The sequence below is a fragment of the Mycobacterium sp. NGS61 genome (assembly GCF_059812325.1).
In genome coordinates this window covers 57,672-270,671 of record NZ_JCALCL010000007.1, presented here as the reverse complement: position 1 = coordinate 270,671, position 213,000 = coordinate 57,672, and the positions used below count along the sequence as shown (strand labels likewise).

The window sequence follows — 213,000 nt, the reverse complement described above, 5'->3', positions numbered from 1 at the left end:
ACCCGCTGCGCCCGGCTCACGCCGCGCTTGCGATCGCCACGGGCCGAAAACGGGGGTACGCGATGGACATTCAGCGCGACTACGTAGTGATCGGCACCGGCTCGGCCGGTGCCGTCCTGATCGACAGGCTCAGCGCCGATCCGGGCACCGAGGTGGCGGCGCTGGAAGCCGGCCCCGGCAACACCAACAGGTTCATCGGCATACCGGCGGCCTTCTCCAAGCTGTTCCGGACCGAGGTCGACTGGGACTACCTCACCGAGCCGCAGCCCGAGCTCGACGGACGCCAAATCTATTGGCCCCGAGGCAAAGTGCTCGGCGGTAGTTCGTCGATGAATGCCATGATGTGGGTGCGCGGATTCGGAGCGGATTACGACGAGTGGGCCAGGTTGGCCGACTCGCACTGGTCTGCTGCGGAAATCCTCGAGTACTACCGCCGCATCGAGAATGTCACTGCGGCCTGGCACTTCGTCAGCGGTGACGACAGCGGGGTCACCGGCCCGTTGCACATCTCCCGCCAACGCAGCCCGCGCCCGCTGACCGCAGCCTGGCTGGCCGCGGCCCGTGAATGCGGATACCCGGCCGCACGGCCGAATTCCATTGCACCGGAAGGTTTCTGCGAAACAGTTGTGACGCAGCGCCGCGGCGCCCGGTGCAGCACCGCCGACGCTTACCTGACGCCGGCGATGAGCCGCAAGAATCTCACCCTCATCACCGAAGCCACGGCGACGCGGATCGTCTTCGACGGCACCCGGGCGGTGGGTGTCGAGTTCCAGCGCGGTGACCACACCTCCGTGGTGCACGCCCGTAAGGAAGTGCTGCTTTGCGGCGGTGCCGTCAACAGCCCGCAACTGCTCATGCTGTCCGGCATCGGCGACCGCGACCAACTCGCCGAGCACGGCATCGAAACCGTCCACCACGCCCCGCAGGTCGGCCAGAACCTGATCGACCATCTGGTGGCACCCATGGGTTTCGACGTCAACGACGACACGTTGTTCGCCGCCGAAAAACCCAAGCAGCTGATCAATTACCTGCTGCGGCGGCGCGGCATGCTCACCTCCAACGTCGGCGAGGCCTACGGATTCGTCCGCAGCCGGCCCGATCTCGAGTTGCCCGACCTGGAGCTGATCTTCGCACCGGCGCCCTTCTACGACGAGGCGCTGCAACCCGCGGCCGGGCACGGGGTGGTGTTCGGCCCCATCCTGGTGGCCCCGCAGAGCCGGGGGCAGATCACATTGCGCTCCGCCGACCCGCACGACAAGCCTGTCATCGACCCCCGCTACCTCACCGACCCCGCCGGCGCCGACCGCGCCGCGATGCTGGCGGGGCTACGGATGTGCGCCGAGATCGCCCAGGCGCCGTCGCTGCGCGACGTGCTCGGCGCTGTGGTGCGCCCGCGCAGTTGCACCGAGCTTGACGAAGCCACCTTCGCGCTGGCCCTGAACCAGTGCTCGCACACCCTGTACCACCCGATGGGCACCTGCCGAATGGGCCGCGACGATTCCAGCGTGGTAGATCCCCAGCTGCGGGTCCGCGGCGTCGAAGGGCTGCGTGTCGCCGACGCATCGGTGATGCCCAGCACGATCCGCGGCCATACGCACGCGCCGTCGGTGCTGATCGGGGAGAAGGCCGCGGACCTCATTCGCGGCTGAGCAGACCGCCCTTGCGACAATGCATCCATGGTCGAGCAGAGCCTGTGGATGCAAAAGGTCGCAGCCGATCCGGGGCATTCACATTGGTATGTCGAACGTTTCCGCTCCCTGGCGCGCGCCGGCGAGGATCTGCACGGCGAAGCGCGCCTGGTGGATGCGATGGCGCCCCGGGCCGCCCACATTCTCGACGCCGGGTGCGGTCCCGGCCGGTTGGGTGGTCACCTGGCCACGCTCGGCCACCACGTCGTCGGTGTCGACGCCGACCCGGTGCTCATCGAAGCGGCTGAGCAAGACCATCCCGGCCCGCGCTGGATCGTCGGCGACCTCGCCGAGCTCGACCTGCCCGCGCAAGGCATCGCCGAGCCGTTCGACGTGATCGTGTCGGCGGGCAACGTGATGGCGTTCCTGGCCCCCAGCACCCGCGCCCAGGTGCTGCGCCGGCTGCGCGCCCACCTGGCCGGCGACGGCCGATTGGTGGTCGGCTTCGGTGCCGGTCGCGGCTATGAGTTCACCGATTTCTTCGACGACGCGGCAGCCGGCGGGTTGGCCTCCGAACTGCTGCTGTCCACGTGGGATCTCCGCCCGTTCCAGGACGGCGACTCCGACTTTCTGGTCGCGGTCCTTCGGCCCAGTCACCCGGCACCGGTCAGCGCATGAAGCCGATCGCGGTGTAGTCCAGGTCGGCCAACCCGCGAGCGCCGAAGTTGGCCAGATCGCTGCGGGCCGCGACGGTGCCGACGGATTGAATCAGCGGCAGGCTGAAACCTTCTTGCCAGATGAGCCGGTCGACTTCGTTGGCCAGTGCGCGCGCCTTTCCCGGATCGAGTTCGGCCAGCGTCTGCTCGATCACGTCGTCGATCTGCGGACTGCCGATCTTGCCGAAGTTGCTTTCCCCGTGGGAGGCGTAAATCTGGGTCAGCCCGGACAACGGGAACGCATCGCCCTGCCAACCGAACAGGGCGATGTCGAAGTCCCCGACGTTGACGTAGTCGCTGAAGAATCTGCTGCCGGAGCGCGCCTGAAGCTGTAACTTCACGCCGATCTCGGCGAGGCTGTGCTGGGCGACTTGGGTGAAGACCTTGGCGCTCGGTGAGTCGTAGTACAACAACCGGACCACCAGTTGGCGGCCGCCCTTTTCCCGGAACTCGCCGTTGAGCGACCATCCCTGCGCGTCGAGTTCCCGCTTCGCCTGTGCGGGATCGTAAGGGATGCTGTTGTCTTGATAACCCTCTTGCCCTGCCACGAAAATATGGTTGTTCAGAGGTACCGGGGCACCGGTCAACCCGTTCAATGCCACCTTGGCGATGGTCTGCCGATCTATGCTCTTGCATACGGCCAGACGTACGCCGGGATCGTGGAGCATCGAGCCCTTCGAGCCGTTCATGGTGAAGTGGGTCCAGCTCGGTCCGGGCGCGCGCCGGATCGCTATCCCCTTGGTGTGCTCGGCAATGATCAGTTGGTCAAGTGTCCCGACCCCGGTCGCGTCGATCGCATTGTTCTGCAGCGCCGGCAGCGCCGCGGCAGTGTCCAGGACCAAGTAGGTGATCGAGTCCAGACGCGGACGCTTGCCCCACCATTTGGGGTTGCGGGTCAAGGTGATTCGCTGCTTGGCCCGGTCCAATGTGGACAGGATGAACGGGCCTGCGGACGCGCCGGGCGCATCGAGCCATCCCGTGTTGAACGCCTCCGGGGTGGCGGTCACACTGGCCGGCAGCAGCATGCCATTGCCGGCGAACATGCCTTTCCACTCGGCGTACGGCTTCGCAAAGGTCATGACCGCCTGGCGATCGTCGACCCCGCGGGTCACCGAGGCGACACGCTCGGCCCCACCGGTCGAGGCGATCTCGAACGCTTTGTCGGCTCCACTGGTGGCGTGAATCTGACTGGCGATGTCCTGCCAGGTGATCGGTGTGCCGTCTGACCACACCGCTTTGGGGTTGATCGTGTAGGTGACCACCTGCGGGTTGGTGCCGGTCAGTTCGACGCTGGTGAAGTAGTCCGTATTGACCGTCGTCGAGCCGTCGGCGCCGATCCGGAACGCGCTCGGCAGGGTGGCTTTGAGCATGTTTGCGGTTTCGGCGCTGTTGCCGTCGATGTGCAGCACGTTGAAGTTGGCCGGCAGGTCGCTGAGCCCCAGACGTAGGTTGCCGCCCTCGCGCAAAGTCGCGGGATCCTGCGGGTTGAGTTCGCTGCTCGCTCCGACCGCAACGCCTCTTTCGGCGGTGGTCGAGGCACCGGCCGCACATCCGGACACCAACAGTGTCCCGACCAGCAAAACAGCCGCTATTCTGCGTCCAGTCACTGTCCGGCTCCCGGTTGCGGTACCGCGGCGAGCAGACGTCGCGTGTATTCGTGTTGCGGATCGCCGAATACGTCCCGGCTGTCACCCTGCTCGACCACCGCACCGCGATACATCACGACCACCCGGTGCGCAAGATGCTTGATCACCGAAAGGTCGTGGGAGACAAACAAATACGACATTCCGAACTGATCCTGGAGGTCCAGCAGCAGGTTGAGGATTCCAGCCTGGATCGAGACGTCGAGTGCCGAGACCGGTTCGTCGAGGGCAAGGACCTTGGGCCGCAACGCCAATGCCCGCGCGATGCCGATGCGCTGTTTCTGCCCGCCGGAGAATTCAGCCGGATAGCGGCTGGCATCGGCTCGGCGCAGTCCCACCAGATCCAGCAATTCGGCCACTTTGGCGTTGGTGTCGCGCTGGTCGAACCCGTTGGCCTGCAATGGTTCTGCCAGCAAATCGGAGACCGGCAGTCGCGGATCCAGCGATGCCACCGGATCCTGGAAGACCACCTGGATATCGCGTCGCAGCTCCCGTCGGCCGGCGGGACTCAGGGTGGCGACGTCCGAACCGAAGACTTCGATCGAACCGGACTGTGGGGCAACGAGTTCCAGAATCTGGTGCAAGGTTGTGGACTTGCCCGAACCGGATTCGCCGACGATACCCAGTGTCTGACCCTGCGGCAGATCGAAGCTCACACCGTCGACCGCTCGGACCTCGCCGACGGTGCGGCGCAGCAGCACGCCCTTGGTCAGGGGGTAGGTTTTGACCAGGTCACGCACCCGCACCACGACAGTTGAATCGTCGGAAACCCCTGAGCTCCGAGCCGTCTCGACGCCGTAGATGTCGGCGGCGCTACGTCCGACGACCTCGTGGGTGCGAATGCAGGCCGCGCGGTGATCGGGGCCGACTTCGATCAATTCCGGTTCCGCCGCAAGGCATTCGTCGATGGCGAGGGGACAGCGCGGCGCGAACGGGCACCCCGGATCCAGCCCGATCAACGACGGGGGTGCCCCGGGAATCGGGACCAGGCGGGTGCCCTGAGCGGCGTCCAAGCGCGGCACTGAACCCAACAGGCCTATCGTGTACGGCATTTGGCGGTCGCGGTACAGATCGGCCACGGGTGCTGTTTCGGCGACCCGACCCGCGTACATCACCAGTGCCCGGTCGGCGAACTCGGCGACCACGCCGAGGTCATGGGTGATGATCAGCACCCCGGCGCCGGTGACGTCGCGGGCTTTCTTCAGCACGTCGAGGATCTGCGCCTGCACGGTCACATCGAGCGCCGTGGTGGGCTCGTCGCAGATCAGCAGGTCGGGATCGTTGGCGATCGCGATGGCGATGACCACGCGTTGTCGTTCACCGCCGGAGAGCTCGTGCGGGAAGGCGCGGGCACGTTGTTCGGGCTGTGAAATCCCAACCAGGTCAAGTAGTTCCACCGCGCGCACCCGGGCAGCCTTCTTGCCGATGTCCGGGTGGTGCACCCGGATCGCCTCCGCGATCTGGGTACCGACGGTATAGACCGGAGTCAGCGCGGACATCGGGTCCTGGAACACCGTGCCGATCGACTTCCCGCGGAACTGCGACATCGCGGCGTCGTCGAGTCCGAGCAGTTCGGTGCCGTGCAGTCGAACCGATCCACCTACCGTCGCATACTCGGGAAGCAGGCCGATCACCGCCATTGCCGCCGCGGACTTGCCCGAGCCCGATTCGCCGACCATCGCCACCACTTCACCGGGGTCGACGCGATAACTGATGCCTCGCACCGCGGTCACCGGTGCGCCGTCGGTGGGGAAGGAGACTGCCAGGTCGGTCACTTCCAGCAGCGGACTCATGCGGCGCCACGCCGCAAGGTCTTGGCGCCGGGATCGAACGCATCGCGTAGCCCGTCGCCAGTCAGATTGGTGCACAACACAATCAGCACCAGCGCCCCGGCCGGAAACAGGAACACCCACGGGAACGTGGTCGCGGACTGGGTGCCGTCGGCGATCAGCGTGCCCAGCGACACATCCGGAGGCTGAACCCCGAAGCCGAGAAAGCTCAATCCCGTTTCGGCCATGATAGCCGACCCGACGTTGATGGTGGCGTCGATGATCAGAATGGACGCCACATTGGGCAACACATGCCGGGTGATGATGCGACGACTGGATACGCCCATATAGCGTGCGGCCCGGATGAATTCGAGCTCACGCAAGCCCTTGGTCAGACCGCGCACGATGCGGGAGCTGACCATCCAGCCGAACAGCGCCAACAGCACGATCAGCGACGCGATGTTGGCCGAGTTCCTGGTTTTCATCGAGGCGATAGCGATCAGCAGGATGGAGGGCACGACCAGCATCAGATCGACCACCCACATCAGGGCGCGATCTCGCAGGCCGCCGAAATATCCGGCGATCGAGCCAACGGTCGCAGCGATCCCGGTGGAGATCACTGCCACGCAGGCACCGATCAGCATCGACTTCTGCATGCCACGCAAGGTCTGCGCGAGCAGGTCCTGCCCTAACCCGTTGGTGCCCAGCCAGTGTCGCGAATTCGGCGGTTGCATCAGTGCATCGAAATCCAGGTCCTGATACGAATACGGCAGCAACGGGGGCAGCGCGAAGCACCCGACGAACAGCAACACCAAGATCACCAGCGCCGCCACTGCGGATCGGTTACGCAGAAACCGTCGCAGCACCAGGGTGCGACGCGAGGTGAATTCGGCTGCCTCCATCTCGACAGCCGTCACGACACCCGCACCCTAGGGTCCAGCGCAGCGTAGAAAATGTCGGAGAGCAGACCCGCGAGCAACACCACGGTGCCGGAGAACAACGTGATTGCGACCACGATGTTGATGTCCTGGGTAGAGATCCCCCTGAGCACCCATTCGCCCATGCCATGCCAACCGAAGATCTTCTCGACGAAAACCGCCCCGCCGACCAGCCCGGCCACGCTGTACGCGAACAGAGTCGCCATCGGTATCAGCGCCGTGCGCAGGCCGTGCTTGACGAGTGCGCGCCTACGGGTCAGTCCCTTGGCTCGGGCCGTGCGAATGAAGTCCTGGCCCAGGACGTCGAGCATCGCGTTGCGCTGAAAGCGGCTGTACCCCGCGGCTGCCATCAGCGCCAGGGTGAAGGTCGGCAGCACCAGGTGTTTGAGCCGGTCGCCGACCGCGGCCCAGGTCCCGCCCTCAATGCCCGGCGCGGTCTCCCCGGTGTAGTCGAACAGCTGATATCCCAGTGCCCAGTTGACCCGCAGTGCCGCAATGATCAGGAGGTAGGAGATGACGAACGACGGCGTGCTCATGACGAGGAAGGCGAACACCGTGACGACCCGGTCGCTGAGTCGGTACTGACGGATCGCGCCCCACGCCCCCAGTGTCACGCCGAGCAGCGTGCCCACCACCGAACCGATCACCACCAACCGCAGGGTGACGCCGACCCGCCGCCCGAGTTCGGTGCCCACCGGCTGGCCGGTGATCGTCTTCCCGAAATCGCCCTGCACCGCGTGCGAAACCCAGTTTGCATAGCGAATCGGGATGGGCCGGTCCAGGCCCAGATCGTGGGCCTTGGCATCGATGACGGACTGCGGTGGCCGGGGGCTGCGTTGCATCAGGCTCTCCAACGGAGAGAACACCACCGCGGCCAGGCAGTACGTCAGGAAGGACGCCAGCGCCAGTAGCACGATGTAGTTCAGCAACCGACGCAACAGGAACCGCGTCATGCCCGACCACCGTGCCGCATTGGGACAGGGTAGCGAGCAGGACGGGGAAACGCCGGTGGGGCGTTCGATCTTTGCGATCCCGATGATCCGCAGGGGTGTGTTCCCGCGGCTCGATTGTTAGGATCCAGCCCGGCAGCGATCCGCGTAGCAAACTCGAGGAGACGTGCGTGACGGTAACCGACGACTACCTGGCCAACAACGCCAACTATGCAAGCGACTTCAAAGGTCCGCTGCCGCTACCGCCGAGCAAACACGTCGCCGTGTTGGCGTGCATGGATGCGCGGCTGGATGTGTACCGCGTGCTCGGCCTCAAAGAGGGGGAGTCGCACGTCATCCGGAACGCCGGCGGGGTGGCCACCGACGATGCCATCCGGTCGTTGGCGATCAGCCAGCGCCTGCTGGGCACCCGGGAAATCATCCTGATCCATCACACCGACTGCGGGATGCTCACCTTCACCGACGACGAGTTCAAGCGCAGTATCCAGGAGGAAACCGGGGTGAAGCCGCCGTGGGCGGCGGAGGCCTTCGGGGATCTGGCCGAGGATGTGCGGCAATCGCTGCGCCGCATCGAGAACAGTCCGTTCGTCACCAAGCACAACTCGCTGCGCGGGTTCGTCTTCGACGTGGCGACCGGAAAGCTCGAAGAAGTCACCCTGTAGCTGCCGAGTTAACAGCCGCACCGGCCCCTACTTCTTACCGAAATGGGGGCCGGTGCGGCTGTTTGTGCCGGTCGACCCGTTGACACGATGAATTCCGACTGCTTTCATGTCAATTAATACCTTAAATATGGTCAATCCAACCAACTTAACCGGGAAACAACTATGACGACCGATCTGGTTGCCGGGCCCACTGCCGGCCAGTACGAACTGAGCCACCTGCGTTCGCTCGAGGCCGAGGCGATCCACATCATCCGTGAAGTCGCCGCCGAATTCGAGCGTCCCGTGCTGCTGTTCTCCGGAGGCAAAGACTCGATCGTCATGCTGCACCTGGCGCTGAAGGCGTTTCGGCCCGGGCGGTTGCCGTTCCCGGTCATGCATGTCGATACCGGCCACAATTTCGACGAGGTGCTTGCCACCCGTGATGAGCTGGTCGCCGAACACGGGGTGCGTCTGGTAGTGGCCTCGGTCCAGGACGACATCGATGCCGGCCGCGTGGTCGAGACCATCCCGTCCCGGAATCCGCTGCAGACGGTGACGCTGTTGCGCGCCATCCGGGAGAACCGATTCGACGCCGCGTTCGGCGGCGCCCGGCGCGACGAGGAGAAGGCACGCGCCAAGGAACGGGTGTTCAGCTTCCGCGACGAATTCGGCCAGTGGGACCCCAAAGGCCAACGACCTGAGCTGTGGAACCTCTACAACGGCCGCCACCACAAGGGTGAGCACATCCGGGTGTTCCCGTTGTCCAACTGGACCGAGTTCGACATCTGGTCCTACATCGGAGCCGAGCGGATCAAGTTGCCGTCGATCTATTTCGCCCATCGGCGCAAGGTTTTTCAACGCGACGGCATGCTGCTGGCGGTGCATCGGCACCTGCAGCCGCGGGCCGAGGAAAAGGTGTTCGAGGCCTCGGTACGGTTTCGCACCGTCGGCGATGTCACCTGTACCGGCTGCGTGGAGTCCGAGGCGCGCACAGTGTCGGAAGTGATCGCCGAAACTGCGGTGTCGCGACTCACCGAGCGCGGCGCGACCCGGGCCGACGACCGGATCTCGGAGGCAGGCATGGAAGACCGCAAACGGCAGGGGTACTTCTGATGGCGGGATCTTCTACATTGCTACGGCTGGCTACCGCCGGTTCCGTCGATGACGGCAAGTCCACCCTGATCGGTCGCCTGCTCTATGACTCCAAGGCCGTTATGGAGGACCAGTGGGCGGCCGTCGAGCAGACCTCCAAGGACCGCGGCCACGAGTACACCGACCTTGCGCTGGTCACTGACGGCCTACGCGCCGAACGCGAGCAGGGCATCACCATCGACGTCGCTTACCGCTATTTCGCTACGCCCAAGCGCAAATTCATCATCGCCGACACCCCGGGTCACATCCAGTACACCCGCAATATGGTGACGGGTGCGTCAACGGCGCACCTGGTGATCGTGCTCGTCGATGCGCGCCACGGTCTGCTGGAGCAGTCCCGCCGGCATGCCTTCCTGGCATCCCTGCTGGGCATTCAGCACATCGTGCTCGCCGTGAACAAGATGGACCTGATCGGTTGGGACCAAGAGAAATTCGAGGCGATCCGCGACGAGTTCCATGCGTTCGCTGCACGCCTGGACGTGCAGGACGTCGCCACCATACCGATGTCGGCGCTGCACGGGGACAACGTGGTGACCAAATCGGAGAAGACCCCCTGGTACGAGGGACCGGCGCTGCTGTCCCACCTGGAAGAGGTGTTCATCGCCGGCGACCGCAACCTGGTCGACGTGCGGTTCCCGGTGCAGTACGTGATTCGTCCGCACACTCACGAGCATCAGGACCACCGCAGTTACGCGGGCACGGTGGCCAGCGGGGTGATGCGCCCCGGTGACGAAGTGGTGGTGCTGCCCATCGGCAAGACCACCAGGGTCACCGCTATCGACGGACCCAATGGTCCTGTTGCAGAAGCCTTTCCGCCGATGGCTGTCGCGGTGAGCCTGGCCGACGACATCGACATCTCCCGCGGGGACCTGATTGCCCGCACCAACAACCAACCCAGGATCACCCAGCAGTTCGACGCCACCGTGTGTTGGATGGCCGACGGGTCGGCACTCGAACCGGGCCGAGATTACGTCATCAAGCACACCACCCGGACCACGCGCGCCCGGGTCACCGCGCTGGACTACCGGCTCGACGTCAACACGCTCCACCGCGACAAGACGGCAACAGCGTTGAAACTCAACGAACTCGGCCGCGTCACCCTGCGGACCCAGGTGCCGCTGTTGCTCGACGAATACTCCCGCAACGCCAGCACGGGTTCCTTCATCCTGATCGATCCTGATACGAACGGGACCGTAGCGGCCGGCATGGTGTTGCGGGATGTGGCGGCGCAGAAGGCCAGCCCGAACACGGTGCGGCACAAGTCACTGGTCACCGCCGCGGACCGCGCGATCCAGGGCCGCACGGTGTGGCTCACCGGGCTGTCCGGCGCCGGCAAATCTTCGGTGGCGATGCTGGTGGAGCAGAAGCTGCTCGAAAAGGGTGTTCCCGCTTACGTTCTCGACGGCGACAACCTGCGCCACGGACTGAACGCCGATCTGGGTTTCAGCATGGCCGACCGGGCCGAAAACCTGCGCCGCCTGGCGCATGTGGCGACGCTGCTGGCCGATTCCGGCCAGATCGTGCTGGTACCGGCCATCAGTCCGCTGGCCGAACACCGGGAGATGGCGCGAAAGGTACACGTCGACGCGGGATTTGAGTTCTTCGAGGTCTTCTGCGACACCCCGCTACAGGAATGCGAGCGACGCGATCCCAAGGGGTTGTACGCCAAGGCCCGGGCCGGGGAGATCACGCACTTCACCGGCATCGACAGTCCGTATCAGCGACCGAAGAATCCCGACCTACGGCTCGACGCCGATCGCAGCCTCGAAGAACAGGCGCAGAGCGTGATCGACCTGCTCGAGCTGCGCGCCTAGAAAGCCCGTCGCCGCGGCGGATGGCACAATCGGCAAGCATGCGGATGTCGGCCAAAGCGGAGTACGCCGTGCGGGCGATGGTCCAACTCGCCACGGTTGCCCCCGGCACCCTGGTCAAGACCGACGATCTGGCCCAGGCCCAGGGCATCCCGTCGCAGTTTCTGGTCGACATCCTCACCAACCTGCGCACCGACCGCCTGGTGCGTAGCCAGCGGGGTCGCGACGGCGGCTACGAACTCGCCCGTCCGGGCACCGAGATCAGCATCGCCGATGTGTTGCGCTGCATCGACGGACCGCTGGCCAGTGTCCGCGACATCGGGCTCGGCGACCTGCCCTACTCCGGCCCGACCGTCGCCCTCACCGATGTGTGGCGCGCATTGCGGGCCAGCATGCGCTCGGTGCTGGAGGAGACGACGCTGGCCGACGTCGCCGCCGGAGCGCTGCCCGAGCATGTCGCCCAGATGGCCAACGACTATCGCGACCAGGAAAGCCACCGGCACGGCCCGGCGCGTTAGCCGCCCGATCCGTAAGGGCGGGTGAGGATTTCCAGCGAGTGCCCGGCCGGGTCGTTGAAATAGACCCCGCGGCCGCCGTCGCGAGTGTTGATCTCACCGGGTCGTCGCGCGCCGGGATCCGCCCAGTGCGCCAGACCGCCCGACGTGATCTTGCCGTAGATCATGTCGAACTCTTCTTCGGAAACCAGGAATGCGTAATGCTGCGGCCGGATGTCGTCGTTCTCAGCCACGTCGGCGAAGTCAAGCGATGCACCATGTTCAAGCGTGACGACCATAAATGGTCCAAACGGCGACGGACCGGGTAGGCCGAACAAGTCGGTCAGAAACTCCGCGGACTTCCGCTTGTCGCGGGCGGCGACGATGGTGTGGTTGAAACTGATGGCCATAGCTACTCCTGCCTCGCTGAACCCTATTTCGGCGCGGTGAGTTCCAGCGCGATGTTGTCCGGGTCGCGGAACTCCAGAATGTAGGACGGCCCGATATCCTTAACGGGCTCGTGGGCGATGTCCAGCTCATCCAAATGCTCAGCAGCCGCATCGATTTCGGCTTTACTGCCGACCCGGAACGCCACGTGGTCCAAGCCGGTGCGGTCCTCGTCGAACGGGTCGTCGCCTACCGGCCGCAACCCCAGCAACGCACCGCCCATGTCATAGATGACGCCGCCGAACAGGAACCCCAGCCGGCGCCGGGTCGCCACGTCGGCGTTCTCGGGGAGCTCGATCAGCACTGCCCAGCCGAACACGCTCTCGTAGAACTGCCGGGACCGCTCGATGTCGGTGACGGTGAGCCGGACATGCGCAATCGACGTGCTCGCGAAGGCCATCCACCCCATGCTGCCAGAATCGTGGAGTGCAGATAGGGATGACCATGCCGGTGATGGAACCCGACCTCGACGCGGGCGTGCTCACCCGCTGGGCGCAGGCGATCGACCAGGGGCCGTTCTCCTCGCTGTGCTGGGGCGAGCGCATCGCGTTCGACAACCCGGACAGCCTGACCCTGCTCGGAGCCCTGTCGGCGTGGACTGAGCGGGTGCGGCTGGTGACTACCGTGATCGTGCCGCAGCTGCACGACCCGGTCATGCTGGCCAAGGCGCTGGCAACGGGTGACCTGCTCAGCGGCGGCCGCCTGACGGTCGGGCTCGGGGTCGGCGGCCGGCACGAGGATTACCATGCGGTCGGCGCGGATACCGCGACGCAGACGATGCGCGGCATGGCCGATCGGGTCGCGGTGATGAAGCGGGTGTGGGCCGGGGAGAAGACCACCGACTCCCAGCGTCCGGTCGGGCCGTTGCCGGTGCAGGTCGGCGGCCCGCGGCTGCTGGTCGGCACCATCGGGCCCAAGACCATCCGCAGCGCTGCAGCCTGGGCCGACGGGCTGGCCGGGACCACGTTGGACCTCGACGTCGCCCGGCAGAACGAGCTGTTCGACGTCGCGCGCACCTCCTGGGCCGAGGCCGGCAAACCCGCACCGCAGCTGGCGACCTCGTTCTGGTTCGCGTTCGGCGAACCCGATCAGGCCCGCGCGCAGGTGCATAGTCACCTGCGGCGGTACATGAACTGGATTCCCGCCGAATTCGTCGACGCTATGGCGCCGACGACCGGCTGGGCGGGAACCGAGGACGAGTTGATCGCGGTACTGCGCAAGTTCGCCGATGTCGGTACCGACGAAGTGCATCTGATTCCCACCAGCTCGGACATCGAGCAACTCCGCCGTGCGGCCGACGTCGCCGCAGCGCTGTGAGTGTCAGCCTGCGGCCGCCTCAGTGAACGACCCGGGATCGGGCTCGAGGACCTGTCCCTTGCGCAAGGTCGCCAGCAGCTCCCGGTAGGGGGCCACCAGGTAGACGGTATCGCCGCCCTGCAATCGGGCGTCGCGACGCGGATGCAACTTCACTCGTCCGCTCGGCCCGGCGATGGCGATGACGCGGGTCTGGGTGGACAGTTCGCGCCACCCGAATACCGAACGAGCCGAGGCCGACGACGATGACATGGTTGCGCAGGTACCGGACCTTGCGCGGCCCGGCGGAGCTCAGCAGGCGACGGGTGATCATCAGCTCGGCGAGGAAGGCGACCAGCACCGCGGTGGTGATCACTCCGGCGAACATCAGCAGAATGCTGAACAGCCGTAACCAGGTGGGCTGGTTCATGAAGCTGAAGTCCCCGTAGCCAGCGCATCGACCCAGCGCGGCGATACTGAGCGGGTGCCAGACATAGAGTCCGTCGCGTCCCGTGAGATATACCGCAATCAGTGGATGGTGTTACGCGAAGACGACATCCGCCGGTCCGACGGCAGTCCCGGCATCTACGCTGTCGTGGACAAACCGACGTATGCCCTCGTAATGCCCTATGACGGAACGCGTTTCCGCTTGGTCGAGCAGTACCGGTATCCGGTCGGGGCGCGGCGCTGGGAATTCCCGCAGGGCACCGCTCCGGATCTGGCCGACCTCGAACCGGCCACCCTGGCCGCGCGTGAGTTGCGTGAGGAAACCGGTTTGGCGGCATCTGCTTTCGAGCCCCTGGGTCAGCTCGATGTCGCGCCGGGCATGAGTAGCCAGCGCGGGTGGGTTTTTCTCGCGACCGGGATCTCGGAGGGACTGGCCGATCGCGAGCATGAAGAACAGGACATGCACAGCGCCTGGTTCGCTCGGCAGGACGTCGAGGACATGATCCGTGGGGGAGTGATCGTCGACGCCCAGTCGATCGCCGCCTATGGACTGTTTCTGCTGCGGGGCTGATGAGCCTGTCGACGAAACTTCGTGTCCGTCGCGATACCCGGCTGCGTCCTCCGTACGCCATCATCGGCACGATGCGTGCGGGAACTGTGTGGGCCATGCTTGCCGCCGTGGCGCTGGTGGCCGCCCCGGCGACGTCGGCCGCAACGCCGTCGTGGACGGGCAAGTACTCCCTGGTGCGCTACGCCGCCGAGAAATCCGGCACCAGCGCGGCCGCCGAACAGGCCGAGCGTACCTTCAGTGCCGACTACGACTTCGCCACGGCCTGTTCGTCTGTTACCTGCGTCGCAACGGCGAACAACGGTCCCACCCCGAACAACCCGACCATCTCAGTGCCCTCGCACTACACCTGGGATGGATCCAGGTGGGTGGAACGCTTCGACTTCCAGTGGGATTGCTATATGGGAGAAGGGGTTTCAAAGGTGTGGGCGCCGGCCACGTCGTGGGCGTACTACACCCCGCAATCCGACGGGTCGCTGCGTGGCGTGTGGCACACCGACATCACCAGCGGTCCGTGCCAGGGCAGCGTGGAGATGCCGGTAGCGGCGTTCCGGGTGAAACCTTGAGCGCCGCAAGCAAATGCGGGGACCCGCAACGGGACCCCGCACTGTGGCTTCGATATCTACGTGGTGGTGGTCTTGACGTACTGCGGGCAGTAGGCCTTCGCGGCGTCCACGGCGAACGTGTTCGCACCTTTGTTGCTCAGGCCGGTTCGTTGCGCAACATTGGCGATGACCTGCTTGGTCGAGGTTCCGGCGTTGAGTTCGTTGCACACGGTGTGTGCTTCGCTGATGGCGCGCGAGGCGCTCGGCGGCTGAATTCCGTCAGCCTCGATCTGGGCGATGAACGCGTCGTCGACTGCGGTGGCGCCGGCGGTGCCTGCGAAGCCGAGTGCAGCCAGCCCGAGCGCGCCGGCGGTCAGGGTGGTGCCGGCAAGGGACGCAGTGAAGCGGCGAGTGAACATGGGTGACTCCGTGCTGGTGGTGGTGGACGCGGGATTGCGTTAACCCCATCCTCAGCACGCGGTCTTGATGGATTCTCAATAAATTCTTGGCAGATCGGAGACCGCCATCTCAGCTGTACGAGCTCGCAATCACCCAGCGGCGTTGGGCCGCAACGGCGGACACGCACCGCCGTAGTCGGACGCCAGTTCGAAGTGCCAGATCTCGTTGGCGTAGATCTGACAGAGGCCGTACGCGGCGCCGTTGCGAATGAGCCAGCTGTCGGCGGCCGCGGGACCGACATCGACGGCTTTGCCGATCACGTGCTTGGAGACCTGGGGCGAAGCAACGTACTGACTGGCGGCGGCGGCGCTGCCGTAGGTGACGACGGCGTCGTCGAACAGGCGCTGCTGAAACGCCGGTGAGCGCCATCCCGACGTCAGGCCAACGGTGACTCCGTCGGTCGCGGCAGCCCGGGTGGCGCGCTCGAGTGCGTTGAGCAGCGCCGGGTCGAGGCGGTTGACCGCGGGGTCGGACAGATCGAAGGGGCTCAGGCGCTGGCCGTCCGGGATCCAGCCGCCGGCGGTGTCCCCGGACACCGGACCGGCCGGGGTCGGCTCGTCGGAGCCACCCGGGGCGGCCGCGGCCGGTGCGCCGACGGCCACACCGGTCAGCGTCAACGCAACAGCAGCTACCAGGGATCGAGTGAGTGACAGCATCGATCCAGTCTGATCGACGCCTCCGGTAACCGCTCAGGCGGCTGCGGCTGTCGACATCAGCGGACGCAGCGAATCGAACAACGGCTGCCGGTTGCGCAGGTAGAAGTGGCCGCCGCGCAGCATCTGCACCGAGAAGTCGGCCTTGGTGCGCGACCGCCACTCCTGCAGGTCGTTTTCCTTGACGATCGGGTCCTCGCTGCCGCCGAAGACGTGGATCGGGCAGGACAGTTCGGGTGCGTCGCCGTCCTGGTCCGCCGTCTTGAGCAGCTTCAGGTCGTGCCGGGTGATGGTCAGGGCCTGCTCGTGCAGGGACGGCCAGCGCGTCAGACCCGAGGGCATCAACCCCATCTCGGCGAGGAATTCAGCGAGCTGCTTGTTGTCGAGCTGGTCCACGACGTGCAGCGGCAGCTGACGGTTCGGCGGGGCGTAGGCGGACAGGAAGATCGCCCGGGGCTGCTCCCCGCCGGCGGCGGCCCGCACGCAGGCCAACCGGTAGGCGAGCATGGCGCCGAAGCTGTGGCCGAAGAACATGTGCGGCTCGTCGAGCAGCGGGCCGAGTTGCTCGATCACCGCGTCGACGAGGTCGCGCATGGTGGCGAAGCGTTCGCGGTTCGGAATCTCGACGGGAATCACCTCGACAGCGGGCCGCAGCGCCTTCACCCAGGCGTTGAAAACCAGTGCGCCGCCGCCGGCGTGATGAAAGCAGAACAACCGCATGATCTGTGTCGCCTTTCGTATAGGCCCTTTTCCCAGGCCCCCTGTAATGACCACAGTCCCGCAGGGGGCTTGTCGGATCCTTGATGGATTCTTGGCGGATATTCGTTGGTGGGCGGGCGCCGCGCCTCGAGCTGCGCTCTACGCAGGGTGGTGCATCAGACCGGCGGCCGCCTGAGGTCAGGCGAGGTCCTCTTCCGCCTCGTAGTCGGCGTACTGACGGACACCGGTCTGCAATGCCTTCTGCATGAGTTCTGGCTGGTAGGCGAACGGCTCGGTGGAGTCGATGAACTGTTCGACGACCCGCACGAAGCGGTCCGGGTGGTCGTCGTGCGGCATGTGGCCGGACTCCTCGAAGATCTCCAGGCGTGAGCCGGGGATCTGCTGGTGCGCCAGCCGAGCGTGGCTCACCGGGATGATCATGTCGTCCACGCCCCAGATGATCTGCAATGGAAGGTCCTGCATCAGGTACGTGCGGTCCAGCATCGTGACGTACTGGCCGCGGGTGTCGACCACGGCACGCAGCGTGCGGGCGAACGCGGCCACGGCGCCGGGCTTGCTCAAGCCGCGGGCCAGACGCGGCAGACTGGACACGTCGCGGGTGAAACGCGTTGAGCCGACGACGTTTTGGACGGTGCGGCCGACGAGTTCCACTGCGGAGAGCGCACCGGGAAGTTGCAGCATCGAGAGCGCCTCGGCGCCCATCGGCATGGCCGCGAACCGCAGCGCGATGCTGACGTCTTTGGTTACGCCGCCGGCGCTGACCAGCACGACGCGCTCCACGAACTCCGGGTACTGGTAGGTGAACTGCGCCGCGACGCCGCCGCCCAGGGAATGCCCGACGAGGGTGACGCGGTCGATGTCGAGTGCGGTGAGCAGGTCACGCAGGCCGTTGGCGAATGCGGACAGCGAGTAGTCGGCGTTGGGCTTGTCCGATTCGCCGTGGCCCAACATGTCAGGGGCGATGACGGTGAACCGCTGCGCGAGCTTGGCGTGCACCGGGCTCCAGGTCGTGGAGTTGTCGCCGACGCCGTGCAGCAGCACGATGACCGGTCCGGAACCGGCGATCCGGTAGGCGCGACGGTGGCCGTGGATGGTGCGGAACTGCAGCTTCGGCTCGGTGATGTCGCGGACGGGCCGCAGGTGGCGGCGGGTGCGGTTCGACATGGTGTCCCTCCCTGGTGTGCGTCTCCTCCGCCGTAAGCGGGGTATTGCAGAGAAGCGTGCCGGGGGGATCTTGGCGAGTTCTTGGAGATTTCTTGTCAGGACGGTCCGGGGGCCGGCCCTGCTCAGTTGATCCTGGTGAGGGTGAACGAGTCACGCAGGTCATGCAGACCGCACGGCGCCGCAGTTTCCAGGAAGTCCACTTCCCCGGCCAGGGTTGCCGGGTCCCACCACTGGTACACGTGAACGGGATGCTGCGTGCTGCCGAATATGGTTTCGCCAACGATGTAGGGGGGACAGAACGCGCCCTCCGGAACTACGCGTTTCACCGCGTACCGGCCGTTGACCAGCGGTGCATCAAAGCCTTCACCGGGTCCCGTCGACACGTGGGCCACGCACCCCGGCGTGCAGGTGGTCGTGATACTCCACGTCGCTACCACCCCGTCTTCGTCGGTGTAGGCGTAGTGACCATCTGTCATCACCGGATTCTCGGCGCGGGCTGTCGGTGCTGCGGCAAAAAGTCCCAAACCGCACGAGATCGCAAGCACTGCACGTAATGAGACGATCTTCATCTGTGTCTGCCCTTAGTCATCGTTGACTGCGCTCGCTGAGCGTAAACGCAACGCTATCAACCGATTTGCGGGCGGGAAGTCGTGCGCAGCGGATTCATTGCCGACTCAAACAAAACGTCATCGATTCGCGGACGGCGAATCTGAGCGTGCGACCGCGCGGATCAGGTTGGCGGTGCGATGCGGCTGGTCGATCATCACCAGGTGCCTGGCCGGAGCGAGCGTAATATGTTCTGCACCAAGGTTTTCGGCGAGCTTGACCTGTTGGGCGCGCCAGCGCCGGGTGTACCAGCCGGTGTGGGCAGTGGCCACCGTGCAACGCACGTCCGTCAGCGGGTGACTGGCGCGTAGGTCGCACAGCGCCTCCGCGATCTCGTGGTAGGCGGCATATTCGCTGAGCAGCGCGATCTCAATGTCGTTTGTCGATGCGGCGCGGCATATTTCGGACATCATCGGGGCATCGAGTCCGTCAGGACGACGGCGCTGCACCAGCATCAGGCCGGCACGGGCCAGCGGAACCCGCAGGTGCAGCTTGGCGAGCGTCGCGACGGCCCCATCGACGACGGCAAGCTTGGTCCGCAGCGGTAACGTCAGCCGCCGACGGTGAGCGATGCTGGAATCGAGCAGTAGCAGCGCGCGGGTGCGCTCCGGATACAGGCGCGCAAACGCTTCGGCGTAGAAGCCGCCGATCGAGTGCCCCACCACCACAACCGGATCCGATCGCCCCACCACCTCGAGCGCAGCCCCGATCCGGTCCGCCTCTGATCGGAGCATCTGACGGGCATCGGGCGCCGGTATGGTTTCCGCCGTTATGCCCGGCCGGTCGAACCGCACGACGGTGTGGTCCTCGGCCAGGTTCGTGACCGTGTCACGCCAATGCAGTGCCCGGCCCCCCAGGCCGCTGCACAACACCACGACCGGGCCGGTGTTGCCATCCACGCGTACCCGGAGCTGACGGCCGCCGACCTCGACGACGTGGTCGGTCACGGGCCGGATCCGACGCTGCAGCTGCCGGCGGGCTGCGGTGGCGTACTCCATCCGGCCGGGGTGAGGCCCACCAGGACATCATGCCGTGTCCGCCGGTCGGCGCCGATGATCGTTATCCGATACGGGTGAGGGTGAACGTGTCGTGCAGGTCGGGAAGGTTGCACGGAGCCGCGCTCTCCAGGAAATGCGCCTCTCCGGACATCGTGCGCGGGTCCCACCATTGATGAACGGTGACCGGATGCGTGCCGCCGTCCCAGAGGGAGCCGTTGTCTCCCAGGTAGTAGGAGGGGCATGTCACGCCGTCCGGAATCATCCGGGTCACTGTGTGCCGGCCGTTGATCAGTGGAGCGTTGAAGCCATGGCCCGGCTCTGTTGTCACGTGAGCGACGCACTGCGGGGTGCACGTGGTCCTGATCGACCAGGTGCCGACGTCACCGTCTTCATCCAGGTAGCGGTAGGTGCCGTCCATCGCGGGTCCTTCGGCCCGGGCGAGCGGTGTTCCGGTGCTACAGCAAGCGGCGAATGTTAACGCAAGTGCGGCAAGCCGCAAGTCGAGCCTCAAGTCGCCACCTACCTACCTAGAATTAGTTGCCATCGGACAATATCGCCGAAGTGTATCAGCAAAAACGCTGCCCAAGGCACCTGTTCGGGAATCTTCAGGGGAAAATGTCGGGCGGTCGCCACGGCGTGACTCCCGGCCGTGCCGATTTCAACTCATCCAGCGCGAAAATGGCCGGCGCGTGCGGTTGTGTGCAGTTACTCTGCGCGTTCGGGTCGGCTGCGAGCGGTGCGCAGAGCGACGTAGATCAACCAGCCGGCGAAAGCCGTCAGCTCGGCGCGCTGGGCAATGCCGATGACGCCTACGTGGTCGGCGTTGTCCAGGAGCATCGCCAGACCCGTCAGAAGTGCTGTCCCGGTGAGCGCCCCCAGCATGAACAGTCCCAAGCGACGGACCTTCGGTGCAGCACCCTCGCGCACGTCGGCGATGGCGAAGGCCAGAAGCGAGCCAATCGCCGCGGCGAGCACCACGCCACTACTCAGCCAATGCAGTTGGTGGCCGATGGGCACCGTTCCTGAGGCCTCGCGAGCGGCGCAGGTGGGGTTGGAACTCGGGGCGCACACCAGCGTCCAGATGGTGTTATCCAGCACCGTGGCCGCGGAGAAAACCACCACCGCCAACCACCCCTTGATGCTCCAGCGGCTGCCGGGCCGGCTCAGCAGGGCAGCGGTGGCTGCCACGACGAGTGCGGCTGCGGCGCACAGATCGCCGGCCCGGAACCATTCGCCGTAGGGCTGGTCGGCGGCCGCCAGTTCACTGATGTAGAGATCGGGGTCGGGCAGCGTGCGGGTGAAAACAGTCTCCAGCACCCAGTTGGAGTAGAGCATGGCTCCGGCGACGGCCCCGGCCGCCGCGACCCACCGCAGCACCGCGCGCCGCGAGGGGCGCTGTCCCGCGACGTCGTCGTCGCGTTGCCGCAAGGCCATATCGCCATCATGCCGTGCTGATAGGTTCGCCCGCTGCAACTATGCCGCGAATGGTGCATCCGGTGAGGTGTCACAGAGGCCGGCGTCGGCCGACGTGCTCGTTGATGCAAGCGCCCGCGATGGTCAGCCGGTGAAGGTGACGACATTGCCCGGGAACAACTGGTTGCCCGGTTGCGGCGGCCGCGGACCGCAGGATCGGTCCCGACTCGCCCAGCAGGTCACCGAGCTTGTCCACACATCGTTGCCGCCCGCGTCGAACGCGATGTCCATGGTCGCTGTGCCGGCCGGGCTGTCAACGCCGTTGGTGTCGTAGTGGAAGTTGGCCACGATCGTGGTGCGGCCCTTGCTCCGCTTGTCCGACCGGCTGCCCTCCATCTGGAGCAGGGTGAAGTGGAACTTCTGTCCGGGCTTGGCGTGATCGTTGTGATTGGGGCCTGACGCCGGGTATTTCGCTGTACTGCTGTAGTCCCAGAACACGAGTTCGACGTTGGTGTTGTTCACGATGTCGAACGGGCTGGTGTTGGCGGGGTCGGCGCCGGCAGTTCCGGAACCGCCGGTAGTGAACGTGAGGCCGAGGACAGTGGCCAGAACGCCCACTTGCAACACGTGAGTCGCGGCCGATGTCTTCATCGTGGTCCTCCTGGCGAGGCTTTCACCGACAAGCGTCGCATTGCGCCTTCGGGTCACGCTACCAGCAGCCTGCCCGAGCCCCTCAAGTCCTGCTCGCTTGCCGATCAGGTGGACGGCGTCGATCTCTGGCCGGCGAGATGGGCGCTCCGCAAGGTCGTGAATTACATTGCGGGACAGTGGTATTGAGTACCCAATCTGACGAGAGCGCGGCCTGTCGTACCCGCTGACCGCAGCGCAGTGTTACCGGATTCTGGTGAGGGTAAAGCGGTCATGGTGGTCGGCAAGCCCGCACGGACCGGAGTGGTCGTAGAAGTCCACCTCACCGACCAGTGTTTGCGGATCCCACCATTGGGTGACGGTGATCGGATGCGTGCTGGCGGGGATCCATCGACCGTAGTCCCCGGCGGTGAATCCCGGACAGGTCACGGCGTCGGCGATGGTGCGGGTGCTGGTGTAGCGGCCGTCGATCAGTGCGGCATCGAACTCTCGTCCGGTTGCCGTTGTCACGTGGGCGACGCAATCTGGCGCGCAGTTGGTCGTGATTGTCCACCTGCCGGTGTCGCCGTCTTCGTCGTGATAGAGAAATGTCCCGTTCGTGGTCGGGTCCTCCGCCCAGGCCGGTGTAGCCGCACAGATTCCGAGGCCAGAGAAAATAACGATCGCCGCGCTGACTGCTGTGATTTTCATGGTGTGCCTTAGCTCGCGGGTCCCCCCGGACACCAAGAACACTAGAACCGAAAACATCGCTGCCATAGTGTGTTTCGGCGACTCATACCGGACTCCTAGGCAACGCGGCCGACCCTGGCTGCTGCGCGACAGGGTAGCGGTGTCAGGTGTGTCGGCAGTGTTGCACGACGCCCGGATAGATCGCGGATAGGCGATGGTTGGTGCTTCGCACGGGGGTCCCACTCGGGCATAGTTGGCGGCGTCGAATCGGGAGAATGCGATGAGAGCTTGGCAACTAGTCGCCGCCAACGAGCCCCTGCAGCTGGTGGACTGTGACGACCCGGTACCGGGACCCGGGCAGGTCGTCGTCGAGGTCCGTGCCGCGGGCCTCTGTCATAGCGATGTGGGATTTCTGGACGGAACGTTGACCCCGCTGCTGCCCAGGTTGCCGATCATTTTGGGCCATGAGGTGGCCGGAGTGGTGGGGGCGGTGGGTCCCGGTGTCGCGGACTTTCATGTCGGGGACCGCGTAGTGGTCGAGTTGGGCAAGGCCGGCGCGCCGGGTTGGTCAAGCGACGGGGGCTTCGCCGACAAATGCCTCACCTCGGCGGAGGCATTGATCAGACTGCCCGACCGGATCGAGTTCACCCAGGCGGCTACCGCCACCGATGCGGGCCAGACCGCGTACGGCGCGGTGCTGGGTGTCGGCGCCGTGCGCGCCGGTGAGAAGGTCGGCATCGTCGGGTTGGGCGGGCTGGGTCTTACCGGTGCGCGGATCGCCGTGTTGGCCGGAGCGCAGGTGTATGCGGCCGAACCCAAACGCGAGGTGTGGGAACTCGCCAAACGGCAGGGCGTCCTCGATGTCGCTGAGGACGTCCGCGAATTGGCCTCTCTGCAACTCGACGCGATCGTGGATTTCGCCGGATTCGGGACCACCACGGCCGGCGCAATCGGCGCGGTTCGGGTGCAGGGGCGCGTGATCCAAGTGGGTCTCGGACGGAACGAAGCAACGATTCCGACCTCGGAACTGGTGATCAAAGAGGTGACCCTGCGGGGAGCACGAGGCGGTCATACCGGGGCTCTCGAAGCGGTTCTCGCGCACATGGCCGCCGGGGAGCTTGAAATCCACACCGAAACGATCACCTTCGACGACATTCCCGAGGCCATCGAGCGACTCAGACTCGGCAACGTGGTCGGTCGAGTGGTTGCCGAGATGCCCTGACCGCTCGGGCGGTGTTCGGGTCGGCCACCCGGGCGCCCGGTGGTACCACAGCTGGGTGGCTGGGATGCCGGTGCCGTCCGAAATATGCTGAAAGGCAATCGATTTCGCCTGACCAGTGGTTTTCCGTGCTTGATGGGCCGCGGGACTGACTATCGCGATAGTTGGGATCGGTAGCGGGCCCCTGGATGTGTACTGGGCTTCCGACGGACCCAGTGGCGTCCGGATCACGCGGAAGGGACCACCATGAAGAAACTATGCATCGCAGCGTTGGCAACGGCGGCTTTGGTTTCGAGTGCCATCGGTCCGAGCGCGCAGAGTGCCCGCGCCGACAACCAGGGCCCATATCACTGGTGCCCGGGAGAGAGCATGTCGTTCCCGCCGGGACCCGGGCGAGACATGGTGTGGGACATGAGCATCTGTCACACGTTTTACTTCGTCGACTACGGCAAGGGCAATGTGCCGAGCAGCATTCCCGGACCACCCGGGCCGTGGGTGTGGGACGGCGAGAACCCTCCGCCGAGTAACCGGTGTTACCCCTGGTGCTTGTAGTCGCCTTGCCGGCGCCGCACGGTGGGCATTCGCCCATCGGTGACGGTGCTGGTCAGAGGGTGCCCCCGGCAGGATTCGAAAATGCGGCACCGTGACGGGATCCCGTATATTCTGACTTGCGAAAATAGCTCAACGACAAAGTATTTCGGATTTTCGCCTCAAGTCGCGTCGGCTAAATTGGTTCTGCATAGGTAGCGGATAGGTAGGTCCAGCAATCCCGCTGGTCAGCTTGCCAGATCCGCAGGGAATTTGCGGGAGGTACCGATCATGAACCCCGACGAAAGCGTGGCGCAGCGCTTCCAGGAGGTAACGCTGGCCGGAATTGAGGAGGGCAAGCGGCTGGGATATAACCCCACTCGGTATCTACTTATGGTCAGGGAGCGAGGGGCCGTGGGGGCGGCCAAGCATGTTTTGCGCCCAGGCCCGCCCGCCTACGGATTTGTCACACTGGCACATCTGCACCGTCGGCCTGACCTCACCACGGAGTACACGGCGCTGATGCCAGAGTTCCGAGAGCTATTCACCGCGGATGAGTTGGCGGAGGCGGCGAGACGGCTGGGGCACTGATGAGCGGAACCAAAGGGCACCGAGCATGGGGCAACATCAAGAAGCAACGCACCAAAACCCCTAGCTACCAGGCGAGTTACATCGGACCCGACCAACGACGGCACTACGCGCCAACAGTTTTCGCGGCCAAGATGAACGCTGAACGGTGGCTGGCTCGAGAACGTGACTACCGCGATCATTGCCTGGCCACGGGGGAGACGTGGAAGGCTCCCAGCGAGCGCGCTGTGGAAAAGAGAGCCAAGCATCTGACGTTGAGTGAGTACGGCAAGACGGTCATTGACCAGCGGCTATTGAAGCCGCGAACCCGTATCGAGTACGAAGCCAAGTGGTGCCAGTTGATTGAACCGAAACTGGGCAGCCTGGCAGGACGGGACCTGACAACCACGGCGGTGAGGGGCTGGTATTCCGGCCTGGACGCGAAGCTGGCCACGCGCAACGGTCACGCCTACGGCATCCTTAACATGATCTGCAATACGGCGGTCAAGGACGGCCTATTAGATCGCAACCCGTGCCAAATCGTCGGCGCGATGAACCCGAAGCCGAAGAAGAAGGTACGTATCCCTTCCACAGTCGAGCTGCACGCCATCGCGGACAAGCTGGGAGCCGACGACGGCAATTCTCGCTTCAAGGCCCTAGTGCTGCTAGCTGGTTGGTGCGGCCTGCGTTTCGGTGAGGTGTCGGAGCTTCGGCGCAAAGACTTCAACAGCGACTGCAGCGTGCTAACCGTGGCGCGAGCGGTCACACACCGCATGGATGCCAACGGTGATAAGGGCTCGCGGTGCCGCATCGACACGACGAAGAACGGCGAGGAACGTACGGTCACTATCCCTCCGCATATCCGCGACGACGTGAAGGCCCACCTCAAGGCCTACGTGGGCAAAAGTGATGAGGCTCTACTGTTCACGCCTGCGCGCGGCGGCTGTCATCTCGGTGATCGGGTGTTCAACAAGGACGTGTTCAAGAAGGCTGCGAAGGACATAGGCAGAGATGATCTTTCGGCCCATGATCTACGGCGCTTTGCCGGCAGCAAGAATGCTCAGGTGGCGACGCTGACCGAGAACATGGCGCGTCTCGGGCACAAGATAGTGGAGGCGGCTCTGCGCTACCAGCACAGCCAAGACGGTAGGGACGCTATCGTCGCCGCGAACCTGAGCGCGAACGCACTGGCAGAGCTACAGGCGGCCACCGCGAAAGGTCCAGACCCCACATGCACACACATGGCCAACCCTGATTCATATGAGCCGGAGGCCTCGTGACGACCGATAGCGCGAAGCTCGCAACCCTTGCTATTGGAGCGGCTGGGGAGCTGCTAGTGCAGTACAAGCTGCTCAAGCTTGGCATCGACAGCGCACGTCTAACCACAGACTCCGGTATTGACTTGGTGATGTATGTGCCCGGCACGACGACGGCCGCGACCATTCAGGTGAAGACCAAGGCCGCGTCGGACCGTGCTGGCGGCAAAGGCAAACTGCTGCTCGGCTTTCGGTTTCCTGACGCCTGCCCTGCCCAGTGGCTCGCCTTGGTAGATCTATCGCGAGATGCGGTGTGGCTCCTGACAATTGATCAAGCTCGTGATATGGCACAGCAGACGCATCCCAATAACAACCGTCTGCTCTACTGGTACACCGACGAGTCGATAGGCGCAGATAAGCTCCGTGACAGTGACATGATCTCGCACCGGCTGGAGGCGGTCGCAGCTCAGCGACTGCAAGCAGGACTTTGACGCACCCATCTATGGCTATGTCAGGCAGGAGGCAGCCTTTTGAGCAAATCGAATGCAAGTGACTATTTAGAGATTCACCTGTACAACGATCTCCGCTGGCTCCTCTGTGCGGCTGCTGAGTGGCAGTTGCAGAAGACGATCAATCGCGGAATTGATGGGTTGTACATTCAGATCTACGCGATGGACTCGGCCGCACTGCATGCCCGTGCGCTGCTTGAGTTCTTCACGGGCCATGGGTCCAATCGTGGCCGGATGAACGCACTGTATGGGATTCAGTCAATTGCCTCGCAACGTTTTCCTGGTGACTGGGTACGTCCCCTCAACACTCACATAATGCATGTGCAGGATCGCACTGTGGGACAACGGCTTACGGCGGTCGACGGCGTATCAAAGCTTGACCTAAACGACATGCCCGTGGAATTTGGTCAGGAGGTTGTCGGCTGTGGCGACAGTTCATCAAGCACATCAAGCCCAATTCACTACCGACACTGGCTCATACAACCCTGGACCGTGCTACCGCGGAGTCATCACTTGTCTACAACAACGACGTCAATAGGGCCCACGACCTCAACCCGATAGCTTGGTGACGCATAGGTAGCGGATGGGTAACTGGCGGCCTAGGGGCACCATTTGCCTATGTGGCGCGTTTGAGCACCGCAGGTTTGCTACCTGCGGCTTAAGGCCGGCGGCGCCGCCCGTGCTTCGATTCCAGCTGGCGAAGCGGCGGCAATGCGGCGCTGGGACGGTTTGCCTCATTTGCCATTTGTATGGCTGCCATGCCGCTGATGTGCACTACGCGACGCGTCTGGTGGCGCACGCTGCGTTTCGATTCTTGCGGCGGGATCCATCGCTCTCACAAATGGTCGTCCGTCTCTACTGGGCCTGCGCTGGGGTGCGCGCCATGGGAGGCTTGGATGTGGGCAGTGGTGTTTTGTAGAAACGGCCACCCGGCGGCACGGAACGGAATACGATCTGCGACCGTGCGGAAGTCATTAGTGCTGGTAGCCAGCTTCGTCATGGTGCTCGCCTTCGCGCCGACAGCAAGCGCCGATCCGGGCGGCTCGCGATGTGACCCTAACTACTCGGGCGCCTGTGTCCCGATCGCGAGTGATGTTGACTGCGCGGGTGGTAGCGGCAATGGTCCGGCCTTCGTCAAGGGTCCTGTGAGGGTGATCGGCAGGGACATCTACGGCCTGGACCGAGACGGCAATGGAATCGGATGTGAATAAAGCGAGCGTAAGGGTGCGCCGGGTCCGAAGCTGCCGAGCAGACGACTACTTGCGCTTCAGGTGAGCCACCAGGTCGCTCGCGACGAAGGGCCATTGACATGCTGTGACCACCTGCACAACTGTGGGTAGAGCAGACAGGGGGCGACAGATGGGCAAGAAGCTGATCGCGGCGGCAGTGGCGGCAGGTCTCGCGGTAGGGCTTGCGCCTGCGGCAAGCGCTGATGACGTTCAAAGACAGGTCTGCCTGGCCGTGATGGCTGCGGGCGTCAATCCCTACAACCCGAACGACAATTACGCTCTATTCCTCGTGCAGCAGAACCCGAACATGACCTACAACCAAGCGAGCGATCTGGTCAAGAAGGCGTTCGGCTCTGTCCGCTATCACGACAACCCGATGTGCAACGGCGTAACCATCCCCGAGAACTACTAACGGCTACGTGCCGGGAGCCGTTTAGCGCTGGCGGCATTTCTCCGCCGGAGAGTGTCGTACCTGGGGGCTAGGGTGCGTCTCGACACCGGAGGTCACCATGAGCAACCCACCCATTTGGCTTTCGATCGCGCAGGCGGTCGGCGCAATTTCAACCACGGTCGGTGTGCTGATTGCGCTCTACGTAGCCGTTCGTCGGGAACCCAAGAAAGCCGCCGAGGAGCGCCAGCGGCACGAAGCGCAAATGGACGCGCTTAATCGGGCAGAGACAGAACGCGTCGCAGCGCAGGCGCGAAAAATCGTCCCTAGTTGTCTGCGTACACCGATGTTTGGCAATACCTGGTGGACGGTCAAAATCGAAAATGTAAGCAACTCGGCAGCAACGATCCTGACCGTTGACGTGAGTGCTGTAGATACCAACGGCAACATCGTGCCGAATGGTTGCAAGCAGTCCAACAACACCATGCCAGCCGACCAAGCTTTCGAGAAGGCAATTCGAGCTGCGATGTCTGGATCACTACAGGGTGCTTTTCAGCAGTCCGGCATGGGCCGCATGATTCCGCACGCCGCAGCTCAACAACTAACGAACCAACTTGCGCCAGCTGCGAAACAGGCGATGCAAGAAGCCATGGTTGGTCACTTCGTTACGGAGTGGCAACGGACACTTGGCCCCAACCAGAGCGCTCTGATGGCCTACGCGACCACCGACCCAAATTTGAAGTTACGCATTACGATTGATTACGAGGATGAGGCCGGCTACCAATGGCGGCGCGTAGACAGCAGCCAACCGGTGCGGACCGACAAGGTATCGGCATGACTGCCGCACAGAATTGGGCGGCGGTATCTGCTGTAAGCCAAATCGCAACAGTCGTAGTCGCAAGTTGGGCCTTAATCTACGCCCGTGGCCAAGTACACCAAGCTCGTCTAACCCGTGAACGCATTGCACAACCAGATGTCGTTGTGTACGTCGACCGCCACGAAGTACGGCGCTATATGGATCTGGTAATCAAGAACTTTGGACAGACGACGGCCTACAACATTCGGTTGAAAATCCCGCCGTTACAGGTAGCGCCATACACGAACCTGCACACCGGTGAGGAGGTTAAGAATCTCTACGTACCCGAAAGCATTGCGGTGCTAGCTCCTGGCCAAGAGTGGCGGACAGTGTGGGATTCCGCCGCACGGAGAGCAAAGCATAAAGGAGCGCTGCAAGACCAGTTTGTCGGCCACGTGGAGTTTGACGACAAGATGGATCCGGACAAACCCAGCTTCCGCAATCCAATTTCGTTGGACGTCAAGATGTTCTGGAACACAACATGGATCACAGAGAACAAAGGCAAAACGGTCGAGAAGGCATTGTATGAGATTGCGGACACGCTCCAGAGCTACAGCCGCGACGACAAAGGGGTTTGGGTCTATGCGGCTACTGGCGATGAAGAGCGTCGCCGACGGGAACAGGGATACCAAGAGGCTGCAAGAGGGAACGAAGATTTCATGAGGGATCTAGGGGTCATCCAAGATGATCCCGACCCAGACGACTGAGGGCCGCTACTGCGCCTTCCGCTGTAGAGGCACTACGAATGTCCGCTGGAAGCGGCACCGGTCGGGTAGCGGGGCTAAATTTGCGCAGATCTCGGTCTTGAGCACCGCCGCGTAGATGTCCATGGTCGTGCTGATCTTGGCGTGACCCAACCACCGACTCACGTCCCGAGCGTTCTCGGCGGCAATGCGGCGCTGGGACGGTTTGCCTCATTTGCCATTTGTATGGCTGCCATGCCGCTGATGTGCACTACGCGACGCGTCTGAGTGTGGTCACCTGACTTGGCCCCACTTTGGCTGTCGTTCTTCACGAATTTTGGCCCCGGGGTGGTGAGGCGGATTCTAGTAATCGTCGCAACACCGGAGTTGTTTAGAGGTTGTGGTGGGAGGAGTTCTTGTGACTCGGCGTGGCGGAATGCGGGTGGAGAAGCAGGAGTGGTTCGCGCGGCTGATCACTCGGGGGGTGAGTAATTCTGAGGCGTGCCGGATGGTGGGGGTCAACCGCAGGACGGGGACACGCTGGCGCTACGGGCGCATAATCCTCAATACGGCTGGTCAGGCGGTGCACTATCCGCCGGTGAGATTAACTGCGCCGAAGGCGGCGCACCCTCGTTATCTGTCGTTGGCCGAGCGCACGACGATCGCTGACCTGCACCGCGCGGGCGTGGGCGTTCGTGGCATCGCTGGGGAGCTGGGTAGGGCTGCCTCGACGGTGTCGCGGGAGCTGCGCCGCAACGCTGATGACCACGGCCGTTACCTGGCCGCCACCGCTCACCGGGTGAGCACCGAGCGACAGTTCCGGTCCTGGCGTGCGCGGCGCGTGGCCGGTGATGTCACTCTTCATGGTGTCGTCGCCGAGCTATTGGGCAAGCGGTGGAGTCCGGAACAAGTCAGCCACGAACTGCGATTTCGGTTCCCTGAGCAGCCCGAGCGCCACCTATGTACGGAGTCGATCTATCAGGCGATCTACGACCCTAGGACCGATGTGACCCGCCCGGCCAAGCGGCGTCGCCGGCGGCGTCGACGCCGCATTCAGGGCTTGGAGCGGCGGGTTGACCGCGCTCATCGGAAATCCCCGGCTGTGCTTGCCGAAATTCCTCACCTGTGAGCAGCGGTCAGTGTAGTTGTTGGCGGGTGCCGGTGGTTGTTCGGCGCAGGGTTTCCGCGGCGGCGTGGTGATCGCGTAGCCGGTAGGACTGACCGTCGAGGTTGATGACTACGGAGCGGTGCAGCAGGCGGTCGAGCATGGCGGCGGCGACTGTGGTGTCGCCGAGGATCTCTCCCCAGGCTCCCACGCCCCGGTTGGTGGTGATCACGATGCTGGTCTTTAAATACCGTTGGGAGACAACCTGAAACAATGCTGATGCGGCCTCGGCGGGCAACGGTAAGTACCCCAGTTCGTCGATCACCAGCAGCGTCGGACCGGCGAAGAACCGCATGGTGGTCGCCCAGCGCCCCTCGATCGCGGCGCGATGACAGCGGGCGGCCAGATCGGCGGCGGTGGTGAAGTAGGTCCGATAGCCGGCATACGCTGCGGCCCTTGCCAATCCGACCGAGAGGATGCTTCTATGTCTGTCAAGCAGCCTGTTTGACCGTGGTAATTGATGCGGCGTCGGTCTGCATGATCCGGTAGACCTCGCGGGCGATAGCGCGTTTGAGGCAGCGTTTGATTTCTCGGGGCGTCTTGCCTTCTGCAGTGCGTCGGGCGGCGTAGGCCTTTGTCGTAGGCTCGAATCGCAAGCGCGTCAGTGCAACGGTGTGCAGTGCGCGGTTGAGTTGGCGGTCACCGGCGCGGTTGAGCCGGTGGCGTACGGTGGCGCCGCTGCTGGCCGGGATTGGTGCAGCACCAGCCAGGGCCGCGAAAGCCGCCTCGCTGCGGATGCGATCGCGATGTGACCAGGAGATCAAGAACTGCGTGGCAGTGATGACACCGATGCCGGGCCGGTCGAGCAGCTGGGGGCAGGCGGCATTGACGAGGAGTTCGAGCTCGGTTTCGTGTTCTGCGGCTTCAGCTTCGAGCATGAGAGCACGCCGGGCGGTGGCGCGAATCGCGCGGACAGTGGCGCGGTGTTCGACTGAGTGTGACGGCAGGGTACGCAGCCGTGCGCAGCGGTTGAGTTGTTCGTCGGTCGTTCCGCGTCGTAGTTGATCACGCAGCGATTGGGGGGCGTTGACGATCATGGCCTTGAGTTGCCCAATAGCTTTGGTACGGGCCAGTATTGCGCCCTCTCGCGCGGTAAGTAGCACTCGCATGGCTTCTCGGTCGCCGCGAGCGCGCGGCGCGGCCAGGTGCTCGCGAGTCAAAGCTTCGCGTGCGGCTCGGACGGCGTCGAGGTCGTCGGACTTGGCGCCGTCACGTCGTGCAGGGCGTGCGGGGCGATCTATCTCGACGACCCATTCGCCGCGTTCGAGCAAGTGTGTGGTGAGACCAGCGCCGAAGCTGCCGGTGCCCTCGATGGCCCAGACTCGCCGCCCTGTCGCATGTTTGGCGGCAAAGGTGTCGAGCTTGCGGAATCCGAATGCGTCGGTGGCCACGGTTACCCGCTCGACCAATCCTCCGGCGGCGGTGACGATCGCCGCGGTGTGGGAGTCGCGGTGGGTGTCGACGCCGATGACGAAATCGACCTTGTCTGTCAGCATGGGTGTCACGGTGTTCTCCAATCGTTGGGGTGCATCAGGTCGGCGCCGGCCTGGATGGGATCACCGTGCGGCAAGACTGTGATGAGGCACGACCCGGCATGGGGTCGGCCAGGCTTCTGATCAGGCCAGTCGTGGTGGGCCAGGCCGGTGCCGGTCACCGGCGACGACAAATCCAACGCAAGGGCACTACCCGCGTGAGGTGCGGCCAATGAGTCTTTGGGGTCAGTCGCGGTCACCGACACCGACCCTTCCACCGGCGGCGCCGAGACTCTATTGAGTCCGCCCTAAAGACTCACAGTGCGTCTTTCCGGTGCCGGGTGGTCCGATGAGCAGGATATTGGTCGCCGATTCCAGGTAGCGGCAGGTGCCCAGCTCGTCGATGAGCGTGCGGTCGATCCCGGCGGCGGAGTCGACGTCGAAGTCATCGAGGGTGGCCGGGGTGGGCAGGCAGGCGAACCGCAACCGGCCCGCCAACCGTCGGGCGGTGGAGGCCTCGACTTCCACGGCCAGCAGTCGCTCCAACGCGACGGTCAGCGACAGCCCTTCGGCGGTGGCCTGGTCGAGCACCGCGGGGAGTGCTTCGGCGGCCGCGGTCAGTTTGAGTTCGGCCAGGTGCGAGCGCAGCTGCTGATAACGGCTCGCCGCCGCCGATGGCGATTCCTCGGCCGTGGTGGTGGTCTTGATGGTACGTGGAGTGGGGGTCATTGGATGGTCCTGTTCTGGGCGGCCCGCTCGTAAGCGGACAGGTCGATCACGGTGGAATCAGTTGACGGAGTGGGAGAGTCACTAGAAGTGCTGGGCGCATTCTTGAGCCGCAGTAGGTGTGCGGCAGCGGCTTTGGCGGCCGGTCCGGGTGGGATGCGTTCCTTGCGGCGGTGCGGGCGCCCGGTGGCTGCGGTGGCCATCGCCGCAGCGTCCAGGGCGATGACATGACCGCTGTCGCGCACCATCACCCCGAGCCCGTCGGCGGCCATCCGGTGGCGGGCGATCACGATCCCGCTCATGGTGGCGATATCGCAGAACTGGCCCCCGACCGGATGGGACACCACGACGTTGGCGGCGGCCAGTTCCGGAGGCACTGAGTAGCGGTTGCCGCGGTAGGACACCATCGCTTGGCGTGAGGCGGTGCGGGCTTCGGCCACGATCACCGGATACGCCTGTGCCGGCACCGGTTGCAGGGGCTCGGTTGTGGCGACCACGGCGACCGAGGACCGGCCGTCGGCGGTGGCCCGCAGCCGGGTGTCACCCCGCACCCGGGCGAAGCGATCCACGCTGGCCTGGGCCTGCTCAGGGGTGGCTTCGTCGGCCAGGGTGCGCCACCAGCGTTGCGCGGCGGTGTGATTGACCTTCTCCACCACGCCCTTGCGGTTGCCGCGCCGTGCCGGGCAGATCGCCACCGCCACGCCGTAGTGCTTGGCCACCCCGGCGAACGACGCGGTCACCCGTCCCGAGCCGGGGTCACACACCGTAGCCATCCGGTCGAAGCGCCACACCCTGGTCAGCCCGCCCAGGCCGCGGGTGACGCGGTCCAGACCGGCGACCAGGTGTGGCTGATCCTCGCTCGGTGCCAGATAGCCGCGCCACTTCCCGGAATGCGAAAGTGAGCCGACCAGCAGGTGCGCGGTCTTGCCCCAGCCCCACGATGCCGGCGGATCGGGCAATTCCAGCCAGTCCCATTGAGTTTCGTCGCCGGGAGCGTGTGGGATCACCGCGTTCGGGCGCTGTGTGGCGGTCCGGCACGCCTCACAGACCGGGCGCAGATCCCGGGCGCGGATGTTGCGGGTCAGGCTCTGATACGACAGCCCGAACCCCAGGTCCTCCAACTCGTCGAACAGGGTGCGGGCCCACAGGTGTGGGTCCTCGGTCAGCCTCGCGGTGACGTAGTCGACGAACGGGTCGAACGGATCAGGGCCGGGCCGGGCACGCACCCCGGGCGTGCCGCCGCCGGCCAGATACTTGCGGACCGTCTTGCGATCAAAGCCGGTGTGGCGGGCGATCGCCGAGATCGTCCAACCACGCATGCGTAGGGCATGTACTTCCACATCGTCCTCCCATGTGAGCATGAGAAAGCGGGCCTCCTTCGATGGAGCAACTGGCGTCAGACACCAGCAGCTTCGAGGGAGGCCCGCCCTTCTCGGCGGAGCCACACGGGTGGGGAATTTCGATGAGCGTCAGTGGGGAATGTCAGTGAGCGCGGTCACCGTTCCGTTGCCCGCCGACCCGCGGCGTCGGCAAGCCGAGTCGCAGGCTTCAGGCGGCCCGTAGGACAGCCTGAAATGCCCGCAGAGGCCCGAGAACCCGCTGTCCACGGTCGTCGGTCCGAGCTACGAGAATCGCTTGCTTGACAAATTGCCAACGCAAGCCATCGATGGGCCGAGCCTGGAGTACATCGTTCACCAGAGCACGACGGGCGCACCGGCGATTGTCTCCGAAGGTGCGGTAAAGCCGGAGCTGGTGTTCAATACGGCACCTCAGACGGCGACCCCGCAGAAGATCGCGGCTCACTTCGCGCTGTCGTGGGAGACGATGCAGGATTGGTCGAACTTCAGCGAGTATTCGCTGGGGGAGATTACTCGACAAGTTATCAACGTCGAGAACGCCGAGCTGCTCTCCGGTGCGGGAACGACCGGCCACCTTCACGGTTTCTTTTCGACCAGCGGAATTCTCACTCACGACGCCAGCACCGACACCGGCACCAACGTGACAGCGCTGGACAGTATCGAAAAGTCGATTGCTGTGCTGCGATCCGGTGCGGCGCTTGCGGAGGCGAATCTACTGGTGCTGCATCCCAATACGTGGTCTGCGCTGCGCCGCACCAAGGATACGCGAGGCCGCTTCCTAGCGACGGCCGATCCAACCCGCGACGAAGCTAATTCGCTATGGGGAGTCGAAATACTGCCAACGACGCAATGCACGGCAGGCAAGGGACTGCTGCTCGACACCAACAAGTTCGGATTCGTCGTCGTCCGCGAAGCCATCTCACTGCGCACCGGGACAAGCAACGACGACTTTGTCAGGAACTTGCAACGGTGGATTTGCGAGGAACGCTTGGAGCTGTGCGTCGAGCGGCCCGCAGCGGTGTTGTCCATTTCGAACCTGCCAACATCGTAGGGAAGGTGCAACGCGATGACTGTTGAAGTGCAGCAACCATTTCAGGTTTGCTACGGAAGTACCGTCTACGGGCCAGGTGAAGTAGCCGGCGTCCCCGACGCGGTCGCGCAGCAATGGATTCGGTCGGGCTGGGTCGTCGAAGTGGACGAAACCGACGAGCCATCTGCCAGGCCCGCTCCTGGCCGTCGTTCTTACTGAGCGCGAACTCCGCGGTGGTCGGCGGTCTCCCTGCTGAGCAACCGGGCGTCAGCGGAACTGAGTCGGATGACTCAATATCGCGGTTCCATGCTGTCCGTCACGCGGCGTAGTGCCGCGTCAAGCGTCATCTATTGTTCGCTTCTCGAAGAGCGCCGGTTTCAGGAGGGCGGTCGCACAAGGGCCTGCTGCCCGCTTACTCGTCGAAAGTCTCTTCGTCAATCTGTTTCAAGTCGAAGGTTTCACGGATTTGAACTCCCACGTTGTATTGCACCATAAGACGGGACAGTTCCATGCCGTCGATGAGACGTAACCGCATGCCAACGCTCTCCGCGAACTGCATCGCGCCCGCCGAGAACCTGCCCGTTGTCACGAATACTCCACGGCTCGTTTGCGCACCTTGGAGTGCGCCAACGAACGCCTGAATTTCAGGTCTACCTACTGTGTTTAGCTTGTCGTAGCGCTTCGCCTGTACGCCGACTAGGTCGAGCCCGAGCGCGTCCTGGCGAACGATGCCGTCTAAGCCGCTGTCGCCAGGTTTTCCTGTGTGTTCCGTCAGGGATTCTCGTCCGCCGTAGCCCATCGCCTGCAGGAGCTTTAGTGACAACTTCTCCAGAAACAGAGGCGGCTGCGCCAAAATACGATCCAGTAGCTCGGCGGCAAGCGTCTCGTAAGACTCTTCAATAATCGCGTTGACGGCCTCGCTCGGCGATACCTCGTCGGTGGCGATGTCGACCGCAACTTCCGACTGCTTGACCTTCTTTCGGTTCCTGAAGTCGACGTACTCGGGGAACTTGGCCAGGACCGCCATGTCGACTCGGTCGGGATGCGCTTGCAACACGGACCTGCCGCGCTTTGATAGCACGTACCGCCCGCGCTGCGGACGGTCAAGCAACTTCGCTTGCGACATGTGTGTAATCGCCCACGCGACCCTGTTGTCGAACTTGGACTGTTTGCCGCTGGCAAGCATCACCAATCTGTCTTCGTCGGACACCGCGAGGGCTTCAGCCACACATTCGCGGACCTGTGCTTGAGATTTCGGCTCGTCACCCTCAACGGCAATGAGAACGGGACGCATCATTGTCTGGAAGTCGGGAATACCCACGCGCTACGACACTATGCGACTGCCTCTGCCCAGCGATGCCGAACCCACTTTCTATCCGAAGGCCGATCCGTCTGGTACCAGTTAGTGGGGACGATGTCAGTCCCTCAACCGTCATTGCGCGTGGGGGTATCAGTGCCTGAGTACGACTTTCACACTCTGTCGCCGACCGATTTCGAGCTTCTTGCTCGAGATCTTCTCCGGGAGCGCCTCGGCGTAGAACTGCAAGCGTTTGCGACCGGTCCCGACGGAGGTGTCGATCTGCGGGCTCATCAGGACGGACAGACAACCGTCGTTCAGTGCAAGCACTACCGGGGGTCTACGTTCAGCGATCTAAAGAAAGCGGCGAAAGCCGAAAAGAAAAAGATGGATCTATTGAAACCTGGCAGGTATCTATTCGTCACAACGCAAGACCTGACAGTTGGACAAAAGCAAGATCTGCAAAAGCTGCTAGACCCGCATATTACTGATATCCAAGAAGTGCTCGCTCAAAAAGATATTAATCAACTACTTGGTCAATATCCTGCGATTGAGCAGAATCACTTCAAGCTGTGGATGGCTTCCGCGTCGGTTCTAAAGAAAATTATTGAAAGCAATATATGGCGGCGCAGCGAAGCGTTAATGGAGGAAATTCAGGATCGGGTACGACTGTACGTGGCCTCATCGAGCTTCGCGGCGGCACGCGAGATGCTGATTGAGTCAAATGTATGCGTTATCACCGGCGCTCCCGGCGTCGGCAAAAGCATGTTGGCCGACATGCTATCACTTTGGAGATGGGAGTCTAAGTGGCAAATCGTAGAACTGCCGTCACATAAAATCGACGAAGCTTGGAGTGTATGGGATAATGATGTCAAGCAGTTTTTCTACTTCGACGACGTTTTCGGCCAAACGGATATTCGCGAGCGCCTCAGCAATGACAGTGGCACAACGGTCGGGCGGCTTATCAACAGTGTGCGCAGGAGCCAGGGAACGAAAAACCTGGTCGTAACTACCCGTACACATGTTTTGAACGAAGCGGAAGCAATCGACGAAGCCGTGAAACGCGCCGACTTGCATGCGCGCGAATGCGTCCTCGAAGTTACTGAATATACACAAATTCAAAGAGCGAGGATACTGTACAACCACCTTTACTTCAGCGACATGCAGCGCGAAATCATTCGAGAATTTGTGGATAAAGCCCTCTATTGGAAAGTAATTAAACATCCGAATTTCACTCCGCGACTGATAGAACTATCCATCGCGCAACAGGTAGCCGGCCAGTCGGCACAGGACTTGGTTAATCGTATCTTGCATGTTCTTGACCACCCAATTGACTTGTGGGGCAACAGTTTTCGTGAAGCATTGACAGAGCCTGCGCGACTCCTGCTCATGCATCTTGCTGCCTTTCCGCCTCGTGGTGCTGCCGCGAATCGGCTTCGCGCCGCGGCGATACGGGATGCTGGGCCGCTTGACTACACACGGGCGTTGAATCAGCTTGAGGGCAGCTGGATAACTATAGTGGCGGACAATCCCGACTCCGATACAGTGGTTTCGTTTCACAATCCGAGTTGTCGTGATTTTGTACTGTCATTTCTCGATTCAGAACCGGATTACTACCTCGATGTTTTGCTTCACACGACTGATTCGGCGCAACTCACTCAGCTACTTCAATACGCTAATTCAACATCGAGCGGCTCGGAGGCTAAATACCCTTCGCTTCGCGCCAAGGTTCAAGCTGTCGGAGCCACCCATGTCCCAGAGCATCTCAGGAACGTTTGGCTAACAGACCCTGAGACTGTAAGGAACCAATCGGCTGATATTCTTTATGCACTATCAAGAATCGACGCTGTTCATAAACTTGGATTGGCTGACTGGATCGCGGAGAAGACACTTTTGCTTTCTGGTTGTCTAAAAGCGCCGGGTGATATCGGTGGTACTGCAGCTTCCCATCTTGCAGAAATGTTGATGCGCTACGTGAGTGAGCCTACCGCGGGCGAGCAGGTTGAGAGTTGTAAGCTCTTATATCTTGCTTGGAGCAAGGCTGTTGCGGACCACACAGAATGGAATGACGTTTTCGAGTTCCGCGATTGGATTGGCGATGTTGTGTGGTCTAGCGTTGAGGAATCAACGGTCGCGGAATCGTTCGAGTCGTGGCTTGATGCTGAGTTTGAAGCAATACTTGAAAACGCGGAGGACGCAGACACGGCGCGGGCATGGGTCGAAGATGCCCAGTCTGCCGCCAGCACTTACTTTAACGACGGCTACTTTGACCGAAGCTTCGAAGCGTTCGAAGAATCGGTGGCGTCGAAGTATGGTGAAAATTTCGAACCAAGCGCTGAGGACTTGGAGAGCATACGAGCCGGTGACGCTATTGAATCGTCGGGCGACCTGGTCGAGACGATGAGGGCTCGTTTTGAATCGGAGGACGCGAAGGTGCGCGGCCTATTCAATCAACTCGGTTAACGCAATGCGTGGTGCGCGGATGTCCGCGAATCGTTCCAGTTATTGAGTTTCTTTCGCCTGACTGTTGCTGTCATGTTGTTGAAACATTTCTCGCCGGTCGATGGCTCGGTGCCAGCCGATGACAGCCAAGATACTGATAATGCGTCGTAGCCTGACTCGCTCTGGCCTGTGGTAGCAAAAATGCACGGAAGATGCACGCGATTGTTCACAGACTTGCAAAATTGGTGCTGACCTGCGAGAACGTGGGTGCCCCCGGCAGGATTCGAACCTGCGGCCTTCTGCTCCGGAGGCAGACGCTCTATCCCCTGAGCTACGGGGGCGCATAACACCATGTGCGCCATAGGGCATAAACAAGCCCCGCCAGACTAGCGCATCCCGGTGACCGCCCGACCACCGGTAATGGATTCGAGGCGAACGCGCCCGAGCCAATAGGATGGACGCTCGTGACCCCCGCCGACCTCGCTGAGCTGCTCAGAATCACCGCCACCGCGGTGCTGGCCGAGCATGATCTCGACGTGTCGGTGTTGCCGCAGACGGTCACCGTGGAACGACCGCGTAACCCAGAGCACGGCGACTACGCTTCCAACCTGGCGCTGCAGCTGGGCAAGAAGGTCGGCGCCAATCCGCGTGAGCTGGCCGGATGGCTTGCGGACGCGCTGGTCCGGGCCGACGGCATCGCCGCCGCCGAGGTGGCCGGCCCCGGCTTCATCAACATGCGCCTGGAGACTTCTGCGCAGGCCAAGATCATCAACGACGTGACCGACGCCGGGGCCGGGTTCGGGCACTCCGACGTGCTCACCGGGCAGAAGATCAACCTGGAGTTCGTCTCGGCCAACCCCACCGGCCCCATCCACATCGGTGGCACCCGCTGGGCAGCCGTCGGTGATGCATTGGGTCGGTTGCTCGCCACCCAGGGCGCCGAGGTGGTCCGCGAGTACTACTTCAACGACCACGGCGCACAGATCGACCGCTTCGCCGACTCCCTGGTGGCTGCCGCCACCGGGCAGCCCACTCCCGCGGACGGCTACGCGGGCACCTACATCGTCGATATCGCCGCCCAGGTGCTGCAGAAACAACCGGATGCCCTCAGCCTGCCCGAGGCGCAGCGGCGCGAGACGTTCCGCGAGATCGGGGTGGACCTGATGTTCGCCCACATCAAAGAGTCGCTGCACGAATTCGGCACCGACTTCGACGTCTACACGCATGAAGACTCGATGCACACCAGCGGCCGCGTCGACGAGGCCGTCGAGAAACTGCGCGACACCGGCAGCATCTACGAGAAGGACGGCGCAACGTGGTTGCGCAGCAGTGCCTTTGGCGACGATAAAGACCGCGTTGTGATCAAGAGTGACGGCAAGCCCGCCTACGTGGCCGGTGACCTGGCCTATTACCTGGACAAGCGGGAGCGTGGCTTCGACCTGTGCATCTACATGCTCGGTGCCGACCACCACGGTTACATCGCCCGGCTCAAGGCCGCCGCCGCGGCGTTCGGTGAGGACCCGGCCACCGTCGAGGTGCTGATCGGGCAGATGGTCAACCTGGTTCGCGACGGCCAGCCGGTGAAGATGAGCAAGCGGGCGGGCACCGTGATCACCTTGGACGACCTGGTCGAGGCCCTGGGGGTCGACGCCGCGCGTTACAGTCTGATCCGTTCGTCGGTGGACACTCCCATCGACATCGACCTGGCATTGTGGTCGTCGGCGTCCAACGAAAACCCGGTCTATTACGTGCAATACGCGCACGCTCGGCTTTCGGCGCTGGCGCGGAATGCCGCCGAGCTCGGCCTGATCGCCGACACCGGGCATCTCGAGCTGCTCAGCCACGACAAAGAGGGCACGCTGCTGCGCACCATCGGCGAATTCCCGCGGGTGCTGAAAACTGCAGCCTCCCTGCGGGAACCGCACCGTGTGTGCCGCTACCTCGAAGACCTCGCCGGTGACTACCACCGCTTCTACGACGCCTGCCGGATCCTGCCGCAGGGTGACGAACAACCAACCGACTTGAACACGGCCCGGCTCGCGCTGTGCCAGGCCGCTCGCCAGGTCATCGCCAACGGATTGGCCATCCTCGGAGTCAGCGCCCCGGAGAGAATGTGAACGTTCATCCCGCCGGACCCCGGCACGCCGAGGACGCCCGGCAAGCCGGCAGCCCGCCCCGTCCGCAGTCTGCCGAAGAGCTGTTGCGGTTGGCGCCGAACGTGTGGCCGCGCAGTACCTCTCGTGATGAGAGCGGGGTGGCCGCGATAGCCGGGGTGACGGTCACCGACCTGGCTCAGCAGTACGGCACGCCGCTGTTCGTCGTCGACGAGGACGATTTCCGATCGCGCTGCCGCGAGACCGCCGCGGCCTTCGGCGGCGGAGCCAACGTGCACTACGCCGCCAAAGCGTTCCTGTGCAGCGAGATCGCCCGCTGGATCGGCGAAGAGGGCCTGTGTCTGGACGTGTGCACGGGCGGAGAACTGGCCGTAGCCCTGCACGCTAACTTCCCGCCCGAGCGAATCACGTTGCACGGCAACAACAAATCGGTGGCCGAACTGACTACCGCGGTGAAATCCGGTGTCGGCCACATCGTGTTGGATTCGATGACCGAGATCGAGCGACTCGACGCCATCGCCGGCGAGGCGGGCATCGTGCAGGACGTGCTGGTGCGCCTCACCGTCGGTGTGGAGGCGCACACCCACGAATTCATCTCCACCGCACACGAAGACCAGAAGTTCGGGTTGTCGGTGGCCAGTGGTGCGGCGATGGCCGCGGTCCGGCGGGTCTTCGCCACCGACCACCTGCGAATGGTCGGTTTGCACAGCCACATCGGGTCGCAGATCTTCGACGTCGCGGGCTTCGAGATCGCCGCACACCGGGTGATCGGCCTGCTGCGGGAAATCGTCGCCGAATTCGGGGTCGACAAGACCTCGCAGGTGTCCACCATAGACCTCGGTGGCGGCCTTGGCATTTCGTACCAGCCGTCCGACGATCCACCGCCGATCGCCGATCTGGCGGCCAAGCTGAGCGTGATCGTGGGCAACGAGTCGGCTGCCGTCGGGTTGCCCACACCCAGGCTGGTGGTCGAACCCGGCCGTGCCATCGCCGGGCCGGGCACGATCACGCTGTATGAGGTGGGCACCGTCAAGGATGTCGATGTCAGCTCGACTGCGAACCGGCGCTACGTCAGCGTCGACGGCGGTATGAGCGACAACATCCGCACCGCGCTCTACGACGCGCAGTACGACGTACGGTTGGTTTCGCGCCTGTCCGACGCCCCCGCCGCGCAGGCCCGCCTCGTCGGAAAGCATTGCGAGAGCGGCGATATCATCGTGCGTGATACCTGGGTGCCCGATGACATCCGGCCCGGCGATCTGGTCGCGGTGGCCGCGACCGGCGCCTACTGCTATTCACTGTCGAGCCGTTACAACATGGTGGGCCGTCCCGCCGTGGTAGCCGTGCGCGAGGGACAGTCCCGGTTGATCCTGCGCCGCGAAACGGTCGACGATCTGTTGAGTCTGGAGGTGAGGTGACCGTGCCCGATAACGTCAAGGACGAAAAGGCCGTCGGCGTAGCGGTACTCGGGTTGGGTGTGGTCGGCAGCGAGGTCGTGCGCATCATTGAGGAGAGCGCCGAGGATCTGGCGGGTCGCATCGGCGCACCGTTGGTGCTGCGCGGCGTCGGGGTACGGCGGGTGGCGGCGGACCGCGGGGTGCCGATCGAACTGCTGACCGACGACATCGAGGAACTCGTTTCGCGCGACGACGTGGACATCGTGGTCGAGGTGATGGGACCGGTCGAACCGGCCCGCAAGGCGATCCTGGCCGCAATCGAGCACGGCAAGTCCGTGGTCACCGCTAATAAGGCCCTGCTCTCCACCTACACCGGCGAGTTGGCCAAGGCGGCCGAAAACGCCGTCGTCGACCTCTATTTCGAGGCCGCGGTAGCCGGCGCAATCCCGGTGATCCGCCCGCTCACCCAGTCATTGGCGGGGGACACCGTGTTGCGGGTCGCCGGCATCGTCAACGGCACCACCAACTACATCCTTTCCGAGATGGGCAGCACCGGAGCCGATTACGAACAGGCGCTGGCCGATGCCAGTGCGCTCGGCTACGCCGAGGCCGACCCGACCGCCGACGTCGAGGGTTACGACGCCGCCGCCAAAGCCGCGATCCTGGCATCCATCGCTTTCCACACCCGGGTGACCGGCGACGATGTGTACCGCGAGGGCATCACCAAGATCACTCCGGCCGACTTCGAGTCCGCGAAATCCTTGGGCTGTACCATCAAACTGCTGTCCATCTGCGAGCGCATCACCACCGACGAAGGCCAACAACGCGTTTCGGCCCGGGTGTATCCGGCGTTGGTGCCGCTGTCGCATCCGCTCGCTTCGGTCAACGGCGCCTTCAACGCGGTAGTCGTGGAGGCAAAGGCGGCCGGTCGGCTGATGTTCTACGGGCAGGGCGCCGGCGGTGCCCCGACCGCGTCGGCGGTCACCGGTGACCTGGTGATGGCTGCGCGTAACCGGGTGCTCGGCAGTCGCGGTCCGCGCGAGTCCAAGTATGCGCAACTCCCGGTCGCGCCGATGGGTTTCATCGAGACCCGCTACTACGTGAGCATGAACGTCGCGGACAAGCCGGGCGTGTTGTCAGCGGTGGCAGCGGAATTCGCGAAACGCGAGGTGAGCATCGCCGAGGTCCGGCAGGAAGGTGTGACCGGGGAAGGCGGCCAACGGGTCGGCGCCCGCATCGTGGTGGTGACACACCAGGCAACCGACGCCGCTCTGGCGGAAACCGTTGACGCTCTTGCCGACCTGGACGTGGTGTTGGGTGTGGCGAGCGTGCTGCGACTGGAAGGAACCGATCTATGAGTGCCCCGAAGACAGCCGTGCACCAGCCCTGGCTGGGTCTGATCGCGGCATATCGGGACCGGCTGCCGGTGGGTGACGACTGGACCCCGGTCACCCTGTTCGAGGGTGGCACGCCGCTGATCCCCGCGCCGCGGCTGTCCGAAAAGACCGGTTGCACAATTCATCTGAAGGTAGAGGGACTCAACCCCACCGGTTCCTTCAAGGACCGGGGCATGACGATGGCCGTCACCGACGCTCTGGCCCGCGGGCAGCAGGCGGTGTTGTGCGCATCGACCGGAAACACCTCGGCCTCGGCCGCGGCGTACGCCGCCCGGGCCGGCATCACCTGCGCGGTGTTGATTCCGCAGGGCAAGATCGCGATGGGCAAGCTGGCCCAGGCGGTTATGCATGGCGCCAAGATCATCCAGATCGACGGCAACTTCGACGACTGCCTGGAACTGGCCCGCAAGATGACCGCCGACTTCCCGACGATCTCGCTGGTCAATTCGGTCAACCCGGTCCGCATCGAAGGCCAGAAGACGGCGGCGTTCGAAATCGTCGACGCCCTCGGCTTCGCCCCGGACGTGCACGCGCTCCCCGTCGGCAATGCCGGCAATATCACCGCGTACTGGAAGGGTTACAGCGAATATCACCGCGACGGGCTGATCGACAAGCTGCCCCGGATGCTGGGCACCCAGGCCGCCGGCGCCGCGCCGCTGGTGCACGGCGAACCGGTGAAGAATCCGGAGACCATCGCCACCGCGATCCGTATCGGCGCACCCGCCTCCTGGACGGCCGCCGTCGAGGCCCAGCAGCAGTCCAACGGCCGGTTCCTGGCGGCCACCGACGACGAGATCCTGGCCGCATACCGGTTGGTGGCCAGCCTGGAAGGGGTCTTCGTCGAACCGGCGTCGGCGGCCAGCATCGCTGGTCTGCTCAAATCCGTCGAGGACGGCTTCGTGCAGCGCGGCTCGACGGTGGTGTGCACGGTGACCGGTAACGGTCTCAAGGATCCCGACACCGCACTCAAAGGTATGCCGGAAGTCGCTGCGCTGCCGGTCGATCCGGTGCTGGTGGTCGAACAACTAGGCCTCGGTTAAGTTGCGTTCGCCAGCGCAGCGGGGCGCTACCGGACGGCCGTGACACGGTGACTCAGTCGCTGCCCGCCGGCCTGGCCGCCACTGCCGTGGTCTCGGCGTCCAGCGCCAACCTCGGCCCGGGCTTCGACAGCCTCGGAATGGCGCTGCAGCTGTGTGACGAGGTCGCAGTACAGACAACGGATTCCGGCTTGGTCGTCATAGTCGAGGGTGAAGGCGCCGGACAAGTGCCGCTGGGCCCCGAGCATCTGGTGGTGCGGGCGATCCAGCGCGGTCTGCAGGCGGCGGATGTGCGGGCCGCCGGTCTGTTGGTGCGCTGCCGCAACGACATTCCGCACTCCCGCGGTCTGGGCTCCTCGGCGGCAGCCGTGGTGGGCGGCCTTGCCGCGGCGAATGGTCTTGTCGCGCAGACGGATTCAGTGCCGCTGAGCGAAGCCCAGCTGATTCAACTGGCTTCAGAGTTCGAGGGTCACCCGGACAATGCTGCGGCCGCTGTGCTGGGCGGCGCGGTGGTTTCCTGGGTGGATCACCACGGTGGTCAGCCGGTCTACTCCGCAGTCCCGCTGCACCTGCATCCCGACATCCAGTTGTTCGCCGCGATTCCCGACGAGCGATCGTTGACGGCGGAAACGCGCGTGCTGCTACCCGCGCAGGTCAGTCATGCGGATGCACGGTTCAACATCAGTCGCGCTGCGCTGCTGGTGGTCGCCCTCACCGAACGACCCGATCTGCTGATGGCTGCCACCGCAGATGTTCTGCATCAACCGCAACGCGCTGCGGCGATGCCGTCGTCGGCGGAATATTTGCGGCTCCTGCGGCGTCTTAATGTTGCGACAACGCTTTCCGGAGCCGGGCCGTCGCTGATCATGGTCGGCACGGACCCGGAGTTGCCAGGTGAAGCAGTGGAATACGGGAATGCGAACGGATTCGCCATCAAGAAGATGACGCCGGGCGAGGGAGTTCGCTGGCGGCCGGGGGTTGCCGCCGCAGGATGATCCACAGGGTGGCGGCGAGGTTTCTTGCTTCCCGTCAGGAAGCGGGTTATTCTCGGAGCCGTCCAGCAATCGCAGCATCTGCATCTGCATAGACTGCCTTGACGCTAAGACAACACCAATTCTTCTCGCAGACGAGGTTCGCAGTTTCGTCGCCCAGGCGATCACCGTTTCAGAGTCGATGATTGGGCGCCCTCGGCATTTTGCCTGAATATTCGTCCATGCAGGAACCCCCGTTTGACCTGATCAGCGGGGCAAGAAAGGAAATCCGTGACTGATACGGACCTCATCACGGCTGGCGAAAGCACCGACGGCGAGAAGCTGTCGAACGCCGTGACCACAGACTCTCCCGCCGGCTCCGACGTCAAGACCGACGTCCCGAGCGCGAAAAGTAACGCGCCGGCGGGTTCGTTGGCCACCATGGTGCTGCCCGAATTGCGGGCCCTGGCCAACCAGGCCGGAGTCAAGGGCACCTCGGGGATGCGCAAGAGCGAGCTGATCGCCGCGATCCAGGAAAGCCGCGGACGGGCCAACGGCGCGTCGGGCAAGGCTACGGCGCAGGCGGACGGCGAGAAGGCTCCAGCAGCAGCAGAGAACACGGCGCCGGCAGCGGCCGATAAGGCCGACGCACCGCCGCAGCAGGACGCACAGAGCGACCGGGCGCCGGAGGCCGCCGCGCAGAGCGCACCCGCCCAGGACGCACCGCCCGCCGACGGCGCTGCTCAGGACAACCAGAAGAACGACGCCCCGCGCCGGGAGCGTCGCGGTGCTTCCCGGGAATCCGGTGCGGCCGACACCAAGGACAGTGCTGACGACACCGCCAACCAACGGCGTGACCAGAAGTCAGCCAAGAACGATGAGCGTTCCGCGGACTCGGGCAACGACCAGGGCGGCGACCAGCAGGGCGGCGGCGGTCAGCAGCGCGGCGGCTCGAACCAGAACTCGAACCAGAACTCCAATCAGCAGGACGACGACGGCGACCGGCAGGGTCGCCGGGGCCGCCGGTTCCGCGACCGCAGGCGCCGCGGTGAGCGGACTGGCGACGGTGGCACCGAAACCGAACTGCGCGAAGACGACGTCGTCCAGCCGGTAGCCGGCATCCTCGACGTGCTGGACAACTACGCGTTCGTGCGCACCTCCGGCTACCTGGCCGGACCGCACGACGTCTACGTCTCGATGAACATGGTCCGCAAGAACGGCCTGCGGCGCGGCGACGCGGTCACCGGTGCCGTCCGGGTGCCCCGCGAGGGTGAAGGCGGCGACAAGAACCCGCGGCAGAAGTTCAACCCGCTGGTGCGGCTGGACACCATCAACGGCGGCTCGATCGAAGACGCCAAGAAGCGACCCGACTTCAGCAAGCTGACGCCGTTGTACCCCAACCAGCGACTGCGTCTGGAAACGACCCCGGATCGGTTGACCACGCGCGTGATCGACCTGATCATGCCGATCGGCAAGGGCCAGCGCGCGCTGATCGTGTCACCGCCCAAGGCCGGTAAGACGACGATCCTGCAGGACATCGCCAACGCGATCACCCGCAACAACCCGGAATGCCACCTGATGGTCGTGCTGGTCGACGAGCGGCCCGAAGAGGTCACCGACATGACCCGCTCGGTCAAGGGCGAGGTCATCGCCTCGACGTTCGACCGGCCGCCCACCGACCACACCGCGGTCGCGGAGCTGGCGATCGAGCGGGCCAAGCGCCTCGTCGAACAGGGCAAAGACGTCGTGGTACTGCTCGACTCCATCACCCGGCTGGGCCGCGCGTACAACAACGCCTCGCCCGCGTCCGGCCGGATCCTGTCCGGTGGTGTCGACTCCACCGCGTTGTACCCGCCGAAGCGCTTCCTGGGAGCCGCCCGCAACATCGAGGGCGGCGGATCGCTGACGATCATCGCCACCGCGATGGTGGAGACCGGCTCGACCGGTGACACGGTCATCTTCGAGGAATTCAAGGGCACCGGTAACGCGGAGCTCAAGCTGGACCGCAAGATCTCCGAGCGTCGGGTGTTCCCCGCGGTCGACGTGAACCCGTCGGGCACCCGCAAGGACGAGCTGCTGTTGTCACCCGACGAGTTCGCGATCGTGCACAAACTGCGCCGGGTGCTGTCCGGTCTGGATTCCCACCAGGCCATCGACCTGCTGATGTCGCAGCTGCGCAAGACGAAGACCAACTACGAATTCCTGGTCCAGGTGTCCAAGACGACACCGGGCGGCATGGACAACGACTAGCGCACCGGGAATGCCCACGCGCACCTGGTTGTTTTGGGGTGATAGTGGTTGACCTGGCATAATGGCCGCGGCCGACGATCGAAGAGGACAGCATGAAAACTGACATCCATCCCGCCTATGAAGAAACCACCGTCGTGTGTGGTTGCGGGAATTCCTTCACTACCCGCAGCACCAAGCCGGGCGGCCGCATCGTCGCCGAGGTCTGCTCGCAATGCCACCCGTTCTACACCGGCAAGCAGAAGATCCTCGACAGCGGTGGCCGCGTGGCCCGCTTCGAGAAGCGGTACGGCAAGCGCACCAAGACCGAGACCGGCGACAAGTAGCTGGATCACCGACGCCCGTCACCTGTGCACTATCGGCACAGGCCGGGCGTCGGTTCGCGTTTGGGGTAAAGCCCGCGACAGGGAGGTGAGATGACGCAGCCGGTGCAGACGATCGACGTCCTGCTCGCCGAGCACGCGGAGCTCGAACAGGCGCTCGCCGACCCCGAACTGCACAGCAAAGCCGACGAGGCGCGCAGAGTGGGCCGCCGATTCGCCCGGTTGGCCCCGATCGTCGCGACCCACCGCAAGTTGGTGTCGGCGCGCGAAGATCTCGAGACCGCGCGCGAGTTGGCCGCGGACGACGCGTCGTTCGCCGACGAGGTCCCCGAACTGGAGGCCCGGGTCGCCGAGCTGGACACCCAACTCACCGACATGCTGGCGCCGCGCGACCCGCACGACGCCGACGACATCGTGCTCGAGGTGAAATCCGGTGAAGGCGGCGAGGAATCGGCGCTGTTCGCCGCAGACCTGGCCAGGATGTACATCCGCTACGCCGAACGGCATGGCTGGACGGTCACGGTGCTGGGGGAGACCACCTCGGATCTGGGCGGCTACAAGGACGCGACGCTGGCCATCGCCAGCAAGGGCGACAGCGCCGACGGGGTGTGGTCGCGGCTGAAGTTCGAGGGCGGCGTGCACCGCGTGCAGCGGGTGCCGGTGACCGAATCGCAAGGGCGGGTGCATACTTCGGCGGCCGGCGTGCTGGTCTATCCCGAGCCCGAGGAAGTCGGGGAAGTGCAGATCGACGAGTCTGACCTGCGCATCGACGTCTACCGGTCTTCAGGCAAGGGCGGGCAGGGAGTCAACACCACCGACTCCGCGGTGCGCATCACTCACCTGCCCACCGGGATCGTCGTCACCTGCCAGAACGAGCGTTCCCAGCTGCAGAACAAGACCCGCGCGCTGCAGGTGCTGGCCGCACGGCTGCAGGTGCTGGCCGAGGAGCAGGCACTCGCCGACGCCTCAGCCGACCGCGCCAGCCAGATCCGCACGGTGGACCGCAGCGAACGCATCCGCACCTACAACTTCCCCGAGAACCGGATCACCGATCACCGGATCGGTTTCAAATCGCACAATCTGGACCAGGTGCTCGACGGCGACCTCGACGCACTGTTCGATGCGCTCAGCGAAGCCGACAAACAGTCCCGGCTGCAACAGGCGACATGATTTTGCGCAACGCGATCAACTCCGCCGCGGCGCTGTTGGCCGAAGCGGGAATCGATTCCGCGCGTTGGGATGCCGAGCAACTCGCCGCGCACGTGGCCGGTACCGACCGCGGCCGGTTGGCCTTGCTCGATGCCCCTGACGCGGACTTCTTAGGGCGTTATCGCGAGGTGGTCGCGATGCGTGCGCACCGGGTGCCGTTGCAGCATCTGCTCGGGACAGCCGCGTTCGGACCGGTGCTGCTGCACGTCGGCCCGGGTGTGTTCATCCCGCGTCCGGAGACCGAAGCGATGTTGGAATGGGCTATGGCGCAACCACTTTCGGCCCAGCCGCTGATCGTCGACGGGTGCACCGGGTCGGGGGCACTGGCCGTCGCTCTGGCCCGGCACCGCCCGGACGCCCGGGTTGTCGGCATCGACGATTCCGAGATCGCCCTGAGCTATGCGCGCCGCAACTCCGCGGACGTGCAATGGGTGCTGGCCGACGTCGGCACTCCCGGCCTGCTCACCGAACTCGACGCGCGGGTGGACCTGATGGTGGCCAACCCGCCGTATGTTCCCGACGCCGCTGTGCTGGATCCGGAAGTGACCCAGCACGATCCGCCGCACGCAGTGTTCGGCGGCCCGGACGGTATGGCACTGATCCCTGCTGTCGCCGGACTGGCCGGCCGGTGGCTGCGTCCCGGTGGCCTGTTCGCGATGGAGCATGACGACACCACGTCGGCCCTGACGGTTGAATGTGTCCATCGCACAGGCCTTTTCGACGACATCGTGGCTCGCAACGACCTGGCCGGGCGGCCCCGGTTCGTGACGGCCCGCAGGAGGCAGCATGACTGACGTCTTCGATTGCGCCGACCCCGACCGGCGCGCCCGCGGACTCACAGCCGCGGTCGGGGCGCTCAAAGCCGGCCGACTCGTGGTGATGCCGACCGACACCGTCTACGGCATCGGGGCAGATGCCTTCGACCGCGAGGCGGTGGACGCGCTGCTCGCAGCCAAGGGTCGGGGCCGCGATATGCCGGTGGGTGTCCTGGTCGGCTCCTGGCACACGATCGAGGGTTTGGTGTACGGGATGCCCGACGGCGCGCGCGACCTGGTTCGCGCGTTCTGGCCGGGGGCACTGAGTCTGGTGGTCACCCAAGCGCCGTCGCTGCAGTGGGATCTCGGCGATGCGTACGGGACGGTGATGCTGCGGATGCCGTTGCATCCCGTCGCGATCGAGCTGCTGCGCGAGGTCGGGCCGATGGCGGTGTCCAGCGCCAATATCTCGGGCCAGCCCGCCGCCGTCGACGCCGCGGAAGCGCGCCGCCAACTCGGCGATCTGGTCGACGTCTACCTCGACGGCGGGCCGGCCGCGCGCCAAGCCGCCTCCACGATCCTCGACCTGAGCGGCAACAGCCCGCGCATCCTGCGCGAGGGACCGATCAGCATCCAGCGCATCGCGGAGGTGCTGGGGGTGGACGCGGCGAGCCTGACCGCGTAGCGCACGTGAGGCACTCAGGTTGGTGACGTACGGTCTCGTGGTGTCCAGCGACGTAGCCAGCCTTGCCGGTGGTTTGTTCGCCCTTTCACCGCGCAGTGCCGGCGTCCCGCTGCGCGAGCTCGCGCTCGTGGGACTCACCGCGGCGATCATCACGTATTTCGCGACCGGACCGGTGCGTGTGCTGGCCACCCGGCTGGGTGCGGTGGCCTACCCGCGGGAGCGCGACGTGCACGTGACCCCGACCCCCCGGATGGGCGGGCTGGCGATGTTCCTCGGCGTGGTCGCCGCAGTGTTCCTGGCCTCCCAACTGCCGGCGCTGACCCGCGGCTTCGTCTATTCCACCGGCATGCCCGCCGTGCTGGTGGCCGGTGCGGCGATCATGGGCATCGGGTTGATCGACGACCGTTGGGGCCTGGATGCGCTGACCAAGTTCGCCGGCCAGATCACCGCGGCCAGCGTCATGGTCACCATGGGGGTGGCCTGGAGCGTGCTCTACATCCCGGTCGGCGGGGTCGGGACGATCGTGCTGGACCAGGCGTCGTCCATCCTGCTCACGCTGGCGCTGACGGTGTCGATCGTCAACGCGATGAACTTCGTCGACGGACTGGACGGGTTGGCCGCCGGCCTGGGTCTGATCACCGCGCTGGCGATCTGCGTGTTCTCGGTGGGACTGCTGCGGGACCACGGCGGCGATGTCCTCTATTACCCACCGGCGGTGATCTCGGTGGTCCTGGCCGGTGCCTGTCTGGGCTTTCTGCCGCACAACTTCCACCGGGCCCGGATCTTCATGGGCGATTCCGGATCGATGCTGATCGGCTTGATGCTCGCCGCGGCGTCCACCACGGCTGCTGGCCCGATCTCGCAGAACGCTTACGGCGCCCGCGATGTGTTTGCTCTGCTGTCGCCGTTCCTGCTGGTGGTGGCCGTCATGTTCGTGCCGATGCTCGACCTGCTGTTGGCGATCGTCCGTCGCACCCGGGCGGGTCGCAGCGCTTTCACCCCGGACAAGATGCACCTGCATCATCGGCTCCTGCAGATCGGTCACTCGCACCGGCGGGTGGTCCTGCTCATCTACTTATGGGTGGGGATCGTGGCGTTCGGCGCGGCCAGCACGATCTTCTTCGACCCGCGCCACACCGCTGCGGTGATGTTGGGCGCGATCGTGTTCGCCGGCATCGCGACCGCGATTCCGTTGCTGCGGCGGCGCGACGACTACTGGGACGAGGACTGACGGGGAACTACGACAGTTGGTAGTAGTTACCGCTGACTTGTGATACGGTCCTGGTAGAGCCCCGAAATGAACCTCGCGGGCTACCGCACCACCGGCCCGTCGGAGCCGTTTTCCTGTGGGCCGACCGATGACCGATACAGGGAGCTACCCCTTGGGTAATTCCAGCATGACCGTTGCGATACGCTCGGCGGGCCACCGATCAGTAGGTGATGTGGTTCACGCTCTAACAATCTGGGATTGAGGTGCTGCAGTGACGACACCAGCGCAGGACGCGCCGTTGGTGTTTCCCGCTGTTGCTTTCCGACCCGTCCGTCTGTTCGTCATCAGCCTGGTGCTGACCGCGGTCGTGACGGCCGTCGCCGGTTACGCCGGCCACCCGATGATCGGGGTGTTATTCGGTGTCGGGTTGCTGTTGGGTTTGCTCAACGCTCTGCTGGTCCGGCATTCGGTGGAGTCGATCACCGCGCGCGAACACCCCTTGAAGAGCTCGATGGCACTCAATTCCGCCTCGCGCGTCGCGGTGATCACCATCCTGGCGTTGATCATCGCGTACGTGTTCCGGCCGCAGGGTCTGGGCGTGGTGTTCGGCCTGGCGCTGTTCCAGGTGTTACTGGTGTTGTCGACAGCACTCCCGGTCTGGAAGAAACTGCGGGCCGGTGGGTCGCAAATTCCGGAAAACGGGGTATTGACCGGTTCGGAGGGGACGGAAGGGAGAGCAGCCGGCGATGAATGAGTCGATCCTTGCTGCCGCCAAAATCGAGGTCGGCGAACACCACGAGGCCACCTGGTTCGGTCTCACGGTCAACACTGACACGATCTATTCCACCGCCATCGCCGCGGTGATCGTGCTCGCGCTGGCCTTCTGGCTGAAATCGAAGGTCACTTCGTCGGACGTGCCGGGCGGCGTGCAACTGTTCTTCGAAGCCGTCACCATTCAGATGCGCAACCAGGTCGAAAGTGCCATCGGGATGCGCATCGCACCCTTTGTGCTGCCGCTCGCGGTGACCATCTTCGTATTCATCCTGATTTCCAACTGGCTGTCAGTCCTGCCGTTGCAGTACAAGGACGAAAAGACCGGCAAGACAAGCGAATTTCTCTCCTCGGCAGCGGCGGACATCAACTACGTACTGGCGCTGGCCCTGTTCGTATTCGTCTGCTACCACGCGGCCGGCATCTGGCGGCGCGGCATCATCGGACACCCGATGAAGGTGGTCAAGGGCCACGTCGCCATCCTGGCGCCGATCAACATCGTCGAAGAACTGGCCAAGCCGATCTCGCTGTCGCTGCGTCTGTTCGGCAACATCTTCGCCGGCGGCATCCTGGTCGGGCTGATCGCAATGTTCCCGCCCTACATCTTGTGGCTGCCGAATGCGATCTGGAAATCATTCGACTTGTTCGTCGGCGCGATCCAGGCCTTCATCTTCGCGCTGCTGACCGTCTTGTACTTCAGCCAGTCGATGGAACTCGACGAAGACCACCACTAGAAAAATCCTGGTAGACCGCTACCAGTTATCAAGGAGGATAAGAAATGCCAGCAGCTCCCGAAATTCTTCAAGGCGCTCTCATCGGCGGCGGACTCATCATGGCCGGCGGCGCGATCGGCGCGGGTATCGGTGACGGTATCGCCGGTAACGCACTGATCGCCGGTGTTGCCCGCCAGCCCGAGGCGCAGGGACGGCTGTTCACGCCGTTCTTCATCACCGTCGGTCTGGTCGAAGCGGCCTACTTCATCAACCTGGCGTTCATGGCGCTGTTCGTCTTCGCCACTCCGGGTGCCCAGTAATCCGCTGTGATGGGTCCTGAAGGCGATGGGCGCCTTCTTGCTTCGGCTGTCGACCTCGTAGCAGAAGGCCAAAAGAACTTCCTCATCCCCAACGGCACGTTCTTCTTCGTGCTGGCCATCTTCCTGGTGGTGCTGGGGGTGATCAGCACCTGGGTCGTGCCGCCGATCCTGAAGGTGCTCAAGGAACGCGACGCCATGGTCGCCAAGACGCAGTCCGACAACAAGAAGTCGTCGGAGCAGTTCGCCGCTGCGGAGGCCGACTACGAGGAAGCCTTGAAGGAAGCCCGGGTCAAAGCGGGCTCCTACCGCGACGACGCGCGCAACGAAGGCCGCAAGGTCATCGAGGAGGCGCGGGCCGAGGCGGACCGGGACGTGGCGGACACCCTCGCTAAGGCCAACGAGCAACTGAAGCGGGAACGTGACGCCGTGGAGTTGGACCTGCGCGCCAACATCAGCGCTATGTCGGCCACGCTGGCCAGCCGGATCCTCGGCGTCGACGTCACCCCCACCGCGACGACTTCGGAAGCGACTAGTAGGTAGCCACCCTATGGAGACATTTATCGGTCAGCTGGTCGGATTCGCGGTCATCGTGCTGCTGGTCTGGCGGTACGTCGTGCCCCCGGTGCGCCGGATGATGACCGCTCGACAAGAGATGGTGCGTCAGCAACTCGCGGACGCCAAAGAGGCGGCCGAGCGGGTCGAGCGGTCCGAACGGGCGCACAGCAGGGCCGTGGAATCCGCCAAGGACGAGTCCGAACGTCTCATCGAAGAGGCCAAGGCCGACTCCGCGCGCATCGCCGAACAGTTGCAGGCGCAGGCCGAGTCCGACGCCGAGCGCGTCAGAGCGCAGGGCACGCGTCAGATCGGGGTGCTGCGGGCGCAGCTGATCCGGCAGCTCCGTTTCGAACTCGGCCACGAATCGGTGCGCCAGGCCGGGGAACTGGTGCGCACGTTCGTCGCCGACAAGGAACAACAGTCGGCCACCGTCGACCGCTTCCTCGACGAACTCGACGACATGGCTCCTGAGCCGGCCGACGTCGAGTCCCCGGTGGCGGCCAAGATGCGGTCGGCGAGCCGGTTGGCACTGAAAAACTCGGTGGAGAAGTTCGACTCGCTGGCTGAGGACCTCGACACGGAGGGTCTGACGACGCTGGCCGACGAGCTCGTCTCGGTCGCCAAGGTGCTCGACAGCGAAGTCGTCGTCACCCGGTATCTGACTGTGCCATCGGAAGATTCGACGCCGCGGGTCAAGCTGGTCGAGCGCCTGTTCGACGGCAAGGTGGGCGATCCCACGCTGGAACTGCTGCGCACCGCGGTGTCGGAACGGTGGTCGGCCAACGGCGATCTCGTCGACGCGATCCAGCATGTATCCCGGCAGGCGTTGCTGGCCGTCGCCGAAAACGACGACAACATCGACGAAGTCGAAGACCAGCTGTTCCGGTTCTCCCGGATCCTGGACACCCAACCCCGGCTGGCCATCACGCTCGGTGATCAGCGCACGCCGGTCGAAGGCCGGGTCGACCTGCTGCGCAAGGTGCTTGACGGCGCCAGCGGCAGCGTCAACCCCGTCACCATCGCGCTGCTCTCGCACACCATCGAGTTGCTGAGGGGCAAGCCGGCCGACGAGGCGGTGCTGTTCCTGGCCGAGGTGGCAGTGGCGCGCCGCGGCGAATTGGTTGCGAAAGTCAGTGCCGCGGCCGAGCTCACCGACGCCCAGCACGAACGCCTGGTCGAGATACTCGGCCGCATCTACGGACATCCGGTGGCCGCACAGGTCCAGACCGATTCCGGGTTGCTCGGCGGACTGTTGATCACCGTCGGCGACGAGGTGATCGACGGCACGCTCAAGTCTCGTCTGGCAGCCGCCGAAGCTCAGCTCCCCGACTGACCGCCAAGCCTGACCGAAACCACGAACTAGCCAGCAGAACCCGAACGAGGAAGACGAAAAGCTATGGCCGACTTGACAATCTCCGCTGATGACATTCAGAGCGCAATCGAGGAGTACGTAAGTTCCTTTACGTCCGACACGTCCCGGGAGGAAGTCGGCACCGTGGTCGACGCCGGCGACGGTATCGCCCACGTCGAGGGATTGCCGTCCACGATGACCCAGGAACTCCTCGAGTTCGAGGGTGGCGTCCTCGGCGTCGCGCTGAACCTCGACGAGCACGAGATCGGTGCGGTGGTGCTGGGTGACTTCGACCGGATCCAAGAGGGCCAGCAGGTAAAGCGCACCGGTGAGGTGCTGTCGGTTCCGGTCGGCGACGCTTTCCTGGGTCGCGTCGTCAACCCCCTCGGACATCCCATCGACGGCGGCGGCGAGATCGAGACCGACGATCGGCGTGCCCTCGAGCTGCAGGCGCCTTCGGTGGTGCAGCGGCAGGGGGTGAAGGAACCGCTGCAGACCGGCATCAAGGCCATCGACGCGATGACCCCCATCGGTCGCGGACAGCGTCAGCTCATCATCGGCGACCGCAAGACCGGCAAGACCGCGGTGTGCGTCGACACGATTCTCAACCAGCGCAAGAACTGGGAGACCGACGACGACAAGCAGCAGGTTCGCTGCGTGTACGTGGCGATCGGGCAGAAGGGCACCACCATCGCCGCGGTGCACAAGGCCCTCGAAGAGGGTGGGGCGATGGATTACACCACCATCGTCGCGGCCCCGGCCTCCGAATCCGCCGGCTTCAAATGGCTTGCCCCGTACACGGGTTCGGCGATCGCGCAGCACTGGATGTACGCCGGCAAACACGTGCTGATCGTGTTCGACGACCTGACCAAGCACGCCGACGCCTACCGTGCCATCTCGCTGCTGCTGCGTCGTCCGCCCGGCCGCGAGGCGTTCCCGGGTGACGTGTTTTACCTGCACTCCCGGCTGCTCGAACGCTGCGCGAAGCTCTCCGACGATCTCGGTGGGGGTTCGCTGACCGCGCTGCCGGTCATCGAGACCAAGGCCAACGACATCTCGGCCTACATTCCCACCAACGTCATCTCGATCACCGACGGTCAGTGCTTCCTGGAGTCCGACCTGTTCAACCAGGGTGTGCGCCCGGCCATCAACGTCGGATCCTCGGTGTCCCGCGTCGGTGGCGCGGCGCAGATCAAGGCCATGAAAGAGGTGGCCGGGTCGTTGCGTCTGGATCTGTCGCAGTACCGCGAGCTGGAATCCTTCGCGGCCTTCGCCTCAGACCTCGACGACACCTCGAAGAAGCAGCTGGCCCGTGGCGAGCGCCTGGTGGAGTTGCTCAAGCAACCGCAGTACGAGCCGATGCCCGTTGAGCAGCAGGTGGTTTCGATCTTCCTGGGCACCGGCGGTCAACTCGACTCCGTGCCGGTAGAGGACGTGAAGCGTTTCGAGGCCGAGTTGCTGGACCACATGCGGGCTTCGGAGGAGTCGTTCCTCGAGACCATCCGTTCGAGCGGGAAGTTCGGGGACGACGAAGAAGAGAAGCTCACCAGCATCATCAACAAGTTCAAGAAGGGTTTCGCGGCCAGCAGCGGCGAGTCGGTGGTGCCCGACGAGCACGTCGAGGCCATGGACGAGGACGACGTCGAGAAGGAGTCGGTGAAGGTCCGGAAGGAAAAGCCGAAGGATGAGAAGAAGGACTCCAAGAAGAGCGCCAAGAAGAACGAGAAGTAGCTAGCCATGGCTGCCACTCTTCGTGAACTACGTGGCCGGATCCGCTCGGCCGGGTCGATCAAGAAGATCACCAAGGCCCAGGAACTGATCGCCACGTCGCGCATCGGCAAGGCGCAGACCCGGCTGCAGGCCGCACGGCCCTATGCGTTCCAGATCACCACGACGCTGCTCACGCTGTCCGCCGAAGCCGCGCTGGACCACCCGCTGTTGGTCGAGCGGGAGAACCCGAAGCGGGCCGGCGTGTTGGTGTTGTCGTCGGACCGCGGACTGTGCGGCGCCTACAACTCCAGCATCTTCCGTCGCTCCGAGGAACTGTTCTCGCTGCTCCGGGAAGAAGGTAAGGAGCCGATCCTGTACACGGTCGGCCGGAAAGCGCAGAACTACTACTCGTTCCGCAACTGGGACATCAAGGCTTCCTGGACGGGCTTCTCCGAGCAGCCGCAGTACGAGAATGCCGCCGAGATCGGCGACACGCTGGTGGACGCCTTCATGAAAGGCGCCGGTGACGACGACGATTCCGACATCGACAGTGACGTGCAAGGCGTCGACGAATTGCACATCGTCTATTCGGAATTCAAGTCGATGATGTCGCAACAGGCTGCGGCACACCGGATTGCGCCGTTGGTGGTGGAATACGTCGAAGATGACGACGACGAACCGCACACGCTGTACACCTTCGAGCCCGACGCCACGACGCTGTTCGACGCGCTGCTGCCGCGGTACCTGACCACTCGGGTGTACGCGGCGCTGCTGGAATCGGCGGCCTCCGAGCTCGCTTCGCGACAACGTGCGATGAAGTCGGCCACCGACAATGCCGACGACCTGATCAAGGACCTGACGCTGCAGGCGAACCGCGAGCGGCAGGCCCAGATCACCCAAGAGATCAGCGAAATCGTCGGTGGCGCAAACGCGCTCGCCGACGCCGCCAAGTAAGCCCCCACGAGGAAGCGATAGAAGTTATGACCGCAACAGACGAAAAGAACGACACCAAGTCGGGCGGCTCCGACACCAACGGACGCGTGGTCCGGATCACCGGTCCTGTGGTCGACGTCGAATTCCCGCGCGGTTCGGTCCCGGAGCTCTTCAACGCGCTGCACGCCGACATCGAGTACGAGGCGATGAAGAAGACGCTCACCCTCGAGGTGGCCCAGCACCTGGGGGACAACCTGGTGCGCACCATTTCGATGCAACCCACCGACGGCCTGGTGCGCGGCGTCGACGTCACCGACACCGGCAAGTCGATCTCGGTGCCGGTCGGTGAGGAAGTCAAGGGTCACGTCTTCAACGCCCTCGGCGTCTGCCTGGACGAGGAGGGGTACGGAGAAGACTTCGACCACTGGTCGATTCACCGCAAGCCACCGTCCTTCGAGGACCTCGAACCGCGCACCGAGATGCTCGAGACCGGCCTGAAAGTGGTCGACCTGCTCACCCCGTACGTGCGCGGCGGCAAGATCGCACTGTTCGGCGGTGCCGGCGTGGGCAAGACGGTTCTGATCCAGGAGATGATCAACCGTATTGCCCGAAACTTCGGTGGCACTTCGGTTTTCGCCGGGGTGGGGGAGCGGACCCGCGAGGGTAACGACCTGTGGGTCGAGCTCCAGGAAGCCGACGTCCTCAAGGACACCGCGCTGGTGTTCGGTCAGATGGACGAGCCGCCCGGCACCCGTATGCGGGTGGCGCTGTCCGCTCTCACCATGGCCGAGTGGTTCCGTGACGAGGCCGGTCAGGACGTGCTGCTGTTCATCGACAACATCTTCCGGTTCACCCAGGCCGGTTCGGAGGTGTCCACGCTGCTCGGTCGGATGCCGTCCGCGGTGGGATACCAGCCCACCCTGGCTGACGAAATGGGCGAGCTGCAGGAGCGCATCACCTCGACCCGAGGCAAGTCCATCACGTCCATGCAGGCGGTGTACGTGCCCGCCGACGACTACACCGACCCGGCGCCGGCGACCACCTTCGCCCACCTGGACGCCACCACGGAGTTGTCGCGTTCGGTCTTCTCCAAGGGCATCTTCCCGGCGGTGGACCCGCTGGCCTCCAGCTCGACCATCCTGGACCCCAGCGTGGTGGGCGACGAGCACTACCGCGTGGCCCAAGAAGTGATTCGAATCCTGCAGCGTTACAAGGACCTTCAGGACATCATCGCCATCCTCGGTGTCGACGAGCTCTCCGAGGAAGACAAGCAGCTGGTCAACCGGGCCCGGCGTATCGAGCGGTTCCTCTCGCAGAACATGATGGCTGCCGAGCAGTTCACCGGACAGCCGGGTTCGACGGTGCCGGTGAAGGAGACCATCGAGGCCTTCGACAAGCTGACCAAGGGCGATTTCGACCACGTGCCCGAGCAGGCCTTCTTCCTGATCGGCGGACTCGAGGACCTGGCCAAGAAGGCCGAGAAGTTCGACGTCAAGCTGTGATCGTGCAACGGCCAACTCGAAAGGTGGTGTGACATGGCGGATCTGAACGTTCAGATCGTCGCTGTCGACCGAGAGATCTGGTCGGGCGAGGCGACGTTCCTGTTCACCCGCACCACCGTCGGCGAGATCGGCATCCTGCCGCACCACATTCCGTTGGTGGCGCAACTGGTCGACGACGCCATGGTCCGGGTGGAACGGGAAGGCGAAGACGACCTGCGGATTGCGGTGGACGGTGGCTTCCTGACCGTGACCGAGGACGGCGTCAGCGTCCTGGCCGAATCGGCGGAGTTCGAGAAAGACATCGACGAGAGCGCCGCCAGACAGGATTCGGAATCAGACGATCCCCAAACGGCCGCCAGGGGGCGCGCCAGATTGCGCGCCATCGGCGCGATCGACTGACCCACACGATGAGCGCGCCCATGGTCGGCATGGTCGTGCTCGTCGTCCTGCTGGGGACGGCCGTCCTGGCTTTGAGTTTCCGGCTGTGGAAACTGCGTCAGGGCGGCACCGCGGCCATCATGCGGGACATCCCGGCAGCGGGCGGGCACGGTTGGCGCCACGGGGTGATCCGTTACCGCGGTGGCGAAGCCGCGTTCTACCGGTTGTCCAGTTTGCGGCTGTGGCCGGACCGTCGGTTGAGCAGACGCGGTGTGGAAGTGGTTGCCCGACGAGCCCCACGCGGCGACGAATTCGACATCATGTCCGACGAGATCGTGGTGCTGGAGCTGCGCGATACTACCCAGGAGCGTCGGCTGGGTTACGAAATCGCCTTGGACAGAGGTGCTTTGACGGCATTTCAGTCGTGGCTGGAGTCCCGGCCGTCGCCGCGTGCGCGTCGCCGCGACGCCTGACCCTGGCCGGCGCCGTTACTGCTGTTCGCCACCCTGGCCGCCGCCCGGACGCCATAGGACGTCGCCGCCCGGGTTGGCCACCCGCGACAGGATGAACAGCAGATCCGAGAGCCGGTTCAGGTACTTCGCCGGTAGGACGCTGACATCGTCGGGATGAGCATTCACCGCTGCCCACGCCGACCGCTCGGCGCGCCGGGCGACCGTCCGGGCGACGTGCAGTAACGCCGACAGCGGTGAACCGCCCGGCAGCACAAAGGAATTCAGGGCCGGCAGGCCCTCGTTGTAGCTGTCGCACCAACTTTCGAGCCGGTCGATGTAGGCCTGGGTGATGCGCAGCGGCGGATACTTCGGGTTGTCCACCACCGGAGTCGACAGGTCGGCGCCGGCGTCGAACAGGTCGTTCTGGATCTGCCGCAGCACATCGCCCAGCTGCTGGTCGGGCGCACCCACCGCCACCGCGACACCGATCGCGGCGTTGGCTTCGTCACAGTCGGCGTAGGCGACCAGCCGCGCATCGGTCTTGGCGACCCGTGAGAAATCGCTCAATCCCGTCGTGCCGTCGTCGCCGGTGCGGGTATATATGCGGGTCAGATGGACTGCCATGGGCCAAACCGTACCGGGCTGGCCGGGTCGGCCGACTGACAAGGGGCATACCCCTTCACTAGACTGACCCGGTGGCGGAGCGATTCGTGGTGACCGGCGGCAACCGGTTGTCGGGTGAAGTCGCCGTCGGAGGCGCCAAGAACAGCGTGCTCAAGCTGATGGCCGCCGCCCTGCTGGCCGAAGGCACCAGCACCATCACCAACTGCCCGGACATCCTGGACGTGCCGCTGATGGCCGAAGTGTTACGGGGCCTGGGTGCCACCGTCGAACTCGACGGCGACGTCGCGCGGATCACCTCACCGGACGAACCGAAGTACGACGCGGACTTCGCGGCGGTCCGTCAGTTCCGGGCCTCGGTCTGCGTGCTGGGACCGCTGGTGGGCCGGTGCAAAAAGGCCAGAGTCGCGCTGCCGGGCGGAGACGCGATCGGGTCGCGCCCCCTGGACATGCACCAGGCGGGCCTGCGCCAACTCGGCGCGCAGTGCAACATCGAGCACGGATGTGTTGTCGCACAAGCAGATACGCTGCGGGGCGCGGAGATTCAGCTCGAATTTCCCTCGGTCGGGGCGACCGAGAACATCCTGATGGCCGCTGTGGTGGCCGAAGGCGTCACCACCATCCACAACGCGGCACGCGAACCCGACGTGGTGGACCTGTGCACGATGTTGAACCAGATGGGCGCGCAAGTCGAAGGCGCCGGTTCGCCGACCATGACCATCACCGGGGTGCCCCGGCTGCATCCGACCGAGCACCGAGTCATCGGTGACCGGATCGTGGCGGCCACCTGGGGGATCGCCGCCGCGATGACCCGCGGCGACATCACGGTGACGGGAATAGATCCGTCCCATCTGCAGTTGGTGCTGCACAAGTTGCATGATGCGGGCGCGACGGTCACCCAGACCGACAGCAGTTTCCGTATCGCGCAGTACGAGAGGCCGAAGGCGGTCAACGTCGCGACGTTGCCCTTTCCCGGCTTCCCGACCGACCTGCAGCCGATGGCGATCGCGCTGGCCTCGATCGCCGACGGCACCTCGATGATCACGGAGAACGTCTTCGAGGCGCGGTTCCGGTTCGTCGAAGAGATGATCCGACTCGGGGCGGACGCCCGCACCGACGGGCACCACGCCGTGGTGCGCGGGCTGCCCCAACTGTCCAGTGCTCCGGTGTGGTGCTCGGACATCCGGGCCGGCGCGGGCCTGGTGCTGGCCGGCCTTGTGGCAGACGGGGATACCGAGGTCCACGACGTGTTTCACATCGATCGCGGCTACCCGTTATTCGTCGAGAACCTGGCGATTTTGGGAGCAGAGATCGAGCGGGTACAGTAGCCAACGTTCACGCCCAACGGCGAGATCACCTCCCAAAAGATGATCGAAACCAGGGCTTGACTCTCCAGCCGGATGTGTATTAAGCTGGCAGGGTTGCCCCGAATCGGGCAGAACATGCAGTAAAAAGTGTTGTTTGAGAACTCAATAGTGTGTTTGGTGTTTTTGTTTGTTGTTGTTTTTTGACTACATTCCGCACCCCCCGTGTGTGGGTGTAGTCGTTTTTTCAGATGCCAGTTCATGGTGTCTTTTTGTTAGGTCAGATTTTCTCTGATTGTGAATTCACCTCGGTTTCCGAGGAGTTTTTGTTTGGAGAGTTTGATCCTGGCTCAGGACGAACGCTGGCGGCGTGCTTAACACATGCAAGTCGAACGGAAAGGCCCTTCGGGGTACTCGAGTGGCGAACGGGTGAGTAACACGTGGGTGATCTGCCCTGCACATCGGGATAAGCCTGGGAAACTGGGTCTAATACCGGATAGGACCACGGGATGCATGTCCTGTGGTGGAAAGCTTTTGCGGTGTGGGATGGGCCCGCGGCCTATCAGCTTGTTGGTGGGGTGACGGCCTACCAAGGCGACGACGGGTAGCCGGCCTGAGAGGGTGTCCGGCCACACTGGGACTGAGATACGGCCCAGACTCCTACGGGAGGCAGCAGTGGGGAATATTGCACAATGGGCGCAAGCCTGATGCAGCGACGCCGCGTGGGGGATGACGGCCTTCGGGTTGTAAACCTCTTTCACCATCGACGAAGGTTCGGGTTTTCCCGGATTGACGGTAGGTGGAGAAGAAGCACCGGCCAACTACGTGCCAGCAGCCGCGGTAATACGTAGGGTGCGAGCGTTGTCCGGAATTACTGGGCGTAAAGAGCTCGTAGGTGGTTTGTCGCGTTGTTCGTGAAATCTCACGGCTTAACTGTGAGCGTGCGAGCGATACGGGCAGACTTGAGTACTGCAGGGGAGACTGGAATTCCTGGTGTAGCGGTGGAATGCGCAGATATCAGGAGGAACACCGGTGGCGAAGGCGGGTCTCTGGGCAGTAACTGACGCTGAGGAGCGAAAGCGTGGGGAGCGAACAGGATTAGATACCCTGGTAGTCCACGCCGTAAACGGTGGGTACTAGGTGTGGGTTTCCTTCCTTGGGATCCGTGCCGTAGCTAACGCATTAAGTACCCCGCCTGGGGAGTACGGCCGCAAGGCTAAAACTCAAAGGAATTGACGGGGGCCCGCACAAGCGGCGGAGCATGTGGATTAATTCGATGCAACGCGAAGAACCTTACCTGGGTTTGACATGCACAGGACGCCGGCAGAGATGTCGGTTCCCTTGTGGCCTGTGTGCAGGTGGTGCATGGCTGTCGTCAGCTCGTGTCGTGAGATGTTGGGTTAAGTCCCGCAACGAGCGCAACCCTTGTCTCATGTTGCCAGCGGGTAATGCCGGGGACTCGTGAGAGACTGCCGGGGTCAACTCGGAGGAAGGTGGGGATGACGTCAAGTCATCATGCCCCTTATGTCCAGGGCTTCACACATGCTACAATGGCCGGTACAAAGGGCTGCGATGCCGCGAGGTTAAGCGAATCCTTTTAAAGCCGGTCTCAGTTCGGATCGGGGTCTGCAACTCGACCCCGTGAAGTCGGAGTCGCTAGTAATCGCAGATCAGCAACGCTGCGGTGAATACGTTCCCGGGCCTTGTACACACCGCCCGTCACGTCATGAAAGTCGGTAACACCCGAAGCCAGTGGCCTAACCCTTTGGGAGGGAGCTGTCGAAGGTGGGATCGGCGATTGGGACGAAGTCGTAACAAGGTAGCCGTACCGGAAGGTGCGGCTGGATCACCTCCTTTCTAAGGAGCACCACGAAAAGCACTCCAATTGGTGGGGTGCGAGCCGTGAGGGGTTCTCGTCTGTAGTGGACGGGACTCGGGTGCACAACAACAAGCAAGCCAGACACACTATTGGGTCCTGAGGCAACACTCGGGGTATCACCCGGCTGTTGTCCCACCATCTTGGTGGTGGGGTGTGGTGTTTGAGAATTGGATAGTGGTTGCGAGCATCAAACGAAGACGTCGCCGTTCACGGTGGCGTGTTCTTTTGTGCAATTTTATTCTTGGTTTTGTAGTGTTTGTAAGTGTCTAAGGGCGCATGGTGGATGCCTTGGCATCGAGAGCCGATGAAGGACGTGGGAGGCTGCGATATGCCTCGGGGAGCTGTCAACCGAGCTTTGATCCGAGGATTTCCGAATGGGGAAACCCAGCACGAGTGATGTCGTGTTACCCGTACCTGAATATATAGGGTACGGGGGGGAACGCGGGGAAGTGAAACATCTCAGTACCCGTAGGAAAAGAAAACAATTGTGATTCCGCTAGTAGTGGCGAGCGAACGCGGAAAATGGCTAAACCGTATGCATGTGATACCGGGTAGGGGTTGTGTGTGCGGGGTTGTGGGAATGATCTTCTTGGTTCTACCTGACCAGGAGGCAGTCAGAAAGTGTCGTAGTTAGCGGAAGTGGCCTGGGATGGTCTGCCATAGACGGTGAGAGCCCGGTACGCGAAAACTTGGCACCTGCCTTGATCAATCTCCCGAGTAGCAGCGAGCCCGTGGAATTTGCTGTGAATCTGCCGGGACCACCCGGTAAGCCTAAATACTTCTCGATGACCGATAGCGGATTAGTACCGTGAGGGAATGGTGAAAAGTACCCCGGGAGGGGAGTGAAAGAGTACCTGAAACCGTGCGCCTACAATCCGTCAGAGCCTCCTTGTGGGGTGATGGCGTGCCTTTTGAAGAATGAGCCTGCGAGTCAGGGACATGTCGCAAGGTTAACCCGTGTGGGGTAGCCGCAGCGAAAGCGAGTCTGAATAGGGCGCATCCCCGTAAGGGGTGTAGTGGCATGTTCTGGACCCGAAGCGGAGTGATCTACCCATGGCCAGGGTGAAGCGCGGGTAAGACCGCGTGGAGGCCCGAACCCACTTAGGTTGAAGACTGAGGGGATGAGCTGTGGGTAGGGGTGAAAGGCCAATCAAACTCCGTGATAGCTGGTTCTCCCCGAAATGCATTTAGGTGCAGCGTTGCGTGGTTCACCACGGAGGTAGAGCTACTGGATGGCCGATGGGCCCTACTAGGTTACTGACGTCAGCCAAACTCCGAATGCCGTGGTGTCAAGCGTGGCAGTGAGACGGCGGGGGATAAGCTCCGTACGTCGAAAGGGAAACAGCCCAGATCGCCGGCTAAGGCCCCAAAGCGTGTGCTAAGTGGAAAAGGATGTGCAGTCGCAGAGACAACCAGGAGGTTGGCTTAGAAGCAGCCACCCTTGAAAGAGTGCGTAATAGCTCACTGGTCAAGTGATTGTGCGCCGATAATGTAGCGGGGCTCAAGCACACCGCCGAAGCCGCGGCACATCTACTTTTGTAGGTGTGGGTAGGGGAGCGTCCCTCATTCAGCGAAGCCATCTGGTAACGGGTGGTGGAGGGTGGGGGAGTGAGAATGCAGGCATGAGTAGCGAATAGGCAAGTGAGAACCTTGCCCGCCGAAAGACCAAGGGTTCCTGGGCCAGGCCAGTCCGCCCAGGGTGAGTCGGGACCTAAGGCGAGGCCGACAGGCGTAGTCGATGGACAACGGGTTGATATTCCCGTACCCGTGTGTGCGCGCCCGTGATGAATCAATTGTGCTAACCACCCAAATGGTCGCTGATCAATCCCTTCGGGGTGCGACGGTGACCGGCTGCGTGGGACCCCGGTTGGTAGTAGTCAAGCGAAGGGGTGACGCAGGAAGGTAGCCGTACCAGTCAGTGGTAATACTGGGGCAAGCCCGTAGGGAGAGCGATAGGCAAATCCGTCGCTCATTAATCCTGAGAGGTGACGCATAGCCGATTGAGGCGAATTCGGTGATCCTCTGCTGCCAAGAAAAGCCTCTAGCGAGTTCACACACGGCCCGTACCCCAAACCAACACAGGTGGTCAGGTAGAGAATACCAAGGCGTACGAGATAACTATGGTTAAGGAACTCGGCAAAATACCCCCGTAACTTCGGGAGAAGGGGGACCGGCATGCCGTGAACACCCTTGCGGTGGGAGCGGAAACCGGTCGCAGAAACCAGTGAGAAGCGACTGTTTACTAAAAACACAGGTCCGTGCGAAGTCGCAAGACGATGTATACGGACTGACGCCTGCCCGGTGCTGGAAGGTTAAGAGGACCCGTTAACTCGTAAGGGTGAAGCGGAGAATTTAAGCCCCAGTAAACGGCGGTGGTAACTATAACCATCCTAAGGTAGCGAAATTCCTTGTCGGGTAAGTTCCGACCTGCACGAATGGCGTAACGACTTCTCAACTGTCTCAACCATAGACTCGGCGAAATTGCACTACGAGTAAAGATGCTCGTTACGCGCGGCAGGACGAAAAGACCCCGGGACCTTCACTATAGCTTGGTATTGTTGTTCGGTACGGTTTGTGTAGGATAGGTGGGAGACTGTGAAACTCTAACGCTAGTTAGGGCGGAGTCGTTGTTGAAATACCACTCTGATCGTATTGGACACCTAACGTCGAACCGTATATCCGGTTCACGGACAGTGCCTGGTGGGTAGTTTAACTGGGGCGGTTGCCTCCTAAAATGTAACGGAGGCGCCCAAAGGTTCCCTCAACCTGGACGGCAATCAGGTGTTGAGTGTAAATGCACAAGGGAGCTTGACTGCGAGACTTACAAGTCAAGCAGGGACGAAAGTCGGGATTAGTGATCCGGCACCTCTGAGTGGAAGGGGTGTCGCTCAACGGATAAAAGGTACCCCGGGGATAACAGGCTGATCTTCCCCAAGAGTCCATATCGACGGGATGGTTTGGCACCTCGATGTCGGCTCGTCGCATCCTGGGGCTGGAGCAGGTCCCAAGGGTTGGGCTGTTCGCCCATTAAAGCGGCACGCGAGCTGGGTTTAGAACGTCGTGAGACAGTTCGGTCTCTATCCGCCGCGCGCGTCAGAAACTTGAGGAAACCTGTCCCTAGTACGAGAGGACCGGGACGGACGAACCTCTAGTGCACCAGTTGTTCCACCAGGAGCACTGCTGGATAGCTACGTTCGGACAGGATAACCGCTGAAAGCATCTAAGCGGGAAACCTTCTCCAAGATCAGGTTTCTCACCCTCTAGGAGGGATAAGGCCCCCAGCAGACCACTGGATTGATAGGCCAGACCTGGAAGCTCAGTAATGAGTGCAGGGAACTGGCACTAACCGGCCGAAAACTTACCAACACAACCAATCGCAACCACTATCTGTTCCCCGGCTTGATTGCCGTGGACACCACACCCCCCATCAACACAACTTGCACGTGCGAATTAAATAGAGTTACGGCGGCCACAGCGACAGGGAAACGCCCGGTCCCATCCCGAACCCGGAAGCTAAGCCTGTCAGCGCCGATGATACTGCCCTTTTCGGGTGGAAAAGTAGGACACCGCCGAACATACACAAAAACACCCCCATTCATTTGGGGGTGTTTTTGTATTTCCGGAAATGGTTCACCATGGATATCTGGGAGCGTATCGCCAGCGCGCGGAATGGCCGTAGAGTTCGCCGTGCGGTTGAGACTTTCGGCCGCCCGGTTCCCGGGGCGGCTCAGTCGAACAGTGTCGGCTCGGCCGGCACCCGCCGGCGCTCCAATTCGAGCAGCGTCTGCTTGCGGTCGAGTCCACCGCCGTACCCGGTCAACTTCCCGCCGGCTCCGATGACCCGATGGCACGGCACGATGACGGCGATCGGATTGTGGCCGTTGGCCAGCCCGACCGCACGCGCGGCGCCGGGAGCGCCGATCTGCCGAGCGATTTCCCCATAGGACCGGGTTTCGCCGTAGGGAATCGTGGTCAATGCCGTCCAGACCCGGCGCTGGAATTCGGTGCCGCACAATTCCATCTCGACATCGAAATCGCTGAGGTCGCCGGTGAAATAGGCATCCAACTGTTTGACCGCGTCATCGAACGCGCTGTCGTCCAGATGCCAATCGGCGCGACTGGGCTCATACGTCTGGTCCACCATGCGCAGATTGGTCAGCACCCCGTCCCGGCCGGCCAGCGTCAGCGGGCCGATCGGGCTCTCGATAGTGCGATAGACGATCATGCGATTTCCTTTGACGAATTCTGGGACGACGAATTCCGGGGCGGCGAGTCCTGAAGCGGCCACACATTGACCGGATGTTCGAGCGTGGTCCACAGATGCTGGGTGGCATAGGAGCGCCACGGCCGCCAGCGTGCGCTGTGGGCCACCAGGGCCCGCTCCTGCTCGGGCAGTCCCAGTGTTCTGGCTGCCGTCCGCAAGCCGAGGTCGCTGGCCGGAAAGGCGTCGGGATCACCCAGGCCGCGCATGGCGATCACCTCCGCAGTCCACGGACCGATACCGGGCAGATCGAGCAGTCGTCGTCGCGCGCGGGCCCAGTCGCAGCCGGGGTCGAGGATGACACGGCCCGCGGCCAACGCGTCGATCAGTCCGGTCACCGTCCGGCGCCGCGTTTGCGGCACGGCCAGATGGACTGGGTCGATGTCGGCGAGTTGCTCGACGGACGGGAAGGTGTGGGTCAACCCGCCGGCGGGATCCTGCACCGGGTCGCCGTAGGCCGCCACCAACCGTGCGGCGTGGGTGCGGGCGGCTTTGGTCGATACCTGCTGCCCGAGCACCGTCCGAATTGCCAGTTCGGACTCGTCGACCGTGCGCGGGATGCGTTGTCCCGGCGCCTTGGCAACCGCTGCGGCCAACTCCGGGTCGCTGCTCAGCGCTTCGACCACCGCTTCGGGATCGGCGTCGAGGTCCAGCAGCCGTCGGCACCTGGCAGTGGCGCTGGCCAGGTCGCGAAAGTCATCCAGCACCAGCAGGCAGCGGACGTGGTCGGGGGCAGGTGTCAAGGTCACCACACCGTTGCCGTGGGCGAGTCGCAACGTCCGACGCAGCGAGCCGGCGCGGACCTCCTCGCACCCCGGCACCGCGGTGGCCGCCAGGTGGCCGAACACGCCCTCGTAGGCGAACGGGGTGCGGGCCGGAAGGCGCAATGTGAGCGTTCCGGCGGTGGGGAGCGCTGGACGACGCCCCGCCGCCCGGGCGCGCAGCGCCGTCGGCGTGCTGTCGCACGTCAGTCGCACCGTGTCGTTGAACTGCCGGATGCTGGAAAATCCGGCGGCAAACGCGACGTCGCCGAAGGGCAGGTTCGTGGTCTCGATCAGCACCCGGGCGGCCTGCATCCGTTGGGCGCGGGCCAGGGCGAGCGGGCCGGCGCCCACCTCAGCCTGCAGCAACCGCTCCAGCTGCCGGGTGGTGTAACCGAGGCGGATGGCCAGTCCGGTGACGCCTTCGCGGTCCACCGTGCCGTCGGCGATGAGTCGCATCGCCCGCGCCACGACGTCGCCGCGCACGTTCCACTCCGGCGAACCCGGGGAAGCGTCCGGACGACACCGCTTACAGGCTCGGAAGCCTTCGCGCTGGGCGGCCGCCGCCGTCGGGAGGAACCGCACGTTGCGGGCCAGTGGCGGCGGCACCGGGCAGCTGGGCCGGCAGTAGATCCGGGTGGTCAGCACCGCGATGACGAACCAGCCGTCGAACCGGGCGTCCTTGGCCTGGACCGCCCGATAGCAGCGTTCGAAATCGTCGTGCACCCTTCAACAGTTACACCGTCGGGCCGACATGACTGGCGGAAAAACGACATCAGGGTGCAGCGGATCAGTCCCCGCCGCCGCACCCGCCCCCGCAACCGCTGTCGCCGCTGCAACCGTCGCCGCCACCGCCGCAACCTCCGTCGCCGTCGTTGCGCCGGGAGCGGCGCCCGGCGTCCCAGTCGTCGCTGCGTGGATCTCGCAGGGCGCTGATCGCGGCCCTCGCGCCCAGCAGAACGAGGGATGCCAGCACCCCGCAGATTATCCAGCCGGCGCTGTCCATGGGCACAGGCTACTCGCGTCAGCAAACACTGCAAGGGCGTATACCTGGCGCTTGCGCCCACTACCGCAACCGTCGGCGCCGCAACTGCCTGCGCCGTACAGCGGCAGCACTACTTCTTTTGTTCAGCCTGCTTTGCGGGTTCAGCCGGCTCAGCGGGCGAGGCCAGCCGGGTGCGGTGATCGTGGCCACGCAGTTTGACGTGTCTGCCCAGCGTCCACCGCGCCTGCTCTTCCTCGCTGGCGTCTTCCACCGTCTGCGCCGACGCCAGCAACCGTCCCGGTTTGGATTTCGCCAACTCGCACAGCCGTGCGGCCTCGTTGACCGGCTCGCCGATCACCGTGTACTCGAAGCGCTCCTTGGCGCCGACATTGCCGGCGACCACCTGCCCGGCCGCCACGCCGATACCCGCTTTGCATTCGGGCATTTCCTTGGCCAGCCGGTCGGCGATCGACCGGGCCGCGGCCAGCGCCGAGTCCTCGGGGGAATCGAGATGATTCGGGGCTCCGAAGATCGCCAGCGAGGCGTCGCCCTCGAATTTGTTGACCAGGCCGCAGTGTGCGTCGACCTCCTCGACGACGATCGTGAAGAACCCGTTCAGCATCTGCACGACCTCAGCGGGCGGGCGTTTGCTCACCAACTGCGTCGAGCCGACGATGTCGATGAAGACGACGGCGACGTGGCGTTCCTCGCCGCCGAGCTTGGGTTTTTCGCGTTCGGCGGCCAACGCCACTTCACGCCCGACGTGGCGACCGAACAGATCGCGCACCCGCTCGCGCTCGCGCAGCCCGTCGACCATCGTGTTGAATCCCCGCTGCAGCTCACCGAGCTCGGTGCCGTCGAACACAACCAGGTCGCCGCGCAGGTCGCCCTGCTCGACGCGCCTGAGCGCTGATCGCACCACCCGCACCGGGGTGGCCGTCAGCCACGCCAGGATCCACATCAACGTGAAACCGAAGATCAGCGTGACCGTCGAGATGATCAGCACTCCGACCGCGAACTGGGTCTGAGTCAGGTTGCGCAGCACCATCTCGAAGACCGCCATCAGGCCGATGCCGACGACGGGCACACCCGAACCGAGCAGCCACACCAGGATGGTGCGTCCCATGATGCCCGAGGACAGTCGCCGGGGCGGGGGTCCGGCCTCGAGTGCTTTTGCGGCAACCGGCCGCAGGGCGAACTCGGTGAGCAGATAGCTGCTGGTGGTCACCAACAGCCCGCAAAAGCCAACCGCCACCAGGAATCTCGGGACGAACATGGTGTTGGCGATCCCGTAGAGGATGGTCAGCAGTGCGGTGCCGATGCCCCACAAGATCAGATGGCCGACCGCGACACGCCACGGGGCCATGAAGGTGTTGCGTTCATCCTTCTCGGTGGGTGCGCGGTCCTCGATCGCCCAGCGCAACGACTCCACGGTGCCGCGGGTGATCCCGTAAGTGCCTACCGCCAGTGCGACGACGATGTAGCTCGGGTTGACGATGAACGTGAGCCAGATCGGTGCGTCGTCGAAAATGCTCGGCACCGGCACGGCGACGGTCACCAGCAACACGGCGACGGCGATGCCGATCAGATTCGCCCCCAGAATGAGGACGGTCATGATCACCTGGATGCGGACCCGTCGGCGGTGCGGGTCTTCTGCGACACGTCCGAGCAGCCAGGAGCCGTACGCGGGGGTATCCGGTCGTCCGCTCTGCCGGGTCAGCTTCTCCAGCAAGCGGCCCAACCGCTGGGCAAAGGTCGGCTTGGACGGCATCGTGGCGCCAGCCTAGTTTGTCGAGACGTTGCAGGCTCGCTCGGGTTTCGCGGGCAGGCTCTAAGGTGGTCGGGTGCGTCTCGTCATCGCCCAGTGCACCGTGGACTACATCGGCCGGCTCACCGCACACCTGCCGTCCGCGCGACGGCTGCTGTTGTTCAAGGCCGACGGCTCGGTCAGCGTGCACGCCGACGATCGTGCCTACAAGCCGCTCAACTGGATGAGCCCGCCGTGCTGGCTGAGCGAGGAGCCGGGGCCGGTGTGGGTGGTGACGAACAAGTCCGGTGAGCAGTTGCGCATTACCGTCGAGGCGATCGAACACGACTCCAGCCACGAGCTGGGCATCGATCCGGGACTGGTCAAGGACGGCGTCGAAGCTCACCTGCAGGCGCTGCTCGCTGAGCACGTCCAGCTACTCGGCGAGGGCTATACGTTGGTGCGTCGCGAGTACATGACCGCGATCGGCCCGGTGGACCTGCTGTGCCGGGACGAGAAGGGCGGCTCGGTCGCGGTGGAGATCAAGCGCCGCGGCGAGATCGACGGTGTGGAGCAGCTCACCCGTTATCTGGAACTGCTGAACCGCGACAGCGTGCTGGCTCCCGTGCAGGGGGTGTTCGCCGCCCAGCAGATCAAGCCGCAGGCCCGCACCCTGGCCATTGATCGTGGGATCCGTTGTCTGACATTGGATTACGACAAGATGCGGGGTATGGACAGCGACGAGTATCGGCTGTTCTGATGACGCGGCGCCGCAAACCGCCACTTAGGGCGCCGTCGCTGGCGCCGCGCCGGCTGGAGACCGGGCCGGACGGCTACGAGTACGAGGTGCGCCCGATCGCCGCGGCGCGGGCCGTCAAGACCTATCGCTGTCCCGGATGTGATCACGAAATACGTTCCGGCACAGCACATGTGGTGGTGTGGCCAGCTGACTCACCAGCTGCGGTGGAAGACCGGAGGCATTGGCACACGCCGTGCTGGACCAATCGGGCCAACCGCGGGCCGACCCGCAAGTGGTCCTAGCGCTCGGCCGGCTCCACCAACTCGATCAACACCCCACCGGCGTCCTTGGGGTGGATGAAGTTGATCCGGGAGTTTGCGGTGCCGCGCCGGGGCGCGTCGTAGACCAGGCGCACGCCCTGGGCCCGCAGCTGCTCGCACATCGCGTCGAGGTCCCTGATCCGGCAGGCCAGCTGCTGGATGCCGGGGCCGCGCTTGTCGATGAACTTCGCGATCACCGAGGTCTCGTCGAGCGGGGCCATCAGCTGGATCTGTGCGCTGGTGCCGGGCACGGCCAGCATCGCCTCACGAATGCCCTGGTCGTCGTTGATTTCCTCGTGCACCAGGATCATGCCCAGGTGGTCGTTGTACCACTCGATGGCGGCGTCGAGGTCGGCGACTGCGATGCCGACGTGATCGAGGCCGGTAACCAGTGAGGTAGCCAGACTCTGACGGGCGTCAACTTGATCGGTCGTCATCTCCTAAAGGTAACCTCATAGAGACAAAACCACACTTCCGGGTTGGCGCGGCCAGCCCTTCGGTGTGCGCTGAGGAGGATTCATGACGACGTCGGTGATCGTTGCTGGAGCGCGGACACCTATCGGCAAGTTGATGGGGTCGCTGAAGGATTTCAGCGGCAGCGATCTGGGTGCCATCGCGATCAAAGGTGCCCTGGAGAAGGCGAACGTGCCGGCTTCCGCGGTCCAGTACGTGATCATGGGCCAGGTCTTGACCGCCGGGGCCGGGCAGATGCCCGCGCGGCAGGCTGCGGTGGCCGCCGGTATCGGCTGGGACGTGCCGTCGCTGACGATCAACAAGATGTGTTTGTCCGGGATCGACGCGATCGCCCTGGCCGACCAGCTCATTCGTGCCGGTGAGTTCGATGTCGTGGTCGCCGGTGGTCAGGAGTCCATGACCAGGGCGCCGCACCTGCTGATGGACAGCCGATCGGGCTACAAGTACGGCGACGTCACGGTGCGCGACCACATGGCCTACGACGGGCTGCACGACGTGTTCACCGATCAGCCGATGGGTGCGCTGACCGAGCAGCGCAACGACGTCGACAAGTTCACCCGTCAGCAGCAGGACGAATACGCGGCGCAGTCCCACCAGAAAGCGGCCGCGGCCTGGAAGGACGGTGTGTTCGCCGAGGAGGTCGTACCGGTGGAAATCCCGCAGCGCAAGGGTGATCCGCTGCAGTTCGCCGAGGATGAGGGCATCCGCGCGAACACCACCGCCGACTCGCTCGCCGGCCTCAAACCGGCGTTCCGCAAGGACGGCACGATCACCGCGGGATCCGCGTCGCAGATCTCCGACGGCGCGGCCGCGGTCGTGGTGATGAACAAGGCAAAAGCCCAGGAACTCGGGTTGTCCTGGCTGGTCGAGATCGGTGCGCACGGCGTGGTCGCCGGACCGGACTCGACCCTGCAGTCCCAGCCCGCCAACGCCATCAAGAAGGCGCTGGACCGCGAGGGTATCTCGGTCGAGGATCTCGACGTCGTGGAAATCAACGAGGCCTTCGCCGCGGTGGCCCTGGCCTCCACACAGGAGCTGGGGATCGACCCGGAGAAGGTCAACGTCAACGGCGGTGCGATCGCCGTCGGACACCCGATCGGGATGTCCGGGGCACGCATCACGCTGCACGTGGCGCTGGAGCTGGCCCGCCGCGGATCGGGCTACGGGGTGGCAGCACTGTGTGGTGCCGGCGGCCAGGGCGACGCGCTGATCCTGCGGGCCGGCTAGCGCGCCGACGAGTTTGCTGGCGGACCACCGATCCGACACCTTTACAGTTTCTGTGAGATTTGTCATATGAGCTCCCGAAAGCCCCGGAGGGCGCCGTCGGTGGTGCGAAGCGGCGTGACAGACTTGACGGCGTGACACGTCCACGGCCCTCGATCGGGCCAGCGTTGGCCGGTGCGGTCGACCTGTCCGGTCTCAAGCAACGCGCGCAACAGAAGGCGGCGACCCCCTCCGCCGCTCCGCAGTCCGGCGACCGAAGCGACCCCGGTGACGTAGCGGTCATTCAGGTCACCGAGGCCAACTTTGAAGACGAGGTGATCAACCGGTCCGACGAAGTCCCCGTCGTGGTGCTGCTGTGGTCACCGCGCAGCGAGGTCTGCGTCGAGTTGCTCGAGACGCTGGCGGGTCTGGCCGCCGCGGACAACGGCAAGTGGGCGCTGGCTGCGGCCAACGTCGACGCCGCGCCCGGGATGGCCCGGGTGTTCGGGGTGCAAGCGGTCCCGACGGTGGTGGCTCTGGCCGCGGCGCAACCGATTTCGAGTTTCCAGGGTCCGCAGCCGGCGGATCAGTTGCGCAGCTGGATCGACAAGCTGCTGGACGCGACCGCGGGTAAGTTGCGGGGGCCGGGAACTGTGGGAGAGCCGGCGCAGGTCGACCCGGCGCTGGCCCAGGCCCGCGCGGAATTGGAAGCCGGCGATTTCGCCGCGGCCAAAGCGTCCTACCAGGCGATCCTGGACGCCAACCCGGGCAGCGTCGAAGCCAAGGGCGCCATCCGCCAGATCGACTTCCTCACCCGCGCCACCGCGCAGCGACCGGACGCCGTCCTGGTTGCCGACGCCGTGCCCGAGGACATCGACGCCGCGTTCGCCGCGGCCGACGTGCAGATCCTGAACCAGGACGTCGCCGGGGCGTTCCAGCGACTGACCGCCCTGGTGCGGCGTACCTCCGGAGACGAGCGCGGTAAGGTGCGCACGCGGCTGATCGAGTTGTTCGAGCTGTTCGACCCGGCCGACCCCGAGGTCGTGGCCGGGCGGCGCAACCTCGCCAACGCGCTGTACTGAGACCTGCGCCGGTTACTCGGGTTCCAGCCACAACGCCGACATCGGCGGCAGCACCATCACCGCCGACGCGGGGCGTCCGTGCCAGGGGTCCTCGGTGGCATCCACGCCACCGAGATTGCCGATCCCCGAGCCGTTGTAGACCGTCGCATCGGTGTTGAGCACCTCGCGCCAGCGGCCGGCGGCGGGCAGGCCCATCCGGTAGTTGGCGTGCTCGGCACCGGCGAAGTTGAACACACACGCCAGCACCGAACCGTCGCTGCCGTAACGCAGGAAACTCAACACGTTGTTGGCCGAGTCATTGGCATCGATCCAGGAGTAGCCCTCCGGGGTGGTGTCCTGACTCCACAGCGCCGGGTGGCTGGTGTAGATGCCGTTCAGGTCGCGCACCAATCGCAGTGTCCCGTTGGAGAATCCCTGCTCGTCGAGCTGCCACCAGTCCAGGCCGCGTTCCTCGGACCACTCGGCACGTTGCCCGAACTCCTGACCCATGAACAGCAGTTGCTTGCCCGGGTGGGCCCACTGGTAGGCGAGCAGGCTGCGCAACCCGGCCGCTTTGGCGTGGTTGTCGCCCGGCATCCGGCCCCACAGCGTGCCCTTGCCGTGCACCACCTCGTCGTGACTCAGTGGCAGCACGTAGTTCTCGCTGAAGGCATACAACAGCGAGAACGTCATCTCGTGGTGGTGATAGTTGCGATAGATGGGATCACGGCTGAGGTAGTCGAGCGTGTCGTGCATCCAGCCCATATTCCACTTCATCGAAAAGCCAAGGCCACCAAGGTTCGTCGGGCGGGTGACACCCGGCCACGACGTCGACTCCTCGGCAATGGTGACGATGCCCGGCGCGGCCTTGTGTGCGGTGGCGTTCATCTCCTGCAGGAACTGCACCGCCTCCAGATTCTCCCGCCCGCCGTAGATGTTCGGCGTCCAACCGTCGGCCGGACGCGAATAATCCAGGTAGAGCATCGAAGCCACCGCATCCACCCGCAGCCCGTCGATGTGGAACTGGTCGAGCCAGTACAACGCGTTGGCCACCAGGAAGTTTCGTACCTCTGGTCGGCCGAAGTCGAAAACGTAGGTGCCCCAATCCAGTTGCTCGCCGCGCTTGGGGTCGGAGTGCTCGTAGAGTGGCGTTCCGTCGAACCGGCCCAGCGCCCACGAGTCCTTGGGGAAGTGGGCCGGCACCCAGTCCACGATGACGCCGATACCCGCTCGGTGCAGGGCGTCCACCACCGCTCGGAACTCGTCGGGTGTGCCGAACCGGGAGGACGGCGCATAGTACGAGGTGACCTGGTACCCCCACGACCCGCCGAACGGATGCTCGGCCACGGGCAACAGCTCCACGTGGGTGAAACCCTGTTCGACAACGTATTCGGTCAGCTCATGGGCGAGCTGCCGATAGGTCAGGCCGGGCCGCCACGAGCCCAGATGCACTTCCAGGGTGCTCATCGGCTCGAACACCGGGTTGCGTTGCGCGCGGCGGGCGATCCACTCGTCGTCGGTCCAGGTGTACTGGCTCACCGTCACTCGCGACGCGGTCTGCGGCGGCACCTCGGTGCCGAAGGCGAACGGGTCGGCGCGGTCGGACACCACTCCGTCGGCGCCGTGCACGCGGAACTTGTAGAGGCCGTCGACGGGAAAGTCCGGCCAGAACAATTCCCATACGCCCGAGGAGCCCAGCGTGCGCATCGGGGCGTCGTTGCCCGTCCATCCGTTGAACTCACCAATCAGACTGACTCCGTTGGCATTCGGCGCCCACACTGCGAAGGACACCCCGTCGACCACCCCGTCGGGCGTGGTGAAAGATCGGGGATGAGCGCCGAGCACTTCCCAGAGCCGTTCGTGGCGGCCCTCGGCGAACAGGTGCAGGTCCACTTCGCCGAGGGTGGGCAGGAACCGGTAGGCGTCGGCAACAACATGTGGGGCGGCGCCTCGAGGATCTCCGTAGGTCACTTCCAACCGGTAGTCGACCAGGTCGACGAAGGGCAGCACGACCGCGAACAATCCGGAACCGATGTGCTGCAACGGGAATCGCTGGTCGCCGACCAACGCGACCACGCTGGTCGCGTGCGGGCGGAAGGTCCGGACCACCGTGTGATCGCCGTATTCGTGGGCGCCCAGGACACTGTGCGGATTGTGATGCACGCCTGCCGTCAACCGGTCCAACTCGGCGGGGTCGGGCGCCAGGTGTGCCGTGGCGAGATCAGTTCGATTCATTTCCTGTCACCTCCTGCGCAGCAGGGTGCGTCGGGCCTCGTCGGGTATGACCGGCATGTTCACGATGTGCGCCACTGTCCGGCCCGGATCGAGGCGGACGTAATTGGCTTGCCCCCATTGATATTCCTCACCGGTGATCTCGTCGCGCACCCAGAACCGTTCGTAGGGCTCCATACCCAACGCCTCCATGTCCAACCACAGCGTCGACTCCTCGGGTCCGAACGCGTTGAGCGTCACCACCACCAGCACGCAGTCACCGGTAGCCGCGTCGAACTTGCTGAAGGCCAGCAGGGCGTCGTTGTCCAAGTGGTGGAAATGGATGGTGCGCAGCTGCTGCAGCGCAGGATGCAGGCGGCGGATCTCGTTGAGCCGGGTGATGAACGGCTCCAGCGAATTCCCTTCGGCCAGCGCAGCCGCGAAGTCGCGCGGACGCAATTCGTATTTCTCCGAATCCAGGTACTCCTCGCTGCCTTCGCGCACCGCGCGGTGCTCGAACAGCTCGTATCCCGAGTACACCCCCCACGCCGGGCTCATCGTCGCGGCCAGCACCGCACGGATGGCGAACATGCCCGGCCCGTTGTGTTGCAGGATCGCATGCAGGATGTCCGGCGTGTTGACGAACAGGTTGGGGGTGCGGAAGTCGGCGAGTCTGGCGATGTCGTTGCCGAACTCGGTGAGTTCCCACTTGGCCGTGCGCCAGGTGAAATAGCTGTAGGACTGGGTGAAGCCCAGCTTGGCCAGGCCGTACTGGCGAGCCGGCGGAGTGAACGCCTCGGACAGGAACAACACGTCGGGGTCGACCGACTTGACCTGGCCGATCAACCAGGCCCAGAAGTTCGGCGGCTTGGTGTGCGGGTTGTCGACCCGAAAGAACTTGACGCCGTGGTCGATCCAGTACCGCACCACGCGCAGCACCTCGTCGTAGAGGCCGGCCGGGTCATTGTCGAAGTTGATCGGATAGATGTCCTGGTACTTCTTGGGCGGGTTCTCCGCGTATGCGATGGTGCCGTCGGGCAGCTCGGTGAACCAGTTGCGGTGGTCGCGGGCCCACGGATGGTCCGGCGCGCACTGCAGCGCCAGGTCCAGAGCAACTTCCAGGCCCAGGTCGCGGGCGGCGGCGACGAAGTCATCGAAATCGTCGATGGTCCCGAGCTCTGGATGCACTGCGTCGTGGCCGCCTTCGTCGCTGCCGATCGCCCACGGCGACCCGACGTCTCCGGGCGCGGCGGTGGGATTGTTGTTGCGGCCCTTGCGGTGCACCTTGCCGATCGGGTGGATCGGCGGCAGGTAGACGATGTCGAAACCCATCGCGGCGATCCGGGGCAGCGCGGCCGCCGCGGTGGCGAAGGTGCCGTGCACCGGGTTGCCCTCAGCGTCCCAGCCGCCGGTCGAGCGCGGGAACATCTCGTACCACGAACCGAAACGGGCCAGCGGCCGGTCCACCCAGACGCCGAACTGCTCTCCGCGAGTGACCAACTCCCGCAACGGGAACGCGTCGAGCAGGTCTTCGATCTCAGGAGCGAGCGCCAACGCGGTGCGGGTGATCGGGTCACCTGGCGTCCGCAGCGCCGCCGCCGCGGCCAACAGCGGTTCCCGTTGCTGGCGGGGCACCCCCGCGGCCGCGCGGTCGAACAGCGCGGCGCCGACCAGTAAGTCGTTGGACAGTTCGCTCTCGCCTTGGCCTGCATCGAGTTTCGCCGTCAACCCGTGCCGCCAGGTGTGGATCGGATCACCCCAGCCCTCGACCCGGAACGCCCACAAGCCAACCCGGTCGGGCGCAAACTGGCCGTGGAAGACATATGGTTCCAGGCCGAGCGCCATCGGCAGGCGCAGCGGGCTATCGCGCTCGGACCCCTCGCTATCCGGGGCGGACTTGACCCCGCGCCCTTCGGTCACTTGCGGGTAGCGCGTCCCCAGATAGCGCACCACCAGCGTGGCTGCCACCGCGTCATGGCCCTCTCGCCACACCGCGGCACTGACCGGGATCACCTCGCCGACCACCGCTTTGGCGGGGTACGTACCACACGAGACCACGGGCTGGACGTCGTCGATCTCGACACGACCGGGCACCAATCACTCCCATCCGATGTGCGGCCCCTGCTGCGCTGCATTGTCGCTGGAGGGTCCGGCTGCCCGGCTGCGTGGCGGCCCGGCCCTGGGCCGCATCGTGGCCGGAATATTCCTGAGCTGTTCACCCCGGTCGGCGCGTCGGTCGGTCATCGGGGTGTCGTTCTGGGTCGGTCTGTTGGCCTCTTTGCGCCCATACCCACCCTAGTGTCGGACTACACCGAAGGTGTCGAAGCCGACTGTCGAGGCGTTCCCGGCGGAAGGCTGCAGCCTGGCAAAACCTCAGTAAGGTTGAAATGCGTGAAAGCCCTCCGCCGCTTTACCGTCCGTGCTCACCTTCCCGACCGACTCGCCGCGCTGGACCAGCTGTCGACGAACCTGCGCTGGTCGTGGGAGAAATCCACCCAGGATCTGTTCGCGTCCATCGACGCTGAGCTGTGGTCCAGGTGCGGCAACGATCCGGTGGCGGTGCTCGGCGCCGTCAAGCCCGCGCGTCTAGACGAATTGGCGCTCGATGAGGATTTCCTGCGTCGACTGGACGCACTCGCCGCCGACTTGAACGACTATCTGACCAGGCCGCTGTGGTATCAGCAACAGGGAGACGAGGCAGCCCTGCCCACTGGGATCGCGTATTTCTCGATGGAGTTCGGTGTCGCCGAAGTGCTGCCCAATTACTCCGGCGGTCTCGGAATTCTGGCCGGCGACCACCTGAAATCCGCATCCGATCTGGGGCTGCCGCTGATCGCGGTCGGGTTGTACTACCGCTCCGGGTACTTCCGCCAGTCGTTGACCGCGGACGGTTGGCAGCAGGAGACCTACCCGTCGCTGGACCCGCAGGGACTGCCGTTGCGGTTGCTCACCGACGCCGCCGGCAGTCCGGTGCTGGTCGAGCTGGCCTTACCGGATTCCGCACAGCTGCGGGCGCGGGTCTGGGTCGCGCAGGTCGGCCGGGTGCCGCTGTTGCTGCTGGACTCCGACGTCCCGGAGAACGAGCACGAGTTGCGCGGCGTGACAGACCGGCTGTACGGCGGCGACCAGGAACACCGCATGGTCCAGGAGCTCCTGGCCGGGATCGGCGGGGTCCGCGCGATTCGCGCCTTCACCGCCGTCGAGGGGCTGCCGGCCCCGGAGGTCTTCCACATGAACGAGGGTCACGCCGGCTTCCTCGGGGTCGAGCGTATCCGCGAGCTGGTCACCGAATCGGGCCTGGACTACGACACCGCGCTGACGGTGGTGCGGTCGAGCACGGTGTTCACCACCCACACCCCGGTCCCGGCGGGCATCGACCGGTTCCCGGTGGACCTGGTGCGGCGCTACTTCGACGACCAGGGCGACGGCGTCCCGAAACTGCTGCCCGGGGTGCCCACCGCCCGGGTCCTGGCGCTGGGCGCCGAGGACGACCCGACCAAGTTCAACATGGCGCATATGGGCCTGCGGCTGGCGCAGCGCGCCAACGGCGTATCGCTGCTGCACGGTCAGGTCAGTCGCGCCATGTTCAACGAACTGTGGCCCGGATTCGACGCCGGTGAGGTGCCGATCGGGTCGATCACCAACGGGGTGCACGCCCGCACCTGGGCGGCGCCGCAGTGGTTACAGCTGGGCCGCGAGCTGGCCGGATCGGATTCGTTCAGCGGACCGGCCGTCTGGTTGCGGCTACAGCAGGTCGACCCGGGGCACCTGTGGTGGATCCGATGCGAACTGCGGGCGCTGCTGGTCGAGGACGTCCGGGCTCGGCTGCGCAGGTCGTGGCTGGAGCGCGGCGCATCAGAAGCCGAATTGAGTTGGATCGCAACCGCATTCGATCCGGATGTGCTTACCATGGGCTTCGCCCGACGGGTTCCGACCTACAAGCGGTTGACCCTGATGCTGCGCGATCCGGCTCGGCTGGAGCGGCTGCTGCTTGACGAGCACCGGCCGATCCAGCTGATCGTCGCCGGCAAGTCGCACCCGGCGGACGACGGCGGCAAGGCGCTGATCCAGCAGGTGGTGCGGTTCGCCGATCGACCGGAGGTGCGCCACCGCATCGCTTTCCTGCCGAACTACGACATGTCGATGGCCCGGCTGCTCTATTGGGGCTGCGATGTCTGGCTGAACAATCCGCTGCGGCCGCTGGAGGCCTGTGGCACCTCCGGCATGAAAAGCGCCCTCAACGGCGGCCTGAATCTGTCCATCCGCGACGGTTGGTGGGACGAGTGGTACGACGGCGAAAACGGTTGGGAGATACCGTCTGCCGACGGCGTGGCCGATGAACACCGGCGCGACGACCTGGAGGCGACCGCGCTGTACAACCTGCTCGAGCAGGCGGTGGCACCGAAATTCTACGAACGTGACGAGCACGGCACGCCGCCGCGCTGGATCGAGATGGTGCGGCACACGTTGCAGACCCTCGGACCCAAGGTGCTGGCATCGCGGATGGTCACCGACTACGTCGAGCAGTACTACACCCCGGCGGCCCAGTCGCTGCGCCGCACGGTCGCCGCTCCCGACGGCGGCCACGAGTTCGACGCGGCGCGCGAGCTCGCCGCGTACCGGCGCCGCGCCGAAGCGGCTTGGCCGAAAATCCACATCACCGACGTGGACAGCACCGGATTGCCCGACAGCCCGCTGCTCGGGTCGAAGCTGACGCTGACCGCGACTGTGCAACTGGCCGGACTGTCGCCCGACGAGGTAGCGGTGCAGGCGCTGCTGGGCCGGGTCGATGCCGGCGACGTGCTGCAGGATCCGATCGTGCTGGGAATGACCTACGCCGGCAGCGCCGACGGGGGCAACCAGGTGTTCTCCACCACGACGCCGCTGCCGATGGCCGGTGCGCTGGGCTACACCGTGCGGGTGCTGCCGCGGCATCCGATGCTGGCCGATAGCAGCGAACTAGGGCTGGTCACGCTCGCGTAGCTGTCGGCGAGCAGACGCAAAGGCCCCGGAAAAACGGCGTTTTAGGGTGCTTTTGCGTCTGCTCGCGCCAGGCGGGTGAGCGCCGCGCGGACCTGCCCGGCGTTGGTGGTCTGCCAGAACGGCGGCAGCGAGGCACGCAGGTACTCGCCGTAGCGTGCGGTGGCCATGCGCGAGTCCAGCACCGCCACCACGCCGCGGTCGCTGACCCGGCGCAGCAGCCGGCCCGACCCCTGCGCCAGCAGCAGCGCCGCATGGCTGGCCGCGACGGCCATGAAGCCGTTGCCGCCGCGGGCGGCGACCGCGCGCTGACGTGCGCTCAGCAGCGGATCGTCCGGCCGCGGAAACGGGATGCGGTCGATCAGCACCAACGACAGCGACGGCCCCGGCACATCGACGCCCTGCCACAACGACAACGTGCCGAACAGCGACGTGGCCGGATCGGCGCTGAACTGCTCCACCAACGCTGAGGTGCTGTCGTCACCCTGGCACAGCACCGGGGTGGACAACCGGTCGCGCATCACCTCGGCGGTGGCCCGGGCCGCGCGCATCGAGGAGAACAACCCCAGCGTGCGGCCACCGGCGGCGGTGATCAGATCGGCGATCTCGGCCAGCTGCTCAGCCGATCCGGTGCCGTCCCGGCCTGGCGGCGGGAGATGCGCGGCGATATAGAGGATGCCGGATTTCGCATGCTGGAACGGCGATCCGACGTCAAGGCCGCGCCAGGACGACTCGCCGCTCAGTCCCCAGGCCGCGGCCATCGCATCGAATGTCCCGCCGACCGTCAGCGTCGCCGACGTCAACACCGTCGTCGACCGGGTGAACACGTGGCTGGCCAGCAACCCGGCCACCGACAGGGGAGCCACCCGCAGCACTGCGCGCGGTGCACCGCGGTTGTCCTCGTGGTCGAGCCAGACAATGTCGGTGCGGTCGACCAGGGCCGGGCCGAACGAGACGAGGACTCGAGCGGCGGTGTCGGAGATCTCGAGCAACGCTGCCGCGGCCTCCGCGCGCGCCGCGGCCGCCCTTGCATCGCTGGTGCCTTCGATCGCCGAGCGGGCCGCGGCAGCGGCGTCGCGCAGCGCGGTCAGGTAGGTCGCCAACTCGTCGTCGAGGTGGTCGATACGGCCGGGCCGGGCTTCGTGGATCGCTGACGCGAAAGTCGTCGAAGCCGCTTCCAGGCGCTGGACCAGCTCGGGAGCCACCAGGCGGGCGATGCGTCGGGTGGCCACTCCCAGCGTCGCCGACGTCAGTTCCGCGGTCGCCACCGAGGTCACGCGATCGGCCAGCTCGTGCGCCTCGTCGACGACCAGCAACTGGTGTTCGGGCAGTACGGCCGAGTCGGACACCGCGTCGATGGCCAGCAGTGCGTGATTGGTGACGACGACATCGGCCCCGCCGGCGCGCCCCCGGGCCCGTTCCGAGAAGCATTCGGTGCCGAACGGGCACCGGGCCACGCCGATGCATTCCCGCGCCGAAACGCTGACCTGTGCCCAGGACCGGTCCGGTACACCGGGTTTGAGGTCGTCGCGGTCACCGGACTCGGTTGTCTCCGCCCATTCGGTGAGGCGTTGCACGTCGCGGCCCAGCGCGCTGACCGCCATCGGATTGAACAGTTCCTCCTGCGGTGCATCGGAATCCTCGGTATGCAGAGAACCATGGATCTTGTTCAGACACAGGTAGTTTCGTCGTCCCTTGAGTAGGGCGAACGTCGGCCGGCGCGGCAGCGCGTCGGCCAGCGCGTCGGTCAACCGGGGCAGGTCGCGGTCGACGAGCTGGCGCTGTAGCGCGATCGTCGCTGTCGACACCACCACGGGTTCGTCGTCGCTCACCGCCCGCAGGATCGACGGGACCAGATATGCCAGCGACTTGCCGGTGCCGGTGCCGGCCTGCACCACCAGGTGCTCACCCGTGGCGAAGGCCTGCGCGACCGCAGCCGCCATCTCCTGCTGGCCGCGGCGCGCACTGCCGCCGAGCGCCGCCACGGCGGTGGCCAGCAGCGCCCCGACCGCTTCGGCCTCAGACACCGTCAGGCCGGGATGATCTGGGTCGGTATCGCCGGTTCGCCGGGCGACAAACTCAGGCCCTCCCAGGGCAGGCTACGCAACCCCGCGGCCACCCGCTCACGGACCGCGGCGAGGTCCTCGGCGGCGACCACCCGACCCGCGCGGACCAGCGGGGTGGTCAACACCCGGTGCGGCTCGTCGATGCCGGGTGCGCGCCCCGCCGGATGCACGATCTCCTCGGTGATGGTGCCGGTCGGCCGCGCCAACCGCAGCGCCGCCTTGCGACCGCCGTGCGACTGCTTCTGGCTGCTGCGCTTCTGCACCGGAATGCCGTCCACCTCAACGAGTTTGTAGACCATGCTGGCCGTCGGCGCCCCCGAACCGGTAACCAGCGAGGTGCCCACGCCGTAGCTGTCGACCGGTGCGGCGAGCAGGCCGGCGATGGAGAATTCGTCGAGGTCGCCGGTCAACACGATGCGGGTCCGCGGGGCGCCGAGATCGTCGAGTTGAGCGCGCACCTGGTGGGCAAGCACCGCGAGATCGCCCGAATCGATACGGACCGCACCCAACTCCGGTCCCGCGGCTGCTACCGCGTTGGCCACCCCCGTCGTCACGTCATAGGTGTCGACCAGCAGCGTGGTGCCGGGCCCCAGCGCATCGACCTGCGCCCGGAAAGCGCCCAACTCTTGGGGCCCGTCCCGCCCGGTATGAACCATGGTGAACGCGTGCGCGGCGGTCCCCACCGCGGGCACGCCGTACCGTCGGTGGGCCTCCAGATTGGAGCTGCCGGCGAAGCCGGCCAGGTAGGCGGCACGGGCCGCCGCGACCGCGGCGCGTTCGTGGGTACGCCGGGTGCCCATCTCGATCACCGGCCGGTTGCCCGCCGCGCAGACCATGCGCGCTGCGGCCGACGCGATCGCCGTGTCGTGATTGAAGATGGACAGCGCCAGGGTCTCCAGCAGCACGCATTCGGCGAAGCTGCCGTGCACCGACAACACCGGAGAGTGCGGGAAATACAGCTCGCCCTCGGCGTAACCGTCGATGTCGCCACCGAAGCGGAAGTCCCGCAGATAGTCCACCGTGTCGGGATCGAGGAACCCGGCCAGCAGATCGCAGGCGTCGTCATCGAATCTGAACTGCGGCAAGACTTCCAGCAGGCGGCCGGTTCCGGCTACCACGCCGTAGCGGCGGCCCGCCGGCAACCGGCGGGCGAACAGGTCCCAACTGGTCCGGCGGTGGGCGGTGCCGTCGCGCAGCGCCGCCGCCAGCATGGTCAATTCGTATTTGTCGGTCAGCAGCCCAGCTAATGCCGAGTCATTCACGTCGCCAACGGTATCGGCTGACTGCCCCGGTGTGCTCTCGGTATCCTTGCCCCATGGTGGTTGCGATAGCGCCGGCCAAGCCGGGTAGCACCGGGCAGCGCGAATCCGCGCCGGTCGAGGCTACGACGAGCCCGTGGGTCACCATCGTCTGGGACGATCCCGTCAATCTGATGACCTACGTGACGTATGTGTTCCAGAAGCTGTTCGGCTACAGCGAGCCCCATGCCACCAAGTTGATGCTGCAGGTGCACAACGAGGGCAAGGCCGTGGTGTCGTCGGGTAGCCGGGAGTCCATGGAAGTCGACGTATCCAAGCTGCATGCCGCCGGATTGTGGGCGACGATGCAGCAGGACCGCTGAGACCCGGGGCGGCCGGAACACATCGTGCGCAAATGGAAGCGCGTCGAGACGCGCAGCGGTCCCCGTTTTCGGTCGTCGCTCGCCCCGCACGAGGCGGCGCTGTTGAAGAATCTGGTGGGCGCGATGATCGGGTTGCTCGACGAGCGCCAATCCACCTCGCCGTCCGACGAGCTCGAGGAGATCACCGGCATCAAGACCGGGCATTCCGAGCGCCCGGGCGATCCGACGCTCGGGCGGTTGCTGCCGGACTTCTATCGGCGCGACGGGGCCGACCCGCTGACTCTCGAAGCCTCCGAGACGCTGAACGCGGCGTTGCGAAGTGTGCACGAGCCGGAGATCATCGACGCCAAACGTGTTGCCGCCCAACAGTTGTTGGACACTCTGCCGGGCAACGGCGGCCGGTTCGAGCTGACCGAGGAGGGCGCCAACGCCTGGATCGCGGCCGTCAACGATCTGCGGCTGACCCTGGGCGTGATGCTCGAAATCGGCCCGCAGGGTCCCGAACGCCTACCGGCCGACCACCCGCTGGCCGCGCACTACGACGTCTACCAGTGGCTGACGGTGTTGCAGGAATACCTGGTGCTGGTGTTGATGGGGCCGCGATGAGCTCCATCACCGACGTGGGCGGTATCCGCGTCGGACATCACCACCGGCTGGACCCCGACGCATCGCTGGGCTCCGGGTGGGCCTGCGGTTGCACCGTGGTGTTGACGCCGCCGGGCACCGTCGGCGCGGTCGACTGTCGCGGTGGTGCGCCCGGTACCCGCGAGACCGATCTGTTGGACCCGGTCAACAGCGTGCGCTACGTGGATGCGGTGTTGCTGTCCGGTGGCAGCGCCTACGGTCTGGCCGCCGCCGACGGCGTGATGCGCTGGCTGGAGGAACAGCAACGCGGCGTGGCGATGGACGGGGGAGTGGTACCGATCGTGCCGGCAGCGGTGATCTTCGATCTGCCGGTGGGCGGCTGGGATTGCCGGCCGACGGCCGAGTTCGGTTACCAGGCCTGCCAGGCGGCCGACGACGCGTCGCCGCCGGTCGGGATTGTCGGCGCCGGAGTCGGGGCCCGGGTCGGTGTGCTCAAAGGCGGCGTGGGGACGGCGTCGGTGAGCCTGCCGTCGGGGGTGACGGTGGGCGCGCTGGTGGTGGTGAACGCTACGGGCGAAGCCGTCGACCCGGCCACCGGTCTGCCGTGGCCGAGCGAACTGATCAGCGAGTTCGCGCTGTGCCCGCCACCGCCCGAGCAGGTCGATGCGCTGGCGCAGTTGCCGTCGCCGTTGAGCGAGTTGAATACGACGATCGCGGTGGTCGCGACCGACGCCGCGCTGAGCCCCGCCGCGTGCCGGCGGGTCGCGATCGCCGCGCACGACGGCCTGGCACGTACGCTGCGCCCGGCGCACACCCCGCTGGACGGCGACACGGTTTTCGCGTTGGCCACCGGTGCGGTCGAGGTGCCGCCCTCGGCGAACACCCCGGCCGCCATGTCGCCGGAAACCGGCCTGCTCACCGCGGTGGGGGCGGCGGCCGCGGACTGTCTGGCGCGCGCAGTGCTTGACGGGGTGATCGCGGCCGAATCGGTCGCCGGCGTCCCGGCCTACCGCGACGTGCTGCCCGGAGCGTTCCGGAGATGACAGCGTGCTGGTGATCAGGGCCGATCTCGTCGACGCCATGGTCGCGCACGCCCGCCGGGACCATCCCGACGAAGCCTGTGGCCTGCTGGCCGGTCCGGAATCCCGCGACCGTCCCGAGCGGCACATCCCGATGGCCAACGCCGAGCACTCGCCGACCTTCTACCGATTCGACTCCGGCGAGCAGCTCCGGGTGTGGCGCGAACTCGAAGCGTGCAACGAGGCGCCGATCGTCATCTATCACTCGCACACCGCGACCGAGGCGTATCCCAGCCGGACCGACATCGACCTGGCCGCCGAACCCGACGCGCACTACGTGCTGGTGTCCACCCGCGATCCGGACTGTCACGAGCTGCGCAGCTACCGGATTGTGGACGGCGTCGTCACCGAAGAACCCGTCGACATCGTTGCGCAATACTGATCCCGTCCACGTCACGAAAGGCCCGCATGACCGTCCACGTGTCCATCCCGACCATCCTGCGTCCGCACACCGGCGGCCAGAAGCGCGTCTCGGCGACCGGTGACACGCTCGGCGCGGTCATCCGGGATCTGGAAGCCAACTATTCGGGCATCTCCGATCGCCTGATCGACGGGGACAAGCTGCACCGGTTCGTCAACATCTACGTCAACGACGAGGACGTGCGGTTCTCCGGAGGACTGGACACCCCAATCGCCGACGGCGACTCGATCACCATCCTGCCCGCCGTCGCCGGGGGCTGAGCGCCACGCATGACGCGACAGGTGGCCGGCGCCGGTAGCCTGGTGATGCCGAAAACGCTCTGAAAGGGCAGCTATGGGCATGAGTTCGAAGGTTCCGGCCAGACAGCAGAAGCCCGGCTGGGTGGTCGGTGCGACCACAATCATCACGTTCGTCGCCCTGTTGTACGTGGTCGAGTTGATCGACCAGCTCAGCGGAGGTCGGCTGGACCATAACGGCATCAGGCCGCAGACCACCGACGGTCTGTGGGGCATCCTGTTCGCGCCGCTGCTGCACGCGAACTGGCAGCACCTCATCGCCAACACGGTGCCGATGCTGGTGTTGGGTTTCCTGATGACGCTGGCCGGGCTGTCGCGGTTCGTCTGGGCCACCGCGGTCGTGTGGATCCTGGGTGGCTTCGGCACCTGGCTGATCGGCAACGTCGGGAGTAGCTGCGGGCCGACCGACCACATCGGGGCTTCCGGCCTGATCTTCGGCTGGCTGTCCTTCCTGCTGGTGTTCGGGTTCTTCGTGCGTCGGATGCGGGACATTCTGATCGGGGTGGCGGTGTTGTTCGTCTACGGCGGCGTGCTGCTCGGCGCCCTGCCGCGGCTGCACATGTGCGGTGGCGTGTCGTGGCAGGCGCACCTGTGTGGCGCGGTCGCCGGCGTCATCGCGGCGTATCTGTTGTCGGCCCCGGAGCGCAAGGCCCGCGAGCGCAAGCGATCCCAGCGGGCGCCGCATATGAAGTCATGAGTTCGCCGCTGTCGCCGGTCGGAATCTTCGACTCCGGCGTGGGCGGGCTGACGGTCGCGCGCGCGATCATCGACCAGTTGCCCGACGAGGACATCATCTACGTGGGGGACACCGGCAACGGCCCGTACGGTCCGCTGCCCATTCCGGAGATCCGCGCGCACGCACTGGCCATCGGAGACGATCTGGTCAGCCGCGGCGTCAAGGTGTTGGTGATCGCCTGCAACTCGGCTTCGGCGGCTTGTCTGCGGGACGCGCGGGAACGCTACGACGTGCCCGTCGTCGAAGTGATCCTGCCGGCGGTGCGCCGCGCGGTGGCCACCACGCGCAACGGCCGCATCGGGGTGATCGGCACCCGTGCGACGATCACCTCGCACGCCTACCAGGACGCGTTCGCCGCGGCCCGCGACACCGAGATCACCGCGGTGGCCTGCCCGCGGTTCGTCGACTTCGTCGAGCGCGGCGTCACCAGCGGTCGTCAGGTGCTGGGCCTGGCCGAGGGCTATCTGGAGCCGCTGCAGCGCGCCGAGGTCGACACGCTGGTGCTGGGCTGCACCCACTATCCGTTGCTGTCGGGACTGATCCAGCTGGTGATGGGGGACAACGTCACCCTGGTCTCGAGCGCCGAGGAGACCGCCAAGCAGGTGCTGCGCGTGCTGACCGAGTTGGACCTGTTGCGCGAGCACCCGGACGGTCCGGGCGTCCCCGGGCCATCGCGGATGTTCGAAGCCACCGGTGATCCCGAGGCGTTCGTTGCGCTGGCGGCCCGCTTCCTGGGTCCCGCCGTCACCGGCGTCGACCCGGCCCGTCCCACACGCGTTCACTAGGCGGTATGCCGATGATTCTGGTCGAACAATGCGGCGATGTTTTCCCCATCGTGGTATCGGGCATGGCACAGTGGTGTCCGTGCGATTAACCGTGCTCGGATGCTCCGGTAGCGTCGTGGGTCCGGATTCGCCCGCGTCGGGTTATCTACTTCGGGCACCGGACACCCCGCCGCTTGTCATCGACTTCGGCGGAGGTGTTCTCGGCGCGCTGCAGCGCCACGCTGATCCCGGATCGGTGCACGTCCTGCTCTCGCATCTGCACGCGGACCACTGCCTGGACCTGCCCGGCCTGTTCGTATGGCGCCGCTATCACCCGACATCGCGGCCCGCCGGCAAGGCGTTGCTGTACGGGCCCAGCGACACCTGGTCGCGGCTGGGAGCGGCGTCGTCGCCCTACGGCGGCGAGATCGACGACTGCTCGGACATCTTCGAGGTACGCCACTGGGTGGACCGGGAACCGGCGTCGATCGGCGCGCTCACCGTGACGCCGCGCCTGGTGGCGCATCCGACGGAGTCGTTCGGTCTGCGTTTCACCGACCCGTCCGGGGCGTCGCTGGTGTACAGCGGTGACACCGGGGAATGCGACCAACTCGTCGAACTGGCGCGCGACGCCGACGTCTTTCTGTGCGAGGCGTCCTGGACGCACTCGCCCAAACACCCGCCGGCACTGCATCTGTCCGGCACCGAGGCCGGCCGGGCCGCAGCCCGCGCCGGGGTCCGCGAGTTGCTGCTGACGCACATCCCGCCGTGGACGTCGCGGGAGGACGTGATCAGCGAGGCCAAGGCCGAGTTCGACGGTCCGGTGCACGCGGTGGTACCCGGAGAGACGTTCGAGATCCGGCAGGCTGGCTAGCGATTCCGGCACCCGCGGCCCGTCTCTGACCGCCAACGCTGACGGCTAGTCTGGGCATCGTGTCCAAACGAGAAGACGGCCGCCTTGACGACGAGCTTCGTCCGGTGGTCATCACCAGGGGATTCACCGAGAATCCAGCGGGTTCGGTGCTCATTGAATTCGGCCACACCAAGGTGTTGTGCACCGCCAGCGTGACCGAAGGCGTGCCGCGCTGGCGTAAGGGATCGGGGCTGGGCTGGCTCACCGCCGAATACGCGATGTTGCCCTCGGCCACCCACACCCGCTCCGACCGCGAATCGGTGAAGGGGCGCATCGGCGGGCGCACCCAGGAGATCAGTCGCCTGGTCGGCCGATCACTGCGTGCGTGTATCGACCTGGCCGCGCTCGGGGAGAACACCATCGCCGTCGACTGCGACGTGCTGCAGGCCGACGGCGGCACCCGCACGGCTGCGATCACCGGCGCCTACGTGGCGCTGGCCGACGCGGTCACCTACCTGTCCGCCGCCGGCAAGCTCTCCGATCCCCGGCCGCTGTCGTGCGCGATCGCGGCAGTGAGCGTCGGGGTGGTCGATGGCCGGGTGCGCGTCGACCTGCCCTATGAGGAAGACTCACGCGCCGAGGTGGACATGAACGTCGTCGCTACCGACACCGGGACACTGGTGGAAGTGCAGGGCACCGGCGAAGGTGCGACATTCCCCCGGTCGACCCTGGACAAGCTGCTCGACCTGGCGCTCAGCGCCTGTGACGAGTTGTTCAACGCCCAGCGCGAGGCGTTGGCGCTGCCGTATCCCAAGGAGCTGCCCGGAGGCGCGCAGCAGCCGAAGGCGTTCGGCAGCTGAGCGTGCCGGACGGTGATGAGCCGCTGCGCCCGGCTTCGCCGCGCTTGCGCACATCGGAGCCGGACGGTGATGAGCCGCTGCGCCGGGCTTCGCCGCGCTTGCGCACATCGGAGCCGGACGGTGATGAGCCGCTGCGCCCGGCTTCGCCGCGCTTGCGCACATCACGGTTACTGGTGGCCAGCCGCAACCGCAAGAAGCTGGCCGAGTTGCAACGGGTGCTGGACGGCGCCGGGCTGTCCGGGGTGACGCTGGTGTCGCTGGACGAGGTGGCGCCGTTCGACGAGGCCCCCGAGACCGGCGCGACCTTCGAGGACAACGCACTGGCCAAGGCCCGCGACGCATTCACCGCGACCGGCTTGCCCAGCGTCGCCGACGACTCCGGGCTGGAGGTCGCCGCGCTGAATGGGATGCCCGGTGTGCTGTCGGCCCGGTGGTCCGGAACCCACGGCGACGACGCCGCCAACACCGCGTTGCTGCTCGCGCAACTCGGCGACGTGCCCGACGAGCGGCGCGGTGCGGTGTTCGTCTCCGCGTGCGCCCTGGTCTCGGAATCCGATGAAGTGGTGGTGCGCGGCGAGTGGCCCGGCGTCATCGCCCGGGAGCCCCGGGGGGACGGCGGGTTCGGCTACGACCCGGTCTTCGTCCCCGATGGCTCGGACGGGCGCACCGCCGCACAACTGACCCCGGCCGAGAAAGACGCATCCTCGCACCGCGGACGTGCGCTGGCTCAGTTGTTGCCCGCGTTGCAGCGGTTGGCTTAGTCGCGGTCAGATGTTGAACTGCGCCTTGACTTCGCGGCTCTGACGACGCTCGACGATGATTCCCAGGATCGGGACGGTGCCGGCCAGCAGCACACCGATCGTCTTGCCGATCGGCCAGCGAACCTTGATGGCGAGATTGAACGCCGCCAGCATGTAGACGAAGTACATCCAGCCGTGCACGACCTCGATCCAGCGGATCTCGTGTTTGAACACCAGGTGCGAGACGATCTCGCCGCACAATGCGATCAGCCAGATACCGGTGATCCACGCCATGATCCGGTACGCCGTCAACGCGGTGCGGATCTTCGCGACGGGGAAGATCGACGCGCTGCGTTCGGCCGGCGGAGTCTCGGGTGTGCTCATGCAGTGGTCCTGTTCTGCTTGTCAGCGTCGTGCTCGGCCAACTCGGCCAGGTATGCGTTGTACTCGCGCAAGGCGGGATCATCGGGCTGCTGCGGTTCGGGTCTGGGACGCTCGGGCAGCAGGCCGGGCGGGATCTCGGTGGCCGCGTTGCGCGGCTCGGGCGGCGCATCTTCGTAGCGGACGAAGTTGCGATACGCATAGACCCAGAACCAGGCGAAAAGCGGCCACTGCAGGGCGTAGCCGAGGTTCTGGTAGCTACCGGACACCGACTGGAATCTGGTCCACTGCCACCACCCCAATGCCAGGCAGCCGCACGCCGCAAGGATCACCAGTGCGATCAACGCGGGACGGTGGCGCCGTCGACGAGGAGCCTGGATGGACACCCCATGACGGTACCGCGCGGCACCCTGTCGGCCGGTTCGTCGGTAGGGGGAGCGGTACGATCGGCGTCGTCGCGGGCGTGATGAAATTGGCAGACATGCCGGCTTTAGGTGCCGGTGCTCGGAAGAGCGTGTGGGTTCGAGTCCCTCCGCCCGCACCAGAACGGAGGCACACATGTCGGTTGCCCAGCGAGAGCGCGCTGCTCTGGTCGAGACCATTCGAAGCACCGGGCCCGATGCGCCGACGCTGTGCGAGGGGTGGGCCACCCGGGATCTGGCGGCCCACCTGGTGATCCGCGAATACCGGGCAGATGCCGCACCAGGCATCCTGATCCCGTTCTTCGCCGGTCACACCGAGCGGTTGCAGAACAAGGTCGCGCAGGAGACGGACTGGGAAGACCTGGTGGACAAGATCGCAGCCGGTCCACCCAAGTACTCGCCGTTCAAGCTCATCGACGCGGTGGCCAACGTCGCCGAATATTTTATTCACCACGAGGATGTGCGGCGTGCCAGCGCGGACTGGGAGCCCCGCGATCTGGAACCGAAACTGGTCGCCGGCCTGCGCCGGACCCTGCCGTTGATGGGCCGGCTGACGTTGGCCAAGGTGCCCGGTCGGGTCGCGCTGCGCACCGACGACGGCAAGACGGTGCTGATCGCGGGTCACGGTCCCGCTGTCACAGTGACCGGCGACCCTGCAGAACTGCTGTTGTTCGCGGTCGGTCGGCAGGCTCGCGTCGACTTCGACGGTGACGAGGCGGCGGTTGCGGCTGTCCGGGACGCGCCCAAGGGGCTGTAGCGCGCCTCAGTTTGACCATCGGTAAGGTAACCCTTAGTTTGTGGGGGTAACTTACTAGCTCGGGGTGGCAGCTGATGAAGACCGCGACAGCGCGGGTGGGTGGCCGTCCACCACTCATCACGGTGAACGACGTGATTCGTGTCGGACGCGAGCTGGGGATGCAACGGCTGAGCATCAACGCCGTCGCCGCGCAGTTGAACGTGTCGGCCACCGCCTTGTATCGGCATGTGGAAAGCCGTTGGGCGCTCGAGCGCCTGGTGGGTGAGAGTCTGCTCGCCGAACTCGAGCTGATCGACGATCCGAGTCACGGCATCGAGCAGCACCTGCTCGCATTCGGGCTGCAGCTGTGGCACTTCACTGTGGACCATCCCGGGCTGGCGTCTTACCTGCAGGTCCTGTTCCCCCGCGGTGACGCCGGGGTCGAGCTGCTGGTCGCCGAAGTCAACTCGTTGCAGCGGCGCGGGTACACCACGGATGCGGCCATGGTGCTGGGCAGCGCCGTGGCGACGCTGGCGCTCAGTCTGGCGGCCCGCGAGGTGAGCAACACCAGCAGCACCGGCGGCGAACAGGCCATGCGGTTCGCGCAGGAACGCGACGCCGTTGCCGAACGGTTGACAGGTCACCCGCGGTTGGGTTCGGCATACCGCGGGTTGCCGGAGCTGTCGAGTACGCAGTACGTGCGGCTGTTGCTGGCCGCGTCGATTCGGGGTCTGGTGGCCGAAATTCCGCCCGGCCGGCCAATAGTGGAAGTCGCGGCGGATCACGCCGTCGCGGGAGAGGACCGTTGATGGCACGCGGTTTATCCGGCGTCGTAATGAAAAGCTATGGGGCGCGCGATCATTCGGCAACGGTTCGCGAGACCGTAATGATCGCACCGCATTTCGTCCGAGTGCGGATGGAATCAGAGACCTTGTTCGACGAGGTCGAGCCCGAGCCGGCCGCCTGGCTGCGATTCTGGTTTCCCGACCCGAAGGGCTCCAAGACCGAATTCCAGCGCGCCTACACACTTTCCGAGGCCGACCCGTCCACCGGTCGTTTCGCCGTCGATATGGTGTTGCACGAACCGGCCGGCCCCGCCTCGAGTTGGGCCCGCGATGTGCAGCCCGGCGCGAGCATCGCCGTCATGGTGCTGATGGGCTCCACGCGTTTCGACCGCCCTGAGGAACAGCCGGCCGGTTATCTGCTGGTCGGCGACTCGGCGTCCATTCCCGGGATGAACGGGATCATCGGGACCGTTCCGGACGAGGTGCCGATCGAGATGTACCTCGAGCAGCACGACGACAACGATCGGCTCATCCCGATCGCGCCGCACCCCCGGCTGCGGGTGCACTGGGTGCCCCGACGCGACGAGAGGTCGCTGGCCAACGCGATCGAAAGCCGGGACTGGTCGAACTGGTACTGCTGGGCCACGCCGGAAGCCAACGCGCTCAAGAACGTCCGCAAACGGTTGCGCGACGATTTCGGCTTCCCCAAGTCCGAGATCCACGCACAGGCGTACTGGAGCGCGGGCAAGGAGATGGGCAAACGCCGCGGCGACCAGCAGGACGTCGTCGACACACCGGAGCTTGCGACCCGCACTGAATCCGAAGATGTTGTGACACAGCCGGAAACGCCGCGGCGAGGTCGCTGGCGTGCGCAGGCCGCCGGTGAGCTGCTGGCTCCGCTGCGCTCGGCGTTGATCGCCTCCGGGGTATTGCAGGGCATTGTCACGCTGGTGCAGCTGGCGCCCTTCGTGCTGCTGGTCGAGCTGGCCCGGCTGCTGGTCGCCGGCGCCGACGAATCCCGGCTGTGGAACCTCGGCCTGTGGGCGGTCTCCCTGCTGGGCCTGGGTGTCCTGCTCGGTGCCGCGCTGACGTTGTGGCTGCACGTCGTCGACGCACGGTTCGCCACCGAGCTGCGGTCGCGGTTGCTGGCCAAGCTGTCCCGGCTGCCGCTGGGCTGGTTCACCGCGCGTGGGTCGGGGTCGATCAAGCAACTGGTCCAGGACGACACCCTGTCGCTGCACTACCTGGTCACCCACGCGATCCCTGATGCGGTCAACGCAGTCGTGGCGCCGGTGGCGGTGCTGATCTATCTGTTCGTGGTCGACTGGCGCGTGGCGCTGGTGCTGTTCATTCCCGTTCTGGTCTACCTGGTGACCATGTCGGTGATGCTGGTCCAATCCGGGCCGCGGATCGCCCAGGCCCAGCGGTGGGCGGAGCGGATGAACACCGAAGCGGGCGCGTATCTGGAGGGCCAGCCGGTCATCCGGGTTTTCGGTGGCGCTGCGGCATCCAGCTTTCGGCGTCTGCTGGACCAGTACGTTGGTTTCCTCGTCGCCTGGCAGCGCCCGTTCACCGGCAAGAAGACGCTGATGGATCTGGCCACCCGACCCGCGACGTTCCTGTGGCTCATCGCGACCACCGGCACGCTGCTGGTGGTCACCAATCAGATGAATCCGGTGGATCTGTTGCCGTTCTTGTTGTTGGGCACCACGTTCGGCGCCCGACTGCTCGGCATCGGTTACGGCCTCGGTGGTATCCGGGGTGGGATGCTGGCCGCGCGGCGGCTGCAGATCGCCCTTGCCGAACCAGAACTCACCGTCGCAGCGTCGCCGCCCCGGGCCTCCGACGCGAGCGTGGTGTTCGATGCGATCAGCTTCGGCTACCGGCCGGATGTGCCGGTGATCCGCGACGTATCACTGGAATTGCACCCGGGTACGGTCACCGCGCTGGTCGGGCCCTCCGGATCCGGAAAGTCCACGCTCGCCGCACTACTGGCGAGGTTCCATGACGTGCAGGACGGCTCGATAAGGGTGGGCGGCAACGACATCAGGTCGCTGACCGCAGACGAGCTCTACACCCGGGTCGGGTTTGTGCTGCAGGAGACGCAACTGGTGCACGGAACGGTCGCCGAAAACATCGCGCTCGCCGTGCCGGACGCCACCCTCGAGCAGATCCAGGGCGCGGCGCGCGAGGCGCAGATCCACGACCGCATCCTGCGCCTGCCGCAGGGCTACCACACGGTGCTGGGCGCCGGCAGCGCGCTGTCCGGCGGGGAACGGCAACGGCTGACCATCGCCCGCGCCATCCTGGCCGACACGCCGGTCCTGATCCTGGACGAAGCCACCGCCTATGCGGACCCGGAATCGGAATACCTTGTGCAACAGGCACTCAACCGGTTGACCAAGGACCGCACCGTGTTGGTGATCGCGCACCGGTTGCACACCATCACCGGGGCGGATCAGATCGTCGTGCTTGACCACGGCCGCATCGTCGAACGCGACACCCACGACCAACTGCTGGCCGCCGACGGACGCTACCGTCGGCTCTGGGATACCGGGCGGCCCGCCGTCAGCGTCGGGCAGGAGGTGACACGATGATCCGCACCTGGCTCAGTCTGGTACCGGCCGCTCATCGTGGCAGAGTGATCGCCTATGCCACACTGACTTTCGTCTCGGTGGTGATCCGGGCGGTGGCTACGGTGTTGCTGGTACCGCTGGTGGGGGCGTTGTTCGGCGACACCCCGCAACGCGCGCTGGGGTGGCTGGGCTGGCTGACCGCGGCGACCGTGCTCGGCTGGATGATCGACACCACGACCGCGCGAATCGGGTTCGACCTGGGTTTCGCAGTGCTGGACCACACCCAGCACGACGTGGCCGACCGGCTATCCGATGTCCGGCTGGACTGGTTCACCGCCGAAAACACCGCGGCTGCACGGCAAGCCATCGCCTCGACCGGACCTGAACTCGTCGGTCTGGTGGTCAACCTGCTGACGCCGCTGATCAGCGCGGTGCTGCTGCCCGCGGTCATCGCTCTGGTGCTGTTGCCGATCTCCTGGCAACTCGGGGCTGCCGCGCTGGCGGGTGTGCCGCTCATGCTGGGCGCGCTGTGGGCTTCGGTGCGGTTGTCGCGCAAGGCCGATGCCGCCGCCGGGGCGGCCAACAGCGCGCTCACCGAACGCATCATCGAATTCGCCCGCACCCAACAGGCTTTGCGTGCCGCGCGACGGGTGGAACCGGCCCGCAGCATGGTCGGCGACGCACTCAACGCGCAACACAGCGCCACGATGCGATTGCTGGGCATGCAGATTCCGGGTCAGCTGCTGTTCAGCTTCGCCAGCCAGGCAGCGTTGATCCTGCTCGCCGGTGTCACCACGGCTTTGACGGTGGGTGGCACCCTCACCGTGCCTGAGGCCATCGCGCTGATCGTGGTGATGGCCCGCTACCTGGAGCCCTTCACCTCCGTCAGCGAATTGGCACCGGCGTTGGAGAGCACCCGCGCCACCCTCGACCGCATCCGTTCGGTGCTGACCGCCCCGCAACTCCGGGCGGGCACCGGGGAGCTGGGCTCGCCGGCTGCGCCGCGCATCGAATTCGACCGTGTCACTTTCAGTTACGACGAAAGTAGCCATCCGGCGTTGGACAACGTCAGCTTCGCGCTGGAACCGGGAACCGCGACCGCCATCGTCGGGCCGTCGGGTTCCGGCAAGAGCACGGTGCTGGCGCTGATCGCCGGACTGCATCACCCCACCCGCGGCCGGGTGCTGATCGACGGGGTCGACGCGGTCACCCTGGATGCCGCGGCGCGCCGTGGCGCGAGCAGCGTCGTCTTCCAGCATCCCTATCTCTTCCACGGGACCATCCGCGAGAACGTGCTGGCCGGTGCTCCCGGCGCCGACGAGGACCGCCTTGACCGCGCCCTCCGGCTGGCCCGGGTCGACGAGTTGATCGGCCGGCTTCCCGATGGAGCAGCGACGGTGGTGGGCGAGGCAGGTTCGGCGCTGTCCGGTGGCGAGCGGCAACGGGTGAGCATCGCGCGCGCACTGCTCAAAGGCGCTCCGATCCTGTTGGTCGACGAGGCGACGAGTGCCTTGGACAACGAGAACGAGGTCGCCGTCGTCGACGCGCTGACCGATGAGCCGGAGTCGCACACCCGGGTGATCGTGGCGCACCGGCTGGCCAGCATCCGCCACGCGGACCGGGTGTTGTTCGTGGAGAACGGGCGCGTGGTCGAGGACGGCGCCGTCGATGAGTTGCTCTCCGCCGGCGGGCGATTCAGCGAGTTCTGGCGTCAGCAGCACGAAGCCGCGGAGTGGCGGATTCTGGCTGAGTAGGACGCCGGCCCGGACTGGGTACCGAAAGACATGCGGTATGACTTACAGTCGATGGGCTGGTGCTGTCGACTGCTGGTGGAGGCCTGTAATGAGTGTCCTGATGTCGATCCCGCGGTACCCCACCGATGTGACTGCCGAGTGGCTGTCGGCGGTGCTGAGCCGCAGTGGTGCAGCCGTCGAAGTGACCGACGCCGACGTCACGGCGATCGGCACCGGGCAGACGGGCGCCACCTACCGAGTGAGCGTGCGGTACGGCTCGGAGCCGGCGGGGCTGCCGCCGACTTTCGTGATCAAGCTGCCGGCCCAGGACGACGCCGTGCGCGACCGGGTCGTCATCGGGTACCGCAGCGAATGTGCTTTCTACGCGTCGGCCGTCGATCGGGTGCAGGTGCCGACGCCGCGGTGCTATTACTGCGAGATCAGTGCCGACGCGCTGGATTACGCGCTGCTGTTGGCTGATCAGGCGCCGGCGGTGCAGGGCGATCAGCTCCGGGGCTGCGCTGAGCAAGAGGCACGACTGGCGGTGACAGCGCTGGCCGGCCTGCACGGACCGAGCTGGTGTGATCCGTTCTGGCTGGGATTCCCCGGCGTCGCGTTCGCCCGGCCGGACCAGGCCGGGGCCCAGGGTATGGGCGAGGTGGCCAAGATGAGTGCCGAGATCACGCTAGCCAAGCTCGGTGATCGGATGAGTGCTGAGGACCGCGAAACATTTACTGCGACAATGAATTCAGTGGCCCCCTGGCTGATGGCCGAGCATGACCGATTCGCGCTGCTGCACGGTGACTACCGGCTGGACAACATGTTGTTCGATCCCGGGCACACGCGGATCAGCATCGTCGACTGGCAGACTCTCGGCGTGGGTCTTCCGGCGCGGGATCTGGCCTACTTCACCGCGACCAGTTTGGACTCGGCACTGCGCGCGAGCCTGGAGGAAGATCTGGTCGCCGATTACCACCGGGCGCTACAGGGTTACGGAGTCACCGACTACGACCGCGAAACATGTTGGCGCGACTACCGGCTCGGGGTCGTGCAGGCGCCGTTGATCGCGGCGCTGGGTTTTGCCTTCGCCAGTTCCACCGAGCGCGGCGACGACATGGTGCTGACCATGCTGTCCCGGGGTTGCCGGGCGATCCGCGATCTGGGGACGTTGCAGCTGATCTGACGCTGCGCTCAGGGCGGGGGTGACTCGCAATCGGTCGCCGCCGGCGCAGCGTCAACGCGCCCGCTGCGCCGCCTTCACCAGATTCGAACCGATGATCAACTGTTGAATCTCGCTGGTGCCCTCGTAGAGTCGCAGCAGCCGGACGTCCCGATAGATGCGCTCCACCGGTACCCCCCGCATGTAGCCACTGCCACCGTGCACCTGCACCGCGAGATCGGCCACTCTGCCGGCCATTTCGGTGCAGAACAGCTTGGCCGCCGACGGTGCGATGCGCCGGTCTTCCTCGGCGACCCAGGCCCGCGCGGTGTCGCGGACCAGCGCGCGCCCGGCCAGCACCCCGGTCTGCATATCAGCCAACATCGCCTGCACCAACTGGAAGCTGCCGATCGGCGCGCCACCCTGGGTCGCGGTCGCGGCGTAGGCCACCGACTCGTCCAGGGCGCGTTGCGCGGCACCTACTGCGAGGGCCGCGATATGGACCCGGCCGCGCGCCAGCGACGTCATCGCCGCCCGGTAACCGATGTCCTCGCTACCGCCGACCAGGGCGCTGTCGTCGACGCGGACGTCGGTGAAGCTGACGTCGGCGGTCCAGGCGCCTTCCTGACCCATCTTGGCGTCCTTGGCGCCCACCTCGACCCCCGGCGCATCGGCGGGGACCAAGAAGACGGCGATGCCGGGACCTTTGTCGTCGGCTGGCCGGGTGCGGGCGAACACCACGAACAGATCGGCGGTGGGGGCGTTGGTGATGAAGCGCTTCTGTCCCTCGATCACCCAATCCTGCTCGTCCCGAACAGCTTTGGTCTTCAGTCCGGCCGGGTTCGAGCCTGCGCCGGGCTCGGTGAGCGCGAAGGAGGCGACGACGTCACCGGAGGCGATCGCTTCCAGCCAGCGCGACTTCTGCTCGTCGGTGCCGAACCCGACGAGAACCTGCCCGGCGATGCCGTTGTTGGTGCCGAACATCGACCGCAGCGCCAGCGAGGTGTAGCCGAACTCCATCGCCATTTCGACGTCCTGCACCAGGTTCAACCCGAGACCACCCCATTCCTGCGGGATCGCGTAGCCGAACAGGCCCATCTTCGTGGCCTGGTCACGCAGATCGTCGGGCACCCGGTCGTCGTCGAGGAACTCCTGCTCCCGTGGCACCACTGCGGTACGGACAAAGTGGCGCGTCTGCGCCAGGATCTCGCGGAAGTCCTCGTCGGAGACCTCGGCAGCGGACATTGTTCGGTGCTCCTTCGGACGGCTGATAGGATACGCAATATCATATATGAAATATGATCCGGGACGTTTGTGGCGCCCGACTCCGGGCCGGAAAGGGATGAGTGATGTCGTTGCTGGAGGGTCAGACCGCGGTGGTCACCGGCGGTGCGCAGGGTCTCGGTTTCGCCATTGCCGAGCGGTTCATCGCCGAGGGTGCGCGGGTAGTCCTCGGCGATGTCAATCTGCAGGCGACGCAGGTCGCGGCCGAGAAGTTGGGCGGTGATCAGGTGGCCGTCGCGGTCCGCTGCGATGTCACCCAGGCCAACGAGGTGCAGAACCTGATCGACACCGCCATCGACCGTTTCGGCGCCTTGGACATCATGGTCAACAACGCCGGCATCACCCGCGATGCGACCATGCGCAAAATGACCGAAGAGCAGTTCGACCAAGTGATCGACGTACACCTGAAGGGCACCTGGAACGGGACCCGCCTGGCGGCGGCGGTCATGCGCGAGGCCAAGCACGGGGTGATCATCAACATGTCGTCGATCTCAGGCAAGGTCGGCATGATCGGCCAGACCAACTACTCGACGGCCAAGGCCGGCATCGTCGGAATGACGAAGGCCGCTTCCAAAGAGCTTGCCTACCTTGGTATCCGAGTGAATGCGATCCAGCCCGGCCTGATCCGCTCGGCGATGACCGAGGCCATGCCGCAACGGATCTGGGACTCCAAGGTGGCCGAGGTGCCGATGGGACGGGCCGGGGAGCCCAGCGAAGTCGCCAGCGTCGCCCTGTTCTTGGCTTCCGACCTGTCCTCGTACATGACCGGCACGGTCATGGAGATCACCGGCGGTCGGCACCTGTGACCGAGGCCGTCATCTGCGAGCCGATCCGCACGCCGATCGGCCGGTACGGCGGAATGTTCAAGTCGCTCAGCGCGGTTGATCTCGGCGTCGCCGCTCTGCGCGGTCTGCTGGACCGCACCGGCATCGCCCCTGAGACGGTGCAGGACGTCATCCTCGGACACTGCTATCCCAGCGCCGAGGCACCTGCGATCGGCCGGGTGGTGGCCCTCGACGCCGGTCTGCCGGTCACTGTTCCCGGCATGCAGGTCGACCGCCGCTGCGGATCTGGGTTGCAGGCGGTGCTTCAGGCGTGCCTGCAGGTGAGCACCGGCAACAACGACCTGGTGGTCGCCGGCGGCTGCGAGAGCATGAGCAATGTGACGTTCTATTCCACCGATATGCGATGGGGCGGAGCACGTTCCGGAGTCCGCGTGCATGACGCGCTGGCCCGCGGCCGCAGCACTGCTGGTGGCCGTAACTACCCGGTCCCCGGCGGCATGCTGGAGACCGCCGAGAACCTGCGCCGCCAGTACGGCATCTCCCGGCAGGAGCAGGACGAGCTCGCGGTGCGGTCACACCAGCGGGCGGTGGCCGCCCAGCAGGACGGCCTGCTCAACGACGAGATCGTCCCGGTCGCCGTACGCACGCGGGCCGGTGCGGAACTGGTCGACACCGACGAGCATCCCCGCGCCGACACCACGGTGGAATCCCTGGGCAAGCTCAAACCCGTGCTGCTCAACGATGATCCGGACTCGACGGTGACGGCGGGCAACGCCAGCGGACAGAATGACGCGGCGGCGATGTGCGTGGTGACCACGCCGGCGAAGGCGGCCGAACTCGGCCTGCGTCCGTTGGTGCGGCTGGTGTCGTGGGGTCAGGCCGGCGTCGCGCCCAACATCATGGGAATCGGACCGGTGCCGGCCACCGAGGTCGCGCTGGCCAAGGCCGGCCTGCAGCTCAGCGATGTGGACCTGATCGAACTCAACGAGGCCTTTGCCGCCCAGGCCCTCGCAGTGATGCGGGAGTGGAATTTCGGTGCCGCCGACCATGATCGGACCAATGTGCTCGGCTCGGGCATCTCGCTCGGGCATCCGGTCGGAGCGACGGGCGGGCGGATGCTGGCCACGCTGGCACGTGAACTCGACCGGCGCCAGGCCCGATTCGGCCTGGAAACCATGTGCATCGGCGGGGGGCAGGGATTGGCCGCCGTCTTCGAGCGGGTCACGTGACCGGCCCGGCCCTGCCGCTCAGCGGCCTGCGCATCATCGAGGTGTCCAGCTTCGTCGCCGCGCCGCTGTGTGGGTTGACGCTCAATCAGCTTGGCGCGGAGGTGATCCGCATCGACCCGATCGGCGGCGCCTCGGATGTGCAGCGCTGGCCGTTGACCGAGGACGGCACGTCCATCTACTGGACCGGGCTGAACAAGGGGAAGCGTTCGGCCACCATCGACCTTCGGGCACCCGAAGGCCAGGATCTGGTCCAGCGGTTGATCGTCGCGGGTGACGGCATCGTCGTCACCAATTCGGCGGGGCTGCCCTGGCTGAGCCATGAGGCGTTGGCGGCCAAACGATCCGACGTCATCCATGTCCAGTTGCTGGGCCGGGGCGACGGATCCACCGGGGTGGATTACACCGTCAACGCGGCCATCGGCTTCCCGCTCGTCACCGGCCCGGCCGAACACGCGGGCCCGATCAACCACGTGCTGCCCGCCTGGGACGTCAGCTGCGGGCTGTACGCCGCGCTTGCCGTCGTCTCCGCCGTGCACCGTCGCGCCCGGTCCGGGTTGGGCGCCCGGATCAGCCTGGCTCTCGAGGACGTCGCCTTGGCCACTGCGGGCAATCTCGGGCTGCTGACCGAACCGCAGGTGCTCGGAACCCAGCGGCCGCGGGTGGGCAACTCCATCTTCGGCCAGTACGGTCAGGATTTCGTCAGCCGCGACAATGCCAGATTCATGGTGGTGCTGTTGACGCGCAGGCATTTTCGTGACCTGGTGGAAGTGACGGGGACCGGGGCGGCGCTGACCGCGTTGGCCGAGGCGCTGGGAGCGGACTTCGCGGCCGAGGGTGACCGCTACCGCTACCGCGACGTGCTGTCCGGGCTGTTCGGCACCTGGTTTGCCGAGCACACCGCCGACGAGATCGATGCGGCGTTGTCCGGCACCACCGTGCTGTTCGAGCGCTACCGGACCTTCACCGAAGTCGCCGTGGATCCGAAAGTCACTGCCAACCCGTTGTTCTCCCGACTTCATCAACCCGGAGTCGGCGACTACCTGGCCCCGGCCATGCCGACGGCGTTCGACGGTGTGCACCCCGCCAGCGCGGCCGCGCCGGCGCTGGGCGCCGACACCGCCGACGTGCTGATCGAGTACCTGGGATTGACGGACGAGGACATCGCGCGTCTGGCGACCGCGAAGACGATAGGGACGAAAAGCGCATGACACGCCTAGCCCAGACGCTCGGCCTGACCGAGATTCAAACCGAGATCATCGCCACGGTAAGGCAATTCGTCGACAAGGAGATCATTCCCGCCGCAGCCGAACTCGAACGCAGCGACACCTACCCGCAGGCCATCGTCGACGGCTTGCGCGACATGGGCCTGTTCGGTCTGATGATCCCCGAGGAGTACGGCGGCCTGGGCGAATCACTGCTGACCTACGCGTTGTGCGTGGAGGAGCTGGCGCGCGGCTGGATGAGCGTCTCCGGTGTGCTCAACACCCACTTCATCGTCGCGTACATGTTGCGCCAGCACGGAACCGCCGAACAGAAGCTACGATTCCTGCCGCGGATGGCCACCGGTGAGACCCGTGGCGCGTTCTCCATGTCCGAACCGGAGCTGGGGTCCGACGTCGCCGCCATCCGCACCCGCGCGACCCGCAACGAGGACGGCACGTACACCATCGACGGCCAGAAGATGTGGCTGACCAACGGCGGCAGCTCGACACTGGTCGCGGTGCTGGTGCGGACCGACGAAGGCGCCGACAAGCCGCACCGCAACCTGACCGCGTTCCTGGTCGAAAAGCCCACCGGCTTCGGCGAAGTGCTGCCCGGCCTGATCATTCCCGGCAAGCTGGACAAGCTGGGTTACAAGGGCATCGACACCACCGAACTCATCTTCGACGGTTACGGGGCGAGTGCCGAAGACATCCTCGGTGGCACGCCGGGGCAGGGCTTCTTTCAGATGATGGACGGTATCGAAGTCGGCCGGGTCAACGTGTCGGCACGGGCCTGTGGGGTCGGAATCCGGGCCTTCGAGCTGGCGGTGCGGTACGCCCAGCAGCGGCAGACATTCGGCAAGCCGATCGCCGAACACCAGGCGATCGCCTTTCAGCTGGCCGAGATGGCCACCAAAGTCGAAGCCGCACATCTGATGATGGTCAATGCGGCCCGGCTGAAGGACTCCGGGGAACGTAATGACGTCGCGGCCGGGATGGCGAAGTATCTGGCCAGTGAATTCTGTTCGGAGGTGACCCAACAGAGCTTCCGGATCCATGGCGGTTACGGCTACTCCAAGGAGTACGAGATCGAGCGGCTGATGCGCGATTCGCCGTTCCTGCTCATCGGCGAGGGCACCAGCGAAATCCAGAAGCAGATCATCAGCAAGCGCCTGCTCGACGAGTATCGGATGTGACGCCATGACGGTTCCGGATTTCGGTTCGCGGCCACAGCTTTCCGAGGAGATCGCGGCCTTCGTCCGAAAGAGGATCTTCGAAGGCACCTACGCCGCCGGCCAGTACGTCCGGTTGGACCAGCTGGCCGCGGAGCTGGGTATCAGTGTCACACCGGTGCGGGAGGCGTTGTTCGCGCTGCGCGCCGAGGGCTTGGTGGCCCAACAACCCCGGCGCGGTTTCGTGGTGCTGCCGCTGACCCAGCGCGATCTCGCCGATGTCGCCAATGTGCAGGCCCACGTGGGTGGTCAGCTGGCCGCGCGCGCCGCCCACAGCATCACCGAGGACCAGTTGCGCGAACTCCAGGACATTCAGCTGCAGCTGGAGCAGGCCTACGCCGCCGACGACGGCGAGCGGACCGTCTGGCTGAACCACGAGTTCCACCGCGCCATCAACATCGCGGCGGATTCACCGAAGCTCGCGCAGGTCATGTCGCAGATCACCCGCTATGCGCCCGAATCGGTGTTCCCGATGATCGAGCACTGGCCAGACCAGGCCATCCGCGATCATCGGCGGGTGCTGGCCGCGCTGGGTGCGCACGACGAGGAGGCGGCCCGCGCGGCGATGTCGGAACATCTTGCCGCCAGCGCGATTCCGCTGATCGAGCACCTCATCGAGCGGGGAGTAGTTGCCCCGGCGACGCCGGCTGGTTCGTCGGCGCCGCGACAGTAGCCGCAGCAGATGCCTTGCGTCGGCGGTTGAACATGCGCTGCTCGATCATGCGCTCGACTTCTCGTCGCACGTCCCTGCGCACCGTGCGCCACAGTTGGCTGCGGTCGACCTCCGGGTTGCGCGCGGCCGCCGCTATCCAGCCGACCAGCCGGCGTGGGGTGAAAACCTCTGCGGGCAATCGGTTTCGGGAGAAGACATCCAGCAGTTGCATCGCTCCGTCGGGTTGGCGCGCCAGCCAGTGGTAGGCCGCGTCCTCGATCGGGGACACCGCGTCGCCGCGGCCGAGCAGATTCGCCCACTGGTACATCGGCAGGCACTGCTCATCGCGGTCCAGCTCCCAGGCGGCCAGCGCCGCGTCCAGAGCCTGCGGATCGTCGAGGTGCGCCGCCGTCGTCTCGCCCAGCAGTCGGCCGAATCGCAGTGCGTCCCGGATACCCTGAGCGGTCACGGGATCCTTGAAGTGGCCGGAGTCTCCGGCCAGCGCCCACCCTGGACCGTGTGAGTGACGGAAGTAGGACGGGTGCTGGTAGGAGACCCGGATCTTGCCGACCCGGGTGCAGCCGGTCAGCCGCGCGGCGAACGGTGGGATACGCTGCACGGTGTCGGCGAACGCCTGCTCGGCGTCGGCGCGGAACTCGTCGGCGCGGCGCACCGGCGGCATCAACAGCGCCACCAATTGGCCGCCGTCACAAGGGAATACGGTGACCAGATCATCGTCGTACCGCCACTGCATGGCGACGTGGCGCAAGGACTCGTGGGCATCTTCGTGGTAGGCGTCGTCGTAATAAGCAAAGGCCATCATGCGCTGGTTGTCCCAGTGGTGGTGCTCGGTGGCGCCGACCAGTCGGGCGACCGTGGAACGGCGTCCGTCCGCCCCGATTACGAGCTGGGCGGTGATGGTGCCCTCGGCGCCGTCGCGGCCGCGGTAGTGGACTCCAGTGACGCGACCGTCGTCGTTGCGCAGGAGATCGGTGACCCGCGTCCGTTCGCGGATCTCGGCGCCGGCGGCCCGTGCCGTCTGTACCAGCGCGAGGTCGAGGCCCGGCCGTCGGACGCAGGCGCCGGCGGTGAATCCCTGGGCAGCGCCGAATTCGCCGACCACTTCCACGCCCGGCCCGGCCAGTCCGGCTCGGGTGTGCAGCGGCGGGCCCAGTTTGAGCACCCGGTCGCGCGCGCCCAGCAGTTCCAATTCGGCCCAGTGATGGGGGAAGAAGAGGTGTGTCGACAGTGTGTCCGAGGGAAATGACGCGCTGTCCAGCGCGATCACGTTGCGTCCGCGTCGCGTCAGCGCGATCGCGGCCGCGGTGCCCGCGCACCGGCTTCCGACAATGACGACGTCCGTGTTCTCCCGCATGACAGAGAGAATGCCAGGTCAGTGTGCTCTTTTCAAGAGTGTTCAAAAAATGAATTGACTTATAAATGTCTCTGCTGTTTATCATGGGCGCGTGTCAGTTGGCAGCGCTCCCAGCACGGCCGAGCGCGCGGCGGCGCGCGGCGAACGCCGGCGCGCCCGCACGCGCGCGGCCATCCTGGATGCGGCCGAAGAGGTGTTCAGCCGCGAAGGTTACGACGGCGCCCGGATCGAGGAGATCGCCGATTCCGCCGACATCTCGGTCGGGTCGATATACACGCATTTCGACGGCAAACGCGGCGTCTACCTGCATCTGGTCGACAGATCTCTGGAGCTGTTCGCCGAATACATGAAGCGCGGCGAGGACCCGACGCTGACGCCGCTGCAGCGCGTGCTGGCCGGCGGCGATGCCTATCTTCGGTTCCACTTGGAGCATCCCGGCGCTTTCCACTTCCTGGCCAATCGCAACCCGGGCACGGCGCCGCTGTCGGCCCCGGACGGGCCCGAGGCCAAGATCCGTGACCGCGTCGGCGAGTTGCTGCACCGCTTCGCCGGTGTGATCGACGACGCGATTGCGGCGGGCGAGGCACGACCGGTCGATTCGACGCGCCTCACCCAATTCCTCTGGGGCGCCTGGAACGGGGTGATCTCGCTGCGACTGCAGCCGGCAGGATTGCGGTTGTCGGAGACCGAGATCGCCGAAACGTTGGAGCTCGCCCGCTGGTTGCTGCGCGAGGGATTGGCATCCTCGGCGTTGCGCGACGACAACGGTGAGGTCGGTGACCGTGTTCCGCTACCCAAGATCGGGTGACCGGACACAGCCGGGCGGGCAGTGACGCATACTGTGTGTCGGGGGTGGCACGAGAGGAAGTGCAATGCCCCGTACACGTGCGCTACGCGCAACTGCCGCACTGGTCGCCGGCCTGTCCGTCATTGCGCTCGCGCCGCCGGCCGGCGCCGACCCATTGGACCCGATCCCGGGTAACGGCGTCTTCGTCGTCGGGCCCGACATCGTCCCCGGCCTCTACCGCACCAGCGGATCGGCGTCGACCATCGGCGTCTGGATCAACAATGTGCCGACTCAGGACTCCATGTGCGCCTGGTTCACCTACAGCACGCCGGACGCGAACAAAGAGCATGTCCTGCAGACCAATATCTCCGTCGGCCCGATGTTCGCCAATATCAACACATCGGTCAAGGCTTTCGAGTCGCAGAACTGCCAACCCTGGACGCGAGTTCCCTAACGCCCCGACTCGGTCAACATCTCCCGTAGCCGGCGCACATCTATTTTGCCGGTACCACCCCGCGGCAATTGCTCGTCGGAGTCCAACACCAGCCACACCGTCGGCACTTTGAACGCGCTCAGCACCCGGCGGGCGGCGTCGCGCAACGCGGCGGTGTCGAGCCGCCGGCACACCACCGCCGCACCCACCCGCTTACCAGCCGGGCCGGGAACATCTGTGACAACGGCACTTTCGACACCCTCGATGCCCCGCAACGCGCGTTCCACCTCACTGGGATAGACGGTGGCGCCGCTCACCTTGAACATGTCGTCGCAGCGACCGTGATAGAACAGGAAGCCCTCGGCGTCGAGGCGGCCGAGGTCGCCGGTGGGGTAGAAGCCGTCCGGGGTGAACACGTCTTCCCTGCTGCGACGGCAGATTCCGCGCAGCGTATGCGGTCCGCGGAACTGGATCATGCCGGTGGTGCCCGCCGGCAGCGGCGCGCCGGTATCCGGATCGACGATGCGAACTTCCATGCCGGGGAACGGTTTTCCGCAACTGCCCCGCGCCGCCGCGGGCAGATCGGTATCGGCGGGATAGCCGCAGTAGGGCCCGAATGACTCGGTCATACCGAACAGGGTGGCGCGGGCACCCGATGGTGCGCGCTGTGCGGGCGGCAGCAACGCATCCAGGCTGCCCGGCCGCAGCGCAGACAGGTCGACCTCGGCGCGGCGCGGGTGTCGGGCCAGTGTCTGTGCCTGGTCGGGCCAGCCGCGGAATAGCGTGACCCGTTCGCGCTCCAGCAGGCGCAGGGTGGTGTCCGGTTGCGGCACTTCCTCGGTCACCAGGGTGGCGCCGGCCAGCAGTGCCGACAGGATCCCGCTGCCGAAGCCGCCCACCCAGAAGAACGGCATCGGCAGGTAGAGCCGGGTATCGGCGGTGATGCAACGGGCCGTCAGTCCGGACCGCACCGCGCCCAACGCGCTGCCGTGTGAGTGGATGACCCCCTTGGGCGACCCGCTGCTGCCCGAGGTGAAGATGATCACCAGCGGGTCCGCCGCGGTGACGGTGGCGGCCATCGTATCGACGCTCCGGCGGTCCGCCGCCGCGCTGCCGTCCAGTCGATCGATGGACCAGACCTGTTGCAGTGCAGGCAATTCCATCCGGGGCACCGCCGCGAGGTCCTCGAGGTAACGGTGCCCGCGAAATTCCGCCACACTCACCAGAACCTGCACCGAGGCCGTCCGCAGCTGCGCGACGAGTTCCGCGGGCCGCAGCAGTGTGCTCAACGGAACCAGCACCGCACCGATGCGGGTCACCGCGACGGCGATCTGCACCCAGCGGACGCTGTTGGGCATGATCAAACCGACCCGGGTGCCCTTGGCCACCCCGGCCTGAATCAGGGCAGCGGCCAGATCGCCGGTGGTCGTGTCCAATTCGGTGTAGCTGATGCGCCCCGCGGGGTCGATTACCGCAGCCTTGGCGGCGTCGCGGGTGGCGCGCAGTCGCACCAGCCGGTCGATGGTGTCATCCATCGAAGAGCTCCTGCAGTCGTCGCAGGTCGACTTTGCCGCTGGACAACAGCGGAAGCTCAGTGCGGGCCAGGGCGATGAACCGCTTCGGGATCTTGTAGGACGACAATTCGCCCGTGAGCCGTGCGCGCAGTGCTGCCTCGTCGAAGTGCGGGACACCGTCGGGCAGCACGATCACCGCGCCCACCAGCTGGCCGCGCGCGGCATCGGAAACACCGACCACATGTGCGGTGAAACCTGCTCGGGCGATGGCCTGCTCCACCTCCGCCCCGGAGACATTGGCGCCGGCGGTCTTGATCATCCCGGCCAGCCGGCCGAGGTAGTACAGGTAGCCCTCGTCGTCGGCGCGCACCAGGTCGCCGGTGTGAAACCAGCCGTCGGCGTCGAAGCATTCCTCGCGGCTGCGTTTGTAGTAGCCCTGCATCACGTACGGTCCGCGGATGCACAGCTCGCCGATTCCGTTGTCCGGGTCGAGGATCGAGGTCTCGAATCCCGGTGCCGGGCGGCCGTAGGAACCGCGCCGGTGTTCGGGTTGGTCGGATTCGTCCCCGCTGATCAGCAACACGCTGCCGGCCTCGGTCATCCCCAGCATGTTGTGCCGTAGCTCCGGATCGGCCGGTCGGACTTCGGGTGCCATGATCGGGTAGAGGTTGCCGCGCCGCGCCGAGCTCAGGTCCCGGCCGGGGTAGCTGGGGTGCTGGGCCAGATGGATGACGGCGGACACGAAACCGTTTGTCACGGTCGGCTTTTCGGTCTCAATCAGATCCAGCGTCCGGCCGGGATCGGTGGCGTTGGAGCACACCAGGGTAGATCCGGCCACCAGGGTGGCCAGCAGGGCGAACGCGAACCCGCCGATCCAGAAGAACGGCGAGTTGCAGAACAACCTGTCGGTAGCGGTGAGGCCGCGGATCGTGTTGAGGTTCCGCTGGTGGTCCAGCAGCGCGGCGTGCGTGTGCACCACGCCTTTGGCGACGCTCGTGGAGCCCGACGTGTAGACGATGGTCAATACCGCAGAGCCGTCGACATCGTCTTCCAGCGCGGTGAGTAGCCGGGGATCGATATCGTCACCGCATCGCCGTAACCAGTCCCAGTCGAAGACGCAGTGCCGCAACAGGGGTGCGGCATCGCCGGCGCCGGCCAGCCGTTCGGTGTAGTCGTGCGATCGGAATGATCTGGCGCTCAACATGATTGCGGTGTCACTGTGTACCAGCTGCTCGACCAGTTCACGGGCGGTGGCGAAGGTCGAAAAAGGTATCACCACCGCGCCGATGCGCGCGGCGGCCAACATCGCGACGACGAACTCGGTGCCGTTGGGGTACAGCAGGCCGACGTGGGTGCCCTTACCGGCACCCACACCGATCAGGCCGCGGGCAAGTTCGGCCGAGCGGCGGTCTGCCTGCGCGTAGCTGAGCCGGTCGTCATCGCAAACCAGTAGGGGGTGGGCCCCGCGCCGGGCCTGCTGACGCAGGGTCGCGGCGATGGTGTTGCCGTCACCGGGCATGGTCAGGTGTGGCACTGAAGAAAGCTTTGATGGCGCCCAGATCGGCCTTGCCGGAGGATGTCCGCGGGATGGCCTCGACCGTCGCGATCTCGGTGGGAATCTCGTAGCGCGCCAGCCGTGTTCGCAAGTGATCCAGCAACTCGTCGGCCGTGGCAGGTGCGCGCAGTTCCACCATGGCCACCGGTGTCTCGCCGAGGCGTTCGTCGAAGACGCCGACCACCACAGCACCCGCCACCGCGGGGTGGGCCTCCAGTGCGGTGCGCACCTCGTCGGGCATGATCTTGAATCCGCCGCGGATGATCGCTTGGTCTGCGCGCCCCAGGATCCACAGGAACCCGTCACCGTCGAGACGCGCCAGGTCGTTGGTCTGCATCCAGTCGGCCGTCGGCCCCAACTGGGCGGGCTTGACCTGGAGTCGGCCCACTCGATCGGGTTGCAGCGGTGTGCCGTCGTCGTCGACCACCCGCAGCCGCGCGCCGGGGTTGGCCCGCCCGACGCTGCCCCGCTTGGCGCGCCAGTACTGTTGGTGGTCGGCCAGCGTCCAGCCGGCCACCCCGCCGCCGAATTCGGTTGCGGCATAGGAAGTCAGCACCGGGATACCGTACTTTTCGGTAAACGCGTCGGCATCCTCGGCGGACAGCGGCGCGGTGCCGCAGGTGACAGCGCGGATGCCGGCCAGGTCTGCTCGCGTGAGGTCGGAATGCAGTACCGTGCGCAGCGCGGCGGGCACCAGCGACACCGCACGCGGTCGGTGTTCACGTACCGCGTCGGCCCACGCGTTCAACTCGAACCGCTCCAGCAGGACGAAGGGTCGACCCTCGGCGACGCATTGCAGCACCCGGAACACGCCCCCGATATGCACCAGCGGCGAATTCACGATGGCCACCCCGCGGCGCAGGGCGCTGGGCTCCGGTGCGTGCTGGTACCCGGCGCCCAACACACTGTGCGCCAGCATGCGGTAGCTGAGGTCGATGCGTTTGGGCGGGCCGGTGGTTCCGCTGGTCAGCATCCGGACCGCGATGTCGGATGCCGGCGCCTCCGGCGACGGCGGGCCCGGTTGGGCACCGTCGTCCAGGGTTCCGGAGATGGCCAGGGTGGCGGATCCGGACGCCACGAATTTGGCGAGATCGGCGGACTCGCCGATGACCAGCGGAAGTCCGAGTGCGGCGAGGTCGGCCCTGGTGCGGTCGTCACCGCGTGCCGGGTTGAGGGTCACGATGGTGCCGCCGCCCAGCAGCACGCCGAGCAACGCCGCCACGTGCCCCGGCCGGTTACGCAGCAACACACCGATTTCCGGGTGCTGGGCGGTCAACGGCGCGATGCGCCGGGCGGCGTCACCGATCCGCGCCCAGGACAACCAGTGCCCGGCGTATTCGACGGCGCGCGCACCGGGCTCGAGTTGCAGGACGTGATCGATACGCCGGCTCAGAGCGTGCATCACCGGACCCTGGGTACGCCGGTCGGCTTCGGTTGTGCGCCGAGCTCAGCAGTGCCCAGCGGATTACCCAGCCGGGTGTAGATCAGTCCCTGCTCCATCGCGGCCCGGTATGGTTTGTCCAGCGACTCCCAGATCGCCTTGACGGTGCCTTGCGTCGCCGACGGCGGCTTGGTCGCTATTGCCGACGCTATCTCGTGCGCCCGAGCCCATAATTGTTGCGAGTCAACCACTTCCGATACCAGCCCGATGCGCAGCGCGGTGTCCGCGCTGACCCGTTCGTCGTTGCCTAACAGCGCGATCCGCAGTGTCTCGCCCAGCCCGATGCGGCGCATCAGGCCGATCGGTTCCAATGCGCAGACCAGACCCGCCGATACGTGCGAGTCGAAGAACGTCGCGTCCGCCGAACAGATCACCACATCGGATTCGTTGAGGAAGTAGTACGCCCCCGCGGTGCACATGCCCTGCACCGCGCACACCACCGGCTTCCACATCTTTTGCCATTTGGGGCTGAGCAGTTCGCCGGGATCTTCGTGGTTCCAGACGTTGTCGGGTTGTCCGTAGGGTGACTTGATGTCCAGTCCGGCGCTGAAGGCGCGCTCCCCGGCCGCGCGCAGCACCACTGCGTGCACCGCGTCGTCGAACTTGATGCGGCGCCAGGCTTCAGCCATCTCCGTGCACATGGTGCGGTTGAAGGCGTTGAGGTGCTGTGGGCGGTTCAGCGTGATGGTGGCAACGTGGTCGGCGGTGTCGACGTCGAGCAGGATGGTTTCGAAGTCCGTCGACCCACTCATTTGCACTGCCAATCCGGTTTCCGCTTCTCCACGAACGCCTTCGGGCCTTCCTGGGCATCTTCGGTCCGCAACACCCGCTCGCGGAACGTCTCAGCCATGATCTCCGCCTCGTGCAGCGGTACGTTGAGTCCTTTGAGGATGGCTAGTCGGGTACCGCGGACGGCAAGGGGCGCATTGGAATTGACGATGTCGGCGATCTCCCGGGCCCGTTCCAGCAAGCACTCGTGTTCGACGACTTCGCTGACGAGTCCGAGTTCGTACGCGCGTTGCGCGCTCATCCGTTCGTGCTTGCCCATCAGGGCCATGCGCAGCGCAATCGAGCGGGGCAATGCCCGTGACACGCGGACCATCTCACGACCGGCCACCAGTCCGATGCTGACGTGCGGGTCGAAGAAGGTGGCCCGCTCGGATGCGATGACGATGTCGGAGGTGGTGACCCAATCCATGCCCGCCCCGCAACACAATCCGTTGACCGCGGTCAGCACCGGTTTCGCTGCGGTGCGAAACGGCGGGGTGCCTTCCTGCGGTGCCTCCCACTGGTCGTAGGTGGACAGGTAAGGCCGTTCGTAGATCACCTTGCCGTCTTCGGGAATGGCTTTGACGTCGGCCCCGGTGCAGAACGCCCGCCCGGTGCCGGTGACGATCGTCAGCCACACCTTGTCGTCGTTTTCGGCCTCCTGGTAGGCGGCCCGCAATTCGGTGATCATATGCGGGCTCAGCGCGTTGAGAGCGTCGGGTCGGTTCAGCGTGATGGTCGCGGTATGCCCGTCGACGTCGTAGCCGATGGTGTCGAACGCGGGCATCGATGTTCCCTTCGTGGTGGTGGTCAGCGGCCGTCGAAGCCCGGTGTGCGCCGGTCCCGGAATGCCTGCAGACCCTCTTTGAAATCCGCTGTGCGGCAGGCGAGTTCCAGATTGTAGAGCTCCTGCGTCATGGACTCGGGCAGGGACGCCTGCTGACCGTGGTGCAATGCCTGTTTGGCCAGACCCAGTGCCACCGTCGGGCCGGCCGCCAGCCGGGCCGACAGTCGTTCGGCGGTGTCGTCGAGATCGGGCAGGTTCACCGCCTGGTGGATCAGTCCCCAGTCGGCGGCGTCGGCGCCACTGACCTTCTCGCCGAGCAGCAACATCCGCCGGGCCCGCGCCAGGCCCACCAGACGGGGCAGCAGCCAGCTGGCCCCTGAATCGGGGCTGAACCCGCGGTCCACGAACGGTTCCCAGAACGTGGCGTCGGTCGCGGCGACGGTGAAGTCGGCGGCCAGCGCCAGATTGGCGCCCATTCCCACCGCCCAACCGCGCACACTGCAGACCACCGGCAACTGGATGGTGTGCAGCAGTTCGATCACCCGGTGGGTGGCGTGCGGCACCCGTCGTACCAGGTTTCCGGTCCTGGGGCGTTGCCCGCCGCCCCGGTTGGTGGCGACCCAGTCGGCTCCGGCGCAGAAGTCGGCACCGGCGCCGCGGAGGTGGATTGCGCGCAACGAATCATCGGCGGCGGCGTCGGTCAGCGTGTCGACCAGAGTTTCGATCATCAACGGTGTCAACGAATTACGCCGAGCCGGTCGATCCAGGGTGAGTTGCAGTACCGCACCGGTGCGGGTGACTGCCACCGAGCCCTGGGCATCGGCCGTCTCGGCATCGTGGCTCACGCTGGAATCCGACCCTTCCCATCCATACGGTTACCCATACAGTATGCAATACGATTGCTACCGTGTATAAGTTAGCAACAAACCCTACCGGCGGAAACGGGGCCGGTGGAATCGGCAACCAGAGGGGCGACATGGCTGAGGACACCAGCCCTGCTGCAGGTACCGGTAGCGCCCGCTTCGGCGAGGCGCCGCTCGCCCAGACAATCGCCGCCGCCGGTGCCATGCGCCGGCTCAGCTCGTTGCTGCTGTCACTGGAGAGCCCCCACCCGACGGTGGACGAGATGCTGACGAAGTTCGCCGCATGGGAAACCGAGCTCGCTGCCGCCGCGCCCACCGACAGCGCGCCGCGGATCGGTGACGCCGAGAACGATCCCAGGCGCGTCTATCTGAACCATGCGACCGACATCGGTGCCTACAATCCCTGTTTTCCCGAGTACCGCTTCGAGTTACTGGAGTCCGACGCCGCCGCGGGTAGGGTCACTTTTCCGCTGCTGTACGAGGGACCGCCCGGTCTGGTGCACGGCGGGTTCCTCGGTGTGTTCTTCGATTGTGTTATTCAGCATCATAATTGCTGCACCGATCTGTCCGGCAAGACCCGTTCGCTGGGTGTGACGTTCCGCCGTCCGACGCCGCTGCAGGTCGAGCTGGACTTCGAAATCGAGCGCGCGGCAGCGGAGCGCGGGATCACGTCGACGGCGCGCCTGCTGCTCGACGGAGAGGTGCTCTGCATCGGTGAGGTGAACACGTTGGCCTCTCGACCGGACGAGCTCTCCACTACCCGATTCGGCAGGCGCAGAACGGAGGCCGGCGCATGACCGATACGGGCACAACCGATGATCGGGTACTTTTCGAGCTCGATCCCGACCGGCGGATCGCCACGATCACGCTGAACAATCCCACGCAACGCAACTCCTATGACGCCGCCATGCGAAACGCGGTGTCCCGCTGCCTGGATCAGGTCGCCGACGACGACGACATCACGGTGGTCCTGTTGCGGGGGGCGGGTGGGGTGTTCAGTACCGGCGCCGACATGAACAACGCCTACGGCTGGTACGGCGAATCCGGCGGGTCAGCCCCGCAGGGCAAGCAGCGCCGTCCGAGTCAGCGCCGGCGACTCACGGTGGACCGCAAGTCATTCGGCTTCTACCACAACCTGATGGGCTTTCCGAAGGTAACGGTGGGTGAGATCGCCGGCTACGCCCTCGGTGGCGGGTTCGAGATGGCCTTGATGACCGACATCTCGGTGATCGCCCGCGACACGAAGATCGGGATGCCGGCGACGCGGTTCCTCGGACCCGCGCTGGGCAGCCTGCATATGTTCTTCCACCGGCTCGGCCCGGTGCTCGCCCGACGGTTGCTGCTGACCGGGGACATCATCGACGCGGGACAGCTGGAGCACCTCGGAATCTTCACCGACACCTGCGATTCGGAGTCGGTTACCGCGCGGGCACGCTACTGGGCGGAGAAGGTCGCGAAGATGCCCGCCGACGGAGTGGTGATCGCCAAGGAGGCGTTTCGGTTGGTCGAGCAGACCCAGGCCTACAACGGCGAGGAAGTCGCGAGCTATCTGTTCCACGCCTACGGCACCAATCTGCAGTTCGGCCCCGGCGAGTTCAACTTCGTCAAGACCCGCGCAGAGCACGGCACGAAAGAGGCATTCCGGTTGCGCGACGAGCACTTTCACGTGCCCGACCCCGGTGGCGCCTAACCCGAAGTGGGCCTGGCCCGACGTGCGGTCGACTTGGCCGCCTTGCGGGGCCGGGGCGCCTTGCGGCCCTCCTCGATCAGCCGGCCGGCATGGTCGAGAATGCAGTCCAGGCCGTATTCGAAATTGGTCTCGTCCGGTGCCCCGATCCGGTGACCCTTGCCGGTGACCTGTGCGATCAACGGGGTGGTCTGCGGGTCGATGCCCACCGCGTCCTCGATGGAGCGGGACCCGCTCTCGGCGGACTGGTTCTTCTCGAAAAGCCGTTGCAGCACCACCGATCCGCGCACGTGCAGCGAGACGGCGGAGTAGGTGTCGAAGGCGTCCTCGGCTGACAAACCCGCTTCCACCAGATTGGAGATGGCGCGCTCCATCTCTTGCGCCCCCATGCGGGCCGCCTTCGGACTCAGCGCCGCGCGGATCAGGATCAGGTCGCACAGAATCGGGTTGCCCATGAAGGTCTTACGCATCGAGCGGGCGTGATTGCGCAGGGTCTCCCGCCAGTCACTGGCTTCCACGTACGGCGTGGAGAACACGTACTTGCCTAGGGCGCGATCGGTCATCGCGTTGAGCAGATCGTCCTTCTTGCGGAAATACCAGTAAATGCTGGTAACCCCGACACCGAGGTGTTTGCCGAGCAACGGCATGCTCAGATTGTCGATCGACACCTGCTCGGCGAGTTCGAACGCGCCGCTGATGATGTCGTCGGGATTGATGGAACCGCGTTCGCGCCGCTGCCGCTTTTCAGCGGTTGCCTGCTTTGCCACTACCGGCACCTCTCTGACGATCTGTGCTGCCTGACCTACCGGCAGATCAGCTCTGACCTGCGACCGACAACCTTACCGGTGACCATCGGTAATGCTCGATTCCTGCCTCTGTTCGTCTGCTACTGTAATCCCTATCGTAGGCATTGTGGTAACACGTTTCCGGAAGCCGTTCTGAGGTTGCGCTCGGCACGGGAACCAAGGCCGGCCACGAGGGTTCGGACCAGAGGAGTGCGCGGTGGCGACGGCTGCTGAAGCGCGCGCGTGGGCGCGCGAAGCTCTGCGCGGGATCGGCAACTCGCTGTACACGCCGTTCTGCGGCACCGACGGCGACGACATCGACTGGGATGCCTACCGCACGTTGGTGCGGTACTGCGTCGGTGACCTCGGGCACCCGATGTTGTGGTGTACCAGTGGGATCGCCGAGTTCTGGGCACTGACCATCGACGAGCGCAAGCGTTTGCTCGAGGTGGCCATCGAGGAGGCTCGCAGCATCAACCCGGACGTCGTCGTCCAGGCGTGCACGGCGGCGATCACCGCCAAGGACAGTCTGGAGCTGACTCTGCACGCACAGCAGGCGGGCGCCGACATCGCCTATCTGCAAACGCCGATGATGGAAGTGCACGGCGGCGCCGGGGTGCTTCGATACTTCAAGTACATCGCCGCGCGGACCGACATCGCGCTGGGCATGTTCAACTCGCCGTCGTCGGGCTATGTGCTGACCCCGGCCGAAGGCGCGCGGATTTTCGACGAGATACCGGCGGTCTGCGCCACCAAGGAGGGCGCGTTCCGGCCGGCGGCCAGTCGGCGGCTGCACGAACTGGCCCCCCAACTGGTGTTGTGGGAATGCGACAAGACGGTATACCGCGCGGGCTGGCTACGCGACGGGATCGTCTGCCCGGCGCAGCTGGGCACCGCGGGCTATCTGTACGAAACTCCGTCGCGGCGAATCTTTTCCGAGTACTGGGATCTGATCCAGAGCGGCCGACTCGTGGCGGCCATGGACTATGCGCGAGAATCCGGCCTGGACCAATTCGAACTCGATATGGCGTCGTGGTTCACCTGCTACCCGGGACGACCCGACTACTTCACCCACTGGGGCGGCGGATTCAAATACGCCGCCGGCCTGCTGGGCCTGCCAATCGGTGCGTATCCGCATTCGCGTCCGCCACAGGTGGAATTGCCGCCCGAGGCCAAGGTCCAGATGCAGGCCGCCTACCGCCGGCTCGGCCTCGTCGACGCATGAGCCGAACGCAGACTGCGATTATCGGCCCGAGAAGCGGGCATACCCCTCACATCGGGTGCGGCGCGACCCGGGCCGGTAACGGAAGGGATGGAAATGCTTACTTTGGGCATCATCGGCTGGATCATCATCGGCGGCTTGGCCGGGTGGATCGGCAGCAAGATCATGGGCACCGACGCCCAGATGGGGGTGGTCCTCAACATCGTGGTCGGGATCGTCGGGGGACTGCTGGGCGGCTTCCTGCTGCGCGGATTCGGAGTCGACGTGCAGGGCGGCGGACTGCTGTTCTCGTTCGGTACCTGCCTGCTGGGCGCGGTGATCCTGCTGGCCATCGGCAAGCTGATCACCCGGGGACGCGTGTCGCGGTAGCGCCTCCGGACGCGGCAGTACTCAGGCGATGGCGCCTGCGTCCTTAAGTTCGGCGATGCAGTCCCAGTCCATGCCGAGTTCCATCAGCACAAGCTCGGTGTGCTCGGCGGCCTGCGGGGCTCGGGTGGTGACCAGCGGTTCGTGGTTGAACTGCACCGGTCCGCGGACGACTCGGAAAGGCGCGCCGCCGCTGGCGAGTTCGACTTCGGCGATCATGTCGTTGGCCAGGGCCTGCTCGTCCTCGGCCAGATCGATGAGGCTCTGGAAGGGCGCCCACTGACCCTTCATCGTCTTCAGGTGTTGCCGCCAGTAGTCGAAAGGTTTGGCGGCGAACGCTTCGGCGATCAATTCCGCTGCCGCATTGGCATTCTGGATCAGCGGCAGCACCTCGGCGAAGCGCGGATCCTGGGCGGCGTCCGGGATACCGAGGTGGGTGAAGGTGTCCTCGATCAAACCGGTCGGACTGATGATGCAGAGGTTGATGGTGCCGCCGTCGGAAGTCTGGTAGTTGCCCATGAACGGATTCACCAGCAGCGCTTCGGTCCCCGGCATCGGCGTGCGCATCACCTCGCCGGCTTCCATGCCCTGGGTCACGCTGGCGCCCGCCGCCCACCAGGCGGTGCTCAGCAACGACACATCCAGTTCCAGGGCCTCGCCGGTGCGTTCGCGATGCAGTAGGGCGGCGGAGATGCCGCCGGCGATGAACATGCCACCGATGGAGTCGCCGAAGGCCGGAATCCCTTGCGACAGTGGAGCGCCCAGCTCGGCCGGTGTCAATGCGTGACCCACGCCGCTGCGTGTCCAGAACACCGTTCCGTCAAATCCGCCGACGTCACGTTCAGCGCCCTTGTCGCCGTATGCCGTGCCGCGCGCGTAGACGATGTTCGGATTCACCGCGCGGATGTGTTCCACGTCGAACTTGTTCTTCTGCCGCACCCGGGGCATGTAGTTGGTGAGGAACACGTCCGATGCCTTGGCCAGTTCGTATATCACCTCCTGGCCGCCCGGCGTGGACACGTCGATCCCGACGCTGCGCTTGCCCCGATTCGGGTGCTCCATCAACGGGTGCCGCTCCGGGTCGACCTGGATGCCGCCCATGTTGACGAAGCCGCGTTGGGTGTCACCGCGGAGCGGATGTTCGACCTTGATGACGTCGGCGCCCCAGTCCGCGAGGATGGCTCCCGCGGCGGGGACGAACGTGAACTGCGCGACCTCCAGGACCCTAAAGCCCTGCATTACCTTGATCATTGGCAACCTCGATGTTGACTCTGTGGCGACGAACGCCATCGGTAGCGCGGGTCGCTGACGTCGGCAACCGGGCTGAGGTCGTCGACGTGGCAGGGCACCTCAAAAGCGTACTGCACATCCGCCGTGCGCTGTACTGTTGGAGCAACAGTATCACCGCGGTTCGCGCCGGGTGACACCGTATTGACAGTTGTCAGAATTCATTGACTCACGTCAAAAACCGGTGTTAACCTCCCGGGATGACGACCCGTCCCCGCACCGCGGTCATCGGCGCCGGCATCAGCGGCCTGACAGCCGGCAAGATGCTCAAGGACTACGGGGTGCCCTACACGACCTTCGAGTTGTCGGACCGGATCGGCGGCAACTGGGCGTTCGGCAACCCCAACGGCCACAGCAGCGCCTACCGGTCGCTGCACATCGATACCTCCAAACACCGGTTGTCGTTCAAGGACTTTCCGGTGCCGGAGAATTTCCCGGCCTTTCCGCACCACTCCGACATCAAGACCTATCTGGACTCCTATGCGCAGACGTTCGGGCTGCTCGAGCACATCGAGTTCAACAACGGTGTCGAACACGCCCGTCCGGTCGGGGACGGGTGGGAGATCCGCGATCAATCCGGCGCGACCCGTGAGTTCGACCTGCTCGTCGTCGGCAACGGACACCACTGGGATCCGCGAACGGCGGATTTCCCGGGAACTTTCAGCGGCGAGACGATCCACTCGCACCATTACATCGACCCGCATACGCCGCTGGAGTTGACCGGCAAACGCATCCTGGTAGTGGGCATCGGAAACAGCGCCGCCGACATCGCCGTCGAGTTGTCCTCGCGGACACTGCAAAACACGGTGACCTTGTCGACGCGATCCAGCGCGTGGATCGTGCCCAAGTACCTCGCCGGCCAACCCGGTGACAAGTTCTTCCGGACCACGCCCTACCTGCCGTTGTCCTGGCAGCGCAAGATGGCGCAGCTGATGGCCCCGATGCTGGGCATCGATCCGACCCTCTACGGACTTCCGCCGGCGAACCACAAACTGTTCGAGGCGCACCCCACCCAGTCGGTGGAACTGCCGCTGCGGCTCGGCTCCGGCGACATCACACCCAAACCCAATGTGGCTCGACTCGACGGTGACACAGTGCATTTCGACGATGGCACCAGCGGGGCCTTCGACGTGATCGTCTACGCGACGGGTTACAACATCACCTTCCCGTTCTTCGACGCCGACTTCATCAGTGCGCCGGGCAACGACATCCGGCTCTACAAGCGGATGTTCAAGCCGGGCGTGCCGAACCTGGTCTTCATCGGCTTCGCTCAAGCGATTCCGACGCTGTTCCCGTTCGTCGAATGCCAGTCGCGGCTGCTGGCCGCCTACGCCGTCGGACGCTACGCTCTGCCGTCGGTGGCCGAGATGGAACGGGTGATCGACGCCGATCAGCGGCTGTACACCGGTCACTGCGTCGACCGTCCCCGCCACACCCAACAAGTGGATTACTTCTACTACGAACACGATCTGCGGGCCCGCGAGATCCCGGCCGGACTCAAGCGGGCTGTCGGCGCTGCGCTGTGACCAGGGCACGCACCGACCGCCGGGCCGTGCAGCGCGGCGATCAGCGGCGCGAGGCCATCCTGGACGCGCTCGAAATCACTTTGCAGCAACGTGATTTCGACGATGTGAACATCGCCGAGGTGGCGGCGCGTGCGGGCGTCACCCGGTCGGCCTTCTATTTCTACTTCGAGAACAAGGCCATAGCCGTCGCCGCGTTGATGGAGCGCATGGTCGACGACACCATGTTCGTCAACGACATCTTCACCAGCAGCGACCGCTCCCCGCAGGACCGGGTGCGCGGCATGCTCGAGGGGTTGTTCGACACCTGGGAACGCCATCGGTTCATGTTCAAAGCGGCGCTGCAGGCCCGGGGTCGCAGCGCCGCGGGACGGGAGATGTGGGACCAAGCCCGTGCGTCGTTCGTGGCGTCGGTGGCCGGCATGATCGGCAGTGAACGCGCGGCCGGTACCGCACCGGACGGGATCGATGCGACGGTGTTGGCGACCGTGCTGCTCGAGGTCAACGACAGACTGCTGGAACGGATGACCCTGGGTTGCCCGCTGTCCCGGACCGAACTGCTGGACGGCGCAGCCGCGATCTGGCTGGGCGCCGTCTACGGAATCGTTGCGAAAACCGACCACTGAGGAGCACGACATGAGCTATCGGGAACTGGCCTTCCAGTCACACGGATCAGCCTGCAGCGCATGGCATTTCACCGGCGATGCCGCCGCCGGGCGCCCGGTGGTGGTGATGGCACACGGGTTCGGCGGAACCAAGGACTCGGGTCTGCAACCCTTTGCGGAAAAGCTCAGCGGCGCCGGCTTCGGCGTGCTGGCCTTCGACTACCGGGGCTTCGGCGGATCCGAAGGGCAGCCGCGGCAGTCTATTTCGATCGAACGGCAGGAGCAGGACTACGCAGCGGCCGTCGAGTTCGCCAAGACGCTGCCCGACGTGAACCCTGAAAAGGTGGTGCTGTGGGGGGTATCGATGTCAGGCGGGCAGGTGCTGCGGGTCGCTGCCGGTCGCGACGACATCGCCGCCGTGATCGCGATGACGCCGCTGACCGATCCGCTGGCCACCAGCCGTGCGGTGCTCAAGCAATACACCCTCACAACGGCCCTGCGGGCGACCGTCGATGGTGCCCGCAGCCGTTGGGCCGTGGCGCGCGGACGGCCACCGGTGTTGATGAAACTGACGTCGCGCCCGGGCGAGCATGGTGCGCTGTCCCTGGACGGGGCGTACGAGAACTACCTGTCGATCGCCGGACCGTCCTGGCGCAACGAGGTGGATTCCGCCGTCGGATTCGAGCTGGCCAAGATCAGGACCAAGGCCGCAGCCAAGCGGCTGCGGTCCGAGCTGCTGATCCAGATCGCCGACTTCGACCGCTTCGTGCCCGCTGCCTCGGTCGCGCGCACCGCCGTGCACGGTCGGGCGCAGGTGCATCACTACCCGTGCGACCACTTCGACGTGTGGCCGGGCCACCCGTGGTTCGAGCAGGCCTCGAGAGACCAGATCGGCTTCTTGACCAGGGTGCTGGGACCGGTCGCTGCGAGGTCCGCCGAGGTCGGGTGAGCGGGCCGCTGATCAGGCATTTGACGGCCGGATGCCGCCCGGGAGCCACGTTGCAGAAAGATGTACCGATAGGTATACAGTATGTACTACTCGGTCATCCTCGGGCGGCCGGCAGACGATGAAGGGATGGCTCCGAATGAGCACCGACGGCAGCGTGGTCGCGGAGCGGCCGACCGCGTCGAGCGAGGCGGTGCTCTACCGGATCTCCGCTGCCGGCGTAGCCGTCATCACGCTCAACCAGCCGAAGCGGATGAACGCCTGGGGCCAGCCGATGATGTCGATGTTCTACCGCTACTTCGAAGCCGCGGAAGCCGACCCGGCCGTTCGGGTCATCGTGCTGACCGGCAACGGGCGGGCGTTCTGCGCCGGGGCGGACATGGGTGGCCTCGATTCGATCTCGTCGACGACGGTCGGCTCCGCGAGTAAGACCGATATCAGTGCGTTGGTCGCCGAGAAACACCCGTATTTCCTCACCCAGCTGCGCAAGCCGGTGATCGCGGCGATCAACGGGTCGGTTGCCGGCATCGGACTGTCGCTGGCCCTGATGGCCGACGTCCGTTTCGCCGCCGCGGGTGCGAAGTTCACCACGGCGTTCGCGCGCCGCGGGCTGGTCGCCGAGTACGGCATCTCCTGGATTCTGCCGCGACTGGTCGGCTGGGGTGCGGCCACCGACCTGCTGCTGTCCGGCCGGACCTTCCTCGCCGAGGAAGCGGCCGAGCTCGGACTGGTCAAGGAGGTGGTGGCCCGCGAGCAGTTGCTGGACCGCGCGCTGGCCTACGCCGAAGACATGGCCCGCAATTGCGCGCCCAGTTCGCTGGCCGCGATGAAACAGCAGCTCTACGCCGACGCGGGCCTGCCCATCGTCGAGACCAGCAACAGAGCCGAGCAGCTGATGCACGAGTCCATGACACGCCCCGACTTCATCGAGGGCATCACCGCGTTCTTCGAAAAGCGCGCACCGAACTTCCCGTCGCTGCCGTCGCCCCAGGAGGTCCCCGAAGGTGGCGACACATGAGGGGAACCAATGACTTCGAGGACAAGGGAGGACGTCGACGATGAGCACGTTGGACTACCAGGCGATTGACGTCGACAATCACTACTACGAGCCGATCGACTCGTTCACCCGCTACCTGCCCAAGGAATTCAAGCGCCGCGGTGTGCAGATGCTCAGCGACGGCAAGCGCACCTGGGCGGTGATCGGCGAGCGGATCAACCAGTTCATCCCGAACCCGACCTTCGATCCGATCATCGAACCGGGCTGCCTGGATCTGTTGTTCCGTGGCGAAATCCCCGAGGGCGTCGACCCCGCCTCGTTGATGAAGGTGGATCGGATGGCCAACCATCCCGAGTACCAGAACCGGGACGCCCGGATCAAGGTGATGGACAACCAGAACCTCGAAACCGTGTTCATGCTGCCGACTTTCGCGTGTGGGGTGGAGGAGGCCCTCAAACACGACATCCCGGCAACGATGGCATCGGTGCGGGCCTTCAACCTGTGGCTGGACGACGACTGGGGTTTCGACCGGCCCGATCACCGGATCATCTCGGCGCCGATCATCTCGCTGGCCGATCCCGAAAAGGCGGTCGAGGAAGTCGATTTCGTACTCGGTAAGGGCGCCAGGATGGTGCTGGTCCGGCCCGCTCCGGTGCCCGGCCTGGTCAAGCCCCGCTCACTGGGGGATCCGCTGCACGATCCGGTGTGGGCGCGGCTCGCCGAAGCGGGCGTCCCGGTGGGGTTCCACCTCAGCGACAGCGGCTACCTGGCGATCAATGCGCTGTGGGGCGGCAAGGCCACTTTCGAGGGTTTCGGCAAGAAGGACCCGTTGGATCAGGTGCTGCTCGACGATCGGGCGATCCACGACACGATGGCGTCGATGATTGTGCACCAGGTCTTCACCCGTCATCCCAAGTTGAAGGTCGCCAGCATCGAGAACGGTTCGTACTTCGTCTACCGGCTGATCAAGCGCCTGAAGAAGGCTGCCAACACCGCGCCGTACCACTTCAAGGAAGACCCGGTGGAGCAACTGCGCAACAACGTCTGGATCGCACCGTACTACGAGGACGACGTCAAACTGCTCGCCGAGACGATCGGTGTGGACAAGATCCTGTTCGGCTCGGACTGGCCGCACGGGGAGGGGCTGGCCGACCCGATGGCCTTCACCGCCGACATCCCGCAGTTCCCGGAGTTCAGTGCAGAGGACACCCGCAAAGTCATGCGCGACAACGCACTTGACTTGCTGAACGCGAACGTCCCGGCGTCGGTGTAACACGCCTGATGAGCGAATGGACGATCGGAGCGGTGCTCGATGCGGTCGCCGAGGCCGTGCCGGACCGGTTGATGACGATCTGTGGCTCCCGCCGCAGCACCTTCGCGCAATCCGCGGAGCGCACCCGTCGTCTCGCTAACTATCTGGCGGACAACGGTTTCGGCGCTCATGCCGAGCGTGACGCGCTGGGCAACTGGGAGTGCGGACAGGACCGGGTGGCATTGATCATGCACAACGACCTGTACCCCGACATGGTGATCGCCTGTCTGAAGGCGCGGGTGGTGCCGGTCAACGTCAATCACTACTACACCCCGCGCGAAGTCGCCGACCTGCTTGACTACGTCAAGCCGCGGGGTGTGATCTACCACCGCGCGCTGGGTGCGAAGTTCGCCGATGTGCTGGCAGGGATCGATCTGTTGATCTCGGTCGACGACGGTAGCGACGGCTCCGAGCTGGCCGCTGCCGTCACGCTGGAAGATGCCGTGGCACAAGGCGATTGCGATCATTCCAATACGCCGTCACCGGACGACCTGCTGATGATCTGCACCGGCGGCACCACGGGGCGACCCAAGGGTGTGTTGTGGCGACAGGCCGACATGTACGTGGCCTCGATGAACGGCGCCGACCACGCGGACGTCACCGAGATCCGCCAGCGGGTACAGAACGCCGGCGCGCCGTGGTTCGCGGTGTCGCCGCTGATGCACGCCGCCGGATTGTGGACGGCGTTCTCGGCGGTGCTGAACGGGCAGACCGTCGTGCTGTATGACACCCGCCAGAAGTTCGACCCGGCAACGGTGCTCGAGACCGCCGAGCGGGAGAAGGTCGGCCTGATGACGATGGTGGGCGATGCCTACGCCGCACCCCTGGTCGACGAACTGGGCCGCCGCGACTACGACCTGTCCGCTCTGTTCGCCATCGGCACCGGCGGGGCGGCCACCAATGTCAAACATCAGCAGGCGCTGCTGAAGTACTTGCCGCACATCACGATTATCAACGGCTACGGTTCTTCGGAGACGGGCAACATGGGTTACGGGCACAGCCGGTCGGGCACCCAGGCCGACACCTTCGCCATCCGCCCCGGTGGTCTGGTGCTCTCGGAGGACTACCGCCGATTCCTGGACCCGGGCGACTCGCAGATCGGCTGGGTGGCCCGCAGCGGTCGTATTCCGTTGGGCTACTTCGACGACGAGGCCGCGACCACCAAGACATTCCCGGTGGTGAACGGGCAGCGGGTGGTCATCTCGGGGGACCGTGCATCGGTGGACGCCGACGGCACGCTGCGCCTGTTCGGCCGGGATTCGTTGGTGGTCAACACCGGTGGCGAGAAGGTGTTCGTCGAAGAGGTCGAGGAGGTGCTGCGCGCGCACGCTGCTGTCGCCGATGCACTGGTGGTGGGGCGGGACAGCGAACGGTGGGGCCAGGAAGTGGTGGCCCTGGTCGAGTTGCGGGCGGATGCCCAGCCAGACAGCGATGCGTTGCGTGCGCACTGCGCGGCGGAGCTGGCCCGGTTCAAGGTGCCCAAGGCGTTCGTCGCGGTGGACAAGGTGCGCCGGCTGGGCAACGGCAAAGCCGACTACCGGTGGGCCAAGAGCGAAGCCGCACAGACCGCGAGGACCGGCCAGTGACGTCATCAAACGCCCGCCGAGTCATCGACTGCCTGGTCAACGTGCACTTCGGTGAGACCGAGAAGCAGCCGGAATTCATGAAGCGGGTCCGCGACGACTACTTCAAGGGACCCGCGTCGATGTTCGACCCGGTGGATCTCGCCGAACTACTCGACGAGATGGACGAGCACGGGGTGCGCAAGGCGATCCTGATGGACAACCTCGCCAAGCCCTCGATCACCGCCCGCAAGTTCGCCGCAGACCGCCCGGACCGGTTCGCACTGGCCTTGGGCGGGGTCAACCTGCTGCGCCCGGTGGCGTCATTGCGGGAGCTGACCGCGATGGTGGCGGACCTTCCGGTCGCCTACACCGTTGTGGGACCGAGCTTCTGGGCCGACGGCCAGTACCCGCCCAGTGACGCGGTCTACTATCCGCTGTACGCCAAATGCGCCGAGATCGAGTTGCCGTTGTGCGTCAACACGGGCCTACCGGGCCCGCCGATCCCCGGCGAGGTGCAGAACCCGATCCACCTGGACCGGGTGTGCGTGCGGTTCCCGGAATTGAAGCTGTGCATGATCCACGGTGCCGATCCCTGGTGGGACGTGGCGATCCGGATGTTGATCAAGTATCGCAACTTGCGGCTGATGACGTCGGCCTGGTCCCCGAAGCGGTTGCCGGACAGCCTTATCCACTTCATGCGCACCCGGGGACGGGACAAGGTCATCTTCGCCTCCGACTGGCCGGTGCTGCGTCAGCACCGGGTGGTGCCGGAGGCCAACGCCCTCGACCTTCCCGCGGATGTGCTGGACAACTACCTCTACAACAACGCCAACGAGTTCTTTTTCAGGAGTGCCGATGGACCGCTATGAACTGCGCCGGGTTGACTACAGCCTGACCGACGACCATAAGGCGCTACAGGCCGCCTACCGGCAGTTGCTGGACACCCACTGCCCGATCGAAACAGTATGGGCCGCACAGGAAACCGGGTTCGAAAAAAGCCTATGGGAGCGGTTGTGCGCTATGGGTGCCACGTCGATGGCGGTGGGGGAGGACGCCGGTGGGGACGGTGCGACGCTGGTGGACCTCGCGCTGGTCGCCGAGGAACTCGGCCGGGCGCTGGCGCCGGTGCCCTGGATCGACCACGTCTGTGCCGTGCGGCTGGCCGAACGCCTCGGCGCGGTCGAGGGTGATGCCGTCGAGGGCAGCCGGATCATCGGGCTGGACGTGACGTCGGAAACCGTTGCAGAGCAACGACTTATCGCCTCAGCGGCTATCGCCGACGCGCTGGTCGTCGCCGACGGGGACGAGGTGGTGCTACTCGAATTCGCCACCCGGCCCGCGCGGGTGCCCAACCTGGGACAATTGCCGATGGCCTGGGTGGACCCCGGTGCGGCCGATTCGCGCACGGTACTGGGTTCGGGCCCGGAGGCGGTCGCAGCCTACCGGCGCGCGGTCGACGAGTGGCGGGTGTTGACCGCCGCGGCCCTGACCGGCCTGATCGAGCAGACCATGACGATCGCCGCGGAATTCGCCAAGTCGCGCTACACGCTCGGCGTGCCGATCTCGACGCTGCAGGCCATCTCCCATCCACTGGCCAACATGGCGATCGTCGTGCAGGGTGGCCGCAACCTGGCCCGGCGTGCCGCCTGGTACCTGGACAACGAGCCCGAGGTGCGTCCGGAACTGCCCGGGTGCGCGTTCGTGTTCATGGCTGAGGAGGCGCCCAAGGCGGCGACCATGGCGGTACACATCCAGGGCGGGCTCGGGGTCTCCGTCGAGGCCGCGGCAACAGCGTATCTGGTCCGGGCAAGGGGCTGGGCGCTGGCCGGTGGCGATCCCGGCTTGGCGGCCAAGCATGTCGGTGTGCTCGTCGCTGAGCGAGAGAGCGCCTAGAACAATGGATTTCGCATTGGTCGAACTGGACGACGACGACAAAGCATTCCTGGCCGAGGTGCGTAACTTTCTCGCCGAGCATGTCACCGACGAGGTTCGCCGCCGCGACCGCGACACTGGTGACAACTTCGACGAAGGCGTCCACCTGGCGATCGGAGCCGCCGGTTACCTGGAAAAGGAGTGGACGCCGTCTACCCAGGGTGGCTTCAGCCGGGTGCGGCGACGCATCTGGGAGCTGGAGAAGCGCCGGGTGCATACGCCGTGGGTGACGTGGGGGACCACCGCGATGGTGGCGCGGGCAGTCGCGGCGTTCGGAAAACCCGAACTCGTCGAAGAGGTGATGCCCAAGGTCTTCAGCGGAGAAGTGCGGATGTGCCTGGGCTACACCGAACCCGAAGGCGGATCCGACGTCGCCACGTGCAAGACGCGCGCGGTGCGGGACGGCGATCAATGGGTCATTAACGGGTCCAAGATGTTCACCACCGGCGCGCACAACTGCCAGTACGTGTTCCTGATCACCAATACCGACCCGGACGCGCGGAAACACAAGAGCCTGACCATGTTTCTGGTGCCGCTCGACCTGCCGGGCATTGAAATCCAGGGCATCCGCACCGTCGACGGAGACCGGACCAACATCGTGTACTACAGCGATGTCCGGGTCGACGACAAATACCTGCTCGGTGAGGTCAACGGCGGCTGGACCGTGTTGCGCGGACCGTTGGATGCCGAGCACGGAGCGGTGTCGGCGGCGCCGGACGGGCTGCAGGACGTCGCGATCATGGCGCACCAGAGCGGGTTCATGTCCGCCGCGGTCGACGCTGTCGCGGCCCGGGTAGGCCAACCGGGACCGGACGGGTCCCGCCGGGTGGACGACGGATCGGTGGCCTTCCGGCTCGGGCGCAGCGCCGCCCGGCTGGAAGCGGCGCTGTCGACACCGGGTATCTTCGGCCGGGTCGCGCAGGCGCAGACCATGCGTGACATCGGAACCGATCTGATGGACATCGCCGGTCCCGCCTCGGTACTGCCGATCGAGACCGACGGCGCCGCCGACAACGGGACGTCCGAATATCTCTACCGATTCGCCCCGCTGGCCGGGATCTACGGCGGCACGTTGGAGGTGTTCCGCAACATGATCGCCCAGCACGTGCTGGGACTCGGCAAGCCGAACTATTCGCCGCCGGCCACCAAGGTGTCCTGAGGTCCCTCAGGCGTGCGAGGTCGGACTCTGCGGAGACTCCCACTTCGCGGCCAGCGATCTCTTGACCGTGGTGCCCGCCGCCAGTTCGAGCTGGAAGGTTTCACCGCTGTCGCCCTCGAGCGTGACGACGTATCCCTCATCGGTGGCGTCCTTGAACACCACTTTGCACGTCTGCTCACCCGTAGCGCGCACGAGCGCAATGAGATCGCCGGGGGAGACGTCATCGATTCGGTCGTTTCCGGAGATTTCAGCCATGTTCCCGACGCTAGTCGATGGGTCGGATGCCGACTGAGTAGGGCTCAGTCGCGTCTGCCCCGGGTACGGCGTAACCACCGGCCGCGTTTGATGTCCTTTTCCTCGGCGGCCTCGTTCTTCTCGACGACGCGGGTGTCGCGCGGTGGCAACTGCAGTTCGCGCTCGGCGGCGATGCCGGCCTGCAGTTGCCGGCCCCGCTCCAGTTCGGCGTCGAGTTCGGCGCCGAACAACAGCGCCAGGTTGGTGATCCACAGCCAGAGCAGGAACACGATGACGCCGCCCAGCGTGCCATAGGTCCGGTCGTAGCTGCCGAAACGGCTTACGTAGCAACCGAATCCGACGGAAGCGGCGGACCACACCACGATCGCGACCCCCGCGCCGATGCTGAGCCAGCGAAACTTCGGTTGCTGCACATTGGGTGTCGCGTAGTAGAGGATCGCGACCACCAGCGTCACGATCGCCAGCATCGCCGGCCATTTCAGGACGGCCCAGGCGGTCCGCGCGGCACTTCCCAACCCGGTCGCGTTGCCCACCGCCTCGGTGACCGGCCCGCTGACCACGAGCATGACGGCCACCGCCGCGGCCAGCACCAGGCCCGCCAACGTCAGTACCAACTGCAGCGGCCGCAACTTCCACACCGGGCGCCCCTCGGCGATCTCGTACACGCGGTTCATCGCCCGACCGAACGCACCGACATATCCCGACGCCGACCACAGCGCCGCGAGTGCGCTGATGATCAGCGCGAAACCGGCGGACGGGTTGTCGACCACCTGCGCGATGGGTTGACGCAGCATGTCGACCGCCGACGCGGGGGCCAGGCCCGCGACCACCTCGAGCAGCGCGTCGGTGGTGCGGCGTCCCTCACCGAAGACGCCGAGCAGCGAGACCATCACCAGTAACGCCGGAAAAACCGACAACACGGCGTAGTAGGTGAGTGCGGCCGCCAGGTCCAGGCATTGGTCTTTGCGGAACTCGTACCCGGTCTTACGCAGCACGAACAGCCACGAGGCCTTGGTCAGGTCGTCCGGCGACTGCGGCTTGCTCGGATCGTCGGGATCGAGCGCCCGTTTGCGTTTGTCGCTCGGCGCTTCGTCGGTGTCGGATCGGGCCATATCTTCCGGTTCCCGCCGGCGCACTGATTCACACCCCGCGGCGGCCCCCGTCGATGCCAAGAATTCGTTGAGAATCCTCCAAAGCCGCCCGACCAACATGGGGTCAACGCACACAGCATCTCGGCCGAGCAGACCTGGAGAAATCACGAATGACCCTCAACGGCTTCCCCGAAGTTCGGCCGCGTCGATTCGATTGGATGCACCCTCGGGGCCGGGTACTCGCCTACAGCGGATTGCTGGCGTTCAACGCGGGTTCGGTGAATGCGGTGGCGCTGCTGGTGCTGGCGGTGCCGGTCGGCAACCTCACCGGGGTCACCACCCAGCTCGGCATGGACACCGCCCACCCGTGGCGATACGAGAGCCACGTGCTGACCGCCATCCTGCTGGGCTTCCTGGTGGGGGCGGCCGTCGCCGGTGCGCTGTTGGCATCGGTTCGGGCCCCGCTGGCCAGCCGGCATGCCCTGATCCTGTCGGCGCAGGCGGTGCTGCTGCTACTCGCCGCGGCGGCGTTTCCGTCCGGCACCCCTGGCTCGGACGCACTGCAAATCAATGCGGTGAAGGTGCACCTGGTCGGACTGGGTTTTGAGAAAACTGCCGTGCAAGCGTTGCTGGCCGCAGCGGCCCTCGGCCTGCAGAACGGGCTGACCTCCAGCTTCCGCGGCATGGCCATCCGCACCACTCACTTCACCGGCACCGTCACCGATCTCGGGCTGATGCTGGGTCGCAGCCGTCAGGACGGCATCGACACGTGGAAGATCGTGACCCTCACCGTGACGCTGTTGCTGTTCCTGTCCGGTGGTATCGCCGGGATCCTGATCGGTGCTCAACTCGGCGGGTGTGCGCTGCTCGTCCCCGCCTCGATCTGTGTGGCGGTCGCCGCGGCCAACATGGTGCAGGGCCGGGAGCGCCGGGCGGTGTTGGTGCCCGTCTGACCTTTGCGGCTCGCGGACGGCCCGCGCGGACGGCTTACGTGGTGAGCACGCTCGCGGCGGCGGTGCCCGGCGCTCCGTACAACTGGGCGAAGCCCACCTTGGGATCGCCGGGAACCTGACGATCGCCCGCCTGTCCGCGTAACTGGCGAACGATCTCGTGGATCTGGCGCAGCCCCGAGGCCCCGATCGGTTCGCCGTTGGCGATCAGGCCGCCGTCGGTGTTGACCGGCATCGGCCCGCCGATCTCGGTGGCTCCGTCGGCCAGCAGCTTCTCCTGCTCTCCGTCGGCGCAGAAACCGCACTCGGCCAGATGGATGATCTCCGCACCGGCGTCGGTGTCCTGCAGCTGAATCACGTCCACGTCAGCCGGGCTCACGCCCGCCTTCTCGAACGCGGCGCGCGCCGCGTAGACCGTCGGCGAAACATCCTCCTGCACCGGCGCGCAGGTGGTGTTCACCTCATAGGCACCGTACTTGCGGGTGCGAACCTCGACCGCCTTGAGGTACACCGGCTTGTCGGTGTAGCGGTGGGCGATGTCCGCGCGGCACATCACCACCGCGGCGGCGCCCTCGTCCGGCGCGCAGAACATGTACTGGGTCAACGGATAGTTCAGCATCGCCGAGTTGAGGATGTCGTCCTCAAGGATCGGCTTGCGCCGGAACGCATTCGGATTCAGCGCACCGTTGCGGAAGTTCTTGGCGGCCACCCTGGCCAGGGTGCGCTGGGAGATGGCGTGGTCGTGCAGGTAGCGGTTGGCTTTCATGCCGAAGAACTGGGTGGTGAGGTACTGGCCGTTCTCGGCGTACCAGCGCGGCATCCCGACCAGCGCGGGATCCTCGGTGAACGCACCCCTGGGGTGCTTGTCCAGTCCGACCGCGAGGCCAATCTCGTAGTCGCCTAACCGAATTCCGTCCGCACAGGCCTTCGCGGCGCTGGCCGCGGTGGCGCACGCGTTGAAAACGTTGGTGAACGGTATCCCGGACAGCCCGACCATTCCGACGATCGCGTCCGGATTGGCCACCGTCCAGCTGCCACCGGTGGCGGCTTGAATATCGGCCCACTGCACACCGGCGTCGGCCATTGCGGCGAAGATGGCGTCGACACCCATCTGCATCGCGGACTTGCCCTCGAACCGGCCGAACGGGTGCAGGCCAACCCCGATGATGGCTACCTCGTGCACTACCCAAACACCCTTCCTGCCGCGATCGGAGGGAACGCTATGACGACAGACTTGTCTATACTACTGTAACCGTTACCGTTGATCGTTCCGAAAGCGTAGCCAACCAAGAAGGGGTCGCCCGTGGGCAAGCACCGCATCGACCGCTTGATGGCGTTGGTCCCGGACAACACCGACGCGTTCGTCGGGGCGATGAGTGCCGACTTCGGAACCCGATCCCAGATGATTCCCTCGGCGGCACCGTTCGGGGGAGGCGGCCGCAGCGGCATGGGGGCCTACCACGGCACAGCCGGTTTCGACACCTTCACCCACTACCGCACGGCGGTCGGTTCGGATCTGCCGTTCAGCATCACCAGCAGCGCGGCGCCACCGTTCCGCAAGTCGATGAAGAGGTATGCCGACGGGCAGTTGTGGTTGGCGCGCAACAGGACTCGCCGCCGTATCAAAAGGGCGCAGTCCAGTCAGGGGGCGGGTTCATGACGACGGCGACGGTGGTGTTCGACCCGTTCTCCGAAGACTTCTTCACCAATCCCTACGACATCTACCGGCGGATGCGTGCGGAAGCGCCCGTCTATTACAGCGCCGAGTACGACTTCTACGCGTTGACCCGCCACGCGGATGTGGCGGCGGCGTTCAAGGACTACCAGACGTATTCGTCAGCCTACGGGGTCGACCTGGCGCAGGTGCGCACCGGTCAGGTGGCCGAGCACGGATCAATCATCGCGATGGATCCGCCGGCCCATCGCCGGATGCGCGGCCTGCTGAACAAAGTCTTCACCCCACGCGCCATCCAGGCATTCCGTCCGTTGGTGACCCAGTCCATCGATAAGCATCTCGCCGCGGTGAACCGGAACGGTTTCGACTTCGTCCAGGACTTCTCGGCACTGTTCCCGGTGGACGTGATGACGACGTTGCAAGGTGTGCCCGAACCGGACCGGCAACAGATCCGGCTCTGGATCGACGACCTGCTGCACCGCGAACCAGGCCAGGTCGAAGCGAGCGAGGCCGGCATCAAATCGGCCATCGACATGTCTATCTACTACTACCGGATGATCAAAGCGCGCCGCGAGAACCTGGCCGACGACCTGTTGAGTAAGCTGATCCAGTCGCAGATCGAGCGTGACGACGGTGCGGTGACCCCGCTGAGCAACCTCGAGATCACCGAATTCGCAACGTTATTGGGTGGTGCCGGCGCAGAGACGGTGACCAAGTTGCTGGGTAACGCCGCAGTGGTGTTCGCGCGCAACCCGGATCAGTGGCAGAAGCTGTTGGACGACCGCAGCAAGATTCCGCTGGCGGTCGAGGAACTGCTGCGTTACGAGGCGCCATCGCAGTACAACGTGCGCCACTCGATGCGCGATGTGACGTTGCACGGGGTGACGATTCCCGCCGGCAAACCGGTGTTTCTGGTCGGGGCGTCGGCCAACCGGGATCCGGCGGCCTGGACCGACGCGGACACCTTCGACCTGGACCGTGACCGCACTGAGGCGCAGAATCTGGGTCTCGGCTACGGAATTCACAGCTGCCTGGGTGCGGCCCTGGCCCGGCTGGAAAGCGTGATCGCGCTGGACCGGATGCTGGACTTCATGCCGCGCTACGAAGTCGACTGGTCGGGGTGCCGACGGGTCAACATGCAGAACGTCGCCGGCTGGAGCAATGTGCCGGTGCGGGTGCTGGACTAAGGTCCGGGATCGCGACGCCAGACCAGGGTGCTGTGGATGGCCCTGCCCCGGGCCGAGCGCTGGCTCACCGACAGCGTCAACCGGTCGCCGTCGATGCGGGCGTGCCGAAGTTGAGGCTGTTCCAACAACTCCGGCATGGTCGCAATGACGACCTCGTGGGTCACCGTCGACGCCTGCTCGTCGACGTGGAATCGTCCACCGTAAGAGACGAATTCGGCACCCGGGCCCGGCGTCAGCTGTGCGGACATGTGCCCGTCGGTGGTGTAGAGGATGAGCCCGCACGGGTGCTCGCCGAACGGATGCCGCAGTTCGCCGGTTTCTTCGTCGCGGGAGACGAACGATTCCAGTCGCCACCCACCCAACAATGCCGCATGCAGCTCGCCCACCCGGTTGACCCTACCGAATCATTTACAGTACCGTCCACGTTCATGGGCTGTAGGCGTCTGCGGCGATGATCGCCGCGGCCGGTGGCGCGATCAAGATCGATGGGGGCATTCCCATGGAGCTGACGCGCGTACGTTCGGCTGCGACCGAATTGGAAAGCCGCGGCTACGACGGCGGTTGGACCGGGGAGATCAATCACGACCCGTTCCTGCCCATGCTGTTGGCCGCCGAACACACCTCGACAATTCAACTGGGCACCAGCATTGCGGTGGCGTTCGCGCGCAGCCCGATGACGGTCGCCAACGTCGCGTGGGACCTGCAGTCCTTCTCGGCAGGCCGGTTCGTCCTTGGCCTCGGCACCCAGGTCCGGCCACACATCGAGAAGCGGTTCAGTATGCCGTGGAGCCGGCCGGTGGCCAGGATGCGCGAGTTCGTCATGGCGTTGCGCGCCATTTGGAACTGTTGGCAGGGTGGCGGCCGGCTGCGTTTCGAGGGCGACTTCTACACGCACAAGATCATGACGCCGATGTTCACCCCCGAACCGTTGACCTGTGCGCTGCCACAGGTGTTCGTGGCTGCTGTCGGTGCCGCGATGACGGAGATGTGCGGGGAGGTCGCCGACGGGGTGATCGCCCATGCATTCACCACCCGTCGCTATCTGGACGAGGTGACCTTGCCGGCGTTGAACAACGGGCTCCGCCGGGCCGGGCGCGACCGGAGTGACGTCGCCGTGTCCTGTCCGGTGTTCGTCGTGACCGGCCGCACCGAGGCCGAAATATCCGACGCCGCTACGGGAGTCAGAAAGCAGCTCGCGTTCTACGGTTCCACACCGGCCTACCGCAACGTGCTCGATCTGCACGGCTGGGCCGATCTGCACACCGAACTGCACCGGCTGTCGCGGCAGGGCGAATGGGACGCGATGGGCACGCTGATCGATGACGACATGCTGGCTGCTTTCGCCGTGGTTGCACCCGTCGGCGAACTGGCCGCCGCGCTGCGCGTGCGCTGCCAGGGCGCGGTCGATCGGGTGCTTCCGGCGTTCCCGGCGGCCTTGCCGCGGGCAACGGTTGTGTCGATCCTCGAGCAGCTGCGCTAGAAAGGTACGGCCATGTTGGACAGGGGCACAGACAGGGTCAGGGGCCGCACGGTCGTCGTCACCGGTGGCGCCCGCGGCATCGGATTCGCCACCGCGAGAGCACTATTGGCCCGCGGCGCGCGGGTGGTTATCGGCGACCGCGACGGTGCGGCGCTGGCGGCCGCGGTCACGGAACTCGGTGCTGCGGGCCAGCTTTCCGCTCACCTGCTCGACGTCTCCGATCGGGCGTCGTTCGCCGCGTTCCTGGACCGGGCACGAGGCGACAGCGGCGGCCGCATCGACGTGCTCATCAACAACGCCGGCGTGATGCCGGTAGGTTCGTTCATCGGGCAATCGCAGCAGGCGTTGCGGTCCGCCATCGAAGTGAACCTCTGCGGGGTGCTCAACGGTTGTCAGCTGGTGTTGCCCGAGATGGTGGCACGCCGGCGCGGGCACATCGTGAACATCGCCTCGATGGCGGGCGTGATGGCGATCCCCGGACAGGTGGTCTACGCGGCGACCAAGTTCGGTGTGGTCGGACTCAGCGTCGCGATGGCCGACGAATTCGCCTCCCGCGGTGTCGATGTCACGGTGGTGCTGCCGCCGTTCACCCAGACCGAGCTGATCGCCGGGACGAACGCCGCCGGTATCGGCAAACCGGTGCGGCCCGAGGTGGTGGCCGCGGCGATCGTCGGCGCGCTGGACAGGCCGCGCACTCATGTGGCGCTGCCGCAACCGACCCGGTTCGTCGGACCGGTGGTGGCGATGCTCGGGGCGCGCGGCCGGCGCTGGTTCAACAAGCGAGTCGGCGCGGACACCCTGTTTCTCGACGACATCGATCACGCGGCGCGGGCCTGCTACGAGCGACGGGCCGAGGCGGCGGTCGGTGTAGTGGACGCCTAGCCACCGCTCGAACGCGTTGATTCTGCGGTGAGGGTGTGGCGCACTCGCACTCTTGCACCCTGGACGCAGAGCCAAGGCGGGCGGCGCCCGCCTAACCCGCTTCGGCCTGGGCTCGCGCCCACCGGTAGTCGGCCTTGCCCGACGGGCTGCGCTGGATGACATCGCGAAACACGACCGCTTTCGGAAGTTTGTAGCGCGCCAACGACGTTGCGGCATGTGCGATCAACTCGGCAGCATCGGTGCGGGCGCCGTCGGCCAGCGCCACTACGGCCACCACCTCTTGGCCCCACCGCTCGCTGGGACGTCCGGCGACCACCACGTCGGCCACGGCGGGATGGGAGGCGACCGCGGTCTCGACCTCTTCGGCGAAGATCTTCTCCCCGCCGGAGTTGATGGTCACCGAGTCGCGGCCCAGCAACTCGATGTGGCCGTCGTCGCGGTGACGGGCACGGTCACCGGGAATCGCGTAGCGCACGTTGTCGATGACCGGGAAGGTCGCGGCGGTCTTGACCGCATCGCCTTTGTACCCCAGCGGAACGTACCCGCGTTGGGCCAGCCAGCCCAGCCCGTCGTGGCCCGGGGGCAGGATCGAGCTGAGATCCTCAGCGGCCACGAAGGTGTCCGGCCCGGCATTGAAGGTACCGGTCGACACCGCCCCCGACATGGACATGTGGTGCATCTGCGCGCCGGTCTCCGAGGATCCGACGCCGTCGATGATGATGGCGTTCGGCAGCACCTCGATCAGCCGTTGCTTGACGTACGGCGTTAGCAGCGCCCCGCCGTTGGCAACGACGGCGAGCGACGACAGGTCGACGTTCGCATTCTCGATCGCCGCGACCAGCGGTCTGGCGATCGCGTCGCCGACCACCGTGACCGCCAGGACCCCTTCGCGTGCGATGGTGCGGACCACCTCGTCGGCATCGAGTCGGTGCACGGTTGCGGGAAACACCACCGACTGCCCGGTGGTCAGCGCCGTCATCACACTCCACTGCGCGGCGCCGTGCATCAGCGGCGGCAACACCATCAGCCTGGTACCCGGGCCGGCCGTCACCCGCGCCACCACGTCCTCGACGGAGCCGACCGGTTGACCGGTGACCAGGTCGCGCCCACCGAAGGAGGTCATGAAGATGTCGGCCTGACGCCACAGCACACCCTTGGGCATCCCCGTCGTGCCACCGGTGTAGAGCACATAGAGGTCGTCGGGCGAGTGCTGTACGGGCGGGGCTTCGGGGCTGGCAGATGCCAGCGCCTCTTCGTAATCGACTGCGCCATCCAACAATTCGTTGCCCGAGTCGTCGGCGATCTGGATCAGCACTCGCAGCCCGGGCAGATCGGGCAGTATCTCTGCCAGCCGCGGCGCGAACTCGGCGTGGTAGATCAGGGCGGTGGCGCCGGCGTCGGCCAACAGGTATTGCAGTTCTTGCCGGACATAGCGGAAGTTCACGTTGAACGGCGCGACGCGCGCGGCGAACGATCCGAGCAGGGATTCGACGAACTCGTTGCCGTTGTAGGCGTAGATGCCCAGCAGATCCTGCCCGGCTTCGTGGCCGGCCAACTCTGCGCGCTCGGTGTGGCAACCCAGTCCGCGCGAATGCAGATAGTTGGCCAGGCGGTTGGCGCGATCGGAGATCTGGGCGTAGCTGAACCGCCGGTCGCCCTGAATGATCAGGTCGCGGTCCGGGATCGCGGCCGCGACGGCCGCCACGACCGCGGGGACGGTGAATTCGGTCTCGGGCACGAGTGTCCTTTCTGCCGAGCAGACGCAGAATCGCACGGATGAGCTTGCCGCAGTGCGATTCTGCGTCTGCTCGCGCCTCAAGGCTGGTGGGGTAGCAGGCGGACCATCAGCCCGTTGGCTTCGGTCAGCACCGTGCCGTCGGTCGCCGTAATGCTAGCGGCAATGAAAACCTTGCGGCCGTCGACTTCGCTGATGCGCCCCGCAGCGGTCAATGGCTCGCCGATCGGCGTGATCTTGCGGTAGTCGACGTGCAGATAGGCGGTGCGGGTGGGCCGGATCTCGGCGGCGGTGACCACCATGCCGAACAACCAGTCGTACAGCAGCGGGATCATCCCGCCGTGCACCGCGTTGTTACCGCCGACGTGGGCTTGGGTGAAATGTCCGTGCATCACCACCCCGTCCGGGCCGGATTCGGTGACGCTCCAGGGCGGCAGCAGGGGATGGCCCAGGCCGGGCAGGCTCAGCACCCGACCGGCCACCGCGTCGACTTCGGGAACCTGGTGGCCGTCCAGGAGCGCGCACGCCTGCTCGATATGACCGGCGGCGGCAGCCCACAGTGCGCTGTCCGGGCGGGTGGAGACGGTCAGATCCTGCAACCGCCGCAGGGCGGCCGCGAAAGGACCCAGTTCCTCAGGTGCGTCTTCGACGGGTCTGACATCGGGGAATCCCCCGCGGGCCGGGGATGCGGTCTCGGTCATTGCGCCGTCCAGGTCTGCACCAGGTCCTCGGTGGTGGTGACGGTGGCCAGCAGCGAGAGCGTATTGGCGATGACGGCCTCGCCGTACTCGGTCGGGATGCCGGCCACTGCGTCGCGGGGCACCACCACCCGGTATGCGGCGTTGACGGCGTCCATGACGAAGTTGGGGATCGCGATGTTGAGCGAGACGCCGACCACCACGACCGTGCTGACCCCGAGGTTGCGTAGCACCGCGTCCAGGTCGGTGCCACCCATCGGGCCCACCCCGTGCCAGCGGGAAAGCACCAGATCGGTTGGCGCGGGCCCTAATTCGGGGAGCAGCGCCGCCCCGGGGGTGCCCGGGGTGATGTCGACCTGTCCTTGCCCAAGGGTGAAGATCTTGGCGTTGCGGTTGGAGCCCAGCCCGTCCGGACGCTTGTGCACCAAGCAGTGCACGACGTGCACGCCGGCCGCCCGGGCCGCGGGCAGCAGACGCGCGATATTGGGCAGTGCGACGCGACGGGCCTCCTCGGCGAGCATCGCCAGTCCGGCGTGCGGGCCGATGACCGCACCCTGGCACTCCTGGGTGACGATCGCGGTGTGCCCGGGTCCGACGAGACCGGCGAGTTTGTCGGTCATCCCCGGGCGCCCACTGCCGGTGCCGCGTCATAGAATTGTGTCGCCCATTTTCGCAGTGCCATATAGCCTTTCGCGTCGGTCTTGGACAGCGCCGGGCGTTCCACATATTTCTGGTACCGCCAGATTTCCAGGTCGTCGAAGACGGTGGACAGGAACTGCCTTTCGATCAGCTCGCGCAGCTTGCCCGCCGGCACCGGGGCGTCGTCACCGGGGACGCGCGGCCACCAGATCGAGTAGAACAGGTCGGAACGCTCGTCGTCGACCGGCGTGCAGGTGAAGATCAGCCGATGGTTCTGGGCGCCCTCGAAAACGCTGATCGCCCCGCCGAGACCGAACAGGTGGCTGTGAAAGATCAGGGCCAGGTCGTCCGGGTTGTCGCTGCGCGCGTCCGGCCATCCCGCGGTGAACTGCCACTCGTGCTCGACGATCTTCCAGTCCAACACCCGGGGCGTGACGGTGGCGTGGTGCACGTATTCGAAATGCGCGCTGTCCGGGGCGTTTTCGGCCACGATCTGGGGATGCACCGGTTCGCGTTCGGCGCGCCGGGAGAATTCCGGGTACGCCCGGTAGTAGGCCGCCGGGTCGGTCTCGAACTGCGGGAACTTCTTGAAGATATCGGGCATTTCCCACTGGGGTTCTTTGCCGTCCGGGTGGTGCCAGATGAACACGCAGTCGTACTGCTCCCGCACCGGGTAGACCTGCAGCCGCAGCGCGCGGTTGGGCCGCTCCGGCTGGTAGGGGATGTACCGGTTGGTGCCGTCCGGACCCCAGCGCCACCCGTGGAACGGGCACTGGAGGCAGTCGCCGACCACCTTGCCGCCATGGCCGAGGTGGGCGCCGAGATGTTTGCAGTGCGCTTCCAGGATGTGCAGTTCGCCGGAGTCGTCGCGGTAGGCGACCAGGTCCTCACCGAAGTACTGCAACGGCCGAGCCTCGCCGACCGGGAATTCCGGGGACCACCCGACCATGAACCACCCGGTGACTTTCCAGGTGAAAGGGACCTGCACGGCGGCGCCTTTCGACTATGGGCTGATACTTAATCTATTACAGTATAGATTTCAGCAACTTGACACCATTCGTCCGGCGCGGGCAAGGAGCTCTATGTCTGGTCACGACCTGCGGGGGAGCCGGTGATTCGGCAGCTCAAGACTTGTGCCAGACCGGAGGTGACGGGTGGATCTTGACGTTCTGGTGATCGGTGCCGGGTTCTCCGGCCTGTACATGCTGCACCGGCTGCGCCAGCTCGGTGTGCGGGCCCGGGTGCTGGAGATGGCGGAGAACGTCGGCGGCACCTGGCTGCTCAACCGGTATCCCGGGGCACGCTGCGACATCGAGAGCATCGAATACTCCTACAGCTTCTCCGAGGAGATTCAGCAGGAATGGGTATGGACGGAGTCCATGCCGGCCCAGCCCGAGATCGAGGCCTACCTGAACTTCGTCGCCGACAAGCTCGACCTGCGCCGCGACATCGCGTTCAACACCGAGGTGGTCGCGATGCGTTTCGACGAGGACGCCGCGGCGTGGGAGGTGCGCACGCAGGCGGGTGAAACGCTCACCGTCCCGTTCGTGGTCGCCGCGTCCGGAATCCTCTCGGTCCCTCTGGAACCCGATATCCGCGGGATGGCGTCCTTCGCCGGGACGTCGCTGTACACCAGCCGCTGGCCGCGCGAGGGCTTCGATCTGCGTGGTAAGCGGGTCGGTGTGATCGGCACCGGCTCCACCGGAGTGCAGCTCATTCCCGTCGTTGCGCAGGAAGCCAAGCAGCTCACCGTGTTTCAGCGTTCGGCACCGTACACGCTGCCGTGGCAGGTGCACCGGTTCGAACCCGGGGAGTTGGACGAGATGAAAGCGCGCTACGCCGAGATCCGAGCCGCGCAGCGCGACCATCCGATCGGGGCGGCACGGCTGAGCGCGTTCTCGGTGCTGCTGGAGATGCTGGCCAGCCCGCCGCTGAAGTCAGCAACCCGCGAGCAGCAGCTGCGCGCCATCGAGGAGAACGGCGTGCTGGGCGCGCTGAACTGGAGTGACGTCTTTTTCGACATCGAGGCCAACCAGATGGCCGCGCAACTGTACGGTGAAGCCGTTGCCCGAATTGTGCGAAACCCCGAGACCGCGGCCGCCCTGGTGCCGCGACACCCGTTCGCCTGCAAGCGGCCGATCATCGACCAGGGCTACTACGAGACGTTCAATCGGGACAACGTCATCCTGGTCGACCTGCGCAACGACCCGATCCAGCAGGTAACTGCCACCGGCATCCGCACCGCCCGCGGAGAACACGAACTGGACGTGATCGTCTACGCCACCGGGTTCGACGCGATGACCGGCGCGCTGAGCCGCATCGACATCCGCGGCCGCGACGGCATGTCGCTGGGTGAATTCTGGGGCGAGGCAGGCCCGCTGTCCTACCTCGGGTTGGCGGTCGCCGGATTTCCCAATCTGTTCACCGTCCAGGGCCCGGGCAGCCCCAGCGCAGCGACCAACTTCGTGGCTGCGCTCGAACAACACGTCGAATGGATCGGGGACTGCATCGCGTATCTGCGGGGCAACGGGATCCGTACCATCGAGGCGCTGGACACCGCCCAGCAAGAGTGGATCGAGCACGCCACCGCGCTCGTCGCTCCGACGGTGCTGGTACACCCGTCCTGCAGCTCCTGGTACAACGGGGGCAACGTTCCCGGCAAGAAACGGATGTACATGGGCTACACCGGTGGCATCCCCGAATACCGCCGGCGGTGCGACGAAGTCGCGACCACCGGGTACGCCGGATTCAAGCTGAGGTAGGTGATTGGTCGTGTCGTTGGCAACCCGCGGGCTGGGCATCAGCCGGGAACTGGGCATGCTGCTGCCGCGCACCGTGTCCGGGGTCAGGGGGCAGCCGTTCGGGGTGCGCCCCTTCGGCGAGGTGTTCCTGGATGAGCTTGTGCTGACCGGCTTTTCGGTGCTCAATGACGGCAGGCCCACGACGGTGCGGACGGCGCAGGAGTGCGCCGCGGCAGCCGAGGAGCTGTCAGCGCTCGGCATCGACGGAGCCCACGCCGAGCCCGCGCCACTGCACGTGCGCGCCGTCCGACGCCGCCGCATCGCAGGGCTGGCGTACGAGCGCATGACCTTCGAGCACGACCCCGCACTGCCGCAGACGCTGGTGGACGAGGGCTTCGGGGGCGCCGCGCGGGCGGCGGTGCACCTGTGCCGGCACCGTGACGGTCCGCGGCCATGGCTGATCTGGATCCATGGCGCCGGTCAGGGTGGTGCGGAGGACATGTTGATGTCGCGCATCGACCGCGTGCACCGCGGCCTGGGCTACAACGTGGCGATGCCCGTTCAACCCGGGCACGGCTGCCGGCGCGGGTATTGGCCGGCATATCCCGACACCGATCCGCTGGGCAATGTCGCAGGCATGATGCGGTCGGTGTCGGAAATCCGCGCGGTGCTGCGCTGGGTGCGCAAACAAGCCACCACCGTTGTGGTGGCCGGAGTGTCGATGGGCAGCCCGGTGGCCGCACTGGTGTCGCATCTCGAGCGCGACATCGACGCGGTCGCGTTGTACACCCCGATCCTGGGGTTGAACTCGATGATCGCCCGGCACCTGAGCAGGTCGGGTTCGTCGCGCCGGGATTACTGCACGTTGCTGCAATCCGACGTGGTGTCGCAGCTGACGTCGGTGATCGACCCGCTGCGGGCCGACCCGGCCCCGCCGCCGCACCGGCGGCTGATCGTCGCCGCCCGGCATGACCGGATGGCGATGCTGGAACCGGCGCTGGTGTTACAGGAGAGATGGGGCGGGCAACTGTACTGGTATGCCGGCGGACACGTCAGTCACGTGTTCTCCCGCCGGGTTCAGACCGTCTCGGAGCGGTTCCTGCGCGAAGTCAGGGGTTCGGATGAGTGATCGCCTTCTCGACGAGTTGGGCTACTACCTGCTGGCCGGAGCGGGGGGAGAGGGTCCCGCGACCCTGATGGACGAGGCCCGCCGGGGTGAGGAACTCGGCTTGGGCACCGCGTTCATCTCCGAACGATGGAACGTCAAGGAAGCCTCGTCTCTGGTGGGAGCGGCGTGCGCAGTGACCAGCCGCATGCAAATCGCCACCGCCGCAACCAATCACAACACCCGTCATCCGCTGATCACCGGTTCGTGGGCGACGACCATGCACCGGTTGTCGGGCGGCCGTTTCACGCTGGGCATCGGCCGGGGCATCGCCGCGATCTACGGGGCGTTCGGCATCCCGGCGGTGACCACCGCCCAGATGGAGGACTGGGCGAACGTCATGCGCCGACTGTGGCACGGCGAGCTGATCTTCAATCACGACGGCCCAATGGGCAAGTACCCCATTCTGTTTCTCGACCCGGACTTCGACGAGGACATCCGGTTGGCGTTGGTGGCGTTCGGTCCCAACACGCTGGCGCTGGGCGGTCGGGTGTTCGACGACGTCATCCTGCACACCTACTTCACCCCGGAAACGTTGCAGCGCTGCGTCACCACGGTGAAGACGGCCGCGGAAAAGGCCGGCCGCAACCCCGACAGTGTGCGGGTGTGGTCGTGCTTCGCCACGGTCGGCGACCACCTGCCCGAGCAGCTGCGCCTGAAGAAGACTGTTGCCCGCCTTGCTACCTACCTGCAGGGTTACGGCGACCTGCTGGTGAACACCAACAAGTGGGATCCCGCTGTGCTGCAACGGTTCCGCGAAGACCCGGTGGTGACGTCGATCGCGGGCGGGATCGACCACAAAGCCACGCCCGAGCAGATCGAGCACATCGCGACGCTGATTCCTGAGGAGTGGCTGGAACCGTCGGCCACCGGGTCGGCGCAGCAGTGTGCCGAGCGGGTTCGCCGCGAGTTCGACTACGGCGCCGACGCGGTGATCCTGCACGGCGCCACACCCGACGAACTGGAACCCGTCGTGGCCGCCTACCGGGCCGCGCAGTAGCGTGAGCAGACGCAAAAGCCCCCAATTTCGTTGCGAAATAGGGGCTTTTGCGTCTGCTCGCGCCAAAGGGGTCAGGGCAGGATGACGGTGCGCGTTACCGGCTCGGCGACCGCCTGCCGGCTGGACAGGCCGCGCCGTAAGGCATCCAGCAGCGCGTCGCGCGTCTCCCGCGGATCGATCAGCTCGTCGAAGCCCATGTTCTCCGCCGACCGGTAGGAGGCCTGCAATTCGGCCTTGCGCAGCTTGGCGGACAGATCCTCGGCAGCGTGCGAGGCGCGGGTGAGCGCGGCCGCGCTCATGGCGCCCATCGTCGCACCCGGATAGGCGAAAGTGGCTGTCTGCTGGTCGAATCCGAGCAGCGACATCACCATCGAACCGAAGCCGTACGCCTTGCGCAACGTCAGGTGCAACTTGATTGTCGTCGCCGCGGTCTGGGCGGCGAACATCCGCGCACCGCTGCGCAGCACGCCCTGGCTCTCCGAGCGACTACCGGGCAGCATGCCCGGGTTGTCGGCCAGGAAGATGATCGGCAGGTGGAACGAATCAGCCACCAGGATGAAGTGCGCCGCCTTGTCCGCGGCCGCGGCGTCGATGGAACCGGCCAGCACCTGCGGCTGGTTGGCGACGACGGCGACCGGTTGGCCGCCGAGATGGGCCAGCGCGCAGATGATCGCCTTGCCGAACGTCGGTTGAACCTCGAACCAATCGGGCCGGTCGAACACGACGTCGAGCACTGCGCGCATGTCGTAGACGCGGCGGTTGTCGCGGCTGACGATGCTGAGCAACTCCGGTGTCGGTCGCGGTTCGCAGGTCTCGTCCGGTTCCAGCGCCGGCGGGTACGACCACGCGCTGGGCGGGAAATACGACAGATAACGCCGGATGTCGTCGAGCACGGACTCGTCGTCCTCGGCGACGTTGTGGATCACTCCGCTGGGCAGCGCGACAGCCGGGCCGCCCAGGTCCTCCTTCGAAATGTCTTCGCCGGTGGACTCTTTGACCACCGGCGGTCCGGCGGTGAAGATGGTGCCGTGTCGGCTCATGATCCGGAAATCGCACACCGGGGCCACCAGAGCGCCGTGTCCCGCCGACGGCCCCAGCACCGCTGCCACCGTCGGGACCCGGCCCGAGCACTGCGTCTGCGCGAGCAGGTCGGTGGGGCTGCGGCCGTAGTGGCCACCGGTCGGCCGGAAGCCGGCGCCGTCCAGCAACATCACCATCGGGACCTTGTTGCGCACCGCCAGTTCGGCGATCCGGTGCCGCTTGGAGTTGCCGCCGGGGCCGATGCTGCCCGCCAGCGTGGTGAAGTCCTCAGCGCCCACCATCACCGGTCGACCGTCGATCAGACCCGATCCGGTGACGATCGCGTCGGCCGCGGTGTCGCCGCCAACCAAAGTACCCAGTTCGCGGAAGGTACCCGGGTCCAGCAGATAGTCGATGCGGGCGCGGGCGTCCAATTTGCCTTTGCCGCGGTGCTTGTCGAGGCGCTCCGGGCCCCCCATGGCCCACGCGTGGCGGCGACGCCGGTCGAGGTCGACGAGGGTCTCTTCCCAATCCTCGGGCTTACCCATCCTGGTCCTCACTCGCCGGGCCGAACCTGTTGAACTGCTCACTGTAGCGGGTCGGTGCCGGCGCGCATCGAACACGTTGACCCTACCGAATCGCTTACTGTAGCTTTTCCATCATGTCGCGTGGGGGCCTCAAGATCGACGGAGGTATCCCGAACAGGCTCGACGACGCGGTCGAGGCCGCCACTGCACTGGAACAACACGGGTTTGCCGGCGGCTGGACGGCCGAGACCAGCCACGACCCGTTCCTGCCGCTGCTGCTGGCCGCCGAGCACACCACGCGTCTGGAACTCGGCACCAACATCGCCGTCGCGTTCGCGCGCAGTCCGATGACCGTGGCCAACCTGGGCTGGGATCTGCAGGCGTACTCGCAGGGCCGGTTCATCCTCGGGCTGGGCACCCAGATCCAGGCCCATATCGAGAAGCGGTTCAGCATGCCCTGGAGCCACCCGGCCCGCCGGATGCGCGAATTCGTCGCGGCGCTGCGAGCCATCTGGTCGGCGTGGAAGGACGGCGAACGGCTGCGGTTCGAAGGCGAGTTCTATACGCACAAGATCATGACCCCGATGTTCACCCCGGAACCCATGCCGCACCCGGCCCCGAAGGTGTTCCTGGCCGCCGTCGGGGAGGCGATGACGGAGATGTGCGGTGAGGTTGCCGACGGCCACCTCGGTCACCCGATGGTCTCCAGGCGCTACCTCACCGAGGTGACGATGCCGACGCTACTGCGCGGTCTGCAACGCGCCGGGCGGGACCGCGCCGACTTCGAAGTCGCGGCCGAAGTGATGGTGGCGACCGGCACCGACGAGGCCGAGCTGGCGACCGCAATCGCGGCTGCGCGCAAGCAGATTGCGTTCTACGGGTCCACACCCGCCTACCGCCGGGTGCTGGACCTGCACGGCTGGGGTGACCTGCACACCGAACTGCACCGGATGTCCAAAGCAGGCGAGTGGGACGCGATGGCCGCACTCGTCGACGATGAAATTCTGAGCACCCTGGCGGTGGTCGCACCGGTCGGCGAAATCGGCGCCGCACTGCGAAGCCGTTGCGAGGGCATCGCCGACCGGGTGTGGCCGATCTTCTACGCCGCTTCCCAAGACTGTATTACCGCCGCCTGGAAGGAGATTCGCCCGTGAACGCTACGGTCATGGATGAGGCCGCCAAGCTGCTGGCCGATCCGCAAACCTACACCGACGAGCGCCGCCTGCACGCCGCACTGACCCACCTGCGTGCCAGTGCTCCGGTGTCCTGGGTCGAGGTGGAGCACTATCGGCCGTTCTGGGCGATCACCAAACACACCGACATCATGGACATCGAGCGCGACAACACGCTGTTCACCAACTGGCCGCGCCCGGTCCTGACCACTGCCCAGGGCGACGATCAGCAGGCCGCTATCGGGGTCAAGACGCTGATCCATCTCGACGACCCGCAACACCGCGACGTCCGCGCGATCGGAGCCAACTGGTTTCGGCCGAAAGCCATGCGGGCGTTGAAGGTTCGTGTCGACGAGCTGGCCAAGATCTATGTCGACAAGATGCTGGAAGTGGGGCCGGAATGCGACTTCGTCCAAGAGGTCGCCGTCAACTACCCGCTCTACGTGATCATGTCGCTGCTCGGCATACCCGAGGCCGACTTCCCCCGCATGCTCAAGCTCACCCAGGAGCTGTTCGGCAGCGACGACACCGAGTTCAAACGTGGCACCACCGTCGAAGACCAACTACCCGCGCTGTTGGACATCTTCGGTTACTTCAACGACGTGACCGCTGCGCGCCGCGAGCACCCGACCGAGGACCTGGCATCGGCCATCGCCAATGCCCGGCTCAACGGCGAACCGCTGTCCGACATCGAGACGGTGTCCTACTACCTGATCGTCGCGACCGCCGGGCACGACACCACCAGCGCCACCATCTCCGGCGGGTTGCAGGCGCTGGCCGAGAATCCCGACCAGTTGCAGCGGCTGCGCGACGACCTCTCGCTGATGCCGCAGGCCACCGAGGAGATGATCCGTTGGGTCACCCCGGTCAAGCAGTTCATGCGCACCGCTGCCCGGGACACCGAGGTACGGGGAGTTCCGATCGCCGCGGGCGAGTCGGTGCTGCTGTCGTACGTTTCGGGCAACCGCGACGAAGAGGTTTTCGACGATCCGTTCCGCTTCGACGTCGGTCGGGAGCCGAACAAGCATGTCGCGTTCGGCTACGGGGTGCACTTCTGCATGGGCGCCGCACTGGCCCGCATGGAGGTCAACAGTTTCTTCACCGAGTTGCTGCCCAGGCTCGAATCGATTGAGCTGACCGGTGATCCGCAGTATGTGGCCACCACGTTCGTCGGCGGTCTCAAGCACCTGCCGGTGCGCTACTCGCTGCGGTGAGGCGGCTGTGACCGCTGTGTGGCGCACGTCATAGACTCCCAGCGGGAGGACATCAGCCTATGACCCCGAGAACGATCATCATCACCGGCGCCAGCGACGGTATCGGTGCCGCGGCTGCGCGCGAGTTGCGTCGCGGCGGCGCGAACATCGTGGTGATAGGCCGGTCGCAGACTAAGACCGAGGCCGTGGCCGCAGAACTGGACGCGGATCATTTCGTGGTCGATTTCGCCGACCTGGCGCAGGCGCGCGCGCTGGCGGACAAGATCCGCTCCACCTACCCACGCATCGACGTGTTGCTCAATAACGCCGGCTGCATGGGCACCAAGATCCACCTCACCCCGGATGGTTACGAACACACCTATCAGGTGAACTACCTGTCCCCGTTCCTGCTGACCACCCAACTGATGGACGTGCTCGTCGACTCGCGTGCCACCGTCGTCAACACCACCAGCTCGTCGCATCTGCTGATCGTGCGGGCCGGCGTCGCGGACCTGGAGAACACCGCGCAACGCCGCCCCAGCACCGCCTATGCGCTGTCCAAACTGGCTATCGTGTTGTTCACCAAGGAATTACACCGCCGCTACCACAGCCGCGGGCTGTCTGCCGTAACTGTGCACCCCGGTTACGTCAACTCCAATTTCGGCCCGGCGTCGGGATCAAAGGCGCTGGCGTTCTCCAAACGCTACCTGCCGACCGAGCGGTACACCGCAACATCCGAACAGGGCGCCGAGCAACTGATCTGGCTGGCGTCGAGCACCCCCGGCGTGGATTGGACACCGGGCGAATACTATTCGCGGCACAAGATCGCCCGGGTGAACCGCCTGGCCAGAAACACCCGACTGGCCAACGACCTATGGGAGAGCACCATGACCAGGATCGCGACCTAACGCATGCTCGGTGTTCATCACACTGCGATCTGCACCGCGGATGCGGACCTCGCCAGACGGTTCTGGTACGACGGTCTGGGACTCGCCGAACTGTCCGACTATACGTTCACCGGCGACTGGCCAGACCTGTTCGGCGCCAAGGACACTCAGTTGCGCTCCCGCTTCCTGGGCGATCCGGGCACGCCCGACCCGGGGATCGATTTGATCGGACCGGCCCGGTGACCGCTCTGGTTACCGGCGGCGGGTCCGGGATCGGACGCGAAGTGGCGGCGCGGTTGCGCGAGGCCGGAGACGACGTCGTCGTCTGGGATCTCGCCGGCGCACCCGAGGCGCCGGATATCGTCTGCGACATCAGCGATTCCGATGCCGTGGCCGCCGCAATGGAACAAACCGTGCGCGAGCACGGCGTGCCGACCCGGGTGGTGACCTCGGCCGGAGTCGGGTCGTCCGGCCTGCTGCTGGAAATGCCGGTTGCGGAATGGCAGCGGGTATTGTCGGTCAACCTCACCGGCACCTGGTACACCATCCGCGCCGCCGCCCAAGCCATGATCGACGCCGAATTGCACGGTTCGATCGTCGTGGTCTCGAGCATCAGCGGCACCCTGGCCGACCGGGACATGGGCGCCTATTGCGTCTCCAAGGCGGGCCTGGACATGCTGGTGAAGGTCGCGGCGGTGGAGTGGGGGGTCCACGGCATCCGCATCAACGCCGTCGGGCCCGGGGTCACCCGGACCCCGATGCTGCCCGATGCCGAAAAGTGGCCTGCCTGGGTCGAGGGCATGTCCAAACGCACCGCCCTGCGGCGCCTGGGTGAACCCGCCGACGTGGCCGAGGCCATCCTCGGGACACTCGAAATGTCCTGGGTGACCGGGCAAGTCATCCACGCCGACGGTGGTCTCTCGTTGCACAGCCCGATCGACGCCTACGGGCAGGTGGAAAAGCTGATGCGGCTCAAGAAACTCAAGGAGCTGCACGAGGCCAAGCAGAAGGCCAAAGCCGCTGACCGCTCAGAGTGAACCACACACGCTGCACCGGCGTGTCCTGTCACAAAACGCACAGTCGGCGGCGGAGGGGCGGCGGCAGAGGCGGCCCGGCGCGGTCAGGCGATCGCGTAATCGATGACGCCGCGCACGATCTCGCCGTTCAGCAGATCGGCGTAGGCCTGGTTGATGTCGTCGAGACGGTAGCGGCGGGTGATCATCTCGTCGAGCTGGAGCTGTCCGGTCTGGTAGAGCCGGGCCAGCCGGGCGATGTCGGCCTTGGCGTTGCACGAGCCGAAGATGGTGCCCGCCAACGTCTTGTTCATCAGGATGAATTCCTGCAGGTTGATGTTGACCGACTGCTGCAATTGCGAGGTCATCCCGGTCAGCACGCACGTCCCGCCCTTACGGGTGAGCGCCACGGCATCGCGGACATCGTCGGCGGAGATCAACGACGGGCAGACCACCACCGCGTCCGCCATCACCCCATAGGTCAAGTCGCGCACCAGGTCCAGGGCTTCGGCTATCGAGGCGACGCTGTGCGTGGCGCCGAACCGCAATGCCGACTTCTGTTTGAACTCCACCGGGTCGACGGCAACGATGTGCGCGGCGCCGTTGATCCGGGCACCCTGGATCGCTCCGGTGCCGATGCCGCCCGCGCCGATCACCACCACCACATCGCCGCCGCGCACACCGGCCCGGTTGGCGGCCGACCCGTAACCGGTCGGAATGGCGCAGGACAACAGCGCACTCGGCACCAGCGGCAGGTGTGACTCCAGCTTGATCAGCGAATTCACCGACACCACAGTGTGTTCGGCGAACGCGCCGACCTTGGCCAGGTGCCCGAGGGGCCGGCCGTCGGCGGTGTGGTGGCGGAACGTCCCGTCGGTCGGCATGCCCGGTGTCAGGGTGCCGATGCCCTTGTCGCACAGGTATTCCATGCCGGTGGCGCACCAGCGGCACTGCCCGCACACCGCCACGAACGTCAGCACCACATGATCGCCGACCTCGAATTCGGTTACCCCGGGCCCGATTTCACGCACCACGCCGGAACCTTCGTGGCCGCCGATCATCGGGAACATGGTGGGCAGGCCCAGTGCCTTCAACACCTCGTTGGGTGCGGACATGTCGCCCTTGAGGATGTGGTCGTCGGAGTGGCACAACCCGGCGGCGGCCAACTGGACCAGCACCTCGCCGGCACGGGGCGCGTCGAGTTCGAACTCCTCGACCGACCAGGGTCCGCCGACATCGTGCAGGATCGCGGCCCGGCTTCTCATGCGGCCGGGCTGAACGTCACGGGCAGCTTGTTGGGGGAGCGGAAGGTGAGCCCGACGATCTTGGACTCCACCCCGGTTCCGTCGTCGTCGACGAACCTCAAGTCCTGCACGCGGTCGAACAGGCTGTTCAGGACCACCCTCGTCTCCAGCCGGGCCAGGTGCATGCCCAGACACATGTGGATTCCGCCGGCAAAGGCGATGTGGGCTTGCCGGGGGCGGGTGATGTCGAAGATGTTCGGGTTGCTCCACCGGGTTTCGTCGCGGTTGGCCGAACCCATGCACGTGTCAATCTGCGCGCCGGCCGGGATCAGCTTGCCGCCGATCTCGACCTCCCGCGTGGTGGTCCGCATGACCGCGGTGAGTGGGGTCTCATACCGCAGTCCTTCTTCCATCGCCATCGGAATCAGGGACCGGTCCCGGTAGACCATCTCCATCTGCTCGGGATGGGTCAGCAGCAGGTACAGCAGGTTGCCCGACGAGCGGTACGTGGTTTCCAAACCGGCCGGCAACAACAGGCGCAGGAACGCGATGATCGCCTCGTCGGTCAGCTTCTCGCCGTCGATCTCGGCGGCCACCAGGTCGCCGATGATGTCGTTGGTGGGTTTGCGCCGCCGCTGCTCGACCTGGTTGAGGAAGTAGCCGTGCAACTCGGCCGCAGCGGTCAGGCCCGCCATGATGTCGGTCGGGATCGAGATCAGATCGAGGGACAACCGGCGGAACATGTCGAGATCCTCGGGCGGCAGCCCGAGCAGCGAGGAGATGATGCGGGTGGGGAATTCGAAGGTCAGGGCCTTGACCAGGTCCGCTTCGCCGTTGTCTTTGATTTCGTCCACCAGCTGATCGCAGACCGGCCCGATCACCGAGGGTTCCCACCGTTCCAGGGCCGTGGACCGGAATGCCTTGGCCACCAAGTTGCGGTGGTCGTGATGTTCCTTGCCGCCCATCGCCAGGATGGTGTGGCCCATCACCAAACCGATGGTGTCGTCGTATCTGGCCGAGGTGAAGGTCTGGTCGTCGCGGAAGGCGCGGAACACGTCGTCGTACTTGAACAGCACCCATTCGTCGCTGGGCCGCAGTTCCTCCGGCATCTGCTCGGGGTCGCCCAGACAGCCGTGCCAGACGGGGTCGGTGCGCCGCATGTATTCGAAGAACGGATACGGACTGGTTTCGCCGGTGAGGTCGAGGGCCACGGGGGCGCCGTCCTGATGGTCGGTGCTGAGCGTCATTGAGAGTCCTCTCTGCGCAACCGAGTGAGCCCGGATGGCGGGCCAGACAGCGGAATGTCGCTATCATAGTATAAATAGCAATCTAGCTGACAGCGGGCGAAGGGCGGTGGTGCCGCGGTGCCGCAACGCCATCTGGTGTGCTCCGTCGAGGAGTTGCCACCCGGCCAGATGAAGCTGGTGGACGTCGGGAAGTTCGGTGTGGGCGTGTACAACGTGCACGGCACGGTGTACGCCATCGTCAACTACTGCTCGCATGAAGGTGCGCCGCTGTGCCTGGGCCCGGTGGGCGGAACCAACGAACCCGCCCCCGACGAGCCCGGCGGGCTGCGTCGGGTGCGCGACGGGGAGATCGTCCGATGTCCTTGGCATAACTGGGAATTCGACATCACCACCGGGCGCAACATTGCCGATCCGAGTCGCCGGATCCGCACCTACCGGGTCGACGTCACCGAGGGGCAGGTGTATCTGACCGCATGAACCAGACCTTCCTGCCGTTCGTGGACGCCAACGTGCAACCGCACTTCCGGTACAACGCCGAACTGCGGCGTTATCTGCCGGACGCCCACAAGCTGCGGTCGATACCCGACGTGGAACAGCAGTGGTATCAGGCGCCCGGTGGCGACTACCGCGCCGACCTCTACGGCGAGCACTACCCGGGCTCGGATCCCGACACCGTCAGCCGGCACCTGTTCGACGAGGGCGGCGCGAGTTACGCGATCCTGAACCCGCTGACCCGCGGAAATATCGCGGACTACCTGCTCAACAGTCGCATCTGCGCCGCAGTCAACGACTGGCTGATCGACCGGTGGCTGGAACCGGACGGCGCTGACCGGTTCCGCGGCACCATCCGGGTGAACCCGGAGGACCCCCGCGGCGCGGTCGCCGAGATCGAGCGCCTGGCTGGTCACCCCAAGCTGGTCCAGGTCGGCGTGCCCATGCAGTCGCGCGAGCCGTTCGGCAAACCGATGTTCGAGCCGATCTGGGAAGCCGCGGCGGCGCACGGTTTACCGGTGGCGGTGCACGTCAACGGCGGCAACGGTGTCGACCATCCGCCCACCTTCGCCGGGCACGCGCACACCTACCCGGGCTATGCGGCGTTCATGCCGCTGAACTACTTCGTGCATCTGGCCGCGCTGATCGTCGAAGGCGTATTCGGCCGGCATCCGGGGCTGAAGTTCGTGTTCGCCGACGGCGGATACGACATCCTGACCCCGCTGATGTGGCGGCTGGACACGTTCTGGCTGTCGATGCGCGACCAGACCCCGTGGGTGGACCGCTACCCGAGCGAATACCTGCCCGACCATGTCCGGTTCTGCTCCTCGGCGTTGGACGGGCCCGTCGATGCCGCCGACGCCGCGCGCTGGATGGATTTCTCCGGCAAGGCCGACCTGGTGATGTACGGCTCCGGCTACCCGCACTGGTCGACGACCGCCCCCGCGGCGACGGCCGACGGTCTGGACACCGAGCAACAACGAAAAGTTCTGTGGCGCAACGCCAGTGAGCTATACGGGCTGACCGTGAGTGAAGGAAGCACACCATGACCGTTGTCGAACGCACAGCTGCTTGTCCCGATCGGCAGCAGGAGGCTGGGCAACGGCAGATCGCGGTGACCGTCGTCGATACCGACGTGCACCCGTTGCCGGTGTCCACCGACGTGCTCAAGTCGTACGCGCCGGCCGAATGGGTGGACAAGATCTGGCCGACCGGCAACGCCGTCAGCCCGGTCTCGCACTTCTACGACACCCCGGACTCGTACAAGACGTTTTCGCTGCGGATGGACGCCGCACCGCCCACCGGGGGCGTGGCCGGCAGCGATCCGGACTTCGCCGCTCAACAGCTCCTGGTCGACGCCGGGGTGAGCATCGCCTCGCTGGAACCGATGTGTGACGCGCAGTTGCCGCAGGCCGAACACGTGCTGAAGTCGACCTACAACGACTGGCTGGCCGACGTCTGGCTGGACAAGGGCAACGCCCACGGCCGGTGGCGCGGGTCGATCAGCGTCAGCGCGCAGACACCCGAGCAGGCCGCCCGGGAGGTCGAGCGGTGGGCGGGTCACCCGTACCTGTCGCAGGTGTTGATGACGCCGCAGACCCGCGGAATCCCGTTCGGCAGCCCGCATTTCGACCCGCTGTACGCGGCGGCGGCACGCGCCGGGCTGCCGGTGGCCACGCACCTGATGGGGCAGACGCCGTTCGAGCTGATCCCGTTGTACCCGGTCGGAAACCCCGCCCACTGGCACGACTTCTTTGCGTCCTGGCCGCTGCTGTATGTGTCGCACCTGATGAGCCTGGTGTTCGACGGCGCGTTCGACCGTCACCCCGACCTGCGGGTGGTGTTCATCGAAGGTGGTTTCACCTGGGCGATGCCGGTGATGTCACGCATGGACCGCATCTGGGCGGCCCGCCGCGGCGATCTGCCGCAGGTGCGCCGACCCCCGTCGGACTATGTGCGCGAGCACGTCCGGTTCACCACCCAGCCGCTGGAAGACGCCGACACCGTCCAGTTTCGCGAATACCTGGAGTTGATGGACCTCGGTGACAACCTGATGTTCTCGACGGATTATCCGCACTGGAGCTACGACTCGCCGATGTATGCGATCAACCGATTTCCGCGTGCGCAGCGCGAGCGCATCATGCGTGGAAACGCAACCGCGCTCTACGGTCTGCCCGCGACCGTCGCGGCGCTGCCCGGCGAGCGGGTGGCTGACGGTGCTGCCCTCGATTGATGCCCTGACCGGGCAGGTCTACCTTGAAGAGGGTTTCCGGCCCGACGGGCCGGAACATCGATTTCGGGAGATATGAGGGCATGACGCAAACGAATGTCACACGGCCGCAGGGTCTTAGCCGGATCGACCCGGCGCTGCGCGAGGCCGCGGAACGGGTGGGTGTCGTCGAGTTCAGTGCCGACAGTCTGTCGGCCGAGCGGGAACAAGCCCACCGGGCGGCCGCCGAGCGGGCGGCCGCGGTCGACACCGCCGGGGTCGACGTCGAAACGCGGACGATTGCCGGTCCGGACGGCGGGCAGCTGGACATCCGCCTCTACCGGGGCGGTGGCACCTCGGCGTTGCCGCTGGTGATCTACGCCCACGGCGGCGGTTTCGTGACGGGCAATCTAGACACCGACCACGCGCACTGCGTGGAGTTGGCCCGCGATTCCGACACCCTGGTCGTGTCGGTCGACTACCGGCTGGCACCGGAACATCCCGCCCCCGCGGCGCTGCAGGACGCCGAGGCGGCGCTGCGCTACGTGGTCGAGCACGCTGCCGAGCTGAACGCCGACGCCACCCGGATCGCGGTGATGGGCCGTGACGCCGGTGCCGCACTGGTGGCCGGGCTGGCCCAGCGCATGTTCGACGAGGAGGGACCCAAGATTCTGGTGCAGATCCTGCATCAGCCGATGCTGGACTCCGACACCACTCCGTCGCGCCGGGAATTCCAGCGCACGCCCGGCCTCAACGGTCAGGCGGTGAGCCGCGCCTGGGGCCACTACCTCGGCCACGCCACCGCCAACGGTCAGCACGTCCCTGCGCACCGGGCGAATCTGGAAGGGCTGCCGCCGACCTTCGTCAGCTGCGCCGACATCGATCCCTGCCGGGACGAAGCGATCGACTACGCGAACCGGCTGCTGCACGCCTACGTCCCCACCGGGCTGCACGTGATCGCGGCCACGTTCAACGGCTTCGACTCGGTGGCCCCGGATTGGGTTGTCTCCCAGGAGAACCGGGCCCTGCACGCTCAGTCGTTGCGGCGCGCGTTCGCGGTGTGACGACGCGCGCCCGGGTTAGACGGGCGTGAACTTGGTGATCAGCCACTTCCCGTCGATGAGGGCCAGCGTCACCAGTACGCTGCGGGCCGCCACCGATGGCTCGGGGTTGTCCTTGGTCGTAGTGCTCTGATCGACGAAGAGCAGCACGACTGCCGAGGTGGGGCGCAACTCCTGGACCGCCGCGCGCATCACGCGGGCGGTGGTTTTCAGCGCCTTCTGCTTGGACGCCGGCGCCACGAACTGCTGAGTGAACTGGTCGTAGTAGGACAGGAAATCGCCGGACAGGTGGGACCTGGCGCCGGCGAAGTCCTTATCCAGGCTCTCCGGCGAGTACGACAGCACCGCCACCGTTCCCTCCGACGCCGAGTTGATCACCGTGCGCGCCACGCTCTGGCTGGTCAGCTGATCCGGCCGATACTGCTGGAAGTACATCCACGTGGCCAGCCCACCGGAAATCAGCAGCAGCAGCACGAGAATCACCGGGATCGGCTTGACCGTGATCTGCCGGCGCCAGAAGTCGCGCCGCCAGATGCGCCGGGGCGTGGCTTCCCCGTCGGGAGCCGCGGTGGTTTCGGGCTCGTCGATGTCGGCGTCCGCCTCGGGCACTTCGGCTTCCTCGAGGCCGCTGTAGCCGGTGTCGTCGGCAATGCCGATGTCGTCGTCGTCATCGGAGTCGTCGGCGACGTCGTGGGTGTCGGGGACCGGGTTGGGCGCCTCGGCCTGGTGGATGTCGTCCACCGGCTCGGGGACCTCCTCGTCGGAGGTCTCACCCTCGCTGTGCGACTCGGCGGTTTTGCCCAGGGCGACGGCGAAGGTCGCGTAGTTGGCGCGGGCCTCGACGGTGTCGGCGGCGTCGAGACGCTCCGGCTGTTCGTCCGCCGCGGCGCCCCGCACCACGGTGTCGGGCGTGCCGCCGGATACCTCGGCGTCGTCCTTCTTGGTCAGTTCGACGGCGCCCCTTTCGTCGCTCACGGCACGAACTCCACTTTCGACATCTTGTATTGGCCGTCCTCCTCCATCACCGTCACCCGAAGCCGCCAGGCGCGCGGTTCGTCGGGGTTGCCGCCGGTGGCATTGGTGACACGTGAGGTCGCCGAGACCAGGACCTGCGCGGAATGCCCGTCCATCGACTCGATGGCGGCTGCGTTCACTGATCCTTCGGTGACCACTTTGGATTGCTCGACCACTTTGGTGAAATCGGCCGCCCGCTGCTGGAAGTCATCCCGGAACTCACCGGTGGAATTGTCGATGACCCGCTGCACGTCTTGTTTGGCGCGGTTGAAATCGAGCGAGGTCATGAAGACCACACCCTGCTTGGCCCCGGCGATGAAGGCTGCCTCCTGGCGCCGCTTTTCCGAACTTTCGTGATGCCACCAGGCGAAAAGCCCGCTCAACACGAAAAATCCGAGAATGAGGATGACCGCAGCCCCCTGGAGGATCGTGGACAGCTTCGGCATCCGCACCGAGTTGCGTAACCGGTCCCGCCGCGAGGGCGTGACCGGCTCGGACTCGTTGTAATTCGCCGACTCGTCGTAATCTTCCGGCTCGTATTCGGCCTCGTCGTACTCTTCGGACTCGTCGTAGTCCTCGTATTCGTAATCGCCGTCGTCTTCGTACTCGTCTTCGTACTCGTCGTCGTCGGCGGCGTTGAGCGCTTCACGTCGCAACCGGGCCGCGCGGGCCTTGGCGCGCGCCGCGGCAGCCAGCAGTTCGGCTTCGGCGGCCTCGGCTTCGGCCTCCTCGGCCAAAGCCAGCACATCGGCCTTCGATGTCACCGCATCGTCGTCTAACTCAGCCATTTCGGCGACCGTCCGTCATTATCGACTGAACTCCGGTATCTCTTACGGTATTGCCCATTGCTAACATCGGTGTCGCCAGCGCACCCCGATGAGGACCGATCAGGCGGATGATCCCCCAACCAAACTTGCCTCCCGACTTCCTTCGCGGCGAAGGAACGCCCGGGGAAGTCCGGCCGGCCTCATGACCGCTGTCGACTCTCCCGAAAAGATACTCTTTACCTCCACCACTCAAGCGTTTCTGTCCAAAGAGGCGTCGCTGCGTCACGTCCGCGACCTGCACGGCGCCGGTGAGTCCTTCGATCCGGCCTGGTGGCGGCGAGCCGCCGAACTCGGCTGGACAGGGCTGCTGGTGCCCGAGGAGCTGGGCGGGGGCAGCGCGTCGGGTGACGGCTTCGCAGACTTGGCGATGGTCGCCGAACTGCTCGGGAAAACCGTCGCGCCGGGACCGCTGTACCCGGTCAGCACGGTACTTGCCGGGCTGGTCGAGGCCAGCGATCGGGACAACCACACGGGTCTGATTGACGCGCTGGTGTCCGGTCAAACGGTGGCGTCGTGGGCGGTTGCGGAGCCGCGCCGCGGGTGGGTGCCGCAGGATCCGACTGTCGGCTTCGTGCCGGCGGATTCCGGTTACCGCATCGACGGAGTCAAGGATCGGGTGGAGGCCGCCGCGCAGAGCGCGGTGCTGCTGGTAACGGCTCGAAGCGGCGCGGACAGCTCGGTGGTGCGTCAGTTCCTGGTCGGCACCGACGCGCCGGGCGTGCGGATCACCCCGGTGCAGTCGGTCGACATGGTCAAGCAGTACGCGACCGTGGAGTTTGACGGCGTGATCGTCGACGGGTCCGCCGCCGTCGGCAACGCAGCCGAGACGCCGGCGTTGATCGAGCGGCAGAGCCAGATCGCCCAGGTGTTGCAGTGCGCCGAGGTGGTCGGAATCCTGCAGACGGTCTTCGACTTCACCGTGCAGTGGGCGTTGGACCGGCACTCGTTCGGACGTCCGCTGGCGTCCTATCAGGCGCTCAAACACGGCTTCGCCGACATGAAGATGTGGCTCGAGGCGTGCCGTGCCACCACCGCTGCCGCAGTCGCCGACGTGGCTGCGCACGCACCCGATGCTGCGCTCTCAGCCAGCGTCGCCAAGTCCTACGTGGGTGAACTCGCCGGGCCGATCGTGCAGCGCTGCGTGCAGATGCACGGTGGCATCGGCGTCACCTGGGAACACGACCTGCATCTGTATCTGAGACGGGTCACGTTGTACCGCAACATGTTCGGCACACCCGAGGAGCACAACCTCGCGGTGTACAGGATGGCGGGCCGATGACAGCCGAATCAGTCGCCGAATTCGCCGCCCGTGCCCGTGCGTGGCTGGCCGAGAACATGCCGAGCATCGACCCGGAGAATCCACCGGCCGCGCCGCGCGACGACGAACGGTCCTGGCAACGCGCCCGCGAGCTACAGCGGCGGCTGTGGGACGGCGGATTCGCCGGTATCTGTTTCCCCCGCGAATACGGCGGCCTGGGGTTGCCCTACGACTACCAGCGGGCCTTCGACGTGGAGTCCTACCCCTACGAGATGCCGTTGATCCTCAACGTGCCGACGTTCACCATCTGTTGCGCCACGCTGCTCGACACCGGCAGCGAAGAGCAGAAGAAACACCACATCGCCGGTGCGTTGCGCGGTGACGAGATTCTGGTGCAGTTGCTCTCCGAGCCCAGCGGCGGGTCAGACCTGGCCGGTGTCATCACGCGCGCCGAGCGTCGCGGCGATCGATGGGTGATCACCGGCGCCAAGACGTGGAGCACCAGCGCGTTCGCCGCCGACTACGGGTTGTGCCTGGCCCGCACCGACTGGGAGGTGCCCAAACACGACGGCCTGACCATGTTCCTGGTGCCGATCCAGCACCCGGGAATCACACTGCGGCGCATCACGCAGGTCAATGGGGGCGCGGAGTTCTGCGAAGAGTTTCTGGACGGGGTGGACGTCGGCGCGGACGCCGTGGTCGGCGAGGTGAACGGCGGCTGGGCGGTGGCCTCGCGACAGCTGTACCACGAGCGCCGTGCCGTCGGTCAGGGCTCGGAGTTCGCCAGCGGATCCGGTCATGAGGGCGGCCACACCACGCCGGTGGACTACGTCGATCTGGCGGCCAGGACCGGCCAGGCTGACAACGAACGCATTCAGGAGATGGCTGGCCGGGCGCTGGTGTACCGCGCGGTCGCCGAGCAGCTCATCGAGCACGTCTCCCGCAATGTCCGCGACGGCGGACTGCCGCCGGCCGCCGGATCCCTCATCCGGCTGTTCCATGCCGAGCACGTGATGCTGGAGATGGACATCGCCTTGGCCATTGCCGGCCCGGCGGGTGTGGTGGGGGAGATGGGCGAGGGATTGCAGACCGGATTGCGGTACCTCTCGCGCCAGTCGGTCGCCATCGGTGGCGGCACCACCGAGATGGCCCGCAACGTGATCGGCGAGCGGGTGCTGAACTTTCCGCGGGAATATGCCGCGGACCGCGGCGTGCCGTTCAACCAGGTCCGGCACGGCCGGACCCGCTGAACCGCGCCCTCAGGCGTCGGCGGCGCTGACCGGAATCTGGACCAGCGACAACACGTGGTGTGCGGGGCTGCCCGGCGGCGCCACCAGCACGCAGTCGCCGCCGTGTCTGCGCGCACGTTCGCGCGCGGCGGCCAGCGCACTGACACCCGCCGAGCCGAGGTGGGTGACAGCGCTCAGGTCGATCGTCAATGACGCTATGCCCGAACGGCTTTCGACCGCAATCTGGCGATCCAGGGTGGACGCGGTGTGGGAATCGACCTCGCCGCGCACGATGATGCGACCGCCGTCGGCAACCAGCGACACGAACTCGCTGTCCACCACCCGCTGGTAGGACACCCGGCTGACCACCGAGTCGCTGACGAAGTTGGCCGGCCGGGACAGGCGGTGGATGAGGCTGGCGGTGGTGCCGTCGGGACCGTGGACCACGTGCGATTCGGTCACCAGCGCCTCGGCCATGGGCAGGCCGCGCCCGCGGCCGCGTTCGCCCTCGCGGTAGTCCTTCCATTTGCCGCGGTCCGTCACCGCCGCCCGCAGCAGGCCGTCACCACCCAGTTCCGCTCTGACTTCGACACCGCCGGAGACTTCGGTGGCGTAGCCGTGTTCGACGGCGTTCTCCACGAATTCGGAGACTGCGTGCACTACGTCGGAGATGTCGTCGGCCTCGGCACCGAGCTCGGCGAGCCACTTGCGCAGCCGGGCCCGGATGCCGCGGGCGGCGTGGATGGTGGCATCGGCGGTGACCTGAAGCGGTGGCGTCGCGGTTCGTCGCTGCGCCGCGAGCAGCGTGACGTCGTCGTTGTAACCCGTTGAGCGCAAGAGTAATTCGAGTGTCTCCGAACAGAGGCGGTCGATGGGCCGCGCGGGTGCGTCGATCACGAACCCGCCGGTGCCGGCGGCGATACTGGCCGCCAATTCCGCGAACTCGGTGGTGCTCGCCGCCAGCGGCCGTCCCGGGCGTTCGATCAGGCCGTCGCTGTAGAGCAGCACCGCGTGCCCGACGTCGATCGGCTCGCTGCGCACCGGAAATCCGTTGCCGCTGCCCAGTGGCCCGCCGCCGGACGGCTCGAGGTAGCGCGAGCCCGCATCGGCCGTCACCACCAGCGGGGGCGGATGGCCGGCGGTGCAGTACTGGAACTCACCGGTGCTGAAGTTCAGGGCGCCGACGCAGATGGTGGCCGACTTCGACCCGGGCACCTGCTCATGGAAGCGGTCCACGGCCTCGAGTGCCTCGGTGATCGAGAGTCCGGCGGTGAGCTGCATCCGCAACGCGGTGCGTAGCTGAGACATCACTGCGGCCGCCTCGACACCGTGGCCCACCACGTCGCCGACCACCAGCACCAGGTGACCACCGAGGGGCAGGGCGTCGAACCAGTCCCCGCCGGCCGCGGTGTCCTCGGCGGCGACGAGGTACTCGGCGGCCACATCGGCGCCGGGCACGATCGGCACGGTCGCCGCCAGCAGTGCCTGCTGCATCACGGTCGCCGAATCGCGGGCGTTGCGGTAGCGCTCCGCGAGTTCCTCGACCCGCGCCTCGGCGGCCAACCGTGCCTCGACCCGTGCCGTGACGTCATCGAAGACCAGTTGCACGCCCTCGATCGGTCCGTCGGGGGAACGTCGCGGCGTGACGAGGAAATCGAAGAAGCGTTCCTCGACGCCGGAACCCTGCAGGTCGACCTGCAGTCGCCACTCGGCCCCGGATTGCGGCTCACCGGTCTGATACACCCGGTCGAACATGTCGAAGATCTGCTGGCTCTCCAGCTCCGGATAGATCTCCCGGGCGGGTTTTCCCACTAGTTGCACCGCTGGATTGAAGGCCCGGAAGGCCGCGTTGACCGCGATGAACCGGTGATCGGGTCCCTCCAGGCCGACGACCATCGCCGGGATGCTCTCGAAGATGCGCCGCACGTCCGCGGCCGCACCCACCGTGTGATCCCAGTCCATTTCGGCCGACATCTTGGCCGTACCTCCCGCGGACCGATGTAGCAAACAAGTCGGGTGCGTCGATGACAGCGTCAAGCAACAGTAATCAGATTAGCAATCCAGGCGATATGCGCCAGGCACCAAAATGTCGCTCGCACTCGGGCGAGCTCGCGCGCTATGCGGCGGAGAGTGCAGCTTCCGTCGTCGGGTGAACGGGCAGCACATTTCCGAACGAGCACGCATCCACGATTCGGGCCACGCCGGGGTTGCTGCTGACCATGCGCAAGGTGATGCCGCGACGCCGCAGGCGTTCTGCTTCGTCGGCCAGCACAGTGAACGCACAGCAGGCCATGAAGTCGAGGCTGTTCACGTCGACGACCAATACTCCCGGCTGCGTGGCGACCGCGGACGCCTCGGCGACCAGTCCGCGCCAGGTGTGTTCGTTGGAAGCATCGACTTCGCCGCCGGCGCGGATCAGCACCGCTGAGCCGCTGCGCACGGTGGTGGCCCGCAACGAGCTATTCGGCTCACCGAGCTGGGACGCCAACCGGTTGCTCAACGGCACCGGAATGGAAAACGATTCGGACGGACCCAGGTTCACAGCGCACCCCCTAGTCGACCGCGCCGGAAAACCCCCCCGAGTGGACGTTGCTGCGCGCCGGAAGAAAGTCTGATGCCTCGTGTATAGCAGAGTGACACGGCTGACGTGGCGAAACGCCGAAACCGGGCCGGCGGTGTATCAGTCGAGCGTGGGGCCGGTTTCGGTGGGGCGACCGACGATCGCGAAGTTCACCGTGGCGGTGGCCGCCAATTCGCTGTCACTGTCACTGTCACCGAAGATGTCGATCTGCACAACCAGCGAGCGGCGACCGGCGCGCAGCACAGTGGGTACCGCGCGCGCCGAGCCGTGCCGAATCGGCCGCAGATAGCGGATCACCAGATCGGAGGTCGTCATGGCGGTACCCGGCTGCAGGTATTCCAGCCCCAGTTGTCCGCCTGCCACGTCGGCGAGGGTGGCGATCAGACCGCCCTGCAACGCGCCGGAGGTGTTCACCACCTGGGGGCTGACCGGCATGGTCATCGCGAATTCCCCGCCGGGGGTGGTGGTGGGGCGCAGGCCGATCTGGGCGAACAGTTCGGCCAGCGTGGGCTCGACCGCGTTGTCGGTGGTGTCTCGGACACCCAGGGCGCGACTGCAGAAGTCGTAGAGCTGACCGGAATCGATGGGGGTGCCGTTCAATTCGGTGCCCAGCCAGCGCAACCGGAGGGCGCCGATGACGGTCTGCATGACGATCGCGGCTGCGGCCCCCACGTCGAGCGCCGGGTCGAACAGGCCCTCGGTGATGCCCTGACCGACGATGTCGCGGATCAGTCGGTGCAGCGGGGACAACACGCGGGCGTATTCGCGGGGCCGGGTCTCGGCCAGATGCTGGTTGTAGAGACTGAGCGCCCGGTTGAGGCTGTCCTGGGTGCTGGATTCCGGCTGCGCGGTGACCCGGTCGATGACCAGCTTGAGCGCCGAGGTGCTGTCCAATCCGGTCGTCTCGACGCGCCACATGTCCGCGGCCTGTGCCATGGTCCGATCGAACAGCGCCAGCAGCAGCTCGTCCTTGCTGGCGAAGTGCTGATAGAAAGCGCGCAGCGAGGTCTTGGAGCGGGCGACGACTTCCTGCACGGTGAAGTCGGTGCGGCCGGTTTCGCCCAGGATGTCGACCGCGGTTTTGATGAAGCGGTCGGCGCGCGTGACGTCGGCTTGCTCGGTGGGGCCGGTCATGGGCGGATCCTTCTCCTTGCGGGCCGGGCGGAACGCTGCGAGCGCGCACTGAGAATGACATTACCGTGCGCAGTCCGAGCGCTAGGGTGGACCGGTGATTTCGGGCGGCGCGGACGGCTCGGCGCCGGGGGACCGGCGCCGCATCGAGGAAGTCGTCGCGCTGTTGCTGGGTGAGGCACCTGCGGGCTGGGCGCACTTACACCTCGAATTCGATTCGGCCACTTCGGCTGTCACGACTTCGCTGACGACAGGCGAAGGGACGTCGATACCGCTGCCGGTACCTGCCGGGGTGATAGCTGCGCTCAGCGACTATCACCGGCAGAGCGGGACCGCAGGGCGGTTGGTGATCGACTGCGACGCCGACGGGCGGTTGTCGGCGCGGACCGATCCGGTGGCGACCGCAGCCGGGTCACGGCGTTGGCCGCAGTGGGTGCTGGCGACGATCACGATCGGGTGTCTGGCCGCTGCCGCAGTGGTGTTCGCGACGGGCTGGCGGTGGTCGGAGCCGCCGCGCCTGACTGCGCTGGGGGTGCCGCCGCCACCACGCGCGCAACAGGCCTTCGCGGTGGCAACGCAGTGGTACGAAGCCGAGAACAACGGGGATGTAGCGCGGATGCGCGAACTGGCGTGTGTGCACCCCGCGCAATCGGTGACGGACTGGATCAGCACGATCGGCTATTACGGTCAGGATCAGGGACTGGTCTTCACCGACGCGGTCACCAAGTTCCGTGATGACGGGGCGGCGGTATGGGTGCGCATCGCGGTGCGCATCCGTCCGGTCGACGACCGCACCAAGCGGGAAGTGGACGAGGCGCAGACGCACGGCGGTTTCCTCTACGAAGAAATGACTCTGGCCAGCGAAGGCGGCACCTTGAAGGTGTGCGACATCGCACTGCCGCCAAAGGCGGGGGGCTGAGTGTCGATCAACGGTGGGTCGCCGACGGGCAGGCCAGCGCGCCGGATCTCGTTGTGGCTGTGGGTGATTGCGGCCCTGGCGTCAACCGTGGTGTTGGTGATTGCGGTCGTCGGCCGAGACCGCGGCGACCACCCGACATTGCGGCCGAAGACGGTCAGCAACTCGATGACAGAAGCGCAGGCCTACCAGGCCGCCGACACCACGGTGCGGGCCTGGGTACGCGAACGCAGCGCGCGTCATTTCGCCAATCTGCAGGCGCTGACCTGCCCGGACAGTGAGGGAACGGTCACCACCGAACTCAACGACGTCAAGACCAACCAGCCGCTCGGCAAGGAGATGCACGTCGTGGCCACCGGCGCATTCGGCCGCCACGGATCGCTGTGGACCCTGAGCACGCACTTCGACAATGACGTCAGTGTGCAGTTCGTGTTGGGCGTGCGGGACGGCGAATTACTGGTCTGCCGGATCGCGTCGGCGCCGGTGCCATGATGAACGCTGCAGCGGAAGGAGAGTGACGCGTGTCGGGGTTACCCGCGGGTGGATTTCGGTGGGTGGAGCCGGACGAAGCGCCGCAAGCGCCGCTGCGGCGTTCTCGGCGGCGGTGGTGGCTCGGCGCGGTCTTCGTGGTCGTGCTCGCGACGGTGGCCGGCGTCGTGGCCGTAAAAGTCTGGGCGCCTTGGTCTCCCGACCGGCGTGCTGCCGATGCCCCACCTGCCGCCCCGCCGATCGGCACACCCGAAGACCTGCTGGTGTCGTTCCCCCTGAACCGCCAGCCGGTCCCCGGTTGGCAACTCACCGCGGCAGACATGGGACTGCCTCCCGGCGTCAAGCTGGGCAACCTTTTCACCCGCAACGGCACGAAGGCATACTTCGTTGCCCTGCAGGGCTGCGACAAGAAATGCCGGCATCCGACGGGCTGGATTTACGGGCTGGACGTCACCACCGGTGCCCGGCTCTTTCCGCCGGTGGCGCTGCCCGAATTCTTCGGGGACTGTTACGGCAACGGGCCGGCGGTGGCCGTCTGCACCAGCAGTGTCGTCCAGGGGACCGAGCAGTATGTCCCGCCTCCCGGCGCCTGGGTGATCGATCTCGAGCGTGGTGCGCTGACCTACAGCGGACCAAACACCCTCAACCCCAGGTTGGGCGGAGACACCCGGCTGGAGCCGGTGGGGTACAAGTACGGGCCTACCTACCTGCTGGCAGCCAAATACGGCGAAGGGCTGCACGGCGTCGGTCCGCACGCCGAGATGACCTGGTTCCTACCCGGCAGCGGAGAGGTCAGCTTCCCGGCCACCTGGGATCCGGACGTTCCGCCGCTCACCCTTGCCGTGCAGCCGCTGAAGGACGTCCACGACGAGCGCGGCAACCGGGTGTTCTCGATCGCCGACGGCAAAGACATGACACCCACCCCCCCGGCGGGCACCCGGCTCGAAGAGGTCGAGACCTACAACGGCGGGTTCGCCTATCAGTTCGATGCCGGCAAGGTGACCGGCACGCTCATGTATGACACCTCCGGGCGGATGGTCGGACGTCAGCAACCCCAGCGCAGCTACCCGCGGCGAAACGCGGCGATGCTCACCCTTGCCGTCGGTGGTACCTTCCAGATCTACGATGCCGCAGGCAAACTCGTCGCCACCATCCCGTCGCGGAATCTGCACGAGGACTTCACCGTGATCGGAACCAAGCTGTTCATCAGAACAGAAGACAGCGGCTACGGCGACCAGACAGCCTGGCAGCAGTGGGATCTGCTGACCGCGCAACCTGGACGCACCTGCACGATGCAGTTCGGATCCGGCTATGTCGGATCCGACGGTACCGTCGTCATTACCAGGCAGGATGCTTCGGAGGGAACCACATACGCGGCGATCGACACCACGACCTGCCAAACCCTGTGGGAGATTCCGGGCAAGATCTGGCTCTACAAGGTCGGTACCGGTCTGATCGAACACGACATCGACCGGGACGTCGTGATGTCGCTGCATGCGCCGAAGTGAGCCCACCTCAAACTGTTCTGTGTCCAACGGAAGGGCGCTTTAGGTACTGCGTGATTGTCGAAGCCTCGCTACGTCCTCAGCGATCATCGCATCGATGCGATCGGCGAGGTTATCCATTGTCATGGGCGTCAGGTAGTCGAAATCCGGCGCATAGATGTAGTCGCCATCGTCGCTGACGTTGACGCAGGAGACGGTGCTCTTGCTGCGATCGAATCCCCAATCGCGTGCCGGCTGCCAGTGACTCTGAATTCGCGCGAGCCGAAGCACGTGTGAACGGGCAATTGATACCCGTCCGCGCGTGATGTCGCGGGACATAATGACGGGGGCTTCGTCCTTGTCCGCCTTCGGTTCAGCCGGTGGCCGCACCAAGCCGGGAATCACGATCGCCGAATGCTTGCCCGGTTGGGTGAGCGCGAGCGAACCTGCGACGGCCGGGCCCAATTCGTAAGGTGCAACCGCAAACACGTCGACGCAGTGTTCCTCGTCATTCTGCGCAGCCACGAAGCCTGATTGGCCGCGACGATGCGCCATCATCCGTCCTCGTCGGGCGCCGACAATGCTCACGACGCACTCCACCCGAATGTCTGCGTTGATATACGAGGTGATCCACGGTGCGAAGTCTTGTAGGTCACCCCCCTCGAGACGTCCGGGGACGGCAGCCAGGTATGACTCGTACTCCTGGTAACTCCCGAAACGGGAGGGTTGCAGCACGACAAAGGGGTGCGGCAGAAAATCTCGGCCGAGCTTGTCGCTAATGGCTTGCAGGTCGACCAGCTCGAGGCGTCCTACTCGGCTCAGCGCCGCGCGCTTCATTTCGCCACCTGGGGTGGACCGGCTAGGACGATTTGGGTGGACTGGCGTCTTTGGATTCCCCGCCGACTACCGGCACCACAGCTTCAGCTTCCCCGATCACGTCTTGGCCGTGCTTCGTCAGCCGCAGGGCTTTATTCGCCTTGTGTGCCTTGTCTGCGCCCGATCCGCCTCGATGACCCGCCGCCGGAGCACCGGCACCTGGTGTACCTCCCGCGCCCACGCCCGCCCGAGACACCTGCGTTGCGGCGACGGGCTTGCTCGACGGCTGCAGTTGGGCGGGCCGCTGGCTCGCGGCCCCGTGCGCGACTCCGGCGCCCCCGCTGCGACCCCCTCCTGATCCTGACGTTTTGGCTCCGGTCAGACCCTTCGGGCCCAGACCCAGTACCCCTTCGGGCAAACCGAGCGAGCCCTTGTGGCCGCTGTTGTTCAGGGCCTGACCCAGGGCCTGATTGGCGGCATTGCCCGCCTGCCCGGCTGCGTTCTGAGCCTGTTGAGCTGCTCCGTTGGCGGCGTCTCCGACGCCCTTGGCCGCGTCGCCCAGTCCCTGCAGGGGGTTCGGGGAAGAATTCGGGCTGCTGAGCTTGTTTGCAACCGGGGTCACTCGGCTTGGTCCGGCGGGCCTCGGAATATTCGGTGTGCCCAAGCCGCCCGGACTCGGGCCGCCGGGTGGCGCACCGCTTGGCGTACCCGTACCCCCGGGCCCCCCGGGGGCGCCTACTCGAGGTGCGCCTGCCGACATGTCGGGATGACGTCGACTGATCCAATCGATCGGCGGATTGTAGAAGGAGTGAATTGTTTGCTGCGCCGCGCGGTCGTAAGAAGCTGACAACAGTTCGTCTGCAGCCTGTTTCTCCGAAATATGCGCATATTGCGCCCGAATCCGGGTATCATTGTCTAATTGTGTCTTGTTGGAAATGAACCAATCCCGCGTTTCCTTGATATCGCGCGAGAACGTGTCCACCAGGGGGCTCATCCGTTCGGTCGCGTCTACCAGGGAATCTAGGTAGTTGAGAGAATTTCGAGCCAATTGAGACATCTGTGCTGCGGTCGCCCCTGATAAGCCTTGCTCCGCTGCGGCTATCGCTTGCTCAAAGGTTCCGCGTAACTGCGCGAGAGCAGAACTCACGTTAGACCAAATGAAGCGATGGCGAACCGCGATGTCCTCCGCGGCGTCCTTGATGCCGTTGTAGCCTTCAAGGAAAGTGTTGATGTGCTCTAGCGGCACGCCCTTAATCGTCCGACCCGCGAGTTGGGTGCTGTCTATATTGTTGAGGTCGTCATATAGAGTTTGCCCGATATACGAATTATGTAAATTCGGAGGCGGGTGATTCGGGTTGACGGGGCCGAGATCGCCGTGATAGCCGTCATCGTGCGGCGTCCAATCCAGAGCGGGAGGATCGCCCGTCACGCGTGCCTCACCGCCTCGCAGAACTGTTCACACAACATCAGGCTTCGTCGGTCTTGAGCAGTTGAGTAAAGGCCGCACTGGAGAAATCACGAAGCGCTGTCGCAAATCCCACGTACTCTGCCAAACGCTGGCGAATCGCATCCCCGGAATCATTGAGTTGACGTGCCGTGGCTTGCGCGGATTGGAAGCTGCCGACAACCCCCTCGTTTATTTTCAACCCGCTCAATGCGGCTACCTGTGCGTTGAGGTCCTCGACAACTCGACCGGTGCTGGCCAGCCAGCTATTCAATGCCGCTCTGTCGACCTCCAGAATGTTCTGCGGCACAGCTTGTTGCCATTGCCGTAGTTGCAGGGTCGGATCTCCCAGCGAGCCTGGCGCGGGCGGTTCGTCAACAGACATGGTTTTCCCCTCCGGTTCCGACGTCGTCCGTCAGCGGCAAATCACTATTCCCCATGCAACCCCGACGCCCCAGCATCACGATGCGGGCTACGCAGAGAAGGCTCCTCCAACGAGCCGCGATCACCTGTCAGAATAGGCCACCCCGAGCGCACTAATCCGCGAAATTTCTGCGGCGGGGCGGTGCCGGCATCCGTGTTCCCATGCCCGTCCCGGGGAAGTTCTGATCAGCTCGCGGCCTACCCGCGGGTGTCAAAATTGCCATCAGCCGCCCGCCGCTGGTCGAACTGCGCGTCCTCGACAGTCCGCTGGCCCACCCGCATCGCGCACAACCGGCGGATCAAGCTGCTGAGCGCGAAATTCCACGCGACCACCCCGACGGTCACGGCGATCAGCGGATAGTAAAACGTCACGCCGCTGTTGAGGGCGGCCAGCACGACCCCCGCCGCGTACGCAGCGGCGAGCAGCAGCACCGGGACCACCTCGGCGGCCAGGTCGGTGACCCGGTACCACCGCGGGGGCGCGATCAGTCGCGGCCGAACTTCCACACCCAACCTGAAGAACCCCGTCACCGCGACGAAGAGCATTACTGCGGCGCCGACGACGAACAGGGCGATGGTGGCGATGGTGTCCGGAGTGCTGCTCATGCGGCAAGGCCGGCCAGGCTCAGTTGGTTCAGTGCGGAATCGAGGTCAGGGTCACCGAACTGGCTGAATACGGCAGCCAGATCGGCCCTTGTCACGGTGTGCGCGGTGGCCGCCGCAAGCAGCTGGTCGCACGCGTCCCGTACGCCCGGGCCGACGACTGCCATCATCGCCTCGACGGTTTCCCCCGGTGTCCAGATCGCCGGCAGTGGGTCGTCGAGTTCGTCGAAGGTGTTGGTCGATCCGCGCCACCAACGGCCCTGCTCCCACCAGAAGCAGAAGCTGAGCAGTCCGTTCTGATTGCGGGTGTTGAGCACCGAATCGTTGACCCAGGCGGGTGCGCCGCCGTACAGGTCCGGCAGCGGTTGTCCCTGCTGGTAGGCCGCCACCAGCAGCGGGGAGTTCCAGCGCCCGCCGGAGAGCACCGCCCGGTCACCGGGCAGCAGGTACAGGGTCGACCCGCTGCGGGCATCGGATTCGTACCAGGCCAAACCCGCCGCGATCCGCGGCCCCCACCGGGAGCGCGCACCGGTGTAGACCGCGGCCAGCACCGCCCACCGGGTCCACGTGACCGGTAGCGGTTCGACGTCGTCGGTTTCGACCGGCAGACGACCGGCTGCCTGATCGGCCGATGCCGCCGCGGACGCCTGCTGCGGAGTGCGGCCCTGCGCGGCCGGCCCGGCCAGGTAGCCGGCCAGCCACACCGGCAACCGGGGCCGGGGATAGGTGGCGATGTCGTCGCGATAGTGGTCCGCGGGCTGCAGTTGACCGTCGGGGAATGGTTGGTCGCCGTAGTCGTACTCGACGCGCAGCCGACCCTGGCTGGTGACGGACAACGTGAGTCGCCACCACGGCCCGGCCGACATCTGTGCGCTCACCTCACGTTGCGCGCGCACCAAATCCAGCACCGGACGTGGCACGGTGACGGGCTGCCACCCCCGGGGCGTGTCGAATGCGCAATCGGCGGTTCCGCCGCGCACCGTCAGGGCGAATACCGCGATGAATTCCCGCCAGTCCGGGGGGCCGAGCGAGGCCAGCTCCCGGGCGATCGGATCGAGCATGCTCGAGGCTTGCCGGCCGATCTCCTCGTTGTGGGCGGCCTGGCTCTCTCGCGGCGGTGAGTCGTCGACCAGGGTGACACTGCGGGCCGCGGGTGCGCCCGACGGGTCGGCGGCGTTGACTGCTTCAGCGAACCCGGCCATGAACGCGGCGGGGTCCGCATTGGTGTGGGCGAGGGCGCGCTCCCGCTCGGCGAAGCGCTGCCGGGCGACCTGCGGCGGTGTGGCGGATGACGTCTGCTCGATGCGTCCGCTGTCCCCGATCAAGAACACCGCCCGCCCGACCGGCATGTGCAGAAAGCTCGTCGGATCGCTGGTGTCGACATGTACCGGTGCATACACCGACCAACCGGCCTCGAACCGTTCTGCCGTCAAACCGGTTGTCGGATAATCGATTCCCTCGCGACGCACGAACTCGGCGACCGCGGAGATGGCTTGGGCGGCGTCGATGGTCACCGCGCCACTCCTTCCGTGTCGAGGCACTGGACGGGGATGCGATCCAAATTTCCGTACCCCGTCATTCGGAATCGCCGAACATCTGCCGGATGCCCGCGTGGGCCACCGGGTAGTACCTCTCGATCCGCGTCCTGATCCGGGTCAAGGATTCCTCCTCGGTGGGAAACCCGGTTCCCTCTGACTTGATCAGTGCGGCGAGTTCGGCCCGGTCCGCGAAACGGGTCAGATACTGCCATTCACCGGTTCGGTCGAACAGGCCGTAGACATCGTGCGCTGCGAGCAGCGCGATCATGCAGTTGATTTCACCGGATCTCTTGGAGTTGTAGATCTGTAGCTTGCGGTCGGCCGACCGGTAGAACGCGACGGAACCGAGTATGCCCCCCTCATCGACGCTGTCGTCGAACCCGGCCAGCTCAAAACCCAACTCCGCCAGCACGGGCCCCACAATGAGCTGGACATGCTGCAGAAATCCTTCGGTCATTTGTCACGGCTTTCTACGAGAACCCACGAGTCGCCGACTTGTTTGTAGCCGTACCTCGACGCGTGAGTTTGCAGGAAATCAATCTCCTTGGCCGAGAACGAGTCCGGACGAAGCAGCTGGACATCTTCCACCGACGAAAAGTGCCGGTAGTCGACCAGGTAGTCGATGCGGGGCACCCCGTTCTCCAGCTGTGTCCTCAGGAATTGTTCGTTCACTCGCCAGCCCAGTTCGTTGGCGTCCGGTCGGCTCAGCCCTCGCTCGATGCTCTGCCACGCCTCCGGTCCGGTGTCGTAGAAGATCCCGCCGTCGTGCCGGGCGGCGCCGATGTAACCACCGTCGTAGCCGTCGTACTTGCCTAGCACCACCCGGTCCGCGTCGCCGACGCGGTGGGTGGAGAGCTCCGCCATGTGTCGCACCAGGTCCGACGTGAGATTCCCGCTGGCGAACGCGTGATTGAGATCAGCGGCCAGCTGCGCCGCCTGCGGCGGGTAGCTGACGGGATCGCCGATCGCCATGACGCCGGTCGGATGGTGCGGGGCCGGCGGTTCCGAGGGGTGTCCCGCCACGTCTCCGACGGCGGTCGCGGCTTCCAGTCCCCGGCCCCGGTCGTCCAGGGGTGCGACCGGGTTTCCGTTGTGGTCGAGATATCCGACGGCGGTGCTGTCGACCGCGGCCTCACCCCAGTACGGAGGCCACCCGGACCGCTCGAAGTGGTCACCGAAGCGTTCGTAGAGGTGCACCGTGCCGCCCTCGTTGACCGCGACGTAGGCGTGACCACCCATCTCGGGTCCACCCGCCCACCGCGAGGCGAGGATCGCCGCCGACCCGTCGCCGAGGCGCAGCAGCGCGTCGTGCACGTCGGCGTAGCCCGCGAAGTGCGACTCAGAATCCCAGGCCGCGAACAGATCTCGTGCGGGTACCCCGGTTGGGCCCGGTTCGGTCCGCAGCACGACATCGCGGCCATAGCGGTCAGCCAAGAGACCGGCGACGTGGTGCGCGCAACTCGCGTCGCCGCCGGGATGTTCGGGCAGCGAATGCCACCGCGGATCCCAGATCCGCCGGGCCGACTCGGCCGGGTCGGCGTGGTGTTCCAGCGCCCGCATCTCCGCCGGTTCGGCGGTACGCCACCGGCCGGGAGCCGACGAGTCCACTTCGAACCGCTGCAATTCACGGTGGACCTGGTCGAACAGACCGGCGCCGATGCGGCCGAAGTTGGCCAACGACTCAGTTCGGGTAGTGGCGTGCTGCGAATCGAAGCTGTAGTACGCCGAGTGGGTTGCAGTATTGCGGTCCGGTCCCCGGATCTGATCCATGTAGCGCGGAAACTCCGCGGTAATCCGGTGCGCCCCGAAGGCATGCATCGCAGGATCAAGACCCAGGCCGCGACCGAAGGCGCGACCGGATGTTTCCGGCAGGCGCGCGCCCAGTCCGTCGAGCGAGCGCGCACCCAGCATGGTGATGGGGTCGCGAGACGAGGACGCGACGAAAACCCTATCGCCAAGCCCGTATTCGGACACGTGACGCACCGGGCCGGCACCCGGCGACCCGGCCAGGGTGATGCTGCGGGCGTGGCTGCTCAGCTCGCCGCCGTGCCCGGCGAAGCTGGTGGTGGTCGAACCGTAGGAATGGCCGAAGACGTCGTTGGTGGAGAAGTGGCTGCCGTCGGCTGCCAATGCATCGCGCGCGGCGTTGAACGCCGTCAGGTCGCCGCGCAGGATATCGCCACCGGCACGGGCCAGTTCGGGGTGCGCGACATCCCACAAGCCCTTGAATCCCTGCGGTGCGTCGTAACCGATCCACGCGATCGAGGCCACCCGGGCCTGCTCGTTCACCGCCCGCACCGATTCGAAATGGTGCATCGCGTTGGACAGATTGGTGCCGATCTTGTCGATCGTGGTGGAGAAACCGGGCACATGCCAGGACACCGCATCGGCGCGGTGCGGATCGTGACCGACGCTGACCACCATCCGGCCGTCGCCGCCGAACTCGTGCGGGTCGAACGCGAGGATGTGCACTTCCGCGCCGAGTTTGGCGGCTTTGCCCCGTGTCTCGTCCAGAGCTCGGCGAATCTCGTTGTAACGCTCGAGTTCTCGCTTCTCGGGACGGCTGAGGTGCTCGCCCGCGTCTTTGCGGGACTGCAGCTCATCGTGCAGCTGGGACAGCCGGTGATCGTTGGCTTCGGTACGCGCCCACGGGGGGATGCCCTCGGCGTTGCCGATTTCCCGGGAGTACGCGTCGATCAGCGCGCGTTGTTCTTCGCCGCTCAGCTCGCGCCACCACGCGGCATTGTCCCGGGCGCGCTGCTCACCAAAGGTCTTGTCGGACAGGTGATGTCGGATCTCACTCGGATGGACCGGCGGAATCCGCTTCCACAGCGCCTCATTCGCGATCCGCTCGGCGTCGGGATGCGAGGCGACGTCGCGCCCGCGGTCACCGGGATCGACATCGTGGTGGTGCGCGTCGTCGGGATGCGTCGTGGCCGACGGGTCGGTCAGAACTCCATCGTGCTCTCCTCCGGCCAGACCCCGTTGCGCTGGCGGCTCACCCATTGCGCGTGCGACGCCGCCACGCTCGACAGGTGGTCCGGGGGCTCGTTCAGGAACGTGCGCTTGTTGACGGTCACCGGGTGTTCCTGCGTGGGCTGCGGGGGATCGGTCAGGGACACGGCCGCCATCTGGTAGGTGATGGTCTCCGGGTCCTCCCGTGTGCGCCGGATCGTGATCCGCCACTGGTGGGGGTAGATTTGGTTGCCGATCGTGCGGCCGTTGCGTTTCGCCTCCGTGTAGTTCTCCGCGATCCAGTCCGGCGCCAGACTCGACTGCACCGTCACGATCCCGGTCTCCGCGTCGATCACCAGGTTCGCGAGGCCCAGTCCCATCCCCGCCTCGGCTTCCTCGGGCGTCAGGATCGCCTGACAGACCCAGCCCATCTCGAACGGCCACACCTGATAGGTGCGTCCCGGCTGCACCCGCGCCAGGTAGGCCAGCGCTTGTTCCTTGGTGTCCAGTTGCACCATGTTGGCCTCCTTGCGGTGCGGGTGGGGGACCGAAGTGATCGGGCCGCAGTGGCGTGGACCATAGCGAGGCGGACCGGTCAGTCATCCGCGTAGGCGGATGGTCCGAGGTCGAGCCGTGTTGGGGATCCCACCACACCGGACCCTGGGCGTCGCGCGGATACACCACGACGGTCGCGTGCGACCCTGATATCACCGGCTTGCCGTGGGCGTCGTAGATCGGGACGCCGTTGGCGTCGCGCGCATGCCACTCGTTGACGACCAGCGCCGATGCGCCGGGGCCCATCTTCTTGATCTGCTCGTGCAGTGCGGCGAATTGATCGCGAATCGGGAGCTTCGAGTCGGCCGGATGCAGTCCGTCGCCGAGCCACGCCTTGGCCCGGGCCGTCCCGCCCGCTTCGCCGCTCTGGTTGTCGATGAGCCCGTTGGGCAGTGTGTCCGGATACCGGGGTGCGGACACCGTCGGGTGCCCGTGGAACGACGCCAGCGCCGACAACGCGCAGTCCAGGCAGTTGTTCACGCGCCCCGGCACACCCGGTCCGCCGTCGTTGACCAGGTCGCCGTAGCGATTGCTGCGCGGGTCGGCCCATATTTCGTGCCCCTGCCGGCCGGGGACTGCCAGCGCGTGCTCGACCGCCGCCTGATGTCCGGGGTGCTCTACCGGAGCGAGTCGCCGCGGCCCGTAGACCCGCTTATCGGCATGGTTGGTGAAGCCGGCGGGGTCCATCGGTCCCGGTCCGGGCGGTGGCGGGTCGTCGCCACCGTGCGGCTCGTCGACGTCGGGACGTCGCGCCGGTGGTTCCGTCAGGGGATCGGGGTGTCCGCCGGTGCGTCCTGGCCCACTGCCGTGGGAGGTGTGGGCCGCTGTCGACCTGGCCGCGGGGTGCGCGCCGTCGGGCAGCACCGCGGAACTGACGGCGGCAGGCATCGGAGCCTGGTCGGGGATCCCGGTCGTATCGCGAGCATGCTCCGAATCTCGCTGTCCGACAGGGTCTCTGGTGTAGTCATTGGAGGCTTCGGTGCGCCCGGTCGCATCGGGATGCGAGCCCCCGGCGAATCGATCCCCAGGCGTCCGGTCGGCGCGTTGCTCGTCGCGGCCCGGCTGTGATTGGCCGTCCCGCGCCGTGTCACGGACGTGGTGCCCGTCGCGCGGTGCGGCAATGTCCCGCCGGGGTTGGGCATCGCGGGTTGACGGGCTGTCGCGCGGGGGCTGGGCATCGCGCGTGGCGGGTGTGTCGCGCGCCGGCGCCACGTCATGTGGTGCCACGACTTCGCGTGGTGGCAGCAGGTCATGCGGTGGCACGGAATCCCGCGGTGGCATATCGCGGGCCGGAGCAACATCATGCGCAGGCGGTGAGTCACGGGGCGAGTGCGCGTCGATGTCGCGCACCGGGTGCGTCGACGGCTCGGTGCCCGCGGGGGCATGGCTCGGGTCCGAAATGCCATGCGTAACAACGCTATCCGAGGTGCGGGCGGCAGGCGCGCCAGCCGGATGGCCGGAAGCGGCGGATCCCGCGTCCGGCAGCCCGGACCGGGGGGGTGCGGCCGGTGCGCTCGGCGGCGGGCTGGAACTGTGCGCGGCCGGCGAGCCGGTGTGGGTAGCGGCCACCTGGGGGGTGCTCGGCGGTGCCGGCGCGCTCGGCGACCCGGTCGCGGGCGTGTCGAGGACGCCGGGGTGGTTCACCGGCGGTGCGGTGGCGCTGTGGGCGGTGATGCCGGCGTCGCCGCCGGCCAACCCGGTGGGCACCACCTCATGGGTGTGCGAGCCCGGGTTGAGCGGGACGTCGACATTTCCGGCGGGATGTCCGGCGGGCACCACGGCGCTCTCCGGAGAGTGACCAAGGGCGCCGGTTCCGGGTTCGGCCACCGGCACATGCGGCGGTTCGCCCAGCGAGAGAGGTGTGACGCCCGTCTGCCCGGTCCGGTCGCCGGTGAGCGCACTGGGCTCCGAGATCCCCGGCGCGCCGGTGCGGCGGAGCCCGTCTATGCCACCGAAGACCGCCCCGGCGCCCAGCGCGTCGCCGAGATTCATGTGCCCGGTCATCACCTGTTGGGCCGCGAGCGCACCACCGGCATTGCCCACGAACGAGGCGCCGAAATTCTTCGCGTGGTTACCAAGCACCGACCCCGCGTCAAAGTCGTTCGCGCCCCGCATTATTGGGCCGATCGCGGCGCCGGATATCGCTCCGGACCCGACATCACCCCAGAACGACCTCGAATCGAATTCGTGCCGGTGACCCTGAATGCCCTGAATGCCCTGAATGCCCGCATTCATAGCTCCGGACGCCAGGGCGTTGATCGCCGCGCCTTCGAGCGCCCGCACCGCGATCTGGGCGATGACCCGGGCTACTGCTTCTCCCACCACTTTCGCGACTGCCGCACGAATGATCTGGGAAATGACTGCCTCGGCGCCGGCGATCAGTGCCGCCATCTGCGCGGGAGCCGTCCAGTTGATCCAGATCGACGCCAGCAGCGCGGTCAGACTCGCCGCCAGCACAACCAGGTTGGCGATGAACATCTGCTTGGCGAATTCGATCTCAGTGGCCGCCTTTTCGACCGCCTCCGCCAGTTGTCTCATCTGACCTGCGACTTGGTCTATCGTCGGCGCATAGGGTTTGAGCCCTTCGATCAGCTTGTCGTGAAACTCGCCGGCCGTGAATCCAGAAAGGGTCGACTGGGTGGCGGCGTCCAGATCAGTCTTGAATCGCGTCAACTCGTCCGCGTAGTGCCGCCACCTGTCAGCCTGTCGCCGACACGCGGTTTCGTCCCCTTCCGGAAACGGCTCGCCGATCAGGTCGCCTACCCACCGCAACCAACCCGGAAGCTCGATACCCACGGCTTACGCGCCCAGCATCAGGCCGGCTCCCGTGCCGGCGGCTAGCCGGCGACCCCGCCATCCGCTGCGACGATGGTGTTGGCGGCTTCGGTGAGTGCGGGTGCGACGCTGGCCACCCCCTGCGCGAGATCTTTGGCGTTGCCAAGGGTTCTCGTGCGGTCCGGATCGAACTTCCCGGCAAAAGCCGAACCGATCTTGTCGTGCGACCACGGCGAGTCACCGGACAACTCCGCATTCACGCTGCGCATCAGGGTAGCGAGCCGATTTCCGAGTTCGTCGAATTGTCTGATTCCCGCGCGTGCGGTGGTGTCGTCGTATTCAAACTGTCCTGCCATGTGCGGTGAACTTCCCTTCGGCTCAGTCGTTGTCGTGAATCGTCAGCTGCCAGTCCGGCGGGTCGGCGGCTGGAGCGGCCGTGCGCTGATGGTCCTCGGCGTCGAGCTCTTCGGCCAATGTGCGCCGCTCCCGGGAGCCGGGCGCGGACAGCGGCACCTGCGGCTGCAACGGCTGGAGTTCTTCGACGTCAGTGACGGGCGGGACGCCGAACTGCGCGACCTGTTGCCACAGGCCGGCCTGGAAGGCATCGGTCTTGGCGCGCATCTGGGCGGCCGCCGCCTGCGCGGCCTGCACGACCGCGGCACCCACCTCGGTGCCACTCGCCTGCGCCAACAGCGTCTCGTCGAACTCCACCTGCACCACCACGCCCTGGGCGTTCACCCACACGTGCGCGAGATCGTCTGTGGACCATCCGTCGGCTGTCTCGATCGCCATCCGTTGCGCCGAACGGGCTGCCGCACCCTGAAATTCCTGGAGATTGGACAGCAAGCGGTCCACATCGAGACCTCCGGGATCACTACTCCCGAACAGGCCTGCGAAATTGCTCACGATGTCCCCCAGGTGACCGCTGCTGTGCGGCTAGTGTAAAGGCCCGCCAACTATCAAATGCGCAGCATTTTGCCGCGATCAGGCGTCAGTTCCGGGAGCCGCGGGGCCGGCCACGCCGGCGCGGGCGAACCTGGTAGCCGCCCCGTTCGGCCAGCGCCCGCAACCGGCGCAGGGCGAAGTCGCGCGCGCGCCCGGACTCGGGGATCACCACACCGGCCCACAGCCCCTCCACATTGGGGTCCTGGCATGCTTCGCGGGCGCACAGCCACCGGCGTGGGCAGCTCAGGCACAGGGCCTTGGCTTCCTCGTCGGGTTCGCAGGTTGTCCACCGATCCGGGTCCACGCTGCACACCGGCACGTACTCGTCCAGCGGCGTGGACAACGGCGTAACCGCTGCGGTCATGATTTTCCTCCCGACTCCTGTAACAACCCCTCGATGCGACGACTTTAATCACAAGTCGGGGCATATCGCAACAATTAAAACGTAGCGCCTACTGAGGTAAGCGGTATTTTACGTGTGTACTACAAGACAACCGTGGCATCGAACTGTCCCGAAGCGTAGCGCGGTGTGGCACGGTCTGCATTCAGACCGCCATCGCGAACGCGATTGCACCCGAGAACCGCAGCGATTCGAGGGTCGAACGAGGTTATGTAGCAGGAAAGATGTAGCATCGACCCACAGTGCTGAAGGAAGGCTGCAGCGACGATGCCCGATTCTTCGGGAGTCCAAGCCGGGGGAGTGGCGCAGTGACACCTGACCAGACCGTGCCCGCGACGGCGCTGGTGGTCCGGCTCGGTGACGAGGAGCACATGCTGGACCCGTCGGCCGGTGTCGCCGTCATCGGTCGGGACGCCTCGGCCACCATTCGTCTCCCCGACGACCGGATCTCCCGGTGGCACCTGCGCCTCGAACCACATCACGATGGCTGGCAGGCGATCGACACCAGCACCAACGGCATGTACCTCGACGGCGTGCGGCGCAGCTCGGTGCAGGTGACCGATACCACCACCATCCATCTGGCCAACCCCCAAGGCTTCCCGGTGACCCTGTCACCCGGTTCGGTGCCCGACACAGCCCGGGACATCACCACCGTGATCGAGCTGCCCGACGCCGACGAAGATCAGTGGTGGGAGGCCGACGATCCCGGCGTGGCGCGCGCGGGTCAGGCCGTCGCGGCGCGGCGCAACGAACTCGAGATCACCCAGCGCGGCCTGGCCAAAGACAAGATCATCAACGCCGGCACGCTGATCGCTTTCGAGAAGGGCCGCAGTTGGCCGCGGCGAGCCACGCTGGCGAAGCTGGAGAAGGCCCTGCAATGGAGCCCGGGCACCATCGCCCGCATTCGCAGCGGCTCGGCGGTGCTGCCCATCGCGGCGCCGGCCACCGTCCCCAGCAAAGTCCCTTCGGGTGCCGAGGAATCCACCGAGGTGCTCACCGACACCGTGCGGGCTCCGTTGCTGGCCGAGGCCGTCGAACTGGCCATGCACACCATCAGCACGGCCACTGCCGAGCTGCCCGACCCGGCCGACCCGGCGTTCGCGCCGAGAGTCACGCAGATCCTCGCCGACCTGCGCAAGCTGGAGAACCTCGCGGCCAATGCGGCCCGCAACACCAAGGGCACCCCGTCGGTGGTACTGGCGTTGAGTACCGTCCGGCGGGCCTACAACGACGTGATGGACCGGGCCGCGCGTTCGCCGAACGCCACGCTGGGCCAGCGCCTGTACGGCGCGCGGCACCGCGCCGAACTCAGCCTGGAAGAAGCTGCGGCTGCCGCGGGCCTGCCGGCTTCGGTCCTGGCCGACGCCGAGGCCGAGCGCCCCGTTCCCGACGATGTCGCGGCCGTGCTCACCACCCTGATCGGGCAGCTCTCCGTCAGCTGAGCAGTTACTACGGCGAGCTGCGGTAGCCGGTCTCGAAGGCCACTGTCTGCTGTTGCGCGGGTTGCGGGGAGTGGCCGACGTTGGGCAGTCCCGAGGACGGCGCGACGGGCGCGGTCGACGACGCACCGGTCGGCGCAGTGGCCGGGCCGCCGAAGAATTCCGCATAGCTGGCGCTCTGCGCGGCCCGCCGCGATTCGGTGGCCGACGCGGGCTGCACCTGATGGGCCTGCCCGGAGCCGTTCTGGTATTCGGCCGCACCGTCGTCCTCGTGCGCATACTGCCCGTAGTACTGCGCCGCGGCCTGCGCATATTGCTCGGCGTAGGCCGCGTACCACGCCTGCTGCGGGTCGGCCTGGGCCGGCTGGTTCAGCACGGCGCCCACCGCGACGGCCGTCTGCGCCGCGTTCAGCACCACCACCACCCACAGCGCCCAACCCGGTTCGACGCCGTCGGGCACCACGACTCCGCGTGATAAGGCGTCCAAGAACCCCACCCCGGCCAGCGCCGCCACCCACTTCGCGGCCGGCGTCTGCCGGGGAAGCAGCCCGAATGCCGCCAACAGGCCGGCCAGGGCGGGAAACCGGACGTCCCAGTCGATGCCACCGACGCCGAGCATCGGCCCGAAACTGACCAGGTAGGAACACAGACCCAGCACCGCGACGGCCAGCGACAGCGCGCGGTGCGACATCTTGGCGCCGGTTTCCGGTTCGGCGACCCACTGCGAGTAATCGCTGGATGCGCCCGGTTGCTCCGGCGCGTGGTAACCGCCCGAGGGGTACGACATGATCACTCCTTTGAACTGCCCCGATCCGGGGTGACCTCGATTTACGCTAGCGCACCGCAGCGGTGCAAAACGGCACCGCGGACCGCGGTTCTAGTCCTCGGCGGCGAAAGACGCTTTCAGGTAACGCATCTCCTCGTCGGTCGCGACCATGGTGACCACCGACGCGCCCGCGCGGGTGCTGACCTGCACTGTGTCGGTCCGCAGATCCAGCAGTTCCAGCGCGACGTCGGCGTTGGCCGTCACGGCAGCCCCGGGGGGCATCACCACGATCGCGGTCACGCCGACCCGCACGGACTGCTCGGTCACCCCGTCGAACATCTCCACCGAATAATTGCGGTCGGCTCCGGCCTGCATGGAACCCCGGTTGAAGTCGGCGACCCACAGCAGGTCGTGATCGTCCACCTCGTCAACCATGGTGCGCCACAGCGCCGGACGCCGCGTATGCACCAACACGTGCGCGCCCAGCGCCAGCGACCGCAACACCACCTGCTGGGCCAGGTGCAAGGTGCCGGCGATCTCCACGCGCCGGATCTGCGGACCGAACAGCGCCAGCGCCACCGCCCGGCCGTCCTCGTCGGCTCCGATCACCTGCCCGCAACCGGAGGCCGGTACGCAGAGTGAGGCGAAGTCCCGGTCCGGGTCCGTGCTGGAGTAGGCCCACTTGGCGATCGGCTGCCGCGGCGCTGGCACCGGGAGGCTCGCCGCCAGTGCCGCATACTGCCTGCCCCGCAGATGGGTCAGTCCGCGCAGGTTGATCCGGGCCCTGCCGTGGGTGTCGAAGCGTGCCAATCCGCGGATCGCGACCGGACCGCTCGGATGCTCGCGCCGAAACGACAGGCTCATGGTGGTCGAGTAGCTGGGAATGGTCCACAGCAGTCCGAGTCCCGCCGTGGTCAACATGTCCGGCTTGATCGCGAAACTGCGCAACCGGAACCGGCCTTCGCGGCAGGTCCGCCAGGTTTCTTCCACGGTGACCAGGTCCACCCCGTCGGTGAGCTGATTGGTCGCCTGACCGATCTCGGCGGCTGTCAGCACCCGGGTGCGCAGGCCGCCCTCGGTCAGTCGGTTGGCCACGCGGCGGGTGGCGGTGGTGGCCGCACGCAGGATCCCGTCCCGTCCGCCGCCACGGCGGCGCACCGCGTCGGCACACCGGGAGGGGTCGAACCGGATCGCGATCCACACGTGGCGCTGGGCGATCGCCGGCAGCGGACCCAGCACGGCGTCGTACACCGCGGCCACCTGGCTGTGGCCCTGGGATCGGGCGCCTTGGCTGAGCACGTCGATGGAGTCCAGGGTGATGTCGAACTGCTGCAGACAGTCCACCAGCGCCCGCACCGGCACGGTCTCCCCGGACACCGTGGTGCCCGGCTCCATGATGGTCATGGCCTGCGGGTTCTCTTCGATCTTCAGCAACGACATCAAAGTGCTGCCGTCCCAACGGAATCCGATCAGTGCACCCTCGGCACCGGGGACATCGAAGGGGGCCCCATGATTCGTCCGCCGGGCCCGTTGCCGCCGTTGTCGCCAGAAGCCGGCCCGCAGGGCCAGCAACCGCGGCAACGTGGTGCCGCGCAAGCGCAGCACCACGATCAGCGCCACCGCAAGCCCGGCCAGACTGCCCTGCCAGCCGGGGAGCCCGAGCGCCGGTGCGGTCACCGTCCCAGCGGCGATCAGCAGCTGCAGCACCAGCAGGTCGGGCAACGGCAGGAAGCGCTGCGCGCCGATGTCGATCGTCGACCGCAGTTCGTTCGGCTCCGACGGCGCACCCGGGTCCGGGCGCGTCCCTGCACGACGCGGCACAGTCGGATCCTATCCAGTGTTGCGGGCGGAAATCCGCGCGGCTTTAGCTGGTGACGGCGTTATACGCTATCCACGCTCGGTGCTTGCCCGACGCTGATGGGGGTGAACATGCCTGCGCAAGTGACGACGCGCGCGCAGGTCAACGGCTATCGATTCCTGATTCGCCGACTCGAGCACGCGCTGATCCGCGCCGACTCCCGGATGATCCACGACCCGATGCGCGGGCAGATCCGTTCGCTGCTGGTAGGTCTGGTGATCGCGGTGCTGATCACCGGGGCCGCCGGGGTGCTGGCCTTCTTCAAGCCGTCGCCCAACATCGGCGATGCCCAGATTCTGCTGAGCACCAACGGCGGGTTGTATGTCCGCATCGGCGATCGCCTGCATCCGGTGCTGAATCTGGCCTCCGCGCGGTTGATCACGGGTAAACCGGATCCCGCCAAGTCGGTCAGCGACAAATGGCTCAACAAGTTGCCGCGTGGACCGATGGTCGGAATCATCGGAGCGCCCAACGGAATTCACGCCGGCGCGGACCTGCGCACGTCGCGGTGGACGGTGTGCGACGCGGTCACCACTCCGGACGTGTCCAAGAACGTCGGACTGGCCAGCGTGCAGACCGCGGTCGTCGCCGGTGACCTCACCCTCGACGACGACATCCGCCGGGCATCGACCTCCCAGATGCTGCTCGTCCGCTCCGGGGACACCGTCTACCTCGTCTTCGACGGCGTGCGCGCGGTCATCGATCCCTCGGACTCCGTCGTGATCAACGCCCTGCACCTGCAGCGTGCGCAGGTACGTCCCATCTCGGTCGCGTTGCTGAACACCTTCCCATTGGTTGCGCCGATCCGGTCGGTGACGATCGAGGGCGCGGGCAGCGTCGTCCCGGGTTTCCCCACCTACCCGGTGGGCTCGATCGTCAAAACAGTCGACTCGCGGGGCGAGCAACTCTATGTGGTGCTGGCCGACGGCCTGCAGCCGATCTCATCGGCGGCCGCCGACATCATCCGGTACAGCAATCCCAATGACGTTGCGGCACAAGGGAATCATGAGGTGTCGCCGGCGGTGGTGAGTCAACTGCCGATTGTGCACACGCTGCCGTTGGACCATTACCCGAGTGTGTCGCCGCAGATCGTGGACGCTGAACCCGACCGGGTGGTGTGCATGGCGTGGGAGCGCGGTAACTCCGCCGCCCAGGCAGCAGTGCACCTGCTCATCGGGCATCGCCTCCCGATTCCGGAGGGGGCGCAACCCGTCAGCCTGGCCACCGCCGACGGCAACGGTCCAGGCGTCGACTCGGTGTACATCAAGCCGGGCACCGGTGAGTATGTCCAGACCACCGGCGGCGAGGTGGACAGCCGGGCGATGGGGCAGCTGTTCTACATCTCCGATTCCGGCGTGCGCTATCACCTCAAGGATCTGCCGACGGCCGCGGCGCTGGGCGTCACCGGGGTGCACGACGCGCGCCTCGACGCCGAGGTGCCGCAGTTCGCGCCGTGGCCGGTCGTGGCCCTGCTGCCGGCCGGTCCGGAACTCTCGCAGGAAGCGGCGCTGGTGGCACACGACGGGATGGCCGCCGACCCGCGCGGGTCCAAGGTCGAGCAGCCGAAGTCCTGAGCGATCAGAGCCGCAGTTCGCGAAACACCGCGTACAGTCGCACGATCCAGCAGCACAGCGGGAACACCATCACGATGGCCAGGTACTCCAGAATCTCGACCTGGCGGCGCATCACCGGGGAGAACTCCAACCTGGGCGCGACGATGCCGCAGGCCACGAGCAGCACCATCAGGATCACCAACGCCAGCGTCGCGTCCAATTCCCAACCGTCCAGGCCGACCGCCATCTTGACGATCGTCAGCAACGCGATCGACAGGCCCGCGCCGATCAACGTGGCGGACTGCACCAGATCGTGATGGCTGCGGCCCCGCAAACACAGTACGGTGGCCACAGCGGAAGCGAAAGCTGTTCCCTGCCAATAGAATCCGTTGCTGACGTCGACCGCCAGGTAGCAGCCGACGGTCGCGGTGAGCGCGGCTGCGATCAGGATGCCGGTCAGGTACTGGCTGGCCCGGCGCACCCGCAGGGTCATGCCCTCCTCGGTCGGGATGACCTGTTTGCCGACGGCGTTGACGCCCTCCACGGTGGTCCCACCCTGGGTTTCGATGTCGTCGAGTGGTTCCCCGGCCGTCGGCACCCGGGGCACCGGGAGTTTGGCCAGCAGGATCGTCACCCGGGGGGACAGGTAGACGACGATCACCGACACCGTGGCCAGCACCGCGCCGATCGCGCGGGGCGGCGGATTCCACAGCAGCGCAACCGCGGCGGCCGCGCCACCGATCACCGCGAGCGCGATCACCGCGGTGTGCAGGGTGCGGCCCCGGCCGGTCACCAGCAGGATCAGCAGCGACGCCAGGCCCGTCAGCGCAAAAGCCATCGGCAGCGATGTCACCCCGAAGCCGTCCGGTACCACATACAGCGCGCCGCCGAACAGCAGCGGCGTGGCCACCGCGGCCACCCACTCCGAACGCCCCGGACGGTGCGCGATCACGCACGCGAGGATCACTGTCAGCACCCCGATACCGAGCGCGGTCGCCGGGACATAGATCCGTTCGGCGTGGCGTGGCAGCAGGAATGCGACGGCTGCGGCGGCGGTCAGGCCCACCCCGAAAAAGGTGATCGGCCGCGCATCGCGGGCGGACCAGGCGGTGAACGGATTCCGGGCCTGCTCGCCGGCGTCCGCGACGTCGTCGAACAACATCGGGCGCCGCGGCTGGTCGATCTCCCGGATGGCCAGCAGCTCCCCGTCGTAGATATTGGCCTCGGACAGGGACCGGCTGGGGTCGATCGCGTCGTCTCCGAGGCGCGCCAGGGTCCACTTTCCCTCGGTCGTGTCGAAGACGACCTGTTCGAGTCCGGTGTCCGAGGCGGGGTGCGCGGCGATTTGCTCGTTGGCGATGTCGATGACGTCGTCGATGAACGCGCTGATGCTGGTATTGGCCGGCAGACCGAAGTCCAACCGCAGGTCACCGACCACGAGCGTGACGCGGCTGAGCGTGGGCTCGGCCTCCGATTCGGCGTCTAATTCCGACAGCGACGGCGGTAGAGTCATCGCTATCGGGCCTCCTGCGGGTGGTGTCACTCGCTGGTGACCATACCTTTGGACGTCTCAAGCCTATTTCGGTAAGCCGGTTAAAAGTTTCGGGAAGTTCGGGGAAAGACCGTTTGAGTACGCAGGGTTTCGTGCGCCGATTGCGGGTGTCGCCACCGCGGATGCCGGGCGGGGAAGTCAACCTGCAGGCGCCGCCGGAGGTGCCCCGGGTGATCCCCGGCAACCTGCTCACGAAGTTGCTGCCGTTGGTGATGATCGTCGCGGTGGTCGGGATGATCGCGCTGATGGTGACCGTCGGGGGCCGGGATCTGACGCGTAATCCGATGTTCCTGATCTTCCCGATGATGATGATCATGTCGATGGCCGGCATGTTCATGGGCGGCGGCGGCCGCACCGGTAAAGCGGCGGCCGAACTCAACGAGGAGCGCAAGGACTACTTCAGCTACCTGGCCAACCTGCGTGACGACGCCGAGCAAACCGGCGAGGGTCAGCGCGCCGCCCTGGAGTGGTCGCACCCCGACCCGCGGGCGCTGGCCGACGTGGCCGGCACCCGGCGGATGTGGGAGCGGCGGATCACCGACAACGACTGGTGCCATGTCCGGGTGGGCATCGGCACCCACCGATTGGCCACCCGATTGCTGGCACCGGAAACCGGGCCGCCCGAGGATCTCGAACCGGTGTCGACGGTGGCGCTGCGCCGTTTCGTCAAGACCCACTCGGTGGTGCACGCCCTGCCCACGGCGGTGTCCCTGCGGGCTTTCCCCTCCATCACCTTCGGCGGCGACCGCAAGCTGGCCCGGCAGCTGGTGCGGTCCATGGTGTTGGAGCTGTGTGCCTTCCACGGCCCCGACCAGGTTCAGGTCGCGGTGGTCACCGCGAACCCCGACGGCGAGAACTGGAGTTGGGTCAAGTGGCTGCCACATGCGCAGCACGCCACCGCGCGGGACGGGATGGGCCCGATGCGCCTGCTGTTTCCCAGCCTGGAACTGCTGGAGCGCTCGCTGTCCGCGGACCTGGGGGAGCGGGGCAGATTCAGCCGCAACGCCGAGCCGACCAAGGGTCTGCGACAACTGGTAGTGGTGATCGACGACGGTTACATCACCGGGACCGAGCGCCTGGTCACCGATGCCGGGTTGGACAGTGTCACCCTGCTCGACCTGAACGGCTCGGACGCGGCGGCCAACCGGCGCGGCCTGGCGCTGGTGGTGGACCGGGACGCCGACGGGGAGAGCGTCGGTGCGAGCACCGCGGTCGGCGTCGAACGGTTCGCCACACCGGACACGATCACCGTCGCCGAAGCCGAGGCGACGGCGCGCCGGATCGGCCGCTACCGCCTGGCCAGTGCCGCCCACATCGTGAATCTGGAGGCCGATGCGCGGGCCACCGACCCGGGACTGATGGCACTGCTGAAGATTCCCGACGCCGCCGAAATCGTGCCTGAGCAGGTCTGGCGCAAACGCTCACCACGGGAACGGCTGCGGGTGCCGATCGGTTACACGCCCAACGGTCAGCCGCTGGAATTGGACATCAAGGAGTCCGCCGAATCCGGGATGGGCCCGCACGGCCTGTGTATCGGCGCCACCGGTTCGGGCAAGTCGGAGTTCCTGCGCACCCTGGTGTTATCGATGATCACCTCGCACTCACCCGACGTGCTCAATATGGTGCTGGTCGACTTCAAAGGTGGCGCAACGTTTCTCGGACTAGATGGGGTGCCGCACATCGCGGCGATCATCACCAACCTCGAGGACGAACTGATCCTGGTGGACCGGATGCGCGATGCGCTGGCCGGAGAGCTGAACCGCCGTCAGGAGCTGCTGCGATCGGCCGGCAACTTCCCCAACGTCAACGAATACGAACGGGCCAGAGCCGGTGGCGCCGAACTCGAACCGCTCCCGGCACTGTTCATCATCGTCGACGAATTCTCCGAATTGCTCTCCCAGAAGCCGGATTTCGCTGAGCTGTTCGTGATGATCGGCCGACTGGGCCGGTCGCTGCACGTACACCTGCTGCTGGCTTCGCAGCGACTCGAGGAAGGAAAGCTGCGCGGACTGGATTCGCACCTGTCCTACCGGATCGGCCTGAAGACATTCTCTGCCGGCGAGTCGCGCAGCGTTCTCGGCGTGCCGGACGCCTACCACCTGCCCAGCGTGCCGGGCTCGGCCTTCCTCAAATGCGATGCGTCCGAACCGATTCGGTTCAACACCTGCTATGTCTCCGGGGACTACGTGCGGCCCCGCCGGGCGCAAACCGGTCGCGGCAGGCAGCTGGGCGCGCTGGCGCCGAAACTGTTCACCGCCACCCCGGTCAAGAAGGAGGTGTCGGTCACCCCGACGGCGGATCCGGAAATTGCCGAAGCCAAGCCGATGTCTCCGAGCAAGATCACCCTGCTCGACGTGGTGGTGTCGCGGCTGCGGGGCCACGGTCGGCCGGCCCACGAAGTGTGGCTGCCGCCCCTGGACGAAAGCCCGGCGGTCAACCAGCTGCTGGCGGACGCCAACTGGTCGGCTCCGGAGAATTTGGACGGCCGGTTGTGGCTGCCCGTGGGGGTGGTCGACCGACCCTACGACCAGCGCCGCGACGTGTTGATGGTCGACCTGTCCGGCGCCCAGGGAAACGTCGCGGTGGTCGGCGGGCCGCAGTCGGGTAAGTCCACCGCGCTGCGCACTCTGATCATGTCGGCGGCCGCCACGCACACCCCCGAGCAGGTGCAGTTCTTCTGTCTGGACTTCGGCGGTGGGACGCTGAGCAGTCTGGCCAATCTGCCGCACGTCGGCGGGGTGGCCGGCCGGATGGATGCCGACGCGATCCGTCGCACGGTGGCCGAGGTGTCCGGCGTGCTGCGCGCGCGCGAGTCGCGGTTCCGCGACCTGGGTATCGAGTCGATGCGAGACTTCCGAGCCCGCAAGGCGCATTTGGCAGCCCTGTCGCCGGAGGTCGCCGCCGCCGATCCGTTGAGCCAGGACAGGTTCGGCGATGTGTTCCTGGTGATCGACGGCTGGGCGTCGATCCGAAGCGATTTCGAGATGCTGGAACCAACACTGAATTCGCTTGCAGTGCAAGGTCTTTCATATGGTGTGCATTTGGTCATCTCGGCGACCCGGTGGATGGAGATGCGTTCGGCGGTCAAGGACATGCTCGGCACCCGCATCGAGTTGAAGCTGGGTGATGCGCTGGACAGCGACGTGGGCCGCCGGTTCAACGAGCTGATCCCGGTCGGCCGGCCGGGCCGGGGTATCAGTCACGAGCGGTTGCACATCCTGATTGCGTTGCCGCGGCTGGACTCCAGTTCGGGGGTCGAGGATCTGCCCGAAGGCGTATCGAGTGCGGTCAACGCGATGCGCGCGCACTATGGCAACCGGCAGGCGCCGCGGGTGCGGATGCTGCCGCACAACCTGGATCGTGCTGCTGTGGTGCGGGCGGCGCGATCGGCCGGAATGCTGGACGCCGCACGTGTCGCCATCGGCATCAACGAAGCCGAATTGGCGCCTGTCGTTTTGGATTTCGAATCCCAGCCGCACCTGGTGGCGTTCGGCGACGTCGAATGCGGCAAGACCAGTCTGCTGTGCAACATCGCCACCGGGCTGATGGAGAACACCACGCCCGACCAGTGCAAGATCGTCCTGGTCGACTACCGCCGCTCGATGCTCGGTGTGGTGGCCAACGAGTACCTGGGGGGATACGCCACCGCATCGCAATCCTGCGCCGAGTTGATGACCGCACTGGCCGCGACCCTCCAGGATCGGCTGCCGCCCAGCGACATCACCCAGCAGCAACTCAGAGAACGCTCGTGGTGGTCGGGCCCGGACATCTTCGTGATGGTCGACGACTACGACCTCGTCGCCACCGGACCGATGAGCAGCCCGCTCAGTCCCCTGGCCGAATTCCTGCCCCAGGCACGCGATATCGGCTTGCGGGTGGCGGTCACCCGCCGGATCGGCGGAGCGGGACGGGCCATGATGGACCAGTTCATCGGACGGCTCAAGGATTTGTCGTGCAACGGATTGGTGATGAGCGGCACCAAGGACGAAGGGGCGCTGTTCGGCTATCGGGCCACCGAGATGCCGCCGGGTCGCGGCATGCTGGTCTCCCGGTCCACCAAGAGTGGCGTGATCCAGCTTTCCAGGATGCCGGACCTGTGACCGGCGTCAGCGAACTCAGACAACTGCGGGTGGTGTCGGCCGCGCCCGAGCACATCCGCGTCTCGGTGTTCGGGGGGCGGACGCAACTGGACATCGCACTGCCACTGGATGTGCCGGTATCGGGGTTCGTCGCGGATCTGGCGCGGCTGATCGGCTCCCGGGACAAGGAACAGGACGGGGACGCGGCGGCCAAGGACGAGCGCCGGACATTCTGGGTGCTGAGCCGATTCGACGGCGGCACGGTGTTACAACCCGCCCAGACGTTGCGCGACGCCGGTGTCGTCAGTGGCGATCTGTTGCGGCTGTCCGCTCGTCGGGCGCTGTCGCCGCCGGTCCTCTACGACGACGTGGTGGACGCCGTCGGGCGGTTGAACAAGACCGCCCACGCCGCCTGGGGAGCGGGATCGGCGCGCTGGATGTCGTTCGTCGGACTGCAGCTCGCAGCGCTGGCCATCACCTACTGCGTGGTGGGCCCGATCGCCGCGGCCAACCGCAGTGTGATCGTCGTGCTGGCCGCGGCCGTCGCTCTGACGCTGGTCGGCGGGGCCACCCTGGCGCACCGCTCCTACGGCCTGGACGATGTTGCTGCCGCGCTCGGGTGGGCGGCGATCCCGATTACCGTCGGGATCGCCTTCGCGCTGCTGGCCCGGTACGGCGACTACGGGCTGGCCGGTGCCTGCGGGACGGTGCTGGTGTGCTGCCTCGGGTACGACCGGATCATCGGCACCGGCCACTGGGCGTACGTCGCGGTCGGGTTGCTCTTCGGTGTGGTGGGGGTCGCGCTGGCGGTGCGTGCGTCGCACGTCCGCGGCGACATCGTCTTCGTGGTCGCTGCGGTGGCGGCGATCCTGATGTGCCTGAGTGTGCAGCGGCTGACGACGCGGTTGGGCCGGTTCGAGACGCCTACCGTGGCCGTCGAAACCAACCGCGAGGACTGGGATTTCCAGAATCCTTTCGAGCCGTCCGCGCCGACGACGGGCGATTCGGGCACCATGATGCCCACAGCCGAGCAGGTGTGGACCAGAGCGAAGTCGGCGGCTGTCACGCGCGCCGCACTGTTGAGTGGGTTCGCCTCCGCGGCAACGGTTTACGTGCTCCTGCTGGTGCGGGGCGGGCCGACAGCGGACTGGCCGGAGTTCGTCTTCGCGCTGGCCGGTGCGGCGGTGTTGGCGTTGCGCAGCCGCGTCTATGCCACTGGGTTCGAGCGTGCTGCGCTGGCCGTGCCCGCAGTAGCCCTGGTGATCGGCACGTGTGTGACGGCGCAAGGCGGAACTCGGCCGATGCCGGAGGTCGCGCTCGGCGTGCTGCTGGCCGTTGCGCTGGGCGGCGCCCTGTCCGGCTTGAAAAAGTCCGGCAGTGGTCCGTTTTCCCGGGCGGCGACGTTGCTGGCCTACCTGGATTACCTGGCCGTGGGTTCGCTGATTCCGCTGGCGCTGTGGGTGGTGGGCGTCTACCAGCGGTTGGGATTCTGATGAGGCGCGGGGCCGCGGTGCTGGGCGCGCTGCTGTTGATCGCGGCGCTGAACCCCGCAGCGGCGCAGGCGATCCGCCCGCCGGTGGTGGAGCCGGGGCCGCCGCCGAATGGACCGCTGGGACCCGTCGAGCCGACAGATCTCAAGGCGATCTGCGGAGTCCCCACCGGGGTGCTGCCCCAGACCGACTTCACCTTGCAGACCAGCGCCGAAGCCATGCTCAACTACCCCGATGCGTGGCGGTTCGCCCGCGGCGCCGGACAGAAGGTCGCCGTGATCGACACCGGCGTGAACCGGCATCCGCGGCTGCCGGCCGTGGAAGGCGGCGGCGACTACGTGTCGAACACCGACGGGCTGCAGGACTGCGACGCGCACGGCACGCTGGTGGCAGGCATCATTGCGGCGGTCCCCAGTCCCGCCGACAGCTTCGCGGGCCTGGCGCCGGAGGCGACCATCCTGTCGATCCGGCAGAACAGCACCGTCTACGGCGTCAAGGAGGGCGGCTCTGGGCAGACCAACGACCCCAACGCCATCTCGCCCGGGTACGGCAACACCCTGACATTGGCCTACGCGATCACCCGCGCGGTCAACCTGGGCGCGACCGTCATCAACCTGTCGGAAGTGGCGTGCGGCCCGGTAGGAGGCGGCCTCGACGACGTCCAACTCGGCCGCGCGGTTCGTTATGCGTTCGAGCGCAACGTGGTGGTGGTGGCCGCGGCGGGCAACTTCAACAGCCAGGGCCTCTGCAAGATCCAAAACGCCATGCCCGATCCGAACATGCCGTTGAAGAGTGGCTGGGATTCGGTGCGGACCGTTGCCAGTCCCGCCTGGTTCAGCGACTACGTGTTGACCGTCGGCGCGCTGACGACATCCGGCGAGCCGGCCGACTTCAGCCTGCGCGGTCCGTGGGTCGGCGTGGCGGCACCGGGGGAACGAATCATCTCGCTGGACTCCAACGGCCCCGGCTTGATCAACGCTGTCATGGGTCAGCAGGGTTTGGCGCCCATCAATGGCACGAGTTTCGCGGCCCCCTTCGTCTCGGGTCTGGTGGCCTTGCTTCGGTCCCGGTTCCCTGAGCTGAACGCCGGCCAGATCATCGATCTGATCAAGCGGACCGCCCACACTCCGGGTGCGGGCCCCAACGAGGCCACCGGATACGGCGTGATCGACCCCGTCGCAGCGTTGACCTATCGGCTGCCGACGCCAAGCGAGATGCCCAACCCCGAAGCGGCGCGGCCTATCGCCGGGCGACCGCGCCGTGACCCGAGCAGTCAACGTGCGCAGATCATCGTGCTGTCGGTCACCGTCGGCGCGGTGGCGTTGGCCGCAGTGGCAGGGGCGCTGTCCGTGGCAAGACGCCGTCGTGAGTTGAGGTCGGCTGACTCCGGGCGCACCGACCTGGCGAATTGACGAATCGCCATTCGTGCGGCGCGCGAAGCTGTGGGAATCTCGACCTGAATTAACCGTTTCGCGCTACGTAGGATTGAGAACGGCGCGGAATCGAATTTGCGAGGGGAAGGGGGAGGACAGTGTCGAAACAATCGCCCAGGCAAACGCCTGCTGACGACGAACGCGGGTCACTGGCGCATCCCCCGTGGCTGACCGGCGAGACCCAGCGGCGGCGCGTGCCGATCGGTCGCGAAGAGCGCGACCGGGACAAGACGAAGGGCAGGGACCGGGCCGAAGACAAGGCGGGTGGGAATGGCCGCGGCTCGTCGACGACGGACGTGCCCGCCGTCGAACAACGCACGCCGTCACCGCCCGCGGCCGCCCCGCCGAGGTTTGATCCGGTCCCTGCTTCTGGAACCGAACCGGACGTCGCGCACCCACCCGCCCCCGCGCCGGAGCCGGCCGAGCAGCAGACCAGGCGGGTGGCGGTGCGGCGTGACCGCGTGCAGGCCGGCCGTCCCGGTGAGGCTGCGTCGGACACAGCCGCGGTGCCGACCGAACCGGTGCCCGCACCGCCGCCGACGGATCCAGCGTCCTCGCCGCCCCCCGCAGTGAGTCAGGTTGACGAGTCCGCCCATTTCGGTCGCCATTCCCGGCAGCGGACCGAAGCGCCCGAATCCGCGGCGAGACTCAAACCGTCAGAACCCGAGCCGCCGGTCGAAGTGTCGACGGGGAATGGGTGGGAGCCTGCGCCGTCGACGGAAGCGAGTTTCGAGTCGCCGACTCCTGAGTCGTTGGCACCCGAGGAGCCCAGGCCCGACGAAGCCGGTGCACTCGACGAAATCGAATTGCGGGCCGCAGCGCTACTCGAGCAAATGCAGGCCAAGAGAGCTCAGTTTTCGTCAGCGGCGGCGGAAGAACCGGACGACCGCGTGCCCCCGGCTGACGCTACGGCACGTGTCGAGGAGTGGCTGCCGACGGAAATCCCTGCGCCCGAAGTGGAGTCGCAACAACCGGTTGCCGCCGACGATCCTACGCCCACGGAATGGCACTGGACCGACATGATGGCCGAGGTGTCGGCATCGCAAAGCGATGCGCCCCAGACCGACTCCACAGTCGAGGCGCGGCCCGCGGAATCCGACACTGCCGCACCGGCAGCGAATCTAGCTGGCACAGAACCCGATTCGACGGAGCGTCAGCCGGAGTTTCCGCCGTGGCAGATGCCGATTTCGACCACGTCGGGAACTGAGGTGGTCAAAAACACAACAGCGTCAACCGAACCCCCGCCTGCACCGCGGGCGCCGCCGACACCGCCCGCCCGGCCGCGGCAGGGCGCCCTGCCGCCGTTTCCGCCTCCGCTACCGCCCGGCCCCTTTCCGCCGCCGTGGTGGCCCGGTCCTCCGCCGGGTCAGCGCCTCCCGCCGGCCGCGCCCCAACGGCCCGCGAGACCGGTCGCCGGCCCGCCGCCCCGTGCCCCCGGGGGCCCGCCGCCGGCCCGCGGACCTCAACCGCCGGTGGGCCCACCGCCCAGCTATCAGCCTTTCCGCGCGCCGCCGCCCATAGACGAGGCCGAGGTGGCCAATCTGGACCGGTTCGCCCCGCCGTCGGGCTGGCGTCGCGCGGTGCACAAAGCCACGTCCGGGCACGTCAATCCGGGGGCGTCGCGCAAGGAACGTCGGCACGAACATCTCCTTGCCGAGATTCGGCAGCCGATCGTCGGCGACTTCCGCATCGCTGTGCTGTCGATCAAGGGCGGAGTCGGCAAGACCACCACCACGTTCGGGCTGGGTTCGGCACTGGCGACGGTGCGCCACGACCGGGTGATCGCCGTGGACGCCAATCCCGACCGCGGCACGCTGGGCGAACGAGTCGGCGACGCGTCGACCCGCTCCACCGTGCGTGACCTGTTGTCGGATCCGAACATCAACCGCTACGCCGACGTCCGCAATCACACCCTGATGGCCACCAGCCGGTTGGAAGTGCTTGCCAGCGAACAGGATCCAGCTGTTTCAGAGGTGTTCGGCGCCGATGACTACCGACGCACGGTGGAGATTCTGCGGCACTTCTACAACATCATCCTGACCGACTGCGGCACCGGCATCATGCATTCGGCGATGTCGGCGGTGCTGGATCTGGCGCACACCATCGTGCTGGTCAGTTCGCCGGCCATCGACGCCGCACGCAGTGCTTCGGCGACGTTGGACTGGCTTGTGCAGCACGGGCATTCGGGGCTGGTGCGGGAAGCGCACGTGGTGCTCAGTGCCTCCCGGCCCGGGTCGGCGGCCCTCAAACTGGACAAGGTGTACGAGCACTTCCAGACGCGCTGCCGGTCGATTCATCTGATCCCGTTCGACCCTCATCTGGCCGAGGGGGCCGACGTCGACTTCGACCGGCTGCGGCCCGCGACCAGGCAGGCCTACCTGGAGCTTGCCGGGTCGGTATCTGAGAACTTCGGGCGGTTGCGGGGCGGCGCGCCGGAACAGGCATAGCTGTCCCGGCGTGGTGTGTGCGGTCGCCGCGTACTGGCTCAGTCGAAGGCGCGATCTCGCCGGCGGACAAACGCCGGAAACTCTGCTGTCCGTTGTTCGCGAATTCGACAACACGAAAGTGCACCTGGGCGCCGTGTGGTCGAGACGTCGTACTTGACCGGAAGTGTGTGGATCTGTCGCCCGAACGGTGGAAACCCGGACTCGTCGAAGACGAGCCCGGGCCTCAGCCTCTAGACTTGTTCCGGCCTCATCCGAGGATGTTGGCGGCCTGTTGGTTGTCGAGATCCTGTACCAGCTGGTTCTGGTCGACGGCACGAACCTGAGTGGCGTGCAGGTCCTGGATGATCTCGTCCATCTCGTTGGAGAAGCGCACCCGCAGCGCGTTGATCTCCTCCGGTGCGTGCCCGGTGTAGGGCCCTGAGGTCAGCGCGTTGAAGAGACCGTCGATCTCGGTCCGCATGTTCTCCGCATCCGAGGTGATCTGCCGAATGGCGTCCAACGTGCTGAAGTTCGCCTCGAAATTGTATTTGATGCCGTATGCCATGAGTTGTTACCTGACTTTCTACGCGTCGACGTTGCGGTGGTCCTGGATGTATTGCATGGAGCTAGTGGCCAGGGCATCGGTTTGCTGCTGAATGGTGCGAATGTGGTCGAGATGCTCCACCATCCGGCCGTGGAAGTTCTGGGCCTGGTTGCCGTGCCAGTTCAGCCCCACCATCTGCGTGACTTCGTCGTCCATCTTCTTCATCAGCTGGTCGGTGGACTGCAGGTGTTCGAAGATATTCTTGACGTGCGGATCGGCGTCTTCGGTTAATTCAAAAGGATGTGACATACGTTTCTCCCTTTCCGTGTGCCCTCACCAACGAGGACACGGTGGCTCTATTTCGTGGACGTATCGCGCTAAGCCAATGACGCCTCCCATTGGTCCGCCGATAACTCGACAAGTTGACCGATCGCCTGCCCGATCGCGTGGTCCGATCCGGGCTTGAGCGTCGTCCACAGTTGGCCGCTCGGCGAGGCGCTGGGTGCTCCCACCAGCCGGCCTCGTTTGGTGTAGAACACCGCGACGGCAGCCGGCCGACGCGAAATCCGGTCCTGGTCACTGCAGAGCGTGTAGTAGACGATCTCGGCGAACGCCATCCGCGACGCCAGTGCCGAGCCCAATAGCATGGCCGTGCGCGGTTCGGCACCCAGGGCACGCACCCGGTCGGCCAGTTGTGCGGCGTCGTGCGTCCCGGTGAGATTGCGGCTGATCGACTCCGTCGGTGCGCCGACCGGAACCAGCTGCGCGGCCTCGGCTCGCGGTAGCGCGCTGAGCAGGGCCCGGGCTGCCCAGGATTGGTCTGCCGCGCCGTCGGCCGGCCGCAGGGTGATCTGATCGCCCACCCGCCGGGCCAGCACACCGATGTTGCCGCAGCGAACCACGCTCACCCGGGCGATCCCGTCGGGCGTCACCAGGCGCATCGCCAATTCCCGCTCCGGCCGGCGCAGCGCGCGTAGCAGTGGGACCAGGTCCGGATCGACGTTGCCGTCCAGGATCAGGCCCCGGGCGGCGAGGCTGCGGGTGGCGGCATCGAACGCCGCGTCCAGTGCGTCGACGGTGCCATAGCGGGGGTGCACTCCCAAGACTGCCGGAAAACCCTGAATCCCGACTCGCGCTCCCACGACCTGCAGTTCGTCATCGGTCAGGGTGAACCCGGACAACACCGCGGTGGTCACAGGCTCACCTCCTGCTCGGCGCCGATGACCGCCGGGGAGACCCACCGGTCAGAGACTTGCTGCAAGGTCCGTTCGGGTTCTTCGGCGAAGCCCTCCGCGTGCTGTGGCTCGGGGGCCGCCAGGTCGTCGAAAATCGCAGTGTTGGGGCCCCAGCTGACGTGCGAGACGGTAAACGGGGCGTCGCTCTGCTGCGCGGCCGGCAGCCACGACTGGCCGCTGTCGGACAGACTTGCACCCGCCTCGCCGGCGCCCTCAAGGGCGCCGGCCTCGCGAAACGATTCGTACGACTGGCCGCTGCCGTCCCGCCGGCCGGCGCCCATCGGGGCGTAGCCCCCGCCGCCGCGCCCCATCCCGCTGCTGGACGAATCGGCGGAGAAGGTGGTCTTGCGCAGTTGCGCCGGGTCTTTGGACGGGGCGACCGGACTGGCCAGCATCGGTGACAGCTGCCTCGGTGCGCCGCCACCGCCACCGCCGCTGCCGGAACCGCCTTTGGACCTGCCCTCCCTCTCGGACTTCAGCGCGGCGCCATTGGTGATCTGCGGAGGCACCGGCTGCTCCCAGGGCTCGGCGAGTTCGGCGCAGGCTTCCTCGTACCGATTCATCACAGCGGCGGCATCCGCCTGCTGTGCTGACGCGGCCTCGTCGAACTCGGCGAAGCTGCCCTGCAGGATCGCGCCGTTGTAGGCCGACAGCGACGCCATCATGTCCTGGGCCGCCTTGGCTTCCACGGCTTCGGAGACGCTGGGCATGGACAGGATCGCGACGGTGTTGGCCACCGCAGCTTCTTCCGCGCGCCGTCCGTTCGCCGCGGCGCTCAGGCTGGCCGCCTGCAGCCACTTACCGAAGGCTTCGAGTTTGCGCGCTACGGCTTGGGACGTACTGCTCTCCCAGGCCGCCTGGAAGGATTCGATCAACCGGTCGTAATCGGCCGATACCTTGGCGAACTCGTTGGCTACCCGAATCCATGCGGCGCCGGCTTCGCCGACCGAGGACGGCCCGGGGCCCTCAGTCAGATCCTGCGCAAGCTGCTCGGTGCTGCGCGCTTCCCAGACGACATTGGTGAATCCCATACTCTCGGCCCCCCCCTTCCAGTGGCTCAGTGCCGCCGCTACAAGCGACGGGTCGGTCAGTCGGCGAGGTCCGCCTCAGCCATCCGGCCGGAGTGCGAACGCAACGCCGCCGACGCCTCGTGGATCGCGTTGGCGCCCTGGTCGGATGCCTTGGTGAAAGACCCCAGCACCTCATTGAGGGTGTGCGCCACCCGCTGCGAGACCTCGTCGCGGCCCGAGGCGACAGCGGTGAGGTTGGGCCGCTCGGCGTCCATCACCCGCTGCATGCGGTTGGCGAGTTCATCGAGTTGCCGGGTGGCTTCGGTCAGCTCGTCAGGTCGGATGGACAGCCGATTGTTGTCGCTCATTTCTGTGCTCCTAAATCCGAAGTTTGATGTCGGGGTCGTCGTCGAGGTGGGCGGTCGGATCGCCGATCACGGCAGGGCTGGCGGTGCCGAGATCGCCAACGATCTCTCCACCCTGATCCGTCGTGTGCAGGAACGCGGCCGAGGTGTGGCTGCCGCCCGCGCCTGCCTTACCCCCCTGGGCGCCGTAGCCGGCAGCACCGGGGGCCATCATGCCTGCGGCGCCCACTCCGGCCGCGCCGGCGGTCGGCCGGGCGGACAGCGAGCGCGCCATGGCCGCGGTGTTGGTGTTGTCGTTCTGCACCATGGGCGAAGACGGCGTGGCCCGGGCCGGGCTCGTGGCGCCGACGCCGCCGCCACCGTGGCCGCCACCGCCGGGGTGAGCACCGACCATCCGGCCGGTGTGCCCCAGCGCTGATGCAGCCGGAGCGCCACCGGTGCCTTGGGCTGCCTGCCCCAGGCTGGAGGCCAGCCCGGTGCCGGCCTGCATCCCGGCCTGCAGCGCTTGAGTGCCCGCCTGCATCCCGATCGTCAGCGGCATCATGCCCATCTGCATCGCCGGACCGATCATGCTCATCCCCACCGACAACATCGGGGCGAGCATCCCCATCGCCATTTGCGGGCCCTGGGCGACGGCGACGGGAGCACCGGTCGCGGTGGTGGCGGCCGCCTGGCTGGTCAGCGTGCTCTCCAGCTCAGTGATGGCTTCGGTGGCCAGCGCGCTAGCTCGCGCACCTGACTCGACCATGTTCGGCGCGGTCCACGGCAACCCGGCCGAGAGTGCCTCGAGCTCGTGCTGGCACTGCTGCAGGATTTCCAGCAGGCGCGCTTGCCCTTGCGCGACGTTGGCGGCGGCGGCGCTGTATTCGCCGCCCAGCGCAGTGCCCTGCGCGGCAACGGCCGCCCCGTTGGCGAGGGTTTCTCCGGTCTTCGCGGCTGCGGCGCCGGCTCCGGCGCCGGACCAGCCCTGGCCGCCGGCACCGCCCATCATCTGGCCCAGCGCCTGCTGCACCCCGCCGGCGGCCTGTTGAAAGGCCTGGCTGATCCCGCCGAACATCTGCGTGGGATTCAGGCCCTGGAACAGGCCCGGGCCCAGGGTGCCGAGCATGTCGGTGACGGGTTTGAGCAGCCCGCCGGCAAAGTTGTTACCCATGCCGCCGGGAGCTGCGGTGAGGTCAGCAGGGATCGCCTCGTCGGGGAACTGCGGGCCGCCGGGCGGGAGCTGACCCAGATTGAACTGATGCAGAATGTCCTGCACCGGACGGTTGAGCCAGGCCTGCAGGTCGTTCTCCAGCTGGTTGACCACCGGCAGATGGTCGAAGTCCGCGGGATCGACCTGGCCGGGCGGCGCCGGGTCGGTGGTGCCCATGCGCGCCGCCTAGGCTTCGACGGTGCCGTCGACGTTCGACTGAGCGGCGTGCGAAATGTGCGTCGCCGCGCCCAGCAATCCGTGCTTGGCGGCGGTCATCATGCCGCTGGCGACGTTGTTCGCCGTCGACTCGAACATTGCCGGGATCATGTTCGCCACTGCGATCGGGCCCAGCGCCATCGAGAACGAACTCATCTGTGCGGGCGTGACGGCGCCGAACGCCGTGGTGATCGCCGCGCTCGCGGCCTGCTGAGCGTCGGTGAGAACTGCCATGAACTCGGGCTGCATCTCGAATGGCGTCGGCATCTCTTCCCCCATTTCCCGCTGTCCCCGGTCCGCCAGCGCTGGTCGTTTCACGATAAGCACCCGGGTCAGCTATAAACCGCACGAATTTTAAGCAGACTCTCGTCACGCCCGCGATTCACACGTGTGCAATAAGCGCAGGAAAAGGGGCTAATCCGATTCGACGACGGTGCCGTCACTGCGCACCAGCGGGGCCTTTTGCAGCTCGTCCATGCGGGTGCTGAACTCCTTGAACAAGAAGCTGTAGCGTTCCATGGCCACCTTGGCTGCAGCCTGCGCGGTCTCGACGATGAGTGAAGCCAGCGCATCGGGATCCAACCGGCTGGCGGGGGGTCCCAGCCACAATCCGGTCAGGCTGCCGAGGCCGTTGACTTCAGCGCTTACCGCGCGGTCGCGACTGGTCACCCGCGCCGAAATCGTCTTGGACTGCTCGGTCATCGACTGCAACAGGTCGCGCTGCTTGATGGCCCGCGCGATCACCGATTGGGCCAGGCTGGTCATACCGGCCTCAGCCAGGTCGTCGGGTTGTCGTCGTCCTCGTCGCCGAACAGCTCGAGCTCGGCGCGCGCCAGGTCGTCCTCGGTCGGCAGACCGATCTCGCGCAGTACCGAGGGGGTGAAGCCCTTGTCCACCAGGCTGCGTCGGTAGGCCACCTGAGACCGCAGTGCCGACAGCTGGCACAACGCCAGGATCTCGCCGGCCAACTCCTGCGGCGGTCTGGCCAGTTCACTGCGGTCGATCTTGAGCGCCGTCGGGAGCCCGCGTTCGGTCGTGACGACAGCGATGGTGCCGGTGCGAGACCGAACCGGTTGCGCTCGCTGTTGCGGATGTTCCGGGGGCACGTGTCCTCACATTAGGCGCGATATTGAAACCCGTCAGATCGGTACAATAACTTCCTATCGCCAGGTGTGGGGGAAAGGACGTTTTGTGCTTATTTGTGCGGTCCGTCATCCGCACCACCGGCAGCGGTCTCATTCGCGCGACTTTCGCCTAGCTCGTAGTCGCTAGTAGTAAGGACATCAAGCAGATGCCTGGCACCAGGGATGCCCAGCGCGTCTTCGACGCCGGTGTGTTGTCGTTGGGCATTCCCGTCAACGGACTGGAAGTCGACCGCGATGTGCAGTACGCGGCCCTGGCGTTCAAACGTGCCACCGAGCACGATCCGCAGATGAGCGACGCGTGGTTGGGACGTGCCGCCGCCGGTGACACCAGCAGCGAGGTGATCTACAACCTCTGGCGCACCAGCAAGGACAACCTGTACCGCGAGCAGCGTCGCCTCGGGCTGCCCCGGCACGCGCTGGCCGGCCGCTTCCAGACCGGGTTGTACCTGGACTACACGCTGAGCACGCTCACCGAGGTGTGGCTGGGCTACGCAGCCAGCATGATCGCCGGCAAGGACTACGACGAGGCCGAGCGGGTGCTCGACGAGCTGGACACCATGCGACGATCCATGCCCGACGGCGACGCCGATTCCGCCGAGATCTGCGCCTACGTGCGGGCCGTGCTGCACTTCACCACCCAGCGCTGGCCCGATGTGCTTGCCGCACTGGCTAATTCGTCCTCGTTCAGCGACGACTACATCGCGGCTGGAGCACACCTGATGGTCGGTTCGGCGTGCGCGCAGATGGGCTTGTTCGGTGAAGGCATCCGGCGCCTCGACCAGGCGATCGACGGTCCGATTCCGGCTGCCGGCCGGGCCGCCGAATTCTGCAAGGGCCTCACGCTGCGCGAGATGGGCAAGGAGGCCGAAGCCCGGGTCATCTTCGAGCGGATCTACAGCGAAGAGCCGGGATTCGAAGCCAACGCGTCGGCGCTGCACGATCCCAAATTCCGGCTCATCATCACCAGCAAAGACGACATCGACTCCCGCACGGACAAGTGGGATCCCGGCACCGCCCGCAGTGCCCGGGAAGTCGACGTCGAGAGCATGAACGAGCGCAGCAACGAGTACCTGCGCGCGGCGCAGCAGGAGCTGGACCGGCAGATCGGTTTGACCGACGTCAAGCTGCAGGTGGCCAAGCTGCGGTCGGCCGCCAAGCTGGCCAAGGTCCGCGAAGGCAAGGGCCTCAACGCGGCTGCGCGCAGCCTGCACCTGGCCTTCACCGGACCACCCGGAACCGGCAAGACCACGATCGCTCGCGTGGTGGCCCAGGTTTACTGCGGATTGGGACTGCTCAAGACGCCCGCCGTGGTCGAAGCCAAGCGCGCCGATTTCGTCGGAGAACATCTGGGCAGTACGGCGATCAAGACGTCGGCGCTGATCGACACCGCGATGGACGGCGTGCTGTTCATCGACGAGGCCTACACGCTGATCCAGACCGGGCTGGCCGGCGGCGACGCCTTCGGCCGGGAGGCGGTCGACACGCTGTTGGCGCGGATGGAGAACGACCGCGACCGGCTAGTGGTGATCATCGCCGGCTACGACGCAGAGATCGACCGCTTCTTGGCCTCCAACGAGGGGATGGCCTCGCGGTTCACCAAACGGATCCGGTTCAATTCCTACACCCCGACCGAGCTGGGCGACATCGGCCGGCTGATCGCCAAGACCCGCGACTCTGAGCTCACCAAACCTGCTTACGAGGAACTGGTGACCGCCTGCACGGTGCTCTACGACAGTCAATCGGCCGACGACTCCGGGCAGTTGCGCCGCGATGTCGATCTGGTGGGCAACGGGCGGTTCGTCCGCAACGTGATCGAAGCGGCCGAGGAGGAGCGGGAGTACCGGCTCAGCGAGCGCCCGGACGTCAGCGTCGAAGATCTCGACGAGACCGAACTGATGCGCATCGAGCTCGGCGACATGCGCGCTGCGCTGGGAAATGTGTTGGGCATGTCCACCGGCCAGCTGACTTCGAGAACGCGATAGTGAGCCAATCCGACGCACCCAGGACCGGGTTCAAGCGCAGCAGCGACGCGGACACCAATCCCATCCCCGTACAAGCAATTCAGGCCAAGCTGGCGGAGGAATCCGACGGATCGGACGTCGACGAGGCGCCGCCGGGACCGATGTCGGCAGGCACCAAGGTGATGACTTTGCCGCCCGCGCCGCCGGCAGAACCGGAAGTGTCGGAGCCGGAGTCGTCGGAACCGGAGCCGTCGGAACCGGAGTCGTCGAAAACTGAGTTGTCGGAACCGGAACCGAAGGCGCACTCAGAGCCTGAGGCCGCGCCGGATCCAGCGCCGCCGCGTCCCGGCCCGATGGCGCAGAGCACGGCCGTCTTCCGGTTGCCGCCCCAGCCGCGGGTGCGCCCGGGTCCGCCGCGTCGGCCCGCTGCGGGCGCAGAGCCGCCGGTGGCACCGCCGGTGCGTCCGGCCCCGCTACCCAGGCGGCCGGTGCCGCCGCCGGTGGCCGCACCGCCGCCCGCCGTCGCCCGACAGCCGGCCCAACCCTCCGCGGACCCCAGGCTGCAGCCGCCGGCATCCCCGCCGGTCGCGACACCGTTCACCCGCGCCGCCCCCAGCGCACCGGTTCCGCAGCCGGGCGTTCCCGACCCGCGCATCCCGTCGCACACCGATCTCGGACTGGTGCGCCGCGCCCGGCCGTTGCCGCAGCGCGGCTGGCGCAGGGTGGTGCACCGCTTCACCGGTCTCAACCCCGGCGAATCCGAACTGGAGAACACGCGCCAGAAGCTGGTGGCGCGGGTGAGTCAACCGGTGCGCGGCGACTACAGCATCGCGGTGTTGTCGATGAAGGGCGGTGTCGGCAAGACCACGACGACCGTCGGATTGGGGTCCACTTTCGCTGCCATCCGCGGCGACCGCGTCATCGCCGTCGACGCCAACCCTGACTTCGGCACCCTGGCACAGCGCGGGCCTGATCAGAGTAGGTCCACAGTGCGGGACCTGTTGTTGGACGACAACATCTTTCGGTATTCCGACATTCGCAGACACACGTCGCAGAGCACGAGCCGGCTGGAAATCCTTGCCTCCGAGCGTGATCCGGCGACTTCGGAAGCGTTCTCCGACGCCGACTACCGCGTGGTGATTCGGCTGCTGCAGCGGTTCTACAACCTGATCCTGACCGACTGCGGCACCGGCCTGGTGCATTCGGCGATGTCGGCCGTCCTCGACGAAGCCGACGCGATCGTGTTGGTCGCCTCGCCCGCCATCGACGCCGCCCGCAGCGCGTTCGCAACCCTGGATTGGCTGGAGCATCACGGTCGGGGGCATCTGGTCCCCAACGCCACGGTGGTGATCAGCGCCGCACGCCCCGGCAAAGCGTCGGTGGATCTGGACAAGCTGGCCGCCCAGTTTCTGACGCGTATCCGGTCGGTCCATGTCATCCCGTTCGACGACCACCTGGCACAGGGGTCCGAGGTGGTGCTGGACCTGATGGCCAACCGGACCCGCCAGGCGTTTCTCGAGCTGGCCGCGTCTATCGCCGACGGATTCGCCGATACCAAACGCAGTGATCGGATGTCGCGCGGCTGAGCCCGGGGGGATTCAATGCCGCGCCTGAGGTGCGGCGCTCTGATATAGCCATCAGGACGCCGTGGAATGAACAGGGGGTGCCGTGAAAGCCGTGGTCGTAACACTCGTCGAGTTGCTCGTGATCATCGTCGCCATGGCGGCGTGGGTGTTCGTGGACGCCAGAGCCCATGCCGGACGCGGCCGTCCGATCATCTCGTCATACGGCTCGCTCCAACTGAACACGCCGATCGCGTGGTTCCTGGCCTGCCTGGTCATGTGGGAGACGTTCTTTCCGCTCTACCTGGACACTCGGGCCTTCACCTAGCCGCTGTCAGTGGCAGTGTGGTTCACCGGAACACCGGCGTCACCGCCCTCGCGCGCCGCGATCAGCGCCGAGCGATTCACCTTCGTCGCCGCGGTGCGGGGCATCTCGTCGACGAACTCGACGGTCTTGGGGACCTTGTAGGGGGCCAGACGGCTCTTGGCGTAATCGATCACCTGCTGCTCGGTCAGCGGCTCGCCGGCATGGGCCGATACCTGTACGACGGCGTGCACCCGGCGGCCCCACTGCGCGTCGGACAGACCGATGACGACGACGTCGGCGATGTCGGGGTGCCCGGAGAGGGCGGATTCCACTTCCGCCGGGAAGACGTTGGCCCCACCGCTGACGATCATGTCGGCGCGCCGGTCGGTGATGTACAGGAAACCGTCCTCGTCGAGACGGCCGATGTCGCCGGCGGAGCGGAAGCCGTCGTCGGTGGACGGCAGCGGTGGTGCGCCGCCCAGGTAGCGGTATCCCGCGCTCATCGCCGCCCGCAGGTAGATGTCGCCTTCCTCGCCCGGTCCCAGCGGCTTCTTGTCGGCGCCGAGAATCCGGATTTCGGTGTCGCGGAAACCACGTCCCACGCTGCCCGGGTGCGTCAGCCACTCGTCGCCGCGTAGCGCCGTGAGTCCAAGATTCTCAGTCATGCCGTAGGCGGTGATGATCTGCTCGGGGCTCAGCAATTCGAACCAGGTGCGCAACAGTGCCGGCGGCATGACCGCGGCGCCTTGCAGGATGAACACGACGCTGGACAGGTCGCGCTGCCGGATGTCGGGCAGCGCTGCCACCCGCGCCAGCATGGTCGGGGTGGCGGTGAAATTGGTGATCCGGTAACGCTCGATGGTGTCCACAAACAGTGGCGCGTCGAACTTTTCGAGGATCACCAGGCGGTCGCCGCCCAGCAGCATCAGAAAGGTCGCGAATCCGTTGGTGTGATACATGGGAGCCGGAACCATGATCCGCTGCGGCTTGGCCACCGGTGTCCAGTTCGACAGGAACGGCTCTCCCTGCTGCGGAATCCACAGCGACGGCGCCAGGTTGAGGATGACCTTCGGCACTCCGGTGGACCCGCTGCTGCAGATCCCGTTCGCGGTGGGGGAAACGGCTGTGGGCAGCGGGCTTTGGGATTCGGCCGCGGCCACTGCGTCGAGTTCCCACCGGCTGGTGTCGTCGACCACGACAACCGGGTCGATCACTTCGCGGACCCGGTTACGTTCCCATTCGGGCAGATCCCAATGCATCGGGATCGGAACGGCGCCGATCTTCCAGCAGCCCAGCGTGGCCAGCACCAGGTGCACCGAGTTCGGAATGGCAATGGCGACAAAGGAACCGGTCCCGGCACCGCGGGCGGCCAGTGCACGTCCCCATTGGTTGGCGCGGGCGTCGAGTTCGCCGAAGGTCAGCGTTTCCGCGCTGCCGTCCAGCGCGACCACCGTCACCGCCGGGTCATCGTGCTGCTGCTCGGCCAATTGCTGGAGCTTGGCGCTGAAGGGGACGCCGTCGGCGAACGGGTTGATGGGCGCATCCGACGGTGCGGGCTGGGTGGTCATGCCGAGGCCCGCTCGCTGAACAGCGTTTCGAAGTGTCCCTCGCGCACATCGGCGATCAGCCGCAGGCTCAGCGCCTCCGGCCCCGCGGGCAACCGGATCAGCGGTTGGGTATGCCGGTCGAGCACGCTGACGTCGGATTCGTCACAGAATCCCAGCGCCCCGAGCAGTTGGTGCGCAGCGCGCAACACCTGCCGTGCGGTTTCGGCGGCCTTGAGCCGCAGTACCAGAGCGTCCGCCGAAAGAGTCCGTATGGCAACCGATTCCGGTCGGCAGATGGTGTACTTGGTCAGCTCGTGCAGTCCGCGCACCCCGACCGATGCATCCGCGACGGCGAATCGGACCGACTGGAAGTCCGCCAACGGCTTGCCGAACTGCACCCGGGCCTGCACATGCTCGGTGACGATGTCCAGCGCCCGCTGCATCGCCCCCAGAATCCGCCATGATCCCAGCACGAGATGAAGGTTAACGTCGGCGGCCGGCACGGTTTCGCCGGGTCCCTCGCACGCGCTCAAGGTCGCCGGCACCAGGAAGGGGCCGAGCTTGGCACCCGCGCGGGTTCCCGGCCGGGCGTGGTAGCTGTTGCCGTCCAGATCGGCGGCGATCCAGGTGCCCGCCAGATCGCCGTGGTCGATGCGCGCAGCCGCGGGGTCGACCAGCGCCAGCCGGGCGCCGTCGATCGCCAGCAGTTCCTCGACGAGCGGGTAAGGCAATGCCACCGCCCCGGCGACCTGGCACAACACCGCGGCAGCCAGCAGGTCGTCGGTCCCCGACCGCACGTCGAGGTCGAATGCACCGAGTTCGGCCAGAGCGTCGCGCGCCGCATGGCGGACGGTGTCGTCGGTTTCGGCGCGCAGTGCCGCCTGCGGCCCCCCCAACCGGGTCAGCCGCTTGGCGGCGACCGCTGCGAAATCGGCGATATCCTGCGGCAGTTCGGTATTCACCGGCGCTCTCCCAACACGTCGCGGGCCACCATCATGCGCTGGACTTCGATGGTGCCCGAGGCGACGGTGGCGGCCTGCGCATAGCGCCAATGGTCGTCGACCGCGCCGTGCAGTGCGGCGGTGGCGCCGCTGTCCAGCGCCGTGGGTCCCAGCACATCGAAGAGCAGCTCGGCGACCAGTTGATCGCAGGTGGTGGTGGCGATGCGGGCGGCGCTGGCCGCGGCGCCGGCCTGCGGATCGTCCTGCAGCGACACCGCGCGGTAAGCCATCAGCCTGGCCACCCGCAGATCGACGAGCGCCCGCACCCATCGGCTGCGGATCGATTCCGGTAACCGGTCCCAGTCATCGCCCAGTGCGGTCTGCATGCGGTCCAGCAGGGCCTCGCAGCGGGCGTAGCGCGCGATGCCGACGCGTTCGAACGCCAGCGCCTCGCGCATCACCCGCCAGCCGTCACCGGGCTCACCCAGGATGTCGTCGTCGGATGCCGGCACCCCGTCCAGGAACACCTCGTTGAGGTGATGCGGCCCGAGCATCGACGGGATGCCACGCACGGTGAACCCTTCGCGGTCCATCGGAATCAGAAACAGGCTGAGGCGCTTGGGTTTCGGCGCATCCGGGTGGGTGCAGGCCGCC

191 protein-coding genes, 2 tRNA genes, 3 rRNA genes and 9 pseudogenes (1 of these 205 cut by a window edge) are annotated in these 213,000 nt (G+C 66.1%); 116 read left to right on the top strand and 89 right to left on the bottom strand.

Annotated features, from left to right (window positions below; translation table 11 throughout):
• The first annotated feature begins 62 nt into the window (after positions 1–62).
• Positions 63–1,649, top strand: coding sequence for a GMC family oxidoreductase (locus tag AC5Y3Z_RS17050; RefSeq protein WP_463826809.1), 1,587 nt, complete (start codon positions 63–65; stop codon positions 1,647–1,649).
• Positions 1,650–1,676: 27 nt separating this feature from the next.
• Positions 1,677–2,306 (top strand): class I SAM-dependent methyltransferase, encoded by a 630-nt coding sequence (locus tag AC5Y3Z_RS17045; protein WP_463826659.1) that lies wholly within the window; start codon positions 1,677–1,679, stop codon positions 2,304–2,306.
• On the opposite strand, the gene AC5Y3Z_RS17040 is transcribed toward AC5Y3Z_RS17045, so the two are convergent.
• The 4 genes from AC5Y3Z_RS17040 to AC5Y3Z_RS17025 are packed head-to-tail and all read right to left on the bottom strand — an operon-like array spanning position 2,296 to position 7,647.
• On the bottom strand, positions 2,296–4,020 hold the full coding sequence (locus AC5Y3Z_RS17040; RefSeq protein WP_463826808.1) for an ABC transporter family substrate-binding protein: 1,725 nt from the start codon (positions 4,018–4,020) through the stop codon (positions 2,296–2,298). The genes AC5Y3Z_RS17045 and AC5Y3Z_RS17040 overlap by 11 nt on opposite strands.
• Positions 3,948–5,780: a dipeptide ABC transporter ATP-binding protein gene (locus AC5Y3Z_RS17035; RefSeq protein WP_463826658.1), complete on the bottom strand. Its 1,833-nt coding sequence runs from the start codon at positions 5,778–5,780 to the stop codon at positions 3,948–3,950. Before AC5Y3Z_RS17035 ends, AC5Y3Z_RS17040 begins: the two co-directional genes overlap by 73 nt.
• Complete coding sequence (locus AC5Y3Z_RS17030; protein ID WP_463826807.1) at positions 5,777–6,658, bottom strand: ABC transporter permease; 882 nt, start codon at positions 6,656–6,658, stop codon at positions 5,777–5,779. The genes AC5Y3Z_RS17035 and AC5Y3Z_RS17030 overlap by 4 nt, the downstream gene beginning before the upstream one ends.
• An 11-nt stretch (positions 6,659–6,669) precedes the next feature.
• Positions 6,670–7,647, bottom strand: coding sequence for an ABC transporter permease (locus tag AC5Y3Z_RS17025; protein ID WP_463826657.1), 978 nt, complete (start codon positions 7,645–7,647; stop codon positions 6,670–6,672).
• A 167-nt stretch (positions 7,648–7,814) separates the two neighbouring features.
• On the opposite strand from AC5Y3Z_RS17025, the gene AC5Y3Z_RS17020 reads away from it, so the two are divergent.
• The 4 genes and pseudogenes from AC5Y3Z_RS17020 (at position 7,815) to AC5Y3Z_RS17005 (ending at position 11,766) form a co-directional block, all read left to right on the top strand.
• Entirely contained in the window at positions 7,815–8,306 is a 492-nt protein-coding gene (locus AC5Y3Z_RS17020) for a beta-class carbonic anhydrase (RefSeq protein ID WP_463826656.1), read from the top strand.
• Between the two features lie 106 nt (positions 8,307–8,412).
• Positions 8,413–9,398: pseudogene (gene cysD, locus AC5Y3Z_RS17015) on the top strand (sulfate adenylyltransferase subunit CysD).
• The gene (cysC, locus tag AC5Y3Z_RS17010) at positions 9,398–11,251 is read left to right on the top strand and encodes an adenylyl-sulfate kinase (protein WP_463826655.1); all 1,854 of its coding nucleotides are present in this window, start codon (positions 9,398–9,400) and stop codon (positions 11,249–11,251) included. The pseudogene cysD and the gene cysC overlap by 1 nt, the downstream one beginning before the upstream one ends.
• Positions 11,252–11,289: 38 nt before the next feature.
• Positions 11,290–11,766, top strand: a complete 477-nt coding sequence (locus tag AC5Y3Z_RS17005; RefSeq protein ID WP_463826654.1) for an Rrf2 family transcriptional regulator — start codon at positions 11,290–11,292, stop codon at positions 11,764–11,766.
• On the opposite strand, the gene AC5Y3Z_RS17000 is transcribed toward AC5Y3Z_RS17005, so the two are convergent.
• A complete protein-coding gene (locus tag AC5Y3Z_RS17000) occupies positions 11,763–12,152 on the bottom strand; it encodes a VOC family protein (protein ID WP_463826653.1) in 390 nt (129 codons plus the stop codon). The genes AC5Y3Z_RS17005 and AC5Y3Z_RS17000 overlap by 4 nt on opposite strands.
• Before the next feature lie 23 nt (positions 12,153–12,175).
• Positions 12,176–12,589 carry a VOC family protein gene (locus AC5Y3Z_RS16995; RefSeq protein ID WP_463826652.1) on the bottom strand — a complete coding sequence of 138 codons (414 nt, stop codon included), beginning with the start codon at positions 12,587–12,589 and terminating at the stop codon, positions 12,176–12,178.
• Between the two features lie 38 nt (positions 12,590–12,627).
• On the opposite strand from AC5Y3Z_RS16995, the gene AC5Y3Z_RS16990 reads away from it, so the two are divergent.
• Positions 12,628–13,506 (top strand): LLM class flavin-dependent oxidoreductase, encoded by an 879-nt coding sequence (locus AC5Y3Z_RS16990; RefSeq protein WP_463826806.1) that lies wholly within the window; start codon positions 12,628–12,630, stop codon positions 13,504–13,506.
• A gap of 3 nt (positions 13,507–13,509) precedes the next feature.
• Here AC5Y3Z_RS16990 and AC5Y3Z_RS16985 read toward each other — a convergent pair.
• Positions 13,510–13,933: pseudogene (locus tag AC5Y3Z_RS16985) on the bottom strand (hypothetical protein); the annotation flags it as partial.
• A gap of 84 nt (positions 13,934–14,017) precedes the next feature.
• Here AC5Y3Z_RS16985 and AC5Y3Z_RS16980 point away from each other — a divergent pair.
• Together AC5Y3Z_RS16980 and AC5Y3Z_RS16975 are read left to right on the top strand one after the other, a co-directional pair.
• Positions 14,018–14,500, top strand: a complete 483-nt coding sequence (locus tag AC5Y3Z_RS16980) for an NUDIX domain-containing protein (RefSeq protein ID WP_463826805.1) — start codon at positions 14,018–14,020, stop codon at positions 14,498–14,500.
• 71 nt (positions 14,501–14,571) lie between these two features.
• Positions 14,572–15,063 (top strand): Rv2253 family sensor-like surface protein, encoded by a 492-nt coding sequence (locus AC5Y3Z_RS16975; RefSeq protein WP_463826651.1) that lies wholly within the window; start codon positions 14,572–14,574, stop codon positions 15,061–15,063.
• A 56-nt stretch (positions 15,064–15,119) separates the two neighbouring features.
• Here the strand turns inward: AC5Y3Z_RS16975 and AC5Y3Z_RS16970 are convergent, their stop codons facing one another.
• The 10 genes from AC5Y3Z_RS16970 to AC5Y3Z_RS16925 all read right to left on the bottom strand — a co-directional run bounded on the left by AC5Y3Z_RS16970 (position 15,120) and on the right by AC5Y3Z_RS16925 (position 22,213).
• Positions 15,120–15,461: a DUF732 domain-containing protein gene (locus AC5Y3Z_RS16970; RefSeq protein WP_463826650.1), complete on the bottom strand. Its 342-nt coding sequence runs from the start codon at positions 15,459–15,461 to the stop codon at positions 15,120–15,122.
• A gap of 129 nt (positions 15,462–15,590) precedes the next feature.
• On the bottom strand, positions 15,591–16,157 hold the full coding sequence (locus tag AC5Y3Z_RS16965; protein WP_463826649.1) for a M15 family metallopeptidase: 567 nt from the start codon (positions 16,155–16,157) through the stop codon (positions 15,591–15,593).
• Positions 16,158–16,190: 33 nt separating this feature from the next.
• Positions 16,191–16,874, bottom strand: a complete 684-nt coding sequence (locus AC5Y3Z_RS16960) for a thioesterase II family protein (RefSeq protein ID WP_463826648.1) — start codon at positions 16,872–16,874, stop codon at positions 16,191–16,193.
• A 177-nt stretch (positions 16,875–17,051) separates the two neighbouring features.
• Positions 17,052–18,038: an alpha/beta fold hydrolase gene (locus AC5Y3Z_RS16955; protein WP_463826647.1), complete on the bottom strand. Its 987-nt coding sequence runs from the start codon at positions 18,036–18,038 to the stop codon at positions 17,052–17,054.
• Between the two features lie 122 nt (positions 18,039–18,160).
• Positions 18,161–18,514 carry a hypothetical protein gene (locus tag AC5Y3Z_RS16950; RefSeq protein ID WP_463826646.1) on the bottom strand — a complete coding sequence of 118 codons (354 nt, stop codon included), beginning with the start codon at positions 18,512–18,514 and terminating at the stop codon, positions 18,161–18,163.
• Between the two features lie 210 nt (positions 18,515–18,724).
• Positions 18,725–19,591: an alpha/beta fold hydrolase gene (locus tag AC5Y3Z_RS16945; RefSeq protein WP_500001812.1), complete on the bottom strand. Its 867-nt coding sequence runs from the start codon at positions 19,589–19,591 to the stop codon at positions 18,725–18,727.
• Positions 19,592–19,703: 112 nt separating this feature from the next.
• Positions 19,704–20,060: a hypothetical protein gene (locus tag AC5Y3Z_RS16940; protein ID WP_463826644.1), complete on the bottom strand. Its 357-nt coding sequence runs from the start codon at positions 20,058–20,060 to the stop codon at positions 19,704–19,706.
• 287 nt (positions 20,061–20,347) lie between these two features.
• Positions 20,348–21,076 (bottom strand): DUF998 domain-containing protein, encoded by a 729-nt coding sequence (locus tag AC5Y3Z_RS16935; protein ID WP_463826643.1) that lies wholly within the window; start codon positions 21,074–21,076, stop codon positions 20,348–20,350.
• A 123-nt stretch (positions 21,077–21,199) separates the two neighbouring features.
• Positions 21,200–21,706: a hypothetical protein gene (locus AC5Y3Z_RS16930; RefSeq protein ID WP_463826642.1), complete on the bottom strand. Its 507-nt coding sequence runs from the start codon at positions 21,704–21,706 to the stop codon at positions 21,200–21,202.
• A 240-nt stretch (positions 21,707–21,946) separates the two neighbouring features.
• Positions 21,947–22,213, bottom strand: a complete 267-nt coding sequence (locus tag AC5Y3Z_RS16925; protein WP_463826641.1) for a hypothetical protein — start codon at positions 22,211–22,213, stop codon at positions 21,947–21,949.
• Between the two features lie 439 nt (positions 22,214–22,652).
• Here AC5Y3Z_RS16925 and AC5Y3Z_RS16920 point away from each other — a divergent pair, with 439 nt between their 5' ends.
• The 7 genes and pseudogenes from AC5Y3Z_RS16920 to AC5Y3Z_RS16890 form a co-directional block, all read left to right on the top strand.
• Positions 22,653–23,594, top strand: coding sequence for an alcohol dehydrogenase catalytic domain-containing protein (locus AC5Y3Z_RS16920; RefSeq protein WP_463826640.1), 942 nt, complete (start codon positions 22,653–22,655; stop codon positions 23,592–23,594).
• Positions 23,595–24,709: 1,115 nt separating this feature from the next.
• Positions 24,710–25,966 (top strand): tyrosine-type recombinase/integrase, encoded by a 1,257-nt coding sequence (locus tag AC5Y3Z_RS16915; RefSeq protein ID WP_463826639.1) that lies wholly within the window; start codon positions 24,710–24,712, stop codon positions 25,964–25,966.
• A gap of 56 nt (positions 25,967–26,022) precedes the next feature.
• A complete protein-coding gene (locus AC5Y3Z_RS16910; RefSeq protein ID WP_463826638.1) occupies positions 26,023–26,433 on the top strand; it encodes a hypothetical protein in 411 nt (136 codons plus the stop codon).
• A gap of 1,377 nt (positions 26,434–27,810) precedes the next feature.
• The gene (locus AC5Y3Z_RS16905) at positions 27,811–28,092 is read left to right on the top strand and encodes a hypothetical protein (RefSeq protein WP_463826637.1); all 282 of its coding nucleotides are present in this window, start codon (positions 27,811–27,813) and stop codon (positions 28,090–28,092) included.
• A 97-nt stretch (positions 28,093–28,189) separates the two neighbouring features.
• The gene (locus AC5Y3Z_RS16900; protein WP_463826636.1) at positions 28,190–28,906 is read left to right on the top strand and encodes a hypothetical protein; all 717 of its coding nucleotides are present in this window, start codon (positions 28,190–28,192) and stop codon (positions 28,904–28,906) included.
• The gene (locus tag AC5Y3Z_RS16895; RefSeq protein ID WP_463826635.1) at positions 28,903–29,631 is read left to right on the top strand and encodes a DUF8453 domain-containing protein; all 729 of its coding nucleotides are present in this window, start codon (positions 28,903–28,905) and stop codon (positions 29,629–29,631) included. Before AC5Y3Z_RS16900 ends, AC5Y3Z_RS16895 begins: the two co-directional genes overlap by 4 nt.
• Before the next feature lie 412 nt (positions 29,632–30,043).
• Positions 30,044–30,679 (top strand): annotated as a pseudogene (locus AC5Y3Z_RS16890) (transposase); the annotation flags it as partial.
• A 64-nt stretch (positions 30,680–30,743) separates the two neighbouring features.
• On the opposite strand, the pseudogene AC5Y3Z_RS16885 reads toward AC5Y3Z_RS16890, so the two are convergent.
• The 4 genes and pseudogenes from AC5Y3Z_RS16885 to AC5Y3Z_RS16870 all read right to left on the bottom strand — a co-directional run.
• Positions 30,744–31,187: pseudogene (locus AC5Y3Z_RS16885) on the bottom strand (ATP-binding protein); the annotation flags it as partial.
• Between the two features lie 16 nt (positions 31,188–31,203).
• Entirely contained in the window at positions 31,204–32,268 is a 1,065-nt protein-coding gene (locus AC5Y3Z_RS16880) for an IS110 family RNA-guided transposase (RefSeq protein ID WP_463826634.1), read from the bottom strand.
• Between the two features lie 297 nt (positions 32,269–32,565).
• Positions 32,566–32,973: pseudogene (locus tag AC5Y3Z_RS16875) on the bottom strand (ATP-binding protein); the annotation flags it as partial.
• Positions 32,970–34,331: a Mu transposase domain-containing protein gene (locus tag AC5Y3Z_RS16870; RefSeq protein WP_463826633.1), complete on the bottom strand. Its 1,362-nt coding sequence runs from the start codon at positions 34,329–34,331 to the stop codon at positions 32,970–32,972. The pseudogene AC5Y3Z_RS16875 and the gene AC5Y3Z_RS16870, both read right to left, overlap by 4 nt.
• 274 nt (positions 34,332–34,605) lie before the next feature.
• Here AC5Y3Z_RS16870 and AC5Y3Z_RS16865 point away from each other — a divergent pair, with 274 nt between their 5' ends.
• Positions 34,606–35,379, top strand: coding sequence for a phage major capsid protein (locus AC5Y3Z_RS16865; RefSeq protein ID WP_463826632.1), 774 nt, complete (start codon positions 34,606–34,608; stop codon positions 35,377–35,379).
• A 391-nt stretch (positions 35,380–35,770) separates the two neighbouring features.
• Here AC5Y3Z_RS16865 and AC5Y3Z_RS16860 read toward each other — a convergent pair whose 3' ends face one another.
• Positions 35,771–36,679: a restriction endonuclease gene (locus AC5Y3Z_RS16860; RefSeq protein WP_463826631.1), complete on the bottom strand. Its 909-nt coding sequence runs from the start codon at positions 36,677–36,679 to the stop codon at positions 35,771–35,773.
• A 132-nt stretch (positions 36,680–36,811) separates the two neighbouring features.
• On the opposite strand from AC5Y3Z_RS16860, the gene AC5Y3Z_RS16855 reads away from it, so the two are divergent.
• A complete protein-coding gene (locus AC5Y3Z_RS16855) occupies positions 36,812–39,118 on the top strand; it encodes an nSTAND3 domain-containing NTPase (protein WP_463826630.1) in 2,307 nt (768 codons plus the stop codon).
• Positions 39,119–39,365: 247 nt separating this feature from the next.
• On the opposite strand, the gene AC5Y3Z_RS16850 is transcribed toward AC5Y3Z_RS16855, so the two are convergent.
• Positions 39,366–39,438: transfer RNA gene (locus AC5Y3Z_RS16850), tRNA-Arg, on the bottom strand.
• Between the two features lie 123 nt (positions 39,439–39,561).
• Between AC5Y3Z_RS16850 and argS the strand changes: the two genes are divergently transcribed.
• From argS to AC5Y3Z_RS16745, 21 genes are all read left to right on the top strand, one after another.
• Entirely contained in the window at positions 39,562–41,214 is a 1,653-nt protein-coding gene (gene argS, locus AC5Y3Z_RS16845) for an arginine--tRNA ligase (RefSeq protein WP_463826629.1), read from the top strand.
• A gap of 80 nt (positions 41,215–41,294) precedes the next feature.
• Complete coding sequence (gene lysA / locus AC5Y3Z_RS16840) at positions 41,295–42,629, top strand: diaminopimelate decarboxylase (protein WP_463826804.1); 1,335 nt, start codon at positions 41,295–41,297, stop codon at positions 42,627–42,629.
• 2 nt (positions 42,630–42,631) lie between these two features.
• On the top strand, positions 42,632–43,966 hold the full coding sequence (locus tag AC5Y3Z_RS16835; protein WP_463826803.1) for a homoserine dehydrogenase: 1,335 nt from the start codon (positions 42,632–42,634) through the stop codon (positions 43,964–43,966).
• On the top strand, positions 43,963–45,045 hold the full coding sequence (gene thrC, locus AC5Y3Z_RS16830; RefSeq protein WP_463826628.1) for a threonine synthase: 1,083 nt from the start codon (positions 43,963–43,965) through the stop codon (positions 45,043–45,045). The genes AC5Y3Z_RS16835 and thrC overlap by 4 nt, the downstream gene beginning before the upstream one ends.
• 47 nt (positions 45,046–45,092) lie before the next feature.
• Positions 45,093–46,037, top strand: coding sequence for a homoserine kinase (gene thrB, locus AC5Y3Z_RS16825; protein WP_463826627.1), 945 nt, complete (start codon positions 45,093–45,095; stop codon positions 46,035–46,037).
• A 267-nt stretch (positions 46,038–46,304) separates the two neighbouring features.
• Complete coding sequence (rho, locus tag AC5Y3Z_RS16820; protein WP_463826626.1) at positions 46,305–48,263, top strand: transcription termination factor Rho; 1,959 nt, start codon at positions 46,305–46,307, stop codon at positions 48,261–48,263.
• A 92-nt stretch (positions 48,264–48,355) separates the two neighbouring features.
• A complete protein-coding gene (gene rpmE / locus AC5Y3Z_RS16815) occupies positions 48,356–48,586 on the top strand; it encodes a 50S ribosomal protein L31 (RefSeq protein ID WP_463826625.1) in 231 nt (76 codons plus the stop codon).
• Between the two features lie 90 nt (positions 48,587–48,676).
• Positions 48,677–49,753, top strand: coding sequence for a peptide chain release factor 1 (gene prfA / locus AC5Y3Z_RS16810; protein WP_463826624.1), 1,077 nt, complete (start codon positions 48,677–48,679; stop codon positions 49,751–49,753).
• Positions 49,750–50,586, top strand: coding sequence for a N5-glutamine methyltransferase family protein (locus tag AC5Y3Z_RS16805; protein ID WP_463826623.1), 837 nt, complete (start codon positions 49,750–49,752; stop codon positions 50,584–50,586). Before prfA ends, AC5Y3Z_RS16805 begins: the two co-directional genes overlap by 4 nt.
• Positions 50,579–51,232, top strand: a complete 654-nt coding sequence (locus tag AC5Y3Z_RS16800) for an L-threonylcarbamoyladenylate synthase (RefSeq protein ID WP_463826622.1) — start codon at positions 50,579–50,581, stop codon at positions 51,230–51,232. The genes AC5Y3Z_RS16805 and AC5Y3Z_RS16800 overlap by 8 nt, the downstream gene beginning before the upstream one ends.
• A gap of 22 nt (positions 51,233–51,254) precedes the next feature.
• Positions 51,255–52,463: a glycosyltransferase family 4 protein gene (locus AC5Y3Z_RS16795; RefSeq protein WP_463826621.1), complete on the top strand. Its 1,209-nt coding sequence runs from the start codon at positions 51,255–51,257 to the stop codon at positions 52,461–52,463.
• 250 nt (positions 52,464–52,713) lie between these two features.
• On the top strand, positions 52,714–53,196 hold the full coding sequence (locus tag AC5Y3Z_RS16790; protein ID WP_463826620.1) for an ATP synthase subunit I: 483 nt from the start codon (positions 52,714–52,716) through the stop codon (positions 53,194–53,196).
• Positions 53,189–53,947: a F0F1 ATP synthase subunit A gene (gene atpB / locus AC5Y3Z_RS16785; protein WP_463826619.1), complete on the top strand. Its 759-nt coding sequence runs from the start codon at positions 53,189–53,191 to the stop codon at positions 53,945–53,947. The genes AC5Y3Z_RS16790 and atpB overlap by 8 nt, the downstream gene beginning before the upstream one ends.
• Positions 53,948–53,991: 44 nt before the next feature.
• Complete coding sequence (locus AC5Y3Z_RS16780) at positions 53,992–54,246, top strand: F0F1 ATP synthase subunit C (protein ID WP_463826618.1); 255 nt, start codon at positions 53,992–53,994, stop codon at positions 54,244–54,246.
• 9 nt (positions 54,247–54,255) lie between these two features.
• A complete protein-coding gene (locus tag AC5Y3Z_RS16775; RefSeq protein WP_463826617.1) occupies positions 54,256–54,786 on the top strand; it encodes a F0F1 ATP synthase subunit B in 531 nt (176 codons plus the stop codon).
• Between the two features lie 7 nt (positions 54,787–54,793).
• Positions 54,794–56,134, top strand: coding sequence for a F0F1 ATP synthase subunit B/delta (locus AC5Y3Z_RS16770; RefSeq protein ID WP_463826616.1), 1,341 nt, complete (start codon positions 54,794–54,796; stop codon positions 56,132–56,134).
• A gap of 63 nt (positions 56,135–56,197) precedes the next feature.
• A complete protein-coding gene (gene atpA / locus AC5Y3Z_RS16765; RefSeq protein ID WP_463826615.1) occupies positions 56,198–57,883 on the top strand; it encodes a F0F1 ATP synthase subunit alpha in 1,686 nt (561 codons plus the stop codon).
• Positions 57,884–57,889: 6 nt separating this feature from the next.
• A complete protein-coding gene (locus tag AC5Y3Z_RS16760; protein WP_463826614.1) occupies positions 57,890–58,816 on the top strand; it encodes a F0F1 ATP synthase subunit gamma in 927 nt (308 codons plus the stop codon).
• A gap of 26 nt (positions 58,817–58,842) precedes the next feature.
• Positions 58,843–60,297: a F0F1 ATP synthase subunit beta gene (gene atpD / locus AC5Y3Z_RS16755; RefSeq protein ID WP_463826613.1), complete on the top strand. Its 1,455-nt coding sequence runs from the start codon at positions 58,843–58,845 to the stop codon at positions 60,295–60,297.
• Positions 60,298–60,330: 33 nt separating this feature from the next.
• Positions 60,331–60,696 (top strand): F0F1 ATP synthase subunit epsilon, encoded by a 366-nt coding sequence (locus tag AC5Y3Z_RS16750; RefSeq protein WP_463826612.1) that lies wholly within the window; start codon positions 60,331–60,333, stop codon positions 60,694–60,696.
• Between the two features lie 8 nt (positions 60,697–60,704).
• The gene (locus AC5Y3Z_RS16745; RefSeq protein WP_463826611.1) at positions 60,705–61,148 is read left to right on the top strand and encodes a DUF2550 domain-containing protein; all 444 of its coding nucleotides are present in this window, start codon (positions 60,705–60,707) and stop codon (positions 61,146–61,148) included.
• 15 nt (positions 61,149–61,163) lie between these two features.
• Here AC5Y3Z_RS16745 and AC5Y3Z_RS16740 read toward each other — a convergent pair whose 3' ends face one another.
• A complete protein-coding gene (locus AC5Y3Z_RS16740) occupies positions 61,164–61,751 on the bottom strand; it encodes a cob(I)yrinic acid a,c-diamide adenosyltransferase (protein ID WP_463826610.1) in 588 nt (195 codons plus the stop codon).
• A 71-nt stretch (positions 61,752–61,822) separates the two neighbouring features.
• Between AC5Y3Z_RS16740 and murA the strand changes: the two genes are divergently transcribed.
• The 4 genes from murA to rrf all read left to right on the top strand — a co-directional run bounded on the left by murA (position 61,823) and on the right by rrf (position 68,506).
• Positions 61,823–63,076 carry a UDP-N-acetylglucosamine 1-carboxyvinyltransferase gene (murA, locus tag AC5Y3Z_RS16735; protein ID WP_463826609.1) on the top strand — a complete coding sequence of 418 codons (1,254 nt, stop codon included), beginning with the start codon at positions 61,823–61,825 and terminating at the stop codon, positions 63,074–63,076.
• Between the two features lie 303 nt (positions 63,077–63,379).
• A 16S ribosomal RNA gene (locus tag AC5Y3Z_RS16730) occupies positions 63,380–64,909 on the top strand.
• Between the two features lie 278 nt (positions 64,910–65,187).
• Positions 65,188–68,297: ribosomal RNA gene (locus AC5Y3Z_RS16725) — 23S ribosomal RNA — on the top strand.
• A gap of 95 nt (positions 68,298–68,392) precedes the next feature.
• Positions 68,393–68,506 (top strand): 5S ribosomal RNA (rrf, locus tag AC5Y3Z_RS16720).
• Together the 16S, 23S and 5S rRNA genes form the textbook arrangement of a ribosomal RNA operon.
• A 152-nt stretch (positions 68,507–68,658) precedes the next feature.
• Here rrf and AC5Y3Z_RS16715 read toward each other — a convergent pair.
• From AC5Y3Z_RS16715 to AC5Y3Z_RS16700, 4 genes are all read right to left on the bottom strand, one after another.
• Positions 68,659–69,156 carry a methylated-DNA--[protein]-cysteine S-methyltransferase gene (locus AC5Y3Z_RS16715; protein WP_463826608.1) on the bottom strand — a complete coding sequence of 166 codons (498 nt, stop codon included), beginning with the start codon at positions 69,154–69,156 and terminating at the stop codon, positions 68,659–68,661.
• Positions 69,153–70,679 carry an AlkA N-terminal domain-containing protein gene (locus AC5Y3Z_RS16710; RefSeq protein ID WP_463826607.1) on the bottom strand — a complete coding sequence of 509 codons (1,527 nt, stop codon included), beginning with the start codon at positions 70,677–70,679 and terminating at the stop codon, positions 69,153–69,155. The genes AC5Y3Z_RS16715 and AC5Y3Z_RS16710 overlap by 4 nt, the downstream gene beginning before the upstream one ends.
• 64 nt (positions 70,680–70,743) lie before the next feature.
• Positions 70,744–70,959, bottom strand: coding sequence for a hypothetical protein (locus AC5Y3Z_RS16705; RefSeq protein WP_463826606.1), 216 nt, complete (start codon positions 70,957–70,959; stop codon positions 70,744–70,746).
• Positions 70,960–71,068: 109 nt separating this feature from the next.
• Positions 71,069–72,709 (bottom strand): adenylate/guanylate cyclase domain-containing protein, encoded by a 1,641-nt coding sequence (locus AC5Y3Z_RS16700; RefSeq protein ID WP_463826605.1) that lies wholly within the window; start codon positions 72,707–72,709, stop codon positions 71,069–71,071.
• A 73-nt stretch (positions 72,710–72,782) separates the two neighbouring features.
• Here AC5Y3Z_RS16700 and nucS point away from each other — a divergent pair, with 73 nt between their 5' ends.
• Both nucS and AC5Y3Z_RS16690 read left to right on the top strand, forming a co-directional pair.
• A complete protein-coding gene (gene nucS / locus AC5Y3Z_RS16695; protein WP_463826604.1) occupies positions 72,783–73,445 on the top strand; it encodes an endonuclease NucS in 663 nt (220 codons plus the stop codon).
• Entirely contained in the window at positions 73,445–73,726 is a 282-nt protein-coding gene (locus AC5Y3Z_RS16690) for an Rv1322 family protein (protein WP_463826603.1), read from the top strand. Before nucS ends, AC5Y3Z_RS16690 begins: the two co-directional genes overlap by 1 nt.
• Here the strand turns inward: AC5Y3Z_RS16690 and mce are convergent.
• A complete protein-coding gene (gene mce, locus AC5Y3Z_RS16685; protein WP_463826602.1) occupies positions 73,723–74,181 on the bottom strand; it encodes a methylmalonyl-CoA epimerase in 459 nt (152 codons plus the stop codon). The two genes, AC5Y3Z_RS16690 and mce, sit on opposite strands and share 4 nt — an antisense overlap.
• Positions 74,182–74,263: 82 nt before the next feature.
• Here mce and AC5Y3Z_RS16680 point away from each other — a divergent pair, with 82 nt between their 5' ends.
• Positions 74,264–75,445 carry an acetyl-CoA C-acetyltransferase gene (locus AC5Y3Z_RS16680; RefSeq protein WP_463826601.1) on the top strand — a complete coding sequence of 394 codons (1,182 nt, stop codon included), beginning with the start codon at positions 74,264–74,266 and terminating at the stop codon, positions 75,443–75,445.
• Positions 75,446–75,576: 131 nt separating this feature from the next.
• On the top strand, positions 75,577–76,503 hold the full coding sequence (locus AC5Y3Z_RS16675; RefSeq protein WP_463826600.1) for a tetratricopeptide repeat protein: 927 nt from the start codon (positions 75,577–75,579) through the stop codon (positions 76,501–76,503).
• A gap of 12 nt (positions 76,504–76,515) precedes the next feature.
• Here AC5Y3Z_RS16675 and glgB read toward each other — a convergent pair whose 3' ends face one another.
• Positions 76,516–78,717 carry a 1,4-alpha-glucan branching protein GlgB gene (gene glgB / locus AC5Y3Z_RS16670; protein ID WP_463826599.1) on the bottom strand — a complete coding sequence of 734 codons (2,202 nt, stop codon included), beginning with the start codon at positions 78,715–78,717 and terminating at the stop codon, positions 76,516–76,518.
• Between the two features lie 6 nt (positions 78,718–78,723).
• A complete protein-coding gene (locus AC5Y3Z_RS16665) occupies positions 78,724–80,787 on the bottom strand; it encodes an alpha-1,4-glucan--maltose-1-phosphate maltosyltransferase (protein WP_463826598.1) in 2,064 nt (687 codons plus the stop codon).
• 297 nt (positions 80,788–81,084) lie between these two features.
• Between AC5Y3Z_RS16665 and glgP the strand changes: the two genes are divergently transcribed.
• Positions 81,085–83,676, top strand: coding sequence for an alpha-glucan family phosphorylase (glgP, locus tag AC5Y3Z_RS16660; protein ID WP_463826597.1), 2,592 nt, complete (start codon positions 81,085–81,087; stop codon positions 83,674–83,676).
• A 41-nt stretch (positions 83,677–83,717) separates the two neighbouring features.
• Here the strand turns inward: glgP and AC5Y3Z_RS16655 are convergent, their stop codons facing one another.
• Positions 83,718–85,700: an ATP-dependent DNA helicase gene (locus AC5Y3Z_RS16655; RefSeq protein WP_463826596.1), complete on the bottom strand. Its 1,983-nt coding sequence runs from the start codon at positions 85,698–85,700 to the stop codon at positions 83,718–83,720.
• A 2-nt stretch (positions 85,701–85,702) separates the two neighbouring features.
• Entirely contained in the window at positions 85,703–87,001 is a 1,299-nt protein-coding gene (locus AC5Y3Z_RS16650) for a nicotinate phosphoribosyltransferase (protein WP_463826595.1), read from the bottom strand.
• Positions 87,002–87,054: 53 nt separating this feature from the next.
• On the opposite strand from AC5Y3Z_RS16650, the gene clpS reads away from it, so the two are divergent.
• From clpS to rdgB, 10 genes are all read left to right on the top strand, one after another.
• The gene (gene clpS / locus AC5Y3Z_RS16645) at positions 87,055–87,360 is read left to right on the top strand and encodes an ATP-dependent Clp protease adapter ClpS (RefSeq protein ID WP_055579620.1); all 306 of its coding nucleotides are present in this window, start codon (positions 87,055–87,057) and stop codon (positions 87,358–87,360) included.
• A 24-nt stretch (positions 87,361–87,384) separates the two neighbouring features.
• Complete coding sequence (aosR, locus tag AC5Y3Z_RS16640; protein WP_463826594.1) at positions 87,385–87,966, top strand: oxidative stress transcriptional regulator AosR; 582 nt, start codon at positions 87,385–87,387, stop codon at positions 87,964–87,966.
• On the top strand, positions 87,963–88,988 hold the full coding sequence (locus tag AC5Y3Z_RS16635; protein ID WP_463826593.1) for a P1 family peptidase: 1,026 nt from the start codon (positions 87,963–87,965) through the stop codon (positions 88,986–88,988). The genes aosR and AC5Y3Z_RS16635 overlap by 4 nt, the downstream gene beginning before the upstream one ends.
• A gap of 4 nt (positions 88,989–88,992) precedes the next feature.
• Positions 88,993–89,406: a M67 family metallopeptidase gene (locus AC5Y3Z_RS16630; protein ID WP_463826592.1), complete on the top strand. Its 414-nt coding sequence runs from the start codon at positions 88,993–88,995 to the stop codon at positions 89,404–89,406.
• A 26-nt stretch (positions 89,407–89,432) separates the two neighbouring features.
• Complete coding sequence (locus AC5Y3Z_RS16625; RefSeq protein ID WP_463826591.1) at positions 89,433–89,705, top strand: MoaD/ThiS family protein; 273 nt, start codon at positions 89,433–89,435, stop codon at positions 89,703–89,705.
• Between the two features lie 79 nt (positions 89,706–89,784).
• Complete coding sequence (locus AC5Y3Z_RS16620) at positions 89,785–90,438, top strand: rhomboid family intramembrane serine protease (RefSeq protein ID WP_463826590.1); 654 nt, start codon at positions 89,785–89,787, stop codon at positions 90,436–90,438.
• Positions 90,435–91,262 (top strand): glutamate racemase, encoded by an 828-nt coding sequence (murI, locus tag AC5Y3Z_RS16615; RefSeq protein ID WP_463826589.1) that lies wholly within the window; start codon positions 90,435–90,437, stop codon positions 91,260–91,262. The genes AC5Y3Z_RS16620 and murI overlap by 4 nt, the downstream gene beginning before the upstream one ends.
• Before the next feature lie 73 nt (positions 91,263–91,335).
• Positions 91,336–92,115 carry a cyclic nucleotide-degrading phosphodiesterase gene (locus AC5Y3Z_RS16610; RefSeq protein WP_463826588.1) on the top strand — a complete coding sequence of 260 codons (780 nt, stop codon included), beginning with the start codon at positions 91,336–91,338 and terminating at the stop codon, positions 92,113–92,115.
• Positions 92,116–92,174: 59 nt separating this feature from the next.
• On the top strand, positions 92,175–92,954 hold the full coding sequence (gene rph, locus AC5Y3Z_RS16605; protein WP_463826587.1) for a ribonuclease PH: 780 nt from the start codon (positions 92,175–92,177) through the stop codon (positions 92,952–92,954).
• Between the two features lie 152 nt (positions 92,955–93,106).
• Positions 93,107–93,715 carry an RdgB/HAM1 family non-canonical purine NTP pyrophosphatase gene (gene rdgB, locus AC5Y3Z_RS16600; RefSeq protein ID WP_463826802.1) on the top strand — a complete coding sequence of 203 codons (609 nt, stop codon included), beginning with the start codon at positions 93,107–93,109 and terminating at the stop codon, positions 93,713–93,715.
• 6 nt (positions 93,716–93,721) lie between these two features.
• Here rdgB and AC5Y3Z_RS16595 read toward each other — a convergent pair whose 3' ends face one another.
• Together AC5Y3Z_RS16595 and AC5Y3Z_RS16590 are read right to left on the bottom strand one after the other, a co-directional pair.
• Positions 93,722–94,078, bottom strand: a complete 357-nt coding sequence (locus tag AC5Y3Z_RS16595; protein ID WP_463826586.1) for a DUF3817 domain-containing protein — start codon at positions 94,076–94,078, stop codon at positions 93,722–93,724.
• On the bottom strand, positions 94,075–94,461 hold the full coding sequence (locus AC5Y3Z_RS16590; protein ID WP_463826585.1) for a hypothetical protein: 387 nt from the start codon (positions 94,459–94,461) through the stop codon (positions 94,075–94,077). The genes AC5Y3Z_RS16595 and AC5Y3Z_RS16590 overlap by 4 nt, the downstream gene beginning before the upstream one ends.
• Before the next feature lie 71 nt (positions 94,462–94,532).
• Here AC5Y3Z_RS16590 and AC5Y3Z_RS16585 point away from each other — a divergent pair.
• The 6 genes from AC5Y3Z_RS16585 to AC5Y3Z_RS16560 all read left to right on the top strand — a co-directional run bounded on the left by AC5Y3Z_RS16585 (position 94,533) and on the right by AC5Y3Z_RS16560 (position 101,510).
• Positions 94,533–94,619: transfer RNA gene (locus AC5Y3Z_RS16585), tRNA-Leu, on the top strand.
• Between the two features lie 14 nt (positions 94,620–94,633).
• Positions 94,634–95,254, top strand: coding sequence for a TIGR03085 family metal-binding protein (locus AC5Y3Z_RS16580; protein WP_463826584.1), 621 nt, complete (start codon positions 94,634–94,636; stop codon positions 95,252–95,254).
• A 74-nt stretch (positions 95,255–95,328) separates the two neighbouring features.
• A complete protein-coding gene (locus AC5Y3Z_RS16575) occupies positions 95,329–96,042 on the top strand; it encodes a TetR/AcrR family transcriptional regulator (protein ID WP_463826583.1) in 714 nt (237 codons plus the stop codon).
• Complete coding sequence (locus AC5Y3Z_RS16570) at positions 96,042–98,615, top strand: ABC transporter ATP-binding protein/permease (protein ID WP_463826582.1); 2,574 nt, start codon at positions 96,042–96,044, stop codon at positions 98,613–98,615. The genes AC5Y3Z_RS16575 and AC5Y3Z_RS16570 overlap by 1 nt, the downstream gene beginning before the upstream one ends.
• A complete protein-coding gene (locus tag AC5Y3Z_RS16565; RefSeq protein ID WP_463826581.1) occupies positions 98,612–100,348 on the top strand; it encodes an ABC transporter ATP-binding protein in 1,737 nt (578 codons plus the stop codon). The genes AC5Y3Z_RS16570 and AC5Y3Z_RS16565 overlap by 4 nt, the downstream gene beginning before the upstream one ends.
• Positions 100,349–100,436: 88 nt before the next feature.
• Positions 100,437–101,510, top strand: a complete 1,074-nt coding sequence (locus AC5Y3Z_RS16560) for a phosphotransferase family protein (RefSeq protein ID WP_463826580.1) — start codon at positions 100,437–100,439, stop codon at positions 101,508–101,510.
• A 51-nt stretch (positions 101,511–101,561) separates the two neighbouring features.
• Here AC5Y3Z_RS16560 and AC5Y3Z_RS16555 read toward each other — a convergent pair whose 3' ends face one another.
• On the bottom strand, positions 101,562–102,731 hold the full coding sequence (locus AC5Y3Z_RS16555; protein WP_463826579.1) for an acyl-CoA dehydrogenase family protein: 1,170 nt from the start codon (positions 102,729–102,731) through the stop codon (positions 101,562–101,564).
• A gap of 101 nt (positions 102,732–102,832) precedes the next feature.
• Here AC5Y3Z_RS16555 and fabG point away from each other — a divergent pair, with 101 nt between their 5' ends.
• The 5 genes from fabG to AC5Y3Z_RS16530 are packed head-to-tail and all read left to right on the top strand — an operon-like array spanning position 102,833 to position 107,891.
• Positions 102,833–103,576 (top strand): 3-oxoacyl-ACP reductase FabG, encoded by a 744-nt coding sequence (gene fabG, locus AC5Y3Z_RS16550; protein WP_463826578.1) that lies wholly within the window; start codon positions 102,833–102,835, stop codon positions 103,574–103,576.
• On the top strand, positions 103,573–104,784 hold the full coding sequence (locus AC5Y3Z_RS16545; RefSeq protein ID WP_463826577.1) for an acetyl-CoA C-acetyltransferase: 1,212 nt from the start codon (positions 103,573–103,575) through the stop codon (positions 104,782–104,784). Before fabG ends, AC5Y3Z_RS16545 begins: the two co-directional genes overlap by 4 nt.
• A complete protein-coding gene (locus AC5Y3Z_RS16540; protein WP_463826576.1) occupies positions 104,781–105,992 on the top strand; it encodes a CoA transferase in 1,212 nt (403 codons plus the stop codon). Before AC5Y3Z_RS16545 ends, AC5Y3Z_RS16540 begins: the two co-directional genes overlap by 4 nt.
• Complete coding sequence (locus AC5Y3Z_RS16535; protein ID WP_463826575.1) at positions 105,989–107,182, top strand: acyl-CoA dehydrogenase family protein; 1,194 nt, start codon at positions 105,989–105,991, stop codon at positions 107,180–107,182. The genes AC5Y3Z_RS16540 and AC5Y3Z_RS16535 overlap by 4 nt, the downstream gene beginning before the upstream one ends.
• A 4-nt stretch (positions 107,183–107,186) precedes the next feature.
• Positions 107,187–107,891, top strand: a complete 705-nt coding sequence (locus tag AC5Y3Z_RS16530; RefSeq protein ID WP_463826574.1) for a GntR family transcriptional regulator — start codon at positions 107,187–107,189, stop codon at positions 107,889–107,891.
• On the opposite strand, the gene AC5Y3Z_RS16525 is transcribed toward AC5Y3Z_RS16530, so the two are convergent.
• Complete coding sequence (locus AC5Y3Z_RS16525; RefSeq protein WP_463826573.1) at positions 107,830–109,245, bottom strand: NAD(P)/FAD-dependent oxidoreductase; 1,416 nt, start codon at positions 109,243–109,245, stop codon at positions 107,830–107,832. The genes AC5Y3Z_RS16530 and AC5Y3Z_RS16525 overlap by 62 nt on opposite strands.
• A gap of 91 nt (positions 109,246–109,336) precedes the next feature.
• On the opposite strand from AC5Y3Z_RS16525, the gene AC5Y3Z_RS16520 reads away from it, so the two are divergent.
• Both AC5Y3Z_RS16520 and AC5Y3Z_RS16515 read left to right on the top strand, forming a co-directional pair.
• Entirely contained in the window at positions 109,337–110,053 is a 717-nt protein-coding gene (locus AC5Y3Z_RS16520; protein WP_463826572.1) for a TetR/AcrR family transcriptional regulator, read from the top strand.
• Between the two features lie 64 nt (positions 110,054–110,117).
• Entirely contained in the window at positions 110,118–110,486 is a 369-nt protein-coding gene (locus AC5Y3Z_RS16515; protein WP_463826571.1) for an Rv1352/Rv1906c domain-containing protein, read from the top strand.
• Here AC5Y3Z_RS16515 and AC5Y3Z_RS16510 read toward each other — a convergent pair.
• The 6 genes from AC5Y3Z_RS16510 to AC5Y3Z_RS16485 are packed head-to-tail and all read right to left on the bottom strand — an operon-like array spanning position 110,483 to position 117,375.
• Positions 110,483–112,000, bottom strand: a complete 1,518-nt coding sequence (locus tag AC5Y3Z_RS16510) for a class I adenylate-forming enzyme family protein (protein WP_463826570.1) — start codon at positions 111,998–112,000, stop codon at positions 110,483–110,485. The two genes, AC5Y3Z_RS16515 and AC5Y3Z_RS16510, sit on opposite strands and share 4 nt — an antisense overlap.
• Positions 111,993–113,498 (bottom strand): class I adenylate-forming enzyme family protein, encoded by a 1,506-nt coding sequence (locus AC5Y3Z_RS16505; RefSeq protein WP_463826801.1) that lies wholly within the window; start codon positions 113,496–113,498, stop codon positions 111,993–111,995. The genes AC5Y3Z_RS16510 and AC5Y3Z_RS16505 overlap by 8 nt, the downstream gene beginning before the upstream one ends.
• Complete coding sequence (locus tag AC5Y3Z_RS16500) at positions 113,488–114,936, bottom strand: AMP-binding protein (protein ID WP_463826569.1); 1,449 nt, start codon at positions 114,934–114,936, stop codon at positions 113,488–113,490. Before AC5Y3Z_RS16500 ends, AC5Y3Z_RS16505 begins: the two co-directional genes overlap by 11 nt.
• Entirely contained in the window at positions 114,936–115,727 is a 792-nt protein-coding gene (locus tag AC5Y3Z_RS16495; RefSeq protein WP_463826568.1) for an enoyl-CoA hydratase/isomerase family protein, read from the bottom strand. The genes AC5Y3Z_RS16500 and AC5Y3Z_RS16495 overlap by 1 nt, the downstream gene beginning before the upstream one ends.
• Entirely contained in the window at positions 115,724–116,530 is an 807-nt protein-coding gene (locus tag AC5Y3Z_RS16490) for an enoyl-CoA hydratase/isomerase family protein (RefSeq protein WP_463826567.1), read from the bottom strand. Before AC5Y3Z_RS16490 ends, AC5Y3Z_RS16495 begins: the two co-directional genes overlap by 4 nt.
• A 23-nt stretch (positions 116,531–116,553) precedes the next feature.
• The gene (locus AC5Y3Z_RS16485) at positions 116,554–117,375 is read right to left on the bottom strand and encodes an enoyl-CoA hydratase/isomerase family protein (protein WP_463826566.1); all 822 of its coding nucleotides are present in this window, start codon (positions 117,373–117,375) and stop codon (positions 116,554–116,556) included.
• 131 nt (positions 117,376–117,506) lie between these two features.
• On the opposite strand from AC5Y3Z_RS16485, the gene AC5Y3Z_RS16480 reads away from it, so the two are divergent.
• The gene (locus AC5Y3Z_RS16480; protein WP_463826565.1) at positions 117,507–118,190 is read left to right on the top strand and encodes a hypothetical protein; all 684 of its coding nucleotides are present in this window, start codon (positions 117,507–117,509) and stop codon (positions 118,188–118,190) included.
• Complete coding sequence (locus tag AC5Y3Z_RS16475; RefSeq protein ID WP_463826564.1) at positions 118,187–119,083, top strand: enoyl-CoA hydratase/isomerase family protein; 897 nt, start codon at positions 118,187–118,189, stop codon at positions 119,081–119,083. Before AC5Y3Z_RS16480 ends, AC5Y3Z_RS16475 begins: the two co-directional genes overlap by 4 nt.
• On the opposite strand, the gene AC5Y3Z_RS16470 is transcribed toward AC5Y3Z_RS16475, so the two are convergent.
• Positions 119,080–119,847, bottom strand: a complete 768-nt coding sequence (locus AC5Y3Z_RS16470; protein WP_463826563.1) for a TetR/AcrR family transcriptional regulator — start codon at positions 119,845–119,847, stop codon at positions 119,080–119,082. The two genes, AC5Y3Z_RS16475 and AC5Y3Z_RS16470, sit on opposite strands and share 4 nt — an antisense overlap.
• A 235-nt stretch (positions 119,848–120,082) precedes the next feature.
• On the opposite strand from AC5Y3Z_RS16470, the gene AC5Y3Z_RS16465 reads away from it, so the two are divergent.
• Together AC5Y3Z_RS16465 and AC5Y3Z_RS16460 are read left to right on the top strand one after the other, a co-directional pair.
• Positions 120,083–121,090 carry a dihydrodipicolinate synthase family protein gene (locus AC5Y3Z_RS16465; RefSeq protein ID WP_463826562.1) on the top strand — a complete coding sequence of 336 codons (1,008 nt, stop codon included), beginning with the start codon at positions 120,083–120,085 and terminating at the stop codon, positions 121,088–121,090.
• 93 nt (positions 121,091–121,183) lie between these two features.
• Positions 121,184–121,456: a GlsB/YeaQ/YmgE family stress response membrane protein gene (locus AC5Y3Z_RS16460; protein WP_463826561.1), complete on the top strand. Its 273-nt coding sequence runs from the start codon at positions 121,184–121,186 to the stop codon at positions 121,454–121,456.
• 21 nt (positions 121,457–121,477) lie between these two features.
• Here AC5Y3Z_RS16460 and AC5Y3Z_RS16455 read toward each other — a convergent pair whose 3' ends face one another.
• The gene (locus AC5Y3Z_RS16455) at positions 121,478–122,692 is read right to left on the bottom strand and encodes a CaiB/BaiF CoA transferase family protein (RefSeq protein ID WP_463826560.1); all 1,215 of its coding nucleotides are present in this window, start codon (positions 122,690–122,692) and stop codon (positions 121,478–121,480) included.
• 248 nt (positions 122,693–122,940) lie between these two features.
• Between AC5Y3Z_RS16455 and AC5Y3Z_RS16450 the strand changes: the two genes are divergently transcribed.
• From AC5Y3Z_RS16450 to AC5Y3Z_RS16410, 9 genes are all read left to right on the top strand, one after another.
• Complete coding sequence (locus AC5Y3Z_RS16450; RefSeq protein ID WP_473139694.1) at positions 122,941–124,266, top strand: flavin-containing monooxygenase; 1,326 nt, start codon at positions 122,941–122,943, stop codon at positions 124,264–124,266.
• On the top strand, positions 124,263–124,889 hold the full coding sequence (locus AC5Y3Z_RS16445) for a TetR/AcrR family transcriptional regulator (RefSeq protein WP_463826558.1): 627 nt from the start codon (positions 124,263–124,265) through the stop codon (positions 124,887–124,889). The genes AC5Y3Z_RS16450 and AC5Y3Z_RS16445 overlap by 4 nt, the downstream gene beginning before the upstream one ends.
• A gap of 10 nt (positions 124,890–124,899) precedes the next feature.
• Complete coding sequence (locus AC5Y3Z_RS16440; protein WP_463826557.1) at positions 124,900–125,817, top strand: alpha/beta hydrolase; 918 nt, start codon at positions 124,900–124,902, stop codon at positions 125,815–125,817.
• Between the two features lie 136 nt (positions 125,818–125,953).
• Entirely contained in the window at positions 125,954–126,832 is an 879-nt protein-coding gene (locus tag AC5Y3Z_RS16435; protein ID WP_463826556.1) for an enoyl-CoA hydratase, read from the top strand.
• 40 nt (positions 126,833–126,872) lie between these two features.
• Complete coding sequence (locus AC5Y3Z_RS16430) at positions 126,873–128,084, top strand: amidohydrolase family protein (RefSeq protein WP_463826555.1); 1,212 nt, start codon at positions 126,873–126,875, stop codon at positions 128,082–128,084.
• A gap of 8 nt (positions 128,085–128,092) precedes the next feature.
• Complete coding sequence (locus tag AC5Y3Z_RS16425; protein WP_463826554.1) at positions 128,093–129,709, top strand: acyl-CoA synthetase; 1,617 nt, start codon at positions 128,093–128,095, stop codon at positions 129,707–129,709.
• A 77-nt stretch (positions 129,710–129,786) separates the two neighbouring features.
• A complete protein-coding gene (locus AC5Y3Z_RS16420; protein WP_463826800.1) occupies positions 129,787–130,557 on the top strand; it encodes an amidohydrolase family protein in 771 nt (256 codons plus the stop codon).
• Positions 130,544–131,581, top strand: coding sequence for an acyl-CoA dehydrogenase family protein (locus AC5Y3Z_RS16415; RefSeq protein ID WP_463826553.1), 1,038 nt, complete (start codon positions 130,544–130,546; stop codon positions 131,579–131,581). The genes AC5Y3Z_RS16420 and AC5Y3Z_RS16415 overlap by 14 nt, the downstream gene beginning before the upstream one ends.
• A gap of 4 nt (positions 131,582–131,585) precedes the next feature.
• Positions 131,586–132,779 carry an acyl-CoA dehydrogenase family protein gene (locus tag AC5Y3Z_RS16410; protein WP_463826552.1) on the top strand — a complete coding sequence of 398 codons (1,194 nt, stop codon included), beginning with the start codon at positions 131,586–131,588 and terminating at the stop codon, positions 132,777–132,779.
• Positions 132,780–132,785: 6 nt separating this feature from the next.
• Here the strand turns inward: AC5Y3Z_RS16410 and AC5Y3Z_RS16405 are convergent, their stop codons facing one another.
• Positions 132,786–133,034, bottom strand: coding sequence for a hypothetical protein (locus AC5Y3Z_RS16405; protein WP_463826551.1), 249 nt, complete (start codon positions 133,032–133,034; stop codon positions 132,786–132,788).
• A gap of 44 nt (positions 133,035–133,078) precedes the next feature.
• Positions 133,079–134,146, bottom strand: coding sequence for a YihY/virulence factor BrkB family protein (locus tag AC5Y3Z_RS16400; protein WP_463826550.1), 1,068 nt, complete (start codon positions 134,144–134,146; stop codon positions 133,079–133,081).
• 149 nt (positions 134,147–134,295) lie between these two features.
• Here AC5Y3Z_RS16400 and AC5Y3Z_RS16395 point away from each other — a divergent pair, with 149 nt between their 5' ends.
• A complete protein-coding gene (locus AC5Y3Z_RS16395; protein WP_463826549.1) occupies positions 134,296–135,078 on the top strand; it encodes a DUF1275 family protein in 783 nt (260 codons plus the stop codon).
• A gap of 34 nt (positions 135,079–135,112) precedes the next feature.
• Here the strand turns inward: AC5Y3Z_RS16395 and AC5Y3Z_RS16390 are convergent, their stop codons facing one another.
• A complete protein-coding gene (locus tag AC5Y3Z_RS16390; RefSeq protein WP_463826548.1) occupies positions 135,113–136,258 on the bottom strand; it encodes a thiolase family protein in 1,146 nt (381 codons plus the stop codon).
• Between the two features lie 183 nt (positions 136,259–136,441).
• Here AC5Y3Z_RS16390 and AC5Y3Z_RS16385 point away from each other — a divergent pair.
• Positions 136,442–136,735 (top strand): annotated as a pseudogene (locus AC5Y3Z_RS16385) (coniferyl aldehyde dehydrogenase); the annotation flags it as partial.
• The gene (locus AC5Y3Z_RS16380; protein WP_463826547.1) at positions 136,732–137,937 is read left to right on the top strand and encodes a cytochrome P450; all 1,206 of its coding nucleotides are present in this window, start codon (positions 136,732–136,734) and stop codon (positions 137,935–137,937) included. The pseudogene AC5Y3Z_RS16385 and the gene AC5Y3Z_RS16380, both read left to right, overlap by 4 nt.
• On the opposite strand, the gene AC5Y3Z_RS16375 is transcribed toward AC5Y3Z_RS16380, so the two are convergent.
• Positions 137,934–138,323 (bottom strand): lipocalin-like domain-containing protein, encoded by a 390-nt coding sequence (locus AC5Y3Z_RS16375; RefSeq protein WP_463826546.1) that lies wholly within the window; start codon positions 138,321–138,323, stop codon positions 137,934–137,936. The two genes, AC5Y3Z_RS16380 and AC5Y3Z_RS16375, sit on opposite strands and share 4 nt — an antisense overlap.
• A gap of 65 nt (positions 138,324–138,388) precedes the next feature.
• On the opposite strand from AC5Y3Z_RS16375, the gene AC5Y3Z_RS16370 reads away from it, so the two are divergent.
• Positions 138,389–139,417: an LLM class F420-dependent oxidoreductase gene (locus tag AC5Y3Z_RS16370; RefSeq protein ID WP_463826545.1), complete on the top strand. Its 1,029-nt coding sequence runs from the start codon at positions 138,389–138,391 to the stop codon at positions 139,415–139,417.
• A 12-nt stretch (positions 139,418–139,429) separates the two neighbouring features.
• Positions 139,430–140,299, top strand: a complete 870-nt coding sequence (locus AC5Y3Z_RS16365; protein WP_463826544.1) for an SDR family oxidoreductase — start codon at positions 139,430–139,432, stop codon at positions 140,297–140,299.
• Positions 140,300–140,390: 91 nt separating this feature from the next.
• Here the strand turns inward: AC5Y3Z_RS16365 and AC5Y3Z_RS16360 are convergent, their stop codons facing one another.
• The 4 genes from AC5Y3Z_RS16360 to AC5Y3Z_RS16345 all read right to left on the bottom strand — a co-directional run bounded on the left by AC5Y3Z_RS16360 (position 140,391) and on the right by AC5Y3Z_RS16345 (position 144,359).
• On the bottom strand, positions 140,391–142,037 hold the full coding sequence (locus AC5Y3Z_RS16360) for an acyl-CoA synthetase (RefSeq protein ID WP_463826543.1): 1,647 nt from the start codon (positions 142,035–142,037) through the stop codon (positions 140,391–140,393).
• A gap of 77 nt (positions 142,038–142,114) precedes the next feature.
• Positions 142,115–142,735, bottom strand: a complete 621-nt coding sequence (locus tag AC5Y3Z_RS16355) for a PaaI family thioesterase (RefSeq protein ID WP_463826542.1) — start codon at positions 142,733–142,735, stop codon at positions 142,115–142,117.
• Positions 142,732–143,352, bottom strand: a complete 621-nt coding sequence (locus AC5Y3Z_RS16350; protein ID WP_463826541.1) for an isochorismatase family protein — start codon at positions 143,350–143,352, stop codon at positions 142,732–142,734. The genes AC5Y3Z_RS16355 and AC5Y3Z_RS16350 overlap by 4 nt, the downstream gene beginning before the upstream one ends.
• Positions 143,349–144,359, bottom strand: coding sequence for a Rieske 2Fe-2S domain-containing protein (locus tag AC5Y3Z_RS16345; RefSeq protein ID WP_463826540.1), 1,011 nt, complete (start codon positions 144,357–144,359; stop codon positions 143,349–143,351). Before AC5Y3Z_RS16345 ends, AC5Y3Z_RS16350 begins: the two co-directional genes overlap by 4 nt.
• A 166-nt stretch (positions 144,360–144,525) precedes the next feature.
• On the opposite strand from AC5Y3Z_RS16345, the gene AC5Y3Z_RS16340 reads away from it, so the two are divergent.
• From AC5Y3Z_RS16340 to AC5Y3Z_RS16330, 3 genes are read left to right on the top strand one after another with little or no spacing between them, the layout of a single operon-like run.
• Positions 144,526–146,133 carry a flavin-containing monooxygenase gene (locus tag AC5Y3Z_RS16340; protein ID WP_463826539.1) on the top strand — a complete coding sequence of 536 codons (1,608 nt, stop codon included), beginning with the start codon at positions 144,526–144,528 and terminating at the stop codon, positions 146,131–146,133.
• Positions 146,134–146,143: 10 nt separating this feature from the next.
• A complete protein-coding gene (locus tag AC5Y3Z_RS16335; RefSeq protein WP_463826538.1) occupies positions 146,144–147,241 on the top strand; it encodes an alpha/beta hydrolase in 1,098 nt (365 codons plus the stop codon).
• A complete protein-coding gene (locus AC5Y3Z_RS16330) occupies positions 147,234–148,277 on the top strand; it encodes a TIGR03857 family LLM class F420-dependent oxidoreductase (protein ID WP_463826537.1) in 1,044 nt (347 codons plus the stop codon). The genes AC5Y3Z_RS16335 and AC5Y3Z_RS16330 overlap by 8 nt, the downstream gene beginning before the upstream one ends.
• Before the next feature lie 71 nt (positions 148,278–148,348).
• Here the strand turns inward: AC5Y3Z_RS16330 and AC5Y3Z_RS16325 are convergent, their stop codons facing one another.
• Positions 148,349–149,845, bottom strand: a complete 1,497-nt coding sequence (locus AC5Y3Z_RS16325; RefSeq protein WP_463826536.1) for an acyl-CoA carboxylase subunit beta — start codon at positions 149,843–149,845, stop codon at positions 148,349–148,351.
• A 113-nt stretch (positions 149,846–149,958) separates the two neighbouring features.
• Between AC5Y3Z_RS16325 and AC5Y3Z_RS16320 the strand changes: the two genes are divergently transcribed.
• Genes AC5Y3Z_RS16320 through AC5Y3Z_RS16300 form a run of 5 tightly spaced genes read left to right on the top strand, consistent with a single transcriptional unit; the run spans position 149,959 to position 154,113 of the window.
• Positions 149,959–150,978 (top strand): LLM class F420-dependent oxidoreductase, encoded by a 1,020-nt coding sequence (locus AC5Y3Z_RS16320; RefSeq protein ID WP_463826535.1) that lies wholly within the window; start codon positions 149,959–149,961, stop codon positions 150,976–150,978.
• 11 nt (positions 150,979–150,989) lie between these two features.
• Positions 150,990–152,210 carry a cytochrome P450 gene (locus tag AC5Y3Z_RS16315; RefSeq protein ID WP_463826799.1) on the top strand — a complete coding sequence of 407 codons (1,221 nt, stop codon included), beginning with the start codon at positions 150,990–150,992 and terminating at the stop codon, positions 152,208–152,210.
• Between the two features lie 59 nt (positions 152,211–152,269).
• The gene (locus tag AC5Y3Z_RS16310; protein WP_463826534.1) at positions 152,270–153,097 is read left to right on the top strand and encodes an SDR family NAD(P)-dependent oxidoreductase; all 828 of its coding nucleotides are present in this window, start codon (positions 152,270–152,272) and stop codon (positions 153,095–153,097) included.
• Between the two features lie 3 nt (positions 153,098–153,100).
• Entirely contained in the window at positions 153,101–153,319 is a 219-nt protein-coding gene (locus tag AC5Y3Z_RS16305; RefSeq protein WP_463826533.1) for a VOC family protein, read from the top strand.
• A complete protein-coding gene (locus AC5Y3Z_RS16300; RefSeq protein ID WP_463826532.1) occupies positions 153,316–154,113 on the top strand; it encodes an SDR family NAD(P)-dependent oxidoreductase in 798 nt (265 codons plus the stop codon). Before AC5Y3Z_RS16305 ends, AC5Y3Z_RS16300 begins: the two co-directional genes overlap by 4 nt.
• 83 nt (positions 154,114–154,196) lie before the next feature.
• Here AC5Y3Z_RS16300 and AC5Y3Z_RS16295 read toward each other — a convergent pair whose 3' ends face one another.
• Both AC5Y3Z_RS16295 and AC5Y3Z_RS16290 read right to left on the bottom strand, forming a co-directional pair.
• Positions 154,197–155,354 carry a Zn-dependent alcohol dehydrogenase gene (locus AC5Y3Z_RS16295; RefSeq protein ID WP_463826531.1) on the bottom strand — a complete coding sequence of 386 codons (1,158 nt, stop codon included), beginning with the start codon at positions 155,352–155,354 and terminating at the stop codon, positions 154,197–154,199.
• Positions 155,351–156,580 carry a cytochrome P450 gene (locus tag AC5Y3Z_RS16290; protein ID WP_463826530.1) on the bottom strand — a complete coding sequence of 410 codons (1,230 nt, stop codon included), beginning with the start codon at positions 156,578–156,580 and terminating at the stop codon, positions 155,351–155,353. The genes AC5Y3Z_RS16295 and AC5Y3Z_RS16290 overlap by 4 nt, the downstream gene beginning before the upstream one ends.
• Before the next feature lie 117 nt (positions 156,581–156,697).
• On the opposite strand from AC5Y3Z_RS16290, the gene AC5Y3Z_RS16285 reads away from it, so the two are divergent.
• The 4 genes from AC5Y3Z_RS16285 (at position 156,698) to AC5Y3Z_RS16270 (ending at position 160,345) form a co-directional block, all read left to right on the top strand.
• Positions 156,698–157,057, top strand: coding sequence for a Rieske (2Fe-2S) protein (locus AC5Y3Z_RS16285; protein WP_463826529.1), 360 nt, complete (start codon positions 156,698–156,700; stop codon positions 157,055–157,057).
• Positions 157,054–158,121 carry an amidohydrolase family protein gene (locus tag AC5Y3Z_RS16280; RefSeq protein WP_473139693.1) on the top strand — a complete coding sequence of 356 codons (1,068 nt, stop codon included), beginning with the start codon at positions 157,054–157,056 and terminating at the stop codon, positions 158,119–158,121. The genes AC5Y3Z_RS16285 and AC5Y3Z_RS16280 overlap by 4 nt, the downstream gene beginning before the upstream one ends.
• Complete coding sequence (locus AC5Y3Z_RS16275; RefSeq protein WP_463826527.1) at positions 158,118–159,305, top strand: amidohydrolase family protein; 1,188 nt, start codon at positions 158,118–158,120, stop codon at positions 159,303–159,305. Before AC5Y3Z_RS16280 ends, AC5Y3Z_RS16275 begins: the two co-directional genes overlap by 4 nt.
• Positions 159,306–159,385: 80 nt before the next feature.
• A complete protein-coding gene (locus tag AC5Y3Z_RS16270; protein ID WP_463826526.1) occupies positions 159,386–160,345 on the top strand; it encodes an alpha/beta hydrolase in 960 nt (319 codons plus the stop codon).
• A 15-nt stretch (positions 160,346–160,360) separates the two neighbouring features.
• Here the strand turns inward: AC5Y3Z_RS16270 and AC5Y3Z_RS16265 are convergent, their stop codons facing one another.
• Together AC5Y3Z_RS16265 and AC5Y3Z_RS16260 are read right to left on the bottom strand one after the other, a co-directional pair.
• Positions 160,361–160,876, bottom strand: a complete 516-nt coding sequence (locus AC5Y3Z_RS16265; RefSeq protein ID WP_463826798.1) for a hypothetical protein — start codon at positions 160,874–160,876, stop codon at positions 160,361–160,363.
• Between the two features lie 437 nt (positions 160,877–161,313).
• Entirely contained in the window at positions 161,314–162,144 is an 831-nt protein-coding gene (locus tag AC5Y3Z_RS16260) for an Rv1363c family protein (protein WP_463826525.1), read from the bottom strand.
• A gap of 181 nt (positions 162,145–162,325) precedes the next feature.
• On the opposite strand from AC5Y3Z_RS16260, the gene AC5Y3Z_RS16255 reads away from it, so the two are divergent.
• Both AC5Y3Z_RS16255 and AC5Y3Z_RS16250 read left to right on the top strand, forming a co-directional pair.
• Positions 162,326–163,462, top strand: coding sequence for an acyl-CoA dehydrogenase family protein (locus tag AC5Y3Z_RS16255; protein ID WP_473139692.1), 1,137 nt, complete (start codon positions 162,326–162,328; stop codon positions 163,460–163,462).
• On the top strand, positions 163,459–164,691 hold the full coding sequence (locus AC5Y3Z_RS16250) for an acyl-CoA dehydrogenase family protein (protein WP_463826523.1): 1,233 nt from the start codon (positions 163,459–163,461) through the stop codon (positions 164,689–164,691). Before AC5Y3Z_RS16255 ends, AC5Y3Z_RS16250 begins: the two co-directional genes overlap by 4 nt.
• A 9-nt stretch (positions 164,692–164,700) precedes the next feature.
• Here the strand turns inward: AC5Y3Z_RS16250 and AC5Y3Z_RS16245 are convergent, their stop codons facing one another.
• From AC5Y3Z_RS16245 to AC5Y3Z_RS16235, 3 genes are all read right to left on the bottom strand, one after another.
• Entirely contained in the window at positions 164,701–166,644 is a 1,944-nt protein-coding gene (locus AC5Y3Z_RS16245) for a SpoIIE family protein phosphatase (RefSeq protein ID WP_473139691.1), read from the bottom strand.
• Positions 166,645–166,786: 142 nt separating this feature from the next.
• Positions 166,787–167,212 (bottom strand): anti-sigma factor antagonist, encoded by a 426-nt coding sequence (locus tag AC5Y3Z_RS16240; RefSeq protein ID WP_463826521.1) that lies wholly within the window; start codon positions 167,210–167,212, stop codon positions 166,787–166,789.
• Between the two features lie 138 nt (positions 167,213–167,350).
• Entirely contained in the window at positions 167,351–168,385 is a 1,035-nt protein-coding gene (locus tag AC5Y3Z_RS16235; protein ID WP_463826520.1) for a hotdog fold thioesterase, read from the bottom strand.
• A gap of 94 nt (positions 168,386–168,479) precedes the next feature.
• Between AC5Y3Z_RS16235 and AC5Y3Z_RS16230 the strand changes: the two genes are divergently transcribed.
• From AC5Y3Z_RS16230 to AC5Y3Z_RS16220, 3 genes are read left to right on the top strand one after another with little or no spacing between them, the layout of a single operon-like run.
• Positions 168,480–169,301: a hypothetical protein gene (locus tag AC5Y3Z_RS16230; RefSeq protein WP_463826519.1), complete on the top strand. Its 822-nt coding sequence runs from the start codon at positions 168,480–168,482 to the stop codon at positions 169,299–169,301.
• Positions 169,302–169,790, top strand: coding sequence for a hypothetical protein (locus AC5Y3Z_RS16225; RefSeq protein ID WP_463826518.1), 489 nt, complete (start codon positions 169,302–169,304; stop codon positions 169,788–169,790).
• A gap of 29 nt (positions 169,791–169,819) precedes the next feature.
• Positions 169,820–171,295 (top strand): 9-bladed beta-propeller domain-containing protein, encoded by a 1,476-nt coding sequence (locus AC5Y3Z_RS16220; protein WP_463826517.1) that lies wholly within the window; start codon positions 169,820–169,822, stop codon positions 171,293–171,295.
• A 39-nt stretch (positions 171,296–171,334) separates the two neighbouring features.
• Here AC5Y3Z_RS16220 and AC5Y3Z_RS16215 read toward each other — a convergent pair whose 3' ends face one another.
• The 9 genes and pseudogenes from AC5Y3Z_RS16215 to AC5Y3Z_RS16175 all read right to left on the bottom strand — a co-directional run.
• Entirely contained in the window at positions 171,335–172,108 is a 774-nt protein-coding gene (locus AC5Y3Z_RS16215) for an ESX secretion-associated protein EspG (protein ID WP_463826516.1), read from the bottom strand.
• Positions 172,109–172,130: 22 nt separating this feature from the next.
• Positions 172,131–173,516, bottom strand: coding sequence for a hypothetical protein (locus tag AC5Y3Z_RS16210; protein WP_463826515.1), 1,386 nt, complete (start codon positions 173,514–173,516; stop codon positions 172,131–172,133).
• A 37-nt stretch (positions 173,517–173,553) separates the two neighbouring features.
• The gene (locus tag AC5Y3Z_RS16205; RefSeq protein ID WP_463826514.1) at positions 173,554–173,916 is read right to left on the bottom strand and encodes a hypothetical protein; all 363 of its coding nucleotides are present in this window, start codon (positions 173,914–173,916) and stop codon (positions 173,554–173,556) included.
• A gap of 236 nt (positions 173,917–174,152) precedes the next feature.
• Complete coding sequence (locus AC5Y3Z_RS16200) at positions 174,153–174,560, bottom strand: hypothetical protein (RefSeq protein ID WP_463826513.1); 408 nt, start codon at positions 174,558–174,560, stop codon at positions 174,153–174,155.
• Positions 174,557–176,071: a hypothetical protein gene (locus AC5Y3Z_RS16195; RefSeq protein ID WP_463826512.1), complete on the bottom strand. Its 1,515-nt coding sequence runs from the start codon at positions 176,069–176,071 to the stop codon at positions 174,557–174,559. Before AC5Y3Z_RS16195 ends, AC5Y3Z_RS16200 begins: the two co-directional genes overlap by 4 nt.
• Before the next feature lie 61 nt (positions 176,072–176,132).
• Positions 176,133–176,552: a hypothetical protein gene (locus tag AC5Y3Z_RS16190; RefSeq protein WP_463826511.1), complete on the bottom strand. Its 420-nt coding sequence runs from the start codon at positions 176,550–176,552 to the stop codon at positions 176,133–176,135.
• On the bottom strand, positions 176,549–179,101 hold the full coding sequence (locus AC5Y3Z_RS16185; protein ID WP_463826797.1) for an alpha/beta hydrolase: 2,553 nt from the start codon (positions 179,099–179,101) through the stop codon (positions 176,549–176,551). Before AC5Y3Z_RS16185 ends, AC5Y3Z_RS16190 begins: the two co-directional genes overlap by 4 nt.
• Positions 179,044–179,568 (bottom strand): SUKH-4 family immunity protein, encoded by a 525-nt coding sequence (locus tag AC5Y3Z_RS16180; protein WP_463826830.1) that lies wholly within the window; start codon positions 179,566–179,568, stop codon positions 179,044–179,046. The genes AC5Y3Z_RS16185 and AC5Y3Z_RS16180 overlap by 58 nt, the downstream gene beginning before the upstream one ends.
• Before the next feature lie 124 nt (positions 179,569–179,692).
• Positions 179,693–180,070: pseudogene (locus AC5Y3Z_RS16175) on the bottom strand (toxin glutamine deamidase domain-containing protein); the annotation flags it as partial.
• 961 nt (positions 180,071–181,031) lie between these two features.
• Here AC5Y3Z_RS16175 and AC5Y3Z_RS16170 point away from each other — a divergent pair.
• Positions 181,032–181,403 carry a hypothetical protein gene (locus AC5Y3Z_RS16170; RefSeq protein ID WP_463826829.1) on the top strand — a complete coding sequence of 124 codons (372 nt, stop codon included), beginning with the start codon at positions 181,032–181,034 and terminating at the stop codon, positions 181,401–181,403.
• A gap of 635 nt (positions 181,404–182,038) precedes the next feature.
• Here the strand turns inward: AC5Y3Z_RS16170 and AC5Y3Z_RS16165 are convergent.
• From AC5Y3Z_RS16165 to AC5Y3Z_RS16150, 4 genes and pseudogenes are all read right to left on the bottom strand, one after another.
• A pseudogene (locus tag AC5Y3Z_RS16165) lies at positions 182,039–182,401 on the bottom strand (WXG100-like domain-containing protein); the annotation flags it as partial.
• Positions 182,402–182,442: 41 nt separating this feature from the next.
• Positions 182,443–182,736, bottom strand: a complete 294-nt coding sequence (locus AC5Y3Z_RS16160) for a hypothetical protein (protein ID WP_463826510.1) — start codon at positions 182,734–182,736, stop codon at positions 182,443–182,445.
• A 22-nt stretch (positions 182,737–182,758) separates the two neighbouring features.
• Positions 182,759–183,286 (bottom strand): YbaB/EbfC family nucleoid-associated protein, encoded by a 528-nt coding sequence (locus AC5Y3Z_RS16155; RefSeq protein WP_463826509.1) that lies wholly within the window; start codon positions 183,284–183,286, stop codon positions 182,759–182,761.
• 85 nt (positions 183,287–183,371) lie between these two features.
• Complete coding sequence (locus AC5Y3Z_RS16150; protein ID WP_463826508.1) at positions 183,372–183,689, bottom strand: WhiB family transcriptional regulator; 318 nt, start codon at positions 183,687–183,689, stop codon at positions 183,372–183,374.
• Positions 183,690–184,033: 344 nt separating this feature from the next.
• Between AC5Y3Z_RS16150 and AC5Y3Z_RS16145 the strand changes: the two genes are divergently transcribed.
• Positions 184,034–185,167, top strand: a complete 1,134-nt coding sequence (locus AC5Y3Z_RS16145) for an FHA domain-containing protein (protein ID WP_463826507.1) — start codon at positions 184,034–184,036, stop codon at positions 185,165–185,167.
• A gap of 7 nt (positions 185,168–185,174) precedes the next feature.
• On the opposite strand, the gene AC5Y3Z_RS16140 is transcribed toward AC5Y3Z_RS16145, so the two are convergent.
• Together AC5Y3Z_RS16140 and eccE are read right to left on the bottom strand one after the other, a co-directional pair.
• Positions 185,175–185,951 (bottom strand): DUF5336 domain-containing protein, encoded by a 777-nt coding sequence (locus AC5Y3Z_RS16140; RefSeq protein ID WP_463826506.1) that lies wholly within the window; start codon positions 185,949–185,951, stop codon positions 185,175–185,177.
• A gap of 90 nt (positions 185,952–186,041) precedes the next feature.
• Entirely contained in the window at positions 186,042–187,751 is a 1,710-nt protein-coding gene (eccE, locus tag AC5Y3Z_RS16135; protein ID WP_463826505.1) for a type VII secretion protein EccE, read from the bottom strand.
• 108 nt (positions 187,752–187,859) lie between these two features.
• Here eccE and eccB point away from each other — a divergent pair, with 108 nt between their 5' ends.
• Positions 187,860–189,362 carry a type VII secretion protein EccB gene (gene eccB / locus AC5Y3Z_RS16130; RefSeq protein WP_463826504.1) on the top strand — a complete coding sequence of 501 codons (1,503 nt, stop codon included), beginning with the start codon at positions 187,860–187,862 and terminating at the stop codon, positions 189,360–189,362.
• 4 nt (positions 189,363–189,366) lie between these two features.
• Here eccB and eccD (AC5Y3Z_RS16125) read toward each other — a convergent pair whose 3' ends face one another.
• Positions 189,367–190,854: a type VII secretion integral membrane protein EccD gene (eccD, locus tag AC5Y3Z_RS16125; protein WP_463826503.1), complete on the bottom strand. Its 1,488-nt coding sequence runs from the start codon at positions 190,852–190,854 to the stop codon at positions 189,367–189,369.
• 113 nt (positions 190,855–190,967) lie between these two features.
• On the opposite strand from eccD (AC5Y3Z_RS16125), the gene eccCa reads away from it, so the two are divergent.
• The 4 genes and pseudogenes from eccCa to AC5Y3Z_RS16105 form a co-directional block, all read left to right on the top strand.
• Positions 190,968–194,993 carry a type VII secretion protein EccCa gene (eccCa, locus tag AC5Y3Z_RS16120; RefSeq protein WP_463826502.1) on the top strand — a complete coding sequence of 1,342 codons (4,026 nt, stop codon included), beginning with the start codon at positions 190,968–190,970 and terminating at the stop codon, positions 194,991–194,993.
• The gene (eccD, locus tag AC5Y3Z_RS16115) at positions 194,990–196,465 is read left to right on the top strand and encodes a type VII secretion integral membrane protein EccD (protein ID WP_463826501.1); all 1,476 of its coding nucleotides are present in this window, start codon (positions 194,990–194,992) and stop codon (positions 196,463–196,465) included. Before eccCa ends, eccD (AC5Y3Z_RS16115) begins: the two co-directional genes overlap by 4 nt.
• Positions 196,465–197,874, top strand: a complete 1,410-nt coding sequence (gene mycP / locus AC5Y3Z_RS16110) for a type VII secretion-associated serine protease mycosin (RefSeq protein ID WP_463826500.1) — start codon at positions 196,465–196,467, stop codon at positions 197,872–197,874. Before eccD (AC5Y3Z_RS16115) ends, mycP begins: the two co-directional genes overlap by 1 nt.
• A gap of 1,046 nt (positions 197,875–198,920) precedes the next feature.
• Positions 198,921–200,342, top strand: a pseudogene (locus AC5Y3Z_RS16105) (MinD/ParA family ATP-binding protein); the annotation flags it as partial.
• Between the two features lie 247 nt (positions 200,343–200,589).
• On the opposite strand, the gene AC5Y3Z_RS16100 reads toward AC5Y3Z_RS16105, so the two are convergent.
• The 9 genes from AC5Y3Z_RS16100 to AC5Y3Z_RS16060 form a co-directional block, all read right to left on the bottom strand.
• Positions 200,590–200,886: a hypothetical protein gene (locus AC5Y3Z_RS16100; RefSeq protein ID WP_463826499.1), complete on the bottom strand. Its 297-nt coding sequence runs from the start codon at positions 200,884–200,886 to the stop codon at positions 200,590–200,592.
• 18 nt (positions 200,887–200,904) lie between these two features.
• A complete protein-coding gene (locus AC5Y3Z_RS16095) occupies positions 200,905–201,174 on the bottom strand; it encodes a hypothetical protein (protein ID WP_463826498.1) in 270 nt (89 codons plus the stop codon).
• A 68-nt stretch (positions 201,175–201,242) separates the two neighbouring features.
• The gene (locus AC5Y3Z_RS16090; RefSeq protein ID WP_463826497.1) at positions 201,243–202,061 is read right to left on the bottom strand and encodes an ESX secretion-associated protein EspG; all 819 of its coding nucleotides are present in this window, start codon (positions 202,059–202,061) and stop codon (positions 201,243–201,245) included.
• A complete protein-coding gene (locus tag AC5Y3Z_RS16085; protein ID WP_463826496.1) occupies positions 202,058–203,131 on the bottom strand; it encodes a PPE domain-containing protein in 1,074 nt (357 codons plus the stop codon). The genes AC5Y3Z_RS16090 and AC5Y3Z_RS16085 overlap by 4 nt, the downstream gene beginning before the upstream one ends.
• Before the next feature lie 56 nt (positions 203,132–203,187).
• Positions 203,188–203,478: a PE family protein gene (locus AC5Y3Z_RS16080; RefSeq protein ID WP_463826495.1), complete on the bottom strand. Its 291-nt coding sequence runs from the start codon at positions 203,476–203,478 to the stop codon at positions 203,188–203,190.
• A gap of 10 nt (positions 203,479–203,488) precedes the next feature.
• Complete coding sequence (locus AC5Y3Z_RS16075; RefSeq protein ID WP_463826494.1) at positions 203,489–204,844, bottom strand: hypothetical protein; 1,356 nt, start codon at positions 204,842–204,844, stop codon at positions 203,489–203,491.
• Between the two features lie 9 nt (positions 204,845–204,853).
• Positions 204,854–205,201, bottom strand: coding sequence for a hypothetical protein (locus AC5Y3Z_RS16070; protein ID WP_463826493.1), 348 nt, complete (start codon positions 205,199–205,201; stop codon positions 204,854–204,856).
• Between the two features lie 96 nt (positions 205,202–205,297).
• Positions 205,298–205,648, bottom strand: coding sequence for a YbaB/EbfC family nucleoid-associated protein (locus tag AC5Y3Z_RS16065; RefSeq protein ID WP_463826492.1), 351 nt, complete (start codon positions 205,646–205,648; stop codon positions 205,298–205,300).
• Complete coding sequence (locus AC5Y3Z_RS16060) at positions 205,645–205,989, bottom strand: hypothetical protein (protein WP_463826491.1); 345 nt, start codon at positions 205,987–205,989, stop codon at positions 205,645–205,647. The genes AC5Y3Z_RS16065 and AC5Y3Z_RS16060 overlap by 4 nt, the downstream gene beginning before the upstream one ends.
• A gap of 185 nt (positions 205,990–206,174) precedes the next feature.
• On the opposite strand from AC5Y3Z_RS16060, the gene eccA reads away from it, so the two are divergent.
• The 3 genes from eccA to AC5Y3Z_RS16045 all read left to right on the top strand — a co-directional run bounded on the left by eccA (position 206,175) and on the right by AC5Y3Z_RS16045 (position 209,879).
• Positions 206,175–208,010: a type VII secretion AAA-ATPase EccA gene (eccA, locus tag AC5Y3Z_RS16055; protein ID WP_463826490.1), complete on the top strand. Its 1,836-nt coding sequence runs from the start codon at positions 206,175–206,177 to the stop codon at positions 208,008–208,010.
• A 140-nt stretch (positions 208,011–208,150) separates the two neighbouring features.
• The gene (locus AC5Y3Z_RS16050; RefSeq protein ID WP_463826796.1) at positions 208,151–209,575 is read left to right on the top strand and encodes a MinD/ParA family ATP-binding protein; all 1,425 of its coding nucleotides are present in this window, start codon (positions 208,151–208,153) and stop codon (positions 209,573–209,575) included.
• Between the two features lie 82 nt (positions 209,576–209,657).
• Complete coding sequence (locus AC5Y3Z_RS16045; RefSeq protein ID WP_463826489.1) at positions 209,658–209,879, top strand: hypothetical protein; 222 nt, start codon at positions 209,658–209,660, stop codon at positions 209,877–209,879.
• Here AC5Y3Z_RS16045 and AC5Y3Z_RS16040 read toward each other — a convergent pair.
• The 3 genes in view from AC5Y3Z_RS16040 to AC5Y3Z_RS16030 are tightly spaced (each overlapping or abutting the next) and all read right to left on the bottom strand, a layout consistent with a single transcriptional unit that may run on beyond the window.
• On the bottom strand, positions 209,876–211,426 hold the full coding sequence (locus tag AC5Y3Z_RS16040) for a class I adenylate-forming enzyme family protein (RefSeq protein WP_463826488.1): 1,551 nt from the start codon (positions 211,424–211,426) through the stop codon (positions 209,876–209,878). The two genes, AC5Y3Z_RS16045 and AC5Y3Z_RS16040, sit on opposite strands and share 4 nt — an antisense overlap.
• Complete coding sequence (locus AC5Y3Z_RS16035) at positions 211,423–212,367, bottom strand: acyl-CoA dehydrogenase family protein (RefSeq protein ID WP_463826487.1); 945 nt, start codon at positions 212,365–212,367, stop codon at positions 211,423–211,425. Before AC5Y3Z_RS16035 ends, AC5Y3Z_RS16040 begins: the two co-directional genes overlap by 4 nt.
• Positions 212,364–213,000, bottom strand: the 3' portion of a protein-coding gene (locus AC5Y3Z_RS16030) for an acyl-CoA dehydrogenase family protein (protein ID WP_463826486.1). Its footprint extends 521 nt past the window's final position; only the last 637 of its 1,158 coding nucleotides appear in the window; its start codon lies off the right edge, out of view; the stop codon is at positions 212,364–212,366. Before AC5Y3Z_RS16030 ends, AC5Y3Z_RS16035 begins: the two co-directional genes overlap by 4 nt.

Coding starts and splice junctions, on each gene's coding strand:
- AC5Y3Z_RS17050 (WP_463826809.1), top strand. CDS start 63: ATGGACATTCAGCGCGACTACGTAGTGATCGGCACCGGCTCGGCCGGT.
- AC5Y3Z_RS17045 (WP_463826659.1), top strand. CDS start 1,677: ATGGTCGAGCAGAGCCTGTGGATGCAAAAGGTCGCAGCCGATCCGGGG.
- AC5Y3Z_RS17035 (WP_463826658.1), bottom strand. CDS start 5,780: ATGAGTCCGCTGCTGGAAGTGACCGACCTGGCAGTCTCCTTCCCCACC.
- AC5Y3Z_RS17030 (WP_463826807.1), bottom strand. CDS start 6,658: ATGGAGGCAGCCGAATTCACCTCGCGTCGCACCCTGGTGCTGCGACGG.
- AC5Y3Z_RS17025 (WP_463826657.1), bottom strand. CDS start 7,647: ATGACGCGGTTCCTGTTGCGTCGGTTGCTGAACTACATCGTGCTACTG.
- cysC (WP_463826655.1), top strand. CDS start 9,398: ATGGCGGGATCTTCTACATTGCTACGGCTGGCTACCGCCGGTTCCGTC.
- AC5Y3Z_RS17005 (WP_463826654.1), top strand. CDS start 11,290: ATGCGGATGTCGGCCAAAGCGGAGTACGCCGTGCGGGCGATGGTCCAA.
- AC5Y3Z_RS17000 (WP_463826653.1), bottom strand. CDS start 12,152: ATGGCCATCAGTTTCAACCACACCATCGTCGCCGCCCGCGACAAGCGG.
- AC5Y3Z_RS16995 (WP_463826652.1), bottom strand. CDS start 12,589: ATGGCCTTCGCGAGCACGTCGATTGCGCATGTCCGGCTCACCGTCACC.
- AC5Y3Z_RS16990 (WP_463826806.1), top strand. CDS start 12,628: ATGACCATGCCGGTGATGGAACCCGACCTCGACGCGGGCGTGCTCACC.
- AC5Y3Z_RS16980 (WP_463826805.1), top strand. CDS start 14,018: ATGGTGTTACGCGAAGACGACATCCGCCGGTCCGACGGCAGTCCCGGC.
- AC5Y3Z_RS16975 (WP_463826651.1), top strand. CDS start 14,572: ATGCGTGCGGGAACTGTGTGGGCCATGCTTGCCGCCGTGGCGCTGGTG.
- AC5Y3Z_RS16970 (WP_463826650.1), bottom strand. CDS start 15,461: ATGTTCACTCGCCGCTTCACTGCGTCCCTTGCCGGCACCACCCTGACC.
- AC5Y3Z_RS16965 (WP_463826649.1), bottom strand. CDS start 16,157: ATGCTGTCACTCACTCGATCCCTGGTAGCTGCTGTTGCGTTGACGCTG.
- AC5Y3Z_RS16960 (WP_463826648.1), bottom strand. CDS start 16,874: ATGCGGTTGTTCTGCTTTCATCACGCCGGCGGCGGCGCACTGGTTTTC.
- AC5Y3Z_RS16955 (WP_463826647.1), bottom strand. CDS start 18,038: ATGTCGAACCGCACCCGCCGCCACCTGCGGCCCGTCCGCGACATCACC.
- AC5Y3Z_RS16950 (WP_463826646.1), bottom strand. CDS start 18,514: ATGACAGATGGTCACTACGCCTACACCGACGAAGACGGGGTGGTAGCG.
- AC5Y3Z_RS16940 (WP_463826644.1), bottom strand. CDS start 20,060: ATGGACGGCACCTACCGCTACCTGGATGAAGACGGTGACGTCGGCACC.
- AC5Y3Z_RS16935 (WP_463826643.1), bottom strand. CDS start 21,076: ATGGCCTTGCGGCAACGCGACGACGACGTCGCGGGACAGCGCCCCTCG.
- AC5Y3Z_RS16930 (WP_463826642.1), bottom strand. CDS start 21,706: ATGAAGACATCGGCCGCGACTCACGTGTTGCAAGTGGGCGTTCTGGCC.
- AC5Y3Z_RS16920 (WP_463826640.1), top strand. CDS start 22,653: ATGAGAGCTTGGCAACTAGTCGCCGCCAACGAGCCCCTGCAGCTGGTG.
- AC5Y3Z_RS16915 (WP_463826639.1), top strand. CDS start 24,710: ATGAGCGGAACCAAAGGGCACCGAGCATGGGGCAACATCAAGAAGCAA.
- AC5Y3Z_RS16905 (WP_463826637.1), top strand. CDS start 27,811: ATGGGCAAGAAGCTGATCGCGGCGGCAGTGGCGGCAGGTCTCGCGGTA.
- AC5Y3Z_RS16900 (WP_463826636.1), top strand. CDS start 28,190: ATGAGCAACCCACCCATTTGGCTTTCGATCGCGCAGGCGGTCGGCGCA.
- AC5Y3Z_RS16895 (WP_463826635.1), top strand. CDS start 28,903: ATGACTGCCGCACAGAATTGGGCGGCGGTATCTGCTGTAAGCCAAATC.
- AC5Y3Z_RS16880 (WP_463826634.1), bottom strand. CDS start 32,268: ATGCTGACAGACAAGGTCGATTTCGTCATCGGCGTCGACACCCACCGC.
- AC5Y3Z_RS16870 (WP_463826633.1), bottom strand. CDS start 34,331: ATGCTCACATGGGAGGACGATGTGGAAGTACATGCCCTACGCATGCGT.
- thrC (WP_463826628.1), top strand. CDS start 43,963: ATGAGTGCCCCGAAGACAGCCGTGCACCAGCCCTGGCTGGGTCTGATC.
- rpmE (WP_463826625.1), top strand. CDS start 48,356: ATGAAAACTGACATCCATCCCGCCTATGAAGAAACCACCGTCGTGTGT.
- prfA (WP_463826624.1), top strand. CDS start 48,677: ATGACGCAGCCGGTGCAGACGATCGACGTCCTGCTCGCCGAGCACGCG.
- AC5Y3Z_RS16805 (WP_463826623.1), top strand. CDS start 49,750: ATGATTTTGCGCAACGCGATCAACTCCGCCGCGGCGCTGTTGGCCGAA.
- AC5Y3Z_RS16800 (WP_463826622.1), top strand. CDS start 50,579: ATGACTGACGTCTTCGATTGCGCCGACCCCGACCGGCGCGCCCGCGGA.
- atpB (WP_463826619.1), top strand. CDS start 53,189: ATGAATGAGTCGATCCTTGCTGCCGCCAAAATCGAGGTCGGCGAACAC.
- AC5Y3Z_RS16780 (WP_463826618.1), top strand. CDS start 53,992: ATGCCAGCAGCTCCCGAAATTCTTCAAGGCGCTCTCATCGGCGGCGGA.
- AC5Y3Z_RS16775 (WP_463826617.1), top strand. CDS start 54,256: ATGGGTCCTGAAGGCGATGGGCGCCTTCTTGCTTCGGCTGTCGACCTC.
- AC5Y3Z_RS16770 (WP_463826616.1), top strand. CDS start 54,794: ATGGAGACATTTATCGGTCAGCTGGTCGGATTCGCGGTCATCGTGCTG.
- atpA (WP_463826615.1), top strand. CDS start 56,198: ATGGCCGACTTGACAATCTCCGCTGATGACATTCAGAGCGCAATCGAG.
- AC5Y3Z_RS16760 (WP_463826614.1), top strand. CDS start 57,890: ATGGCTGCCACTCTTCGTGAACTACGTGGCCGGATCCGCTCGGCCGGG.
- atpD (WP_463826613.1), top strand. CDS start 58,843: ATGACCGCAACAGACGAAAAGAACGACACCAAGTCGGGCGGCTCCGAC.
- AC5Y3Z_RS16750 (WP_463826612.1), top strand. CDS start 60,331: ATGGCGGATCTGAACGTTCAGATCGTCGCTGTCGACCGAGAGATCTGG.
- AC5Y3Z_RS16745 (WP_463826611.1), top strand. CDS start 60,705: ATGAGCGCGCCCATGGTCGGCATGGTCGTGCTCGTCGTCCTGCTGGGG.
- AC5Y3Z_RS16740 (WP_463826610.1), bottom strand. CDS start 61,751: ATGGCAGTCCATCTGACCCGCATATATACCCGCACCGGCGACGACGGC.
- AC5Y3Z_RS16715 (WP_463826608.1), bottom strand. CDS start 69,156: ATGATCGTCTATCGCACTATCGAGAGCCCGATCGGCCCGCTGACGCTG.
- AC5Y3Z_RS16705 (WP_463826606.1), bottom strand. CDS start 70,959: ATGGACAGCGCCGGCTGGATAATCTGCGGGGTGCTGGCATCCCTCGTT.
- AC5Y3Z_RS16700 (WP_463826605.1), bottom strand. CDS start 72,709: ATGCCGTCCAAGCCGACCTTTGCCCAGCGGTTGGGCCGCTTGCTGGAG.
- AC5Y3Z_RS16690 (WP_463826603.1), top strand. CDS start 73,445: ATGACGCGGCGCCGCAAACCGCCACTTAGGGCGCCGTCGCTGGCGCCG.
- mce (WP_463826602.1), bottom strand. CDS start 74,181: ATGACGACCGATCAAGTTGACGCCCGTCAGAGTCTGGCTACCTCACTG.
- AC5Y3Z_RS16680 (WP_463826601.1), top strand. CDS start 74,264: ATGACGACGTCGGTGATCGTTGCTGGAGCGCGGACACCTATCGGCAAG.
- glgB (WP_463826599.1), bottom strand. CDS start 78,717: ATGAATCGAACTGATCTCGCCACGGCACACCTGGCGCCCGACCCCGCC.
- clpS (WP_055579620.1), top strand. CDS start 87,055: ATGGTGGTTGCGATAGCGCCGGCCAAGCCGGGTAGCACCGGGCAGCGC.
- AC5Y3Z_RS16635 (WP_463826593.1), top strand. CDS start 87,963: ATGAGCTCCATCACCGACGTGGGCGGTATCCGCGTCGGACATCACCAC.
- AC5Y3Z_RS16625 (WP_463826591.1), top strand. CDS start 89,433: ATGACCGTCCACGTGTCCATCCCGACCATCCTGCGTCCGCACACCGGC.
- AC5Y3Z_RS16620 (WP_463826590.1), top strand. CDS start 89,785: ATGAGTTCGAAGGTTCCGGCCAGACAGCAGAAGCCCGGCTGGGTGGTC.
- murI (WP_463826589.1), top strand. CDS start 90,435: ATGAGTTCGCCGCTGTCGCCGGTCGGAATCTTCGACTCCGGCGTGGGC.
- AC5Y3Z_RS16595 (WP_463826586.1), bottom strand. CDS start 94,078: ATGAGCACACCCGAGACTCCGCCGGCCGAACGCAGCGCGTCGATCTTC.
- AC5Y3Z_RS16580 (WP_463826584.1), top strand. CDS start 94,634: ATGTCGGTTGCCCAGCGAGAGCGCGCTGCTCTGGTCGAGACCATTCGA.
- AC5Y3Z_RS16575 (WP_463826583.1), top strand. CDS start 95,329: ATGAAGACCGCGACAGCGCGGGTGGGTGGCCGTCCACCACTCATCACG.
- AC5Y3Z_RS16570 (WP_463826582.1), top strand. CDS start 96,042: ATGGCACGCGGTTTATCCGGCGTCGTAATGAAAAGCTATGGGGCGCGC.
- AC5Y3Z_RS16565 (WP_463826581.1), top strand. CDS start 98,612: ATGATCCGCACCTGGCTCAGTCTGGTACCGGCCGCTCATCGTGGCAGA.
- AC5Y3Z_RS16560 (WP_463826580.1), top strand. CDS start 100,437: ATGAGTGTCCTGATGTCGATCCCGCGGTACCCCACCGATGTGACTGCC.
- AC5Y3Z_RS16555 (WP_463826579.1), bottom strand. CDS start 102,731: ATGTCCGCTGCCGAGGTCTCCGACGAGGACTTCCGCGAGATCCTGGCG.
- AC5Y3Z_RS16535 (WP_463826575.1), top strand. CDS start 105,989: ATGACACGCCTAGCCCAGACGCTCGGCCTGACCGAGATTCAAACCGAG.
- AC5Y3Z_RS16530 (WP_463826574.1), top strand. CDS start 107,187: ATGACGGTTCCGGATTTCGGTTCGCGGCCACAGCTTTCCGAGGAGATC.
- AC5Y3Z_RS16525 (WP_463826573.1), bottom strand. CDS start 109,245: ATGCGGGAGAACACGGACGTCGTCATTGTCGGAAGCCGGTGCGCGGGC.
- AC5Y3Z_RS16515 (WP_463826571.1), top strand. CDS start 110,118: ATGCCCCGTACACGTGCGCTACGCGCAACTGCCGCACTGGTCGCCGGC.
- AC5Y3Z_RS16510 (WP_463826570.1), bottom strand. CDS start 112,000: ATGGATGACACCATCGACCGGCTGGTGCGACTGCGCGCCACCCGCGAC.
- AC5Y3Z_RS16505 (WP_463826801.1), bottom strand. CDS start 113,498: ATGCCCGGTGACGGCAACACCATCGCCGCGACCCTGCGTCAGCAGGCC.
- AC5Y3Z_RS16500 (WP_463826569.1), bottom strand. CDS start 114,936: ATGCACGCTCTGAGCCGGCGTATCGATCACGTCCTGCAACTCGAGCCC.
- AC5Y3Z_RS16495 (WP_463826568.1), bottom strand. CDS start 115,727: ATGAGTGGGTCGACGGACTTCGAAACCATCCTGCTCGACGTCGACACC.
- AC5Y3Z_RS16490 (WP_463826567.1), bottom strand. CDS start 116,530: ATGCCCGCGTTCGACACCATCGGCTACGACGTCGACGGGCATACCGCG.
- AC5Y3Z_RS16480 (WP_463826565.1), top strand. CDS start 117,507: ATGGCTGAGGACACCAGCCCTGCTGCAGGTACCGGTAGCGCCCGCTTC.
- AC5Y3Z_RS16475 (WP_463826564.1), top strand. CDS start 118,187: ATGACCGATACGGGCACAACCGATGATCGGGTACTTTTCGAGCTCGAT.
- AC5Y3Z_RS16460 (WP_463826561.1), top strand. CDS start 121,184: ATGCTTACTTTGGGCATCATCGGCTGGATCATCATCGGCGGCTTGGCC.
- AC5Y3Z_RS16455 (WP_463826560.1), bottom strand. CDS start 122,692: ATGCAGGGCTTTAGGGTCCTGGAGGTCGCGCAGTTCACGTTCGTCCCC.
- AC5Y3Z_RS16450 (WP_473139694.1), top strand. CDS start 122,941: ATGACGACCCGTCCCCGCACCGCGGTCATCGGCGCCGGCATCAGCGGC.
- AC5Y3Z_RS16440 (WP_463826557.1), top strand. CDS start 124,900: ATGAGCTATCGGGAACTGGCCTTCCAGTCACACGGATCAGCCTGCAGC.
- AC5Y3Z_RS16435 (WP_463826556.1), top strand. CDS start 125,954: ATGAGCACCGACGGCAGCGTGGTCGCGGAGCGGCCGACCGCGTCGAGC.
- AC5Y3Z_RS16430 (WP_463826555.1), top strand. CDS start 126,873: ATGAGCACGTTGGACTACCAGGCGATTGACGTCGACAATCACTACTAC.
- AC5Y3Z_RS16425 (WP_463826554.1), top strand. CDS start 128,093: ATGAGCGAATGGACGATCGGAGCGGTGCTCGATGCGGTCGCCGAGGCC.
- AC5Y3Z_RS16420 (WP_463826800.1), top strand. CDS start 129,787: ATGAAGCGGGTCCGCGACGACTACTTCAAGGGACCCGCGTCGATGTTC.
- AC5Y3Z_RS16415 (WP_463826553.1), top strand. CDS start 130,544: ATGGACCGCTATGAACTGCGCCGGGTTGACTACAGCCTGACCGACGAC.
- AC5Y3Z_RS16410 (WP_463826552.1), top strand. CDS start 131,586: ATGGATTTCGCATTGGTCGAACTGGACGACGACGACAAAGCATTCCTG.
- AC5Y3Z_RS16405 (WP_463826551.1), bottom strand. CDS start 133,034: ATGGCTGAAATCTCCGGAAACGACCGAATCGATGACGTCTCCCCCGGC.
- AC5Y3Z_RS16400 (WP_463826550.1), bottom strand. CDS start 134,146: ATGGCCCGATCCGACACCGACGAAGCGCCGAGCGACAAACGCAAACGG.
- AC5Y3Z_RS16395 (WP_463826549.1), top strand. CDS start 134,296: ATGACCCTCAACGGCTTCCCCGAAGTTCGGCCGCGTCGATTCGATTGG.
- AC5Y3Z_RS16380 (WP_463826547.1), top strand. CDS start 136,732: ATGACGACGGCGACGGTGGTGTTCGACCCGTTCTCCGAAGACTTCTTC.
- AC5Y3Z_RS16370 (WP_463826545.1), top strand. CDS start 138,389: ATGATCGCCGCGGCCGGTGGCGCGATCAAGATCGATGGGGGCATTCCC.
- AC5Y3Z_RS16365 (WP_463826544.1), top strand. CDS start 139,430: ATGTTGGACAGGGGCACAGACAGGGTCAGGGGCCGCACGGTCGTCGTC.
- AC5Y3Z_RS16355 (WP_463826542.1), bottom strand. CDS start 142,735: ATGACCGAGACCGCATCCCCGGCCCGCGGGGGATTCCCCGATGTCAGA.
- AC5Y3Z_RS16350 (WP_463826541.1), bottom strand. CDS start 143,352: ATGACCGACAAACTCGCCGGTCTCGTCGGACCCGGGCACACCGCGATC.
- AC5Y3Z_RS16330 (WP_463826537.1), top strand. CDS start 147,234: ATGAGTGATCGCCTTCTCGACGAGTTGGGCTACTACCTGCTGGCCGGA.
- AC5Y3Z_RS16325 (WP_463826536.1), bottom strand. CDS start 149,845: ATGGGTAAGCCCGAGGATTGGGAAGAGACCCTCGTCGACCTCGACCGG.
- AC5Y3Z_RS16320 (WP_463826535.1), top strand. CDS start 149,959: ATGTCGCGTGGGGGCCTCAAGATCGACGGAGGTATCCCGAACAGGCTC.
- AC5Y3Z_RS16315 (WP_463826799.1), top strand. CDS start 150,990: ATGGATGAGGCCGCCAAGCTGCTGGCCGATCCGCAAACCTACACCGAC.
- AC5Y3Z_RS16310 (WP_463826534.1), top strand. CDS start 152,270: ATGACCCCGAGAACGATCATCATCACCGGCGCCAGCGACGGTATCGGT.
- AC5Y3Z_RS16305 (WP_463826533.1), top strand. CDS start 153,101: ATGCTCGGTGTTCATCACACTGCGATCTGCACCGCGGATGCGGACCTC.
- AC5Y3Z_RS16295 (WP_463826531.1), bottom strand. CDS start 155,354: ATGAGAAGCCGGGCCGCGATCCTGCACGATGTCGGCGGACCCTGGTCG.
- AC5Y3Z_RS16290 (WP_463826530.1), bottom strand. CDS start 156,580: ATGACGCTCAGCACCGACCATCAGGACGGCGCCCCCGTGGCCCTCGAC.
- AC5Y3Z_RS16280 (WP_473139693.1), top strand. CDS start 157,054: ATGAACCAGACCTTCCTGCCGTTCGTGGACGCCAACGTGCAACCGCAC.
- AC5Y3Z_RS16275 (WP_463826527.1), top strand. CDS start 158,118: ATGACCGTTGTCGAACGCACAGCTGCTTGTCCCGATCGGCAGCAGGAG.
- AC5Y3Z_RS16270 (WP_463826526.1), top strand. CDS start 159,386: ATGACGCAAACGAATGTCACACGGCCGCAGGGTCTTAGCCGGATCGAC.
- AC5Y3Z_RS16260 (WP_463826525.1), bottom strand. CDS start 162,144: ATGGCTGAGTTAGACGACGATGCGGTGACATCGAAGGCCGATGTGCTG.
- AC5Y3Z_RS16255 (WP_473139692.1), top strand. CDS start 162,326: ATGACCGCTGTCGACTCTCCCGAAAAGATACTCTTTACCTCCACCACT.
- AC5Y3Z_RS16250 (WP_463826523.1), top strand. CDS start 163,459: ATGACAGCCGAATCAGTCGCCGAATTCGCCGCCCGTGCCCGTGCGTGG.
- AC5Y3Z_RS16245 (WP_473139691.1), bottom strand. CDS start 166,644: ATGTCGGCCGAAATGGACTGGGATCACACGGTGGGTGCGGCCGCGGAC.
- AC5Y3Z_RS16235 (WP_463826520.1), bottom strand. CDS start 168,385: ATGACCGGCCCCACCGAGCAAGCCGACGTCACGCGCGCCGACCGCTTC.
- AC5Y3Z_RS16215 (WP_463826516.1), bottom strand. CDS start 172,108: ATGAAGCGCGCGGCGCTGAGCCGAGTAGGACGCCTCGAGCTGGTCGAC.
- AC5Y3Z_RS16205 (WP_463826514.1), bottom strand. CDS start 173,916: ATGTCTGTTGACGAACCGCCCGCGCCAGGCTCGCTGGGAGATCCGACC.
- AC5Y3Z_RS16200 (WP_463826513.1), bottom strand. CDS start 174,560: ATGAGCAGCACTCCGGACACCATCGCCACCATCGCCCTGTTCGTCGTC.
- AC5Y3Z_RS16190 (WP_463826511.1), bottom strand. CDS start 176,552: ATGACCGAAGGATTTCTGCAGCATGTCCAGCTCATTGTGGGGCCCGTG.
- AC5Y3Z_RS16185 (WP_463826797.1), bottom strand. CDS start 179,101: ATGGGTGAGCCGCCAGCGCAACGGGGTCTGGCCGGAGGAGAGCACGAT.
- AC5Y3Z_RS16180 (WP_463826830.1), bottom strand. CDS start 179,568: ATGGTGCAACTGGACACCAAGGAACAAGCGCTGGCCTACCTGGCGCGG.
- AC5Y3Z_RS16160 (WP_463826510.1), bottom strand. CDS start 182,736: ATGGCAGGACAGTTTGAATACGACGACACCACCGCACGCGCGGGAATC.
- AC5Y3Z_RS16150 (WP_463826508.1), bottom strand. CDS start 183,689: ATGACCGCAGCGGTTACGCCGTTGTCCACGCCGCTGGACGAGTACGTG.
- AC5Y3Z_RS16140 (WP_463826506.1), bottom strand. CDS start 185,951: ATGTCGTACCCCTCGGGCGGTTACCACGCGCCGGAGCAACCGGGCGCA.
- eccB (WP_463826504.1), top strand. CDS start 187,860: ATGCCTGCGCAAGTGACGACGCGCGCGCAGGTCAACGGCTATCGATTC.
- eccD (WP_463826503.1), bottom strand. CDS start 190,854: ATGACTCTACCGCCGTCGCTGTCGGAATTAGACGCCGAATCGGAGGCC.
- mycP (WP_463826500.1), top strand. CDS start 196,465: ATGAGGCGCGGGGCCGCGGTGCTGGGCGCGCTGCTGTTGATCGCGGCG.
- AC5Y3Z_RS16100 (WP_463826499.1), bottom strand. CDS start 200,886: ATGGCATACGGCATCAAATACAATTTCGAGGCGAACTTCAGCACGTTG.
- AC5Y3Z_RS16095 (WP_463826498.1), bottom strand. CDS start 201,174: ATGTCACATCCTTTTGAATTAACCGAAGACGCCGATCCGCACGTCAAG.
- AC5Y3Z_RS16085 (WP_463826496.1), bottom strand. CDS start 203,131: ATGGGATTCACCAATGTCGTCTGGGAAGCGCGCAGCACCGAGCAGCTT.
- AC5Y3Z_RS16080 (WP_463826495.1), bottom strand. CDS start 203,478: ATGAGCGACAACAATCGGCTGTCCATCCGACCTGACGAGCTGACCGAA.
- AC5Y3Z_RS16075 (WP_463826494.1), bottom strand. CDS start 204,844: ATGGGCACCACCGACCCGGCGCCGCCCGGCCAGGTCGATCCCGCGGAC.
- AC5Y3Z_RS16065 (WP_463826492.1), bottom strand. CDS start 205,648: ATGACCAGCCTGGCCCAATCGGTGATCGCGCGGGCCATCAAGCAGCGC.
- eccA (WP_463826490.1), top strand. CDS start 206,175: ATGCCTGGCACCAGGGATGCCCAGCGCGTCTTCGACGCCGGTGTGTTG.
- AC5Y3Z_RS16050 (WP_463826796.1), top strand. CDS start 208,151: ATGTCGGCAGGCACCAAGGTGATGACTTTGCCGCCCGCGCCGCCGGCA.
- AC5Y3Z_RS16040 (WP_463826488.1), bottom strand. CDS start 211,426: ATGACCACCCAGCCCGCACCGTCGGATGCGCCCATCAACCCGTTCGCC.